General features: G+C 47.5%; 177 protein-coding genes, 3 tRNA genes, 3 pseudogenes and 1 CRISPR repeat array (2 of these 184 cut by a window edge). Of the genes and pseudogenes, 87 read left to right on the forward strand and 96 right to left on the reverse strand.

The features are described 5' to 3' along the window. On the reverse strand, window positions 1–455 hold the 5' end (the start) of the coding sequence (locus ACO6V5_RS11340; RefSeq protein WP_422137463.1) for an NAD+ synthase. It extends 1,168 nt beyond the left edge of the window; only the first 455 of its 1,623 coding nucleotides appear in the window; its start codon is at window positions 453–455; its stop codon lies off the left edge, out of view. 99 nt (window positions 456–554) lie between these two features. Further along, window positions 555–2,657: an EAL domain-containing protein gene (locus ACO6V5_RS11345; protein WP_422411162.1), complete on the reverse strand. Its 2,103-nt coding sequence runs from the start codon at window positions 2,655–2,657 to the stop codon at window positions 555–557. 211 nt (window positions 2,658–2,868) lie between these two features. Here ACO6V5_RS11345 and ACO6V5_RS11350 point away from each other — a divergent pair, with 211 nt between their 5' ends. The 6 genes from ACO6V5_RS11350 to ACO6V5_RS11375 are packed head-to-tail and all read left to right on the forward strand — an operon-like array spanning window position 2,869 to window position 10,632. Continuing rightward, window positions 2,869–3,435: a GspH/FimT family pseudopilin gene (locus ACO6V5_RS11350; protein ID WP_422132965.1), complete on the forward strand. Its 567-nt coding sequence runs from the start codon at window positions 2,869–2,871 to the stop codon at window positions 3,433–3,435. Further along, window positions 3,432–3,902: a type IV pilus modification protein PilV gene (gene pilV, locus ACO6V5_RS11355; protein WP_422132964.1), complete on the forward strand. Its 471-nt coding sequence runs from the start codon at window positions 3,432–3,434 to the stop codon at window positions 3,900–3,902. The genes ACO6V5_RS11350 and pilV (ACO6V5_RS11355) overlap by 4 nt, the downstream gene beginning before the upstream one ends. A gap of 3 nt (window positions 3,903–3,905) precedes the next feature. Further along, window positions 3,906–4,955, forward strand: a complete 1,050-nt coding sequence (locus ACO6V5_RS11360; RefSeq protein WP_422137461.1) for a PilW family protein — start codon at window positions 3,906–3,908, stop codon at window positions 4,953–4,955. 2 nt (window positions 4,956–4,957) lie between these two features. Next, complete coding sequence (locus tag ACO6V5_RS11365; protein WP_422132962.1) at window positions 4,958–5,518, forward strand: pilus assembly PilX family protein; 561 nt, start codon at window positions 4,958–4,960, stop codon at window positions 5,516–5,518. Window positions 5,519–5,541: 23 nt separating this feature from the next. Then, entirely contained in the window at window positions 5,542–10,152 is a 4,611-nt protein-coding gene (locus ACO6V5_RS11370; protein WP_422411165.1) for a pilus assembly protein, read from the forward strand. Between the two features lie 57 nt (window positions 10,153–10,209). After that, complete coding sequence (locus ACO6V5_RS11375) at window positions 10,210–10,632, forward strand: type IV pilin protein (protein WP_422411167.1); 423 nt, start codon at window positions 10,210–10,212, stop codon at window positions 10,630–10,632. 11 nt (window positions 10,633–10,643) lie between these two features. On the opposite strand, the gene ACO6V5_RS11380 is transcribed toward ACO6V5_RS11375, so the two are convergent. The 7 genes from ACO6V5_RS11380 to ACO6V5_RS11410 form a co-directional block, all read right to left on the reverse strand. Next, the gene (locus ACO6V5_RS11380; protein ID WP_422132959.1) at window positions 10,644–11,048 is read right to left on the reverse strand and encodes a type IV pilin protein; all 405 of its coding nucleotides are present in this window, start codon (window positions 11,046–11,048) and stop codon (window positions 10,644–10,646) included. Continuing rightward, window positions 11,045–13,495, reverse strand: a complete 2,451-nt coding sequence (locus ACO6V5_RS11385) for a pilus assembly protein (protein ID WP_422411169.1) — start codon at window positions 13,493–13,495, stop codon at window positions 11,045–11,047. The genes ACO6V5_RS11380 and ACO6V5_RS11385 overlap by 4 nt, the downstream gene beginning before the upstream one ends. 64 nt (window positions 13,496–13,559) lie before the next feature. Beyond that, a complete protein-coding gene (locus ACO6V5_RS11390) occupies window positions 13,560–14,021 on the reverse strand; it encodes a hypothetical protein (protein WP_422411171.1) in 462 nt (153 codons plus the stop codon). A gap of 1 nt (window position 14,022) precedes the next feature. Continuing rightward, window positions 14,023–14,793, reverse strand: a complete 771-nt coding sequence (locus ACO6V5_RS11395; protein ID WP_422132956.1) for a PilW family protein — start codon at window positions 14,791–14,793, stop codon at window positions 14,023–14,025. Further along, complete coding sequence (gene pilV / locus ACO6V5_RS11400) at window positions 14,793–15,338, reverse strand: type IV pilus modification protein PilV (RefSeq protein ID WP_422132955.1); 546 nt, start codon at window positions 15,336–15,338, stop codon at window positions 14,793–14,795. The genes ACO6V5_RS11395 and pilV (ACO6V5_RS11400) overlap by 1 nt, the downstream gene beginning before the upstream one ends. Further along, entirely contained in the window at window positions 15,338–15,880 is a 543-nt protein-coding gene (locus tag ACO6V5_RS11405) for a GspH/FimT family pseudopilin (RefSeq protein WP_422132954.1), read from the reverse strand. Before ACO6V5_RS11405 ends, pilV (ACO6V5_RS11400) begins: the two co-directional genes overlap by 1 nt. A gap of 314 nt (window positions 15,881–16,194) precedes the next feature. Continuing rightward, window positions 16,195–18,060, reverse strand: a complete 1,866-nt coding sequence (locus ACO6V5_RS11410) for an autotransporter domain-containing protein (RefSeq protein WP_422137457.1) — start codon at window positions 18,058–18,060, stop codon at window positions 16,195–16,197. 235 nt (window positions 18,061–18,295) lie between these two features. Here ACO6V5_RS11410 and ACO6V5_RS11415 point away from each other — a divergent pair, with 235 nt between their 5' ends. After that, entirely contained in the window at window positions 18,296–20,350 is a 2,055-nt protein-coding gene (locus tag ACO6V5_RS11415) for a hypothetical protein (RefSeq protein ID WP_422411174.1), read from the forward strand. Window positions 20,351–20,397: 47 nt separating this feature from the next. Here the strand turns inward: ACO6V5_RS11415 and ACO6V5_RS11420 are convergent, their stop codons facing one another. The 5 genes from ACO6V5_RS11420 to ACO6V5_RS11440 are packed head-to-tail and all read right to left on the reverse strand — an operon-like array spanning window position 20,398 to window position 27,890. Beyond that, window positions 20,398–25,167: a pilus assembly protein gene (locus tag ACO6V5_RS11420; protein ID WP_422411176.1), complete on the reverse strand. Its 4,770-nt coding sequence runs from the start codon at window positions 25,165–25,167 to the stop codon at window positions 20,398–20,400. A 22-nt stretch (window positions 25,168–25,189) separates the two neighbouring features. Continuing rightward, entirely contained in the window at window positions 25,190–25,750 is a 561-nt protein-coding gene (locus ACO6V5_RS11425; protein WP_422411178.1) for a pilus assembly PilX family protein, read from the reverse strand. Between the two features lie 10 nt (window positions 25,751–25,760). Continuing rightward, window positions 25,761–26,816, reverse strand: a complete 1,056-nt coding sequence (locus ACO6V5_RS11430) for a PilW family protein (RefSeq protein WP_422132949.1) — start codon at window positions 26,814–26,816, stop codon at window positions 25,761–25,763. Next, a complete protein-coding gene (pilV, locus tag ACO6V5_RS11435; protein ID WP_422132948.1) occupies window positions 26,813–27,322 on the reverse strand; it encodes a type IV pilus modification protein PilV in 510 nt (169 codons plus the stop codon). Before pilV (ACO6V5_RS11435) ends, ACO6V5_RS11430 begins: the two co-directional genes overlap by 4 nt. A gap of 28 nt (window positions 27,323–27,350) precedes the next feature. Beyond that, window positions 27,351–27,890 carry a GspH/FimT family pseudopilin gene (locus tag ACO6V5_RS11440; protein ID WP_422132947.1) on the reverse strand — a complete coding sequence of 180 codons (540 nt, stop codon included), beginning with the start codon at window positions 27,888–27,890 and terminating at the stop codon, window positions 27,351–27,353. A gap of 143 nt (window positions 27,891–28,033) precedes the next feature. Here ACO6V5_RS11440 and ACO6V5_RS11445 point away from each other — a divergent pair, with 143 nt between their 5' ends. Genes ACO6V5_RS11445 through ACO6V5_RS11470 form a run of 6 tightly spaced genes read left to right on the forward strand, consistent with a single transcriptional unit; the run spans window position 28,034 to window position 34,572 of the window. Further along, window positions 28,034–28,687, forward strand: a complete 654-nt coding sequence (locus tag ACO6V5_RS11445) for a GspH/FimT family pseudopilin (protein WP_422411181.1) — start codon at window positions 28,034–28,036, stop codon at window positions 28,685–28,687. Beyond that, the gene (pilV, locus tag ACO6V5_RS11450; RefSeq protein ID WP_422411183.1) at window positions 28,687–29,268 is read left to right on the forward strand and encodes a type IV pilus modification protein PilV; all 582 of its coding nucleotides are present in this window, start codon (window positions 28,687–28,689) and stop codon (window positions 29,266–29,268) included. Before ACO6V5_RS11445 ends, pilV (ACO6V5_RS11450) begins: the two co-directional genes overlap by 1 nt. Before the next feature lie 12 nt (window positions 29,269–29,280). Then, complete coding sequence (locus ACO6V5_RS11455; protein WP_422411185.1) at window positions 29,281–30,237, forward strand: PilW family protein; 957 nt, start codon at window positions 29,281–29,283, stop codon at window positions 30,235–30,237. A 7-nt stretch (window positions 30,238–30,244) separates the two neighbouring features. Beyond that, on the forward strand, window positions 30,245–30,805 hold the full coding sequence (locus tag ACO6V5_RS11460; RefSeq protein WP_422411187.1) for a hypothetical protein: 561 nt from the start codon (window positions 30,245–30,247) through the stop codon (window positions 30,803–30,805). A gap of 28 nt (window positions 30,806–30,833) precedes the next feature. Continuing rightward, complete coding sequence (locus ACO6V5_RS11465) at window positions 30,834–34,148, forward strand: pilus assembly protein (RefSeq protein ID WP_422411189.1); 3,315 nt, start codon at window positions 30,834–30,836, stop codon at window positions 34,146–34,148. Window positions 34,149–34,161: 13 nt separating this feature from the next. Next, on the forward strand, window positions 34,162–34,572 hold the full coding sequence (locus tag ACO6V5_RS11470) for a type IV pilin protein (RefSeq protein WP_422132941.1): 411 nt from the start codon (window positions 34,162–34,164) through the stop codon (window positions 34,570–34,572). Window positions 34,573–34,622: 50 nt separating this feature from the next. Here the strand turns inward: ACO6V5_RS11470 and ACO6V5_RS11475 are convergent, their stop codons facing one another. From ACO6V5_RS11475 to murJ, 12 genes are all read right to left on the reverse strand, one after another. Then, window positions 34,623–35,483, reverse strand: a complete 861-nt coding sequence (locus ACO6V5_RS11475) for a D-hexose-6-phosphate mutarotase (protein ID WP_422132940.1) — start codon at window positions 35,481–35,483, stop codon at window positions 34,623–34,625. A 308-nt stretch (window positions 35,484–35,791) separates the two neighbouring features. After that, a complete protein-coding gene (locus ACO6V5_RS11480; RefSeq protein ID WP_422132939.1) occupies window positions 35,792–37,003 on the reverse strand; it encodes an alginate export family protein in 1,212 nt (403 codons plus the stop codon). Between the two features lie 127 nt (window positions 37,004–37,130). Continuing rightward, window positions 37,131–38,000 (reverse strand): ABC transporter ATP-binding protein, encoded by an 870-nt coding sequence (locus tag ACO6V5_RS11485; RefSeq protein WP_422132938.1) that lies wholly within the window; start codon window positions 37,998–38,000, stop codon window positions 37,131–37,133. A gap of 18 nt (window positions 38,001–38,018) precedes the next feature. Next, complete coding sequence (locus ACO6V5_RS11490; RefSeq protein ID WP_422132937.1) at window positions 38,019–39,017, reverse strand: ABC transporter permease; 999 nt, start codon at window positions 39,015–39,017, stop codon at window positions 38,019–38,021. 151 nt (window positions 39,018–39,168) lie between these two features. Then, window positions 39,169–40,512, reverse strand: a complete 1,344-nt coding sequence (locus tag ACO6V5_RS11495) for a CmpA/NrtA family ABC transporter substrate-binding protein (RefSeq protein ID WP_422137081.1) — start codon at window positions 40,510–40,512, stop codon at window positions 39,169–39,171. A 451-nt stretch (window positions 40,513–40,963) separates the two neighbouring features. Then, the gene (locus ACO6V5_RS11500) at window positions 40,964–41,536 is read right to left on the reverse strand and encodes an ANTAR domain-containing response regulator (protein WP_422492110.1); all 573 of its coding nucleotides are present in this window, start codon (window positions 41,534–41,536) and stop codon (window positions 40,964–40,966) included. 177 nt (window positions 41,537–41,713) lie between these two features. Continuing rightward, the gene (ispH, locus tag ACO6V5_RS11505; RefSeq protein WP_422412558.1) at window positions 41,714–42,658 is read right to left on the reverse strand and encodes a 4-hydroxy-3-methylbut-2-enyl diphosphate reductase; all 945 of its coding nucleotides are present in this window, start codon (window positions 42,656–42,658) and stop codon (window positions 41,714–41,716) included. Beyond that, on the reverse strand, window positions 42,655–43,125 hold the full coding sequence (locus ACO6V5_RS11510; RefSeq protein WP_422412560.1) for an FKBP-type peptidyl-prolyl cis-trans isomerase: 471 nt from the start codon (window positions 43,123–43,125) through the stop codon (window positions 42,655–42,657). The genes ispH and ACO6V5_RS11510 overlap by 4 nt, the downstream gene beginning before the upstream one ends. A gap of 96 nt (window positions 43,126–43,221) precedes the next feature. Next, complete coding sequence (lspA, locus tag ACO6V5_RS11515) at window positions 43,222–43,716, reverse strand: signal peptidase II (RefSeq protein ID WP_422132933.1); 495 nt, start codon at window positions 43,714–43,716, stop codon at window positions 43,222–43,224. A 232-nt stretch (window positions 43,717–43,948) separates the two neighbouring features. Continuing rightward, window positions 43,949–46,786 (reverse strand): isoleucine--tRNA ligase, encoded by a 2,838-nt coding sequence (gene ileS / locus ACO6V5_RS11520; protein WP_422412563.1) that lies wholly within the window; start codon window positions 46,784–46,786, stop codon window positions 43,949–43,951. A 168-nt stretch (window positions 46,787–46,954) separates the two neighbouring features. Continuing rightward, the gene (gene ribF / locus ACO6V5_RS11525) at window positions 46,955–47,878 is read right to left on the reverse strand and encodes a bifunctional riboflavin kinase/FAD synthetase (RefSeq protein ID WP_422132931.1); all 924 of its coding nucleotides are present in this window, start codon (window positions 47,876–47,878) and stop codon (window positions 46,955–46,957) included. 180 nt (window positions 47,879–48,058) lie between these two features. Beyond that, complete coding sequence (murJ, locus tag ACO6V5_RS11530) at window positions 48,059–49,642, reverse strand: murein biosynthesis integral membrane protein MurJ (RefSeq protein WP_422412565.1); 1,584 nt, start codon at window positions 49,640–49,642, stop codon at window positions 48,059–48,061. A gap of 288 nt (window positions 49,643–49,930) precedes the next feature. Here murJ and rpsT point away from each other — a divergent pair, with 288 nt between their 5' ends. Together rpsT and ACO6V5_RS11540 are read left to right on the forward strand one after the other, a co-directional pair. Next, entirely contained in the window at window positions 49,931–50,197 is a 267-nt protein-coding gene (gene rpsT, locus ACO6V5_RS11535) for a 30S ribosomal protein S20 (RefSeq protein ID WP_317142656.1), read from the forward strand. Window positions 50,198–50,340: 143 nt separating this feature from the next. Next, complete coding sequence (locus tag ACO6V5_RS11540; RefSeq protein ID WP_422132929.1) at window positions 50,341–51,552, forward strand: hypothetical protein; 1,212 nt, start codon at window positions 50,341–50,343, stop codon at window positions 51,550–51,552. Window positions 51,553–51,638: 86 nt separating this feature from the next. Here ACO6V5_RS11540 and proB read toward each other — a convergent pair whose 3' ends face one another. The 4 genes from proB to rplU form a co-directional block, all read right to left on the reverse strand. Then, window positions 51,639–52,769, reverse strand: coding sequence for a glutamate 5-kinase (gene proB / locus ACO6V5_RS11545; protein ID WP_422132928.1), 1,131 nt, complete (start codon window positions 52,767–52,769; stop codon window positions 51,639–51,641). Window positions 52,770–52,889: 120 nt separating this feature from the next. Next, window positions 52,890–54,101 (reverse strand): Obg family GTPase CgtA, encoded by a 1,212-nt coding sequence (gene cgtA / locus ACO6V5_RS11550; RefSeq protein WP_422412569.1) that lies wholly within the window; start codon window positions 54,099–54,101, stop codon window positions 52,890–52,892. Between the two features lie 219 nt (window positions 54,102–54,320). Beyond that, entirely contained in the window at window positions 54,321–54,578 is a 258-nt protein-coding gene (gene rpmA / locus ACO6V5_RS11555; protein WP_422132926.1) for a 50S ribosomal protein L27, read from the reverse strand. Window positions 54,579–54,721: 143 nt separating this feature from the next. Further along, window positions 54,722–55,033 (reverse strand): 50S ribosomal protein L21, encoded by a 312-nt coding sequence (rplU, locus tag ACO6V5_RS11560; protein WP_422132925.1) that lies wholly within the window; start codon window positions 55,031–55,033, stop codon window positions 54,722–54,724. A 403-nt stretch (window positions 55,034–55,436) separates the two neighbouring features. Between rplU and ispB the strand changes: the two genes are divergently transcribed. From ispB to ACO6V5_RS11580, 4 genes are all read left to right on the forward strand, one after another. Continuing rightward, complete coding sequence (ispB, locus tag ACO6V5_RS11565; protein ID WP_422132924.1) at window positions 55,437–56,414, forward strand: octaprenyl diphosphate synthase; 978 nt, start codon at window positions 55,437–55,439, stop codon at window positions 56,412–56,414. 669 nt (window positions 56,415–57,083) lie between these two features. After that, window positions 57,084–58,259, forward strand: coding sequence for a hypothetical protein (locus tag ACO6V5_RS11570; protein WP_422137442.1), 1,176 nt, complete (start codon window positions 57,084–57,086; stop codon window positions 58,257–58,259). A gap of 65 nt (window positions 58,260–58,324) precedes the next feature. Then, the gene (locus ACO6V5_RS11575) at window positions 58,325–58,915 is read left to right on the forward strand and encodes a hypothetical protein (RefSeq protein WP_422132922.1); all 591 of its coding nucleotides are present in this window, start codon (window positions 58,325–58,327) and stop codon (window positions 58,913–58,915) included. 534 nt (window positions 58,916–59,449) lie between these two features. Then, window positions 59,450–61,981 carry a hypothetical protein gene (locus tag ACO6V5_RS11580; protein WP_422410651.1) on the forward strand — a complete coding sequence of 844 codons (2,532 nt, stop codon included), beginning with the start codon at window positions 59,450–59,452 and terminating at the stop codon, window positions 61,979–61,981. Between the two features lie 221 nt (window positions 61,982–62,202). Here ACO6V5_RS11580 and ACO6V5_RS11585 read toward each other — a convergent pair whose 3' ends face one another. Beyond that, on the reverse strand, window positions 62,203–64,764 hold the full coding sequence (locus tag ACO6V5_RS11585) for an inositol phosphate phosphatase SopB (RefSeq protein WP_422410649.1): 2,562 nt from the start codon (window positions 64,762–64,764) through the stop codon (window positions 62,203–62,205). Between the two features lie 176 nt (window positions 64,765–64,940). Between ACO6V5_RS11585 and ACO6V5_RS11590 the strand changes: the two genes are divergently transcribed. Beyond that, complete coding sequence (locus tag ACO6V5_RS11590) at window positions 64,941–66,521, forward strand: peptide chain release factor 3 (protein WP_422137439.1); 1,581 nt, start codon at window positions 64,941–64,943, stop codon at window positions 66,519–66,521. 67 nt (window positions 66,522–66,588) lie between these two features. On the opposite strand, the gene ACO6V5_RS11595 is transcribed toward ACO6V5_RS11590, so the two are convergent. Both ACO6V5_RS11595 and ACO6V5_RS11600 read right to left on the reverse strand, forming a co-directional pair. Further along, on the reverse strand, window positions 66,589–67,107 hold the full coding sequence (locus tag ACO6V5_RS11595; RefSeq protein ID WP_422132917.1) for a copper chaperone PCu(A)C: 519 nt from the start codon (window positions 67,105–67,107) through the stop codon (window positions 66,589–66,591). Between the two features lie 3 nt (window positions 67,108–67,110). After that, window positions 67,111–67,578 carry a hypothetical protein gene (locus ACO6V5_RS11600; RefSeq protein WP_422132916.1) on the reverse strand — a complete coding sequence of 156 codons (468 nt, stop codon included), beginning with the start codon at window positions 67,576–67,578 and terminating at the stop codon, window positions 67,111–67,113. A gap of 48 nt (window positions 67,579–67,626) precedes the next feature. On the opposite strand from ACO6V5_RS11600, the gene ACO6V5_RS11605 reads away from it, so the two are divergent. Continuing rightward, window positions 67,627–68,418 (forward strand): TatD family hydrolase, encoded by a 792-nt coding sequence (locus ACO6V5_RS11605; protein WP_422410646.1) that lies wholly within the window; start codon window positions 67,627–67,629, stop codon window positions 68,416–68,418. Here the strand turns inward: ACO6V5_RS11605 and ACO6V5_RS11610 are convergent. The 6 genes from ACO6V5_RS11610 to ACO6V5_RS11635 form a co-directional block, all read right to left on the reverse strand. After that, window positions 68,384–70,159: a hypothetical protein gene (locus ACO6V5_RS11610; RefSeq protein ID WP_422410644.1), complete on the reverse strand. Its 1,776-nt coding sequence runs from the start codon at window positions 70,157–70,159 to the stop codon at window positions 68,384–68,386. The genes ACO6V5_RS11605 and ACO6V5_RS11610 overlap by 35 nt on opposite strands. A 212-nt stretch (window positions 70,160–70,371) precedes the next feature. Then, window positions 70,372–70,887: a peptide deformylase gene (gene def / locus ACO6V5_RS11615; RefSeq protein ID WP_422137435.1), complete on the reverse strand. Its 516-nt coding sequence runs from the start codon at window positions 70,885–70,887 to the stop codon at window positions 70,372–70,374. A gap of 70 nt (window positions 70,888–70,957) precedes the next feature. Further along, window positions 70,958–71,034, reverse strand: a tRNA-Pro gene (locus ACO6V5_RS11620). A 40-nt stretch (window positions 71,035–71,074) separates the two neighbouring features. After that, a tRNA-Pro gene (locus ACO6V5_RS11625) sits at window positions 71,075–71,151 on the reverse strand. A 37-nt stretch (window positions 71,152–71,188) separates the two neighbouring features. Beyond that, window positions 71,189–71,265: transfer RNA gene (locus ACO6V5_RS11630), tRNA-Pro, on the reverse strand. Window positions 71,266–71,592: 327 nt separating this feature from the next. After that, window positions 71,593–72,954 (reverse strand): class II 3-deoxy-7-phosphoheptulonate synthase, encoded by a 1,362-nt coding sequence (locus ACO6V5_RS11635; protein ID WP_422132912.1) that lies wholly within the window; start codon window positions 72,952–72,954, stop codon window positions 71,593–71,595. 381 nt (window positions 72,955–73,335) lie between these two features. On the opposite strand from ACO6V5_RS11635, the gene ACO6V5_RS11640 reads away from it, so the two are divergent. Next, window positions 73,336–73,572 carry a hypothetical protein gene (locus tag ACO6V5_RS11640; RefSeq protein ID WP_422132911.1) on the forward strand — a complete coding sequence of 79 codons (237 nt, stop codon included), beginning with the start codon at window positions 73,336–73,338 and terminating at the stop codon, window positions 73,570–73,572. 94 nt (window positions 73,573–73,666) lie between these two features. On the opposite strand, the gene ACO6V5_RS11645 is transcribed toward ACO6V5_RS11640, so the two are convergent. The 3 genes from ACO6V5_RS11645 to ACO6V5_RS11655 form a co-directional block, all read right to left on the reverse strand. Then, window positions 73,667–74,587, reverse strand: coding sequence for a M14 family metallopeptidase (locus ACO6V5_RS11645; RefSeq protein WP_422410641.1), 921 nt, complete (start codon window positions 74,585–74,587; stop codon window positions 73,667–73,669). A 98-nt stretch (window positions 74,588–74,685) separates the two neighbouring features. Then, the gene (locus ACO6V5_RS11650; RefSeq protein ID WP_422132909.1) at window positions 74,686–75,528 is read right to left on the reverse strand and encodes a sulfurtransferase; all 843 of its coding nucleotides are present in this window, start codon (window positions 75,526–75,528) and stop codon (window positions 74,686–74,688) included. A gap of 304 nt (window positions 75,529–75,832) precedes the next feature. Further along, entirely contained in the window at window positions 75,833–76,150 is a 318-nt protein-coding gene (locus tag ACO6V5_RS11655) for a hypothetical protein (RefSeq protein ID WP_422132908.1), read from the reverse strand. Window positions 76,151–76,613: 463 nt separating this feature from the next. Here ACO6V5_RS11655 and ACO6V5_RS11660 point away from each other — a divergent pair, with 463 nt between their 5' ends. Genes ACO6V5_RS11660 through ACO6V5_RS11675 form a run of 4 tightly spaced genes read left to right on the forward strand, consistent with a single transcriptional unit; the run spans window position 76,614 to window position 80,311 of the window. Next, a complete protein-coding gene (locus tag ACO6V5_RS11660) occupies window positions 76,614–77,579 on the forward strand; it encodes a glycosyltransferase family 2 protein (protein ID WP_422410638.1) in 966 nt (321 codons plus the stop codon). Beyond that, window positions 77,566–77,934: a GtrA family protein gene (locus ACO6V5_RS11665; RefSeq protein ID WP_422132906.1), complete on the forward strand. Its 369-nt coding sequence runs from the start codon at window positions 77,566–77,568 to the stop codon at window positions 77,932–77,934. Before ACO6V5_RS11660 ends, ACO6V5_RS11665 begins: the two co-directional genes overlap by 14 nt. Beyond that, the gene (locus ACO6V5_RS11670) at window positions 77,931–78,737 is read left to right on the forward strand and encodes a ChbG/HpnK family deacetylase (RefSeq protein ID WP_422132905.1); all 807 of its coding nucleotides are present in this window, start codon (window positions 77,931–77,933) and stop codon (window positions 78,735–78,737) included. Before ACO6V5_RS11665 ends, ACO6V5_RS11670 begins: the two co-directional genes overlap by 4 nt. Further along, window positions 78,719–80,311 (forward strand): glycosyltransferase family 39 protein, encoded by a 1,593-nt coding sequence (locus tag ACO6V5_RS11675; protein WP_422132904.1) that lies wholly within the window; start codon window positions 78,719–78,721, stop codon window positions 80,309–80,311. The genes ACO6V5_RS11670 and ACO6V5_RS11675 overlap by 19 nt, the downstream gene beginning before the upstream one ends. 17 nt (window positions 80,312–80,328) lie before the next feature. On the opposite strand, the gene ACO6V5_RS11680 is transcribed toward ACO6V5_RS11675, so the two are convergent. Both ACO6V5_RS11680 and ACO6V5_RS11685 read right to left on the reverse strand, forming a co-directional pair. Then, window positions 80,329–80,799, reverse strand: coding sequence for a glycine zipper 2TM domain-containing protein (locus tag ACO6V5_RS11680; protein WP_422132903.1), 471 nt, complete (start codon window positions 80,797–80,799; stop codon window positions 80,329–80,331). Window positions 80,800–80,873: 74 nt separating this feature from the next. Next, window positions 80,874–83,201: an inositol phosphate phosphatase SopB gene (locus tag ACO6V5_RS11685; RefSeq protein WP_422410635.1), complete on the reverse strand. Its 2,328-nt coding sequence runs from the start codon at window positions 83,199–83,201 to the stop codon at window positions 80,874–80,876. Between the two features lie 393 nt (window positions 83,202–83,594). Here ACO6V5_RS11685 and aspA point away from each other — a divergent pair, with 393 nt between their 5' ends. The 3 genes from aspA to ACO6V5_RS11700 all read left to right on the forward strand — a co-directional run bounded on the left by aspA (window position 83,595) and on the right by ACO6V5_RS11700 (window position 87,268). Beyond that, window positions 83,595–85,031, forward strand: a complete 1,437-nt coding sequence (gene aspA / locus ACO6V5_RS11690; protein ID WP_422132901.1) for an aspartate ammonia-lyase — start codon at window positions 83,595–83,597, stop codon at window positions 85,029–85,031. 626 nt (window positions 85,032–85,657) lie between these two features. After that, complete coding sequence (locus tag ACO6V5_RS11695; protein ID WP_317142683.1) at window positions 85,658–86,311, forward strand: response regulator transcription factor; 654 nt, start codon at window positions 85,658–85,660, stop codon at window positions 86,309–86,311. Between the two features lie 450 nt (window positions 86,312–86,761). Further along, window positions 86,762–87,268, forward strand: a complete 507-nt coding sequence (locus ACO6V5_RS11700) for a response regulator (RefSeq protein WP_422132900.1) — start codon at window positions 86,762–86,764, stop codon at window positions 87,266–87,268. 6 nt (window positions 87,269–87,274) lie between these two features. On the opposite strand, the gene sbcB is transcribed toward ACO6V5_RS11700, so the two are convergent. From sbcB to ACO6V5_RS11730, 6 genes are all read right to left on the reverse strand, one after another. After that, a complete protein-coding gene (gene sbcB / locus ACO6V5_RS11705; RefSeq protein ID WP_422132899.1) occupies window positions 87,275–88,699 on the reverse strand; it encodes an exodeoxyribonuclease I in 1,425 nt (474 codons plus the stop codon). A gap of 2 nt (window positions 88,700–88,701) precedes the next feature. Then, window positions 88,702–89,340: a YigZ family protein gene (locus ACO6V5_RS11710; RefSeq protein WP_422132898.1), complete on the reverse strand. Its 639-nt coding sequence runs from the start codon at window positions 89,338–89,340 to the stop codon at window positions 88,702–88,704. Window positions 89,341–89,434: 94 nt separating this feature from the next. Then, window positions 89,435–89,803 (reverse strand): PilZ domain-containing protein, encoded by a 369-nt coding sequence (locus ACO6V5_RS11715; protein ID WP_422132897.1) that lies wholly within the window; start codon window positions 89,801–89,803, stop codon window positions 89,435–89,437. A gap of 35 nt (window positions 89,804–89,838) precedes the next feature. Beyond that, complete coding sequence (locus ACO6V5_RS11720; protein WP_422410631.1) at window positions 89,839–100,944, reverse strand: hypothetical protein; 11,106 nt, start codon at window positions 100,942–100,944, stop codon at window positions 89,839–89,841. A 180-nt stretch (window positions 100,945–101,124) separates the two neighbouring features. Next, the gene (locus ACO6V5_RS11725) at window positions 101,125–102,069 is read right to left on the reverse strand and encodes a hypothetical protein (RefSeq protein WP_422137428.1); all 945 of its coding nucleotides are present in this window, start codon (window positions 102,067–102,069) and stop codon (window positions 101,125–101,127) included. 154 nt (window positions 102,070–102,223) lie between these two features. Further along, the gene (locus tag ACO6V5_RS11730; protein WP_422410628.1) at window positions 102,224–103,036 is read right to left on the reverse strand and encodes a hypothetical protein; all 813 of its coding nucleotides are present in this window, start codon (window positions 103,034–103,036) and stop codon (window positions 102,224–102,226) included. Between the two features lie 334 nt (window positions 103,037–103,370). Between ACO6V5_RS11730 and sodB the strand changes: the two genes are divergently transcribed. The 4 genes and pseudogenes from sodB (at window position 103,371) to ACO6V5_RS11750 (ending at window position 106,207) form a co-directional block, all read left to right on the forward strand. Next, window positions 103,371–103,952: a superoxide dismutase [Fe] gene (sodB, locus tag ACO6V5_RS11735; RefSeq protein WP_422132893.1), complete on the forward strand. Its 582-nt coding sequence runs from the start codon at window positions 103,371–103,373 to the stop codon at window positions 103,950–103,952. A gap of 223 nt (window positions 103,953–104,175) precedes the next feature. After that, window positions 104,176–105,344: pseudogene (locus tag ACO6V5_RS11740) on the forward strand (IS3 family transposase). 204 nt (window positions 105,345–105,548) lie between these two features. After that, on the forward strand, window positions 105,549–105,773 hold the full coding sequence (locus ACO6V5_RS11745) for a FitA-like ribbon-helix-helix domain-containing protein (RefSeq protein ID WP_422132892.1): 225 nt from the start codon (window positions 105,549–105,551) through the stop codon (window positions 105,771–105,773). Further along, on the forward strand, window positions 105,770–106,207 hold the full coding sequence (locus tag ACO6V5_RS11750) for a type II toxin-antitoxin system VapC family toxin (protein WP_422412057.1): 438 nt from the start codon (window positions 105,770–105,772) through the stop codon (window positions 106,205–106,207). The genes ACO6V5_RS11745 and ACO6V5_RS11750 overlap by 4 nt, the downstream gene beginning before the upstream one ends. A 207-nt stretch (window positions 106,208–106,414) precedes the next feature. On the opposite strand, the gene ACO6V5_RS11755 is transcribed toward ACO6V5_RS11750, so the two are convergent. Continuing rightward, window positions 106,415–106,585 carry a hypothetical protein gene (locus tag ACO6V5_RS11755; protein WP_422132890.1) on the reverse strand — a complete coding sequence of 57 codons (171 nt, stop codon included), beginning with the start codon at window positions 106,583–106,585 and terminating at the stop codon, window positions 106,415–106,417. Here ACO6V5_RS11755 and ACO6V5_RS11760 point away from each other — a divergent pair. Further along, complete coding sequence (locus ACO6V5_RS11760) at window positions 106,568–107,089, forward strand: hypothetical protein (protein WP_422412055.1); 522 nt, start codon at window positions 106,568–106,570, stop codon at window positions 107,087–107,089. The genes ACO6V5_RS11755 and ACO6V5_RS11760 overlap by 18 nt on opposite strands. Before the next feature lie 35 nt (window positions 107,090–107,124). Here ACO6V5_RS11760 and ACO6V5_RS11765 read toward each other — a convergent pair whose 3' ends face one another. Continuing rightward, a complete protein-coding gene (locus ACO6V5_RS11765) occupies window positions 107,125–108,111 on the reverse strand; it encodes a transposase (RefSeq protein ID WP_422412053.1) in 987 nt (328 codons plus the stop codon). A 235-nt stretch (window positions 108,112–108,346) separates the two neighbouring features. On the opposite strand from ACO6V5_RS11765, the gene ACO6V5_RS11770 reads away from it, so the two are divergent. The 3 genes from ACO6V5_RS11770 to ACO6V5_RS11780 all read left to right on the forward strand — a co-directional run bounded on the left by ACO6V5_RS11770 (window position 108,347) and on the right by ACO6V5_RS11780 (window position 112,060). Next, the gene (locus ACO6V5_RS11770) at window positions 108,347–109,972 is read left to right on the forward strand and encodes a serine/threonine-protein kinase (RefSeq protein WP_422412051.1); all 1,626 of its coding nucleotides are present in this window, start codon (window positions 108,347–108,349) and stop codon (window positions 109,970–109,972) included. A gap of 128 nt (window positions 109,973–110,100) precedes the next feature. Then, on the forward strand, window positions 110,101–111,702 hold the full coding sequence (locus ACO6V5_RS11775; protein WP_422412049.1) for a serine/threonine-protein kinase: 1,602 nt from the start codon (window positions 110,101–110,103) through the stop codon (window positions 111,700–111,702). After that, window positions 111,680–112,060 carry a thiol-disulfide oxidoreductase DCC family protein gene (locus ACO6V5_RS11780; RefSeq protein ID WP_422412047.1) on the forward strand — a complete coding sequence of 127 codons (381 nt, stop codon included), beginning with the start codon at window positions 111,680–111,682 and terminating at the stop codon, window positions 112,058–112,060. Before ACO6V5_RS11775 ends, ACO6V5_RS11780 begins: the two co-directional genes overlap by 23 nt. A 25-nt stretch (window positions 112,061–112,085) precedes the next feature. On the opposite strand, the gene ACO6V5_RS11785 is transcribed toward ACO6V5_RS11780, so the two are convergent. From ACO6V5_RS11785 to ACO6V5_RS11825, 9 genes are all read right to left on the reverse strand, one after another. Beyond that, window positions 112,086–115,340 (reverse strand): hypothetical protein, encoded by a 3,255-nt coding sequence (locus ACO6V5_RS11785; protein WP_422412045.1) that lies wholly within the window; start codon window positions 115,338–115,340, stop codon window positions 112,086–112,088. 209 nt (window positions 115,341–115,549) lie between these two features. Further along, complete coding sequence (locus tag ACO6V5_RS11790; protein WP_422412043.1) at window positions 115,550–116,080, reverse strand: DUF29 domain-containing protein; 531 nt, start codon at window positions 116,078–116,080, stop codon at window positions 115,550–115,552. 241 nt (window positions 116,081–116,321) lie between these two features. Continuing rightward, window positions 116,322–119,567 (reverse strand): hypothetical protein, encoded by a 3,246-nt coding sequence (locus ACO6V5_RS11795; RefSeq protein ID WP_422412041.1) that lies wholly within the window; start codon window positions 119,565–119,567, stop codon window positions 116,322–116,324. A gap of 196 nt (window positions 119,568–119,763) precedes the next feature. After that, window positions 119,764–123,123 carry a hypothetical protein gene (locus ACO6V5_RS11800; RefSeq protein ID WP_422412039.1) on the reverse strand — a complete coding sequence of 1,120 codons (3,360 nt, stop codon included), beginning with the start codon at window positions 123,121–123,123 and terminating at the stop codon, window positions 119,764–119,766. 172 nt (window positions 123,124–123,295) lie between these two features. Next, window positions 123,296–124,444, reverse strand: coding sequence for a hypothetical protein (locus ACO6V5_RS11805; protein WP_422132881.1), 1,149 nt, complete (start codon window positions 124,442–124,444; stop codon window positions 123,296–123,298). 204 nt (window positions 124,445–124,648) lie between these two features. Next, on the reverse strand, window positions 124,649–126,901 hold the full coding sequence (locus tag ACO6V5_RS11810; protein WP_422132880.1) for a hypothetical protein: 2,253 nt from the start codon (window positions 126,899–126,901) through the stop codon (window positions 124,649–124,651). A 48-nt stretch (window positions 126,902–126,949) separates the two neighbouring features. Further along, window positions 126,950–131,362 (reverse strand): hypothetical protein, encoded by a 4,413-nt coding sequence (locus tag ACO6V5_RS11815; RefSeq protein WP_422412037.1) that lies wholly within the window; start codon window positions 131,360–131,362, stop codon window positions 126,950–126,952. Window positions 131,363–131,464: 102 nt separating this feature from the next. Continuing rightward, entirely contained in the window at window positions 131,465–131,725 is a 261-nt protein-coding gene (locus ACO6V5_RS11820; RefSeq protein WP_422412035.1) for a hypothetical protein, read from the reverse strand. Between the two features lie 264 nt (window positions 131,726–131,989). Beyond that, window positions 131,990–132,190, reverse strand: coding sequence for a hypothetical protein (locus ACO6V5_RS11825; protein ID WP_422442262.1), 201 nt, complete (start codon window positions 132,188–132,190; stop codon window positions 131,990–131,992). 156 nt (window positions 132,191–132,346) lie between these two features. On the opposite strand from ACO6V5_RS11825, the gene ACO6V5_RS11830 reads away from it, so the two are divergent. Together ACO6V5_RS11830 and ACO6V5_RS11835 are read left to right on the forward strand one after the other, a co-directional pair. Beyond that, window positions 132,347–132,697, forward strand: a complete 351-nt coding sequence (locus ACO6V5_RS11830) for a type II toxin-antitoxin system RelE/ParE family toxin (RefSeq protein WP_422414236.1) — start codon at window positions 132,347–132,349, stop codon at window positions 132,695–132,697. Continuing rightward, on the forward strand, window positions 132,694–132,969 hold the full coding sequence (locus tag ACO6V5_RS11835) for a helix-turn-helix domain-containing protein (RefSeq protein WP_422132875.1): 276 nt from the start codon (window positions 132,694–132,696) through the stop codon (window positions 132,967–132,969). Before ACO6V5_RS11830 ends, ACO6V5_RS11835 begins: the two co-directional genes overlap by 4 nt. Window positions 132,970–133,168: 199 nt before the next feature. On the opposite strand, the gene ACO6V5_RS11840 is transcribed toward ACO6V5_RS11835, so the two are convergent. Continuing rightward, a complete protein-coding gene (locus tag ACO6V5_RS11840) occupies window positions 133,169–133,534 on the reverse strand; it encodes a hypothetical protein (RefSeq protein WP_422414234.1) in 366 nt (121 codons plus the stop codon). Window positions 133,535–133,757: 223 nt separating this feature from the next. Here ACO6V5_RS11840 and ACO6V5_RS11845 point away from each other — a divergent pair, with 223 nt between their 5' ends. Continuing rightward, a complete protein-coding gene (locus ACO6V5_RS11845; RefSeq protein ID WP_422442260.1) occupies window positions 133,758–133,997 on the forward strand; it encodes a hypothetical protein in 240 nt (79 codons plus the stop codon). On the opposite strand, the gene ACO6V5_RS11850 is transcribed toward ACO6V5_RS11845, so the two are convergent. Both ACO6V5_RS11850 and ACO6V5_RS11855 read right to left on the reverse strand, forming a co-directional pair. Next, the gene (locus ACO6V5_RS11850; protein ID WP_422408882.1) at window positions 133,994–135,454 is read right to left on the reverse strand and encodes a hypothetical protein; all 1,461 of its coding nucleotides are present in this window, start codon (window positions 135,452–135,454) and stop codon (window positions 133,994–133,996) included. The two genes, ACO6V5_RS11845 and ACO6V5_RS11850, sit on opposite strands and share 4 nt — an antisense overlap. Further along, entirely contained in the window at window positions 135,414–136,643 is a 1,230-nt protein-coding gene (locus ACO6V5_RS11855; RefSeq protein WP_422408880.1) for a hypothetical protein, read from the reverse strand. Before ACO6V5_RS11855 ends, ACO6V5_RS11850 begins: the two co-directional genes overlap by 41 nt. 429 nt (window positions 136,644–137,072) lie before the next feature. Between ACO6V5_RS11855 and ACO6V5_RS11860 the strand changes: the two genes are divergently transcribed. Then, entirely contained in the window at window positions 137,073–139,979 is a 2,907-nt protein-coding gene (locus ACO6V5_RS11860; RefSeq protein WP_422408878.1) for a hypothetical protein, read from the forward strand. 731 nt (window positions 139,980–140,710) lie between these two features. On the opposite strand, the gene ACO6V5_RS11865 is transcribed toward ACO6V5_RS11860, so the two are convergent. Continuing rightward, window positions 140,711–141,319 carry an HNH endonuclease gene (locus tag ACO6V5_RS11865; RefSeq protein ID WP_422132869.1) on the reverse strand — a complete coding sequence of 203 codons (609 nt, stop codon included), beginning with the start codon at window positions 141,317–141,319 and terminating at the stop codon, window positions 140,711–140,713. Between the two features lie 254 nt (window positions 141,320–141,573). On the opposite strand from ACO6V5_RS11865, the gene ACO6V5_RS11870 reads away from it, so the two are divergent. The 3 genes from ACO6V5_RS11870 (at window position 141,574) to ACO6V5_RS11880 (ending at window position 143,891) form a co-directional block, all read left to right on the forward strand. Further along, window positions 141,574–141,918 (forward strand): antibiotic biosynthesis monooxygenase family protein, encoded by a 345-nt coding sequence (locus ACO6V5_RS11870; RefSeq protein ID WP_422137409.1) that lies wholly within the window; start codon window positions 141,574–141,576, stop codon window positions 141,916–141,918. A 53-nt stretch (window positions 141,919–141,971) separates the two neighbouring features. Next, a complete protein-coding gene (locus tag ACO6V5_RS11875) occupies window positions 141,972–142,991 on the forward strand; it encodes an acyltransferase (RefSeq protein ID WP_422132867.1) in 1,020 nt (339 codons plus the stop codon). A gap of 150 nt (window positions 142,992–143,141) precedes the next feature. Then, window positions 143,142–143,891 (forward strand): HAD-IIA family hydrolase, encoded by a 750-nt coding sequence (locus ACO6V5_RS11880; protein ID WP_422132866.1) that lies wholly within the window; start codon window positions 143,142–143,144, stop codon window positions 143,889–143,891. A gap of 45 nt (window positions 143,892–143,936) precedes the next feature. On the opposite strand, the gene ACO6V5_RS11885 is transcribed toward ACO6V5_RS11880, so the two are convergent. The 3 genes from ACO6V5_RS11885 to ACO6V5_RS11895 all read right to left on the reverse strand — a co-directional run bounded on the left by ACO6V5_RS11885 (window position 143,937) and on the right by ACO6V5_RS11895 (window position 145,210). Next, window positions 143,937–144,203: a hypothetical protein gene (locus tag ACO6V5_RS11885; RefSeq protein WP_422137144.1), complete on the reverse strand. Its 267-nt coding sequence runs from the start codon at window positions 144,201–144,203 to the stop codon at window positions 143,937–143,939. Then, complete coding sequence (locus tag ACO6V5_RS11890; protein WP_422492111.1) at window positions 144,133–144,426, reverse strand: helix-turn-helix transcriptional regulator; 294 nt, start codon at window positions 144,424–144,426, stop codon at window positions 144,133–144,135. The genes ACO6V5_RS11885 and ACO6V5_RS11890 overlap by 71 nt, the downstream gene beginning before the upstream one ends. 121 nt (window positions 144,427–144,547) lie before the next feature. Continuing rightward, window positions 144,548–145,210 carry a TetR family transcriptional regulator gene (locus ACO6V5_RS11895; protein WP_422132865.1) on the reverse strand — a complete coding sequence of 221 codons (663 nt, stop codon included), beginning with the start codon at window positions 145,208–145,210 and terminating at the stop codon, window positions 144,548–144,550. A 688-nt stretch (window positions 145,211–145,898) separates the two neighbouring features. Between ACO6V5_RS11895 and ACO6V5_RS11900 the strand changes: the two genes are divergently transcribed. The 7 genes from ACO6V5_RS11900 to ACO6V5_RS11930 all read left to right on the forward strand — a co-directional run bounded on the left by ACO6V5_RS11900 (window position 145,899) and on the right by ACO6V5_RS11930 (window position 156,388). Further along, window positions 145,899–147,473: an F-box/WD repeat-containing protein gene (locus ACO6V5_RS11900; RefSeq protein WP_422408875.1), complete on the forward strand. Its 1,575-nt coding sequence runs from the start codon at window positions 145,899–145,901 to the stop codon at window positions 147,471–147,473. A 275-nt stretch (window positions 147,474–147,748) separates the two neighbouring features. Further along, window positions 147,749–148,912, forward strand: coding sequence for an isovaleryl-CoA dehydrogenase (locus tag ACO6V5_RS11905; protein ID WP_422132863.1), 1,164 nt, complete (start codon window positions 147,749–147,751; stop codon window positions 148,910–148,912). A 161-nt stretch (window positions 148,913–149,073) separates the two neighbouring features. After that, window positions 149,074–150,681 carry a carboxyl transferase domain-containing protein gene (locus ACO6V5_RS11910; protein WP_422132862.1) on the forward strand — a complete coding sequence of 536 codons (1,608 nt, stop codon included), beginning with the start codon at window positions 149,074–149,076 and terminating at the stop codon, window positions 150,679–150,681. A gap of 17 nt (window positions 150,682–150,698) precedes the next feature. After that, entirely contained in the window at window positions 150,699–151,484 is a 786-nt protein-coding gene (locus ACO6V5_RS11915) for an enoyl-CoA hydratase-related protein (RefSeq protein ID WP_422137404.1), read from the forward strand. Beyond that, window positions 151,481–153,532, forward strand: a complete 2,052-nt coding sequence (locus ACO6V5_RS11920) for an acetyl/propionyl/methylcrotonyl-CoA carboxylase subunit alpha (protein ID WP_422408872.1) — start codon at window positions 151,481–151,483, stop codon at window positions 153,530–153,532. The genes ACO6V5_RS11915 and ACO6V5_RS11920 overlap by 4 nt, the downstream gene beginning before the upstream one ends. Further along, the gene (locus ACO6V5_RS11925) at window positions 153,522–154,433 is read left to right on the forward strand and encodes a hydroxymethylglutaryl-CoA lyase (protein ID WP_422408870.1); all 912 of its coding nucleotides are present in this window, start codon (window positions 153,522–153,524) and stop codon (window positions 154,431–154,433) included. The genes ACO6V5_RS11920 and ACO6V5_RS11925 overlap by 11 nt, the downstream gene beginning before the upstream one ends. Then, window positions 154,430–156,388 carry an acetoacetate--CoA ligase gene (locus tag ACO6V5_RS11930; RefSeq protein ID WP_422137401.1) on the forward strand — a complete coding sequence of 653 codons (1,959 nt, stop codon included), beginning with the start codon at window positions 154,430–154,432 and terminating at the stop codon, window positions 156,386–156,388. The genes ACO6V5_RS11925 and ACO6V5_RS11930 overlap by 4 nt, the downstream gene beginning before the upstream one ends. A gap of 101 nt (window positions 156,389–156,489) precedes the next feature. Here ACO6V5_RS11930 and ACO6V5_RS11935 read toward each other — a convergent pair whose 3' ends face one another. Then, a complete protein-coding gene (locus ACO6V5_RS11935; protein WP_422492203.1) occupies window positions 156,490–156,882 on the reverse strand; it encodes a hemerythrin domain-containing protein in 393 nt (130 codons plus the stop codon). 534 nt (window positions 156,883–157,416) lie between these two features. Here ACO6V5_RS11935 and ACO6V5_RS11940 point away from each other — a divergent pair. Next, window positions 157,417–158,910 (forward strand): CoA-acylating methylmalonate-semialdehyde dehydrogenase, encoded by a 1,494-nt coding sequence (locus ACO6V5_RS11940; protein ID WP_422132857.1) that lies wholly within the window; start codon window positions 157,417–157,419, stop codon window positions 158,908–158,910. Between the two features lie 70 nt (window positions 158,911–158,980). Here the strand turns inward: ACO6V5_RS11940 and ACO6V5_RS11945 are convergent, their stop codons facing one another. Beyond that, a complete protein-coding gene (locus ACO6V5_RS11945; protein WP_422132856.1) occupies window positions 158,981–159,436 on the reverse strand; it encodes a GNAT family N-acetyltransferase in 456 nt (151 codons plus the stop codon). A 170-nt stretch (window positions 159,437–159,606) separates the two neighbouring features. Continuing rightward, a complete protein-coding gene (gene ald / locus ACO6V5_RS11950) occupies window positions 159,607–160,728 on the reverse strand; it encodes an alanine dehydrogenase (protein WP_422137400.1) in 1,122 nt (373 codons plus the stop codon). Between the two features lie 382 nt (window positions 160,729–161,110). Between ald and ACO6V5_RS11955 the strand changes: the two genes are divergently transcribed. From ACO6V5_RS11955 to ACO6V5_RS11975, 5 genes are all read left to right on the forward strand, one after another. After that, complete coding sequence (locus ACO6V5_RS11955; RefSeq protein ID WP_422408867.1) at window positions 161,111–161,299, forward strand: hypothetical protein; 189 nt, start codon at window positions 161,111–161,113, stop codon at window positions 161,297–161,299. A gap of 91 nt (window positions 161,300–161,390) precedes the next feature. After that, window positions 161,391–161,813, forward strand: coding sequence for a DUF3301 domain-containing protein (locus ACO6V5_RS11960; protein ID WP_422132853.1), 423 nt, complete (start codon window positions 161,391–161,393; stop codon window positions 161,811–161,813). Window positions 161,814–161,927: 114 nt separating this feature from the next. Then, the gene (gene yeiP, locus ACO6V5_RS11965) at window positions 161,928–162,494 is read left to right on the forward strand and encodes an elongation factor P-like protein YeiP (RefSeq protein WP_422132852.1); all 567 of its coding nucleotides are present in this window, start codon (window positions 161,928–161,930) and stop codon (window positions 162,492–162,494) included. Between the two features lie 623 nt (window positions 162,495–163,117). Next, complete coding sequence (locus ACO6V5_RS11970) at window positions 163,118–163,603, forward strand: hypothetical protein (RefSeq protein ID WP_422132851.1); 486 nt, start codon at window positions 163,118–163,120, stop codon at window positions 163,601–163,603. Window positions 163,604–163,723: 120 nt separating this feature from the next. Continuing rightward, window positions 163,724–164,329 carry a DUF416 family protein gene (locus tag ACO6V5_RS11975; RefSeq protein ID WP_422132850.1) on the forward strand — a complete coding sequence of 202 codons (606 nt, stop codon included), beginning with the start codon at window positions 163,724–163,726 and terminating at the stop codon, window positions 164,327–164,329. 4 nt (window positions 164,330–164,333) lie between these two features. On the opposite strand, the gene ACO6V5_RS11980 is transcribed toward ACO6V5_RS11975, so the two are convergent. Both ACO6V5_RS11980 and ACO6V5_RS11985 read right to left on the reverse strand, forming a co-directional pair. Next, a complete protein-coding gene (locus ACO6V5_RS11980) occupies window positions 164,334–165,440 on the reverse strand; it encodes a hypothetical protein (protein ID WP_422132849.1) in 1,107 nt (368 codons plus the stop codon). Between the two features lie 82 nt (window positions 165,441–165,522). After that, on the reverse strand, window positions 165,523–165,885 hold the full coding sequence (locus ACO6V5_RS11985) for a hypothetical protein (RefSeq protein ID WP_422132848.1): 363 nt from the start codon (window positions 165,883–165,885) through the stop codon (window positions 165,523–165,525). Between the two features lie 190 nt (window positions 165,886–166,075). On the opposite strand from ACO6V5_RS11985, the gene ACO6V5_RS11990 reads away from it, so the two are divergent. The 3 genes from ACO6V5_RS11990 (at window position 166,076) to ACO6V5_RS12000 (ending at window position 167,571) form a co-directional block, all read left to right on the forward strand. Continuing rightward, entirely contained in the window at window positions 166,076–166,276 is a 201-nt protein-coding gene (locus ACO6V5_RS11990; RefSeq protein ID WP_422408863.1) for a DUF2788 domain-containing protein, read from the forward strand. A gap of 168 nt (window positions 166,277–166,444) precedes the next feature. After that, window positions 166,445–167,146, forward strand: a complete 702-nt coding sequence (locus ACO6V5_RS11995; protein ID WP_422408861.1) for a pseudouridine synthase — start codon at window positions 166,445–166,447, stop codon at window positions 167,144–167,146. A 38-nt stretch (window positions 167,147–167,184) separates the two neighbouring features. Beyond that, window positions 167,185–167,571 (forward strand): VanZ family protein, encoded by a 387-nt coding sequence (locus tag ACO6V5_RS12000; RefSeq protein WP_422132845.1) that lies wholly within the window; start codon window positions 167,185–167,187, stop codon window positions 167,569–167,571. A 78-nt stretch (window positions 167,572–167,649) separates the two neighbouring features. Here ACO6V5_RS12000 and ACO6V5_RS12005 read toward each other — a convergent pair whose 3' ends face one another. Both ACO6V5_RS12005 and ACO6V5_RS12010 read right to left on the reverse strand, forming a co-directional pair. Continuing rightward, complete coding sequence (locus tag ACO6V5_RS12005) at window positions 167,650–169,023, reverse strand: ATP-binding protein (RefSeq protein ID WP_422492112.1); 1,374 nt, start codon at window positions 169,021–169,023, stop codon at window positions 167,650–167,652. A 17-nt stretch (window positions 169,024–169,040) separates the two neighbouring features. Continuing rightward, window positions 169,041–169,739 (reverse strand): response regulator, encoded by a 699-nt coding sequence (locus tag ACO6V5_RS12010; RefSeq protein WP_422132843.1) that lies wholly within the window; start codon window positions 169,737–169,739, stop codon window positions 169,041–169,043. A 717-nt stretch (window positions 169,740–170,456) separates the two neighbouring features. Between ACO6V5_RS12010 and ACO6V5_RS12015 the strand changes: the two genes are divergently transcribed. From ACO6V5_RS12015 to ACO6V5_RS12030, 4 genes are all read left to right on the forward strand, one after another. Beyond that, complete coding sequence (locus ACO6V5_RS12015; protein WP_422132842.1) at window positions 170,457–171,671, forward strand: efflux RND transporter periplasmic adaptor subunit; 1,215 nt, start codon at window positions 170,457–170,459, stop codon at window positions 171,669–171,671. A gap of 5 nt (window positions 171,672–171,676) precedes the next feature. Further along, window positions 171,677–174,805 (forward strand): efflux RND transporter permease subunit, encoded by a 3,129-nt coding sequence (locus tag ACO6V5_RS12020; RefSeq protein WP_422132841.1) that lies wholly within the window; start codon window positions 171,677–171,679, stop codon window positions 174,803–174,805. Window positions 174,806–175,000: 195 nt separating this feature from the next. Further along, window positions 175,001–177,289: a hypothetical protein gene (locus ACO6V5_RS12025; RefSeq protein ID WP_422137396.1), complete on the forward strand. Its 2,289-nt coding sequence runs from the start codon at window positions 175,001–175,003 to the stop codon at window positions 177,287–177,289. A 183-nt stretch (window positions 177,290–177,472) separates the two neighbouring features. Beyond that, on the forward strand, window positions 177,473–177,841 hold the full coding sequence (locus ACO6V5_RS12030; RefSeq protein ID WP_422132839.1) for a hypothetical protein: 369 nt from the start codon (window positions 177,473–177,475) through the stop codon (window positions 177,839–177,841). A 28-nt stretch (window positions 177,842–177,869) separates the two neighbouring features. Here ACO6V5_RS12030 and nhaD read toward each other — a convergent pair whose 3' ends face one another. After that, window positions 177,870–179,177: a sodium:proton antiporter NhaD gene (gene nhaD / locus ACO6V5_RS12035; protein ID WP_422132838.1), complete on the reverse strand. Its 1,308-nt coding sequence runs from the start codon at window positions 179,175–179,177 to the stop codon at window positions 177,870–177,872. A 490-nt stretch (window positions 179,178–179,667) separates the two neighbouring features. On the opposite strand from nhaD, the gene ACO6V5_RS12040 reads away from it, so the two are divergent. Further along, complete coding sequence (locus ACO6V5_RS12040; protein ID WP_422132837.1) at window positions 179,668–180,138, forward strand: aminoacyl-tRNA deacylase; 471 nt, start codon at window positions 179,668–179,670, stop codon at window positions 180,136–180,138. Between the two features lie 56 nt (window positions 180,139–180,194). On the opposite strand, the gene ACO6V5_RS12045 is transcribed toward ACO6V5_RS12040, so the two are convergent. Then, the gene (locus ACO6V5_RS12045) at window positions 180,195–181,181 is read right to left on the reverse strand and encodes a pentapeptide repeat-containing protein (RefSeq protein ID WP_422408855.1); all 987 of its coding nucleotides are present in this window, start codon (window positions 181,179–181,181) and stop codon (window positions 180,195–180,197) included. Between the two features lie 361 nt (window positions 181,182–181,542). On the opposite strand from ACO6V5_RS12045, the gene ACO6V5_RS12050 reads away from it, so the two are divergent. The 5 genes from ACO6V5_RS12050 (at window position 181,543) to ACO6V5_RS12070 (ending at window position 186,039) form a co-directional block, all read left to right on the forward strand. After that, window positions 181,543–182,559, forward strand: coding sequence for a DNA cytosine methyltransferase (locus ACO6V5_RS12050; RefSeq protein ID WP_422137394.1), 1,017 nt, complete (start codon window positions 181,543–181,545; stop codon window positions 182,557–182,559). Beyond that, a complete protein-coding gene (locus ACO6V5_RS12055; protein ID WP_422137393.1) occupies window positions 182,556–183,455 on the forward strand; it encodes an NgoMIV family type II restriction endonuclease in 900 nt (299 codons plus the stop codon). Before ACO6V5_RS12050 ends, ACO6V5_RS12055 begins: the two co-directional genes overlap by 4 nt. A 26-nt stretch (window positions 183,456–183,481) precedes the next feature. Further along, window positions 183,482–183,826 carry an ArsC family reductase gene (locus ACO6V5_RS12060; protein WP_422408852.1) on the forward strand — a complete coding sequence of 115 codons (345 nt, stop codon included), beginning with the start codon at window positions 183,482–183,484 and terminating at the stop codon, window positions 183,824–183,826. Window positions 183,827–183,925: 99 nt separating this feature from the next. Further along, window positions 183,926–184,963 carry a 2,3,4,5-tetrahydropyridine-2,6-dicarboxylate N-succinyltransferase gene (dapD, locus tag ACO6V5_RS12065; protein ID WP_422132831.1) on the forward strand — a complete coding sequence of 346 codons (1,038 nt, stop codon included), beginning with the start codon at window positions 183,926–183,928 and terminating at the stop codon, window positions 184,961–184,963. 479 nt (window positions 184,964–185,442) lie between these two features. Further along, window positions 185,443–186,039 (forward strand): OmpA family protein, encoded by a 597-nt coding sequence (locus ACO6V5_RS12070; protein WP_422132830.1) that lies wholly within the window; start codon window positions 185,443–185,445, stop codon window positions 186,037–186,039. 71 nt (window positions 186,040–186,110) lie between these two features. On the opposite strand, the gene dcd is transcribed toward ACO6V5_RS12070, so the two are convergent. After that, the gene (gene dcd / locus ACO6V5_RS12075) at window positions 186,111–186,695 is read right to left on the reverse strand and encodes a dCTP deaminase (RefSeq protein WP_422132829.1); all 585 of its coding nucleotides are present in this window, start codon (window positions 186,693–186,695) and stop codon (window positions 186,111–186,113) included. Window positions 186,696–186,879: 184 nt separating this feature from the next. On the opposite strand from dcd, the gene ACO6V5_RS12080 reads away from it, so the two are divergent. Beyond that, window positions 186,880–187,455, forward strand: coding sequence for an NAD(P)H-dependent oxidoreductase (locus ACO6V5_RS12080; protein ID WP_422132828.1), 576 nt, complete (start codon window positions 186,880–186,882; stop codon window positions 187,453–187,455). A gap of 31 nt (window positions 187,456–187,486) precedes the next feature. Here ACO6V5_RS12080 and apbC read toward each other — a convergent pair whose 3' ends face one another. The 8 genes from apbC to cas9 form a co-directional block, all read right to left on the reverse strand. Further along, the gene (gene apbC, locus ACO6V5_RS12085; RefSeq protein WP_422408849.1) at window positions 187,487–188,581 is read right to left on the reverse strand and encodes an iron-sulfur cluster carrier protein ApbC; all 1,095 of its coding nucleotides are present in this window, start codon (window positions 188,579–188,581) and stop codon (window positions 187,487–187,489) included. 75 nt (window positions 188,582–188,656) lie between these two features. Next, entirely contained in the window at window positions 188,657–189,346 is a 690-nt protein-coding gene (locus ACO6V5_RS12090) for a replication protein P (protein ID WP_422408847.1), read from the reverse strand. Next, window positions 189,303–189,779, reverse strand: coding sequence for a DnaT-like ssDNA-binding domain-containing protein (locus tag ACO6V5_RS12095; protein ID WP_422132825.1), 477 nt, complete (start codon window positions 189,777–189,779; stop codon window positions 189,303–189,305). The genes ACO6V5_RS12090 and ACO6V5_RS12095 overlap by 44 nt, the downstream gene beginning before the upstream one ends. Window positions 189,780–189,980: 201 nt before the next feature. Continuing rightward, on the reverse strand, window positions 189,981–190,103 hold the full coding sequence (locus ACO6V5_RS12100) for a hypothetical protein (RefSeq protein WP_422132824.1): 123 nt from the start codon (window positions 190,101–190,103) through the stop codon (window positions 189,981–189,983). 380 nt (window positions 190,104–190,483) lie between these two features. Then, window positions 190,484–192,680: a CRISPR direct-repeat array (repeat unit 37 nt; unit sequence CTTTCAGTAGCCATTGATTCGAAGTAAGCTGTTCTGC). A gap of 205 nt (window positions 192,681–192,885) precedes the next feature. After that, window positions 192,886–193,470 (reverse strand): CRISPR-associated protein Cas4, encoded by a 585-nt coding sequence (cas4, locus tag ACO6V5_RS12105; protein WP_422408844.1) that lies wholly within the window; start codon window positions 193,468–193,470, stop codon window positions 192,886–192,888. After that, entirely contained in the window at window positions 193,457–193,729 is a 273-nt protein-coding gene (cas2, locus tag ACO6V5_RS12110; RefSeq protein WP_422408842.1) for a CRISPR-associated endonuclease Cas2, read from the reverse strand. Before cas2 ends, cas4 begins: the two co-directional genes overlap by 14 nt. Before the next feature lie 20 nt (window positions 193,730–193,749). Continuing rightward, window positions 193,750–194,745 carry a CRISPR-associated endonuclease Cas1 gene (cas1, locus tag ACO6V5_RS12115; RefSeq protein WP_422408840.1) on the reverse strand — a complete coding sequence of 332 codons (996 nt, stop codon included), beginning with the start codon at window positions 194,743–194,745 and terminating at the stop codon, window positions 193,750–193,752. After that, entirely contained in the window at window positions 194,736–198,977 is a 4,242-nt protein-coding gene (gene cas9 / locus ACO6V5_RS12120) for a type II-B CRISPR-associated RNA-guided endonuclease Cas9/Csx12 (RefSeq protein WP_422408838.1), read from the reverse strand. The genes cas1 and cas9 overlap by 10 nt, the downstream gene beginning before the upstream one ends. Window positions 198,978–199,189: 212 nt before the next feature. Here cas9 and metG point away from each other — a divergent pair. From metG to ACO6V5_RS12160, 8 genes and pseudogenes are all read left to right on the forward strand, one after another. After that, window positions 199,190–201,247 (forward strand): annotated as a pseudogene (gene metG, locus ACO6V5_RS12125) (methionine--tRNA ligase); the annotation flags it as partial. A gap of 84 nt (window positions 201,248–201,331) precedes the next feature. Beyond that, window positions 201,332–202,663, forward strand: a complete 1,332-nt coding sequence (locus ACO6V5_RS12130; RefSeq protein WP_422408836.1) for a DEAD/DEAH box helicase — start codon at window positions 201,332–201,334, stop codon at window positions 202,661–202,663. Between the two features lie 150 nt (window positions 202,664–202,813). Further along, a complete protein-coding gene (locus ACO6V5_RS12135; protein ID WP_422132822.1) occupies window positions 202,814–203,335 on the forward strand; it encodes a hypothetical protein in 522 nt (173 codons plus the stop codon). Between the two features lie 105 nt (window positions 203,336–203,440). After that, on the forward strand, window positions 203,441–204,754 hold the full coding sequence (locus ACO6V5_RS12140; RefSeq protein ID WP_422408834.1) for a DEAD/DEAH box helicase: 1,314 nt from the start codon (window positions 203,441–203,443) through the stop codon (window positions 204,752–204,754). A gap of 90 nt (window positions 204,755–204,844) precedes the next feature. After that, window positions 204,845–205,246: an SMI1/KNR4 family protein gene (locus tag ACO6V5_RS12145; protein WP_422408832.1), complete on the forward strand. Its 402-nt coding sequence runs from the start codon at window positions 204,845–204,847 to the stop codon at window positions 205,244–205,246. Between the two features lie 189 nt (window positions 205,247–205,435). Beyond that, window positions 205,436–206,425 carry a rhodanese-related sulfurtransferase gene (locus tag ACO6V5_RS12150; protein WP_422132819.1) on the forward strand — a complete coding sequence of 330 codons (990 nt, stop codon included), beginning with the start codon at window positions 205,436–205,438 and terminating at the stop codon, window positions 206,423–206,425. Between the two features lie 297 nt (window positions 206,426–206,722). Then, window positions 206,723–208,393 carry a C2H2-type zinc finger protein gene (locus ACO6V5_RS12155; protein ID WP_422408829.1) on the forward strand — a complete coding sequence of 557 codons (1,671 nt, stop codon included), beginning with the start codon at window positions 206,723–206,725 and terminating at the stop codon, window positions 208,391–208,393. A 368-nt stretch (window positions 208,394–208,761) separates the two neighbouring features. Further along, window positions 208,762–210,345 carry a C2H2-type zinc finger protein gene (locus ACO6V5_RS12160; RefSeq protein ID WP_422442256.1) on the forward strand — a complete coding sequence of 528 codons (1,584 nt, stop codon included), beginning with the start codon at window positions 208,762–208,764 and terminating at the stop codon, window positions 210,343–210,345. Between the two features lie 45 nt (window positions 210,346–210,390). On the opposite strand, the gene ACO6V5_RS12165 is transcribed toward ACO6V5_RS12160, so the two are convergent. Both ACO6V5_RS12165 and ACO6V5_RS12170 read right to left on the reverse strand, forming a co-directional pair. Next, on the reverse strand, window positions 210,391–211,005 hold the full coding sequence (locus ACO6V5_RS12165) for a hypothetical protein (RefSeq protein ID WP_422132816.1): 615 nt from the start codon (window positions 211,003–211,005) through the stop codon (window positions 210,391–210,393). A gap of 67 nt (window positions 211,006–211,072) precedes the next feature. Beyond that, a complete protein-coding gene (locus ACO6V5_RS12170) occupies window positions 211,073–211,531 on the reverse strand; it encodes an Lrp/AsnC family transcriptional regulator (protein ID WP_422132815.1) in 459 nt (152 codons plus the stop codon). Between the two features lie 145 nt (window positions 211,532–211,676). Here ACO6V5_RS12170 and ACO6V5_RS12175 point away from each other — a divergent pair, with 145 nt between their 5' ends. Further along, entirely contained in the window at window positions 211,677–212,588 is a 912-nt protein-coding gene (locus tag ACO6V5_RS12175) for a DMT family transporter (protein ID WP_422132814.1), read from the forward strand. Between the two features lie 54 nt (window positions 212,589–212,642). On the opposite strand, the gene ACO6V5_RS12180 is transcribed toward ACO6V5_RS12175, so the two are convergent. Both ACO6V5_RS12180 and ACO6V5_RS12185 read right to left on the reverse strand, forming a co-directional pair. After that, complete coding sequence (locus tag ACO6V5_RS12180) at window positions 212,643–213,122, reverse strand: FKBP-type peptidyl-prolyl cis-trans isomerase (RefSeq protein ID WP_422132813.1); 480 nt, start codon at window positions 213,120–213,122, stop codon at window positions 212,643–212,645. 93 nt (window positions 213,123–213,215) lie between these two features. Then, window positions 213,216–216,821, reverse strand: coding sequence for a hypothetical protein (locus ACO6V5_RS12185; protein WP_422408824.1), 3,606 nt, complete (start codon window positions 216,819–216,821; stop codon window positions 213,216–213,218). An 11-nt stretch (window positions 216,822–216,832) separates the two neighbouring features. Between ACO6V5_RS12185 and ACO6V5_RS12190 the strand changes: the two genes are divergently transcribed. Next, window positions 216,833–217,567: a DNA-3-methyladenine glycosylase I gene (locus tag ACO6V5_RS12190; protein WP_422408822.1), complete on the forward strand. Its 735-nt coding sequence runs from the start codon at window positions 216,833–216,835 to the stop codon at window positions 217,565–217,567. Between the two features lie 258 nt (window positions 217,568–217,825). Here ACO6V5_RS12190 and ACO6V5_RS12195 read toward each other — a convergent pair whose 3' ends face one another. Together ACO6V5_RS12195 and ACO6V5_RS12200 are read right to left on the reverse strand one after the other, a co-directional pair. Beyond that, a complete protein-coding gene (locus ACO6V5_RS12195) occupies window positions 217,826–218,197 on the reverse strand; it encodes a type II toxin-antitoxin system RelE/ParE family toxin (RefSeq protein WP_422492114.1) in 372 nt (123 codons plus the stop codon). Continuing rightward, window positions 218,151–218,411, reverse strand: a complete 261-nt coding sequence (locus tag ACO6V5_RS12200; RefSeq protein ID WP_422137380.1) for a type II toxin-antitoxin system Phd/YefM family antitoxin — start codon at window positions 218,409–218,411, stop codon at window positions 218,151–218,153. The genes ACO6V5_RS12195 and ACO6V5_RS12200 overlap by 47 nt, the downstream gene beginning before the upstream one ends. A 261-nt stretch (window positions 218,412–218,672) precedes the next feature. Between ACO6V5_RS12200 and ACO6V5_RS12205 the strand changes: the two are divergent. Beyond that, a pseudogene (locus ACO6V5_RS12205) lies at window positions 218,673–218,857 on the forward strand (DNA-3-methyladenine glycosylase I). A gap of 40 nt (window positions 218,858–218,897) precedes the next feature. Here ACO6V5_RS12205 and ACO6V5_RS12210 read toward each other — a convergent pair. Beyond that, a complete protein-coding gene (locus tag ACO6V5_RS12210; protein ID WP_422408820.1) occupies window positions 218,898–219,269 on the reverse strand; it encodes a type II toxin-antitoxin system PrlF family antitoxin in 372 nt (123 codons plus the stop codon). A gap of 157 nt (window positions 219,270–219,426) precedes the next feature. Between ACO6V5_RS12210 and ACO6V5_RS12215 the strand changes: the two genes are divergently transcribed. Continuing rightward, window positions 219,427–220,197 carry a type IV pili methyl-accepting chemotaxis transducer N-terminal domain-containing protein gene (locus ACO6V5_RS12215; RefSeq protein ID WP_422132783.1) on the forward strand — a complete coding sequence of 257 codons (771 nt, stop codon included), beginning with the start codon at window positions 219,427–219,429 and terminating at the stop codon, window positions 220,195–220,197. A gap of 233 nt (window positions 220,198–220,430) precedes the next feature. Next, the gene (locus ACO6V5_RS12220) at window positions 220,431–221,090 is read left to right on the forward strand and encodes a hypothetical protein (RefSeq protein WP_422408817.1); all 660 of its coding nucleotides are present in this window, start codon (window positions 220,431–220,433) and stop codon (window positions 221,088–221,090) included. A 68-nt stretch (window positions 221,091–221,158) separates the two neighbouring features. On the opposite strand, the gene ACO6V5_RS12225 is transcribed toward ACO6V5_RS12220, so the two are convergent. The 3 genes from ACO6V5_RS12225 to ACO6V5_RS12235 all read right to left on the reverse strand — a co-directional run bounded on the left by ACO6V5_RS12225 (window position 221,159) and on the right by ACO6V5_RS12235 (window position 223,239). Beyond that, complete coding sequence (locus ACO6V5_RS12225; protein WP_422137378.1) at window positions 221,159–222,073, reverse strand: Tim44 domain-containing protein; 915 nt, start codon at window positions 222,071–222,073, stop codon at window positions 221,159–221,161. 381 nt (window positions 222,074–222,454) lie between these two features. Further along, window positions 222,455–222,871, reverse strand: coding sequence for an alternative ribosome rescue aminoacyl-tRNA hydrolase ArfB (arfB, locus tag ACO6V5_RS12230; protein ID WP_422132780.1), 417 nt, complete (start codon window positions 222,869–222,871; stop codon window positions 222,455–222,457). Window positions 222,872–222,876: 5 nt separating this feature from the next. Then, on the reverse strand, window positions 222,877–223,239 hold the full coding sequence (locus ACO6V5_RS12235) for a DUF2288 domain-containing protein (protein ID WP_422408815.1): 363 nt from the start codon (window positions 223,237–223,239) through the stop codon (window positions 222,877–222,879). Window positions 223,240–223,415: 176 nt separating this feature from the next. Here ACO6V5_RS12235 and ACO6V5_RS12240 point away from each other — a divergent pair, with 176 nt between their 5' ends. The 3 genes from ACO6V5_RS12240 to ACO6V5_RS12250 all read left to right on the forward strand — a co-directional run. After that, entirely contained in the window at window positions 223,416–226,556 is a 3,141-nt protein-coding gene (locus ACO6V5_RS12240; protein ID WP_422408813.1) for a hypothetical protein, read from the forward strand. Between the two features lie 120 nt (window positions 226,557–226,676). Then, on the forward strand, window positions 226,677–229,814 hold the full coding sequence (locus tag ACO6V5_RS12245; RefSeq protein ID WP_422408811.1) for a hypothetical protein: 3,138 nt from the start codon (window positions 226,677–226,679) through the stop codon (window positions 229,812–229,814). A 119-nt stretch (window positions 229,815–229,933) separates the two neighbouring features. Next, window positions 229,934–230,686, forward strand: partial view of a hypothetical protein gene (locus ACO6V5_RS12250; RefSeq protein WP_422408809.1) — the start only. It continues 2,403 nt past the right edge of the window; 753 of the gene's 3,156 nt are visible here — the first part of the coding sequence; the start codon lies at window positions 229,934–229,936; the stop codon falls past the right edge of the window.

Here is a 230,686-nt window from a genome sequence, read left to right on the forward strand (position 1 = left end):
CATAGATCTTCACAGACAGTCAGTGCCAGCGTTACCCCTTTACACTCAAAGACACAGGGTTTCTGTCCCGGCATGAAATAGCGTTTTTCATCGAAAACCTGGTAATTCGGCAGATGTTGTTTGGCGTATCGGGCCACCACCTGACCGTCTCTCAACACCACGGCCTGATTTTCCAAACCATGAGCCCCCATGGCGGGCAGTCCAATCACCAGGTCAACGCCTTTAATCACACTGAGCTTGCTGATGGCCTGCTCAATTCTTAACACCATACTGGGCCTGAGTAACAGATCTTCAGGGGGATACCCACAAAGTGTCAATTCAGGAAAAACCACCAGATCGGCCTGATGCTGATCACGGGCTTCTTCAGCCGATTCGATCACCTGTTGGGTGTTGCCGTCGATGTCGCCCACCTTGAGGTTAAGCTGAGCCATGACGATATTGAGCTTTGCTGACATTGAAAAGCCTGATGTCTTAATCTTGAATCTGAGAGCAGGCTATTTTCGACGATGTTGCAGTCGGTGTAAAACTCAAAATGATCCATGATTATGGGGAGGCTAGAAATCACCCTCAAAATCAAAGTCCATATGTTCTGCAGGCTCCTGAAGAAAGTCGCCCTGGATGAAATCAACACCGGTATGCCACAGTGGTGCCATTTCAACAGCACTCTGAACCTGGGGAACAATCACTTTCTGACCTTTTTCCGACAGCGCCTGAACCATTTTCTTGAGCTCTTCGCCCTGATTTTCGCTGGTCAGATCTTTGGTGAAAGACGGATCGACCTTTATATAGTCCAGAGTCATTGAGGCAATGGTTTCCATAGGGTTCAAACTACAGCCAAACTCACTCACTCCAGTACTGCAACCCAACTCCTTGACCGCCTTGAAAAAGTCCGGTGCCTGTCTATTGAAGCGGACAATATTCTGCTCACTGACTTCCACAACCACGGATGAAGCAGGAATACCTGCTGCCTTAAGTGCAACGCCCATCCAGGGCAGGAACTCCTTCTCAAGTATGGCGTTACCGCCGAGGTGCATAAAGAGTCGGATTTTATCCTTTGTGCGGGTTTGGTTCAGAAGCGCTTTTCCTGCTTCTATGACCTGCCAACGATCGACTTTGCTCCAGAGCGCATTTTTATCGAGCTTGTTTCGGAATGCCACTGAGTCATGTTCACGACCTCTGGCATCCACCATATGCAGCTGAACTTCAAAGTGCTTTTCAGAAGAACCTTTCAGACTGACCACAGGCTGGTACTTCAATTTGAAATTGTCATTTTTCAACGCCTGACTGACCATGCCTGCCAGATGCTTCTCCACAGAACTGACCTTATTAATTTTACGTTTCTGGAAGAAACAAATCTTTCCGCCACCTTCTTTTTGAGCCTGTGTGGCAGCATGACGGGCTCTGACCAGCTGAGTATTTAGATCGCTGCTGGAATCGGTCAGTATGACACTCCCCAGACTCAGCTTGACGGGAAGCTCATTTCTTCCCAGTGTAACTCTCTCGTGTGTAACACCCCTGATAACTTGATCGGCCAGCTCCCGCACTGCCTTTTCATCACTGGCCTTAACCAGAGCCATAATACAGTCGCCGCTCCAACTGGCAGCCTGATGTTCTATCAACACCAATCCGAGTCGAGAACTAACTTCCTTGTAGTAAGGCTGGCTGACTCTTTTGCCTCCTTTGGCATGAAGTGCCCGCAGTGAATCGAGAGTAATACAGAGCAAGGCAAATTGGTCTTTACCTGCAACCACTCTCTGCATGGCAACATCCAACTGCTCCTTGAAAGCTTCTTTATCATAGAGGTGGGTTTCACTGTCGGGACGTGCGACTTCAACGTCTTTCTGCCCAATTTCCGAAGTTCCTTCGGATTCCTGGGTTCTCACCAAAACGCTCAGTGTATAACGCCCCTCATAGGAAGTAGGACTGACTATAGCCCTCACAGGCACTTCCTTATCCCGATCAGCCAGCAGTGGACATTGAATGGCTGCCAGTGCCCGACCACTGTCTTCGATACTGTTCAGGAAGTCACCCACTTCCCTGCGATCTCTGCCCGCAACCAGATCAGTAAAGGGTTTACCGACAAGACTGGCGTTGCCATCAACCCCTACCAGCTCATTAAATGCCGGGTTTGAGTATTTAATCTGACCTTCACTGATGTAGATGATGGCATCGACCTGATCATCCAACAGGTGACGCCTCTGCTTCTCTGATTCATTCAGGGCAACACTCATGCGTCGGTAGTGACGGCGGGTATTAAGGTCGGCAATTTCCCGATCGGAAGTCAGCAGAAGCAGTTCATCATTGTCCTGGGTAATGACACTTCTTACTCCCAGCTTAAGCCATTCCAGCTGTTCTTCTTCCTGCTCTTCTTCCTGTTCTTCTGACAACACGATGGCAGGAATATCCCTGCCCTGCTGGTCAACCCGATCAAGCACTGAACTGATTGTTAATCCTTCTGGCAAGCCTGCTGATGAGATAATCAGCAAATCCCATTTCTGATGACCGGACAGGGCTTCTTCCAGACTTTCCATAGCGATGACATGATGAGCACGGGTCGGGTATCCGGCATCCCGATAGACATTCAGCAGTGCCTCGGCTTCTTCAGAAGAAGCATCCACTATCAACAGCCGGACAGTATCCCTTTTTTCCTGCTCCATGGCATTGACCTGATTCAACGAGAGTTTAAGGCTTATCTCATTCTTATAACTGCCATACGCCTGAAATCATTAGCCCCTGCCAAAAAAACACCCTGTTTTTATCCGTCTGGCTTCTTTGTAAATAATTCTACAGGTTCTCTGACCCTATACACAGATCACGAAAACGCACTTCTAAACTAATCAGAGAAGCGCTAAAAACCGGTCAGATGTGATGGAGCAGTCAAACAATGATAAAGCCAGAGCAATAAACAGCCCTGAGCCTGGAGAACAAGGATTTTCATTAATTGAACTGATGATCACTCTGTTGATCGCTGCGATTATTGTTGCCATGGGACTGCCACAACTGAGAGAAATGTCTAACTCCATCCGTTTCTCAAACATTCAGCAAAACCTGCTGTCAAACCTGCTTTACACCCGCAGTGAAGCCGTTAAAACCGGCAACGATACCATCGCCTGTGCATCCACTGACGGAGTCACCTGCGCAGCAGACCCAACCCTCTGGAGTCAAGGCTGGATCATTTTCACCGATGAAAACAGTAACGGCCTATTTGATTCAGGAGTCGATACCTTGAGACGTTCCCAGACAACAGATTCCATCGCCTCAATCACCTGGAGTAACAACACTCCAATCGTGTTTGAGGGAGATGGCACTGTCAATAACACCAGTTCAGGCAATTTTCTCATTTGCGACAATCTGACAACATCCAAGGTTGCCAGGGGCATCACCATTAACCTGTCTGGCCGGGTGCGCTCAACGGACTCGGTGGTCTGTCCATGAGTTCAAAGCGCTCTCAGGCAGGAATGACCCTGGTGGAAGTTCTGATCACAGTGGTCATTCTGGCTTCTGGCCTTTTGGGAATGGCTGCTTTACAAACCCGAAGCATCAGTTACAACAATATTGCCTACTTCAACTCTCTGTCCAACATTCTTGCTTACGACATGCTCGACAGGATCAAAGCCAACCCGGTCTATGGCCTGAATGGGCCCGGTTATTCTGCCAGTGTCGGCAATGTGCCCGCAGCCTATCCCGATGATTGCGACACAGCAGATTGCACACCTGCAGAGCTGGCCCGCTATGACGTAGCACAGTGGAAGTTCATTCTCGACACTCAGCTCCCCGATTCAGATGGCTCAATTGTCAAAACCGATACACCAGAGGGTCGGAACTACACCATCACGATTTTCTTTGATGACAGCAAAGGTCAGCAGCCCCGCCGTCAGGTGATTCTGAGGAGCACGCTATAAAACATGAATAGTTCCAAGCAGAAGGGACTCAGCCTGATTGAACTGATGATTTCGATGTTATTGGGTATTTTCATCATTACTTCGGTCACTCAGGCCTTTCTTAGCAGCAATAACTCCAATCGCTTGAACTTTCAGTTGGGGCTAATGCAGGAAGCGGCCAGAATTGCTGTCAGCTCCATATCCAATGACGTCCGTGTCGCTGGCTACACAGGCTGTAATACCGATGCTGCAATCGGTAATGCTCTGCTTCAAAACAGTGCTCCCCATGAATGGCTCACTGCTGAACAACCGACACAGGGAATGAATCTTTCTGACACGCGGTCAAAGATGGACGCTCAGGCCACTTCGGAAAGCCTGTTGATCTTCAAAGCCAATCCCGACACTGTTTTTGCTATAACCAACCATGACACATCCACATCCACCCTGACACTGGACCGCAACATCGGTTCGACCCTGCCGGCCGGCGGTGCTGCAGTGATAACCCGTCAGGACTGCTCTCAGGTAGCCCTGATAGCCCTGAGTTCCATCGGCGGCAGTACCCTAACCCATACCACCAGCGGTGTCGGCGATTTCAAGAATTGTGTCGCTCAACTCAAGGGCAGTTTTCGCTGCTATGACGGCTCGACGCCTTCCGGCGCTCTGTCATTCAATCCCGGTTATTTGAAGCCTCTGGAATCTGTGGGCTATTTTGTGAAACCGGATAACGGCCTGCCTACCCTGTTCCGAAAAGAAGCAGGCAATGCCTCAGCACTGGCCATAGTGGACGGCATTGAGGATATTCGAATTCATTACGGCCTCGACACAGATAACGACGGGGTCACTAATCGCTATATCAGCGCCGGTGATCGCAGTTTTCGCCATGCTGACTGGCTGCAAACCACCGCCATCCGAATTCATCTGCTGACGCGCAGTGAAACCGAAATCCTCCCTGTTCCAGCACCTCCGCCTGCGCCCCCGAGAACCTATCTTTTCGATGGTCAACAAGTCACTCAGTCGGATCGCTTCTTACGCAAGGAATATGTCATGACCATGGCCCTGAGAAACAGTGGATAATCATGAGTCATATCAGACGACGTCGCGATGAAGACGGAACCGCTCTGCTCTACACCATGATTTTTTTTACACTCATGGTGATGGCGACTCTGACGGCGGTTCAATTCTCAAGCCTTGAGCAAAGAATGTCAGCCAGCTACCGGACTCATCAGACCGCTTTTATCGCTGCCGAAACCGCACTGCTGGAGGCCGAACGCTGTATCAAAAGCCAGAGCAGTTGCAACGATATCAACACGTTCGCCAGCGATTGCAGTAATGGCCTCTGCTTCAATGGCTCTGACCGTAACAGCATTATCAGCTGTCGGGCCGGGAATGCCAGCCCCTGGGAAAGTGCCGCCCTCTGGGCCGATGCCAGCAAAACCATTGTTGCCACCAGTGTGCCTTCAGGAACCTCAGCCCGCTATACAGTGGAATTCCTCTGCTACATTCCAAGAGTCTTGTTTGGGGTCACTCCCAACCCCGCCAACCCTTCCGACTGGTCAAAGCTTTACCGTGTAACCGTGCTTTCTTCGGTCGATAACCTCAATAGTCAGGTCATGTTGCAGTCCACCTACAAACGGTGAACCAGAAGAAAAAGGATTTCACAGTGTTCGTGTTAAAAGGGATCAGTCCGTCTGCGCTTTTTGCAGCCAGAAAACAGCCTTTATCTCTGTTTTCGCTAAAAATCTGTTTATTGACATTCCTGCTCCAGCCCCTTTTCCTGCAACAGGCCATCGCAGCCGCCTCGGACTACGCTGCAAAGCCCAACCAGGGCAGCACCTTTTCATCGCCTCTTGTTATGCTGGCGATGCCGGTGGATCAACAGCTCTTTCAAAGAGCTTATTCAGACTACACCGATCTCGATGACGACGGCCTGATCGATTCAACTTATAAGGACGACTTTGATTACATCGGTTACTTTGACAGTAACTGGTGCTACGCATACAGCAGCTCGGACAAGATGTACCAACCCGTATTGCCAGCAACGGGTAGCAATCAACATTTTTGCCAGGACGCCTCAGCCCCATGGAGTGGTAACTTTATGAACTGGGTGTCCATGTCCAGAATGGAAATACTGAGAGTCATTCTCTACGGTGGACATCGGTCAACGGACTCTGCCACACAGACAGTGCTTAGAAGGTCTTCCCTCTCTACAAACCTCAGTGGTGCTTTTGCCAAAGTTTATTCCGGTGCAGACATTGATAAATACACTCCGTATTCATCACCGGTTTCTTTTTGCAGTCTCTGGGCTGGAGCACCGTCACTGAGAATCGCAGCGGGTCAGTTTCCTCGCTGGGCCACTACAGAAATCAACCAATGTCAGTGGGGAAATGCATTCAGTCCTGCCAGAAGTGCTGAACTGGCGACCCACACTGTCCAGGTAGAAGCTTGTGTCTCGGGCAAAGATGGCAATAATGCCGGGCGTTGCAAACAGTACTCCAGCGGTGTTCCCAAGCCCGTTGGCCTGCTCCAAGGCTATGGCGAAGAAAATCAGATTCAATTTGGTCTTATTACCGGAAGTTATGGCCGCAACAGCTCAGGCGGTCTGTTGCGGCGCAATATCAGACAGTTTGCAGGTAATACCGACCCAAATGATGATGAGATCAATCTATCCAATGGCACCTTTAATACCAGCGTTCAGGGTATTATTCACAATATCGATGCCATTGGTTTGACTGCATGGCGTAACCCGATTTCAGAAATTTATCTTGAGGCCATCAGGTATTTCTCGGGAAGCAACGCAGGTTCTTCTGACTTCAGCACCTCAGATGCCGGACGAGGCATGACCAATGAAGCCTGGGTGACACCTATGAGCCAGGCCAATGACTGCGCCAGCTGTGCCATCATTCTTATATCCAGTGGCACCAACGTGTATGACCTGGATGATTTAGACAATAGCATCTCTGATGTCACAGGTCTGAGTAATATCAATGACCTGATTAACCTAACCGACGATCTCGGTGACATTGAATACAATGGCAACCTCTCGGGTAATTATTATTACGGTGGCAGTAACAACCGTTGCACAGCAAAGTCCCTGTCCAATCTTTCAGATGCCGTCGGTATCTGTCCTGAAGCTCCGGACAAAGAAGGGGGTTACGCAGTTGCGGGTCTGGCTTATCACGCTCAAACAACAGACCTGAGAACCGATCTTGATGGTATCCAGAATATTAAAACCTATACCATTCAACTGGCTGACAGCCTTCCCTCCCTGAGCGCCAATGTCAACAACAAGACGGTCAGCTTCCAACCGATCACTTCCAGCGGCTCTTTCCGTGACCTTGTGGTCGATGAGCAGACGGCAGACGGCAAAAAAGGAAAATACACGTTTATCTGGGAAGATTGTCAGGAAGGCTGTGACAATGATTATGACGCCAGCTCCAGTATTGAATATTGCCTTGGCAATGCCTGCTCACCCGCCATCACCGGCAATCAGATTCAGGTCAGTTCCCGCTTCGAAGGGAAGTTTTCTAACGGAAACTACTCTTTTTCCCACAGTATTTTTGGTACCAATAATGATGGTATAGCGTCACCCTACGCGGCGGGCCCCGGTGGTGGAGCAGCCCAGGGTCCCGGAACGCCAGAGACTCAAACCTATGTGGCAACTGGCACTGCGTCCGGTATTTTGCCCAAACCACTGAGGCTGGCAGCAAAGTATGGGGGCTTCAACGATCTGGATAATGATGGTACACCCAATCATGATGCCAATGGTGATGGAGTGCCTGACAATGATTCCAGAGAGTGGGATATCAGAAATAACGCAACAGGTGAACTGGGCGCCGACAATATTCCCGACAATTTTTTTCTGGCGAGCAATCCATCTTTGTTACGAACCCAGCTGGAGCTGGTTTTTAAGGACATCGCCAGCCGTATATCTTCCGGTGCCAGTGCCGCGTTGGTTTCTAACAGTGCCAGCGGTGCAGGCTCGGTCATTCAGGGGCTATTCCGCCCCAAAATAACGGTCAGGAACATTGAAATCAGTTGGGTCGGACTGCTTCACAGTTTATTTGTTGATACCAAAGGTCACTTCCGGGAAGACTCCAATGGTAACCGGACACTGGATGACTATTCGACTGACCAGGTTGTGACCTTGTCTTTTGACCCCGCCAGTAGTTCTACTGTTATTCAACGTTATACCTCTTCCGATAATGGTGTAACACTGACGCCTGATGGCAGTACCGCCGATTTGACCTCACTGGCACCTGTCTGGGACGCTCGTGAACGCTTGACGGAAATCAACAATATTACCAGTCAAAGAAACTATACGGCGCTGACCAACACTGGCCGTCATATCCTGACCTGGCTGGATGCCAATAATAATGGCCGTGTCGATGCCGGTGAGGAACAGCCTTTTGTCTCTGCCACCTTCACAGGCAGCAACGGTGACTATTTAGGTGTGAACGCAGCGGAATCGGATAAGCTGGTTAAATTCATTCGTGGCGAAGACCAGACGGATTATCGCTCCCGTTCTGTGGACATCGACAATGATGGCGACCTGGAAGTATGGCGACTGGGCGACATCATTCACTCCAATCCCGTCGCCGTGTCCAAACCGGAAGGGTATTACTCTGACAGCAAACCCTTCAACGGCAACGACGCAACCTTTATCGATTTTCAGAAACACTACGAAAACCGCCGCCAGGTCGTGTATCTGGGTGCCAACGATGGCATGATCCATGCCTTCAATGCCGGTTTCTGGGACAAAAACAATCAGCGCTTTGACCTGAATCATGATCCCTCAGAAACTCAGCACCCCCTGGGTGGAGAACTCTGGGCGTACACACCGATGAATTTATTGCCCCATCTTCGCTGGCTGTCAGAACCGGATTATCCCCATGTTTATTACATGGATGGCGAACCTTTGATTTTTGATGCCAATATTTTCACCCCGGATGCGGACCACCCAAAGGGCTGGGGAACAGTGCTGCTCATGGGCATGCGGCTGGGTGGAGGACCCATTGGCGTTTCAGTCAACAGTGCAACCCGGACAATGCGTTCTGCCTACGTCATGCTGGATATTACTAACCCGGAAAAGCCTCCGAAACTGCTGGCAGAAATTACTCATCCGGAGTTGGGCTATACCACGGGCCGACCCGTGGTGATACAACGGCGAAAACCCAATGCTTCCGGAGACTATAATTTCCCCACCGAAAACAACTGGTACCTGGCCTTTGGCTCAGGTCCGACAGGCACAGGGCCCAGCGGTATACGACAAGCTCTGGGCGATGCTACCAGTGACCAGAATATGAAAGTGTTTGTCTATGATCTGAAGAGCAAAAACTTTCTCAGCGCTTTTAACCCAATGGACAGTGGTATCGCACAGGCTTATGCCGGCAACATGGCCACCGTGGACTGGGATCAGGATTACTATGACGATGCCATCTACTTTGGCAGTGTAGAAACCGCAGGCAATCTCAGTGGCGAACTGCTAAGGATCAACCTGGCAGACCCTCTGGCTGCAAACTGGACACTGGGCACCTTAACCCGCCCACAGCGCCCTGTTAGCGCCCGTCCCACGGCAGTGACCAACAGCGATAATGAGCGCTGGGTCTTTGTCGGTACTGGTCGTGAGTTGACCCGGGCAGACAGTCAGAATACTCAGCAGGAGTTCTTTTTTGGTGTTAAAGAACCCAAGCCCAGTGATGTGTTCTCTTATGGCACGGTGCCCTTCAGCAGCCTGATTGATACGACGGATATTAAAGTGGAAGCCGATGGTGACCTGAAATCCGGCTTTACCGTATCGCCGGGCACGACAGTGAGTAACTTTGAGTCCCTGCGCAACAGCCTGACCACCGAAGCCGGTTGGAAAAACCGACTGATCCATGACGGCAAAAATCCCAGCGGTAAAAGTGTTAGCTCACCGGCTAATGCTTTTGCCCTGCTGCTGTTCACCGAATACCAACCACCTGCTGATCAGTGTCTGGTGGATGGCACCAGCTTTCTGAATGCTCTGCACTATCAGACAGGCACGGCAATACCCGCCAGTATCCAGCAAGTGCTGACTGCGGGTGGTTTTACTGACGATACGGTATCGGAAAAGAAAATCAGCCTGGGAGCAGGCCTGGCACCGGCTCCGGTAGTCCACCAGGGCAGTGACGGCAAAACCAGCATTATTATTCAGGGCGGTGCCGGTAATATTTCCAGCACCAATCTGGAATACACACTGACAGATGATGGCCGACAATCCTGGCGACAGATATTTAATATCCCCAAGTAGGAAGGCTATAGCGTAAACGGCCATGTGCCAGAAGAAATAATTCTAAGGAGCTGAGTTATGGATAACGAGCCAGTGCCTACTATAGGCAATGGATTCAGTCTGATCGAGCTGATGATCGTCGTTGCTATCATCGGCATTATTGTCGCGGTTGCCATTCCATCCTATCAGCAATATGTCTTTGAAAGTCGCAGGACAGACGCCCATATCGCCCTGACGACGGCGGCCGCAGAACAGGAGAAATTCTACACCTACGACAATGCTTATACCACTGATATCAACAATCTTGGTGGAGCTACTTCTCCGGACGGGCACTACACCATCGCCGTAACGGCCACCAATACCACCTATACCCTGACAGCCACAGCAAACACCAGCAGCAACCAATTTGAAGATGCAGACTGTCGAACCATCACCTTAAATCAACTTGGGGTCAAAGCCGGTTTTGACAGTGCCGGGACAGCGTTTTCAGAATGTTGGTGAACCGGAAAGAGCTATTGCCAGGAACCGAGTGGCGTTCGTGTACCACGACTATTGATGGTCAGGTTACCGTCCGGGGCCTGAACACCCTGAGGGGTCGCAGTCAGTAATACACACTGTGAAATAGTCATAGAAGAACACGCAGCTGCACTGATTAAGTAATGACCATTCTCGGACACCACTTCATTGGCACCATTGATGGCATAGCCCAATTTTGAGAGATCAGTAGTATAAGCCAGTTGTTCGGTAAAATAGCGTTCCTGCTGCTGCATAATCGTCAACAGGGACGATATGCCTTCGCTGCGTCGGGAATGCATGACATGTTCGTTGTACGACGGGACAATGATTGCAGCGAGAATACCGATGATGGCCACCACGATAATAATTTCCAGTAGTGTAAATCCCTTTACCTTTCTCACTGTTTTTCCCTCCAGAACGTTTTGTGGAAAGGTATCGAACCCGCTTCCCTGAGAATATCCTGAAAACACTCCCCACCCACACAGATATCTGCGCCTTGACTGCTACGGTTAAGAATGACGGGCGCTGGCGTCAAGGTATCATAGCGTAGCTGTCTCTTGCGATCGCCTTTAACAACCTGACTATTGCCATCAAGATCAACCACTGCACTGGCATTATCAATGTTCAACACATAAAGAAAGCTGCTACCCCCGCCACCAGGCGCATAGGTAGTCAGGGTCAGGACATTATTGAACACGGTGGGCCTGCCCAGCAGCTTTTCTCCAGACACCTCAAAGCGGATATACCAGCCTTTCAAGCTACCCAAAGAACTGCGGGCCGTTGCCCGCTGAACCCCATTCCCCTGCTGTACAAGGTTGGCCGTGGCATCGTAGAGCGCTGATTCATCAATGACTGAACCATTGTTGTAGTTATAACTGGCAGGAGCGTCGTAAATGTTGGGATCCCTGAATACATAAAGCCGATCATTGACCTGAGTCCCCAGAGGTTTCGCCCTGAAACCACTGCCTACGACAATGTTCAAATGATCAACCGATCTTGACAGCGAAACATCCGGCCTTTCATAAAACCGTCGGGCATCGGCACTGGAGCTGCCAGAGAAGTTGGCAATTCGCCCTCCCGTGGCGAAGTTCGAGGCTCCGCTGTTATTCTGGTTAACATCGAATCGCCAGACCTGACCGCCAATGTCCACCGCAAAAAAGTAATCCGTCAGCCCATCGTTGTCGATGTCAATGACCGCAAGATCAGCAGGAATACTGTAATCCATATCCGACAGGTTCAGGTTGGTACCGCTGTTACCGGCAGACCAGAGCTTCTGGCCTGTTTCGGCATCCACCATATAGATGGCCCGGCCGATGTCATTATTGCCGATCGTCGTCTGTTCATCAGTATCCTGATCGTAGCCAGCACCAAATAACAGCACTTGTCTGTCAGAACCATTAAAACGAACCTTTGCCAGCGTTGGGGCTGACCAGGTCTGGCCCAATTCAGGAAAATCAGGGTTATTTGCAATGCTATCTGCCTGATTGTCCCTGTCCTGGTCCCCTCGAATCACCCATTTCAATACCGGACTGTTCCTTTCAGTAACATCAAGAGCGTAGATATTACTGCCGCCGCGCCTCATGGTGAGATAAAGATAGACATGCTCTCCAGAATCGGGACTGCCATTATTAGTCTGAAGCACATCGCCATCACCGTTGGCATCATTTATCCATACCGTCATAGGGCCATCCATGCCGTAGGGCTTGGCCGGCTTAGTCACAGGGGGAGGCGGTATCTGAGGGGTGCTCCTGAGCCTGCAGCTCTTATCAAGGGGGACATCACCAAACTTATAGCGATACTCACAAAACTCAGGCTCTAAACAGGTTCCCGGGGGCACAGAAAGAGAATAATTATAGTAACAGTCACCGTCCGACTTTGGTATGCTATTTTTAAGACGGCAACTCTGTGTATGATGAAGATCTAAAAATCGATACTGATAACTGCACCAATACTCGGGAATGCATTTACCGGGTATTCGGTAGTCCCAGACACAACCCGCATCGGAAGATGGGCCGCTATAGTGGTCCCCCCCCCCTACCAGATTATCTTTGTAGAGTTTAAGGTTAACGAGCAACTCTTTAGGAATAAATGAGAACTCGGTGCTGCCATTAGCGGTATTTACACCGTGTAAAAAGCCGTCGTTGGTGGTGAAATAGACAGTTCGATCCACCACTGAGCCAACACTGTTCTTATAATAGGTGATCACTTTTGGCTGGGTATGAAGTGGATCACCAATACTGGTTCGATTGTCCGTAATGGAACCGTCCCTGTCTTCGTCGTCAACATCAACCCCTCTGGCCCACTTGAGAACATTGGTGCGGTTCGTTGCCGACCCACTCCCGGACAAAGCCAGAAGCCCGGTGGTAATCCTTGAATTATTCTCACTGACACGATTACCCGAAGCACTCAGGATGAGATTGTTACCAGTGATAATATTGGAAACCACCAGCCGATTTTGACTCAGATGGGCAGCCATCCCCCCTTCACTAACAGAGCCACCATCATAAGTATTTCCCCAAAAGCTTTTGGAAACGCCGCCAAAAAATCCGGTGGATGAATTGATAGCCAAATTACCATTGGCATCATAAACCTGATTATCCGAACCCAACCGGTAACGCTTGAGGTTGCCGCGCCAGCTGGGGCCATTCTCAGTCCGCAGCACGATATAATAGAGTTCATCAGAGCTTTGGAGAGCGTTTGCAGCATCACTGACCGATCCGGGTGCCGCAAACCCCAGGGTATCGGTCTGACTGTTATTGTATGCATTGATCAGAAGATCTGTGTCGTCGGACTTTACCTTTGACAGCCAAAACAGACTGAGAAGCAATGTAAGAAGTAGATGATGCATTAAAGGGGAAATCCTCCGTCACGCGCTCTTACTTCTCCATCGGCAGCAAAGCCTTCAGATTGATTCAAAGTGTGGTCACATAGATAAAGCCCAGGGTCTGACTGGATTGTGCGCCTGCCTTGAGCAAAGTAGCGACACTATCAATTTCGAACATCAGCCCCATGTATTTGCCCAGGCTGTAGCCCGGAGGCGGTGGTACCTCACCGATATATCGGAGAGTGGCAGTCTGGCAGATTTGAGTCGAGTTAGGGCAACCTGTCTGGTCCTGTACAATGGTCAGGCTGACATTACCGGCCTTGGCATCCAGTAAAACACTGGGGTTGTCGATAAGGTATTTATATTGTCCATCCAACTCACTGTACGCTACCTGATAGACCTGTAATCCTTTCTGTTCATTGCTGACCGCCATTTCTTCAAAAATAGCCATTTCCATGACAAACAAACTCGAAAATAGCAGCACCAGCATAATGATCATGGTCATAAGCATGATCGCACCCTGTTGCCTGGCTCTGTGAATAGATCTCATACTAGAATCCGGCGTTGTTAAGTTTATAGGCTGTGGTAAAGACATATCGGGGGCGTCCATCGTTAAAGGTCAAAGTATTACTGTCCAGAATGTTGTACGTCCGCGTTCGCTGTTCAAATGAGCGAGCCTGCTGACCAGAATTCACAAGTATGCCCAATCTGATACTTCTGACATCCCGCCAGTCACTGACCGTACTGGCCGACAGATACTGATGTACATTATTCGTATTGTTATGGGTAACGCCATAAAGAGCCTGGAGACGTTCAACACCACTGATCACAGCCCTGGCTGCACCTCTGGCTATAGAGTTTGCCGGGTTGTAGCCCCGGCAGAACAGAGTATCAATATTGTTATTAGCCGGATCAGGAGCCACATAGTAAACATTGGCCGTCAGCTCATTCGCCGGAACGGTGTTACCCGCACAATCTTCACTGTTCTGAGGTAGAAACTGGACAGCCACCTGATCACTGTTGTTACCGCCACCATCAAATGTACATTGTGCCGCGCTGCCACATCTGCCAGTAAAGAATGGCAGCACCAGACTATTCACTTCATCGCTGTAGCCTGCCTGTCTTAGAGCACGACCCAGCAGATACAGTGTATGCCGCCCATTTTCCTGGGCCAGGGCAAGATCTTCCTGGAAATAGGTAGAACGACTGCTGTTCAACATCAGTTTTAAAAAGGTGCTGCTGACTAACAAACCGATCACAAGCGCCAGCATCAGTTCAATCAGCGACAACCCTTGCTGTCGGAATAAGGATTTTCTGATCATTACCGTAGATATTTCAGAGTCAGTGATTTCTGAGCCAAAAACAAACTACCAATGCCGCCTCTGGCTTCCCATTCAAGGGTTATCGACACCGTTGCACCAGAATTACAGGGGCTGGCTGAACAGCTGACAGTCATCTGCTGGTCGGATAGTCTGGCATTTCGGCACATGAGATCATGAACATCAAAGTCAGCCATTTCATCAGCCGTGCAGGTGTTGGCAAGGCATTGTCTGGGAGCAGGCCCGGCACAATAGGATGAGAGATTACTGCTGGCGGTCTGGGCTCTACTCTGGTAACGGCCTGACTGCACCCCCTGAACATTCACCTTCATACGTTCAGACATCTCATTCGCCAGCCAGAGCGCCTGAGAACGTTGCAGGCTGTCTTGAGTTGCTCTGGTGGCCTGAGCCTGCATTCCCGCCATCCCAAGAATGCCTACCATAAAAATCACCACACTTATCAACACTTCTATGAGACCAAAGCCTTTCTCTTTGCTCTGTGGAACCTTTCTGTACGTCTTTGTATGTGCTTTTAAGTGTGCTTCCATCAACAATTACCTGTGGAAGAAGATTTTCGAATTTGTCCAGTCGTTGTGACCGATACGGTTTTAATTGGAGTGCCCAATCCTCCCGTGGGACAAACTCTGATAGTTCGCACCACTGAAGGGCTGCCCCTGGGGGTAAATGTCAATGTGTTACCGGCATTCAGATTAATCGTGACATCACTGTCAATTTCTCCGTATACCCTGATAACGTCCTCACCCGTATCAACCGAACTGTTATTGTTGGGATTAGTGAAAACCATCCAGCCTGCTTTCCAGTTGCTGCCTGAAGTATCGCAACTTGTGCCGTTTTTGCTTCGACAGAGACTGATATTCACGCCTCTTTTTATCGCCTCACTGCGAGCCACCACCACACTACTGAAAATACGTTGATTGTAAAAATCCAATCGAAACGATTGCACAAGCGAATCCAGAGACACCGTTATGGAACTAATGATGCCGACCAAAAGAATGGTGATCATCATCTCGATAAGGGTCAGCCCTTTCACAAGCCCGGGCCGGGTAATTGCGAAGCGATGCCTGAACACAACCTGCTTCCTTTGCTGAATGACACTCCAACTTTAGGAAAAAAAGCAAGACCAGAGATTCAGGGAATGACAGGCGGCTTATCCAGGTGTGAGCCGGATAGCACCTGATAAAAAGGCTTCAAAGAATTGACACGAATCGGGAGATTAAGGGCTTCCCCGGGGAATGCCAAAGATCTGTCGTCATGACATTCTGCCCAAGGTTTGTGAATTCAGTTCGTGATTGCTGATACCGCCTCCGGCTTCCTGATGGATAACGAAAGACGATGTAACCCAGCTCCAGTTTGACTCTTTTTATGAAAAGGTCACGTCCCGGCTTAGAAAGCAGCCGAATACGTCAAACTGACCAGCTCAGAGCCATCACCCTGACCGCTATAGTTATAATTCAGCCCCAACTTGCCATTGCCCAATTCCATAACGGCGCCCAGATTAGCCGTAGCAAAGCCACCTTCATCCACATAGGCTCCAGGCAGGTTGTACTGCCCAAAATTCAGATTGGTATTGGTGACGTTAATGCTCTCAAAGCCACCTTCCTGCTCATCGGTATGATACATCTCGGCGTTGAAGGCAATAGTCTCCGTGAGCTGCATACTACCCATAAAACCGGCACGCAGCTGCATGCTTTCTGTGGATTGATTCCCCCATTTGTAATTGGAAATTTCTCCGCCACTCTCGGTATAACCGTTAACAGAAGCATGAATGGCTTGTAATCCGAGAACGGGACCAAAAACAAACTGAGACGATTCATCGAGCAGGTTATAGCCAGCCAGAAGATCCAGACCAACAGCATGGCCTTCGGTATCCCCTTTGGCAGTATAAGACTGCGAACCTATATTGAAATCACGCGCAAGATCTGCATAGTCCATATTGGTATAACCCAGTGCACCTTCTAAAAACCAGGCACCTTCACGATAACCATAAAGAATATTCAGACCATAATTGTTTGCCTCAAACGATGAACCATCGACGTCCAGCTCATTCTGTCCCAGAGTAACAGCAATACCCAAAAAATGGTTGTCATCCAGGCCTTTGATCAATCCCACAGTGGATGAATAACGATCATCGTCGGGACTTAAGCCGCCATCCAGCTCATTGGCCCCCGAAGCGCCACTGATAAACCAGCCACTTTTTACATCCTTCCAGCGGGACTGACGCATTTCATTGGTAACTGCACTGAATTGACTGCGAGCTGCACTCAAGCCCATCTGCGGTAACAACCCCACTTTTCTGGGGGCTATAATGATATCCGCCATGTAATCTGCAGCCAGAGCATGGGTTTTGCCGGTGGGGTGCAAAAAATCATTAAAAATCAGGCTGTCAGGGTCCGGAGCAGTGCCATCAACCCCATAGACCGGATGCTCGAAGCATGTGCTTGAAGCACCAGTACCCGCCTCACCATTGTCATAACAGGTATACACCTGATCGATTGGAGCGACGGTGACAGCTGCATCGACGCCTGAGGCAAAACCAAATTGATCAGCGTCCCTGATAATAAGATCAATAAAACCCTGAAAATCTACCGGTATGACATTGGCACCGGTTTGGTTGACAAAAATTTCAAGCGCCTGGTTGTAACCAGCAGCAGCAGTACTTGCCCCAGTGGCCTGATTCGGATCAGCCAGAGCAGCCAGTTGAGTAAGGGGAATCCGCCCCATATCAGGCAAATTTGCCAACATAATATAGTTGGCACCAGCAGCACTCAGAGCACCCACCGCTGTAGCCATATTCTGGGCTGATGCCTGAATCGCAGCCGCTTGATCGGGCGCGCTCGACCATGTTCCCCGTAAATCATTCCCCCCACCATCGAGCAAGTAAAGTGCATTTCCAGAGGCCGAAGGGTTATCAATCAAGTAAGAATTAAAATTGCTTCCTCCACTGACCGTAACAGTATTTGCATCATCCTGAAGGGCAACCCCACCAACAATAGAATCCAGAACATCGGCGGTTTGATAGCCCCCGACTGCATAGTTATTACCGCCATTGGCAAGAGTATCAATATCCAATCCCAGGGCCTTAGCCAGCAATTCAGTCGCTATGACTCCGCCATCATTTGTCGCATAAGACAGGTTGCCTGTATCCAGCAAGCTGTCACCAAACACGTAAAAGTCACTGAAGGGCTGCTCGGCCTGAGCACCAAAAGATACGACTGCAGCCACAGCCGCAGATAGAATTTTCCGCTTCATCTTCTTTCCTTATTATTATTGTGATGATTTTTATATGCAGTATTGTGAGGCTATTTTTATCACTGCGACCAGAATTTAGCAATCAGTCATTAATAATCGGCATATGCCGCCGACTCACTTTTCCTGATTTTCTCAAGCAGCTAGCTCATCAGTCTTTATTGTCTTTCTTTGAACTTTTTTTGGATTTAAAGGTCAAAATATACTCAAGGAACACAATACTTCAGGGATTAAGTATATGAATATATCGCAGTCTGGAGCCTTCAATGGCCCCTCCATCGGAAATGAGCCCTACTCGCTACAGGACAGCGTTGCCAGACTGCCTGGCAGCAACAACGCGGCAGAGGTTTATTTACCAGCTAATCGCGAACATCACTACACGGGTTCAGAGCAACCTGTTGTACAGCGCAAGGTTTCTAACCTTGCCCTCTTTGACGGGCCTGGCCCAGTATCCGCTTCAGGTCATGATATTTACCTGACGCCACTGTCCACAGCTGTACATCTTCGGGAAACGCTGCAGAACCTTATCAAAACATTGCATTATCAAAAAATAACCATCGAAAAGTCTGACGTTAAAGAACCGGAAAACCAGATTGAAGAAACGAAGGAGGATGATAAAACCGATGAGGCACTCAATATTTTTATCGGTTTTATATTATACAAGGAGGGCCTCCAGGAAGACCGTGGTTTTTTTGCAAGAGAACAAAATCGATATTTGCCAGACCAGACAATCGAAGCCAGACGGGTTACTGAGATCTGTGATGTCCTGAAGAAAATATTTCAAGAGCATTCAGAAGGAGTAAAATCTAACGAGAACTATTTTAAACATGAAGGTCTTAATTATGATCTCTCTGAAATGCTGATTGATTATCTTGCGGAAACCGGTTATATCCCAGTCTGGAAGAATTGCGATAGTATACCCTGGGCTCTTCGCAGGGAACTGTTTGAATTTTTTGAAACTATCCTGTCGCATTACGGCAAGTTTTCCGAGCTAATCGCTATATTTGGTTTTATTTACAAACATGAATCCCATTTTATTGAGATTGCCAAAGCTTCTGCTGACAGTCTCAATAATAATTTGTTGTCGTGTGTTTTACGCATCGATGATGACCTGCGCGAAACATTCAACAAATCGATAATGAAAGAAATATTTGAACGACGCTATATACATGTTATTGACAACCTGTTTGCCAAAAAGTCTGAATTCGTGGGGAGCAGCGAGTACCCATTGATGAGTCCATGCCTTAAATTTGGAGAAGAGTTCGAATACTATATTAACACTTTATCGGGCTCAAAAAGTGAAGCGAGGCGTAAAGCCCTGTATCCTCTTGGAGAGCACCTTGAAGAGCAGGGCTTTAAGTTCCTTGGTTGGATTGAACCATACAAGAGGCGGTATACCCTGAACAGTGATTTTGAGATTACCTCGTTTGTGGATACAGTTGAGTGTCTTGAGATAAACTGCAAGCCATACCACTTAGATGATAAACAAGCCCATGACTGCTTTAAAAAGGTGATTAGTGCGATTAACTTCATGCGCAACAATAGGGTTATCAGTTATAGCTCCGGGCACAAACATGTTGATGTGTTGAGTGCAACGGGCGGTGATCCCGCAATTATCATGGCAATCGAATGTGAATTACAAAACAACCCCTATTTACTCAGATTTTTCGGTAATGAAAAACGGATTGTCTCAGATAGCGAGGCGCAATGGCATAAAACATTCAGTGATTTTGAGAAGCTGAAGGATATCGCGATAGTCAGGATGAATCAAATGATTGCCCATTACAATACGAGACTAATGGATGGGGATTATTGCAGCAGCAATTTGCAAGGAGCAACCGATGAAGAAAAAATGGAAAACCTGAAACAGTTTACTGGTTTTTACAGTCGATTTGTTCAGATGACCGACTTTCAGCATATGACCGGGAAATGGAGGTGTATGCCATGTGAAGAAAATGATGCACTCGCAGGCGCTGCAGAAAAGTACATGGCGATCTCGTTATTACATATCAACGGAACAGCTGCCATCAATGCGCTTCCAACAATGGAATTCCGTTTTTTCCGCTGTCCGAAAACAGCTGAAGAGGTACAACTGGTCAATGAATTCTTGCAGGCCTGGTTTCAATATATCCACCAGTGTCGGCGTGACAATATACCTCTGGAACCCGTTCCTGCTGACATCAAGGCATCCAAAGATTATTCCCCTGAAGAAGTGCGGAGCTGCAGTCTTGCCTATCTCGAGAAAATAGGTCTGGATTCACGACGTTATCTGGTCTTTATGGATGCAGAATAATGGCTTTATCCAATCGAAAAGAAAGGCAAGACCAGAGATCCATGGAATCATTCGCTTCCCCAGGGAATGCTCAAGATCTGTCGCCATGACATTCTGCCAGAAGTCTGGAAACGGTAATTCAGTTCGTGACTACTGATACTGCCCCCGGCGCCCTGGGTTACCGCAGATCGACTGCCACCAGCCCCCTGATGGATAACGGGAGACGATGCATAGCCCAACCCCAGATTGACTCTTTTTATGGAAAGATCAGCGCTGGCTTGATCGCCCTGGTCCTGCTCACCCAGAACGGGGTCGGGTGATGCTGTCCCCGTCTGGTAATGCAAGCCGACCAGAGTACTGGAACCATCCACACGACAACTGTCTTCTGATGGCTTGTATTCAGTGAACAGAATCAGAGAAAACAATCGGGAAGCCGAGGTGATTGACCGCCCGGCGGGAATAACACCATCACCCTCTAAATCAAGCATCCAGCCACTCTTGGCCGCAATCACTGTCTGAAGCGCAGTAAAGCTGCTGACGGTTGAGGAGTCCACTGTAAAGGCCACATTGCCACTGTTGGTTTTTTTATTGACAGTACCATTGGTGTAGACCTGAACATCCGTCGTATTGACCAGACCTGATAAAGACACCGCATTGTAGTTTAAAGCACCGCTGCTATTTTTTGGCTCCTTGAAACCATAAAAAGACTGTGTTTGTGTGGTGCGATTGTCATTATACGTCAGTAGCCTTCCACTCCCTACATAAAGCCAATGATGACGCTTGTCTGAGGCCACAACAGGGGCGGCTGAAATCGGCTTCCCGGTATCAAGAAGTGTTGCCAGTGTTGAGTCGGCCATAGTGTTTTGCAGACGCAATCTCATAAGTTTGCCATCCAAAGTCGAAGCACCTGTTGCAACTGCTCCGAGATAAACGGCATCGTCTTTATAATCCCGATCCCAATCCACAGCTGTAATATTACCTCCGTATGCCTGAGAAACCCCTGAATCCATCGGCGCCATGCCCGACACAAAAGCTTTACTTTTCAGATCATAGACAAAGAGTTTCAGATTCTGATTACTCGACCCGTCATCCAGTGCCGTTCGTATGCCAGACTCCCCTGTACCGATGGGTCCTGATGCAAAAACCAGATACCATTCATTCGTCGTAGGTGTTTGACTCCAATCATCTTCACCCTGGCTGTCTTTGGCAGCCACACGACGTTTTACCAGAGCAGGGCGAGAAGTGGTAAAGCCCAGTTCCGGATGGGTTATTTCCGCCAGCAGTTTAGGGGGCTCCTCTGGATTAGTGATATCCAGCACTACATAGGCAGAGCGAAGTGTTTTGTTATTCCCACCCAAAGTCACCTCGTAATCACCGCCACCAAGACGCATACCCATCACCAGCACGGTTCCCCAGCCGCCGGGATAATCACTGTCATTACTGTCAAAAATGTTGGCATCGAAAGTTACAGGCTCTGCATCCATGTAGTAAACATGGGGATAGTCCGGCTCTCTCAACCACTGCAGATGAGGCAACAGATTCATGGGCGTATAAGCCCAAAGTTCAGAACCCAGTGGATGGCTGACTTCGCTGTTATCCCCCGTTGTGTTATAGCCGTATTGACTGTCATCCCAGAAGCCACCGTTAAAAGCGTGGATCATGCCGTCATTAGCCCCTACGTAAAGCATGTGCCGACGGTTTTTGTATTGGTTGTAGAAGGAGGTATAGGTGGTATCGGAATAGAGGGCATCAAACCGACTTTCCGGAGAAGACACCAGCTGTGGTGTTGAATGAATAATATCACCCAGTCGCCAGACATCATCGTCTCCGTCTTCATCGTAGTCAATGGTTCTAGGACGGGTTCCGGAGATCTCCTCACCGCGAACATAGTTGATGACATTGGCAACCTCAGAAGCTGAAACCCCCAGATAACCCTCGCTTGTGCTGAATGTATCAGGCGTCAGTGGCAGAGTTTCACCGATATCAACAACACCATCATTATCTTCATCCAGCCAGGTCAGAATATGGCGGCCACCTGAAGCGAGGGAACTGAAGGTACGCTGACTGGTGACGTTGGAGAGACTGGATAATTGATCTCTGGCATCCCAGATTGCATCCAGCTGATTCAGGGACTGAAGAGCGCCGTCGGGCGTCAGTGTTACCCCTGAATCTGAAGTGGAATATCTCTGAAGCAGCGTCTGGTTGGAGTTGGGGTCAAAAATCAACTTCACGACTTTATCGACCGTATAATCATCAAGCTTGTCATTACCATTGCTGTCTTCGCGAAGTAAACCCTTACTGTCGACAAAGAGCGCGTGAAGCATACCACCCCAGGAAATGGTCTTACCGTTGTACTCCATAACGGGTTGAAACAGCGCCTGATAGAGAACACCTGCGCCAGTCTGACTGTTCGAAAAAAGTGCCGCGTTGGTGGCGGAGGACACCCTGCTGACGATATCCTGCAACACTTGCCCCAGCTGAGCTTCTAACTGGCTGGGGTTACGAGCGAAATAATAATTGTCAGGTAAACCATCTGCGCCTATTGAGCCTGTAGTATTATTCCGGCTATCCCACTCCCGGTCGTCATCTGAAATCCCATCGCCATTTTCGTCATACCTGGGCGTACCATCGCCATCAAGATCAACAAAGCCACCGTACTTGGCCGCAAACCAGAGCGGTTTTTCAAGTAGACCTGCTGAGTTGCCGCTGGCCGTAAAGTTATTCACTTCATAATCCGTCTGCCCTTTGTAGACAAAATCGTTTTGTAATCCATCGTCGTAAGTACCAGTCATTGTGTAACTGAACCTCAGGTTCAATCCGGCATAAACACCATCTACTTGGACAGCCATTCGCACCTGGTCACTGCCAAAACTACCCACACGCAGGGTTGAATCTGAAGTGGCTGAGCACTGGGCTCCAACACAAAACTTAATGCGTGAGGAAGCGTCATAATCAAAATCATTACCCCAGAGAGAGTCCTCCCAGGTAAACAGCAAGCTGCCTTCCACGACCTCACCATCAGAGTTCAGTACTGTATTCTCTACCACTACATCAGTGAGTGTGCAGTCACTACCACTGCCAGAGAAATTCGTTCCGGAACCAAAGTTGGAGCTGGTATGACAAACCGGTTGGAAAGTGACAGGCTTACCACCCGCATTCAGGGTAAAGCTAGGCATACTCTCTGCCAATTGAACGGCATAGGTTTTGACTTTCTGCACACCATCAAGAGTAGTGTTCAAATCGGTCTGGTTGCCATAGAACGCCAATCCGGACGCCTGATAACTCCCCTCCAGCTGAGGCAACTCAGGACACAGGCCTTTGGCTTCTGACAACCCATTAAGATACTTAGATGTACACTGTCGTGTGCTACCTGTACCTCCAACCAGATAGTTACCAGCAAAGTTATTGTTATATTCAAGCTCACCCACTTCATCGGTTTTGCTATTCACACTGGCAGTACCCGACAAGCCAGGCAAATCGGCACTACTGGAGAGTTCGTCGGAATCAAAAGAGTTCAGTCCGCTGGACAACAGGATAATTGAACAGTTGGCACAGGCGTTGGCTGAAGTGACGGGGGCAATCCAGGACTCGGTCGACAGTCCTGACACAAATTGATCATCAACACTGGTATCAAAAGCACTGCTGGGTGATGACTGACCGGCAAAGTATCTTAGAGCCTCCAGATACATTTCAGCCAGTGGATTCCCCCAGTTGCTGCAATGACGATTTGAATAAGTTGAACGCCCTGATTTAAAGGTATCAATGGAAATGCCATAAGTGCTGCAGTCGGTATATTTATTCTGACTGTAGCTGTACCTGGCAATTCTGAAGCTGTTGATGTGCTGTATGATGCCATTGACAGAGCCGTTAAAAATACCAGTAGATACATTGACCTCATCATCAGAAGACGACGAGTTACCACCAATTTTGGAGATATTTCTTCGCAGCAAGCCACCAGAAATATTCTTGTCGTAACTGCCGCTGATCAAGCCAAACCGGAGACTGCCATCTTCACCATAGCGTTGCAGCAATCCCACCGGTTTGGCGTTGCCATTAGAATACTCTCTGCAACGAACCGACGTTGATGCATCTTTACCTGCTACACAGGATTCAACCCGAACCGTTTTTTCTGCTAACTCATAGCTGCTGGAAGGACTGTTAGACGCACCCCACTGGCACTGAATCACTTCAGTAGAAGCCCAGCGTGGCCATTGACCACTGGCAATACGAACCTTTGGTTCACCAAGTTCACTGGTCGCCAGATTACAAAAACTCACAGAACCACTGTAAGGAGTCAGACTGGCAAGATCACTGCCATTGTATACTTTGACAAAAGCATGAATATCTCTGGGCAAATAGGCTCTTTCCAGAACGGTCAATGATGAACTATCAGAAGAACGTTTACCCCCAAAGAGCACCCTTCTCAGAACATCCATTCGACTCATGGTCGCCCAATTCAGAAAATTACCACTCCATGGTGCACTTGCTGTATCACAGAAGTGACTATGAGTACCGGTTGCCAGTGCAACCGGTGAAAATCGCCCATTCGACGAACTGTACGAATAGCACCACTGACTGTCGAAGTACCCCAGGTATTCGAAGTCGTCTTTATAGGTCACATCCAACTGACCATCACCATCCAGATCCGAGTAATCCGGGTAGGCTTTTTTAAACAGCTCGTGATCAACCGACATCACCAACATAACCAGAGGTTCCGAGCTTCGACTTAACAGAGGTGGCACCGATGAATAGAGATTCGATGAGGGATCTGCTGATACCAGAGTGGACCAGACTGACAAAACAGACAGGCTGTTTATCAGCATTTGCTTCATCTTCATGACTGCACTCCTTGAGCTATAGCTAGTCATTTTTTTTATAAGTAGTCTGCAGCATGACCCGGGCATCTGTAGAACCACCCGTTGCCAATACGGTAATCCGATAAAACTGCGCCCAGTCAGTAAAACTGCCCGGGTCGGGGACAGGGCCATCACTTTCCTTGGGTAGATAACACCGGAACTCAACGATGTATTTAGCCTGAGCAGATATACCTTCCAGATTAATGACCGTCATTCGATGTTTTGAAGAGGAAGACCAGACAGACTCATCCTCCCAGGGCCTGTCACTGCCATTTTCACAGGTTCCTGCATCGGTAATTTCAGCGCCACTGAAACAAAGCCCATTGCTGCAGCCTGAATTAAAACTGGAAAGGGAAAAAACGGTATTGGCAATGTAATTTTCAGCTTCGAGCACTGCCACTTCGGCAGAGTGAAAGGCTAATTGTTCATTTCGAAAGTTACCGGTCATTTTCTCTTCCAGACTGGTCATCCTGATCGAAGTAATACCGGCTACTGTGAGAATCAATAGCAGCACCAGACTGACCATTAAAACGCTTCCCTGTTGAGACTTCATTGTGCTTTTCATTGAGCGATCCTCACTGCGGAATTCGATTCCGCAACTCCATAGTGATCACAAAAGATCGACGTAAAAAATTATCCGAGGGTGTTATGCGGTTTCCGGCAAAAAAATAGGACTGAGGGGTGTCCGTCACCTCCTGAAAACTTCTAAACAGCATCTCCATACGCACACTGGTGACATTTTGCCAATCAAGACTGAACAACCCTATCTCTGAAGCGGTTCGATATTGATTGGCAATGCCATCGTCATCGCTGTCATAGCCATAAAGCAGACTTAAACCTTCTACACCTTCAAGAAGCGCTTCAGCTGAATTAATCGCTCCAGAGGAAGTTTCTCCGGCAAACCTGCGATAGAGATTCGGGACACCGTTACTGTCCCGGAGGTAGTAAACGACAGAAGACAGAGGAAAAACCTGTGAACCGGTATGACTCTCAGCTTTGGCGTCCGCAGCGGATGTCAGACAGTTATAGCTTCCACCCAATTGGCTGGTGCAGTTATACAAGTTGCCACTGGAAGCTGATTCGTGAGAGACCATTGAGCCACTGGTATTGGCTCCGGCACGAAAAACGGAGACCCCCTGACAGTCAGAGCGAACCGCAACCAGAAGATCTCCTGAATTAAAACTATGAGGAGCCGACAGCGTCATTCTGGCCGTTCCGGTATTGTGGCTGATGACACTCAACGCGCTTTCCTGATCAACCTTGTGAATGACAACACTCTCTGAAATAGCATTGCTGTCGACTCTGGAATTATTGGCCTGGGGAACACCCAGAATGCCCTTATCAAAGTGTGCCATCCAGATGCGGTCATCCGTGCTGGTAAATAAAGCATTGGCAAGATCCGAAGAGGGAGGGCAACCTGTAGAGCCAGCCATACGAATATCCCGCGCGATCAAATCAATGGCAAAGCGCGCATTTTCCTGAATGCGGGAGAGTTCATCCTGTAACATGTAAGTGCGATTGGCACTCAAAAAAAGGTGCCCAATACCCGCGATAAGAATCAACCCCAACAGCAGGGCGACCATCATCTCTACCAGTGATAACCCTGCCTGCTTCACCCCCTCTCTATTCATAGTGCACTCCTCAACACCACTTCACGTGCTGCCTGGGCACTATGGGAATCATTGAATTTCAGAGTGATGACATAGACACGGCCTGAGGAAGTATCTTCTATGGCAATAGAGCCTGTAGCATCGGGTAGCTGACAGGCCAGCTGGAATTTCCATTGCTGCACATCATAGGTTGCTAACTGTGACTCACTGCAGGTTGCAGATTCACAGCTATTAATAAATTCCTGAGTCGTACAGGCAGCGGCAACATGCTCTGTTTCCAAAGTGATGTAATCACTGCCCGTAGCTGCGACTGTTTTATTCGCACGAATACGATCCATCATATCGTTGACAACAATGACAGCCTGGGAGCGGAGATAAGCCAACTGGTTATGCTGGAGGCTTTTGGTTTGCAGGCCAGCCATGCCCAACACACCGACGGAGATCACCAGCAGAGCCACCATGACCTCGATCAGGCCAATACCCTTCTGATACAGCTGGTTGATCAGGTTGCGTGTACTTCCTTTCATACGCACCTCAGTAGATTTCACAGTCTATTCAGTTGCAGGTTCCCGACTCTGACACCCTTGCTCTCCCGGTGAGACTCAGAACTATCTGCCTGACTTCAAAGCCACTCGAATTGGCTTCGCACAGAGTAAATGTGCCTGCCAGCCGGGCTTGTCCATGAGGGTTAAAACCCAGCGTGTTGCCATTATTCCACTGCATGGAAATCAGATTATCCGTATCTCCAAAGACTCTGATTAACTGATCTTCCGAGTCGAGAGCACCATCAGCATCTTCATCTGCAAACACCAGCCACCCTGAGCTCCAGTTCATCAGTGAGTTATCACACCCAGACCCATTACTGGACTTGCAAATCGAAACAGGACTTCGTCGTTTAATCGCCTCACTTCGGGCCAGCAACATACTGCCGAACAGTGTCTGGGTATTAGCAGCAACACGACGATCTGCCAGTACATCTTTCATTGAGGGAGCTGCAACAGTGATAAGAATCGCAAAAACAGACAGTGTGACCAGCATTTCAGGAAGCGTCATCCCTGCCCCGCTTTTCCATTTTTGGCCCGATCCGAACACCATAATCAGTTCTCTGTTTCGATACTTTGGGAAGAAGGTTTCTCATCGTTTAACTGCACTTTAGTTGTCTCTGATCTCAAACCGTAGAAGCACTGTAAGAAACTCGGATAGCAAGATCGCTTCAACCGACCAATGGCAAAAACCGCTTGGTTTTCAGGGATAAAAGATTTCGGCAGGGGGCAAAGTGGCAGGTACTTATAACAGCTCATCCAGATGAAATACCGCTTATCGGTATCTACTGCCAACTGCAAAAACATTGTGTTCAACTCGGCCATGCAGGGATCGGTACACTGCCTGCGGCTTTCGAAAAGAAGAAAAATAAATACAAGAAGAAATGCTTTTTCATGGATGTTCAGCCCAAAACCAAGACGAATGGCTTCACACTGGTGGAGCTGATGATTACATTAGCCATTGTGGCCATATTGGCGACTGTTGCATTTCCATCTATGCAATCGTCCATCGCTAATAATCGTGTTCGCTCCCATGGTCAGGATATTGCCAGTATTCTTAGTTTTGCTCGTTCTGAAGCCATTAGCCGCGGAATTCCTGTCGTTGTTACACCAGTCAATAGTTGGCTTGGAGGAGCAAATGTTTCTGCTAATGGCGCCGCTATCCAAGAGTTACCGGCTCTCGTGGGCTCTACAAATATTACTAACAATTCAGCAAACTACACCTTTGACTCAAGAGGCTTAACGATTAATAACACAGCTATTGTCGTCAACCACAATGACTCAGACAACGAAGTAAACATAAATATATCAGCAGGCGGCGCAATTACTGTTAGTGAGGGACCAAAGTGATGACAACTTATCAGGGAAGAGGCAACAGCAAACATCAGAAAAAAGGTTTCACTATGATTGAAACCTTAGTGGCATTAATCATTATCTCTGTGGGTCTTCTTGGTGTTGCCGGTCTGGTCAGTGAATCCCAGAAGAATGTTCAGGAAGTACAGCAAAGATCAATAGCCCTTCAACTCACAAACGACCTTCTAGCCAGAATGACTGCCAACCCCCAAGGACTTGCTAACTACCAGGGTAATATAGTTGCCGCCTTAAATCAGCCGGGAACACTCTGTAATCAGAACAATTCCAACTGCACCCCCGCTCAACTTGCAGCCTATGATCTCTGGGAGTGGAGCGCCTATCTTTTCGGTAGTTCTATACAACTGAACAATAACGACGCAGGTGGTCTTGTTTCTCCTACGGCTTGTATAACAGTCAACAACGATGATGATGTCACTCTTGTGATTGCCTGGAGAGGCAAGTTTCAGAGAGCGGATAGTAATGCTGCGCAGACCTGTGGCACAAATAGCCCAAATTATAACGGCGGCAATGCCAATGATTTACGCAGATTAATGGTTGTTGATACAACTATAAGCTAAGGGGTAGTGCTCATGAGAAGCCAACTAAATTCACTCCATAACCAATCTGGCTTATCCCTGATAGAAATCATGGTAGCCATGACGCTATCTCTTTTTCTTTTAGCAGGTGTTGGTATTTTGTATATCAATACATTCACAATACAAAGAGACAGTAATCAAAGAGTTGATCTTAATGACAACAGCAGAACGGCTCTTACGGTAATATCAAAACACCTGAGATCAGCTGGATACGCCAACGGTCTTGGAATAGGTAGCCTGGATACCAACGGCCTTGCTATAAACCCCGCAAATAGTGACTGTGATAACCTCGGTGCTGTTTATAACTCGCTGACTCCCTTTCTTGCAGGTCGTTCCTCTGCCGATATCCTTGGGTGTGCAGTTGGCCAAGTTGGGAATTACACCGTAAATGCTGGCTCTCCATCTGACTGGATTTTATTCAAAGGTGCAGTAGGCCCGGCACTGGAGTTTGATCCTGCCAATGGTGTCAACCAGCTTCAGGTAAATACCAATTATATTTTTTCCAATACTCAGGAAGGCCAACTCTTCAGAGGAACCATCCCACCTGCAACTCCAGAGGACGAAATAATCAGGGAATATCAATTCAGTCTTTTTTATCTTTTCAACAACAATCTCCAGTTAACAAGACTCGTCAACAATAGCCTTGTCACAGATACTGTTGCAAACAATGTAGAAAGCATGAGGGTGGTTTTAGGTTTTGACGATAACGAGGATGGCCAAGTAAATCGGTATACAGGTGTACCCGCCAATACACAAAATTGGACCGCAGACCAATGGAATAATATTATTTCAGCCACCATTTATATTCTTGCCACGAGTGACAATGATCCGGGCTATCAAGATACACGCTCTTATTTGATGGGGGATATCACTGTTGCAGCACCCAATGACAACCGTCACCGTACCTTAGCCAGTACCACAGTCTATTTATACAATCAGGCATACAGGTAATTTACCCATGAATAGAAGTCACCGAATGTCGCAAAAAGGTATGATTCTGCTTACCTCACTTTTATTTCTGCTTATGCTGACTGCCGTAGCTGTCACCTCTGTAAACCATTCGAACCTGTCACCCAGGAAGTTGGCCAATGCGGAAATAAAAACGCTGACCTTTAATCAGGCTCAAGGTGAATTGAATGAAGTCAATGCGCTTGGTATGGATCAATTGACGCCAAATCAGTGCCCCGGAGAAAGCCCCAAAGACAGTTATAATCCAACGGAAGCGCCTGCGGGTTCAACCAGTGCTGAAATCCAGAATCACCGTTGCAATACTGCTTCTGATACCGCTGCTAATTATCTAACAACAACAGCAAACACTCCAAGAAAAGAAGATGCCAGCGGTGTTGGTAATTATTCCGTTGAGTATTATCGCTTGGAAGCTGAAAGAGAGCAGTCCGGAATTCGAACTTCGATTGCAATGAATAGCTATAAGGGATTACTGGGCGACCAAAGCGGCTCGACATTTGGCCTTGATGAAGGTCGTACTGTCACGGTAGGTGACAACTTTCAGTCAAACTAGGTCAAATTAAAATAAAAGTATTAGACGCATGATCCACTTTAAAACCAAGAAATATCTATCTTCTATAGTGAGAAAAGCGACAATCCTGAGTTCTTTGCTATTGAGTTTCACTGCTGGTGCTGATGACACTGATATTTTTATTGGCGGCAACATAAATAATAATGAACGGCCTCAAGTACTTGTCATTTTTGATAATTCAGGCAGTATGGACAACCCTGCTCCTAAAGAATCATATAATCCCAATAGGGTCTATCCAAAAGATTATCACTCTGATCCTGACAGTTACTATTATGTAGATTATAACTACTGGTATTACATCTCTGATTACACTTATTGCAACACATACTATCAAACCTGCAAGGGTAATTTTCTTAACTGGTATTATATGCCTAGCCCAAAGAAAATTGACTTGGCTAAAGATGCTATTCAGTCGCTCATCATAGATAACCCAAGCATCGATTTTGGCTTGTCCATTTTTAATTCAAGTACCGGTTCTATAGGAAGCTATGGTGGAAAAATATTTAGTGGTGTAAGAGAACGTAACTCAAGCGAAACTCAGGATTTGATCAATTTAGTAGGAAGCATTGAAGCTAAAACATGGACTCCACTCTGTGATACTTTTTATGAGGTTTATCGATACCTTACTGGAAAGCCTGTTTACTTTGGCAAAAACTCTTCATCTTCAGATAGAGATACAACAGTAGAAGAGCCTAATGGCAATTACATTCTACCCATTAGAAGCTGCCAGAATTTGTATGTTATCTATATGACAGATGGCGAACCCTCTCAAGACGGCTCCAGAAACAGTGCTATAAAAGATTTGAGAATCAATGGAACAGATCGAATTGCAACCTGTGATAAATATAAAGATTATGAAGGGGAAATGCTTGAGAACTGTTTACCTAAACTTGCTAAGTACCTCGCCAATCCTGGTGAATCTGGCTTAGATGGAAAGTCATCTACAGGTAGTCAGAAAGCTTACACTTATACTATCGGTTTTGCTACAGACCAAAGTTTACTCTTCGATACTGCTAGAGACGGCAATGGTGTCTGTTACACGACAGTTGGTAGTAATACAGACTCAGAATCTGGCTGTATAGCCGTTGATAATATAGCCTCGGCTTTCAAAGGTGCAATCAAAGAAATCCTGAAGCGAAGTAGTACATTTGTTTCACCCGCTGTCGCTGTTAACAGCTTTAATAGAACAGAAACTCTTGATAATGCCTACTATTCCATGTTCCTGCCTTCAGAATCATCTCGCTGGACGGGAAACATCAAAAAACTGAAAGTCTTCAAGTCTCAGACAGACACTCCCGACTGTGGAAGTGGCGATGACCACGACGTAGGCACTGTCGTTGATCGCGGATGCGATCAAGCTTTGAAAGAGGGGTCCAGTCAAATTGATGATGGCGCTTCTACTTACTGGGGAACGATCAATGATGGTGATCAGGTAGAAAGTGGTGGCCTGGGTGCACAACTGCTCAACAGCCTTAGCCAGCGTACATTCTACACAAATATTGTTACCTCCGATGGCTCTGAGCAAATTAGCCCTCTGTCTTCAGATAGCTTTCCTGCTTCAAGTTTTAACATTGCTTCAGACAAAACCTATAACGCCAAAGATCTGATAAGCTGGCTAAAGGGTGAAAGTGATGCCAGTGGATCTAACAGAGGGTGGGTATTAGGAGATATTCTCCACTCCAGACCTGTAACATTGAACTATGGAGCGAGAACCAATGCCTATACACAAACCAATCCTGATATACGAATAGTGTTTGGTACCAACTTTGGTCAGCTCCACTTTATAGAAGATCAAGGAAATACTGTCAGAGAAAATTGGTCATTCTTTGCCAAAGAAAGTGCTCCTATCGTTCCGTCAATCTATGAAAATCTTGATGATGTACCTCACCCTTACGGACTGGATGGTCAGATAAGTTTATTGCGTCTTGATGTAAACAACGACGGTAGCATCAAGAAAACTGACAAAGACCGAATGATCCTGTTCTTTGGCATGAGGCGTGGAGGTACAAGTTACTATGCTATTGATGTGACTGACCCGGAAGCCCCTCCAATACTCTTGTGGAGAATTGATAATTCAACACCTGGCTTTGAAGAAATGGGCCAAAGCTGGGCACCTCCAGTACCTGTTATCTTACCTGGCCACCGATTCGTGGAAGAGACAGTTTCCGGAAGTACAGCTACAAAAACCATATATTATAAATACGCATTAGCTATTGGCGCAGGATACGACGGTGACGAAATTAACGGTAAAGATGATGATCGCACAGGAGAGGAAATCGTCGACTCAAATGGTGAGACCAGATATGAACGCTATTACTCAACCAGAGGACGTGGCATTTACTTTGTTGATGCTGCAACCGGCAGCCTTATAAAGTCGTTCACTGCTCCCGATACAGATGATACCAATGACAACGACGCAACCCGTTTTGAATACAGTGATTTAAAATGGAGTGTACCTTCCCCACCCGCAGTCCTCGACAGCAATGGTGATGGTCTGGTTGACAGGGTTTATGTACCTGATTCAGGAGGGAATGTTTTCCGAATTGATATCGGGAAAGACTACAATGATGAGGGTGATGAACTGGCGATCTGGTCAATCTTTAAATTTGCAGAGCTGGGAGCTGATGCCCCAAGCAACAAGCCTTCACCCGATTCAACTGATGACAAGAGGTTTATGTATCAGCCTGAGATAGTTAGAACTGTCCACAGAGGCGAAGCCTACGATGCTGTTGTCCTTGGAACTGGTAACCGTGCCAACCCACTTACAGAAACAAATCTTGATCACTACTATGTTCTCAGAGATAAAAACCTGTTTTATCGTTACTACAAATCCGGAGACTGCAATGGGTGCACCACGCCTCCAGCAACAATAAGACATTCCGATTTATATAATGCAACAGCCAATACCATTCAGACAGGCACAGCTATTGAGCAGCAGGAGGCTCTGAGTCAACTGGCAGGCTCCTATGGTTGGTATATTCAGCTTGAATCTACTGGAGAGAAAACAACAACGACGGGACAAGTGTATGGAGGGCAGCTTCTTTTCAGTACCTACTCACCATCCAGCAATCCCGGGGCTAATATTTGTACTCCTGGTGTAGGGAGTAGTTATTTTTATGTTCTAAATTTACACACTGCCAGTGCAATCCGACAAGAAGATAATAACTGGGTCAGAAAAACAGCCTTATCAGTCATCGGCACACCCGGTGATGCCACTATCTTTTCACCGGGTGCCGGAGAAAATCTTGTTGACTTAAATACCGGATATAATGGTATCCCAAGCGAAATAGGATTATACCGTTACGGTTGGGTTGAGCAGCAGTAAAGAAGCACTCACTATGATCAATAATCAAAATACAATGAACAGATATAATGGCTTTACACTAATAGAACTTATGATTGTAGTTGCAATCATAGGCATTTTGGCTGCAATAGCATTTCCCAGTTATCAAGCCTTTCTCACCGATGGAAGAAGATCAGAAGGTCAAACGGCTTTGTTGCAAGCAGCGGGTCAACAGGAGCAGTTTTTTTTAGACAACAAAGTCTATACAACCGATATGACGGCACTTGGCCATGCCACTAGTCCATTTATGACTGAGGATGGGTGGTATTCTGTTTCTGCCGCCTGTGCTGTGGGTGGCTGTCAAAATGGATACACACTGACTGCCATACCCCAAGGTGCACAGGCCGCTGATGGAAACCTGACGCTTGATTCACTGGGTAGAAGAAACGCAAACTGGGATAACTAATTCTGAAAAAGCCCTCAAAAAACCCGAGGGCTCCATTCCAAAAAAACCAGTCACCCCACAAAAATCTCAGCCACCATAACATGACTCCCCCCCGGTTCCAGCCCAACAGAAACCTGGGGCAACGTTATCGTTTCCACACAAACCATAGACTTATAATCAAAAGTAGGCACATCATGCATTTTTTCTGCCCGAACAGGTCCCGGGTTCCAGACGACTGTGCCGTTGCTGCCGGATTTTTTGATGGTGATTTTTCTTCCCAAACCAGGATCGTGAAGGATGCAGGCTTCGCTATCATCAATATAGGTTCTGTCGACTTCACCCTGAATGATCACATCCCCTTCCTGAATGCAGGCTCTGCTGTCGTCAGTCTCATCCAGGTAACGCTTGCCATCCAGTCCTTCAATCCAGATCAGGTCCGTGTTTGATACGGTGAAATAAGTATGCAATGCCTGACTGATTTCAACTTTTCCTGCTCCAGTGTTTCTCGAGGTCAGACTGATTCTTAGTGTTTTGCCAACAATAATCTCTATAGTTAGGCCTGCTTTACCATCCCATTCCGGAATACTGTCAATTGGTAATGACAAAACAACTCGAGTCTCGCCAGTCTCCAGCGTGTCAGTCAACTCAAATTTCCAAAGCTCTGTACGGGCAAAACCGTGATTGGGGCCTCCTTCCTGTCGAGGACCAAACCATGGCCAGCAAATGGGCACGCCACCACGAATCGCTTTTCCCTCAACCATATCCGCTAGCGGGCTCATCCAGAGGACCTTCTCCTGACCTTTTGGCTGATAACTTAAAACCTGCCCTCCCTGCAGGGAAATCATAGCTTTGGCAAAAGGATTGTCGATTTCAAGAACAGGCACAGCGCCTATCATTCTGGGTTTGAAAGCAGAATTCGTTTGAAAAGTCATAGCGAAACTTCCTGAGTTGTAACATCAGAATAACAGACCCACATTTCTGTGACATGATCAGGCACCTCATCGACACATGCATTTACATCTATACCTGCAGATACACTGATAGCAGGGTATGCGGTCAGTCTGGACTTATTGTGGCAACCAAAAATTTACAAGACTATGAAAGAGTATCAAAACTTCAGATAGAGAATTGGGTAAGTAGACGATAAATATCGTATTTTGGACATCCGCTAAGCCGGATTGAATATGGGATCAATAACTATTTTATGAAAGGGAAGCTCAGGCTTCCCTTTTCGTTGTTATCAGAAACTTAAACCCACCCACAACCAGAGTTTATCGGTATCTACCTTACCAGCAGCATCATCGCCTGCAGTATAGGTAGCATATTTCACACCCGCGTTATAGTGCTTCCCAAACTTCTTGCTGTAGACCAGGTCGATCTCTTTACCCAGATCTTCAATAGTGGAGGTCTCTTCATCAGCACTAAAATCGTGATAGGTGACCGACCACTTACCACCAAAAAGCTTGCCACCAACTGTGGCATAAAGATCTTTAAGACCCTGAGCAGGAGTGCTCAGGAACTGATCCGCCCAACCATTGAACTTATGAGCAGTAGCAAGCGGCGTCGAGAAGCCATAATTGCCATCATCGGAGCCCAGTACTTCATAACCCACTTTGGTGGTAATACCGAATATCGCTACTCCACCCTCGACAAAGTAGAAATTGGCGTCGTATTTATCTGAGCCTGATTCGGACTCCTGAGTGGCAAACTCTCCGGTGTAGAGGAGTTTCAGGTCACTGACATCTGCGGAACCTGAGAGTCGCACGCCGTAGGTATCCAGACTGTTGTCGGTATCATCATCCAACTCAAGCAAGTATGCATAGCCGGTCAGTTTTCCTAAGGGTGTGGCATAAGAAGCGTTGAGCAAATGATCCTTGGATCTCAGATCCTTTTCTTCCGCAAAAATCCGGTTGCGTTTGTTGATGTAGGCGTATTTCAGTGACAGTCCTTCAACCGGCATATAATCAGCGCTGAATGCATTAAAGGTTTGTCGATCCTGTCGCCAGCCCACATGCCCAACAAAACGTTGATTATCATAAGCGATAACCTGTCTTCCGAGCTTGGCTGTCAGCCCTTCCATTTTATATTGAATAAATGCCTGATCGACTTCGGTCACTTCCGGATCAGCAATCACGGAATAGTCAGCACCATTGCCAACCGCATCATTGTAATCATCGATACCCGCTATAGACCTTGAATCTTCAAATTCCAAAAGGCCAGAGAAACCGTAGTAATCCCCTGTCTTGTATCCCAGTCGAGAGCGAAGGGTCAGTGCTTTGCCATCTTTCAGGGTATTGTCCTGATCAACCGTTTCGTATCTGAGCCTGAAGTCACCATACGCCTCTCCGCCGGTAAGCGCTTCTATAAATTCGTCAGCCTGAACCTGAGTTGTTGAGACAGCAGCTGCCCCCGCAATAGCCGCTGCCAGTAATGTTACCTTTGTGTGTTTCAAGGACTTAAACTCCGTTTTTTTGTTGTGAAAAGCCTTTTATCGCATGGACGACAAAAAATTATTTTTCTCGCTCATTGCTGATTTATTTTTGTTATTGTTGATTGAGCTGCGTTATATCCCCCGGATACTACGCGGCCTGAAAGCTTTCCTTACTGCTGGAAGCTTCTTTTTTCTTTTTATGCTTGCTGATGTTTTCCACCTTGCGCTGTTTCTCATAGAGGAACTTCAATACTTCAGAGCGCAGACGGGTATACTCAAGGTCTTCTGCCAGAGCCAGACGATCTCTGGGACGTTCCAGATTGATGTCAAGAATTTCGCCAATAGTGGCTTCTGGCCCATTGGTCATCATGACGATGCGATCCGAGAGCAGTACGGCTTCATCCACATCATGGGTAATCATGATGACGGTGTTATTCAGCTCCTGCTGGATCTCCATCAAAGAGTCCTGCATATGAGCCCGGGTCAGGGCATCAAGGGCACCGAAAGGTTCATCCATCAACAAAATTTCCGGCTGCATGGACAGTGCCCTGGCAATGCCGACACGCTGCTTCATACCTCCGGAAATTTCATCAGGTCGCTTGTGCATGGCATGTTCCATGTGCACCAATTCCAGGTTGTGCTCTATCCATTCTTTTGTTTCAGACTTGCTTTTTGAGCGTCCAAATACCTGCTTAACCGCCAGCTCAACGTTCTGATAGGCTGTCAGCCAGGGCAGCAGAGAATGATTCTGGAACACCACGGCTCTTTCCGGTCCCGGTTCCCTGACCTCCTTACCGTTAAGGACTACACCCCCGGTAGTGGCCTGGTAAAGCCCGGCAACAATGTTCAATACGGTTGACTTACCACACCCCGAATGACCAATCAGCGAAACAAATTCTCCTTTACTGATCTTCAGGTCCACGCCTTTGAGTGCCGTGAAAGGTCCTTTTGGTGTATCAAACACCATGTCGATATGGCTTATGTCTAATAGAGTGCCTGCTGCTTTTTGAGAGTTCATGTCCGTCACCTCCGTGAATTAACTGACTATGCCGGCCTTGTCCCAGGAGACAAAGCGCTGCAGCTGAAGCATGGTGCGATCCAGCAGAAAACCGATAAACCCGATGACGATAACGGCCACCATAATCCGGGCCAGAGAGTTGGAGCTGCCATTCTGGAACTCATCCCAGACGAACTTTCCAAGACCGGGGTTCTGAGCCAGCATTTCCGCAGCGATCAGAACCATCCAGGCAACCCCTAACGACAATCTCATGCCGGTGAAAATCATCGGTATGGAAGCGGGCAGAACAATTTTCTGCACATGCTTCAGGGCTGGCAGTCTCAGCACACGGCTGACATTCACCAGATCCTTCTCAATAGAAGAAACGCCCACTGAAGTGTTGATTACCATGGGCCACAGACAACAGAGCGTGACGGTAATCATGGAATTTAAAAAGGACTTGGCTACCAAAGGGTCAGGACTGACATACACAGCACTGACGACCATGGTCACCAAAGGTAGCCAAGCCAGGGGAGAAACCGGTTTAAAAATCTGAATAACAGGATTCACTGCCGCATTCAGGGTTTTATTCAGTCCTATGGCAATCCCCAGGGGTATGGCGATGACTGCTGCCAGGACAAATCCACTCAGCACAGTGATAAGGCTGGTGAAGATCTGGTCCAGAAACGTTTCTTTACCGGTGTAGGCACGAATTTTGGGTACGTAATCCGGGTCCTTGGCCAGTCTGGCTTCGATACGCTTCTCTTGTCGCTCATAGAAGGCCTGCTCTTTGAATCGTTCGGCGCTGTGTTCTTCATAGAGCGACCCCATTTGCTCCCAGACTGCCGAGGGTCCGGGAAATTGGCCCAGTGATGTATCAATTTTGCTGGCGACCCCTGACCAAATCATCAGAAAGACCAGGATGCCGGCAAAAGGAATCAACAGGGTTTTAAAGGTTATTATTATTGTTGTTTTAAGATTTTCAGAAATAATTGGCTTGTTAGTATTGTTATTGGCCAACGCAGTTTCAGTTGTCATGTTGGTTCTCTCCCCCAAACAGCCTTGAGCGGAAAATTCAGCCCATCCCAGAACATAAAACAGTGCACAAATCGTGATGGGGCTGTATTTTCAAAATCATCAGCCCGAGCTTGAATGGATCAACCACAAGGCTGATCCATTCACAACAAAATCAAATCTTGTCGCCCTGCTTCAGACCAATACTGAACTTGTTGATGTACTCATTAGGCTTCTTGCCGTTGTAGACGATGCCGTCAATAAAGTGGGTCTGTGGATTTCTGAACCCGTCTTCTTCTGCAAAGTTCGGGAAGTCGCTAACCTTGGCCAATTTGTCTTCGATCAGGGACCTGGCAGCTGCTTCATAGATATCCGGGCGATAAACTTTCTTGGCAATGTCGACGTACCAGGAATCGGGTTTATCTTCAGAAATCTGTCCCCAGCGACGCATCTGGGTCAGATACCAGATCGCATCAGAGTAGTAGGGATAAGTAGCGTTGTAACGGAAGAAGACGTTGAAATCAGGTACTTCACGTTTGTCACCTTTCTCATATTCGAAAGTACCGGTCATGCTGTTGGCAATCACGTCGTAGTCAGCACCTACATAATTGGACTGGGAAAGTATTTTCACAGCCTCAGGACGGTTGGCGTTGTTGTTTTCATCCAACCATTTGGCAGCACGGATCAGTGCGCGAGTCAGACGAATAGTGGTGTTGGGGTATTTTTCGGCAAAGGCTTTGGTAATACCGAACACTTTCTCCGGATTGTCTTTCCAGATCTCGTAATCCGTAACAACAGGAACACCGATGTTTTTGAAGACAGCCTGCTGGTTCCAGGGCTCACCTACACAGTAACCATAGATAGTGCCCGCCTCCATAGTGGCTGGCATCTGAGGTGGCGGAGTCACCGATAGCAGTGCGTCAGCATTAATCTGACCTGAGGTATCCCCCTTGTGCGGAGCATAATATCCGGGGTGAATGCCACCCGCTGCTAACCAATATCTTAATTCATAGTTGTGTGTGGAGACCGGGAAGACCATACCCATGTTGAATGGTTTGCCGTCGTCTTTGTACTTTTCAACAACGGGTTTCAGAGCATCCGCCTTGATGGGATGCTGAGGCTTGCCGTCTGCCCGCTTGGGAATATTCGGTTTCATCTGTTTCCAGATTTCATTGGAAACAGTGATACCATTACCGTTCAGATCCATGGAAAACGGAGTGATGATTTCCGCTTTTGTACCATAACCCATGGTCGCAGCAATAGGCTGACCGGCCAGCATGTGCGCGCCATCGAGCCGTCCATCGATGACACCATCGAGCAATACTTTCCAGTTTGCCTGAGCTTCTATGGTGACGTACAAGCCTTCATCTTCGAAGTAGCCTTTTTCGTACGCAATGGCTATAGGTGCCATGTCCGTCAGTTTGATAAAACCAAACCTCAGTTCTTCTTTTTCTGGATAACCCAACTCGGCATTTGCCTGCATTGACACAAGACCACTGACGCTAATCAGGGCACTCATTGCCACCGACTTAAAGGGTCTGAACCACTTCATTTGTCACTCCAAATATCTCTACTGATAGCTCACTGCCCTGCTACCTAAAGATTTATTATTCTGCACCGCCCCCTGAAATGCCTTTTCGGCTCTGGCTCATACATCGCTCCATCACCTTGTCGTCACGCATTTCAGGGGTTCGGTACATCCATGTAAAAAAAAAGGCGCCCACCGCTACCTGGAAATTTTTCCGGATAGCGATGAGCGCCTTTGCTCTCTTTCACAACGTCTTTGTTGCGAATGCCTGCTCCTGCCGCCCTTGGCAGGAACATTTTTTATTGTTGTAGCTGAGTTAAAGCATTCTTCGTGCCAACTAATTTCGGCCTCTAACTCTGATCTTTTTTCAATTTTGTTTCATTTTTATTTCGGTTTGGTGCACGACACTGAAATTGCGCACCAACAACGAGCAATCTTCCGATCATGACGCTTTTTCTTCCAGCATGTTGAAAACATCAATAACATTTCTGGCCACAGCTGCCAGAGTTTGACCGTTATCCATAGCCATCTTTCTTAACTTTTTATAAGCCCGGTCTTCACTGATCCCCTGTCTGGACATCAGCAACCCCTTAGCCTTGTCCAGTAGCTTTCGATCTTCCAGACGACTCCGGGTCCGCTCCAGCTCATCTTTCAATGACTGGTATTCCTGAAAACGGGCAACGGCCACATCAATAATGGTTTTGAGGCGCTGAGGCTGCAGATCAGCCACGATATAGGCATTAACGCCGGATCGTGTGGCTTGCTGGACGATGTTGTCAGTGGTTTGCTCAACAAACATTACGACAGGGAGTGGAGAGGTCTTATTGATCAGAGCCAGCTTTTCCAGAAGTGAGGGGGCAGGCTTATCCAGACCAATCACCAGAATATCGGGCGAGAGGTCGGGCACAAGGGTCAGCAGGTCCTCATTCTGCCCCTGTCGTTTAATGACTTGGTAGCCAAACTCATTCAGTGCCTGGTTTAAAACAGACAGTCGAGCCGAACGGTCTCCAATCAACAACACTGAATCCATAGCCTGTAACACTCTATATCCCTGAAAAGATAACTATTCACAGGCTATTTTTAAGCAAGGGCTGTACCAGAGCAATGAGGAACGGGTTTAGCATTCAGAATCAGCCAGCTGTTCCGGAAACGAAATCGATGCAAATGCCTGATGCCTGGCCAATTGGATGTGTCAGACTTCTACCATCCGGAGCTCTTTGGGCATGCTAAAAACAATATTCTCTTGTTCCCCTTCCAGTTCTTCGGGCTCTTCGGCGCCTAATTCAATCAACCGATTGATGACACCTTTTACCAGCACTTCAGGGGCTGAAGCGCCTGCGGTAATGCCCAGACTCTGTCTGCCTTCCAACCATTCAGGCTGAATATCCTGGGCTCCGTCAACAAGATATGCTGATGCGCCTGTTCTTTCGGCTAATTCTCTAAGGCGGTTGGAGTTGGAACTGTTCACCGAACCTACCACAAAGACTGCATCGCATTCAGATGACAGAGCCCTCACGGCATCTTGACGATTTTGAGTGGCGTAGCAGATATCGTCTTTGCGCGGCCCATTAATTTCAGGGAACTTGGCCCTCAGTGCATCAATCACCCTGGCGGTATCATCCATAGACAGTGTCGTCTGTGTAACATAAGCAAGATGTTTCGGATCTTTCACTGTCAGTTTCCGAACATCGTCTTCTGTTTCGACGAGGTACATCTTCCCGCCTTTAGAGTCGTCGTACTGGCCCATGGTACCTTCCACCTCAGGGTGACCATCGTGACCAATCAGAATACACTCCATACTATCCCGAGAGTAACGCACAACTTCCATATGGACTTTTTTGACCAGAGGACAAGAGGCATCAAAGACTTTCAAACCACGACGGGCAGCCTCTGCTTCGACTGCTTTGGAAACACCGTGAGCACTGAAAATAACAATAGAATCATCCGGTATCTGATGGAGCTCCTCGACAAATATGGCACCACGCTGTTTGAGGTTTTCTACCACAAACTTGTTGTGAACGACTTCGTGACGCACATAAATAGGAGGCTCAAAAACATCCAGAGCCCGGTTTACGATGTCGATAGCCCGGTCAACGCCTGCACAGAATCCCCGGGGATTTGCCAGCCTGATTTTCATGCCTCTGCGCTCTTGTCTGGTGTATGAATCGCTTGAGTGATATTCAGAACCTTCACTTCAAACAACAGTTCTTTACCCGCCAGTGGATGATTAAAGTCCACTTCAACATGGCTCTCTGTCAAACCGGTAATGACGCCAGCCAGCTCAGAGTTGGCGGCATCAGCAAAAGAAACGACTAAACCTACCTGCAACTCCATATCATCAGAGAATGTGTCTCTGGTAAACTCCCTGATGTTCTCGGGATTAGGCATACCAAAAGCACCGACGGGTGGGATTCTGAAGCTGCCCTGGTCACCCTCGGACAAGCCATAAATCACCTGCTCAAAACCCTGAGGCAGGTTCCCATCCCCCACGACAAATGTAGCAGGCTGGCCATCAAAATTACTGTCTACCACCTGCCCGTCTTCCAGTTTCAGGGCAAAGTGCAGTGTTACCTGCCTTCCCGGTCCTACCACAACATCAGACATTGTTTTTCTATACCCGCTTTCGAAAAATCCATTCATACACAGACAACGATTGCCGCCATCTTAAAGACTCCAGGTGCCCCGTAGTCCAGCATAATTTCAGCTATGACTGTTATGCTGAGGCCGGAAGATATCCAGAACCAACATGGCTGCACCGGAGGTTATGGCCATATCCGCCAGGTTGAAGGACGGGAAATACCAACCGTCATGATACACCAGCAGAAAATCCACGACGTAACCATTCATGATCCGATCATAAAGATTGCCCAGTGCACCTCCCAGTATCAGAGCCATTGAGCAGGCCTGCCAACTTTCTTCTCTCTTCATTCGGGCAAGCCAGATGACCAACATCAGGCTGACGACGGATGCTACCCCCACAAAAAGCCACCGTTGCCAGCCACCCTGATCACTCAGAAAACTGAATGCGGCGCCAGTATTATAGGCCAGAGTCAGCGAGAAAAAGGAAGGAATGACAGGCACCTGCTCATAAAGGTATAAGCTGTCCACAATGCGATGCTTGACCACCTGATCCAGAATCAGAACCACTCCACTTATCCACAACCAGTGGAGCATTCCCCAGGATTTTTTTCTCATACTGTTGAGGCCCTTTTAATCTGTTTTAGTGAGTCCCAGTTAAATCTTATGCCGAGTCGTATAAATGTCGATATGGTTACAAACCGAAATAGAAGATAAAGCTCTATGTCTATAACCGGAGAAGGTGACTTTTCCTTGTCCGTCTGACTGTTCATGCAGTCAAAAAATAGAGCAACAGTGAATGAAAAAAATGCCCGAACGCTATCGGGCATCTCTGATTCATGACGATCAATCAGGCAAACCTTCTGACCTCACCTTCACCGTCAACATTTTCAACACAACGCCCGCAGAGTGAAGTGTGTGCTTCAATAGTTCCAACGTCTTCACGACGGTGCCAGCAACGATCACACTTCTCATGCACTGACTTGCGAACAGCAACCTTCAAACCCTCAACTTCGGTATCCACAGCCTTCACAGCTTCAGGCAGAGGCTTGAGTTCAGCCTTGGAAGTAATCAGGACAAAGCGCAGTTCATCGCCTAGTTTGCCCAGCTTTTCCAACAGCTCATCACTGGCAAACAAGGTCACTTCTGCTTCCAATCCGCCACCGATCACACTTTCTTTACGAGCATCTTCAAGCGCCTTATTGACGGCGTGTTTTACGGCCATGACAGAGTTCCAGTAATCTGCACCCAATTCATCACCTTCCAGGCTTTTCAGGTCTTCATACCAGGTTTCCAGCAGAACAGACTTGCTGCGCGAGCCAGGAATGGACTGCCAGATCTCATCGGCCGTAAAGCTGGTGATGGGAGCAATCCACCGGGCAAAGGCTTCAACAATATGGAACATAGCCGTCTGACAGCTGCGACGCGCCAGACTATCTGACCGGGTTGTATACTGACGATCCTTGATGATGTCCAGATAGAAACCACCCAAATCCAGAGAGCAGAAATTATGAACTTTCTGGTAAACATTAAGGAAGTTATAGCTGTCATAGGCGTCAATGACTTCCTTCTGCAGACCCATGGCACGGCCAACGGCCCAGCGATCAAGAGACAGCATATCATCCCAGGCTACACTGTCGGTTTCAGGGTTGAAGCCGTTTAGGTTAGACAGCAGGAAACGAGCCGTATTACGAATACGACGATAGCTGTCTGCCGTGCGCTTGAGGATTTCATCAGACACGGTCATTTCTGCGGTGTAGTCTGTTGCAGACACCCAGAGACGTAAAATATCTGCACCCAGTGACTTGAATACCTTCTGGGGGGCGATAACATTGCCCAAAGACTTGGACATCTTGCGACCATTGGCATCCACCGTGAAGCCATGGGTCAGAAGCTGCTTGTAGGGTGGCACACCTTTAGTAGCAATGCCGGTCTTCAGGGAAGACTGAAACCAGCCACGGTGCTGGTCAGATCCTTCTACATAGATATCTGCAGGGGACTGCAAATCTTCGCGACGATCCAACACAGAGTAGTGGGTGACACCGGAGTCAAACCATACATCCAGAGTGTCTGTCACCTTCACATAGTGCTCAGCATCTTCTGCTGATAACAGATCAGCAGGCTCCAGATCAAACCAGGCATCCATACCTTTCTGCTCGACTTTCAAGGCCACTTTTTCAATGAGTGCAGAGGTATCAGGATGCAACTCTTCGGTTTCCTTGTGAATAAACAGAGCAATGGGCACACCCCAGGTACGCTGACGAGAGATACACCAGTCAGGGCTCTGGCCCAGCATGGACTCCATACGGTTACGACCCCAGTCTGGAGTGAACCTGACATTATCCAGAGATTTCATGGCTGTGTTTAGCAGGCCTTCTTTTTCCATACTGATAAACCATTGCGGTGTAGCACGGAAAATCAGGGGCGTTTTGGTTCTCCAGCAGTGTGGATAGCTGTGCACCATTTTGGCCTGAGCCAAAAGACGACCATTTTCTTCTAACGTTTCAACAACCTTTGGATCAACCTTGTAAACATGCTCTCCGGCAAAACGTTCAACATGACTGCGATAGAGACCGGCATCATCCAGATAGTTCAGTGTGCCAATGCCGTACTTTTTACCAACGTTAAAGTCATCGACACCATGGTCAGGTGCAGTATGTACAGAGCCGGTACCGGCGTCGGTGGTGACATGATCACCCAGAATCAGGGGGATTTCACGATGATAGAATGGATGGGCTACTTTTTTGCCTTCAAGCCGGGCTCCCAGACTACGGGCAATGATAGTGTAGTCTTCAATACCGTAGCGTTGCATGGCAGACTCAACCAACTGTTCGCCCAGAATCAGTCGTGCAGGCTGACCGTTGACCTGACACTGAATCAGTGCATAACCCAATTCTGCACCCAGTGTTACTGCCTGGGAGGATGGCAGAGTCCATGGCGTTGTGGTCCAGATAACAACGGCTACTTCGCCTTCACCCTGCTCATTACCTTTGCCATCATTGTCAAAATCAAAAGCAGACAGTAGATCAGCTTCGTCCAGAGCGGCGTAACGCACATCAACCTGGGTAGAGGTTTTTTCCTGGTATTCCACTTCAGCCTCAGCCAATGCAGACCCCCCAACCACACTCCAATAAACAGGCTTATAACCTTTCACCAGATGACCGTTGTCGGCTATTTTACCCAAGGCCCGGATAATGTCGGCTTCGGTCTGGAAGTCCATGGTCAGGTAAGGCTTATCCCAGCTACCCAGGATGCCCATGCGTTTGAAATCTTCACGCTGACCATTGACCTGCTTGGCGGCATACTCCCGGCACTTGGCACGGAAGGTTTTAAAATCAACCTTATCGCCCGCCTTGCCCAACATGCCTTCCACTTTATGTTCAATCGGCAGGCCGTGGCAGTCCCAGCCCGGCACGTAGGGAGCATCAAAACCGCTCAGGGTTTTGGACTTGATGATCATGTCCTTAATGATTTTATTGACCGCGTGACCGATATGGATGTCGCCATTGGCATAAGGAGGGCCATCATGCAGAATGAACTTGTCACGACCTTCGGACACCTTGCGAATCTCTTCGTAAAGCGCTTCGTCGTACCAGCGCTTGAGCATTTCAGGCTCACGCTTGGCCAGATTTCCACGCATTGGGAAATCAGTCTCCGGCAAGTTCAATGTATGCTTATAGTCGGTCATAGTTGGATCTCATCATCACACGTCTTGCGGGCCAGACAAACAGGCCCAAAGCTCGTCATCCCAAACTGTTTCAAGAAACTCGCCCGGAAGTTCCAGACGATGTTTCTCAGCAATCTTCTCACAAGCTGTTTTTCTGAGTATTCGTGAAACAGCTTTTTTGAATCCGGCTCATTGATGAAAGAAGCTTCTTGCGGCTTCCACATCATCAGCAATCGCTGCCTTGAGAGCATCCAGCGATTCAAACTTTTTCTCACTGCGGATCTTCTTGATAAATTCTACCCGCAGGGTGTGGCCATACAGGTCACCCTGATAGTCCAGAAGGTGCACTTCCAGCATGGCACGGGTGGCATTCACGGTTGGCCTGACACCCAGGTTAGCCACCGCATCATAGCTTCGGCCATCGAACCATGCCCTGACTGCAAACACTCCCTGTATAGGCAGTGTCCGCCTGCAGACACGTATATTCGCAGTTGGAAAGCCCAACTGCCTGCCCAACTGCTGGCCTTTTGTAACACGCCCCATCATGGTGAAGGGACGTCCTAACAATTTCTCTGCCGCATCCAGACTCACACTCGCCAACTGCTCACGAATCCGGGTACTGCTGATACGGTCCATATCCATAGATACCGTTCGGGTGTCGCACACCTCGAACCCGAATTGATCGCCCATCTTTCTCAGGTGCGCAAAATTTCCCTGCCGCTTCAATCCGTAACGGAAATCATCTCCCACTATCAGATAGCGTATATCCAGTCCATCCACCAGCACCTTCATAACAAAATCATCCGGTGTCAGGTTTTGCAGTTTCTGATTGAAAGGCAGGCACAGTACCTGATCTACACCGGCTTCTTCCAGAAGTGTCAGTTTCTCTCTCAGGTTAGTCAGTCTTGCCGGTGCCTGATCGCCCTGAAAATATTCCCGGGGCTGAGGTTCAAAAGTGATCACACAAATCCTGACATCCAACTCGAAAGCTTGCTGCCGCAGTGTCTCCAGGATAGTCCGGTGTCCAAGATGAACACCATCAAAATTACCAATAGTCGCAACACAGGCGCGATGCTCCGGTCTGATATTGTGCATTCCGCGAATCAACTGCATTAGGCGGTCTATTCTCTGTTAGGCTGGCAAAGGCAGGGATTATATCTCAGGAGCGTTTTGTACTTAAGAGCCATGTTCATCAAATCACCGCTCTTTTTTCCCGGGTTGAATCTGTCGCCCGGAAAAGTACTGAAAGGAAGCCTGACAGACAGTAAAAAACTGCCCGCCAGACACTGCTCATTAATGCCTGAAGTGAACAGGGCGCAAACCGACAACCAGTAAGGCCGTTGCGTAAACAGCAAGCCCGGCAGCAACCACTTTCGCCATTTCAAACACTCGCTGCCAGAGCGTTGCATCCAGCCACCAGGCAGCGTCACCCGCCATCCAGAGCAGTAGCACCGCCATTGCGAGATTGGCAAAGATCAGTCGCCCGCAGAACGACCACCACCCCGATTCAGGAGTGAATACACCGGAACGCTTTAACCCCCAGAACAATAGTCCGGCATTCAGGAAAGCAGACAGGGTAGTAGCCAGGGCCAGACCCGCATGTTTAAGCCAGAAAACCAACATCAGATTAAAAGCCATATTGGCCACCATCGCAATGATGGCAATCTTGACCGGAGTTTTGGTGTCCTGACGGGCAAAGTAGCCGGGTGCAAGCACCTTGATCAGCATAAAAGCAATCAATCCCAGGGAATAAGCCCGAAGACTCATACCCGCCATAATAACGTCCCGGTTCTGCATCTCACCGTAGTCGAACAATGTTGCCAACAGAGGCTCTGACAGAATGAACAGCGCAATGCCCGCCGGAACGCCAATCAACAGGACAAGACGAATTGCCCAGTCCAGGGTTTTGGAAAACTGATCTCCGTGGTCATCAGCATGCTTGCGAGAGAGGCTTGGAAGAATCACTGTGGCAATAGCAATACCGAAAACACCCAGCGGCAGTTCAGACAAACGGTCTGAGTAATAAAGCCAGGAGACACTCCCGGTTTCCAGAAAAGACGCCAGCACCGTATCCAGTAATAAGTTGACCTGACTGACAGACACCCCAAACAACGCTGGAATCATCAGTTTCATGATACGCCTTACACCCTCATGCTTATGTCCCCACCCGGGAGCTGGCAGCAAGCGAATCTGCAATAAAAAAGGAATTTGCAATAACAACTGTGACACGCCGGCAATCACCACACCCCAGGCCAGAGCCATGACAGGCTCATCAAACCATTGCGACAGCAATACAGTAGAGCCAATCATGCTGAGATTCAGCAGAACCGGGGTAAACGCAGGTACTGCAAAGCGGTTGTAACTATTCAGAATGGAGCCCGCCAGAGCCGTCAGCGAGATCAACAGAAGATAGGGAAAGGTAATCCTCAACATCTCCTGAGCCAACAACAGTTTTTCGGGATAATCCATAAAACCCGGAGCAAACAGGCGGATTAACAGGGGAGAGGCCAACATGCAGACCAGGGTCACCAACAGCAGCAAACCTGCCAGAGTGCCACTGACCCGACTGATCAGATAGCGCACCTCATCAAAGCTGCGTTTAGTACGATACTCTGACAACACCGGCACAAATGCCTGGGAGAAAGCCCCCTCAGCAAACAGTCGACGAAGAAAATTTGGAATCTTGAAGGCAACAAAAAACGCATCTGCTGACGATGTGGAACCAAAATACCCAGCAATAACCACATCTCTGGCCAACCCCAAAATCCGGGAAAGCATGGTCATTATGCCCACGACCAGGCTCGACCTCAGCAAACTGGGTGATTTATCCTCAGCTTCACTCTTCTGAGGACTGTCTGATAAGTTTTCTGTGGACATTCAGGTCGCTCAAACGATCAAAAACCGATAATAGTACTGAGTTGTCAAAGTTATTAACAGCCTCACCATTCGGGTTTGCACGCCATAGCGCCAGGAAGCCTTATTGACAACCCTTGTCCAAATAGGCATGATTCCGCGACTTGACTGTATGGGTATGGCACTGGTGAGACCCTTGCCCGGGGGATTCATTTGTGACGCGGCAAACACCATACTCCCAACAGGGTGCCCGAAGCAGCCCTGTTTAAAAACAGTGCAAATGGTTAATTAAGATTCTTAGGAGCACCACAAATGGCTAACTCTCCATCCGCCAAGAAGCGCGCCCGTCAGGCTGAGAAGCGTCGTACTCACAATGCTTCCCTGCGCTCCATGGTTCGCACTTCCATCAAAAAAGTAGTTCGCGCCATCGAAGCCAAAGACGTTGAACTGGCTAAAACTGAATACACTGCGGCTGTTCCAGTGATCGACCGCATGGCCGACAAAGGCATCATCCACAAAAACAAGGCTGCTCGCCACAAGAGCCGCCTGAATGCACAGATCAAAGCTCTGTCTGCATAATTGCCAGCCCTTGCATAGCAAGGGCATAACAAAAAGGCCGGTTTTCACCGGCTTTTTTTATGCCTTTACAAATTGAAACTTAAAATTCACAACTATACTTCCGCATTATTTCTTCCTACCCCCTCTCAACGAGGACCTTAACCATGCGGCATTTTTATTCGTTAATCTTACTCGCTTTCACCAGTCTGGCAGCAACGTTCTCTTACGCGACGCCAGCCCTACCTCCGGAAATCACTCTGGTGCTCTGTGCCCCCAAAGGCACAACGACCGATTTAATTACCGAGATGGGGATAGCCAGATTTGACTACAAAATAAATCCCGTCAAGGCTGCCGCACTCGTGCAAAAGACGATATCCGACCACCCTTTGCATCCCAAGGTCGTTTGCACCGGCGAAATTTCAAAAATCATGGAGAAAGTCAAAATTGGCAGCCAGCCTGCTGCAAACGACAACGATCAGGAAGCCTTCCGGAAGATCGCGGACGCTGTTGCGAAGACTGAAAAGTCGTCCAACTTGTTCCGCAAAGGGGATCATGAGTTTTATTACCGCACCGTCTCCCCGGAGAATTCAAAAGAGATCCTGATGGAACCCGGAAAGGCTCAGGCTCTCTATCAAAAAGATTCCGGCATACCTAACGCTGGAATCAGTGATTATATGAACAGAAATAGCGGCACGCTTCTCCTGCTTCCACCTCTGGTATTCGCCGCAAGTGGTGCTTCTGAATACACCATTTACTACATCCTGGCACTCGGCCTGGGAATTTCGTTCCAGCAAACAGGCATCTGGAATTCACTCACCATTCTGGCGCTGAATACCGCCGGCATTGCCGCCCAGGCAGGTCTGCTCTTTCAACAAAACAAAGGGGGCGAGTTTCAAGATGAGTGGGACACCAATGGTTATTCCGCAGAGGCAGTTAAAGAAGAGTATGAGAAGCTACGTGCTTCGGAGGCAGATTATAACACGGTGGCAACAACCTCATGGGCTATTCTGACCCAGCAGGTTGCAGCCACTGCATTTACATTCAGCGCTATCAAATTGGCAGCGGCCAAATATCTGAGCATGGGCACAACACAGGCACTGGGCGTTTCATTTGGTCAGGCAGCGTTTAACATCATCTTCGAAAGCATAACAGGCTACCCGCTGGAAGATTGCATCCCTATTTTCAAATACGATAAAAATTACAGCGCCATCAGCGCCAGAAACTGGCCTTACTACGGCAAGAAATTTGTCGCCACTAATTTTTTCATGATTCACTGGGCCGCCAAACATTCAGGATTTATTGCTCGAAAAACCGCTTGGCTTGGTGGGCATCTGGGAAGAGCAGCATCCTTTTTGTGGAAAAAGAAACAGGATTGACAATAATTATACCGGTGTCCATGAAACCGGGATCAGATCATAAAGACGAATACCTCAATGAGTTGCGATCTGATCCCATACCTGACTCAATGCCCAGCAAGCACCATATTATCTCGATGCAAAAGCTCGGGCTCACCTGAATAACCTAACAACTCACCAATCTGGTGACTGGGTTTGCCCATGATCTTCCGGGCATCATCAGCCCCGTAATTGATCAAGCCACGGGCCACTTCCTGACCCGACTCATCAATGCAGGCCACCATCTCGCCCCGAAGGAAGTGACCTTCTACAGCCTTTACCCCCACGGCAAGAAGACTTTTGCCCTGGTTTTTAAGCACATTAACGGCACCCGCATCCAGAACCAGCTTTCCTGAAGTTTGCATGTGCCCCTGCAACCACTGCTTGCGAGCAGCCAATCGCTCATGATCCGGAGTGAGCAAGGTCCCCAAAGCTTCCTGTTCAAAAAGGCGAGTGATGACACTCTCAATCTTGCCGCCCACAATAACCGTTGCCGCACCAGATGCCGCCGCCTGACGAGCCGCCCGAAGCTTGGTTTGCATGCCACCGCGCCCCAAACGACCACTGCCACCACCTGCCATAACATCCAGGGACGAATCAAAGGCCCTGGCCTCACTCACCAGTCTCGCCCTGGGGTCTTTACGAGGATCGGCAGTATACAAACCTTCCTGATCCGTCAGAATCACCAGGATATCGGCCTCCACCAGGTTGGCCACCAGAGCACCGAGAGTATCGTTATCACCAAAGCGAATCTCATCGGTCACAACGGTATCGTTCTCATTAACGACGGGAACCACATCCATATCAAGCAGTGTTCTCAAGGCGCTGCGAGCATTCAGATAGCGTTGACGATTACTGTGGTCCGCATGGGTCAGTAACACCTGAGCCGGCTGGATACCATGCCTCTGAAAGCTGCTCTCCCAGGTTTGAACGAGTCGCGTTTGCCCCACGGCAGCCGCAGCCTGAAGCTCGTTCAGAGCGGTCGGTCGCTCCTTTTGTCCAAGCTTTTCCATGCCAGCCGCGACAGCTCCGGATGACACCAGAACCAGCTCAACACCTTGCTTACGCAGTTCGCACAACTCATCGACCCAGCCATCTATCTGATCAATAGCCAGACCACGCCCTTCATCCGTTAACAGGGCGCTACCTATTTTGACCACCCAGCGTCGGGCTGTTTTCAGCCTGCTACGCTCACTCATGTTGCTCTCCTGCACTTTCTCCTGCACTCGCTCCTGAACCTGAGAAGGCTGTCGTGCAGTGCTTCGCTAATACTGAGTTATAAAGTGGTTCAGCTTTGCTCGCCAGTTTTGCCACAGCCTCTAAGGTGCGTAGAAGACTTCAACATCATCATCGTCGTCGTCATGATCATCATCGTCCCGAGCCGCTTTTTCAGCTTTTCTGGCAAGACGCTGCTGCCTCCTCTCTTCCGCCAGCTCACGCATACGCCCTCTGGCTTCGTGCTCCAGCTTCTGACGGGCCTCTGCTTCCTGAGCAGCCAGTTCAGCATCTTCGCTCTCCTGAAGATTACGCTCTTCAATGTAAGACATCAGATCCTGGGCCAACTTTTCTGTACCCCGGGAAGAGATTGCGGAAATCTTGTAAACAGGTCCTTCCCAGCCCAGCTCTGCAATCACCCGATCACAGATCTCCTGCTGTTGCTCTTCGGGCAACAAATCCAGCTTGTTCAGCACCAGCCAGCGCTCACGTTCAGCCAGAGCCGGACTGAAACTTTTCAACTCATCGACAATGGCATTTGCCACATGCACAGGATCGCTCTCGTCGAAGGGAGCCACATCGACCAAATGCAGGAGTACACGACAACGTGAAAGATGCTTAAGGAATCGAATTCCCAGACCCGCACCATCGGCAGCCCCCTCAATCAGACCGGGAATATCAGCGATAACAAAACTGCGATGCTTCTCCACACTCACCACACCGAGATTAGGAACCAGCGTGGTAAAGGGATAGTCTGCTACTTTCGGCCTGGCATGAGAGACTGAGCGAATAAAGGTAGACTTACCCGCATTGGGCATACCCAGAAGCCCCACGTCAGCGATAACCTTGAGCTCCAGTCTGAGCGAACGCTCTTCACCCAGAGAACCCTTGGTTGTCTGCCTCGGAGCACGGTTGACGCTGGATTTAAAGCGGGTGTTACCCAGACCATGCCAGCCACCCTGGGCCACCAGTAATTTCTGACCCTCGTGTGTCAGATCACCAATCACTTCTTCTGTTTCATCATCCACAACCGTAGTACCCACAGGCACTGGCAATTCCAGATCCTGACCCTTGGCACCGGAGCAATTGCGACCACGACCCGACTCACCACTTTCTGCCTGATAGCTGCGCTGATAGCGATAATCCACCAGCGTGTTCAGGTCGTTCCCGGCAACCACATAGATGCTGCCTCCGTCACCGCCATCGCCACCGTCCGGCCCCCCTTTGGCAACATACTTTTCTCGCCTGAAACTCAGGCAGCCATTGCCACCTTTGCCAGCCTGAACCCTGATGGTGGCTTCATCGACAAACTTCATTCAAAACCTCCCGCAGCAATGACTTCAGACGGCCAATGCCTGCAGATAAATACTCACCCAAATGCCTGCAGCAAAAGAAAAGCATTGACCTCCAGACACTCAACTTCAGGAGTCTACACCACTCAAATCACTTTACGCATATACAAGAAAGCCCCGCCAAAAAGCAGGGCTTTCCCGTGGCGCCACCCTCAACAGGGGGTAAACACCAGAAAAGTACTGTTACGCAGCTTCGATGCGAACGTACTTACGCTTCTGAGGACCTTTAACCTCAAAAACAACCTTACCGTCAGCCTTGGCAAACAGGGTATGATCCCTGCCAATACCGACGTTTTCACCCGCGTGGAACTTGGTGCCACGCTGACGAACCAGGATATTACCTGCGTTGACTACCTGACCGCCGAAACGCTTAACGCCAAGGCGTTTACTTTCTGAATCGCGACCGTTACGAGTAGAACCACCTGCTTTTTTGTGAGCCATGCTGCTCTCCTTTTAGCCCGGTCAAACAGCCGGCTACCACACCAGATGCAGACCTTAGAAGTATTTAACGAACTGTTTCCAGTCCATCAGCCATGCCCTTTTAATCAGCCTTGAGCGGCTTCAGCAATTAAAAGGCCTGATTATTAGCCAGCAATGCCGGTAATTTTCAGCTCAGTGAACCACTGACGGTGGCCCATCTGCTTGCGGTGATGCTTACGACGCTTGAACTTTATGATCTTGATCTTTGGACCACGACCATGAGCTACAACTTCAGCAGTCACCTTGGCACCTTCAACAACAGGAGCGCCGATCTTGACTTCTTCACCATTAGCTACCAGCAGAACGTCGTTAATATCCAGGCTTTCACCTGCAGCTACGTCCAGTTTTTCAACCTTCAGGGTTGTGCCTTCAGCAACACGGTACTGTTTGCCGCCAGTTTTGATAACTGCGTACATATTTATCTCCGAAAATCCTTAATAGCCTCTTTGTCAAAGGCATCCGGCGAGATCCAGGCTTTGGTTCAAGAAAACAAGACCAGGGTACTCAGACCGGAATTTTCAATGCCATCTACGTCTATCTGATCATCACTTCAAGGTGGGCTGCGCCGCATAAACTTCTGATCAACTCTGAAAACAGAGCTCAAAAGCATGACAAAATGGACCGCCGCCCGGATTCTCAGTCAGATTGTAAGACAGGGGCGCAAATTCTAAGGAATTGCAATCCGACTGGCAACCCCGATTTATCCTTTATGACCCCTGGGGGTGATACCCATGAAATAAGCACCAAAGTCATACAGCTATTGACAGCCGGGTGGTCTCTACCTACGATGCTCGATTTCCCTATCTCTGCAGCAGCCTTATGCCTGAACGCAACAAGCACTCCTTTCAAACCGTTGTCAGCGAAGATTTTGCTCTGGTTAACCAGTACATCGCCGAACAACTGCACTCGGATGTTGTCATGGTCAGCAAAATTGGCCAGTACATAATCCAGTCCGGAGGCAAACGGCTCAGACCCCTTCTGGTTCTGCTGACCGCAGGCGCCACAGGCTTCCGGGGACAGGACCATATCCCACTGGCGGCTATCATCGAGTTTCTCCATACCGCAACGCTGCTGCACGATGATGTCGTGGACCAGTCGGACCTCCGCCGAGGTCGCGATACGGTCAACGCGCTCTGGGGTAATGCTCCCAGTGTTCTGGTGGGCGACTTTCTCTATTCCCGAGCCTTTCAGATGATGGTCAGTCTGGACAACATGAAGCTGCTCAAGATTCTCTCTGATGCCACTAATATCATTGCTGAGGGTGAAGTCATGCAGTTGATGAATATCAACGATGCCAGCGTGACAGAAGAACAGTATATGGATGTTATCCGATGTAAGACCGCCATGCTCTTTGAAGCCTCTACCCATACTGCAGCGATCCTGTCTAATGTGGACAGCAGGGTTGAACAATCTCTGAGAGATTATGGCAATCATCTGGGCATGGCATTCCAGCTGGTAGACGACCTGCTGGACTATGAGGGCAACAGCGAAGACATGGGAAAAAACCTCGGCGATGACCTGGCAGAAGGCAAACCCACTTTGCCCTTGATATTCACTCTCTCCCAGGGCACCCCGGAGCAGAAAGCACTGGTCAGGGAAGCTATTGAACAGGGTGGTCTGGATAAGATTGATCAAATTGTTGAGGCGGTTCGCACCTGTGGAGCGCTGAATTACACATCCCGCATAGCCAGAGAACAGTCTGAGAAGGCCATTGCCTGCCTGCAGGCCTTGCCTGACAGCGAGTATCGTGACGCTATGGAAGACCTGGCACGTTTTGCTGTGGCCAGAACATTCTGAACACTACCGAACAGCTTCTCTCTTCAGGTGGATGCTATCCACCTGCAAGGCACTGAACCTTTATTTCACTCTAAACCATCGGGTGTGAGCAGCTGACAAGCAGATTCACCTTCTGTTGGTTAGCCACCCAAACTCTTATGGGATCAAGCTGCACCTCAGAACCCATCAACTTGATAAGCCCTTCATTTTATTCATCTATCAGATTTTGATCTACGACTTCTATCATCCGAATCGAAGGGGGCAAAACACATAATGAGAAAATAACAGAAAAATGTAGGGAACATTTTCATGAAATCACAGTCTAAACCTTCATTATGGTCAGAAATACTGGAAAACAACTGAGAAACCACTTAGCAAGAATTGATTAATCGGCTTATCTCAGCGTCTGTGTCTAACTGACCACTCATGCTCAAATTGGAGATTGCTATGATACATGATTTTTCCTTAACAAAGACTGATACGAGATGGCAATCATCCCAGAATCATGGAGAACAAACCGCTTCTTCAGTATTGCCCCTTGTGAACATCGATTCATCGGTTGTGAACATCGATTCATTGCCCTTAACACCTGAACCACAAAGTACCGGGCTGCAAAGACGCTCCAGAATTGAAGCAATTAATCAATCATGCCTTCGATGCCTGCTACCCAAATTACCCGAATCTTTTCGGTTGGATTTTGACCTTAGTGAAATTGAACGCCAGATTGATAGCTATCGGAATAGCTTTCAAGCTTATGCCGATAAGGATAAGCCTTTGGAAGCTTATGAGCGCAACAAATTGGCATTGAGAACACTGGAGTCTAATATAGATGAGAATCTCAGGTGGCCCGTACGCAGACACGATAACAGAAGATACGTCAGGCTACAGAATAGACTTGATGAACAAATACAGAATGTAGATACACTCTTGAAAGCTAATTTGAAGCGTGCCACCCAATCATTTTCCAGTATCAGCCCCCTACTGAACCTCGTCTACTCAGAGCTACCTGAGTTCATTGAATTCCCCGATACGATCTGCCCGCTAAAGGACTCATTAAAGAGGTTATTTGACGAGGACCAGGCTCAGCACCCTCACTCTGGTAATGCCGAGACTCTCCAGTTGATATACAAGGTTTCTTGTTTGGTCGATCAAAAGATAGAGGAAGAGCAAAAAAGCCTGGATCATTTTCGCATTAAACTGCAGATGAGGAGGCAAGAAAGAACACAAAGAGACTTAGAGCTTCTTAAAAATCTGAATGCAACCCTGCATGACATGGCCGTTGCTAATATGTGCCGTCACCTTGATTCACTCAACACTATGGAGTCGTTAATAGAATTCGTTGAAAATCATGGCGGAAATATAAGAACCCTGTCAGATTCAAACCATAACTCTCTTATTCAGCGTATGATAAAAACAATAGAGCATTTACCTGAAAAGGTATCCGCTGAACCACTGTTTTTACTTGATAAGAAGATGGAAGCTATTCGTGAAGACAGTAAAAAAATAATTCTCAAAAAGGCATCTTCTTTACTAACCAACGAGATCGACTCATTAGATGCCGGGATAAAGGCTTTTATCAGAGCAAGTCTTACTGGACTGGGTGGATTTAGAAAAGATGAGGTTGCCGAGGCATTATTCTATAAGATGTGTACATTTATTAAAGACTTTGATGATGCACTTCTTACATTTGATAAAGTCACTGCCTTAAATCCACATACCTCAAAAAAACATTCTGATATCTTGTATAAAAAAGTGGTATCCCAGGCAGTCAGTTTCGAGCACTTTTACCGGCTCACCAATCATACAGCTTTTGATAAAGACAAGAGCACCCTTTTCCTGAAAGCTTTTGTTGCTCTCTCTGAATGATTGAAACAAATGTACACTTAATTTACAGCTATTATGGAAACACCTTTTCATAGTAGTAACCTGTCATGTCTGCTTCTATTATTGCCCGCCGAGAGAAAACTATTGTCCAGCAGATTGTGGTGCCTATTGATTCTGGGAACATGCTGAATCTTGAAGATGGTTTGCAGAGAGCACTGAATGAAGCAGGGCAACTCGGAACTCAAGAGTTACTGAAGCTATTTGAGCCCCCTAATAAAGAACCTATCGTCGTTAACCAGCAGAAGTGGAGCAGCTATAAGGGAAAAGTGCTGAAGCACTACGAAACCTTATACGGGCGCGTACCCATGGAACGTTCTGTTTATCAGGGGGTCAGGGGTGGAAGTACTTTGGCACCGATTGATCTTCGCACTGGGATTGTTGGCTCTGCTACACCCAAATTTGCCAAAACTCTTGCCTGGAAATACAGTCAGATGCCTGCTCCTGCTGTAAAAGAAGATTTTGAAACCAATCATCAAAGAGTACTGTCAAACTCGTACATCAAGCATTTATCCTACAGATTAGGTGCGTTAGTCGAAGACCAGAAAGACACTCGCTACGACTTGCCATCACTTACCGAGTCCGTGGAAACAATCGCTATCGGTCTGGATGGCACCTGCATGCTGCTGCGAGTATCGTGACGCTACGGAAGACCTGGCACGTTTTGCTGTGGCCAGAACATTCTGAACACTAGGAGCCTGCCGAACAGCTTCTCTCTTCAGGTGGATGCTATCCACCTGCAAGGCACTGAACCTTTATTTCAACCTAAACCATTAAGTGTGAGCAGCTGGCAAGCAGATTCACCTTCTGTTGGTCAGCCACCCAACCTCTTATTGGATCAAGCTGCGCCTCAGAACCCATCGGTCTGATAATTACCTGACCTGAATCCACCGTCGCAGGATGTCGGGAGCAGTTTATGCCTTTTTGAGTGAAGCAACGATGGCTGGATCAGAGGTTGGAAGGACAGGCTTCATCAGCAATGCAGCAAAGATTTCACGTAATGAGAAAATAACAGAAAAAATGTATGGAACATTTTCATGAAATCACAGTCTAACCCGCCATTATGGTCAGAAATACTCGAAAACAACTGAGGAACCACTTAGCAAGAATTGATTAATCGGCTTTTCTCAGCGTCTGTTTCTAACTGACTACTCAGGCTCAAATTGGAGATTACTATGATACATGATTTTTCCTTAACAAAAACTGATACGAGATGGCAATCATCCCAGAATCATGGAGAACAAACTACTTCAGTATTGCCCCTTGTGAACATCGATTCATCGGCCTTAACAAGTGGACCACAAAGTACCGGACTACAAAGACGCTCCAGAATTGCAGCACTTGATCAATCATGTTTTCGATGCCTGCTACCCAATTTTGTTTGGTTGCGTTTAGGCCTCAGTGAAATTGAACGCCAGATTGATAGCTATCGGAGTAGCTTTCAAGCTTATGCAAATAAGGATAAGCCTTTGGAAGATTATGAGCGCAACAAATTGGCGTTGGAAACACTGAAATCTAATATAGATGAGAATCTTAAGTGGCCCGTACACAGATACGATAACAGAAGATACGTCAGACTACAGAATAGACTTGATGAACAAATACAGAATATATATACGCTCCTGGAAGATAATCTGAAGCGTGCCACCCAATCATTTTCCAGTATCAGCCCCCTACTGAATCTCGTCTACTCAGAGCTATCTGAGTTCATTGCATTCCACGATGCGCTCTGTCCGCTAATGGACTCATTAAAGAGGTTATTTGACAAGGACCAGGCTCAGCACCCTCACTCTGGTAATGCCGAGACTCTCCAGTTGATATACAAGGTTTCTTGTTTGGTCGATCAAAAGATAGAGGAAGAGCAAAAAGACCTGGATCATCTTCGCAGTAGACTGCAGACGTGGGGGCAAGAAAGAATACAAAGCAACTTAGAGCTTCTTAAAAATCTGAATGCAACACTGCACGACATAGCTGTTGCTAATATGTGCCGTCACCTTGATTCACTCAACACTATGGAGTCATTAATAGAATTCGTTGAAAATCATGAAGGAAATATAAGAATCCTGTCAGATTTAAAGCATAATCTTCTTATTCAGCATATGATAAAAACAATAGAAGATTTACCTGAAGAGGTATCCACTGAACCATTGTTTTTACTTAATAAGAAGATGGAAGCTATTCATAAAGACAGTAAAAAAACAATTCTCAAAAAGGCATCCTCTTTACTAACCAACGAGGTCGACTCATTAGCTGCCGGGATAAAGGCTTTTGTCAGAGTAAGTCTTGCTGGACTGGGCGGATTTACTAGAGATGAGGTTGCCGACAGATTATTCAATAAGATGTGTACATTTATTAAAAACTTTGATGATGCACTTCTTACATTTGATAAAGTCACTGCCTTAAATCCACACTTCTCAAGACATTCTGATATCTTGTATAAAAAAGTGGTATCCCAGGCAGTCAGTTTCGAGCACTTTTACCGACTCACCAAACATACAGCTTTTGATAAAGACAAGAGCACCTTTTGCCTGAAAGCTTTAGCAATAAATCCAGATCATGTTGACCTCAGGAAACTTCATAAAAAAATCATTGAACAGAAAATTAATCAACAGTTTTATAAAACCGTAGACGCATCAAGAAAAGTTTTTATTAAAAACAGTCAGTCACAGATTGAAAAGATTATTGGCTCACACAAAACTAATTATCAAAATCAAATTAGCACTCTAATTAGAGAACCAAGTATTCTCACACGCTACAATGAAAAAATTAAAGAAGCTACCAAGAAATTTGAAAAAGCTGATCTTAGTTTTCGCCACATTAGAAGTCGTCTTGACACAGATAGATTAAAAATACCTTTAAAAAAGGCTATTACGCTTTCCTTGGAAGCTATGATACTAGCACCCACAGACAAAATGAGAAAAAGCGCTGAAGAACTAATCGACAAATTTTTTAATGAAACACATATGAACCCACGGACTTACCAAAAAAAAATACCGAGACCAAAAATAATAAATAAAGAGATTAAAAAGATCAAAGCTTATCCAACCACAGAAAACAAATGTCAGAATTTAAAAGAAACTGCCATCGCTAATCTCAAGCGCAAGCTTGACGCTCAGGTTTTAATTAAATCCCATGAGTTCGATAAACTTGTGAGCCAGAAAAAGCAAGAATTAGACAACTCATTGTCGTTGCACCATCAGAAGCTTGGCAGTTATTACCATAGCTTGGCTCAAATGAGTCCCACTGCCTGGTTTTTTCCAATAGATGGGTTTTTGATGCCCTATGTGTATGCTGCCCTATTAAGCCCTGAATATCCCGTCAATATGGGTAGCAGATATTCATCTGATACCGGTGATGTGCGCGGAGATCTTTCTCCGTCTACTGTCACAGGAAATTTATCAATTTCAGATTCAGTCATTGGAGATGTTCTTGATCAAGGCAGTCTCGATTTAAGCGGTATCGGTGACAGCATCGATTTAAGCGGTCTGGGTAACAGTCTCGACTTAGGCAGTCTCGATTTAGGCAACCTCGAGCTAGGCAACCTCGAGCTAGGCAACCTCGAGCTAGGCAACCTCGAGATAGGCAACCTCGAGCTAGGCAACCTCGAGATAGGCAACCTCGAGATAGGCAACATCGAGATAGGCAACATCGAGATAGGCAACATCGATTTTAGCGGTCCAGATAACAGTTTCGATTTAGGTTTCTAGTAAAACAACAGACAGCCATGTTCGTAGACAGAGGGTTATTTGCAGACGTCAGAAAAGGACTAATCAACCTATAAGCCTCGTAAGACAGATCCAAAATACTTTCTGTCTATGTCAGACTTGAGGAAGCTTTGAAACCTGGCTTAGCAGTTGGAGGCTCTCATGCTGTTTAGCACCGGGAAAAACAAGGCGGGCAGAGTTCACACCCGCAAGATTTTCGGTGGTTATTTCACTTTAAACCGAGCTTTATGAGCAAGCTTATGAGCAAATTCACCCAGACGCTTTTTGTTCAACTTAGTCTTGAACCCGGGGATGTTGATGTTCATTTGCTGCAATTCAAGATTACCTGAACCAAACTGGAAAGCCTGACTGAGGTTACGATCCTCCCGGCTAACGGGTTTGCGGGGATCCGGGACATAGCCTCTGGCCTCCACTTCGGCAGCAAAGCGCTTGATAGAGGCGTCGGCTTCTCCGGTTCGATCCTTGCCACTTTTACAATTGATATGACCCACTGCGCCTATCTTGAATGCCAGCAACTGAATTCGCTCAACCATCTTATAGGCATCTTCGCCTTCTGTTTGATAGTCGCCTGAAACATGAAGATCCCTGATCTGTTCAACCAGCATACGAACAATCTGCTTGGATTGCTCCGGGGCCGAGCCTGCCAGATAGTCGCCAACCCAACCGCCAACAGGATCGAACTGGTCTAAAGAGCCCATCAGTTCAATAAGTCCCTCATTATTAACCCGCTTGGCCTCACCCCAGGGACGGACAACCGACTTCAGACCACCCAATGACAGTGAATTGACACCATAATTAGTGTTGGCCAGCTTCATATTGACTCTGAGTTGATATTTTTCGCCTTTGGCATCAGAAATAACCAATGGCTTACCATCGTTGAGTTCTTTCTGAACTTCCTTGAGGGCGGCGACCTGCTCTCTCTGCATCTTCAGTTCATCATCATGAATATGCAGATAGTGCCTCAGTTTGTCGGCACTGAGCATAGACGTGGAGAGCATTTTCAAAGGAACAGGCTGCCCCGATGTCAGATAGTCTGGATTATCATCCAGAAACTGTTTTACAGCCGCCGTCACCAACTCCCTGGCCCGGTTTTTGGCTGCGGCAAGTCGAGGCTCTTTTTCTTTTATCCCATAGGCCGAGAGGGTTCCGGAACGCAACCCTTTGAACAGAACTTTCTTGTTCCCCATTTCTGCAGTGGACAGCTCAGATTGTGCCATATTGACGGCATGAACGCGTTCTCTGGTTTCAGTCGAAGGCCTGCCCATACCCTCATAAGAATGCTCAAAGATATCTTTTGCTCCTTCTCCCCACTTCATTTGCGAAGCAGGGGTCAGCTGACTCTCATAATGCCGGGTTCGCCCCTCAATCCTCACATCCAGATGGGTAGTGATTTTTTCCCATTGAACTGTTGAGAGCACCTCACTGCGTGATTCTTTCAGTTTCTTGCTGGCATTATCCAGACCCACCTCTCCCAGCCGCTTCAGTATACAGGCGGTATAAGCCTTTGCATCAACCACGGGAAGAGCGTCAGCCCGGGAAGCTCTTCCAGTTAGCTTCGCTCTGGCTGGAGGAAGATCATTGTCTGTTCCTTCCTGAATACGGTCAAAATGGTCACTCCACGTCTGGTGCAATGCCTCCAGCTTTGCCAGCTTGCTGGTTTTCTTTCTGCTGAGTAGACCTTTCTTACCTGAGTTGTTGATGAGTGCACTTTCATGCTCAATTTCATTCTTGAGAACATTAATTGCGGAAATCAGTTCCTGACCTTTAAACTTTTTCCACTGCTGCGGCCCCAGTGGATTCTCCTGGTCACTGACCTCCAGCTGATCGATAAAATCCAACACACCATCGAGCTGCCCCACCAGATCATGGATTAGAGCCTGCTGCAATTGGGCAGGCAAATTTTGTGAATGCCGTTCCAGTGCATCCAGCGTCTTGATAAGTTGCTTGGCAAGCTCTCTGGCCTCTTCAGCCTGTTCGGCATAACTGGTGTTCTGCAGACGCTCCAATGGGGAACCGGAAAGAAGCCCAGAAACACGGTTGGTGTAATACTCGGCATTACCTATCAGCTCCATCTCGTATTGGCTGATATAGAGATCATCACCTTCTATCGGAGTTCCCGGGACTTTGTCCCTATCAAAGTGCTCTTCGGCCCAGAGCCTGAGCTGACCGGGAAAAAGAGTATGTCCCTCCTCTGTTTCCCCGGTGAGAAAGCGGGCCGTTTCGGGAATATTGGCTGAGAAGATGGATTCATGCTGAGCGACCACTTTTACCGCAAGCTCAAGAGCCTTTGATTGACTCAGATAATCGGTATGACCAGAGAGCTGAAACTGAACGACTTCCTTAAGATGCTCCTGCTCATGTGGAGGAAGAGATCGCCACTTAAAAGGTGTCGCAGTCTCAAAGGCTTTTGCCACCATATCGGAATCCAGCCAGAGCTCTATACTGCTGCAATTCAGCTTTCTGACATCCCTTAGCAGGTCTGTGGCCCGTGTTTCCAGCTTTTTAATGTTTCTTTGGTTCAGCGGCTTGCTTTTGAGATCATTGTGAAGCTGATTTTCCACAAAACTGCCGTACTTGAAAACAAATGCCGTAGTACCTTCACTGGCACTGAGTTTTTCACCTTCCCTCAGCTCTCTGACAGGAAGCGGCAGCAACTCGGCCTCCCGGCCTCGCCACTTGCCTCTGACAGAAATGTCACTGGATTCATCCTGCCCTCTGTCCAGCAGGGGTTGCAAGCATTGCAAAGTCCGTTGCGATGGATTCAAAACACTCACTTCCTTATCATCAATCTCCTCGCAACTTTATCGACCGGTTTCGCCAAAAGTCCTGTGTTATCAAGCACAACATCCGATTTCAATCTTTTATGATGATTCTGGCTTTGCGCAACAGAGCGGATATAATGTCGCCATTTTTTCAAGCTCTGGAATCAGGCAAAACATCAATGAGTGGATTATCCCCCGAAGTGGCAAAGCGTCGAACCTTTGCGATCATCAGTCACCCGGACGCCGGTAAAACCACCATCACAGAAAAGCTGCTGCTTCTGGGTGGTGCTATCCAGATGGCCGGCACTGTAAAAGGTCGTAAAAGCGGTCGTATGGCTACTTCTGACTGGATGAAAATGGAACAGGAAAGAGGTATCTCGATCACCACCTCGGTTATGCAGTTCCCTTACAAAGGTTGCACTGTCAACCTGCTGGACACTCCCGGACACGAAGACTTCTCGGAAGACACCTACCGAACCCTGACAGCAGTGGATAGCTGCCTGATGGTGATTGACGGCGCCAAGGGTGTCGAAGACCGGACCATTAAACTGATGGAGGTCTGTCGTCTGAGAGACACTCCAATCTTTACCTTTGTTAATAAGATGGACCGTGAAGTCCGGGACCAGATTGAAGTGCTGGACGAAGTGGAAAGCATCCTGAAAATTCAGTGTGCTCCCATTACCTGGCCGATCAGCATGGGCAAGAATTTCAAGGGGGTTTATAACCTCTACACCGATACTATTCACGTCTTCACCCCCGGCCAGGGACATACTATACCCGACGATATTCGTATCAAGGGTCTTGAGTCGGACGAAGCCAAAGAGCTGCTGGGTGATATTCATGAAGACTTTGTCGATGAGGTGGAACTGGTTCGCGGCGGCAGTCATGAGTTTGACCTGGAAGCCTATCATGCTGGCAAGATGACGCCTGTTTTCTTTGGTACTGCCCTAGCCAACTTTGGCGTCCGTGAAATGCTGGACGACTTTGCCGAGTGGGCTCCAGCGCCTCTGGCTCGTATAACAGATCAGAGGGCAGTGGAGCCGGACGAAGCCAAATTTTCTGGCTTTGTATTCAAGATCCAGGCCAATATGGACCCTAAACATCGTGACCGCATTGCCTTCCTGCGCATCTGTTCCGGAAAATACACCCGTAATATGAAAATGAAGCATGTGCGAATCGGCAAAGATGTAAAAATTGCCGACGCTGTCACTTTTCTTGCAGGTGATCGCTCCCATGTCGAGGAAGCTATCTCCGGTGACATTATCGGTCTGCACAACCACGGCACTATCCAGATTGGCGATACTTTCAGCCAGGGCGAAGAGATTCGCTTTACCGGGATTCCACACTTCGCCCCCGAACTTTTCAAGCGCGTTCGCCTGAGAGACCCTCTGAAGCTCAAGCAGCTCCAGAAAGGCTTGCAACAACTTTCAGAAGAAGGCGCAACCCAGTTGTTCATGCCTCTGAACAATAATGACCTGATCCTGGGTGCGGTCGGCGTACTCCAGTTTGATGTCGTTATGCGCCGCCTTAAGGATGAGTACAAGGTGGAGGCTATGTACGAGCCGGTCAATGTCAATACCGCCCGCTGGGTGGATTGTACGGACGAACGTAAATTGGAGGAATTCAAGCGCAAATGCGCTGACAATCTGGCGATTGATGGTGGTGGCTACCTGACTTACCTGGCTCCTACCCGTGTCAATCTCTCTCTGGCAGAGGAACGCTACCCGGATATTAGCTTCAGGACCACCCGCGAGCACTGAGCTCTCCTGAATCCTGCCACTTCGCTTTAAAGTGAAGTGACAGGATCAGGCCACGATGACTTCTGAATCAGTGATCCATGGTACTGTGATCCACTGAGCCGTGATCCATCTCGCCATGCTTCGTGGCACTGCCATGGGCCATATCTTTGGTTTCGTGACTAAGATCCTTTACCGGCACTTTTACATCCACAGCGTCTCCGTCAGAGAAATGCAGGGTGACATCAACCTCACTACCGGCTTTCAATGGCCTCTTCAAACCCATCAGCATGATATGATTGCCACCACTTTTGAGATATTCAGTTTTACCTGCCGGTATATCAATATCTTTCAACTCGAACATTTTCATCATATTCCCTTCATGCCTGTGACCGTGCAGCTCAACATGAACCGCGCTATCACTGTCGGCAGAGACCAGCTTGATATCTTCTTTACCTTTGTTGGTAATAGTCAGAAAAGCCGCAGAGTTTGTGGAAACAGCCGGTACCGCTCTTGCGTACTGATCCTTTATCTCAACATCTGCCGCCTGAAGGGCTATAGGTGACATGCCTGCGAAAATGGCCAACGTAGCCATTGCCAATAGCTTCATAATTCAAGTCTCCAGCTCAAAAACAACTGTTGTCACTTCGGAACCTGATTCAATCACCAGTCTGGCCAGCCAGGTCATATCTTTATCAACCGTGCAAAAAGTCAGGTTACCTACGCCACTGAATACCGAAGGCCCAAAAAAAGAGGACTGCTTGTAGAGTGGAAAAGGAGCTAACCCCATCGGCATATCCCGGCCAAAAAACTCCATGGTAACCCTGTCTGCTGACAGGCCTCTCAGGAGAACTTCAACATCCAGCGGCTCCAGCTTCGGCAGACCTGACGGCTTTATTCTCAGCTCAATCTCGCTGTCTGCTGTTGTCAGTCGACAGCCTTCAGCCACCAGACATCTCTTGTGGAAGCTCTGCCCGGTCAGCCCTGTTTCAGATTCCGACTTGAAGTAGCGAGGTATAAAAACCAGTACTGCAATCAGCACCAGCGAAACACCCAACCCTATGTACTGCTTTATTTTCATCGGGGTAACATAACAGACTGAAGCCCGATGACCAACTTTATGAACATTATGTCCCCTATACCAGAATTGTTTGACAGCCATTGTCACCTGGACTTTCCCGAGTTCGACCAGGACCGGGATGAAACCCTTGAACAATGCTGGCTCGCAGGTGTCCGCTCAATCTGCATCCCGGCAACGGAAGCGCGTTACTGGCCCAGAGTTCTGAAACAAGTGAATGATTCGCCCGATTCTGTGCGACGCTTTGTCTCACTCGGACTACATCCTTATTTTCTGAAAAGCCACAGACCTCAACACCTTGATGAATTGAAAGTATTCCTGGAACGTCATTCCAAGACGGTTTGTGCTGTGGGTGAGATAGGCCTGGACTACTCGCTGACCAACTCGGACCGTCAGCAACAGCACTACTATTTTATCAGGCAGCTTGAGCTTGCCGATCAATTTAAGCTACCTGTCATTCTGCACTGCAGGAAAGCACACGATGAAATCCTTAAAGAAATCCGGCAAATTAAACCGGAGAAAGGTGGCATCGTACATGCTTTTTCTGGCAGTGAACAACAGGCCCGACAGTATATTGAACTGGGCTTCAAACTGGGGTTTGGCGGTACAATTACCTACCAGAGGGCCAGAAAAACACGCCAGCTGGCCACCTCGTTACCCCTGAGTAGTATTGTTCTGGAAACCGATGCCCCGGACATGCCGATGTCAGGCTATCAGGGTCAAAGGAACACTCCCACCCTATTACCTGTTGTCCTTGAGCATCTGGCACAATTACGTTCCAGCTCTACAAAAGAGATCGCACAGGCTACTACCGAGAATGCATTATCAATCCTGGCGAAATAATATAACTGGACAACGGCTCAGGCTCAGGTTCGGTTAAATTACCCCCAATCACCATGTCATCAATCTGGCGGATAGGACCGCCCGATGAGCTCAAGAGTGATGACAGGGAAGAGGATGAACTGGAACTGGAAGAAGAATAGAAGCCTGAGTCATCGTCATGACCTCCATCATCATTAAAAGTACCACCATCAGTGGAGAGCGTCGTTGGAAGCACACCGGGCACATTATTCAGGATATTCTGTTCGGACGTTGCAAACATCCAGCGATTAACACCATCGTAGATCAGCACCGGCTCAACTTCAGGAACAGCATCCAATTCACTGATGGTGCCGTCCAGATTAAGGCTCCAGACCTGTATAACACCGCCCAACCGGATCATAAGATACAAAGGTTTATCAGGTGGATGATCCGACCCCAGCAGGGCTGCCCAGGTCATCAAAATAGTAGGAAGTCCGCCCAGATTCCCTTCTGAGAGAAAATCAGCTTCAGCTTCAATATCTGCAGCAATCCAGCTTAAAAGCCTTCTCTGGGCATCAGTCAGATTATTCTGCTCCCAGGTTTTCCATAACTGTCTCAACAGGACAATGACACGCTCCCGATTCAAATAATCGTTTGGCAGAATAGCGTTCAGTGAAACAAATAAACACTCATTGCCATGATGGACCTCGTGAAGAGTCAGCCTTAATGGTTCCAACAACATTCTAGCAAACGAAAGAAAGCTTTCATGTTCCATCGCCACAAGACTTCTACTGGACATGAAAGGTTGGAAGTGATGACGCATACGACTGCTTAATACTTCCGAATCTAATGAATTCTGTTGAAAAAGACGTGTCAGGGCATAGCCTGAGTTAAAATGATGAAGTCGCAACTGTCGAGCCAGATCTGGCAGCTCTGAATCAATAGTTTCTTCTGTCAGTTCAGGAACTTCGTTATTCGTATGCCAATAAAAATGAATGTCCGATAGGTCAGCATTTCTTCTTCTCCAGGTTTTAAACTGCTCAAACAAAACCTGCAAGATTGCAAATAATTCTTTTTTCGTTCGATTACCCAGAAGATAGTTCCGTTTCCACATATTCCAGGTAATTAAATTATCATCACTGTCGAGAAACAGGGCGTGATCAATGGAAGCCCGAGCCCCCGGATCATTCACATGAGTACCTTCGATAATAAGAATATCGCAGGTGATACGCCGGGCTTCTTCAGGACCCAGCTGACCTTCCAGATGGCGACAATAAGGGGCATACCGAAAAGAATCCCCCCGGGCTATCGCTGCCAGACAGCTATCTCTAAGCTCTGCCCGATACTCCTCACCATTGTTGTTCCCTGACGCGCCATCGCCCAGATGGCTGAACATTTCACGTCGGTCGGCACGGGAATGAAGAAAGGTATCAATCCCCAGTGTCTCCAGACAGCAGACCCTGCCTGACAGCTCCGAATGTGATCGTTGATAAAGTGCCGAAGAAGTTCGAAGCTCCTGAGTAAATTGATCAAGAAAAGTAGACTTACCGGCTCCGGAAGGCCCATCCAGACCAATAGTAAAAGGTCTGGAAGAATCATTTTCTCCTTCCAGATTACCCTGTTGCAGATTATAGAGATAATCAAGAAAAGCGTTTATCGCCAGAGCTTGAACAATCAAGCCGTTTGATCCTTCAGCAGTAGTCCAGGGGATAGAAACAATAAAAGCTATAAATAATGAACGACGTCCCGTTCGAGCAAACTCCTTTATTTTTTTAATGAGCAAAACAGTAACTCCAAGCCAATAAACACGACCTTATCTAAAGTAGACTAAAGCGATTCATTCTGCCGAAAGGAAGCTGCTTTTAGTTTATTAATAAATGCACTCTGAAATGAACAAGGCTCGGTTTACTATGAAAACACTTCTATTTTCCAGCCTACAAACCTTCTATAGGATCAAGAGTCAAAAACATGTTGGATTCAAATCTGTCTGCGGCCTTATTTATTACCTCTTTCATGCTTCTTCAGCGCCTTACGTGCTCTTTGACGTACCATTTTTTGCTTCAGAGCCGAGAGTTTGTCAATAAATAATACACCGTCCAGATGGTCGATTTCATGCTGAAAAGCTTCTGAAAGGATACCCTCACCTTCCATCTCGAAAAATTCACCATGACGATCCTGAGCCCTGACTTTGACCCAGCCTGCCCGCTTAACTGCTGCCCAGCAGCCCGGCAGTGAAAGACAGCCCATCTCCATTTTCTGTTCACCCGACTTTTCAATAATCTCAGGATTTACAATGACCAGAGGCTGACTTTTATCACGCGTGACATCAATTACCGCCACTCTCATCCCCAGACCAACTTGTGTAGCAGCCAGCCCGGCACCGTTAACGGCATACATAGTTTCGAACATATCATCCACGATTTTCTGAAAACCCGGACCAAAGTCAGTAACAGGGGTAGTGGGAGTTCTTAAAGCAGGATTGGATTCCGGAACCAGTTTTAAAATCGCCATGGAGTTTCTTCTGTGAATATTTTGTTGGTTGTTACACAACAACTATAGACAGAAAAAAAGGAGGAAAAAATGGTCGGGGTAGAGAGATTCGAACTCCCGACATCCTGCTCCCAAAGCAGGCGCGCTACCAGACTGCGCTATACCCCGATGCGTTTTGACCAGAAACCGTGAAATTTCTGCAAGAATTTGGTCGGGGTAGAGAGATTCGAACTCCCGACATCCTGCTCCCAAAGCAGGCGCGCTACCAGACTGCGCTATACCCCGTGTTCTGTCCAGAAGTCAGGTTACTTCTGCAAGAAACTGGTCGGGGTAGAGAGATTCGAACTCCCGACATCCTGCTCCCAAAGCAGGCGCGCTACCAGACTGCGCTATACCCCGTCTCTATCTCGTGACAGGCTTTTGAGGCCTCGCCACGGAACGGCGGCTAATCTACCAAAATGATTCGCCTTTGACAAAAGTATTTGCCACAAAACTTCAACCAGCTAAAAAACAGACAACCAAGAACTTGCACAGGAAGGACCTTTTTTTAATGTAAAATGTTTTTTCGCTCATGGTTATTTTTTTAGTCAGACTGGGAAAATTTCCTTCCGAAGCATAGATGCCCTGTAAAGATATTATCAACTCCAATTCCTCAGTGCTGAGTTGAGCAGTAACAATGCCATTCACTACCCCCTCGAAGGATCCTGTCCAACTGCATCATCGTGGTCATCTTTCACGCAGTTTTCGACAGTCTTTCAGAGTGTCGGAAATCATGAAAGCAAGTTCCAGCGCCTGATCAGCATTCAGTCTTGGATCACAGTGAGTATGATAGCGATTACCCAGAGAGTCTTCGGTTACGGCACGGGAACCACCAATGCACTCGGTTACCTTCTGACCGGTCATTTCAAAGTGAACACCACCCGCATAGGTTCCTTCTGCCTGGTGAACCGCAAAGAACTGTTTCACCTCACGCAGAATTCGGCTGACCTCACGCGTCTTATAACCGTTGGAGGCCTTGAATGTGTTGCCGTGCATCGGATCACAGCTCCACAACACCTGACGCCCTTCCCTCTCGACAGCACGAATCAGTTCTGGCAGGTGTTTTTCAACATTGTCTGCGCCCATGCGCACAATCACATTCAGGCGACCAGCTTCGTTGTCCGGGCTGATCAGATCAATCAGGCGAATCAGATCTTCAGGAGGCATGGTTGGACCCGCCTTCAGACCAATCGGGTTGCTAATACCCCGAACGAATTCAACGTGTCCCCCCTCAACCTGACGAGTTCTGTCGCCTACCCAGAGCATGTGTGCCGAGCAGTCGTACCAGTGACCGGAAAGACTGTCCTGACGGGTCATGGCCTGCTCATAAGGCAGCAAAAGAGCTTCATGGGAGGTGTAGAAGTCCGTTTCACTGATCACCCTGGAATGCTCGGAAGAAATACCGCAGGCCCTCATGAAATCAAGTGCTTCATCAATTCGATCAGCCAGATGACTGTACTGCTCAGACTGTGGACTGCTGGCGACAAAATCCAGATTCCAGGCGTGAACCTGCTCCAGAGACGCAAGCCCGCCCTGGGCAAAAGCCCTGAGCAGGTTCAGAGTCGATGACGCCTGATGATAGGCCTTAAGCATTCTCTCGGGGTCAGGAATTCTGGATTCTACTGTGGCGTCCATAGCATTAATGATGTCGCCGCGATAAATCGGCAGCTCAACACCTTCTATGACTTCGGTACCAGACGAACGGGGCTTGGCAAATTGGCCAGCCATCCTGCCTACCTTGATGACAGGACAACTGGCGCCAAATGTCAGCACGACGGCCATCTGCATCAGGACCTTGAAGGTATCCCGAATATTATCTGCTGAGAACTCCAGAAAGCTCTCGGCACAGTCACCACCCTGCAATAGAAACGCTTTGCCCTCGGTAGCAGCTGTCAACTTCTGTCGCAACGCTCTTACCTCACCGGCAAAGACCAGCGGCGGCATGCGGTGTAACTGTTGCTCCACCTGTTTAAGATGATCTTGATCGGGGTATTCCGGCAGCTGGATGACAGGCATTTCTCTCCAGCTATCAACTTGCCATTGTTTCATTTGCTCCTCTCGGGGCGTCGTATTTCTTCATGAACATAACAGGCCATTTTACATGAAATCACTGGACAAAGCCCAATCTCTATCGAACTTGTATCAAAAAGAATAGCCTGTTTTTTACTTTCAGCCTTTCAACAAAAAGCCTTTACACACAATTGAAAAATTTGGTATACAGTGCACTGAAATTTAGCCTGGTGCATTAGCGACCATGAATTCCACACGATCCATGACCAAAACCATTATGAAACGCGGCATTATTATGTGTCGCGGGGTCTGTCGTGGATAGCTTAAAAGCAGAAAACACAGCCCCCGCACCAAGAGAAGGTCCGGGGGCTTTTTTTTTGCCACTGCGAAATAAAGCGTCACGAAAAAAAGGAGAAGACAGTGAGCGAACTCAAACTCAGACTGGTCACGACAGGTAGCCTCGACAGCCTTGAGAAAGTATTGAACTCCAGTGCAGAAGAGGGCCTCAAGATCAGCAACTTTTCTGCTGAACTGGTTCCGGAGCGAGGCCACTACGAAGTCAAAATGTCTGTCTCAGGCTTTACCAGCCAGAACCAGGTCGTCAGTAAGCTGGCTATGGAAAAAGACATTCGCGAGCTGACGCCGCTGCGCCGGTGATCCTGTAGCCTGTCAATCTGAAGCTGTCTTGAAGCTTGTTTGCGGTTGATGTTTCCTGCCGTCATTGCCTGCTGCAGGAAACGCAGGCTCATAGTCAGAGCTGACCCATTACATAATTGAGACTGCCGACAATAGCCGCCACCTGGGCATCATTGCACTCTTCGTCAGTTACTTTTGGGCTGTCCGGATAAACTTCAGTCGTGGTGCCAAACCTGCAGTCTGTTATACCACCACAAAGACCCAGCTTTTTCATAGGATAGTGGATCACACCTTCCTGAATCACCGGGGAGCCAATAATTTTTCCCTGATCGTCTGCGGGTGCAATGTGCGTCACCTGTCTGACGGAATCAATCACCGCCTTCTGGAATTCGGGAACAGGGTTTTCGGTATCAGCCACTGTGTAGAAACCATCCGGTATTCCCTCTTCCACATAGCCTTTGCCATCCCTTGCTGCCAGAGCAGGACGAAATTGAGTTTCATCCGTATCCGTAGTTTCATGCAGATCAATATGAACCAATACTTCCTGCTCCAAACCTGCCAACAGTTTCATCAAGTTGGTGGACTCTTCTGCCGGGCTGTCTTTGTAGAAGGAACGATTAGGATCAATGGCATTGGGATTCCAGCGATTGATGGTTTCATAACCCCAGGGGCTGATGCAGGGCGCCACCAGGATATTGAAGTGGCTTACAAAGTTTTTAGCCTCAACTTCCAGAAATTTTAACGCACCGTGAACACCACTGGTTTCATAGCCGTGGACTCCACCGGTCACCAGAACAACGGGCTTGTCAGTGTTCCAGTTTCGACTCCTGATGGCATACAAAGGAAAACGCTCAACATCGTAGGAGAGGGCACCATACTGCTCAACATCATAATGCTCTTTCAAAGCCATTATTTTGGGCACGACTTCCCTTTGGTATTCACGCTTGATGGTGGTTTGTTCATACCAGACTTTACGTTCTTCCTTGCCCCATACTTGACCAGGCGTGCCAATCGGGAATCTATAACTGCTGCCCATCTCTCTGCCCTTAACGCATTCACTGAAAAGAGCAGAGTATACAGAGTTCAGTCAATAGCCGCTTGTGATGATAACATCCAGTCCAAAAGACACAGGGTTCAACGCAAACCGGTTGCTACCGGCCTGCTGTCATCAGTAATCCACTCACTCCATGAACCCGGAAAGAGTTTGGCAGCTGGCATACCAGCGTATTCCATAGCCAGAAGGTTATGACAGGCAGTAACACCCGAGCCACAGTAAAACACGGGCTCCAGTCCATCGACCATCAGAACTCCCAACTGTTTTCGTAACTGTTCTATGGAAAGAAAAGAACCTGAATTATCCATATTGGAAGTGAATGGATAACAGATCGCCCCGGGAATATGACCTGCTTTACTGTCAAGAGGCTCTGATTCTCCGGCAAAACGCTCAGGAGCACGGGCATCTATTAAACGAAAAACCGGACTTTGCAACTGCTCCATAACCTCACTGGCAGAGACTGTCATGCCGTGATTAACATCAGCCATAAAGTCAGAGGGGGTGATAGCAGGCGTTTCAGTCGTTACAGGATAACAGCCAGCAGACCATCTTTTGAAACCACCATGCAAAACCTGAACAGGTTCCACGCCAACCCAGCGCAATTGCCACCATGCTCGGGCAGCCATAGCATGATTACCGTCATCATAAACAACCACATGGGTGGTTTTGCTGATACCCAGGGTTCTCAAATGTTCAGCAAACACCTCAGGCTCCGGCAGGGGATGCCTGCCGGTTTTCCCGGGAACCAATGGAGCAGACAGATCTTTCTCGAGATCGATGTATCGAGAACCGGGGAGATGTCCTTGACGGTAAAGAGTCTGTCCCAGTTTGGGGTCGGCAAGACTGAAGCGAGCATCAAGCACGACAACCCCGGGGGCGGTTAGCAGGGCTGCCAGGGTTTCGGGTTCTATGAAGGGTGACATTCTATAAATCCATCCCAACTTTCAGGGAGATGCTCAAACATCTCGGTAAGAAGACTTCACTGAGGTTCTGGATTATTGCTGATCAATTCAGAGGCAGGGGCTGGGTAAAAACCCTGAGGGGAGACTCAGGGTTACTACCCGACTGTCCATGATGGGTTCACATCCGTGTGAATTTGCTGTCCATGCACCTTCAACATATCAAGCTGCTGAAGGGCAGAATGCAGGAAGAAAGCACCAGACTTTGTAAGACATTTCCCACAATCTTGTAATCAATCAATAAGCCTCGGTAAATAATCGTTATATCTCAGTGATCCAGCTCATCCAGTTCGCTCTGGTCTACCACTTCGTCATTGATCAGAACCTTTTCAGACAAAATGTCACCGATATCCCCAGCCTCATCATCAATAATAATCCGTGTTACATCACCATTATTGGACAACGGGAAATCATCGTCGTCTTCAGCTGCCCTGGTTTCTGCCTCAGGCTCAGAGGGAGTCTCAACAAGCACATTGTTACTATCTACCTGCCCAGGTTCATCAGCGGGTTGCATCAGATAAAGCCCTGCGGCAACGGCCAGAATCCCAAAGCCAAATACCAGGGCAATCAGATGTTCCTTTCTCATAGCTACTCCGTCAGAGGGTCTGTTTATGATCTCAAAATCCGGACTATACCGTATCAGACGACAGGACATTGGTCATGCTTCTGTGCCCCGAACTGACAGAATGCCCCAGCTAAAAGATTCTTCTAATGAAAGCAAGGATTCACGCAATCCTGAGTCAGTCCTTTAAAACTCTGACCGCAACTTGCTTTTTCAGAGACACCATACCACTATGGTGTAGAACTTTGCTCAATTTTTGGTCACAAGCGCGAGTCAGGAATGCTCTGTCAACACCAAGAAAAAAAGCATTTTACTGATGAATAACCTTGTTCTTTTCCTGCAGCTTAGTGAATTGAGCCTCACTGTAAAGAGTGCCAAGCCGATAAATAATAACAATTAAATGTAGCCATGAGCCCGATATATCGCTCCCTGTTCAAGGATGGAAAGCGAAACTCATGACCCTATAAATTATCGAGCCGGAGACAAAATGCCCTCTAACAACTTCTTACTTAGCTGTGTGGTGCCGGTTTTCAATGAAAGCCAGGTCATTGGTCGGTTCATGGAAGCACTGATTAAACAGCTTGAAGAGATCACCGAGCATCTTGAAATTATTGTGGTGGATGATGGCAGTACCGACAAAACGGTCGAACTGGTCGAATCCTTCTGTAATGACGAGAGGATCAAGCTGATTGAGTTATCCAGAAACTTCGGCAAGGAGACTGCGCTGACTGCCGGAATTGATGCCACTTCCGGTGACGCTGTGATTTTGATCGACGCAGACTTTCAGCACCCTCTGGAAATGATCCCTGTTTTTGTTGATTACTGGCAACAGGGTTACCAGATGGTCTACGGCGTCCGTCAGAACAGGGAAAATGAATCTTTCCTGAAAAAGAAAGGCGCACAATTTTTCTACCGAATCATGCACTCCAGCACAGGCATTGATGTACCAGCTCACGCAGGCGACTTCCGGCTACTGGACAAGGTAGTGGTCGATGCCCTCAGAGCCATGCCTGAGCGCAGTCGCTTTATGAAAGGTATCTATGCCTGGGTAGGTTACAAGAGCATCGGCCTTCCCTTTCAGGTTAGAAACCGGCTGGCAGGGCAATCCGGCTGGGGCTATGGCAAACTGACCAGCCTGGCTCTTTCGGGCATTACAGCATTCACTACTTTGCCACTCAGGATTGTCGGTGGGCTTGGACTGATTATTTCTTTCATCTCAGTGTTTTACGCACTCTTTATCATCTTTCGAACTCTTGTTCTTGGCGCCCCCTTGCCGGGCTGGCCCACGGTCATTGTCGCCATCACCTTTATTGGCGGCATACAGCTATTGTCTCTCTGGTTACTGGGTGAGTACATTGCCGGTATTTTCTGTGAAGTAAAAAAACGCCCCAGATACTTGATACAGCGACAACTGGGATTCAAGAATCAGAAGGATAGCAATGCAGCCGATTAAGTTTATTATAACTGGCAGTACTGCTGCAGCTGTTCACCTTTTTGTACTCTGGCTTCTGGTAGACCTGACTCAAGTAAACCCGCTACTGGCAAACCCTGCCGCTTTTATTCTGGCCTTTGTCGTCAGTTACCTGGGTCATTCATTGTGGACTTTTAATCACAAGCAACATGTACTTCGCAATACTCTGCTGAAATTCCTGTTGGTTCAATTGCTCTGCAGTTTTGTGCTCAATCAGGGGCTTTATACCCTGCTGTTAACCTACACCGGTTTGAATTATCTAATGGCCAGCTTTATCGTCCTGGCAACGATTCCCCTGGTCACTTATACCCTGAGCAAATACTGGGCCTTTAAATGAAAAGAATAACACTGTGCGCAGATGATTACGGGATTCACCCAGGGGTATCGGAAGCTATTCTGGAGCTGGCCATTCTCGGCAGAATTCAGGCCACCAGTTGTCTGGTCACTGGTCCGGACTGGATAAAGCAGGCAAGCCACCTGACGACCATTCAGGAAAAGGTTGATATTGGCCTGCATCTTAATTTAACTGAAGGCAATGGCCTCAGTTCCGCCTATGTAGACGGGCTCCCCAGCCTGAATGAGGTTTTAATCAAGAGCCATCTTCACTTATTGGACCGGACCGCCCTGCTGGAAGAAGTCACGGCACAATATCAGTATTTTATCGACGCTACCGGCAGAGCCCCCGACTTTGTTGATGGCCATCAGCACGTACACCACCTGCCCATGGTACGTGAAACCCTGTTATCGGTAATACGCACCTTTAGGCCCGAACCTTCTTTCTGGGTGAGAAGCGTTACACCCATCATCCGTCATGGTGGTGGCCTGAAAAGCTACATTATTGAAGGTTCTGGCAGTAAGAGCCTGAACTGCGAATTGCTCAACCAGAGTATCAATACCAATACTTCCTTTGCTGGCGTCTATTCACTGAAACCGCAAGAAAACTATTCCACCCTGATGAAAGCATGGCTCTCTGATTCATACGACAAAGGGCTGATTATGTGTCACCCGGGTAAAACTGCCGACCACATCAATCTGGATCACCCTCAAGCCAGACAGTTAGAGTTTGATTATTTATCGAGCCAACAATTTCTAGCCGACTGTCAACAAACAGGAGTTGATCTGTGCAGAATGAAGCAATGATTGCCGAGTCTTCACCCTCTTCCATGGTCATTAAGCACCCTTTTCGCTGGCTCGGTCTGATCTGCCTTTTTCAGCTGTTTTTCTGGACCCTGGGCCCCTGGTTGGTCAGGAACACGCTGCACTCTGACACACTTGAAGGCATCGCCTGGGGTAATCTCTGGCAGTGGGGGTATGAAAAACACCCACCTCTGGCAGCCTGGACTGCCGCTTTTTTTTCAAACTTAAGTGATACCAGCGACTGGCCTGTCTATCTCTTTGCCCAGGTTACTGTGGTGATTGCTTTTGTTGCTGTCTGGCGTCTGGCCAGAGAATATTTGACCGAGGCTGGTGCCCTGCTGGCAGTCTTTTTGTTACAAGGCATTCTCTTCTACAGTAACCGGGTAGAAAGACTGACACCGGACACGCTTCAGCATCCAATTTGGGCCTTACTTGCCCTGACTTTTTATTTTGCAGTGACTCGTCAATCCCTGGCTTATTGGCTGCTGACCGGAGTCATGTCAGGGCTGGCCATTCTGACTAAATATCAGGTGGCCGTTTTGTTTGCGCCCCTGTTTATTGTTCTTTTAATTACCCACGAAGGCAGACTCGCACTTTCCTCCGTTGGCCCATGGTTGGGTGGGCTTCTCGCACTGGCTATCGCCTCCCCCCATCTTTACTGGCTATGGGACAACAACTTTGCAGCAGTGAGCTATCTGGGAGAAAACTACGTTGAAAGCGAGCGTTATGGAACCGGTACACACTGGGATCATCTGATATTTCCTCTGAACTTTATCAAGAATAATCTGGGCAATGTCCTGGTATTCTTTCTTTTGATGATCCCCCTTTTCAGAGCTCCCAGGCTCCCTATCCTTTATGATCGTTTCAAAAAAGTTTTTCTAATCGCCATAGCGACAGGTCCATTTGCCTGTACACTCTTGTTTGGACTGGTAACCGGCGAGAAGCTCGTACCCCGCTGGGCTACCCCCTACTTTGTCTGGCTGCCGCTGCTGGTGCTGGTCTGGACTCGTCCATTGATCGATTACCCGCGTTTCAAGAAAGTGGTGTTCTGGTGTTTATTCACCGGGGTATTGTTTGTTTTATTGAGATGCAGCTACTTGCTGTTCAAACCTGTCTTTGATGAAGATTACTCGGATTCAGTGGAGTTCGTGCCTCTCAGGGCCCAAATGCTAAAAGCTGAAGAGTTGTGGGCATTTCACCAGGAAGATCGTCCTGAAAACGAAGGTTATATCCCTTATCTGGGCGGGCTTCACTACCACGTTGCTGAGCTGCTGGCGTATAGCCAGAATCACAAAACCATTCCATTTTTTGGTCTTAATCCGACAGAAAGCCTCTGGATGAAAGAAGAAGATTTCCGCAAAAAAGGCGGAATCATTGTCATGACGGATGGCAAGCGATATTCAAAGGAAGTCAGACAAAGGCTTGAAAAGAACTATCCTCAGGCTGAATTTCTAGGGCTCTTTGAATTCGAGCCCGTGACTAAAGTGAAGGTGGATAATAAGCCTAAACTGTTTGTGGAGTATTACCTCTTAAGACCGCAAATGACCCCAGGTAATCTGGCGGAGGGCATTGATTAAGCCGATCCGCCTTTTTCTCACTGAACCTTGACAACCCGGCTGGCAGTGCCCTGGGTAAGGATTTTTACTTTATCGCCCGCAGCAAAGCTAACGGCCGGATCAGCCTGTTGAACAACAGAAACATAAGAGCCGTCATCCAGTCTGACTGTTAGTTCAACACCCTGCTTGGAGGTAATTTTCTTCTCGGCCATATTGCCCAAAACGCCACCGGCAACAGCTCCAGCCACTGCTGCAATAGCACTTTCGCGCTGACCACCAATACTGGAAGCTGCGATACCACCCACCGCTGCCCCTGCCAGAGTGCCGACCTCACCCTGGCTGCCTTCGAGTTTGACCAGCCTGGATTCAGCAACGGTGCCAAACCGGACTGTCTGCATTTGACGGGCTTCAGAAGCAGAATAAGTAGTCCCTGTCTGATCGGTCGTACAGCCAACCACAGAGAGAGAAAGCAGCAAGACGGTCCCTGCCTGTTTGATCCTATTGTTCATAAATATGCCTCCTGTTAGGTTTAATTCCAGTTTCCTGTCCAGTTTAGACTGTGCTATGGCGACAAAATTCCCCACTAATCCACTGATTTGGAAAGCCCTCTGATTTCTTCGCGAATGGCAGGATCACCCACTCTCTCGTTGATCGAATCGACCCATTCTGTTTTATAACCGCGAACACCGACGTTCTGCTCCTGGACTTCCAGGTTACCGCTCTCCTGAAGAATCTTCTGGAACAAGGCTCTGTCAGCAGGATCCACAATAGGTCCCGGTTCGGGCACTTCTCCGGTTTCCGGGTTGATCCTGGCCGCCAGAAACTTGATTTCGGCATCCAGCATTCCGGCTCTGTCTTTACCGCTTTTGCAATTGGATAATGGCACAGCACCTACCATATGAGTCAACAGGGCCACTCTGGTAGCCAGCTTATAGGCATCATGATGATGGTGATAATGGCTGCCTTTTTTATAGATTGCTTTAATCTGAGTGGTAAGGTCCTTTACTGTTCGATCATCCCTGGTTAACTGGTCCAGCTGGGCATTCAGTTCAGACACTTTTTCCCCGTTGCCTACTTCTTCGGCGTCCCTGATCTGCGCCCTGATTTCCTCACATTTCTTTGAAGTGCCACTGAGAAATTCAGCAGCCATACCGCCGGGGATGTCGGCCTTGCCCAGCTTGCCTACCAGCATTTCCATAGCCGGATCGTTCATTTTTTTCTGGAAAGATCTTCCACCTGTTACCAGAGAGGCGCTTCCAACCCCTCCCCAGTTCACAGGAATATTAAAGCGTGCCTGTTTGAAATTAAGTTTGATGGTCCGGGTCTGTCCATCAGCTCCCGGAAGTTCCATCGTGACAGGCTGTTTAGCAGGGTCAGTAAAGTATTTAAAAGCTTCATTCTGAGCTTTCTGCATTTTTCTCTCTTTTCCGGAACCCAGGCCTGTCGTGACCATGGAAGTGGATGTCATAGCAAGTGTTGGGACTGGCCCTCCCTGTGACGCTATCAGAGCTTGCTCAAAAATATCAGGCCGGGTTGCCAGAGCCGAAAGTAAGATTTCTCTGGCCTTGACTTTTCCACCTTCAGCCTTTAGATCGGGATCCCAGTCAACACCATAAGGATCGGCAATGCCATGTCTTATGCCTGTGTAGACATTACTGTTATTAATAGAAAAATCACTGCGACTCAGGTTAGTAGCATGATACGTGTTGGTCGAATCGATACCGCTGACTCCATACCCTGCATAGTCAGTTTCATAGAGACGGGAAACCTCTCCCCTTAAGGACTCTGGCACTTTGATTTCAGCCGCAGGTTGCTGTCTGGAAGCAAACTCAACTCCAGCCTGAGAGAAAGATTTTTCTATCGTTTTCCAGGGACGAAAATTTAACTGATCGATAAAAGCCTCTTCGAAATCTCTGGCCACAGTTTGCTTATCGACGCCAGCCGAAACCAGGGCGTCCTGCAGAATTTTCGGATATGATTCTTTGGCCTTGCGCATCTCTTCCCTGTTGACAGGTTCATCGCCCTTAAGCTGAACGGTTTGCTGGAGTCTTCTCAACTCATTCAATAGCTGACGATCTAGCTTGGTCAGGCGTTCAACATCCTCTGTACGTCCCTCTCTCTGAGCCGAATGTGATTCATTCTTCAGAACTTCTCTGGCTGAATCAAACTGCAGCTTCTGTAACTTGAACAACTCTTTGTGATCGTGAGTACTTCCGGGAACGACCACTTCAGCATCTGATAGAGGTATCTGATTGTGATCTGAGACGGTCTGGGACTCCCTGCTTTCATTCAGATGCACGTCTAACACTTCTCTGGCAACCTCCCTGTCTACATTCCTCAGAGATAATTCATTGAGGAGCTTACCTGGAAGTCCCCGCAGATCTTCTACCATCTTTTCTGTCACGGGTTCATAGTCCTGATGAATCTTTTTCTCATGCTGCTCGATGAACTCTTTCATTGCCAGAATAAGCTCACCACCATCAGACTGAAGCCTGGCTTCAATGAGAACATCTTTGGCTACGGAAATAGCTGCATTTTCGAATTGGTTTCTGGCCTGCTGATAGGCCTTCTGAACTTCAGGACTGTCACCCTGCCCCATTTTTACCTTGGCAAAGACATCTTCAACCTCTCTGAAAATATCGTTTGCCTGAGCCTGAGATCGAATATTGCCAGACATCATCTTCGGCACAGGCTGACTGAATGCAGTGATTTGTCTCTGCTTTATGGGGATATTGCGAAGTGCACGGTTACCTCGTCCCGGCAACTTTTTCAGAACATTCTTAATGGCTTTGATGAACCTGTTCTGGCGGCTGCTGTGCCTCGCCTCCTGCATTTCCCCGATATCCGGAGTTGCCGCTTGAGGGCTAACCGATGTGTGCTGGAAGCCCGCTGGAAGTTTGCTGCCATCCATAGCTATGATTCCTCAGTCAGTGATAAATTCCGGGAAGTGAAGAAAGAATCAGTAAATCCCTGAGCACCGCCACAGGGGTTGTCTGATCATATCGGGAGCGAATCTGTGTCCATTCATGTCTGGGGTTAGAGAACAGACCTGGAATTTGATTTAGTAGCATTAACAATAAGCCTTTGACATCCTATTAGAAGAATAGCCAAAGGCAGAACCTGTAACCTGTCATCGGTAGCTATTCACACCCTGAATGATGACATTTGTAATAGTTTGATAGGTAGAATTTCATATTGCCGGAAGCTCTAAGCAGGAACAGACTAACCCTGATATTTTGAGGTGGCACTTAACCAGACTCCCCATCTCTTGTTGCCGATATTCCTTATTAGTGGTGATACATCAATGGCACTGGATAATACTGATCTGAACGAATACCGCATCGAGCATGATCTGCTGGGTGAAGCCCCTGTACCCCAAGAGGCTTACTATGGCATCCAGACTCAGCGAGCCCTGGAAAACTTCAACATTTCCGGTGTCACACTGAACCACTTCTCAAACATTCCGAAAGCCCTGGCCATGGTCAAGAAAGCCTGTGCACTGGCTAACCGCGATCTGGGAATGCTGGATACAGCCAAGGCCGATGCCATTGCAGACGCCTGTGACGAAATTATTGCCGGAAAACTGCATGACCAGTTCACCGTTGACATGATTCAGGGTGGTGCCGGAACCTCCACCAATATGAATGCCAACGAGGTGATTGCCAATCGCGCGCTGGAGCTGATGGGTTACCGTCGTGGTCAATATGAGCACCTGCACCCAAACACCCACGTGAACATGGCACAGTCTACCAATGACGTTTATCCAACGGCTATGCGTCTGTCCATGGTGTTGAAACACAACGAACTGGTTGTAGCCGCCAAGAGCCTGAAGAATGCCTGTGATGTTAAAGCTGAAGAGTTCAAAGACGTACTGAAAATGGGTCGTACCCAGCTGCAGGATGCTGTACCTATGACTCTGGGTCAGGAATTCCGTGCTTTCTCAACTACTATCGGTGAAGACATTGACCGTATCAAGGATATGGCCAAGCTACTGTGCGAAGTCAACCTGGGCGGTACTGCCATCGGAACGGGTATCACTGCAGACAGCCGTTACGCACCCCTGGCGGTTAAATACCTGTCTGAAATTTCCGGCCAGAATATGATCCTGGCGGGTGACCTGGTGGAAGCCACCTCCGACATGGGCGCTTTTGTTATCTTCTCCAGCGCCCTGAAACGAATGGCCGTCAAGCTGTCCAAGATGAGTAATGACCTGCGTCTGCTCTCTTCCGGTCCTCTGTGTGGCTTTAATGACATCAATCTGCCTGAAATGCAGCCAGGTTCCTCCATCATGCCGGGCAAAGTTAACCCGGTTATTCCTGAGGCCATGAGCCAGATCGCTTTCCACGTTATCGGAAACGATCTGGTCGTTACCATGGCTTCAGAAGCAGCCCAGCTGCAGCTTAACTACGCTGAGCCGGTACTGGTTTACAAGATTCTGGAATCCATCCAGCAGCTCACCAACGGTATGTTCATGCTGTCTGATCGCTGCGTTAAAGGCATTACAGCTAACAGGGACGTCTGTATGGATTATGTCTACAACTCTGTTGGCCTGGTAACCGCTCTGAACCCATACCTGGGTTACGAAAATTCCAGCCGCATTGCCAAAACTGCCTTGAAGACCGGTCGTCGTGTAGTAGATCTGGTTAAGGAAGAAGGCTTGCTGACGGACGAGCAACTGGCGGAAATTCTCAAGCCAGAAAACATGATCGCGCCACTGGACCTGAGCAATAAGGTACACTGATCGTTAAAATCAGTCGTATATAGTGACATCCGGTGTATGAAGAACCGCGCTATTGCAGGTGCGGTTCCTTTATCAGCCCTTTGTCCCCGGAATCCGTTGAAAAATCAAGACCAACAAGGATTTTACCGCCCAAAACCTGCCCTTCTGCTTACTTACCCACATTTAATAAACATTTACAGTAGTTATACCACTTGGAATGTATAATTTTTTCATTAACATTGCGCATTCCGTTAGGCGACCAGTAGAAAGCGAAATTATCTGGACCATTCAAACGTAATTACGACTTGGAAATATCGGACATCGAATAACCAAGCTCAGTATACTGGGTTGTAGTTTGCAAAAAGCTGTCCAGCAAAATCCAGGCAGAACAGCCCACTCAGTGTAAGTTGTAAAAGAGACAACAGGCGTTACAAGAAACAGCCTGCGCGGAGCATAGCTACTTCGAGGTGTTGTTACTTCAGTGCATTGTTACAAACCTCTGCTACACTGAGATCGAATTCCACAGCCGTTAAGCATGTAAAAAAATGAATGACGTGGTTCTACCTTCGCAAATTTTCTCCGGCCTGACGGCGTTTGATTATTAAATCCGTTTACGGCAACTTTTATACAGTTACAGTGGAGTCGTTATGCAGCAACAGGATATGAAGCAGGAGCCCACCGTTTTCATCATCGACGATGACGAGGCTGTTCGTGATTCGCTGAAAATGCTGATGAAATCTGTTGGACAGACAGTAGAAGCTTTCTTTTCCCCAGCCGAATTTCTGGAAGTCTACGATGAAAACCGTCCGGGATGTATCGTACTGGACATTCGTATGCCGGGAATGAGTGGGCTTGAGCTACAGAGCAAACTCAACGAAATGCACTGCATTCTGCCTATCATTTTTATTACCGGACACGGCGATGTACCTATGGCCGTTCAGGCTATCAAGGATGGTGCAATGAACTTTATCCAGAAACCGTTCCGCGATCAGGAGCTTCTGGACCTGATTAATGACGCCTTGAAACTTGATGCGCAACAACGTCGTGAGCTGCTCGAGCACAAAGAAATCCTTCGTCGTCTTTCTACGCTGACTGACCGTGAGCGTGAAGTTCTACACCATGTCGTTGAAGGTAAGGCGAACAAGGTGATCGCTGCTGACATCAATCTGAGCCAGAGAACGGTAGAAATCCATCGCTCTCGTGTGATGGAAAAAATGGGCACCAAATCCCTGGCCCATCTGGTTCGCCAGGTTATGCAGGTTAAAGAGCACCTGGAAGGTGAATTTTACTTCAAGGTCTGATCTCTATCCGGGGCGCCTTTATGAATGACGCCCCGGTTCATTAATCTCTCCCTGGTAGTGGTCAGCACACAGTCTTGTCAGTCCATAACACGCCAGCCCTGCTCCTCACAATTATCTCTGGATTCCCTGCGAAGCCTTGCGCCACCTTTTAAGTAGTCCCCGTACAACGTCTAGTACATCCCTCCATTCAGCAATTCTAAGACTAATCCTAAACTCCTAATACGCTATGAGAGAGCTGAGGGCAGAAGTCGATTTTTCTTAAATGAACGAGACTATTTTTGGGACTATTTTTGGCTACCAAGCGGTAACTGAATACTTTATTAATAAAAAAATCGATCATTTCAGAAAAATCATCTACTTTATTGCAACTAAAGTTTTTCTTTCATTGCAGATAACGCTCTGCTGGATGTAGATGCCCTGTGTTAAGAGAGCAGGTCATTCTTTCAGAGCATGAGTACAACAGAGTTTCCATTTTCTGGCAGGATACCCGATTACCCTGCAGAGGCTGGCGGCTCGGCAAAAGACACAAGTATTGTTATTGAATTGACCATCAAGGCTGCCCCTATGAGCTTGGCAACAAAAGCTACTGTGTATCTTCTGGAACAGGATACAAATGTTACCGACACCATCCGCAGCCTGTGTGATGAGAAGTCTATGCTACTCGAATGTTTCAGCAACAGCAGTGAACTGTTGATGGCGATGCAGGCCATAAAGCCTGACTGCATCATTGCTGAGAATGAAAAAGAAAGTAAAGAAGCTATACAGCTGTTGGAGACCCTGAACGAAGCTGAATATGATATTCCTGTGATCGTTCTTGGACACCATAACGATGTCCACACTGCCGTCGCGGCCATTAAGGCAGGCGCAGTCGACTACATCGAAAAGCCCGTTATTTATGGCCGACTGGCTGAACACTTTAACCAGGTGATCGGCGGAGGGGGTGCTGCTGCGGTTTGATTCATTTCAACTCACAGATGATTCCAGTCCCCTGACGTAACCGGCCAGCTCATCAAGCAGAGCCTGCTGTGCGACGGAAGCCATCCCCTGTGCTTCATCCATAGCCTGCCAGAATGAGCCAAAGCCGAGAATCCGGTCGTCACCCTCAGACAGTCTCAGCTTTCGATAAGATTCCCAGGTTTCCAACTCCTCGACATCCAGTGTCTCTGGATAATGTCGTGCCCGGTAACGAAACAACATATCATCCAATCGCGCATCATCGAAAGAAAAGCCCAGTCTGGCCAGAGAATAGGGCTCTGAAGATCTGATCACCTGCATTCGCTCTTTATCTTCATCAGAGAAAAAACCACCGGTATAGAGCATCTGATCCGGATCGCTGGAAGTGTTTTCTGGCGCAGAGTCAAATACCTGCTGAACCTTCTGCATCACTTGTGGATGTTGCAGCAGCCATTCCCTGTTCCTTGAGCACGCATTCAGATCTATCCCCAGTCGCTGCTGGTCCTCTGGCCTGAGTACCTTCAAGGGAGCTACCACCGGGCATTTATTGATATGCACCACTTTCAGAGCAATCCTTTCCTGCCCTTCTCTGGCAGGTGAGAATAATCGCGCCTGTAACTCTTCCACCGACAGGTCCATCAGAACTTCAGGGTCAACAGACAAGTCGTAAACGACCACCCCATTGCGATTAACGGGATGTATGGCAACAGGCATCACGATAGCAAGACAGTGCCTCTGAGCACCAAACATACCTGAGACATGGACAACAGCCTCTTTTTTCATCAGATTCAACTGCCGGGAAACGTCTCTCTTATTGCGAAGGTTCAAGATAAAGTTGAAGACTCGGGGTTGTCGGTCACGTATCAGACGTGCCATCGCTATGGTGGCTCTCACATCAGACAAAGCATCATGAGCATCGCCATGATCAATCCCGTTTGCCTGGGTCAGTTCTTCCAGCCTGTAACTGTTAAAACCATCTTCTCTTTTGGGCCAGACAATACCTTCGGGCCTCAGAGCAGCGGTCAGCCTCACCAGATCAATGAGATCCCAGCGACTGTTTCCGTTCTGCCACTCCCTGGCATAGGGATCATAAAAGTTTCGATAAAGGCTGTTACGAGTCACTTCATCATCAAAGCGAATCGAGTTGTAACCTGCGGCACAGGTTCCGGGCTCCACCAGCTCGGCATGAATCCGACGAATAAACTCCGGCTCAGCCACCCCTCTTTCGTTGACAACCTGAGGTGTCAAACCGGTGACCAGACAGGCCATGGGATGAGCCAGATGATCTGGGGGTAGCTTGCAGAAGATATTGAGAGGCTCCCCGATTTCATTCAACTCGGCATCAGTTCTGATACCCGCGAACTGGCAAGGCCAATCCGTCGCAGGATCGGTTCCAAAGGTTTCGTAATCGTGCCAGTAGAAACTTCTCAGCATGTTCACTCCTGCCAATTTAATGCAATCTTCCCCTTCAGGGATTCAGTAATTCTGGAAGCAAAGTCCATCCGGTTCGCTTCAGGCAATTCAACCTGGATAACAACCTGGTCGGTATAGTCACAATCAATGATCTGTCCTGACAAAGATTCGAGCCAGTGTCGAAAAGCCTGTTCGCTGGCATAATCCAGCACTGCGGTTCCCCGAACCATGGGAACGCATTCAACCACAGGTAACTGTTCGACGGCGGCCTGAACTGATGAGCCATAAGCCCGAACCAATCCTCCGGCTCCCAACCTGGTACCACCAAAGTAGCGTACCACGACGGCAGCGACTTCTCCGATTTGACGATGCTGCAAAACATTTAGCATGGGCTTGCCAGCCGTGCCACCGGGCTCACCGTCATCATCAAATCCCATGACGGTATTCCCCTCGGGAGGGCCCGCTATAAAAGCCAGACAATGATGGGAGGCGTCAGGAAACTGTTTTCTCAGAGATTGCTGGAAGGAGAGTGCTTCGGCTCTTGAGGCCACTCTGGACAGGAAAGTAATAAAACGGCTTCGCTTGACTTCCGTTTCCCGCTCAAAAGAGGTTTCGGGTAAGAGGTCTGGCACCCGATAGCGGCCGGAGGGCTGGCTGGACATTCAATTCTCTTGTTGCAGTCAGGGCGATGTGAATGCACAAGACAAAGCAGATAACAATCAACCCAGTGATCGTTGACCTTATTTTCCGCTAAATCTATGGGCACTCAGTGAAAGAAAAGTACTCCTTGAGCACTTCAACCAGATCAATAATATCATGCCCTGCACTGACAATACTGTAGCCAGAATCAAAAAACTCCGGACCCACGTCGGGCTTGCACCAGTGACACCGGGCATCAAAGTCAATATAATTTTTCTCTTCATCCGGACCAGGCAGCTTAATTCTCATGCTGTAAACCGCACCAATGAGAACCGGTACCGTACTGATGAGCATCAGACCATTGCTGCTGATATTGCCAATACTTCCCATTTCCTTGAGCGTGTTCCTGTTGTAAATGGTCAAATAATCATTCAACTGGTGACGCTTGATGCTGCGACGCTCCTTGCCGCGTGGGACCATAGACATAATCTGTATTCCTTTACTGCCCAACCTGTAAAAATTTAAACCAGAACCTTGTACAACTTGCTCTGCCTTAACTCACTCTGTTTCAGCATTAACTCCTGCTCTCGCTCTGTGATCTTTTTCTGTTCCCTGGTAAAAGCATCAAACTGCTGCATTAATGCTCTTTCCACTTCATCCACACAGCCCCTGAACTCGTTTTTGACCGGGTGCTGGCACAACTTGACGGCACGATCCAGCTCAGCCTGCCGCTCACTAAGGGAAGCAGCCTGGGTCTGCAAGCGGTTCAACTGAGCTTTGTTGGAGATATAACCGTCTTTAATCTCGAAATGACCTTCGGCCTTATCGCAATCCATAACGTTCTGACTGCTATTCCCAATCAGCGTCCACTGACCTTGCGGCCCCTTCCTCCGCCACCTGAACTTTTGAGGGTTGGCAGCGAACTCTTTAAGTCGACCGAAACCCATCGCTTTGATTACGTCAGGACCAATGGGATTCCTGTACAGAGACAGCCGCAGGTTGTGATCAAGATCAACACATTGAGTGATCACGTCCATCATCCGCTTTTCTAATGCTTCAAGATCTGCTGGTTTAATTTGATAAACTATGACTTTCATGACAGCCTTCATCATATCGCTGTACGCTCTCCGAATGGTGGCCTCCGTTTGCATCGCCTCCCGCGCCCCCCCTGCACCACTCAGCTTTCGCCTGCTGGCCTGAAGGGAAGCCATAATGTCCTCGAAAAGCTTAGCGCCCAGAGCTTTGTCATTGAAACTCTTCACTACATTGTGAAGTTCAGTGACTCTTGTAAGAGCCTCTTCTAAAGCGACATCGCTCTCACGGATCAATTTTTTATTGGTCTCACTCACCATATCTTTGCCATCAAGCTTAATGCCTTCGCTCTTTAACTCCTTGAAGTAACCACTAAGGCGCTCACGCATGGGTTTTGCATCCGCTGTTTCAAGCAGATCCTCCTGATAGGTTCCTGGCAGAACAAATCGCCTCTCAGTCGACTTGAGAAAGCGCGTGACTTCTGACTTGAGGGTACGGGTCACGACAGGCACCGCTTCTGTGGGAATTCCTGCTGCTTTCAAGTCCAGACCATCCACCAGGCTGACACCTTCATCATTCAGCCAGTGATGCTCTCTGGCAAACACCTTATCCAGATGACTGTTGGTTCTGGCCTGCATCAACTCTTTCTCACAGCTCAGGGTATGATGACTTTTCTCACGACTGGCAATATCCACAGCCACAAGTTCAAGCCATGCATTCTTACAGACCCACTGGCGGACTTTCAGTTCAATCAGCTCCTGAAATGCTGCCTCAGAAAGACCCAGCTCTGCCCACTCTTTTTTAGCCATCTCAGCCAGTTGGGCTCTTATTTGTGGAAGGCTCTGCAAATAACCACTCTCGCCTTCTTCTGTTTTTTGAACAGGGAGGGTAACTGTTTGCTCAACCACTTTTTTCAATGCGGGAGAGGCGTTATCAATGCCCTCAGGAAACAGATTTTCTTCAGCCTGCATGGACTCATCCAACGCGTTCAAAGCCTGAATAAATGCCTCTTTCTGTACGTCGGCACCTTTGATGTCTTTAACCGCATCCAGATCCACCGCCATGAACACCCTTTGAGCCTTGTGCAAGTCCTTGCTGTCACGGGTAAGACGGCCAAGTTGCTGAACCAGATAGTTCTCATTGGCTTCACCACCGGCCTGACCCACCAGCCCATGAAAAATACCTACACTATCATTCCCCTGGGGCATGTCAGTGCCCACAGACTGGGCTTTACTCAAGTAACCATCGGTACTCTGTCCACCCAAACGGCTGAGCTGGGTAATGGTTTCCCGGGAAGCTGAAGCCCCCTGTCCATAGACCGGATCATCCTGATACTGCATCTGCAGATTCTTGTCATGGTCATAGTAAATAACAGACTTCTGAACGCCCCCCATGGCCAGTCGTTCCTGATTCAAAGTCCGACTCATCTGGTGCGCTTTTGTCGTACATTCATCACCCGACTCAGCGCCATCAAAGAAAATAATCTGGGGCTCTGGGCCTACCCTGTGCAAAACATCCGTCAGCATCTTGTTCCTGCCCTCAGGGTCGGAAGAGCTGAAAAACACCGGTTCTGCCAGAGAAATAAAGTGCCAGAAACGCTGATTGGTGGTCACCGGGTCTGTTCTTGCTTTGTGACGCACTTCTTCAGCACTGCCTGAAGCACTGGCCAAAGCTGCACAGTACAAGGTGCCCAGAGTTGCTGAGAGTAAATGCCGGGCTTTACATCCAAACAGAAATTCAGAATGTTTCAGATTGATACTTCGGGGCCCTACTTCAAAGACATAGCCAAGCCCTCTGATCACCGCTTGTACAGTCTGAGCCACTGATATCGACTCAGCTTCGGTATGAGGCACCATCTCACTGTCAAACTCGTCGGCAAACACCATAGAGTTTTTGAGCAAGTCCAGACAGTCATCCAATTTTGCCAGTATCGCCTGCTTGTCCTGAATGAAACCTTCAGCGTCCAGCAAGGCCTGCTTCAGATGCATCAGAATCTGCACATCTGTGATTGAGGCGCCCACGGGCACTCGCCCCTGAGCCAGCAGGGATCCTCTGTCATTAATCGAAGTTCCGGCAGGTAACCCCAGCAGGGTATTCTCAACTTCTACCAACCGGGCGACGGATAACTCACAGGGAGGTGCAAAGCAGGTTTCAAGATCCAATCGGCGATAGTCCTGCCCCTTGCGAGCGTAGTACTCACGCAAGCCTTTATCCAGTTCTGCCTGATTGGTCTTTGGAGCCATGACAATAATCGAACGGTCCGTATCAGCACCTAACTGGGCCGAAGCGTGATCCGTCAGCGCCAGCAGCAGTGTACTTTTACCGTAGCCAGTGCCTTTATGAGACATCATGGCAACTTCATGGCCATTGGCCCATTGGCTGACACCGTCCAGTGTAACAGCCAGTTCGTCGGCCTGATCGGGTGACAAGACAATGTGATGCCTTCTTTCAAACGACAAAAGGGCCAGGTTTTTAGTATCCAGCAAGGTATTCTCGTAACTGCTGATTCGGTTATTCAGATTGCTCTGTCTGGATGCCAGCAGAGCCATATCCAGATTCCATTCCTGACAACGCCTGATGTATTCGTGGGGCTCACTCACCTGCTCAAAGGCGGCAAAGTCCAGATCCACCAACTCACTTTTAAGCGCCTCAAGGCGCTGACCTATCAGGCTGCTCTGCTCAAGGTCAATATCCACCAGCATTAGCTGCGACATGCGTTTGATAAACCCGTCAACATCATTACCACCCGGAGCCAGTCCCTTCTCAAAGTTACGAATGGCATGATCCAGAAGCTCGCCATCAGAAAAACCCTGCACATCATTTTCAGAAGCATTACGAATGTAGCTGACCAGACCTTTTTCCAGAGCTTTTTTTAACTGAAGTGTACGAACACAGTGCTTTCTGTTGTTGACGATGACCTTTTCAAAATGGCTCAAAACCGACTGCCTGTTGGTTTTTAGCGTTTTCGGATCAGGTATCCCACGGGGTCCCTGGGTTTGCAACTCGCAACCAGAGTAGACTGACAGGTTTTTAAATACCTGTTCCTGAAACGCTTTTTGTTCTCCTTCAAGCGTTTTAATAACACTTTCAGTGACACTTTTAGTGACACTATGAGCACTATCAACCAGCAACTCCCTCCTGGCTTTCAGAAACGCTTCACTGACATGGCCGAAACTGGCATTGACGGTAAAGGGCGAAAACTGTTCTGGATGAAACGTTTCCTGATGGGCACCGGTTTCCGGCTTCCTTGATTTTTCCTGAGCCACTTTTCTCACCACCGGAAGCTCAACAGGCAGGCTTCTGACACGTCCATCACAAGGTGTGCAGGTAAAAGGCGGTTTCAGTAATTGATGATCCACTTCCTTAACAACTTTCTTATAACATTCATCAATTTGCTTGAGGGAAGCACTCGGTAGCCAGGTATTTTTCAGCGATTCAAGCTCAAGGACTTCAGGCGGATAATCTTTGCGTGATCTTGATGGTGAAGTACTGTCTGGCTTCAGTAAGCAAGCTTTACTCAGTAAGTTCGCTTTAATCAGCTCGCTTCTGGGGTTTTCCCCCCGGATTGGCACCGGGATCAGTTGATCATTGGAACCCAGTTCATACATAAAGCACTGCTGATCTGAAGGTGTTTTCTGAGCAACCAGCAGGACGGTTTGTCCCGAAGCACTTTTCAGGGGAATCCAGTCCCGCTTTTTTTCTCTTCCTTCCTTGCTGACCTGAAAGGGAACTTCGAAATTGGGATGCTCATGAAGAAAAGCAGGATCCAGAGACCAGGTTCGTCCATCCAGCTGAATCTGCCAGTGCTGACCCTCTTTGGAGTGAAACACCAGTGAAGGTCGGCATTGGGCACCTTCAGACAATTCAATGTATCGGTCACCGGTAACAAGGCTGGTTTTATGGAGAGCAATCTTATTAAAACCATTCATGAAACTGTTTATCAGACAGTCAGGGTTCTGGGTAAGAGCACTGACCCTGAAACCGGCCTGATTCTGAACATGACCTGAAGCTTCTGCCAGAGGTACCGGTGAATCTGGCTGAAAGCAGGCAATTTCGGCTTGATGAGGATGTTCAACAGCCTGGGTAAAATCATCATCGTGAGTAAGGCCCCTGAACTTCTGCTCCGGCTCGAGTCTGGTTTCCTGAGCCAGCAACTCTGTGCACTGCCTTTCCAACTTGAGCCTGCGCGTCTCTCTCTCTTTTTTGGTTTCGTAATTCTCTTTATGCTGCCTTACAGCCATGGTGAGAACCAATGATCCGGGTCTTTTCAGCTCCTTTTGAAGGGTTCTGAGCACCTTTGTCATGGTCGGTGTCGCGGGTAATCCAAATTCATCCCTGATCTGACTGAGCCCCACCAAGGAGGCATCGGCATAGCTGAAGTCAACCCATTGCGTTGCCCCTGCTGCTAAATTTGCGGACCCGGGTTGTTTAACAATCCCTTCATGCTGCTCCTGTAAACTGGACAGCAGAGTTAAGAGTCTGTCACAGATCTGCGGATCCCTGACCATTTGCTCTTCCAGAGAATGGCCCGCCTGCGGCTTGAGATCGCCTCCCAGCTGTTGATCCAGTCTGGTTTCAAACTCCGCCTTTTGATATTCAACCAGCTTCGATAAAAATACTCGTCCATGTTCGGGCACACTGCGTCTCAACCGGGGTGGCAGATGCTCTGAAGCCAATCGCTGAAGCGAGTATTCATACTGTTTTAAAAGCCGATGCCCTTCGTCTGGCTCCTCAATCGTTGCAATTTTTTTCTTCCAGGATTCATTCAGACGCTTTGAAGCTGATCTGGCAAGGGCGCACAAGGCATGTGTATAGAACTCCCTGTCCCGATCCCCCGAACTTTTTGCCAACAGTGTACTCATATTGGTCAGTTCCAAATCGACTATGGCTTCAGGATCTTCCGGGCCAGCCAGAGCATCAGGCTTTAAGGCTTCAAGAGTGGCTTCGAATCTGTCGACCTGAGTCTGAAAATCATCCTGCTTCCTGGCCAGTACCTCTATATTGCCCCGGGTCAGGGATACAGTCCGGTCAATCTGACGGGTAAACTCATCTACTGAAGGGCGATCCGGGTTCGCACTCAGGGCTTTTTGATAGGTCTGATGGATAGACTCCAGCTCCATCAGGAATTGCTCATGGAGCGACATCACTTGTTTTCGGGAGCCGCTCCTACCCGGAAAATGATCCGGATCGGTGAAATGATAAATTTCCCGTTCTTTTTCTATCACTTCCAGTCTGGAAGCCAGCTCAGACCAGGCTGAACTCATTTTTTGAATCAGGCCCGAAATAACAAAAGTTCCTGGGCCAAGAGAAGCAAACTCTTTGCTTTTGATCTCTGAAACGACTGTCCCCAAATCTGTCCACTGGGGCAATGGAGATTCCTGAGTGAGATCCAAACCTTCATCAGCAGATGAATCGAACCGATCAGGTAACGGATCAGAAGAAGCCTTTGAAGTATAAGACTCCGCCTCGGAAAAGCCGTCCTCGGAAAGAGAATCTGACTCATAACCGGAGTCAACCTGATGACTGTCAACCTGATGACTGTCAGCCTGAAGCGTTAATTGATTGAACCGCTCAGATTCGCGCTCAAGGCTTTCCTTAGCTTCAACTAATTCTTGGTTTTTTAATATCAGGGCGCTCTCTTTCTCAAGAACTTGAGCTTCCAGATTACTTTTCGTTTCAGAGAGTGTTTCAACCCGTTCCCGCTCATCTTCTAACTGGCTTTGTAGAGAGGCCTTGGCCTTAAGAGCTTCTTCTGATTGCTGCTCGACTTCTCTCTTTTTCTCTCTAATCTTGTTCAACTCTTCCTGAGTTATATGCAGTTGGTCTTTTAAATGAATAACTTCAGTGGCAAGCGTCTGGTTTTCAATACCCACAGCCTGAAACTCAGTCAGTTTCGATTGCAAACCCTTTCGCTCCTGCTCCAGGTCACTGACAGCCTTTTCCAGCTTTATCTTTTCCTGATCTCGCTGGCGCTTTTCCTGCTCAAGACTCTCGGCTAATTTTTGATGAGCAAGTTCTTTCTCTTTCAATGCAAGCGTATGATTTGACGCTGCTTCTCTGGATTGACCACTCAGGCTCCTTAATTCAGTTTTCAGGCTTTCAGCCTCGCTCTGAAGACGACTGACTTCTTCTTTTCTCTCCTCAAGGCCCAGAGATTTTTGCTGCAACTCAAGATCTTTCGTCTTACCTTCCAGTTCAAGCTTTGAAACCCGGTTATCAACATCATTTTTCAGATGCTGGAGTTTTTGCAACTGCTCTTTAAGATCAACGACGATCTCTTTGTGCGAGCTGGTAAGACGCTGCCTTTCTTCTTCCCAACCCGAAGCTTCGTGCTTATGCCTGCTTTCCTGAAAAGCCAGATCTTTTTCAAGCTGACTGCTGTAAACTTGAGCCTCTTTCAACGCCCTTTCCTGTTTGACACCCAGATCATCAACCATACCCTTTAAGCTGTGAGCCTCTTTTTGGCTATCCCTCAACAGGGCTTCCAGTTCGCTAACCCTTGTATCCTTTATTTTTCTTTGTTCTTCCGCTGTCTCGGAAAGCGATTTAAAGTGGTCCCTGTTTTCTTTAGCCAGACGAATCTCTCTTTTAAGATCAGCAAACTCCAGTGACTTCTCACTTTGCTCATCGTTAAGCTGCTTTTTCAGAGACTCCAGGGTGGTTTCTGCCTCTTCAAGACTGCCTTGCAGAAGGCACAGCTCCTCATTCTGCTTTAAGGAAGCGCTATGAGCCTGATCCCTCTCTTGCGTCAATCTTTTTACTTCCAGCTCCAACCTTCCATATTGTGTGCCCAGTTCGGTAGCCTCACCCTCCAGAGACAACACCCTGGTTTGACTTTCCTCAAGACTGTTTTTCAACGTAATCAACTGGTTATTTACACGCTCAATGCTTTGTTCTTTCTGTTCGAGAGTGGCGTCTTTATGGGATAGCTCAAGCTTTGTCTTCCTGACCTCCTCCTGAGACGCAAGAAGTTGCTGATCAAGTCGTTTTTTTGTTTCAACCAGCTGGTCATGCTGGTTTTTCAAATCAGCAAACAGTTTTTTCCTGGCCTCCTCAATTCTGACTTTTTCTTTATCCCAGTCAGCTGAAGCAACTTCTGCCTTTTGCTCCAGTGCCTCGACCTTTAGCTTAAACTCATCTCGCTCCCGGATGAGCCTTTCCATCTCAAGGGAATGCTGACTTTTCAGACTTTCTGCATTGAGCTGAAGCTCCTGAAGCTGCTTCTTCACCTGATCTCTATCATGAGCAAGAGCATCTGACTCTGATTGAAAGTGGTCTCTTTTCTTTTCGGTCTCTTTAAGACGACTTTCCAGATCAGACACTCTGGATCTTGAATCCCTGAGCTGGTTTTCCCATTGAGCTTTCTCAATCTCTGCGGCATCACTACCGCTTCGTAAATTTTTCTCAGCTTTCAGAAGCATTTGCTTTGCTTCATCTCGCTCCCGGGCAATTAACTGAACTCTCTCTTCCAACTCAATGACTTTATTGTCACTCAATTCTTTCTCAGGGAGCAGTTGTTGAACTCTGTGCGTGAGCTTTTCAATAGCACGAACTTGATCATCGACATTCTGGCTAAGCGCAACCACTTTCTGTTGCTTTTCCTGCGTTCTTTGATTGGCTTTTTCAATCTCGCTCCTGAATTCAACCTCAGCTTCTTCAAGTTCCCGAATCCTGTCGTCCTTTGCCAGGATCGAAGATGACAGCGAGTTTTCCCTGATTTTGGCTTCGGCAAGTTCATCTTCTTTGCCGGTTAGCAGATCTTTTAGTCGATTCACTTCCTGCTGGCTTAATTGAAGCTCTCTGTGATAACGCTCTGACGTCTCCTGCAATTTAGGGATAGACTCGTCAGCTATTGCAGAGCGCTCTCTCGCCTCTCTTTCCTTGCTTTTTGCTTCATCAAGTTTGCTTTGCAGCTTTTCTGCTTTGTTTTCAGCAGCTTGAAGCTGTCTTATATATTCGGTGACCTCCTCTTTCGAGGACCGGGTAGCCCTTTGAGCCGTCTCAAGTTCTCCGCGAAGGGCTGCCAGCGATGACTCGAGTTTATCTTTCTCTTCCTCAAGCCCATCGCTCTTAACCGTTAGCTCCTGAACTTTTCTCCTCTCAATCACTAACGCCTGATCTCTCTGTGAAAGATCCTCCTCTTTTGAGCGAAGATCATTCTCAAGACTGACTATTTTTTCCCTGAGTTCACGCTCAGTGCTCTGCAACCTTGACTGCAACTCATTCAGCTCCCTCTCTTTGTCTGTGAGCTGAATCTGTACCTGCTGTTCAGATATTCTGGCGCTTTCGACCTCTGACTCTAAATCAGCTTTTTCTTTTTGATGCTTTTGTTCAGCAACTCTTAACTGCTCTGCAATCTGAGCCATCTCAGCCTCGTGAGATTGACTCTCCTGCGAACCGTTACTCTGTTCAAGCCGGAGACTCTGCAGCTGCTCTTTCAGGGAGGTGATCTCAGCTCTGGCTATATCCAGCTGCTCATTCAGCGCTTCCAGACCTTTTAAGTCCTGCTCATATTTGACTTGCAAGTCTTCCAGTTCGGCCTGTTTAGTCAATAGCGACGCTTCAAGCTTCGCTTTTTCTTCCTGAGCCTGATCCTTATGCTCAACAAGGGTTTGTTGCAGGCCTTTGATTTCATCGTCGTATTTCTGTCGTTCCAGATGAATCTCTTTTAATGATCGGGCTTTTTCCTCAAACTCAGACTGCTGCTGCTCGAGTTCTTCGACCTTTTCTCGCAGTTCTCTTTTGGTATCCGTTAATGCTTTTTTGAGATCTTCTTCACGGGCAAGCACCCCTTTATGATCACCTTCAAGGACAAAAAGTGATTGCTCTGCTGAATGAGCCCTGCTGTCTGCTTCTTCAAATTTTCTTTGCAGCTGATCCAGCTTTTGCTTATGGTTTTCTTCAATAAGATTCAGCTGCTCTTCCAGTTGCTTCGCCTTTTCTTCAACTTGCCTTTTCTTGCCAGTGATATCGACATGGTCCAGAACCCAACGATCACGATACTTGGTAAGCTCTTTCACTTGGGATTCAAGCTGCGCCACTCTTGCAGAATCCGCTTGCTTTTGTGCTTCAAGGTCCTTATTGAGTGCCTTGATATCAAGCTGCAGTAACCCATTTTGCCTGAATAAATCAGCCACTCGCTCCTGAGCATTTTGATAACTCTGCTGAAGCTCTGCCAGCCTGGCTCTTTCCTGATTCAGCTCATTTTCAACGGATTGATAGCTCTCCAGGTACTCCTGCCGCAGTCGCAGTACCAGCTGATCCTTTTGTTCCAGAGCTGAAACAGCCTCCTGACCCATCTGCTGATGGTTCAGATGGGCTGCCTGAAGTTGACTTTGCAGCGCGTCTATTTTTTGACCAGAGTCAACCACCTGTTTCTGGAGTTCTGACAGAGTAACGCCATTGTCAGCCAGCATTCGGGTTTGCTCTTTCATTCGAGCTTGAAGCTGACTGTTCAATGCTTCCAGCTCATCCAGCCTGTCGTCAGAATCGAAGGTTTCTGCACTCAATAATTCGCTGCTGCCAATGGGAGATCCATGGGTACTGACTATCCGATACTGCTCCTCACGTAACTGACGATCCCTCTCGCTGAGTTCGTCTTTTAGTTCGGATTGTTCTTTCTCAAGCTCACTCAGCCTTTCTGAAAAACCTTCAGGCACTCTCTTTTCTTTCTGCTTGAGGACTTCTACTGCTTCCTTCAGTTCAGTCAACTGATTGCGGGTCTGTTGCAGCTCGTTGCCTAATTCTTCTTTCTCTTCTCTGAGACATCTCAGTTCCTGTTGCGCCCTGGATAGTTCAAAACTCCGGGTGGAAAGAACAGGACCATCAGGCGGTCTGGGAGTTGCAAGTGTAGGCACCAACGGTGGCGTGCCGAGACTATTCTCTGCAAAGATGTGACCAAGAAACGGATCATTCTCTGAAGGGCTGGAAATCTCTTCAGGGTTTGTTAGCTCGGGGGAATGCCGACAATAGAACTCAGCGAGCGCCAGAACCTCGCGATTCATTTTATCCAGCTCATACCGTTTCAGCAGTCCCCATGCCCATGCTTCCTTCGATTGACCACTGGCTGTGATTGCATCAGCAACACCGGTCTGCAGAACCTCTATCTGATGAAGCATGGATTGGGCCATGGCCAATGTCATCAAAGGCCCGTTGTTGCCATTGAGGCCAGTTTCCAGCTGTTGGCGGTTAGCTGGCATTTTAAAGCGCCAGCCCAACACATCATGGACCCTGCCCAGCCGTTCAGCCATCTGTAGTCTGGTTTTCCTGTCAGCAGTTTTTACTGTCTCAGACCTTATGCTTTCTCTGAGTCTGAAAAGAGTATGATCAGCAACCTGACTGACAGGACGGGCATAAGCCCTGCAAATCATGTTGTGAGGTTTTGGAATTGAGGGTGTGCCCACATCGACATGGGAGATATCCCTGTCTCCAATGGGGGTTGTAATTGAACGATCGCCTTGTAGAAGCTTATTTGGCAGTTGAACTGAACCCACACCATGACTTGTCTGTTCCTCAGAAGTCTGGGAACCATGCACTGATGTACTGTTCAGGTGTTGGCTATGGGGTATGCCAATGCCACTGCTTCTATGGTCCATGCGGTCTACAACATCCGTTGAAAAACTACACAACTGCCAAGAAACAGCTTACATTCCGGCACCTAAGACGCTAAATTCATACCTGTCGGATGAATTCACAATTTAAGATTAGCAGTGGGTTGCCGAGGAGTTTTGCATTCCGGTGGCTTGAAAGCACAGCTCGTCAAAACGCCAGAGTACTCATCTGGACGGCCTTGAGATGGCTTTGGTCGCGTCACTCATAAACTCAATAAAATAGGGAAGCAGAACCTGATTGACCTCAACCAGTGACGTCGTTTCTATCCAGCCCGGGCCATGTAAACCTCTCTGTTTCTCAAGCTCTTGCCAGTTCAATGTGCAGGAACCCAGGCTAATAAAAGGTCTTTGCTCGCCATTACCCGGAACGGCCCAGTCAAAACGTACCTTGCCAAGGTAGGGTCTGATGCTTTTTTCTCTCACAGAAATGGGCTGTTCGGAAATCAATCTGGAATTGGCAGAATAACGAGCACTCAGGAGAGCGTCAGAATTAAACAGTTCACTGGAGCCCATGATCAGGTATTTAACAGACGAATGAGATTGGTACCAGCGCTTGAGACGATCTTCATCATAAACAGTGTTTTCTTCCCCTAATCCGGTAAAAGACATCCATTTTTTAAACTGGCAGCTGTCGATCTCCCGGGTCATGTTGGCAGGACAGGTATGTTCAACGCTGGATAACAGGGTCTGATAAAATTCCAGGCTGTCACCTGCCCCAGCCAACGGGAATTGAGATCTGAGTATCTGGTAAAGTCTCACGCTGTTTTCAAAATCTGGCGACAATGTCAGATCACTGGTCACCTTGATGACAGGAACCAGCAAACCCTTTGGTTTTGATTCCAGCAGAGTCAGCATATCGGCAGAAAATGAGCACTGACCTGTCAGGGTCATGTATTCGCCAGGTACCAGAGACTTAAGAGAGGGATTAGTATTCTTGACCTGCCATTGATGATTGAAAGTCCAGCCTGATGGCTTTTTTAGAACTGTATTTGCGGATTGGGAAGAGTCTGGTTTAGTCTCAAACCAGTCAAATAGTGAGCAGGAAGAGGTCATGACTGCCATCGCAACCACCAGACATATGCGCACTGTCATGGGAAAAGAGCCCATCATCGACCCACATCTCCGGAAAAAGTTATTAATTTAAATGTAGCCAGTTTAAAACGGAATCTCGCTTTTCATTAAATGAAAGGTGGTTTTCAGAAGCTGTCGAGATCTTGTTTAGCACTCAGCAGCGCCTGAAACCAATTACGCTATGGGGATTGGATTATTCCAGCCCCAGACCTTCCCTGGGGGGTTGCGTCAGTTCCCTGACAGTATCTTCCAGTTGCTGAAGTTTGCGGTTAACCTGCACCCGGAATGAATCAACCGCTTTAACTGCCTGCTGCTGATCTTCCACTTTCCTGGTGAGCTCAGCCTGAAGTTTTTTCTGATCAGCCACCAGCTTTTTCATTTCAGCAACCTGTTTGTCAAACTTCGCAAGGCTCTCCGTCATCATACCCTGGGCAGCCACCTGCTCAGTGCTAATGGCCTTCATCAACTGATCCATTTCACGAATACGCTTCTGCAAAGCACTCAGCTGGCCAGATGCTTTATCCGCTGTTTTGCCTGCCTTATCTGCGTCCTTGAGAGCTTTGGCAACATTATCCTTATTGATCAGGATCCACTGGCGGTTTCGCTTATTCGAAACATCCCAGAGCTTGCGAATTTCAGAATTCACTACCTCCAGCTCAGATCGCAGCGCTGAGCCGCTCTGATCAAGGTTTTCACCAGTAGCAGTGATCTCTCCGGTCACGGTACTCAGCTTTTCCTGGGTGACCTTCAAGGCCTGGCGGGTATCAGCCAACTCCTTTTGTATCAATTTGAATTGCCAGACGCCACCCGCCCCAAGCACAACAATCATGACCAGTATGAGCCAGGTCAGGCCATTTCCACCTTTAGCCGAAGCAGTCCGCCCCGAGCCCCCTTTCTTGAGAGGAGGCGTTCCTCCGGAAGCCACAGCTTTCCTGCGCCCCGGACGCTCGTCCGCTGCAATTGAGAAATCCGGTATATCATTGATCGCCTTTTTCTCTTCTCTCATGGGTTTCTCATCTGTCTCTTAATCCGCTACGGGCATCTGTTCCGCCATGGGCAGTTGAGGGGCAATACTACTATGAAATAGAGACTGGAATAAGGGCAACAGACTTTATGATCACCGCTGTAACAGAGAAAATCAGCGGAATTGCCTATCACAGTCTGGAAATATCCGGTTCATGACACTGTTTCAGGTTTTTTCTGTCACCCGGGGGTTGAAGAGATATCGCGCGCCCCCAAACTATCCACCACATAGATTCGTAATCAAACCGATGTTAATATCGTCGCGCGAGACGAATTCAGGTCAAACAAGATCAACCCCCCAAGTGGAGAACGACAACATGGCTTTTGAACTTCCTGCACTGCCCTACGCACGCGATGCACTGGCTCCTCACATTTCTGAAGAAACTCTGGATTACCACTACGGCAAGCATCACAAGACCTACGTTGACAAACTGAACGGTCTGGTTGCGGGTACCGAGCTGGAGAGCAAGAGCCTGGAAGAAATCATCAAGACTTCTGAAGGCGGCATCTTCAACAACGCTGCTCAAATCTGGAACCACACGTTCTACTGGAACTGCCTGAGCCCTAATGGTGGTGGTGCTCCTGCCGGTGAACTGGCTGAAGCTATCAATAATGCTTTCGGTTCTTTTGACGATTTCGTTGCTGCATTCAACGACAAAGCGGTTAACAACTTTGGCTCTTCCTGGACCTGGCTGGTTAAAAACAGCGATGGTTCTGTAGAAATCGTAAACACCAGCAATGCAGGCACTCCTTTGACGACCAATCAGAAACCACTGCTGACCTGCGACCTGTGGGAGCATGCCTACTACATCGACTATCGCAATGTGCGTCCAGAGTATCTGAAACATTTCTGGGCACTGGTTAACTGGGACTTTGCTGCGGCTAATTACGATGGTTAAGATTCTGATTTGATAGATACACAATTAAGTTGGAAATCAGCACAATTTGTTGGAAATTCTAACATTTAAGTTAGCAAACAGGCTTAATTTTTGACCTTCACTGTCTGGCATATAAATGTCAGACGGTGTTTTTCTTTATGCCTTTAAAGAATATAAATGAAGTGGTCTAATGACACCGGACACCTCGTTAAGCACAATAGTGCAACCAGTAACGAGGTTCATAATGGCAACGCGAAAACATTATTCTCAGGAATTCAAACTCAAAGCTGTAAAACTGGTTACTGAACAAGCTCAGTCGCCTACAGCAGTCGCCAGAAGTCTAGGAATTTGTGCGACTAACCTCCGTCGTTGGGTTCGACTCAGTGAAGAGAAGAAAGAGCTGGCTTTCCCCGGCAAAGGCCATCAGGCCCTGACGACTGAACAGCAGAGAATCAAAGAGCTTGAAGCTGAAAACAAACAGCTGAAAATGGAACAGGAAATCTTAAAAAAAGCCATGGCCTTCTTTGCGAAAGACCAGCTGTAAGATACGCCTTCATACAGCGGGAGAGGAAGGCCTATCCTGTCGTAACGCTATGCAAAGCACTAAAAGTTAGTCGCAGCAGCTTCTACTAATGGAATAAACAACAGGCAAAAAATCAACAGATTGACCCGGAGATGTTTCGCCTGGAGGCAGATGCCCGAGAGATTTTTGCTCAATCAGGTGACTCTTATGGAAGTCGTCGAATGGCGAAAGCCCTGCGTTCAAAAGGTTACAGCATAGGGCGTTATCAGGCCAAAACCCTGATGCAACGGCTTGGCCTGCGGGTTCGGGTGGTCAAAAAATTCAAGGTGACAACCAACAGCAAACACAAACTGCCAGTGGCGGCAAACCTTTTGAATCGTGAGTTTTCAGTTTCAGCACCCGACAGAGTATACGTAGCTGATATCAGCTACCTCTGGACTCGTGAAGGCTGGGTTTATCTGGCGGCTGTCGTTGATCTGTTTTCGCGGAAAGTCGTCGGTTGGTCGATGAGTAACCGTATGACGACAGAGCTGCCCCTGGAAGCTTTGAGAATGGCTTACTGGGGCAGAAAGCCTGGAGATGGTGTGATGCACCATTCAGATCGTGGCAGCCAGTACGCGTCTCTGGAGTATCAGAATCAACTCAGGGAGTATGGGATGGTCTGTAGTATGAGCCGCAAGGGTAATTGCTGGGATAACTCTGTGATGGAGCGGTTCTTTGGCAGCCTGAAAAGGGAAAGAACGGATCATTATATTTATGATACTCGGGCAGAAGTAGAGGCACATGTTATTGATTACATTTTGTTCTACAACAATAAAAGATTGCATTCCTACCTGGACTATGTGAGTCCAGTAGACTTCGAGAAGCAAAAATTGAAAAAAGCAGCTTAATCAGGTGTCCGTTTTTACTTGACCACTACAGATAAACGATTGACCCAGCGGCTGCTGGCGGGATGAATAACGCTGAATCACAAGAGTGCCTGATACATAATTAACAGCTGATCATATTGCTTACACGCCATTAACGCCAGCATGCTTTCAATATGCTAGCATATAAAATGGTAGCGCAATGACTTAGCAAAATGGAGGCCCCCTATGGCAACACTGACCATTAGAAATCTACCCGATGAACTGGTTGAGCGCCTTAAACTGAAAGCCAAAGCAGCCAATCGTTCCATGGAGCAGGAGTTGCGGGAACTGCTGGAAGCCAGCTACCCCAGGAAGCAGGATACAATTGACCGTATCAGAAGCCGCTGGAACCAGCTCCCGGAAACCCATCATGAAGAAATGGACGAGTGGCGCAACGAAGGGCGTCCATGATGGCAAATAAGGGCATAAAAGCAGCTGTCATCGATACCATGGTATTTGCCTATGGCCTTCTTAACGAAACGGACTTTGCAGAAGATTCACTCACAACCATCGCTCGTACAGAAACTATTCACGTACCCGACTCCATCAGGGCCGAGCTGACCAATGTGCTATGGCAGTGGATTACCCAAAAAAGCATTTCCGTGCAAACCGGCCTGGATGTGCTTCAGGATGCCAGCACCCTGTTCAGCCGTGTTCATCCGACCGAACATTACTGGCGGGAGGCCTTGATTCTGGCCTGTGAAGACAAGCACCCTGCTTATGACACCCTTTTCATTGCCGTGGCGAAAGGCCAGAGTATCCCCCTGGTGACTTACGATAAAAAGCTGCTGAAAAAATATCCTGACATAGCCATCAGCCCCGATGTGTATATTCGAACCCTCTGAATACAAAGAACCTGCAACCCTGGCCACTCGCTACATATTAGAATGGGCACCGTTGCAGGCCTGTGACTCAATTGATAGCAGCTGAAGCAGGAAACGCAAGCTGCTCGAAAACCGGTAGGTCGTTCAAACCATTTCGCTTTTCACCCTCACTGGCACCATGCCAACAACCAGACTCATCCTGCAGCTCTTTCGCTTTCAGCCCACTGCTCAGGCTTCACTGAAACAACCCTGATAGCGGGCTTTGAGTATGCGCACCAACTGATCCTCAGCCTGATATCCAGCCTCTGTGTTTTGATAGCCAACAGCATTCACAACCGCTGTGACAAACTCATCAGATGCACTGGCAAGGCTCTCAAGCTCATGTCTGAGATAAGTCACCTAGGCGTCTTTCAAGTAACGGCGGTAAGAGGAAAAAAAGAAAGGAAAAAAAGGAAAGGAAAAAAAGGACATCCGGAAAAAAGGAAAAAAGGACATCCAATAAAGGGAACGGAAAAAAAGGACATCCAATTAAGAAAAACGGAAGGAAAAAAAGGACATCCAATTAAAGCAGGAAAAAAAAGACATCCAATTAAAAGAAAAAAATTAAAGAAAAAACAAGATATCCACGGAAAAAAACGGAAAAAAAGGACATCCAATAAACGAAAAAAAAGGAAACAGGAAAAAAAGGACATCCAATTAAAAGAAAAAAATTATCCATTTAAAAGAAAAAAATTAAAGAAAAAACAAGATATCCACATCAAATATAAAATACAGACCACAAACTGGGAGCCTGGCAACCCATCAAACCCTGACAGCCACTCAAAATCATCGCTTATCATAACAAACGACAAGCGGATCACTCAAAAAAGGAAAAAGTCAGAAATAGCTAGACGCCCCATATGACAGGAGCAACAAATAACAACGAAAAAGTCGGGCAATCAGCTTAAGCCATGAAATAAACGACTACAGATAAACAATCCCTTCACCCAATGCTGTCCCATTTCCCGAGCAAAAGTTTTCATGGCTTCCAGCCTGCCCACTGCACGATAGAAGCGGTTATTCCATCTCATGGTTTTGAGCCATTCATTTGAATCAATTTCCAGTCGGGTCAGAATGGGTGGAATATCTGAAGGGTTTGAACCTTTCTTATCAGATCGCACTGCACGCCCACTCCAGTCAACCAACTCAAGATAATCATGAAGAATATAAGGCAACGCCTTATCCGGATTTTGCCCCTGTGATCGAAAAGGCATAAGGGTGGCTGGCTGCTTTCGGGTATCAGAACCTGCCAAATTTTCAATTCGTTCCTGGATCGACGTGTAGTCTGATCCTTCTGGAGTTTCAGCCATTTCGGCACGGAGCGGATTCAGGTCAACATAGGCCATGCAGGTCAACAACGCTGCCTCATCCAACAACGCCTGACTTTTAAACCGCCCTTCCCAGAAGCGACCTTTGCAGCCATCTTCCTGGTTAGCCTCACGGGCAAGATATTCGTTGAGGCAACGCATGAACCAGCTGATACTCGTTAGACGATTTCGATACTCTTCAACAAATTCGTCCACGCGAGCCAGTTCCGAATGACCCAGCCGGTCAGCAGCAAGATACTTCTGAACCAGAAGCGGCCCTGTGAAAAGCCTTGTCCATCGACTCAAAACTTCGTCTCTTGTCCACTCTCTGGCAGGTTTTTGATTAATATGCAAAACCACATGATAGTGATTCGACATGACAGCATAGGCGCAGACCTCTATAGAAAAGATTGAAACCATTTCCCTGAGCTTGTCAACAATCCACTGCCGACGGTGCTCGTAGTTTTTGCCCGTTAAATGATCCTCTCCACACAAATATGCTCTGCGTACGCATCGAGCTATACAGTGATAATATGGCGTGGAGCCTGGGTCGATCAGAGAACTTCGTGCACGGGTCATAATCTCTCCTGCCGGAACTAAATATCAGCAACAGAGAAAAATTAGACGAGCTGGCTTGTTTGTCAAATATAAGGGTGTCCTATTATTTTTCGGGTCATAATCTCTCCTGCCGGAACTAAATATCAGCAACAGGGAAAAATTAGACGAGCTGGCTTGTTTGTCAAATATAAGGGTGTCCTATTATTTTTCCCTGCCGATGCACTCCTTAATAGTCAAAGTAGCCAGGGAAAAATCCGTGGATATTCCAGGAAAGAAGCGAGGGCCTGCCATTAATGTCTCTAATGTCCCTGAGCAGGCGCAGCCAGAACAGAAGGAACAGGGTAATTGGCAGGGTAAGAAAGTTCAGTCAAATGATGTGCCGGTCGACGATCTGAGGCACAGCTCTTCAAGCTCAGGCTCAGACTCAGCTTTTGCTGAAATATCTGACTTGTCTGACTTTTCGGTTTCTTCCCACCCCCCAAGCCCGGGAGAATTCAGTGAAACTGAACTCTTTCCTGAAGATGATGTTTTTACTTATCCCTCTCCTTTGAATGAAACGGCCCATCTGGCAAAAAAACAGTTGGGTAGAGGGCGCTTTGCAACGGTACACCGGGTTATTCAGGAAAAAAGCGGAGGCAAGCAAGAACATTTTGCATTAAAACAGACGCATTTGGGTGACCAGGGAGCAGGTGAAGACAGGATATTAAAGAAATTGGGAGAGCATCCAAATATTGTCAGCAGTTATGGTCTGGTCGAAGTCGACGGGGTCAGAGGGCTCCTGACAGAGTTGATTGAAGGCCCCTCTCAGGATAGCGTGATGATGCTTCTTATTGAGCTTTATGGAAATGGCAGGCTCAGCAGTCAGGCGTTTTTCAATGTTCTGGCGTTTATGGAATACGAGAAGTTCCGGGCACTTGATCACCTGCACAAGAAAGGCATTGTCCACAACGATCTGAAACCCAATAACGTCATGATTGATCTTAAAAGCGGCCGCTTGAAACTGATTGATTTTGGTGGTGCCAAAGAAGAGGGTCAAAAAGCCAGTTACAGTCATGAAGACTACGCTTCTCCGGAATTGTACCGATCGGAGTTAATTAAGAAAGAAGAAGTTAAAGCCAGCTATGCAACGGATGCCTTTGCTCAGGGGCAACATCTCTACCGTTTTTTGAACAGTCCGGATCAACCCCATATTCATTCCTTTACCAATGGCGCGGATCCATGGGGCAAATATACGCCCAATCAACGATCTGAAGCGGCTTTTGAGGTACTTAAGGCATTTCTTGATTATCAGAAGCCCAATTTTGATGGCAGTTACAAACAAGCAATGAAGCCAGTAAGTCCTGAATTAACAGAGGACGATCTGAAGACTGAATCTGAGCGTATGAAGCTGCAAGAATTTAATCTGGATAGTCTGCTGACCTCCAGTGATGAAATTAGCAGCATTATAAAGTTGCTGGATGGGGATTTGAGCGCCAATGATGTAGAAAGAATCAAAAAAATGCTGCATGGAAAATTAAACGCCAAGGACAGCGAGACAGCGCAAAGACTGCTGGACGGGCCGCTCACATTTCATGATATCAAGGCAATCAAACGATTGCTCTATAGCAAGTTAACGACACCTGAAAAAGAGACGGTGGCCGATCTCGGACACCTGATAGCCTCTGCAGAAGAGATGAAGAGAAGTAAAAGTCAGCTGATTAATATGATTAACCGCCTGCTGCACCCGTCGCCCGAGCAGAGAATGACACCAGAGCAAGCTTTGCAGCACACCTGGTTTACTGAGCGTACGATAGACAAAGAGCAGGCCTTAAGAACTCTTCAGATGGCTGCTGATGCCCTGAAGGGAGCTGATGAAGGTGGTGAAAATAAGCGTTTTGTATGAGTGACTGAGCCCACCTCGGAGCGCCTTTTAAACCCTTCACTTTCTTCTCCCGGATAATAGGCTCCCGTTAATTACCTCTCATTCCTGCCGATTCACTCATTAATAATTAAAGTAGCCGGGAAAAATCCGTGGATATTCCAGGAAAGAAGTCAGAGCCAGCCAATGCTGCATCGCTCCCCGCTGAGCAGGCGCAGCCGGAACCGGAGAAGCAGGGGAAATGGCAGAGTAAGAAAGTTCAGCTCGAAGCGCCGGTGAAAAATTTAGAGCAACACTCTTCGGGCTCAGGCTCTGATTTCAGTGGTATCTCCACTTCTTCGATTTCTTCTTACCCGTCAAGCCCCGGAGTCGTCAGTGATAGCGAAGTATTTCCTGAAGATGATGTTTTCACGCATTCCTCACCATTGAATGAATCGGCCCACCTGGCTAAGAAGCAATTGGGTAGAGGACGCTTTGCATCGGTACATCGTGTTATCCAGGAAAAAAGTAAAGGCGTTAAAGAACATTTTGCATTAAAACATACTCATTTGGGTGACAAGGGAGAACGGGAAGCCAGGTTATTAAAGAAGTTGGGAGAGCACCCAAATATTGTCAGAAGTTATGGAATGGCCGAAGTCGACGGTGTCAGGGGGCTCCTGACGGAGTTGATTGAAGGCCCCTCTCAGGATAGCGTAATGATGCATCTGATTGAGCTCTACGGCAATGGCAGGATCAGCAGTCCGGCGTTTTTCAATGTTCTGGCGTTTATGGAGTACGAGAAGTTCAAGGCGCTTGATCACCTGCATAAAAAAGGCGTTGTCCATAATGATCTGAAACCCAATAACATCATGATTGATCTTAAAAGCGGCCGCTTGAAACTGATTGACTTTGGTTGTGCCAGAGAAGAAGGCAGCAGAGCCAGTTATAGTCATGAAGACTACGCTTCTCCGGAACTATACCAATCCGAGTATGAAAATGGGTTGGTCAGAGCCAGTTATGCGACGGATGCTTTTGCTCAGGGGCAACATCTGTATCGTTTTTTGAACAGTCCGGGTCAGCTCCATATTCGCTCTTTTACCAATGGCGCAGAGCCATGGGGTAAATATACCCCCGACCAACGATCTGAAGCAGCTTATGAGGTGCTCAAGGCATTTCTTGAGTATCAGAAGCCCAATCCTGATGGCAGTTACAAAAAGGCAATGAAGCCAGTAAGTCCTGAATTAACAGCGGATGATCTGGAAGCTGAGTCTGAGCGTATGAAGCTGCAAGAATTTAATCTGGACAGCTTGCTGACCTCCAGTAGTGAAATTGGTGTCATCACAAAGATGCTGGATGGAGAGTTGAACGCCAGAGACATAGAAAAAATCAAAAAAATGCTGCATGGAAAATTGAATGCCCGAGACAGTGATACCGCTCAGGCACTGCTGGATGGACCACTTTCATTGGATGATATCCAGGCCATCAAACGACTGCTCTACGGCAAGTTAACGACACCTGAAAGAGAGACGGTAGCCGATCTGGGAAAACTGATAGAGTCTGCAGAAGAGATGAAGAAAAGTAAAAGTCAGCTGACTGACATGATTAACAGTTTGCTGCACCCGGAGCCCCTGGAGAGATTAACGCCAGAGAAAGCTTTGCAGCATCCCTGGTTTACTGATCGGACAATAGACAAAGAGCAAGCCCTGAGAACACTTAACAGGGTTGCTGATGTCCTTAAAAGAGATGAAGGCGATGCAAATAAGAGTTTTGTATGATGGTCTCTGTCCTCTTTGTACGAAAGAGGTCGCACGCTGGCAAAATGCCCGTTTTCGCTGTGAAGTAGAGTGGTTTGATATCACCGGTCAGGAAAAAGTACTGGAAACCTGGGGGGTTGATCCCGGTAAGGCTCTGCTTGAATTGCACACCATAACCAATGATGGACAGGTTTATACCAGTATTGACAGCTACGCTCTCTTGCTCAATCAGCTACCCGGTTGGGCCTGGCTGGGTTGGCTCATGAGTCTGCCCGGTCTGAAACAGTTCCTGAAATGGACCTACGACTGGATGACCAAAGTCCGCCTGAAAAAAGAGGGACGCTGGCCGGGTCAGTGCAACACAAAACAATGTAAATAGCCTTGCACTTGTTCATTACACATCATCATCCGTGTACTTGGTGTGCGAACGCAAAAATATTGCCGACAAGCAGTGTAAGTCCCTTGACCAGACTGACCAGAGGAAAGACAGCGTTGTTGGCTCCCAGATTGAGTTCGTCATTGACATTATGGAAATCTCTGGGGAATTTTTTTTGCATGTCGAAGATACTCAAACCTTCTGGATACAGTGTGCTATCCAGATTTCCAGTCTCCTTTATATGTTTCGAGAAACACTCAACATAACGATCAAATGTGGCCTCATCAGGTTGCCTGGCCGTCCAGTAAATAATTTCACGGGCTGTTCGATTCAGCCATGAACGGTATGTGTCTTCGTCTAGCCCCATAAGTTCTTGCAGTCTTGACTTGGACGGCGACTCTTTTTCTTTTGCTAACAGGCCTGACAGGTATTCGTTCAGTAGTTGCTCAATAAAGTTTTCTGTGTCTTCCACTGCCTGTTGATTTTGATAATGATAATCCGGCGAGTCGCGGCGCAGACGTGATCTCAACAACACGGCTGCCAGCAGGTTTTCGCAGAGGGCATTGGCAAAACTTAACCGCTGCATAACTTCTGGCGTATAGCCCGAAGTTTTTGAGTCTCTGGCAGTGAGGCCGCTTTTCATGCTGCCATAGAACTCAACATCGCCCCAATCCCGTAGACCATCCCAGCCAAAATCAGGGCGTTCAATGGCTTTGATCCAACCTCCAAATGTTCCGGGTAATGGCAAGGCATAAAGCATGGATCCCAACAAAGGGGTGAGGAACACCCAGCGACGTCCGGTATCGTGAAACGCCGGGATAGTTGACGTGGGCATAACACCAAAGTTGCCATTAAGTACTCCAATATCATGGATGCCTTTCAATAGACCTCTCTCGGCGACCGCGAAGGGGGCATTGGTTAGATCAGGAGTGTGAGCGTATTGACCATAGTGTTTTGTGGCCTTGAAGAAGTAGACCCTGACAGCTCTTTCACCATCAACATTAATCACTTGTAAGCGATCAGTGAAACCTCGGGTACTCTCGGGAAGATCCTTTTCCAGCACCGTAAGGTATTGGCCAAAAAGGGGTTTCTGGCTTTTGAAGCGGTCACTTTTGGCTATGAATTGATGCATAACGCCTTCTTGCGCCAGGGTAGTCACGGGCTCCCCGACCCGCTGGAACTTATAGTAATCAACCTCTTCACCGTTGGTTATTGCCAGTGTACGGCCACCAACAATGGTTCCTTCTTTTTCAAACAGTGACAGCCGGTGCTGACCAGGATAAACCGATGGAAATTCTGTTTCACCAGCACGAGCAAATTCTGACTGTAACTGACGACTGGCGTCTTTATTCGCAAACTCAAAACTATATGCGTGGAGAGACGCCAGCAACTTGAATGCCACAGTATTTGGCTGTTGAAATTTGAGCGGGTTAACCGGCTCTGTTAATGCAACAGAGGAGTCCAGTCTGGAGAAAAGCCCAGGATCATTGAGATAAGCCAGAGTATCATCCAGTAACTTTCTGGGTAAGCGATCCTTCCAGAACCTCAACAACAGCGGTTTGTTAGCAAGGATCCTGGCAGCCAGAACATGAACAAGCCTTTGCTGGAGTGCCGGGTCATTGCAACACTGCTCCAGATACCCTGCATCATTAAACTTATGCAAAAAATCCAGATGGAGTTCAATGTAGCTTACTATAAGGTCGCCTTTGTCGGGCCGTAAACCTCTCTTAATAATATGAGTCGCTCCAGACCAAAAGGGTTCAGAGTTTAAAACGATATCGTCTTGTTTCGTCAGTAATTCATCGGAAAACGAATCGAAATATTTTATAGGAAAATACTGACAGACAGTACCCATCACCTGGCTTTTAAAATCATCACCTGCATTAATTTTTTCAAAAAACTTATCAAGAAGACTAAGGGAGAAATTTTCACTTTTCTCAGGTCTGTTGATTAATATTCTCAATAAAGACCATTTTGCTTTTTCGATTAATCCCTGAAGCAACCTATCATCTGTATTTTTAATTGATACAACAATAAAAGGATTGGCAATTACCAGTTTATTTAACAACAAAGCAAGTTTATCTCGATCAGTCTTATATCTTTCTATACAAAGATGATAAATATCAGGTAAGGGCGTGGTATACGAACGAGCGAAATCTCTGTTACCCAGAATGGCTGAAGCAGTTTTGAAAAGGACTTCTTCAAAGAAATCATCATCATTTATCAGCACCTTATATTCATGATTGCCGTTGAAAATTTCGCTAAAATTATCACACAAATTTTCACCGTCAAGGGAGTCCAAAATCGACTTTTTTGTTATGAACCGATCCGGAACCTCTGATAATTGACACCGTCCCTTCGATAATTGTAAAAGGCAGTAGTCTTTTTTTCTGTTAATAATGTGTTGTGGCAGATCTTTAAGCTCTATCCTTCCTGAATTGATAAGCTCATCATACAATTCATCATCTTTAAAGCTGTGTGGAAGAACGCTCAGAGATCTTATTTTTGCTGCGATGTCCAGATAACCATAAATCAGTTGTGCCTGTTTCAGTGGTGTTCCCTTCGGAAGACCATTCACGTTTGAGTACTCTATCAAAAAATCAATATCAGATTTTAATTCTTCAGAAAAGTCTTTGTAGTGAGCGGTTAGGGCCAGGTTCCTGATATCATTTAAAAATATTTTTTTTGTTCGATCAGCTGTTGATAACAATACATCTCTGATTTTATCACCTTCCGTCATTGAAAAAGCACACCAAAGACGGTTCCTTACTATCTCTTCAAGAAGGGTTTCCGATTTGAAATAATCTTCAGGCAAATATTTTTCAGGCGCATAAGGAAGAAAGTCGGCAACATCGATAAACTCATCTTTTGTGAGCCGATCGCTTCTACCATCAATGAGTCCTTGAATCAGCCCGACTTGTCTGTCGCTGATGATCGCACTATTCGCACTCTGAATGGCTTTAAGCTTTCTTAAAGGTCTGGGTGATAATGCTTCGGGCTTTACAACTCTGTCATCAGTGAAGTCCAGTTTTCGTTTGCTTATAGTGGCTTCACGAGTATTTACCTCTAAAGCAACAGCTCTGGAGGAAATTCCGATCTCTTTCTGATCTTGTTGCCCTATTGCGGGATCTGGTATGAAAACTGTGCGATTGACTCCAAATGGCTCACCGCTGACAGAGCTGAAGGTTCTGCCGGAGACCTTGCCATGATCCGCTGTCTCTTTAATATCCGCTGTAGCACCGCAGGTAGAGGGATTAAATGAGTGTTGAGATAATCGATCCATTGTTTATTTCTGCCTTTAACTGTCCTTAATCTTGACGAGGGTCAAGCCAAAAAATGCTTAAAAATTTTGACCCATGAAATAAACAAAAGTTCCAAAATCGGGTGGGGACGGGCTTTTACTCAACATCCGGCAGCCAACCTTCAGTCATCACTTCCTCATATGTCCATGGGCATTCCCTGGGGAAATCACTGGGTTTACACATCATTTCTCTAGGAGCCTGACCGAGAATAGTCTGCCCTACTGCGGCGGCAGCAAATTGGTCTGAAAATCCGCTTTTGTTCGTCAAATAGCTCGCTATTCTCCTCACAAAACCGAATTTTCATCCTCAATTTTCTGCCGTCCTCGCTACGGGCGCTATTCTCGGTCAGGCTCCTAGCTACTTGATTTCGAGCTGATTGATAAGCTTTTGGTAAAATCTCGTCCAATTTATTGTTGAGAGAAGGGTTTTCTTCCAATTCTTCTTGTACAGCGTCCCTCTGTTTTCCAATACTGATCAACCAGCTTGTGTGCCATTCTTTAAAGTCGTGCATATCATCTTTTTTAGACTGCATCTGCCATTTAAGCGCATGTAAAAAAAGCCCTTTTAGACAACTTTTTACTGTACGATAACGAGCTTTGCCCATGTCCTCAACTTCCTCGATCAGGTTGTCCAAATCCAGCTCGCTATAACGACCTTGCCTAATCAGCTCGGCTTGCTGAAAAGACCAACTGTAGAAGTCGGTATCGTATAAATCACTCATTGTTAAACCTCTTGTGAAACAATGCAGTATGTACCAATGAACAATGACCATTACCAGTGAACCGTTACAATCCGTGACCTCTTGACAATTATAAAACATGCCTTCACGCACCAAAAAAGAGCCTGTGCAGAGGCAATAAAGAAGGATCGTAGAGCTGCAAAAAAGGCCAATGGCCAAGCCAGTGCCACACCAAACAATGTAAATAGTCTTAAATACTGGCTGCGCTGGGGGAATACGAACCTCATTCCCTATTTTCTTCCTCGGTGTATTGACCTGCGTACGCAAAAATATTGCCAGCTAACAACGTAAGCCCCTTGACCAGGGCGACCAGGGGAAAGACGGCGTTATTGGCTCCCAGATTGAGCTCATCATTGACATTATGGAAGTCTTTGGGGAATTTTTTATGCATGTCGAAGGTTTGCAAACCTTCCGGGTACAATGTGGCATCCAGGTTTCCGGTTTCCTTTATATGTTTTGAGAAACACTCAATAGAAGGATCAAGTGCACTGTCACCTTTCGCCTCATAGGGTTGTTTGGCTGTCCAGTACAAAATTTCCTCGGCTGTTCGCTTCAGCCAGGAGCGGTATGTGGTATCGTCAAGCCCCATCAATTCTTGCAGTCTTGGTCTGGGCGGCGATTCTTTTTCTTTTGCCAACAGGCCAGACAGGTATTCATCCAGTAGTTGCTCAATAAAGTTTTCTGTCTCTTCCACTGCCTGTTGATTTTGATAGTGATAATCCGAAGAGTCCCGGCGCAGGCGAGCTCTTAACAACACTGCTGCCAGCAGGTTTTCGCAGAGGGAGTTGACAAAACTTAATCGCTGAAGAAGCTCGGGAGTATAACCCGACGTTTTTGAGTCTCTGGCAGTGAGGCCGCTTTTCATAGAGCCATAAAACTCAACATCGCCCCAATCCCGCAAACCATCCCAACCAAAATCAGGGCGTTCAATGGCTTTAACCCAGCCCCCAAAGGTTCCCGGTAATGGCCAAGCATAAAAATCAGAGTTACCCAACAATGCGCTAAGGAACACCCAACGACGGCCGGTAGCATGAAACGCCGGGATCGTTGACGTGGGCATAACGCCAACGCTGCCATTAAGTACGCCAATGTCGTGAATGCCATTCAACAAGCCTCGCTCGGCGATCGCGTAAGGGTTGTCGGTTGCATCCGGAGTATGGGCGTATTTAGCGTAATTTTCTGTCGCTTTGAAATGGTAGACCCGGAAGGCTCTTTCACCATTAATTTCGCTCACTTGTAAACGATCAGTGAAACCCGGGATACTTTCGGGAAGATCCTTTTCCAGTACCATGAGGTACTCTCCAAAACGGGGTTTCTGGCTTTTAAAGCGGCCACTTTTGGCAATAAATTGATGCATAATGCCTTCCTGTGCCAGAGTGGCTTCGGACTCTCCAATTCGCTGGAATTTATAGAAATCAACTTGCTCACCATTCTGTACTGCCAATGTACGGCCACCGACGATGGTTCCCTCTCTTTCAAATAGCGACAATGAATGTTGATGTTGACCAGGATAAACCAGTTTAAAGTTTGTGTGATCCGCACGGTCAAATTCTGATTGCAACTGAAAACTTGCGTCTTTATCGGCAATCTGAAGGCTATTTCCCTTAAGAGACGCCACCTGCCTGAGTGCCAAAGTGTTGGGTTGTTGGAGTTTGAGAGGATTCACCGGTTTTGTTAATGCTCTGGAGACATCCAGTTCGGATAAAAGGGCAGGATTATTGAGATAAGCCAGAGTACCATCAATCAAATGCCGGGGGAGATAACGTGGCCACTCCGTCACTAACTGCTGCTTGTTGGCAATGACCTTGTTAGCCAGGACATGAATAAGCCTTTGCCGGATTGCCGGGTCGGCGCAACGCTCCTCAAAATATCCTTTGTCATTGAAGTGGCTCAAAAAAAGTGGATAGGATTCAATGTAGTCTATTATGATGTCGGCTTTGGCGGGCCGTAATTTTCTGGAGATAATGTGAATCGCTCCAGCTTTAAAGGGCTCAGAACCCAGAACCAGAGCGTCTTGCTTACGCTTTATGTCTTCTGAAAAAGGTTCTGAGCAAGTGACAGGAAAATACGGATAAACAACATTTATAACTTGGTTTTTAAAATCATTACTTGCATTAACTTTATTGAAGAAACGAGTAATCATAGGCATAAAAAAAAGGTGACTTACTTCAGGCATACTATCCAATATTTCCAACAATGATTCTTTTGCTTCCTCAATCAAATCCTGAAACAGCTGATCACCGACATCTTTAACAAGTAAAATAAAAAAAGGATTAGTTCTTATCAATCTTTTCAGCAACAAAGCAAGTTTTTCTCTATCATCACTGTATTTTTCAATACAACATTGATAAACCTTGGACAAGGTATTGATTTGTGCAGTGTAGAAATTATATCTTGCTTCCAACACCGATGAAGTCATTTTTAGCAGGAATTCTTCAAAGAAGTCAGGATCATTCTTCAGCGTCTCAAATTCACTATCACTTCTGAGGATATTGATAAAATCAGCATGCAAACTGTCACTATTAAGCGAATCCAGAACAACCTTTTTTGTTATAAACTGAGCCGGAACCTGTGATAACCGGCACAGACCTTTTGATAACTGCAAAAGGCAGTACTCTCTGTTTTTGTCCCGGATTTTGAATGGCAGCTTACTTATCTCTATTCTTCCTGAACGGATAAGCTCATCATAAAAATCATCATCTTTAAAGCTTTCAGGCAGAATATTTATAGACTTTATTTTGGCTGCGATATCCAGTCGCTCATAAATCTGCACAGCCAGTTGCGGCGGTGTAAAACAGGGAATACCGTGAAAACTTGAGCATTCAGTCAGAAAATCTATATCCTTTTTTAATTCTTCAGGAAAGCTGCTGTAGTCAGGCCTGATGCCTTCTTTCCTGATACGGGTCAAACACAACTCTTTTTCCCTTTCAGGTGTTGATGCTAATACCTCCCAAAATTCATCACTCCCCTCCATTGCGAAACGCTTCCAAAGCTGATTTCTTATAATCCCTGACACAAGGGTGGGTGATTTGAAAAAATCTTCAGGCAATTTTTCTTCAGCGTAATAATCAAGAAAGTCGATAACCTCTATAAACTCTTCTATTGTGAATCTACCTTTTTCTTCATCCAGGAGTCTTTGTATCAGCTGGAATTGTTTGTCGCTGATGATAGCAGTAGATGTCCCCGGAATAGCTTTAAACTTTTTAAATTTTGGTTTTTTTTTAGCGGCTACAAGACTATCTATCTCTAAAGCAGCGACTCTGGAGGCAATCCCCACGTCTTTTCGTTTTTTTCTTGTAATGGGATCTGGCCTGAAATCTGTGGGATTGACACCAAATAGATCATCACCGGCAAGGCTGACGGATCTGCCGAAGACCCTGGCTGCATTTTTTTTATCATCAGCTGTAGCAATGCAGGTAGAAGGGTTTAGCCTTGAATTACATGAGGGTTGATTTAATTGATCCATCATTTTTATCCTTTCTCTGATTGTCCTTAATCTTGACGGAATTCAGCCCGATCAAGGAGTACTTATATATTTTGACTCTTAAATTAGACGAAAGTTCCAAAAAAGAATGATCGCAGAATTGAAGAAAAGGCCGCTGGCTCAGCCAGTGCCAAACCTCTAAATAGCCTGAGATATCGGAGTCAGCGGGGGAATACCCATGTCATTCCCTATTTTCATCTTCAGTGTACTGATTGGCGAACGCAAAAATATTGCCGACTAACAACGTAAGCCCCTTGACCAGACTGACCAGAGGAAAGACGGCGTTATTGGCTCCCAGGTTGAGTTCGTCATTCACATTATGGAAGTCTTTGGGGAATTTTAAATGCTTATCGAAGGGACGCAAACCTTCTGGGTACAATGTGGCATCCAGATTTCCAGTAGCCTTTATATGTTTTGAGAAACACTCGACAGAAGGATCAAGTGGACTACGGTCTTTGGCCTCACTGGGCTGCTTTGCCGTCCAGTACAGGATTTCCTCGGCTGTCCGCTTCAGCCATGAACGGTATGTGTTATTGTCGAGACCAATAGATTCTTGCAGTCTTGGCTTGGGCGGACACTCTTTTTCTTTTGCCAACAAGCCTGACAGGTATTCGTCCAGTAGTTGCTCAATAAAGTTTTCTGTCTCTTCCACTGCCAGTTGATTTTGATAATGATAATCCGCAGAGTCGCGGCGCAGGCGTGCTCTTAACAACACGGCTGCCAGCAGGTTTTCACAGAGGGAATTGACAAAACTTAACCGCTGCAGAACCTCGGGAGTATATCCCGAAGTTTTTGAGTCTCTGGCAGAGAGGCCGCTGCTCATGGAGCCAAAAAACTCAACATCGCCCCAGTCCCGTAAACCATCCCAACCAAAGTCAGGGCGTTCAATGGCTTTAACCCAGCCTCCAAAGGTTCCGGGTAATGGCAAGGCAAAACAAATGGAGTTACCCAACAATGGAGTAAGGAACACCCAACGTCGTCCGGTATCATGAAATGCCGGGATCGTTGAAGTAGGCATAACGCCGAACTTGCCATTAAGTACGCCAATGTCGTGAATGGCGGCAAACAGGCCTCGCTCGGCGTTTGCGTATGGGCTGCTGGTTGTATCGGGAGTATGAGCGTATTTAGCGTAGTTTTTTGTCGCTTTGAAGTGGTAGACCCGGAAGGCTCTTCTCCCATTAATATTGATCACCTGTAAACGGTCACTGAAACCTCGAATACTCTTGGGGAGATCCTTTTCCATTACGATAAGGTACTGACCAAAACGGGGTAGCTGGCTTTTAAAGCGGTTATTGGTCACCCTGGCAATAAATTGATGCATAATACCTTCTTGTGCCAGGGTGGCTACGGACTCTCCAAGTCTCTGGAATTTATAGTAATCAACGTCCTCACCATTCTCTACTGCCAGTGTACGACCACCCACGATGGCTCCCTCGCCTTCAAATAGTGATAATGGATGTTCAATACTATCAACCCACAGCCCAAGCCTTTTCATCGGAAAATACAATGGATGCAGACTGCAATAAACCGGTTCAAAATAAGTGCGATCTGCACGGTCAAATTCTGATTGCAACTGACGACTGGCGTCTTTTTCGTCAAACTCAAAGCTATATGCGTGGAGAGACACCAGCAGCTTAAATGCCGACGTATTGGGTTGTTGAAATTTGAGTGGATTCACCGGCTCTGTTAATGTGCCTGAGACATCCAGTTCTGAGAAAAGGGCAGGATTATTGAGATAAGCCAGAGTATCGTCAATTAATTTTCGGGGTACACAACCTCTCCACTCCGACATGAACAGCTGCTTGTCTGCAATGATTCTGTTAGCCAGAACATGAATAAGTTTTTGCCGGATTGTTGCATCCGTACAACACTTCTCCAAATATTTTTTGCTATTAAAACGACGTAAAAAAGATTGATAATACTCAATGTAATCTATTATGAGTTCGGCTTTATCAGGTTTTATACGTCTATCTAAAATATGCGTTTTTCCAGCATCAAAAGGTTCAGAAGCCAGAACAATAGCATCTTGCTTTAGTAATATATCTTCCGGAAAACTACGGGGATAATCTTCAGGAAAATACGGAAAAACAACATTCATAACATCGCTTTTAAAATTATCGTCTGCTTTAACTTTCTTAAAGAACAAAGATAGAACTTCCGTATCAAAATCCTGACTTATTACAGGTCTAATGCTTAACATCTCTAACAGTGATTCTTTTCCTGTTTTAATCAATTCCTCAAGCAACCTGTCATCCTGACTTTCAACGTTTATAACAAAAAAAGGATTAGCCTTTACCAGTTTTCTTAACAATAAAGCAAGTTTCCCCCTGTCATCCCTGAACCTATCTGTACAACATTGATAAACAGAAGACAATGGATAGGCTCTTGAATCTTCGAATTTCATTTCTCTTTCCAACGCTGTTAAAGCAAACTTGAGAACGACTTCTTCAAAGAAGTCAGAATCATTGCTCAGCATCTTATACCTGGTGTCATCTTTAAAAATATTGATAAAATCAACATGCAAACTGTCACTATTGATCGAATCCAAAATAGCCTTCTTTGTTATAAACTGATCCGGAACCTCTGATAACCTGCAGAGACCTTTTGATAATTGCAAAAGGCAGTACTCTTTGTTTTTGTCTCTGATGTAGAATGGCAGATATTTAAGTTCGATTCTTCCTGAATGGACAAGCTCATCATAAAAGCCTTCATCTGTAAAACTGGGCGGCAGAACATTGATAGAATTTATTTTAGCTCCTATGTCCAGGTGCTCATAGATCGACACAGCCAGTTTCGGCGGTGTATCAGGAGGAATACCCTGCAAACTTGAGTATTCAGTCAGAAAGTCCATATCGTTTTTTAGTTCTTCAGGAAGGCTTATGTAGCGAAACCTTAACCCAGTTTTCCTGACATCAGTCAATAATATCTGTTTTTTCCTTTCGGGTGTTGATTGTAATACTTCCCTCATTTTATCACTTCTGTCCAGTTTGAAAACATCCCAAAGATGACTTCTTATTATCCCTGACAAAAGAGTGGGTGATTTGTAATAATCTTCAGGTAATTTTTTTTCAGGACAAAAATCAAGAAAGTCGATAACAGCTATAAATTCATCGACTGTAAATCTACCTTCTTCACCATTCATGAGACTTTTAATCAGCTTGATTTGTTGGTCGCTTATGAGAGCAGTGTTTGCATCCTGAATGACTTTAGGCTTTTCTGAAGGTCCGGGTAATTGTGCTTCGGACTTTATATCTCTGGCATCGGTAAAGTCCATTTTTGATGTGCGTTTAGTGGCTTCACGGTTATCTCCATCTAAAGCAACGGCTCTGGAATAAATTCCGATCTCTTTTTGATCTTTTTGTCCTGTTACTGCCGTGAAATCTGCGTGATTGATTCCCACCAGCTCACCACTAGCAGGGCTGACACTTCTGCCGTAAGCATTGCCATCATTTGCTTTATTCTTTTCCGGAACATCGGCTGCAGCAATGTAAGTAGAGGTATCTGGTCCCTCATTATGTCGGAGTTGAAATAATCGTTCCATCGTTTTTTCCCTGCCTTTAATTGTCCTTAATCTTGACGAGGATGAGCCTTCCCAAAGAATGCCTAGAATTTAGACCCGTTAATTAAACGAAAGTTCCAAGAAATAAGAATCGCAGAGTTGAAAAAAAATTCGTTAAAATTCAAACGTTAATCCGCCTGAAAGAGTGGTTGTGTTATTGCAATTCTTCCAATTGGCTCTCAAGATTTTTAATGCGATTATATGCAGCCCGATTTTCAAGCACGCAGTAACATGGGTCATTGCAAACAGAAACACAATCGGCTTTTAACGGGCCATAATGACAATAATCTATATAGGTAACGATTTCCTCCCAGTCAGGATAGTCTTGGCAATTTGTCAGTTCGATGTTCAACCACTCTTCAATAATCACCCGTTCGTCCTCACTCCAGCCATTACGCAGAGGTAGGCAGTCCTTGAGCAAGAGTTTTTTTAATTCACTGTACTTTTCGTCCGGATTGAACGTCGGGTATTCCGTACCTTTTTCTTCATAAAAAACCCCTTTCAAATAATCGTATTTACCAAAAAAAATAAATGCACCGTGGAACTTCACCAAAGCTTGATACTCCTCGGGGGCAAAACTGTCTCTACCAGACCAGTCTTTATTCAGAAACTCATATAACGCTGTCGGCAACCTCGTTAATATTGAATCTGCCAGTGACTTCACTTCATCCTTGGCAGGCCAATCGTCTCTACGGTTATGATCATAAAGAAAAACCAATCTATTATGGACATGCGATGTAAGAGCATCTTTAAGTTTTCCCGGATTGACATGCAAATCAAAACCGGAGGGGCTGACAGAATTTTGTGGGTAGAGCAGTATTATGTCATTTTCCTGAAACTTTGCCGGTGATTTTTCAGCACCTGTTTTTACAACACCGGGTACTGGCGCAGTCATTTGATGCTCATCCGGCGATTGCTCCGGATGCTCCCGGGAAACAGGAAGCCGGGTTACTGGCATCAATGTTTCATCCACTGGCTGCAAAGGTGCAACGAATTTAGGGTGTGCGGGTTCTGTAGGCCTGGCAGGATCAAATTCTGGTTTGTTTGTAGCGACAGTGTCTACAGTCAAAGCTACGACTCTGGAGGAAATTCCGATCTCTTTTTGATCTTTTGGTCCGGTTATGTGATCTGCTGTCAAATCGGGGCAATTGGCTCCCACTGGCTCACTGCTGACAGGGCTGACGGTTCTGCCGGAGAGTTTGCCCTGATTCGCTGGAGCATTTTCTACTTTATCATCTGTTCCAACAGTAGAAGCAGAGGGAGTTACCCCATAATCAAATGAGGGTTGTAGTAATCGATCCATTGTTTTATTCCTTACTTTAATTGTCTTTAATCTTGTCGAGGGAGAGCCCATCTAAAGAATGCATACGTATTCTAGACCCGTTTATTTAACAAAAGTTCCAAAAAAAGAAAGATCATAGAGCTGAAAAAAGACCTCTGGCCGGGCCAGTGTCGCAAAAAACAATGTGAATAGCCTGAGGTACAGGATGAACTGTGGATATCCAGGTCATTCCATACTTTCATCTTCAGCGTATTGACCTGCGTAGGCAAAAATATTGCTGACCAACCGCGTAAGCCCCCTGGTCAGAGCGACCAGTGGAAAAACAGCGTTAATGGCTCCAAGGTTGAGCTGACCATTCGCTCTGCAGAAGTCTCTGGGAAATTTTTTCTGTATTTCCAGGGGATGCAGAGGTTTCGGGTACAATGTTTCATCAAGACAGCCCTTCTGCTTTAAGTGTTCCGAGTAACACTCACCAGAGAGGGGAGAGGCACAAGGGTCCGTCACCTCACAGGGTTGCAAGGCAGTCCAGTAAAGGATCTCCTGAGCTGTGCGAGTCAACCATGAACGGTATTTGGAATCGTCTATTAATTCGAGTGCCGAAGTATTGCGCAGCTGAAAGTTAAGAGGATTAACGGGTTCTGACAATTTGTCAGAAGCATCCAGTTTCGAGAAAAGTGCCGGGTCTTTGAGAAAATCCAGAGTATCATCCAATAATTGTCGGGGGAGACAAAATTGCCAAACATACAATACATCTTCTTTATTAGTAACTAACCTTTCTGCAAGTATTGGAATGAGCCTTTTCCGGACTATTGGATCATTGCAAGACTTCTCCAAATATTCTTTATTGTTAAAAAGCCTCAAAAATTCCCGATTCCGTTCAATATAGTCAATTACAGTGCGAGGGTCAGCGGGCAATAACTTTCTGTTCAGAATGTGATGACATCCCATATCAAAGGCTTCAGATTTGAGCACTATTCGATCCAGCTCATTCTGAATTTCATCTGGAAGATACTCGATCCCATGATCAGGAAAATAAGGATAAACAACATTCAAAACATGGGTTTTAAAAGCGCTGTCTGCATTAACTATTTCAAAGAAACCATAAAGAGCCAAAATACTAAAACCTTGGCTTACTTCAGGCCTACTACTTAATATGTCCAATAATGAATACTTTGCTATATCGATTAACTCCTGAAACTGCTCACCCTTAAAACCCCCAATAGAATTCAATACAAAAGGATTAACTTTCACCAGTTTTTTTAATAAAAGACCAAATTTTTTTTTGTCATTTTCATACAGTTTCGAAGCAAGAGAATATACCCTGAACAGGGACCTTCGATAGGCATCATCGACAAGATTATTTGTTTCCAATTCAGCAGTTACCACCTTGAGCATGATTTCTTCAAAAAAGACAGAATCCTTGGTGAACAGGTTGCATTTCTGGTAGTAAATACTCTCAAAATTATGATACCAATTACAGCTACTGAGCGAATCCAAAATAACTTCTTTTGTCAAAAACTGAGCCGGAACCTCTGGCAAATCACACAAACCCTTTGATAGTTGTGACAGACAATAAGCTTCGTTTTTACTTTTAATATATTCTGGAAGGTCTTTAAGCCTTATCATTCCTGAGCGAATAAGTTCATCATAAAAATCATCATCTTTGAAACTGACTGGAAGATTTTCCAGCGATTTCATTTTCGCTGTGGTATTCAAGTGGCTATAAATAAAAACGGCCAGACTGAATGGTGTATCTTGGGGAATACCATACAGATTCGAATACTCAATAAGAAAATTAATATCACATTTCAATTCATCGGTTAGATCATCGAGGCCACATCGGAAAGGTATATACATAGGCTGGGCCAATAGTATACCCTTGGTTAGCTTGTTTTTTGGTAGTTCTTGAATCGCAAAAATACCATGTCTTACAAACTCTTTCATAAGAATTGGCGACTGATGATAAGCTCGAGGCAAAAATCGGCTAAGGTCTTGTCGTCTTATAAAGCTGATAATTTTAGTGAATTGACCTTCTGTGAGTTCATGGCCTCGACCATCAATAAGCTTTTGAATCAGCTCGACTTGTTCTTCCGTAAAGATAGCATTGCTCGTGCCCGGGCTCGCTTTAAGCTTTTTTAAAGTTCCGGGTGTTGATGCTTCGGACTTTATCGAAAGACCAATATCTACAGCATCATTAAAGTTCAGCTTTGTTTTGCGTACACTGGCTTCACAGGTATCTATATCTAAAACAACCACTCTGGAGGACATTCCGGTCTCTTTTTGATCTTTTGTGGGTTCTGATTCGAAATCTTCTCGATTGAAGCCCAACGTTCCATCGCTGACAGGTCTGACGACTCTGCCGGAGATATTGCCCTGATTTTCTCTAGCATTTTCTGGAACATCGGCTTTAGCTCTGTCAGAAGTTCCAAAAAAACACAGAGTCGGAAAAAGACCCCAGCCCGGGCCAGGACGGCACAAAATAATCTAAATAACCCTGGATGCAGGATGCAATGGCGGATATCCACGCTATTCCCAATCAGCACCCTCGGTATATTGGTCTTCGTAGGCAAAAATATTACTAACAAACAGGGTAAGCCCCTTAACCAGACTGATCAGGGGAAAAACAGAGCGCCTGGCCCCAAGAATGGACTGACCAGTAGCCAGGCGGAAATCTCTGGGAAATTTTTTATGCTCATCCAGGGGGTGTAAATGTTTCGGGTACAGTGTTTTATCCAGGCGTCCACTGCGTTTCAGATGTTCTGAATAGCACTCGCCAGAAGGGGTAAAAGCACAAGGGTCTGTGACCTCATCAGGTTGCAGGGCAGTCCAGTATAGAATCTCCTGGGCTGTACGAGTCAACCATGAACGATATTTAGCATCGTCAAGTCGCATCAATTTCTGCAATCTTGACTTGGGCTGTAATTCTTTTTCTTTTGCAAACAAACCCGAAAGGTATTCGTTAAGTAGCTGTTCAATAAAGTTTTCTGTCTCTTTCACTGCCTGTAGATTTTGATAATGATAATCCGGGGAGTTGCGACGCAGGCGCGATCTCAACAACACGGCTGACAGCAATTTTTCGCAAATAGCATTGGCAAAGCTTAGCCGTTGCAAAACCTCCGGAGAATAATCCGTAGTTTTTAAGTCTCTCTTAGTCAGGCCACTTTTCACAGCGCCATAGGACTCCATATTGCCCCAATCCCTTAAACCATTCCAGCCGAATTCAGGACGTTCAATAGCTTCGATCCAGCCCGTAAACTCTCTGGGTAAGGGGAAGACAGAATAAAGTGACTCGTCCAACAACGGACTCAGGAACACCCAGGGACGTTGGCTAGCGTGATAGGACGGTAACCTGGACTTAGGCATAATGCCAAACTGGCCATTAAGTACGCCAATATCATGAATGCCCTTCAGTAGGCCCTGCTCAGCTGTCGCATAAGGGGTTCCGGTTACATCAGGAGTGTGAGCGTATTTAGCAAAGTTGTTTGCCGCCTTGAAGTGATAAACCAGACTGGCTCTTTTACCATCAAAATCGCTCGCTTGTAAGCAATCAGTGAAACCTTGGGTACCCTTGGGAAGATCCTTTTCCAGCACCAGAAGGTACTGTCCAAAACGGGGTTTCTGACTTTTAAAGCGGTCACTTTTGGCAGCAAATTGATGCATAATGCCTTCTTTCGCCAGGGCCGTCTTCAACTCTCCGACCCGATGGAATTTATAGTAATCAACCTCTTCACCATTGGCTATTGCCAGTGTACGTCCACCAACGATGGTACCTTCTTTCTCAAACAGTGTTATCGGATGTTGACCAGGATAAACCGGTTGAAACTCTGTTTCAGCGGCACGAACGAACTCTGACTTTAATTGTCGAGTGGAATCTTGATCCGCAAAATGAACACCAAATGCGTGAAGAGCCACCAGTAATTCGAATGCCGAAGTATTGGGCAGTTGAAATTCCAGAGGATTAACGGGTTCTGTGAGTTTTTCAGAAGAATCCAGTTTGAAAAAAAGTGCCGGATCTTTGAGAAAATCAAGAGTATCATCCAGCAATTGTCGGGGCAGATTATCCTTATAATCATGCAATAAATCATGTTTATTGGCAACAAGCCTTTGTGCAAATGTATATATGAGTCTTTGCCGGAGTATCGGGTCAGTGCAGCAACTTTCGAGATATTCTTTGTCTTTAAAAAAGTACACAAACTCCCTGTGTCGTTCAATGTATTCTACTACAATGCTACGATCGACAGGCCGTAACTTTCTGAACAGAAGATGCTCTTTTCCCTTGTGAAAGGGCCTGGATTTGAGCACCATTTTATCTTGCTCCTTGAGGATTTGCTCTGGAAAACGAATACGGGGTTTGAAAGACTCCCCAATATGAGCAAGAACATAAGGAGAAACAATATTCAGGACACGGACTTTAAAACTTTCATCTGCATTCACTTTGTCAAAGAAACCATCAATTAGTCCAGGGTATAAGCCATGACTTACTTTAGGTCTCCTGCTTAATATGTCTAATAATGACTCCTTTGCTATGCCGATTAATTCCTGAAGCAAGGCAGCATCCAGATTTACAGTGTAAAGCAAAATAAAAGGATTTGCTTTTGTCAGTTTTTTTAATAATAAACCAAATTTTTCCCCATCTGCCTCATATCTTTTTAATGCAGAATTATGCACCTCACACAAGCAGGAATCGTTTAAATCAGAGTATAATACAGAATCGAACTTATCCAACATCCCCAATTCGACTGTGACGAACTTGACCAGTAGTTCTTCATAAAAAACAGGATCACTGGTGAACATTTTGTATTCATCGGAACAAATTCTACGAAAATTACGAAGCAAATGTTTACCATTATTAATCGAACTCAGGATGGATTCTTTTGTCATAAAATGAATCGGAACGTCTGATAATTCACAAAAGCCATTTGCCAATTGTGAAAGGCAGAAGGCTTTGTTTTTATTTTTAATGCGTTCTGGAAGGTAATCAAGCTCGATCATTCCTGAACGAATGAGCTCGTCGTATAAGTAGTCACTTTTAAAACTGGCTGGAAGACGATGCAAGGACCCTATTTTTTCCACGGTGTCCAAGTGACAATAAATAAAAATTGCCAATTTTGCTGGTGTGCTGTAGGGAATGCCATAACGCCCTGAAAATTCAATAAGAAAATCAAGATCTTTTTTCAATTCATCAGGTAATTTATCATAGCGGGTAAGGGTACGAATACCATCGCTCTGAGCTAAAAGTATATCTTTAGTTAGTTTATCTACTGGTATTTCGTCAGCGCATAAAACACCATTCCTCACAAAGTCTTTCATAAGGCTGGGTGATTCTAGATAAGCATCAGGCACATATTGCCTGGAATTTATTATTGAAAAATAGTCGATAACGTTCACGAACTCATCTTCTGTGATTTCACTGGCTTTGCCATCAAGGACCTTTTGAATCAACTCGACTTGTTTCCCGGTAAGAAGAGCGGTGTTCACACCCGGACTAACCTTAAACCTTTTTAAAGGTCCGGATGATGAGACTTCGGGCTTTACCATAAAACTTCTAAATAACGCAGGATGCAGTACCCACAGCACCGGTGGAACGTCGGAGAGCTTTCCTGATTTCCAGATACCACCTTCCGGCATCAACGTTTTAACCACTGGCTGCAACGCTTTAGCAAGCTTATCGTGAGGGGGGGTTATGATCGTTTTAAGGCTTCTTTCGTTATGTTGAGAGGAGGCCTGAAAATAAGGCTTGCCAGCATTCTCTGGCTCCTGATTGTTTTGCTGAAAAGAGGCTATGAAAAAGTGTAGAACCGCCTTTTCCAGCAGTTGCAGAATCAGCTCAGCGCGGTTGGCATTCGCCAGCTGTTTAATGGTCGCGTCAACGCTGGTTTTGATGTCCTGCTGCCCCTGCAAAGTCATACCAAAATGCGGGTATGGAAACAGTTTATAGGTCAATTGCAGATGGCTGTTGCATTCGGGTTGCTGCTCGCCACAAAGTGAGAGCTGACCGCTATGACCATCCGCCTCAAATTCAACGTTGCCAGCGACCTGTGACACAGGGAGGTTGGTTGAGGCCGAATCCGGATTTTGGATCAAAGCTATGGTGTTTTTAATGACCGCATCGCTTAGCAGGCTGGCAATGGAAAAACCATTGGCAAAATCTTTCGCCTCATTATGCAACAACGACTCAATACTCACCGGTAAACTTTCTGAGTTACCAGTGTTGGTCAGTGTGACTAAAGTTGACTCCCTGCTTTTGTCTGAATAGTCAATATCAATGCGAATGGCATTTGCCGCCATGGGTGAAACCCATGAGAGATCAATATGAACGACACCGTGTTGCGAACTGGCCTCGTACAGCTCCAGCCAGGGGGAGTAACCCTCAGCTAATGGAGTCTCGGCCAACCAGGGGCTGATGGATGGGTTCAACGGGAATGGCGTTATTCGCAAAGTCTGCTGGTGACTTTGCTGCTGGTAAATCAGCTCCAGGTAAAATCGCTTGCGAATGTGAGGAGGGTCCACCTGAATTTGTTCTGATCCCAAACGAGTCCCGGTATACCAAGTGTACAAGGCACTTTTTACACCGGGCAAAATGGCCATGGACAAGACTTGAGCGGTGTGCAGCATCAAAGGGTTTTCTGTCCAGCGGCTCAGTACGGAGGCTGTAGTTTTACTCACCATCCAGTAAATCATGGCGTTAAACGCCAGCGTGGGCAGTGTGCGCAAACCGTTCAGTGATAAATAATCGCCATAACGTCGATAAGTAAAATCATCTCCAAGACGGAAAAAGAAGCCCAATGGCGACACAATGTGAAACTCAAAATCAAAAGGTGAAAGTGCATTTAACCCGCTTTCAGCTTCACGATAACCGTGATTATCCGTATCTGAATTGCTGATGCTTGCCCAGGACAACTGCAGGGTAAAAATAAAAAATAATGCGTATCTTCTCATGAGATTGTTTAAATCCAATCATTGATGAACGCACGAAAACAAATAATGGTCTTTATTGTTTTTACCATTGAAACAGGCATCAACAACTCATGGTGACCGCTATCAGTGCAAGAGCCTAGTCAATATTTTTGATTCCGGCAAAAAAATCATACGAATTTCACGCCCTTTCCGGTCTCGGGTCAAGGCTTCACGACAGTTACCCGGTGGTTCATCCAGGATTAGCACAGAATCCAGCTGATCCAGCTTTCTTGCGGCGATTTGCCAAAACGACTGTGGACAGACTTTGCGGGCCAGGCGGGAAGCCTTACCGTTAAAAATATCTGCTGTAGCCTTGTCTTTGAAAGAAGCGATGATAGATTGCATGGTGGCACGGTTACCATGCCACCATCGGATGAATATTCAGTTCGGTTAACAGTTCTACGGCGAAGGCTTTTGGCTGAGGGCATTGAACAGAGCATCAGTTTCAAAGGATGCACTTTGGGCACGAGCTCTGGATTCAGCATCAGTCTGGTTCCCATGTTCCTGCGTTGGAACCCATGGGCTCTTTTCAGTTACTGTGCCTGACATGTTGGGGAGGTGTGCATTCCCACGGTGGAGAGGGTGTCGCAAAACTTCAACAGCTCGTTCTCACGCTCTGAAGTCGTCATTCCCGCGAAGGCGGGAATCCAGCGCCAACGGTGGATCTCTGCCTTCTCGGGGATGACAAGGCCAGGGGGACACCGGGCAGTATGGTTCTGGTGGAGAGTTAGTGTGGATTCCCGCCTTCGCGGGAATGACGAGAATGAAGCCGGGAATGACGAGAATGAAGCCGGCAATGACGGGAGTCAACGCGTTCCCACGCCGGAGAGAGTTTTGCGACACCCACTGGACCGTGGGAACGAGTCAAAAAAATATCGCTGATTATATCCTTTACTGGCTGGCAGAACCCGAATTTTCTACCAGAACCCGGCTGGAAAAAGTTTACACCTGTGTTAACCTGTGACCATGCGTGTAATCAGTTTCTATACAACGGAAGACGGCAAAACGCCTGTTGCTGATTTTCTGAATACCCTGAGCAGCCAGCAGGCTCGAAAAGTTACCTGGGTTCTGAAGCTGGTTCAGGAGCAGGAGAAAGTACCAAGCAGTTATTTTAAAAATTTGGTTAGCACTGAGGAAATCTGGGAGGTTAGGGTTCAATCTGGAAGTGATATATTTCGTCTGCTGGGTTTCTTTGACGGAAGCAGCCTGATCGTATTAAATCACGCTTTTCAAAAAAAGACACAGAAGACACCGTCAAAAGCCATCAAGCTGGCAGAAAAGCGTCGCAGGGATTATCTGAACAGGAGGATACCATGAGTGATCTGGATCAATACATTCAAGATAGGAAAGCCCGAGACCCGGAATTTTCCGACGGTTATGATGAGGACTATGAGTCGTTCAAGTTTGGAGTATTGCTCAAGGAGGCCAGAAAAGAAGCAGGGTTGACCCAGCTCCAGCTGGCACAAAAGCTTCAAACCCATAAAAGCGCGATATCCCGTATCGAAAACAATTCTGAGGATGTAAAACTCTCCACACTTGAGCGCTTTGCTGCTGCCCTGGGTAAAAAGCTGGAAATTCGGCTAGTATAACCTGCATCTGGACTTTTATTTCACCCATCAGGGCTGTGGCTTCTTGCGACGTTTCTAACACTGCTTCAAGTATGAACAGTAACCAGCTTTCCCAGTCTCCTTTTGCTATCTCAATGCTTGTAATCGTGAGTAATACTGAGCCTTGTTTCGAATGATGCCCTGCCCCCGGATATCCAGCCATTGCATTAGAGGGCCTGTTTCATCCTGAAGTTGCTGCCGGGTTTGTGGTGCGAACTAATTGCCTGGCGATGGTTTTCAGGCTGCCCTGTTCAAACTTTTTCTGAGCGGCTTTGCCCAGTTCAATCCAGGCTTCAAGACGTTTTTGGGCCAATGATTTGCTTTGGCTGACTTCGCCTTCTCCGGGGTCTTCTTCAAAGTATTCAAAGTTGCCCCAGTGGTCGAAGATCCGGAACTTTTCTTTATGCTTACCCAGACCATACAGGTTTTCACAGAACCGGGTTCCCCGCTCAATCATCTGCCAGAATTTCACTTTGGATTTGATGGGTTTGGCAAAGACCGGGTTCACTATTTCCGGTACATCAATTCCGGTATCCAGCATATCCACCGAGATCGCTATGGTCAGCTCATCATTGGTGGACTGATCACCCCCTTTGAAATCATCAATCAGTTGCTCGGCACGGGAAACATTCTTCAGGGTATCCAGTCGTATTTCTTTGTCTGGACTGCTGTAGAAAGGTCCTGGTAAATCACCATTTGCTTATCTACAACTTAGACTAGTGCAGCTAAGCTCTGATATCCATACACCCCTCGTTCCCACGCAACAAAGGGTGTCGCAAAACCCTGGTTCACCTCCCTTCATTTCCGGCCTCACTCCCGTCATTCCCGCGAAGGCGGGAATCCACACAGACTCATCACCAGAACCATACTGCCCGGTGCCCCCCTGGCCTTTTCATCCGCGTGAAGGCAGAGACCCGCTGTTGGCGCTGGATTCCCGCCTTCGCGGGAATGACGACCACAGAGTATCGGAACGAGTGGGCTGTATGGATATCAAGGCTTGGCTGCACTAGGCCAAATTATCATCCTCGGAGTATTGATCTGAGAATGCAAAAATATTGGCGGCCAACAGCGTAAGCCCCTTGGTCAGACTGACCAGAGGAAAAACACCGTTAACGGCTCCGAGATTGGGCTGACCATTGGCTTTGTAAAAGTCTCCGGGGAATTTTTTCTGCGCGTCCACAGGATGCAATTTCGAGTACAACATTTCATCAAGATGTCCATTTTTCTTTAAGTGTTCCGAGTAACACTCATCAGAAAAGGGAAATGCACTGGGGTCTTTGACCTCATGAGGTTGCAGGGCCGTCCAGTACAGGATCTCCTGAGCTGTCCGAGTCAGCCATGAACGGTATTTGGTATCGTTTAACTGCATGAACTCTTGCAATCTTGCCTTGGGCTGTAATTCTTTTTCTTTTGCAAACAGGCCCGACAGGTATTCGTTCAGTAGCTGTTCAATAAAGTTTTCTGTCTCTTTCAATGCCGATTGTTTTTGATAATGATAATCCGGGGAGTTCCGACGCAAGCGTGATCTTAATAACACAGCCGCCAGCAGGTTTTCGCACAGGGCATTGGCGAAGCTTAATCGTTGCATAACTTCTGGAGTATAACCCGCCGATTTAGAGTCTGCGGCGGCCAGGCCACTTTTCATAGAGCCATAAAACTCCACATCACCCCAATCCCGCAGACCAGCCCAGCCAAAATCAGGACGTTCAATAGCTTCGATCCAGCTTTCAAATTTTCCGGGTAATGGGAGGGCAAAATATTTCGAGTTCCCCAACAACGGACTCAGAAACACCCAACGACGTCCGGTATCGTGAAATGAGGGTATCGTTGACGAAGGCATAATGCCAAACTGGCCATTCAGTAAGCCAATATCATGAATGCCATTCAATAGACCTCGCTCAGCAGTCACATAAGGAGTGTTTTTTTCATCAGGAGTGTAAGCGTATACACCATAGTCGTTTGTCGCTTTGAAGTGATAGACCAGTACGGCTCTTTCACCATCAACATTGATGACTTGCAAGCGGTCAGTGAAACCTCGTGTCTTCTCAGGGAGATCCTTTTCCAGTACAGCAAGATACTGGCCAAAACGGGGTTTCTGGCTTTTAAAGCGGTCACTTTTGGCAATAAATTTATGCATAATGCCTTCTTCTGCCAAAGTAGACATGCACTCTCCGACCCGATGGAACTTATAGTAATCAACCTCTTCACCATTAGGTATTGCCAGTGTACGACCACCAACAATGGTGCCCTCTTTTTCGAACAGTGATAGCGGATCCTGACCAGAATAAACCCATTGAAAGCCTGTTTCACCGGAATGGGCAAACTCTGACTGTAACTGACGACCGGAGGCTGGATCCGCAGGTTTAAAACCAAATGCGTGAGCAGCTACCAGCAATTCGAATGCCGAAGTATTGGGCAGTTGAAATTTAATTTGCGTCTGACTTATATCTTTTTGAGGCGTAATCATATGCTTGCATCATACATAATTCCCCTGAAGAATATTTCAATGAAGCATTATATTTATCAACACTTTCCAAATCAGCTGTTACAGCCCTGACCAGTACTTCTTCAAAAAATACAGAGTCCTTGATAAAAACCTTGTATTCATCAAAAAAAACTCTACTAAAGTTACGCCCGTAATATATACCCTTGATCGAGTCCAGAATGGATTCTTTCGTCAACAAATGAACCGGAACTTCTGATAATTCACACAGGCCTTTTGATAATTGCGAAAGACAGTATTCTTTGTTTTTGCTCTTGACGTGTTCTGGAAGGTCTTCAAGCGCTATCTTTCCTGAATGAATGAGTTCATCGTAAAAATCATCATTTTTATTTTTAAAGCTGTCTGGAAGTTGATTGAGAGATTTTATTTTCTCTGTGATGTCCAGATGATCATAAATAAGAACAGCCAGTTCCGGTGGTGTACCAAAGGGAATACCTTTACGGGCTGAATATTCAATAAGGAAATCAAAATCTGTTTTCAATTCGTCTGGTAGTTCATCGAAGTCACAACAACCAATACCAAAACTACTCTTGGACAAGAGTATATCTTTAGTCAGTTTATTCTTTGGTATTTCATAAACTTTCAAAATACCATTCCTTAAAAATTCTTTCATCAAGGCGGGTGATTCTAAATAAGCTTGGGGTACGTAATCTCTAAAATTTTTTCGTGAAAAATAGTCGATAACGCTCTTAAATTCCTCTTCTGAGAGTTCATGGCTTCGACCATCAAAGACTTTTTGAATCAGCTCGACTTGTTTTTGGTTTAAGATAGCCGTGTTGCCACCCGGATTGGCTTTAAACTTTGTTAAAGATCTGGGTAATGATGCTTTAGGTTTTACCCTAAGAGCAATATCTCCGGCATCGGTAAAGAGCCGTTTGTGTTTGCGCTGAGAGGCTTCAGAGGTATCCGGATCTAAAGCAACGGCTCTGGAGGAAATTCCGATCTCTTTTTGATCTTTTTGTCCTGTTACAGAATCGGTTGTGAAATCATCGAGACTGACTCTGAATGGCTTACCGCTGAGAGCGCTAACGGCTCTGCCGGCAACAATGCGCTGCGTTGATGTAGCATCTTCTGTTTCTGTAACACTGGCTTTAGCAATGCTAGTAGAGGAACTTTGTACATTAGTACATGATTTTTGAAATGATGCTTCCATTATTTTTTTCCTGCCTTTAATTGTCCTTAATCTTGACGAGGATGAGCCGACGAAGATGAGCCCAACCAGAGAAGGTTTACTAGTAAGACCCGTTTAGTAGACCAAAGTTCAAAAAAAATCGCCGGATTAAAAAAAGCTTGTTGGCCAGACCTATGTTACATAGAGCAGTGCAAACAAGCTGTCATTGCTACTGATTCTGCGTATTTGATTAGCTGAAGCCTGCCAAAGATAAATAACCCTCTGTCTGATGGTCTATCCTGCTATGCAGCATCGAATTTGTTCTGGATTGGGTGCGCCGGACAACCGATTGGACGAAAAGTATGGGATTGGCAAAACGGACAGTCTATCAACAATAATTTTTATACTTGTTCACACAGACCAGACAATTTATTCCTGACTGGCAGGGTGAATGACGGATTTCAGGGTGGCATGAAAAAAACTTATTATTCACTGGGTGCTTACGGACTTCTTTTTTTCTGTCTTGCGATTCAAGTGGCAACAATACCCCAGGCAGTGGCCGAGAATAGTCTCTCTGAGCCCATGTCATTAAGTTCGCTGTTCCCCTTGCTGGCCACTGTTTACCGGAATATGCCCGAAGCAAAGAGCCCATTGCCTGACCTGAATCCGCCACCGCAACCATCACATCATCCCGGAAACATTTCATGCTCTTTTGATACCACCGTTTCAGTCGTTGCGCCGCAATACCACCAGATAAAGCTACAAATCGCCCTGGCTGAAGGCCATATCTGGCAATCTTCAGGCAATAATGAACCTTTGGATCTGGAGCCCCGTCATCTGCCCAGTGCGGTAAGATACATTGACCCAACGGGACATTGTCACGAGCACTGGGTTATTCAGGGTGTTACCATACAAGACATTCCACCAGACATCGACCCGGAAGACCCTGAAAACAGCCTGCCACCATCACTGAGGAATAATTCTGATTTACCCACACCCTTTAATTTCACCCATCTTTTTGCAGGTAATGGACTGGATAGATCTGATAGCAATGACCTTGACGCAGTACAAAACCCGTTAACCCATCTCCTGCCTGCCCCCTACCCCCTGTCAATCCGTTATGCTGAATCCGGCCTGTCGGTTTTATTCCAGGATTCAATGTGGCTAAGGCTTAATCAGGAAGAATCGCTGGTTCTTGCGCCTTCGGAGTTTCCTGCCGTGGCCAAAGTCAGCGATATGTCCGATGAAAACTGGCCGCAACTCATTGCGGCTGAGTCTGTTCACAGGAATACCGATGGTGTCAGGTCTGTCTTGAGATGGACTAATAGGCTGATACAGAACGCACTGTCCGATGATCCGTTATTAAGATTTCTGGCATTCATTCACGGGACAGCCTTTCTGGTACAGGACAGTAATGGACAACTTTCATACATCATCCAGCGCAACGGCAAGCTGTTATCCATCAGCAGATTCGAAGCCCACTTAAGGTTAAGTCTTTATAGCCAGAGCTTTCTTGAGTCACTGTATCCGGAGATTTTCGGGCCATCGCTCCCCGCAGGTGGCGGCTGGCATGAATGTAACCGCTGGGTTCGCAAGAAGCCTTTTCATCCCTATGAGAGGTCTGAACGTGATGCCAGTAACGGTTCTGGTGCTCAAAGACCTGTAAATCCTGAAGGCGGGAATAATGAAGGAAATGACAGATCGACTCGATCTGAAGCTCATGCAATGCATTACTCAGAACAAACCCGGGAACCCGGAACAGCGTCTACCGAAAAGGATGGGAGGCAAGCACAGATAAACCGGCAGAAAGTTGACGCTATTTACGATTATCAACCTCCGGAAAACCGCGATGAAACGCCCATTCCGTTATACGCTACCGCTTTTCTTAATGGCAACCAGCAACATTTGTATTGTCCGGTTTGCACTGAGTTCATTACCGGAGAAGCGAAAGCCTGCACTTCGAGTGTTCCTCACAGTGTCTGCATTGACTGTTTTGACGAAATGACTAAAGCAAAAGTGAGAAACATCAAAGAATGCATTACTTGCAGTGAGAAAATGCATAATCATTCATTCAACTATGAAGACGCTGCCGCAGTTGTCATGTTCCAATGTCCGTTAGGCTGTGGGCACAGTTGCCCGCTGGCATTCATAAAGAACCATATCAAAGAGCAGCATACCCCCGGTTCATCCGAAGATCGATCAGTGACTATGAACCAAGAAGAGGAAGAGCAGGCGATGCCTCCGGGGAGCGTGTTATTTTATGGTGTGCCTGTAATGGCAGAAGATAAAGACAGGGTCGAGCAATTTCTTCATATCTGCCGGCAGATTAATGATCCCGAACACCTGCAACTGGCAGGCGCATTTACCCGGGTCTTCGAGGCACTTCAAAACAGGCCCGAACAGTCAGCCAGTGTTCATTCTGGACGGGATAACACAGACGTGACCAGTCATCACCCGTCGTATGCTTTTTTCAATTCCAGAGAGAAAAATCTTGATTCGGCATACTTGCAGTGTGTCAGAAGTACTGATGAACAAAGCGCCAAATGCCGTTTTTGTAACGTACGCATAGGGTTGAATCAAAATGTGATGGATATACGGGAACATTTAAGCAAATGCTCTAAAATCGGTTTCTGCCCTAACAGAGATGATGGCTGTTCTTTTCAACATCAGTCTGCCCTGATGCCGACACACTTGTTAAAATGCCGTTATAACAAAGTTAAGTGCCAAATATGCCACCAACAGGTAGCTTTGACGAAAATGAGCAGGCACAGGAAAAACTGCCTTGCCAGTATACGACTGAATCAGGATGATGCCTTATTTTATGACAGAACTGAGCAGAAGCCTGTTAGGCTCTGGGGTCAAGATAAAGAGGAGGCGATTCCAGTGTTTAAGAAGCCAGGAGAAGATACCTACTATTGCAAAATTTCAAAGCTTTTTTATGAATCAATAACCAAAAGAGGACACGTATGGGGAAAACACTCTATAAAGTTTATCTGCGTTAACCCTGATTATTCCGATGGTTTTTCTGTAGATTTCAGATTTGATACCTTTGAAGGTAGTCTGTCTCTCCTTATATTTCCGGAAGCAGAACATCGCCGTATGGCACTACCCGTCGTTTTTAACGGAAAAGGTGAAAAGCTGGAAGACATACCCTTTGTGATGCGGGGAGATTCCTCATGTGATCTCTGTGGTTACGAGGTTCATCTTGATACGATGACTCATCCAGATCCGTACCCAATATGCCTGACAGAATTACTTTTTAAAACCGTGTATAGTAAGGACAGAGGTCGTCACAACAATGGTTTTCCTGAATGTGTTTACGTTCAGATTAAACTTACCCCGGTTGGCCAGCAGCGTAAGTCCCCTGACCAGAGGTAAAACGGCATTATCGGCCCTGAGATTAAGCTGATCATCGCCTTGATCGAAGTCTCTGGGAAATTTTTTCTCCTCGTCCGCTAGGTGCAAAGTTTCAGGGTAGAGTGTTTTATCCAAATGCCCCGTTTGCTTTAAGTGCTCTGAGTAGAACTCACAACCAGGATCAAATGCACGATTGTCTCTGACCTCGTAGGGTTGCAGGGCAGTCCAGTAGAGGATCTCCTGAGCTGAGCGAGTCAACCATGAACGGTATTGGGTATCGTCTAATTCCGTAAATTCTTGCAAGGTAGTAGCTAGAGCGTTAGTCGCTATCCTTCTGCAAAAGGCGCCGGACGGCAGAATTCCATGGCCAGAATACCGATTCCTGCGGTGTAGAAACCGATACCTGCCCCCGCTGCGGCCTGGCTGCTGATCCAGATGCTGGAGGGTTTCAGCATCATCCGCATAATCAGGCAATCAGGGCAAGGATGCCTTTTGCTGCACGACTCAGAAAACGCAGAGGCTCAAGTGATAGCGAGGGATCACTTATTGACATCCTCCCCCGCTGATTCAAAGAAATCAGCAGGGGATTCCTTTACAGGTGCTACTCTCTCACGATTTCACACAGGTTTCTGCTTCATGGGTATGGCACAAAGGACTTACATTACCTCCACAGACTTTACTTTCCCTCTGCCCGAGGGTAGGTCTACAAAATGCTTTTCGACAATGACAGACATAACAAAAGAGAAGAATCATTAAATGAAGTCATCAATCAGTTGTGCAGGCTCTTTGTCCAGACGATCCGGATCAAGACTCCAGCGACAGTTTTTAGAAAACTGGCTGCTGAGATAATCCGCCTGCTCCGGCAAAATCCGGTGGCTATTCACTAAAGCCAGATATTCAGCGGCATTCGGTCGATAGGGTAGCGCCACCAGTGTCATATCCAGTTCATCCAGCAAACGATCACTTTTGAATTGATTGCATCGCTTGCAGGCAGCCACCACATTCATCCAGTCGTCTTGTCCGCCCCTTGAGGTAGGCAGAATATGGTCACGGGTCAAAAACCGGCGTGCCAGGAACTTGCCACAATACATGCACTGGTGATTATCACGTTCAAAAAGAGAAGTGTTAGTTAAGGCTGGATTTGTGCGGGCAGGGAAGAGTCGTTTACCACCACAAGCAATGATGCTGGGTAATTCAATGACCGTCTGGGCGCCAAGCCATCGGTTATAGCCACCTCTTACCCGATAAATGATGTCACCAAGGCTCCAGCGGATCAGGTCTCTCGAGTAGAGACAGACTGTCTCCTGCCAGGTCAGCCACTCCACCGGTTGTCCGGCAGCATTCAGTCGCAGAATATACATAATTCAGCTCCCGTTTTTTCATCCATGACCCTCTTTTATTAACTTATCGAAATGAAATGCACTTGCCAATGCCCTATTCCCGACAACTGTTTGTTAACAATTGAACTTTTGTTCAAAAAACACAGGCAGGAACTGCATTTATTTTAAATCAGAATTGACTCCTATACTGACTTTCTGAAACCACAACCCAACCAGAGTTGGAAACGCAGACACGCCGTAACGGATTCTGATAGTCTTTTTTCAAGGGACGGAGCTTGTCTCCCCTGCAACAGAACGACAGCGAAGTAATAATACTGGCAGTAACCATCCTGGATGTAAAACCGGGCCAGGAGGTCGGGTTTGAACGAGCCTTTGCTCAGGCACAGGACACCATTGCCAGCATAAAGGGTTACTTCTACCATCAGCTACAAAAACGTCTGGAGAAGGATAGCCGTTATCTACTTTTGGTAAACTGGGAAACACTGGAAGATCACACTGAAGGCTTCAGAGGGTCAGAAGAGTATCAGGATCGGAAACGGTTACTGCATCACTTTTATGATCCCTTTCCAGAGGTGGATCACTACACCCAAACTTTAATAAGTAGTTTCCCCCCTGAATAAGCTATGAAGCAAACTTCATAATATACGGTCACCCAGCAAGAAGAATCAGGCCAATGTCATCAAAAAGAGAACCTGTGTTTTATCTGGATCTATTACGAGTTGTGGCCGCAGTAGCTGTGATCATTATCCACGTATTGGGACCCTATCGTGACCTTTACGGGCAAATTCCGATGTCGGACTGGCTCACAGCGGTCACTTTTAACAGTTTTTCCCGCTGGTGTGTTCCTATTTTTATCATGATCACCGGCATGTTGTTTTTATCAGACAAACGCCCTTTTGACCTGGATTACTTCCTCAGACGACGGGTGATGAAAGTTCTGGTGCCCTTCCTTTTCTGGGCCATGTTTTATTCCTTTCTGGCAGGACTCTCACCCACTTTTGATTACCAGTGGACCAGGGCCATTGATACCCTGAAAGAACTTCCCTATAAAAGCACCTGGTACCACCTTGGCTTCTATTACTATTTTATTCCTCTTTATCTTGTTATTCCTTTTCTAAGGCCTGCCGTTCACATCATGCCCGATGATCTGCTTAAATTTATGGCCGGGGTCTGGTTATGGCTGACATTGAGTTATTTGATCAGGATCGAGACTTTCTGGCATATCAATACTCTCCTGTACGGGGGTTATTTAATCTGGGGTTATTGCCTTGCAAAGTATGATACCCGCAAACATCAACCATTGATTATTCTTGGCGGTATTCTTGGACTGGTGCTTACTTTAGGTGGTGTGCTCTGGCTCAGCACCGAAAAGGGAATGTACAGCTTTGGTCGATTTAACTCCTATAAAACCATTAATACCGTTCTTGTGGCGACCATGGTCTTCTGTCTTGCCAAGCACTATGGCGACAGGATTCAGGGTAGAAGCAAAAACATTATTTCCATGTTCAGCCGTTACAGTCTGGGCATCTATCTGGTACATCCTCTTCTGCTCTGGCCCGTAAGAGCCTACGACCTCTACCCAGCCAGCGCCATTATCATGATTCCCTTCTGGACTGTTGTGACCTTACTGGCCAGTACCGCTTTCGTCTGGCTACTCAGTCGAAGTCGTTTAACCCACTGGATGGTTCCCTGATCTAAAGAATGTCGCAAAAGTAGCGGGCAAGAGACCAGATTCTATTCGATAACGGGGAGGTAAAACTCCCCGCTGAAAAGCTATCTGGCTATCTGGCTTTCAAGCACCTTATAATGCCCTTCTAACTGTCCAAACTGATCAGGTAGCATTATGTCTAAAAGCGTGATTTGTGACATTGACGGCGTAATTCTGCATGACAACACCCTGATTCCTGGCGCTGATGATTTCATTCATAGCATGCAGGAGCGGGACATCTCTCTGATCATGCTGACCAACTACCCCTCCCAGACCGAAAAAGATCTGCAAAACCGCTTTGCTTCTGCTGGTATCACTATCCCGGAAAGTTGCTTTTTCACTTCCGCCATGGCCACCGCAGAATTCCTTAAACGACAGGAAGGTCAGAAAGCTTATGTTATTGGCGAAGGTGCCCTGATTCACGAACTGTATAAGGCAGGCTTTACCATTACCGATATCAATCCGGACTTTGTCGTCGTGGGTGAAACCAGGAACTATAACTGGAACATGATCCACACCGGTGCCCGATTTGTCTCTGAAGGGGCACGCTTTATTGCCACAAACCCTGATACCCACGGTCCCAATATGTCTCCGGCCTGCGGCGCACTCTGTGCTCCTATTGAGCGGATTACGGGCAAAAAGCCATTCTACGTAGGTAAACCCAGTGCCTGGATTATCCGTGCCGCCCTGAACAGGATGGGGTCACACTCAGACAACACTGTTATTGTGGGTGACAACCTGCGCACTGATATTCTTGCAGGCTTTCAGGCGGGCCTTGAAACCATTCTGGTTTTATCCGGTGTGTCCCGCCTTGCCGATATCGATCAGGTTCCTTACAAGCCCAACCATATTTTCGATTGTGTAGCGGATATTGATATTATCTGAGCCGGTTTAATCTCAGACAGAATTTGAGTGATCTGAATGCCTGCCTCACAGATAACGATCAGTCTTTCTCTTTTTAGTCCTTTTGACGTTGTATCTAACGCCAGAGCCGGCTACCGACATAGCTCTGGCAATGGACTTCTCCAAGGCAGTTCTGAGTTCTGGAAACGACTCCCACCGGTCAAAGCCGTTAATATAATCTCTGGCAATGCCCGCCATCTCTTCCAATCGTTTTGAAGGATTTTTAACACCAATACCTTTGCCAAATCTCACCAGTTTGTCTTGATCTGAAATATTCATATTTAAATAACTCATCAAGATCATCCCATGTGGGTCTTTCAGCATCTTTAACCGTCAGCTCCAGGCCCAGCAACCCAAGATAATTGTTCAGAGCCCACAAAGCTCCCCGATATCGATCGTTTTCTATGGCTGAGATAACACTTCGGGTGGTTTTAGCCTGTTTAGCAGCCTCGGTCTGATTCCAATCCCTGGCTTTTCGGCGATCTCGACATTGCTGTCCAATAGTATTCATTTTCATCAATTATGAATGCATATACATTCACTATGACATAGGTTCACATTATGAACTTATATACATTCATTTTTAGTTTGAAAAATCCTGTTTAACTTCTGAGGAAGCATCTTTCCAAACGGGAAACTCAGAGCCTTGATTTCGGCTCTCTCTGCAGAGCATCCTGATCCATCCCGCCTGCCAGAAACTCAATGAGGAACCGGGTCTGCTGAACAATATGTTCCGGTGTCCAGGTCTCAGGGTCCAGACGGCACTGCTGATCCCAGCGAGCTACCGTGTGAACGACCATGGAACCCAGGAAAGTGAGCCGGGCATGGCGCTCTTTGACACTCAAGTGTGGCAAGGTGGTAGCAAATGCTTCAGTCATACGAACCAGAGAGCTGCTTCTGGGGGTATCCATGGCAACGATCTGTTGATTGCCACGCTGGAACAGCTGACTGACCAGACTGGTATAGGAGCTATCTTCTCTTGAGCCTGTAAGGTTTTCCATGTAGGGAAGCAATAGAACCTTAACTAAATCTCTGGTTGTTGGAGGTTCCTTGCGGTTAAGGAGTTCATCCAGCATCTCGTGACGTTTTTGGTTGAGAGGGATCATCCGGAAATCCAGAATTGCATTAATCAATCCGGCCCGGTCACCAAAATGGTACTGAACAGCAGAGTTATTCTTCTGTCCTGCAGCTCTGGCTATTTCACGATCCGAAACAGCATCGAGCCCTCTTTCGGCTATCAGCTTTTCCGCTGCTCTTATCAGTGCTTCCTTAGCGTCTGTCAGACGTATAATTGCATTCATAGTGTTGCCACAAAGGTTAAGCTATCTAGCTTAATTACTCACTTTAATATCATTCAAAAAGAACGAGCCAACTCAGTTATAAAGGCTGCCCGCTGTCGTAGACCGCCTACGTTGTCTGGCAGAGAAATGCCGATCATAAAACCCTTTTGCCGTTCTCAATGATGAGACACTGGCAGCACTTCCTGTTCAATGCCGTTTAATAGCAGTATTTAAAGCTTCTTAAATTGAACGCAAGCTTAACACCTGTAGTCTTTGAGGGCGAACCCCAGTGAGAGCTGAAGTCTTAATTCCGCTGCACCGGTTAAAAAATGGCTTCCATTCTCCCTGTCCCGAAGAGGGTGTTCCTTGTCAGCCTGCGTTCTCCTGAATGCTATGGGCAGGGTGAAGGACAGCCAAGCCAGCTCCCTGGTTTGGAAGAGATTATTGTAGATTAGAGGGACTTATTCGCAATTTAGTTAGCTTCACTTACCTTAATGTTATGAACTTTCATTCTAAAACCGTTTCCAACCTTCATTAATCAATTTTGAAAAGCCTCTCAAGGAGAGAATACAAACTGACTATGGAGTAACCAGACATGTTTTCCCCTGTAGAAAGAAATCCCAGCATTAACGATTCACTCTCACATATACTTAAGCAATCCCGATCAGAGGAAGCGCCAAGGGGTATAAGTGCAGGTAGGAACGTCACTGTGTGTGACAAAAATGAATCTTTATTCCTCAGTTTGCCCCGCATACCAACATTGATGATTATTGGCCATTTAAATTTTCGAGAGGTCACCGGTTTAGCAATGGTATGCAAACATTTTCACACATTTATTAAAACAAATAAGACTGTGGAAAGAGCCTGGTATCGCCGGTTTCCTTCACCACACCAATATCAACTCAATACCATTGCTACGACAAAAAAAGATGAGGAAAAACTCCGTCATTGGCTGCAGCCGTTCGCATATGAGGACACCATCAAGTCACTTATAGAACAACGAAATATGACTCATTTTCCTGCCGACCTTCTTTTCACCAACAGTAAACTGATGTCTCAATGTGAAAAATTTGAATTAGTGGAAAAAAACAAATTTAGCCATAGTAATACAATCTGCAAGGCTACCTTCAGCGCCGATGGCTACCATCTGGTGAGCACCGGTATGGATAAAAAGGCGATAATCTATGGCCAGAAGATCAATGGGTCATGGGTACAAGAAGCCAAAATCCCCCATGACTGCTGGCTCAGATTCGCCATCTTCAGTCACGATAGTCGTCATGTGGTGAGCGCCGGTATTCATGATGGCAAAGCGAAAATCTGTGGTCAGGGTGACGATGGATCATGGCAAGAAATAGTCACTATTCGCCATAAAGGTGTTGTCCTCTCTGCCACCTTCAGCGCCGATGATCACCTTGTAATGACCGCCAGTTCGGATGGAGTGGTGAAAATCAATGGACAGGAGACCTATGGATCCTGGGAACAAAAAGCCACTATTAACCATAATGGTTCGATCGTGTCAGCCAGTTTAAGCTTCGATGGCGGACATCTGTTAGTTATCGATTCAGATAACACCATAACAATCTATGGTCAGGAAGAGGATGGATCATGGAAAGTAAAAACCGCCATTCACCATGAGGATAATGTCCGCTCTGCCACCTTCAGCACGGATGGCCACCATCTGGCAACCGCCAGCGTGGATGGTACGGCAAAAATCTATGACCTGCTGGACGATGGATCATGGAAAGCAATAACCACGATTTCTCATCGTGATAAGGTCTACTCAGCCAACTTCAGTAGCGATAGCAACCGTGTGGTGACTGCCAGCGCTGATCGCAAGGCGAAAATCTATGTCCGGAAGGCGCCCGGATCATGGGAAGAAGAAGCCACCATTGAACAACAGGGGGCAGTCACATCAGCTGACTTCAGCGCCGATGGCCGTCATCTAGTGACCGCCAGTGATGATCACACGGCGACAATCTATGGCCAGAAGGCGCCCGGATCATGGGCAAAAAAAATCACCATTACCCACAAGGGCTGGGTCCGATCAGCCACCTTTAGTGCCGATGGTTGCCATGTATTGACGATCGCCAACAAAGACAAAGAGGCTCAAATTTATGGTCTCGGAGGCGATGGGTCCTGGGTCAAAAAAGCCACTATTCGGCGCAAGTCGAGGATCGTGTTAGCCACCATCAGCAGCGATGGCCGACATGTGTTGACCATCAATGCATCTCATCAGCTGAGAATCACTGAACTGCAAAGGAAAGACCAATTACATGTGCCTTAAGGACATTGCAAGCAAAATGGGTGGACATAAGAACGTCTGCTGGAATGGGCAAAAAATCCGGGTCCCACCTTAATCCCTGTATTCAACTTTCAACAATAAGCATTTACGTTGACTCCAAGAAGTGGAACACTAAGATTATATTCTGAAGTTATTTATCCGATAACTGACGTTTAGATGGATGTACAGAAAGATCTTCGGGACTGTAGCCACAAATTGAAATGCTTTAGCCAATCAATGCCTATAGTCTAAGAACAATTTAAACAAAGATGCTTTCAATGAGTTACCTGACATTCAACTTCAATCTGGGTGAAACCAATGATCTGCTGAGAGAGCAGGTCAGACAGTTTTGCGATCATGAAATTGCTCCACTCGCACAGGAAATCGACAGGAGCAACCAGTTCCCCATGCACCTCTGGCAGAAGTTCGGAGAGATGGGTTTGCTCGGTATAACAGCAGAAGAAGAGTTTGGCGGCTCTGGCATGGGTTATCTCGCGCATGTCATCGCTATGGAAGAGATCAGCCGCGCTTCCGCCTCCGTTGCACTCAGTTATGGCGCACACTCCAATCTGTGCGTAAACCAGATCTGTCGCAACGGCAACAGAGCACAGAAGCAGAAATACCTTCCCAAGTTGATTAGTGGTGAGCACATCGGTGCTCTGGCCATGAGCGAACCCAACGCTGGGTCTGATGTTATCAGTATGAAACTGAAAGCCGAAAAAAAAGGCGACAGATATATTCTGAATGGCAATAAAATGTGGATCACCAATGGCCCTGATGCCCACATTTACGTCATTTACGCCAAAACCGAACCCAAAAAAGGTTCCCGGGGAATCACCGCATTCATCGTTGAACGAGACGCCAGGGGTTTCTCCCGCGCACAAAAACTGGACAAACTGGGCATGAGAGGCTCGAACACCTGTGAGCTGGTGTTTGAAGATTGCGAAGTGCCTGCAGAAAATGTACTGGGCAACGTCAATGAAGGGGTAGCTGTACTCATGAGTGGTCTGGACTATGAAAGGGTCGTTCTGTCCGGTGGCCCGACCGGCATTATGCAAGCCTGTATGGATATCGTGATCCCCTACATCCACGATCGTAAACAGTTTGGCAAATCCATTGGTGAATTTCAGTTGATTCAGAGCAAAGTGGCTGACATGTACAGCCAGATGAATGCCAGTAAAGCTTACCTTTATGCGGTTGCAGCAGCCTGCGATCGTGGTGAAAGTACCCGAAAAGACGCAGCCGGTGTCATTCTTTATTGTGCTGAGCGAGCTACTCAGATGGCACTGGACGCCATTCAGATTCTGGGAGGCAATGGCTACATCAATGAATACCCGACAGGTCGCCTGCTCAGAGACGCCAAACTTTATGAGATAGGTGCTGGTACATCAGAAATCCGTCGTATGCTGATTGGCAGGGAGCTGTTCCAGGAGTCATGCTAACAGCGACACGCAGTATTGCCCCTTCAGGGAACCATGCTGCCATAACAAGAATAATAAGCTCTCAAACAGCCATGGCCTTGGCATGCTGGATGTGATCTGACCTCTATCGCAACGCTGCAAGACTATGTGCAAACGAAACGGCTTCATCAGAGGCGATCAATATGCCCGTATTATCTTCAAAAGTGGCACCCGACAGTCCCGAATTCCACAAGAACCGGCGACATATGCAGGCCCTGGTAGACCAGATCAATACACGCTTTGAGACCATTGCCCGGGGCGGCAGTCAAAGATCCAGAGAAAACCATATTGCCCGAGGTAAACTATTAGCCAGGGATCGTATTGCCCAGTTGCTTGATCCCAATTCTCCCTTTCTTGAAATAGGCCGTTTTGCCGCCACAGACATCTATGATAATGACGCTCCCTGCGCCGGTGTTGTTGCAGGTATAGGTTTTGTTGCTGGCATCGAATGTATGATCCTGGCCAACGATGCTACTGTGAAAGGCGGCAGCTACTTCCCGCTTACAGTAAAAAAGCACCTGCGCGCCCAAACCATAGCTGAACAAAATCATCTTCCCTGCATTTACCTGGTGGATTCCGGAGGGGCCAACCTTCCCTATCAGGATGAAGTATTTCCAGACAGAGAACACTTCGGTCGCATCTTCTTTAACCAGGCCAATATGTCTGCCAAAGGAATCCCCCAGATTGCAGCGGTTATGGGCTCCTGTACGGCGGGAGGAGCCTATGTGCCGGCTATGGCAGACGAAACCATTATCGTCAGAAATCAGGGCACCATTTTTCTGGCAGGACCACCGCTGGTCAAAGCCGCTACCGGTGAAGAGGTCACGGCAGAAGAACTGGGTGGAGCCAGAGTTCATTGTGAACAATCCGGGGTGGCTGACCACATGGCCGAAAATGATGCCCATGCGCTTGAACTTGTGAGACACGCCATTGGCAGATTGAACAAAAAGAAAAAACACTCCGTTGCATTAGAAAAGCCTGTTCCTCCAGTCTATGATCCTGGCGAGCTCTATGGCCTTATCCCTTCTGATCTGAAACAGAATTATGACGTTCGAGAAGTCATTGCCCGAATCGTCGATGGCTCCGAATTTGATGAATTCAAGGCCCGCTATGGCAACACTCTGGTCTGCGGCTTTGCCAGAATTCATGGTCACCCGGTCGGTATTTTGGCTAACAACGGTGTTCTTTTCTCGGAATCAGCCCAAAAAGGGGCTCACTTTATTGAATTATGCTGTCAAAGACGTATACCTTTGATTTTCCTGCAAAACATCACAGGCTTTATGGTGGGTTCAAAATATGAAGCTGGAGGCATAGCGAAAGACGGCGCCAAAATGGTGAATGCAGTAGCCTGTGCAACCGTGCCAAAGCTCACCGTCATCATTGGCGGCAGTTTTGGTGCTGGCAACTACGGTATGTGTGGCCGGGCTTATGATCCAAGATTTCTATGGACCTGGCCCAATGCAAGAATTTCGGTCATGGGCGGTGAACAGGCCGCCGAAGTTCTGGCCCAGGTTAAAAAAGACAGCCTGGCCCGAAAAGGAAAAACTCTTTCTGCTGACGAAGAGGCCGCCATAAAAACACCGGTCATCGAAACCTATGACCAAAAGGGCAACCCGATTTATGCCAGTGCCCGGCTCTGGGACGACGGCATTATTGACCCCGTCAATACCCGTGACATTCTGGGACAGAGCCTTTCTGCAACCCTCAATGCGCCCATTGAAGAGACTCGCTTCGGCGTGTTCAGAATGTGAGCCAGGGAAGTAATACCATGAGCAACTCTCTCATTATCGAAACCAGCGGCAATGGTGTTGCCACCATTACCATGAATCGTCCGGAAGTGGGCAATGCCTTTAATGCGGAACTGATCAGCGAACTGATTGATGCCCTGAAACAGCTGTCTGGCGAAGAGACTCGACTCCTGCAACTGAGGGGCTCCGGCAAACATTTTTCTGCCGGAGGTGACCTTAACTGGATGAAGAACGCCATTCATCTCAGTGAGCAGGAAAACTACGACGACGCACGCACACTATCAGAACTGCTCTACACCCTGAATCACTTTCCTGCACCAACTATGGCGGTGGTTCAGGGTGCTGCATTCGGTGGTGCCATAGGACTGATTTGTGCCTGTGATATCGCAGTTGGCGCTGACAACACCCGATTCAGCCTGAGTGAGGTCAGGATTGGCCTGATTCCAGCCGTCATCAGCGCATACGTTGTCCAGGCCATTGGCACCCGTCAAGCTCGTCGTTACTTCCTCAGTGCGGAAGTCTTTTCCGGAGAAAAAGCACTTGAGTTGGAATTGCTGCATGAACTGGCGCCTGAATCAGAACTTGATGCCAAAGCCGATGAACTGACCCAACAGCTTCTGGGGAATGCTCCGGCAGCGACCCGACTGGCAAAAAGCATGCTGCACAGTGTTCATAACAGGCCCATTGATGATGAATTTGTTGAACTGGCTTGCCGGGAGATAGCCCGGATCAGAGTTTCTCCGGAAGGTCAGGAAGGTCTGGCATCATTCCTTGAAAAACGCAAACCTTCATGGAGACAGCCATGAGCAAGAATACAGCCATGAACTCGGACAACAGTCTCCAGAATGTAAAGCATTTCCATAAAATCCTCATTGCCAACCGGGGTGAAATCGCCTGCAGGGTAATAAGAACCGCCAGAAAACTGGGAGTCAGAACAGTCGCAGTCTACTCTGATGCGGATTACCAGGCCCTTCACAAAACCCTGGCCGATGAGGCTTATTATATTGGCCCTTCACCTGCACAGAAAAGCTACCTGTGCAGCGACAAACTGATTGAAGTAGCAAAACAATCCGGTGCCCAGGCAGTACATCCCGGCTATGGGTTTCTGTCTGAGAATGCCGACTTTGCCCTCGCATGTCATGACGCCGGCATTCACTTCATTGGACCCGGGCACGAAGCCATCAGAGCAATGGGTTCAAAAAGTGAAGCCAAAACCCTGATGGAAAAAGCCGGTGTTCCTATTTGTCCCGGTTACCACGGTTCCGATCAGTCTGATGAAACCCTGAACCTGGAGGCGGAGCGCATCGGTTACCCCCTGATGGTCAAAGCCGCCTTGGGTGGCGGCGGCAAGGGCATGAGAATTATTGAGCATCACGACCAGTTACAGGAAGGCCTTCAGGCGGCCCGAAGAGAGGCCCTGAAAAGTTTTGCCGATGACCACTTACTTCTGGAGTCGTATATCACCCAACCTCGCCATGTAGAAGTTCAGATCTTTTTCGATCATAACAATGAAGGTGTTTATCTCTTCGATCGTGACTGCTCCTTGCAGCGACGTCATCAGAAAGTCATCGAAGAAGCCCCCGCACCTGATCTTTCCGATGCCATGCGAAAAAGTATGGGAGAGGCAGCAGTCTCAGCGGGTAAGGCGATACAGTATCGCGGAGCCGGTACGGTTGAGTTCCTGGTCGACGGTGAACGTTTCTACTTTATGGAAATGAATACACGACTTCAGGTCGAGCATCCGGTCACTGAGGCAATTACCGGACAGGATCTGGTTGAATGGCAACTGGCTATTGCCGCAGGTGCATCCTTACCTCTGACCCAGGACCAGCTGCAATGTCATGGTCATGCCCTTGAAGCTCGCATTTATGCCGAAAGCCCCGATCATGATTTTTTACCCTCTTCAGGGAAAATCATGAACTTGCAATGGCCTCAAGCAGTAGATCACGTCCGCATCGATACAGGTATACGACAGGGAGATTATATTTCCAGTCACTATGATCCGATGCTGGCAAAACTGGTAGTCTTGGCTGAAAATCGTGAATCTGCTATTGATAAAATGTCCCGGGCTTTGTCTGACTATCAACAGGCTGGCTTAAGTGATAACCGTGATTTTCTGCTGCATCTGATCAATGAGCCCGCTTTCAGAGAAGCTGGATTATCCACACATTTTATTGATCAACATCCACCTCAGATAGAGCTGGATCATGATCAACTAAGAATGTCGTTGATTGCAGGAGCCCTTTATCAATTCCATCAATCTCAATACGAGGGGTCGTTACCGGCTGCTTCAGCACCGTCTCAAATGACTCTCTTTCTGAACCAACAACCCTATCTGATTTCACTGGAAAAAGTGTCTGAAGGATTCAGGGTGAGTCTGCCTGATGGCTATTGTCAGGCTGATATCCACTGGTATGAGGCAGAGTCTGGTTGTTTGTCGGGACAACTGTTGATTGGCGATCACACAGAGTTCTCTTCGACACAATTAACATCACAATGTCGTGTGCTTCCCCTACCGGAAGCCAGACTGAAAATATTCTTCCCGCACTTCAGTGTCGAGCTGTGTCTTTCAGGACAATGCCTGACCGCTCACGATGGTTCTGAAGCCATGTCAGCACCAATGAACGGAACCGTCAGCTCTGTCATGGTCTCAGAGGGACAGCAGGTCAATGCCGGAGCCCCTTTAATGGTTATGGAAGCCATGAAAATGGAACATACCATTCATGCTCCCTGCGGCGGAATGATTGAGTCGATCTTTTACAAGGAAGGCGACCGAGTGGACGCTGGTTCTTCACTCATGAGTTTTCAGGAAGCCTTGAGCAAGGGTACAAAGGAAAACGAAAATGCTGCCTGAATCTGTCCGCATTGTTGAAGTTGGACCCCGTGACGGGCTACAGAATCTGCCAACGCCAGCGTCTTCAGAAACCCGGGTAGAACTGGTCAACTTACTGTCTCAGTCTGGTCTTGAGCACATTGAAACCGGCAGTTTCGTTTCCTCCAACTATGTTCCTCAGATGGCGGGCTCGGATCAGGTATTCCAGACCATTAAGCGACAAAGTAACGTTGTTTACACGGCTTTGACCCCCAACCTCAGGGGGATGGAAGATGCCCTGAAGGCAGGAGCGGACGAGGCCGCAGTGTTTGCCTCAGCTTCCGAAGGTTTCAGTCAGAAAAATATTAACTGCTCCATTGCCGAGAGCCTTAAACGTTTTGAACCGGTTATGGAGTTGGCCAGACAGAATAATATGCCCGTCAGAGGCTATGTTTCTTGCATTATCAGTTGTCCTTATGATGGTGCAACCTCACCTCGGCAAGTGGCTGAAGTGACTAAAGCGCTCTATCAAATGGGATGTTACGAAGTATCCCTTGGAGATACCCTGGGCACAGGAACACCTCTTCGGGTTAAAAGAGTTCTGGAAGCCTGTTGTCGTGAAGTGTCTATCAAACACCTTGCTGCTCACTATCACAATACTTACGGACAGGCATTAGCCAATATTTACGCATCCCTTGAGGAAGGTCTGGCGGTTGTGGATTCGGCGGTTGCAGGTCTGGGCGGCTGCCCCTATGCACCGGGGGCCTCTGGCAATGTTGCGACCGAAGATGTGCTCTATCTAATGGAAGGTCTGAACATCAAAACCGGCGTGCGGATGGACAAGCTTTTGGAGGCCGCTGCCTTCATCTGTCATCAACTGGGTATTCGTTCTCACTCGAACACTGGACTGGCTTTAAAAAAAATAAAACAGGATCGCATATGACGCAGCTCTGGACACCTGACGAGAACCGGATTCAAACATCAAATCTTCATACATTCATTCAGTCTGTCAATGACAGTACCGTTCAGCAGCTGACTGACTACCACTCCCTCTATGACTGGAGTGTCAGTGATCGTTATGCTTTCTGGGAAAACCTGGCAAAATTTGTCGATATTCACTTTCACTCCCCACCCTCTGCCATCTGCAACCATGATCAAATGCCGGGAGCAGAGTGGTTCCCGGACTCGACTCTCAACTATGCAGAACACATGCTGCGACATGGCAAAGATGCTGAGAAGGCTACAAAAGATGCGCTGGTTTTCAGACGCGAAGACAGCCACCGTACCACCTTGAGTTGTGGCGAACTGACTAAAGCGGTCGCGGCAGCTCAGGCAGGACTGAAAGCGGCAGGGGTCAGCAAAGGAGACAGGGTAGCAGCTTTTATGCCCAACTGCCCTGAAACCCTGATCATGATGCTGGCTACTACCGCCCTGGGAGCTATCTGGTCGTCCTGTTCGCCAGACTTCGGTATTCAGGGCGTTCTGGACCGTTTTGGGCAAATCACACCAAAAGTACTGCTCAGTATTGATGGCTATTTTTATAATGGTAAGCCGATTCAGTGTCTGGAAAAGGTTCAATCCCTTCAGGCACAGATCCCTTCTATCGAACAAACCGTCATTGTGCCATTCCTGAGCGGTGATGCCGATATCAGTTCCCGAACCTCATCGGTCTTATACGACGATTTTATTATTCAAGACATTGATACACCTGAGTTTGTAGCGGTGGACTTTAATCATCCTCTGTTCATTATGTACTCTTCAGGCACGACCGGAGCACCAAAGTGCATCGTGCATGGACATGGCGGAACCCTTCTGCAACACCTGAAGGAATTGTCTTTACACACGAATTTAAAACCCGAAGACATTATCTTCTACTTCTCTACTTGCGGCTGGATGATGTGGAACTGGCTGGTTTCCTCTCTTGCTTTGGGTGCCACTGTCGTTCTTTATGATGGTTCCCCTTTCTATCCCGAACCGCGAAGTCTTATAGATATGGCGGAAGAAGAAGGCATCACTGTTTTTGGCACCAGTGCAAAATACATTGCGGCATTGGAAAAAGCCGGGGTTAAGCCTGCTGAATCTCACTCTTTACCAAGGCTGAAGACTATTCTGTCTACGGGCTCTCCTCTGCTTCACGAGAGCTTTGATTACGTATACCGGCACATCAAAAAAGATCTGTGCCTGTCTTCTATTTCTGGTGGCACCGATATCATCTCCTGCTTTGCTCTGGGCTGCCCTGCCTTACCAGTTAATAAAGGGGAGATTCAGTGCCGCGGACTGGGAATGGACGTTCAGTTTGTCAGCCCTGAAGGCAAGCCTCTGTTGGAAGAGAAGGGTGAACTGACCTGTCAGAGCAGTTTTCCATCCATGCCCAATGGATTCTGGAATGATCCCGAAAATAAAAACTATCACAAAGCCTATTTCAGCCAGTTCCCGGGTGTCTGGGCCCATGGAGACTTTGGTGAGCTGACAGAAAATAAGGGGGTGATCATTCACGGTCGGGCAGATGCTGTCCTGAATCCGGGTGGCGTAAGAATCGGGACTGCGGAAATTTACCGACAGGTTGAAAGGGTAGAGCAGGTGCTTGAGAGCATTGCCATTGGTCAGGAGTGGAAAGGCGATATCAGGGTTGTTCTGTTTGTTAAGTTACGAGATGGTGCCACACTGGATGACGAACTTATCCACGAAATTAAAAAGGCCATTCGAGACAATACAACGCCCCGTCATGTGCCTGCGGTTGTACTACAGACACCGGATATTCCCAGGACCATCAATGGCAAGATTGTTGAGCTGGCCGTTAGGGATGTTGTCCATGACAAACCAGTTGCCAATGTCGAAGCCCTGGCGAACCCGGAAGCTTTAGAGTATTTCCGAAAGCGACCAGAACTTCAGGATTAAGGGGCTGTCGCCCTTGAGGCAGCAGTTTGTCAATGCGCTTTGGAAACCTCCCGATCGACAGGAGCGCCCACCACAAACTGATACAGATTTTCATAGGATTCTCAAGTATGGGTTCCAAAAAGAGGATCTGGAGTCTCTTTCAAAGCCTCACTTACCTGCTTAAGGTCTTCCTCCGTCAGAATCGCTTTTATCGCCGGGATTAAAACCCTGTTTTCTTTCTTTATGTGAGCCCTTTGCAACTCAACGTATTTTTGATATTCCGCCAACAGCTGATTGACCGGGATAACCTGATCCATAGCCAGAGCATTGAAGCGCTCTATCAAACTGGTGGTTAACTGACGTATTTCTTTATGTTCAGCCTCTACTTCTGCCATAAGATTGCGCTGGCTGGCATCAGTCAGTCTCGGACGGAGACGGGATAGCAATCGGGATTTCAGTGGGTGATGGAAGCTGTCCGGATAATTATGCAGGTAATCCAGAACATCGAGGATCAGTCAGACTTTGGGTGTACGCTGACTGTCATCTTTGTATCCGGCGTGATCCAAACAATCGAGCAGCCGCAAAAGGTGCTCATGATCCTTCACAAGTCTATTGATCGGCAGCGACATAGCACACTCCCTCCCTTGTTCTTCTTAATTATGAAATGCCAGCTCTGAAAGAAAACTTAAGGGATCTTCAAGACATTCAGACATTTCAGCCCGGGGCTCGAGAATAGACAGCCCTCTATGGAGTCAAGTGAATAAAAACCCTCTCACATTCTGAAAGCTGGATCTATTCTATTTACAGAATATTTCCGAAGGGTTGCTCCAATGCCTTATTTTGCCACTATTCAAGTCAACCTGCTCAACAACCATTTGAGCAGGTTCGCAGAATAACTGCAGTCAGCCGTAATCCAGAAGTTCTTGAGTCAAAGGAGTTGTTGGAGTTTTGCGACAGCCTCTTCATACGGAGACTGAATTCCCGTAACCTTAAAAAGGTAATGGTTTCACTCTGAACAATAAAAGTAATGAACTGTAAGGAGCCCTGACATGAGTGCTCAAATCAACCATTTCATCGCCGGCTTGCCCTCTGCACCCAGCGCACGACAGTTACCCGTTTTTAACCCTGCTACCGGACAGCAGGAAGCTTCTGTTTCTCTGGCCAGTGCCATGGAGGTCGAGGTTGCTATAGCCACAGCCAAACAGGCTTTTGAGCAATGGCGAAATGTCACCCCACTAAATCGCGCAAGACTTCTCTTCAAATACAGGGAACTGGTTGAAAGACACCGTAATGAGCTGGCTGAAATGCTGACCAGAGAACATGGAAAAGTTCTGGAAGATGCTCATGGCGATATTACCCGTGGATTGGAAGTCGTAGAATTCGCTTGTGGTATTCCTCACCTGCTGAAAGGGGAATACACAGAAAATGTGGGAACTGATGTGGATGCCTGGTCCGTCAGCCAACCCTTGGGCGTAGTGGCCGGAATCACACCTTTTAACTTCCCGGCCATGGTTCCCATGTGGATGTTCCCCCTGGCCATTGCCTGCGGTAACACGTTTATTCTCAAACCTTCAGAAAAAGACCCCTCAGTTCCTTTCCGTCTGGCCGAGTTGATGAAAGAAGCCGGTCTTCCCGATGGTGTTTTGAATGTGGTCAATGGTGATAAGGAAGCTGTTGATACTATCCTCGCCTCAAGGGATGTTCAGGCCGTCAGTTTTGTTGGCTCTACAGCTGTTGCTGAGTATATCTATCAGAAAGGCTGCCACCACGGAAAGCGCGTTCAGGCTCTGGGTGGAGCCAAAAACCACATGGTTATTATGCCAGATGCTGATCTTGATCAGGCCGTTGATGCACTGATAGGTGCTGCCTATGGTTCTGCGGGCGAACGCTGTATGGCTATTTCTGTTGCAGTTGCTGTGGGTGATGTAGCGGATGCACTGATTGAACGCCTGACTCCGAGAGTGAAAGCCTTGAAGGTGGGTAACGGTCTGATGTCTGGTATTGAACTGGGTCCACTCATCAGCCAGGAGCACCGCAGCAAGGTATCAGGTTATGTGGATGCCGGTATTGCCCAGGGTGCCAAACTGGTCGTGGACGGCAGAAATTTTTCCGTTGAGGGCCACGAAGAGGGTTACTTTCTGGGCGGCTGCCTGTTCGACAATGTTACCACCGATATGTCCATTTACCGGGAAGAGATATTCGGACCGGTACTGTCGATAGTACGAGTGCCTGATTATGAGACAGCGGTCACCCTGATCAATGATCATGAATACGGCAACGGTGCTGCCATATTCACTCGTGATGGCAACAGTGCCCGACAGTTTGCCCATGACATCCAGATCGGCATGGTCGGTATTAATGTACCCATTCCAGTCCCAATGTCATTCCACAGCTTTGGCGGCTGGAAGCGGTCTCTGTTTGGTCCACTGCATATGCACGGCATGGAAGGTGTGAAGTTTTATACACGTCGCAAAGCTATTACTTCTCGTTGGCCAATCGGAATCAGACCAGGCGCAGAGTTTGTCATTCCTACCATGAAATGAATAGCCACTGAACATTAGAAGCTGGCACACAGCAGAATCAGTTGTCAGAGACAACAGGAGCGGCCGGTCATCAAGATCTTCTTAAAAACATAGCAATATGGGGGATACCATCTTCCTCATAGATGTCACCTTCAGCTTTAAAGCCATAAGCGCCATAAAATGTTTGAAGGTGAGCCTGACCACTGAGATAAAGATCATACTCAGGAAAGAGTTCGGTGGCTTTTTCTACCGCTCGTTTCATCAACTCTTTGCCCAACCCGCCACCACGGTAAGAGTATGTAGTGATAACACGACCAATAGCCACAACAGATTCGGGGGAGGATGGGGGTATAATCCTCAGATAGGCCGCAAGATTATTTTCACCTTCCCTCCAGCCTGATAAGTGCAGACACCTTTGATCAACCCCATCCGCATCGTGATAAGGGCAATCCTGCTCAACGATAAAGACATCCTGACGGGCTTTAAGAATGCTATATACTTCCTGCCCGGTAAGTTCTTCAAACCTGGACCATTGCCAATTAATCAAACCCGAATCCAACCCAAAATCAATCAACCTGTGTGTGAATATCTATTCACTGTTAAGTAACGAGCTACCCAACAGAGTATCCTGCTCGCCGGACCATCTCTCAAGAATTAAAAACAAAAAACTCTGGCTTCCAAAAGCAAACCAGAGTTTTCGGTTCAGATAACCTTAAATCAGATTTCAGACAGCATTTCAGCAGCAGATCTGTAGGTCAGGTTTTGTACCTGAGCAACGCTCTCACAGGTCACTATGCCTTTGCAGACGTTAAGACCTTCCAGCAGGTGTGAATTATCCTCAAGAGCTTTACGAGTCCCCTTATTGGCAATGTCCAGAACATATGGCAGCGTTGCATTTGTCAGTGCCACTGTAGAAGTTCTTGCCACGGCACCTGGCATGTTGGCCACACAGTAGTGAACAACACCATCCACGATGAAGGTAGGATCATCATGGGTGGTGGGTCTGGACGTTTCAACACAACCACCCTGATCAATAGCAACATCAACAATAACAGAGCCACGCTTCATTCTGCTGACAAGATCTCTGGTCACCAATTTGGGTGCGGCAGCACCTGGCAGCAGAACTCCGCCTACCAGCAGATCAGCTGTCAGTACATGCTCTTCAATAGAATGATGAGTAGAAAACACGGTTTTAATACGGTTGCCATAGCGGGCGTCAAGCTGTCTGAGAGTGTCCACAGAGCGATCCAGAATAACAGCGTCTGCCCCCATGCCAACAGCCATAGCTGCAGCATTTTGACCAACAACACCGCCACCGATAATGACAACCTTCGCAGGATCTACACCCGGAACACCGCCCATGAGTACGCCACGACCTGACTGGGACTTCTCGAGACAGTGGGCGCCAGCCTGAATAGACATACGACCAGCGACTTCTGACATGGGTGCCAGCAAAGGCAGACGACCATTAGCATCTGTTACAGTCTCATAAGCAATGCAGGTAGCTCCTGATTCAATCAGATCCTGAGTTTGAGGAACGTCTGGCGCCAGATGAAGGTAAGTAAAGAGAGTATGGTGAGGACGCAGCCTTGCTCTTTCAATAGCCTGAGGTTCCTTGACCTTAACAATCAGCTCAGCCTTTTTGAAAACTGCCTCGGCACTTTTAACAACAGTAGCTCCGGCATTCTCATAACAATCATCGGTGAAACCAATACCTGCTCCGGCATTCATTTCAACCATAACTTCATGTCCCTGTGCCACGAGTTCCTTAACTGCAGCGGGTGTCAACCCGACTCGATACTCATGATTTTTTATTTCTTTCGGCACACCTACCAGCATATATTCCCCCAGCCCAAGCTTTATCTACGCTTATAAACTAGTATAAGACCCTCGGTTTAGTGAATTATTTTTATTTGAAATTTTTTTCAGAATATTCAACCAAAAAAACTAACACTACAAATAAAATCACCAACTCCAGAAATTTTCAGGCAATCAACTGCCTCACCGCAAGCGAAGAGGAAAAAGACTCCCAGGGGTTAGTCAATAGAAACAATAAAGAGGCTTTAAAGATTGGAGAAAGCACGTACCAAGTCAAAGAAACGAAACATATTGCTGCTATTCTGGTTTCGAATTTCAGTGAGACCTTTGTTCGACCAGAACCTGGAATGGATGATCTGGATAGTAGAGAGTCACTTTATGGAGCCAATAGTTGGAGGCTAACGTGCCCGACACCATTTTTATGCTTGAATATCTCAACCGGGTTGGCGTAGACATCAAGCAGTTTGCTGATCAGAAAGCCCTGACGGCGGAATACTTCAGAAGAATTTACAGAGTCGACCCCAGAGAAAAGATCATTGACCGTGATGGAAAGCCCATTGGTAAAGCCAGCAATCCAAGACATCTGCACTGATTTCTGGTTTATTACTCAGAAAAACGCCACAACTTGTAAAGAAACGCTTGAGACATAGCTTTTCTATCTTGCTTGGCTATAAAATGCCCCTATGAATATTATCATCTGGATGCTACTTGGAGCAGCTTTTGCCTGGTACTGGGCTGATACAACAAAAGCAAGAGAGATCGCGATCATGCATGGCAGACGTGCCTGCAAGGAAATGAACTTACAGCTTCTTGATGGGACAGTGGTTCGTTATTCTACACGTTTCAAGCGCAGTCCAGACGGTCAGATGCGCCTTGCCAGAGATTTCAGTTTTGAATTTACACCCGATGGGATTCAGCGTTACCCGGGTCATATACGCTTGCTCGGTCAATACTTGCAGGTAGTGAATTTGCAATACACTAACCCTGAAGAACAGCAAACTTCGAATCTGATCATGTCTACAGAGTATTCAGAGGATACTCAGCCCAAGAATAACAACCCATCTGATGCAGTTGATCTGACAAACTACCAGGACACGAAGCCCTAGTACATCGTTTTAGCCCAAACATTCAGACCCAATATACAAATGATTAACGAGCCGATGGCAATTTCTGTCCTGTGATAGAATTTGCCAGCCCCCTTTGAACCGAGGTTAAAACAAATGGCCCATGCCAAAGATCTGAAGAAAGGTCAGATTGTTCAAATTGAAAACCAGTATTGTATCGTTCGACAGCAGGAAACCAAGAGTCCGTCCGCTCGCGGTGCCTCAACCCTCTACAAGTTTCGTTTCAGCTCCATTCCCGATGGCCAAAAGCTGGAGATGACCTGCACAGGTGACGATCAGTTTGCTGATGTCGACTTACTCCGCCGAACAGTTTCGCTTCTCTATCGTGAAGGTGATGAATTTACCTTTATGGACAGTGAGGACTACAGCCAATATCTGGTTAACTCAAGCACCATTCAAGAGCAACTTCCCTATATGTCTGATGGCATGGAAGGACTGATCGCTCTCTTGGTCGATGGTCAGCTACTGGCTATTGAACTACCGTCATCTATCGCTCTGGAAATTATTGATACCTCTCCCGCGATTAAAGGTGCTTCTGCTGCTGCTCGAACCAAAACAGCACGATTGACTACCGGTCTTGAAGTTCAGGTTCCAGAATACCTGAGTACCGGAGAAATCATCAAGATTAATACAGAGACAGGCAAATTCATGTCCAGAGCATAAAGTCGGATCATACCTTTTTGGCTCTTCAAACCTTCTGCGATTTAAACCTTCAACAGTGCACTTGAGTGCGCTGTTAAAAACGATCGCCATTGGAGTCAATACATTCGCTCGGTCACCTAATGTCAGGGCATTATGACCAGATAGTATTGGTCATTCACAGCCCAGAGCCTGCAAAAGGGTCAAGATAGCAACCCCGTGGCCGATAAGGTCAGATACCAGAGTTTTCTTGTAGATTTCATAGTTCAAGGAAAAAACCAGTAATAAGTGAAATAAATACGAAGGAATATAACTAACTATATGGTCCCAATACACAACGAATGGATAACGAGGTGTTTTTCTCTTTTTGTACCATTCATCACGGCCATCCTGAGAAATTATTTCACAATATAATAACGAAAAAACATATATATTATGTCGCTATATTGAGCAGGAAATTCAAGGCACTTCAGCCTGAACATGCTTAACTGAATAGTAGGGGTTTTTCTATTGCCAGCATGTCGTATAGACTGGCAATATAATTTGGATGGAAGCGCATTCAGCGCTAACTAAGGGTTAGCACCATGGATGGAAGCAAATCTTTAAACAGCTCTAGTGCATGTTGCAAATGGGGGTCGTGCTTTTTCATGACTTTGTTCCCGGTTGTAGCACTGTCGGACTCGGAAGGTCATTATCTTTCAGGGTCCCCTCATTACAGCACTGTCTACTCTCGTGATGTTTCGATGATTGACCCGTTCTCCACCATAACTACTAAGCGATCAAAAAACGTCAATAGAATGCCTGAGTTGTCTATCCGGGAAAAATCCAAAGTAAACCAGAAAAAAGTCAGCTCTTTTGTATACAAAGCTGTTAGCGATCCCAAAAAGCTGGCCGAACAGGCTGCCGCCAGTGCTGCATTTCTCGGGCTTGACTACATTGGTGTTGCCAGACCCATCAAAGAAGGCATGGACTTCATCAAGGAAAAAACACAGTTCGAATTCGGCGACTGTGGTAAGGTCCAATTCAGCAGTAACGTCAAAGCAGAAACCTGCATGTTCGATAATTCTACAATTGAGCTCAATTCTGATTATGATCTGGATTCTTTCACTGTTAACTTCAAATGGCAGATCTAATTAAAGGGTTATGATTTGTAGCCAAAGCTCTAACTGACTCAGGAACTTCTTCCAAGCAGTGCCTTCCCGGTATAATCCCGTTAGAATCCCTGTCCAGATATTCTGGCCTGAGGTTTCACCTTGAACACACATCGACAATACGCTCAGTTCTTGCGTCAACTGCATAAACTTCCAGCCTGGAAGCTCGTAGCAGTCACAACTGCTGTCTGTGAAAGAAGCTGGCCCAACTTTGCCCTGTTTGCCGAACTGACAGAGTTTGGACTTCCCGAAGACGTTCGACACTCTCTTAATATGCTCTGGGATAACGTCGCAGGCTATCAATCAGCCAAAAACTTTGAGCGTCTTCTGGAGAAGCTTGAGCCGAATGTACCCGACCTTGATGAGTGGGAGATGTTTGGCGCCATTCCAGCTTACGACAGTGTTATCAGTACGATATGTGCCGTTAACTGTGCTATGGAACCTGATGCTGGAGAGACAGCCAGTGCCTTGACACTCTCACTGAGCACCATTGGTAAATTCGTTAAGTATACAGAAGCTGAAGAGCTTAAAGGGACTGAACTCCAACAGTATGTTGAGCAGCATGAGCTTTATCAGCAACAGATTGCGTTTATTAAAGAACTGCTGGATCAAATCAGCAGAAGCAAGCAAAGCCCCGATGTTATGAAACAGATCAGGGCTTTGGCCAGGAATGAAGGAATCAGCCACATTGGTATCAGTCTTGAGTGATTTATCATTTCGAATTACTGATGATATCTTTCAGCAATGTATATATTTTACTCTGAGAGTTCGACATCGTATCAAAGTTCTGATTGTAAGTAGTCATCGCACGCTGCAACTGGACAGTCTGCAACTGGTTACTCCCCGTCAGATTTTCTTTTGCCGCGTTCAGTGATGTCTTCAGCGAAGCCCATTCCTCTGGTGTGAGCTGGCCTTTTCCACTGGCGTCAGTGTAATTGATCTTCAGCAGATTACTGAGAACATCACGCTCTTCCTGAGTCAATGCTGGCATACCACCAGTCACTTCATTAGTAAAACTATTCTGGAAGGCGACTTTACGGGCTGCATAGCCACTGAGAGTTTGACTGGAATCGTTCGGGTCCTTACGAGACATCTGGTTGGTATTCACTCCGTCAAACTCCCAGGAATGAAGCCCACCCGCCTCAAGTAGAACATAACCATCGTTACTGGCAGCATCCAGGGCGGTGCCATTGAGATTTGGTGTACCTATAACAGGCTTTGCCGTATTCAAGTCAGTTACTGTAAGCCCCTGATTGCCTCTGGTGATGGTGATTCCGGTGATATCCGCGAGACCTCCTGACAAATTGGAAGGATCAAAGGGAGTTCCGGGAGCAGATGTTTGAAAAGTAATCTCAGTACCATCATCCAACACCATAGTCATATCATTCATAACCGGAATGCCCACCTGTTTGGCATCCGATATGGAGCCCTTGGCAACCGGCACCAGTGCCTGGTTTTGATAATTGAGTTGATTGCCTTCAGCATCCACCAGAGTGAAGGTAGTTTTGCCATTAGCATCCGGCTGAATAGCAATACCATAACCATTATCCAGTACAATGTTATTACCGTTAGTGGTCCAGGTCGTCTGCTTGTATTGACTGGTGCCATACTGGGCTATGTTGGATTTGTTGATCAGAGTATTGACGTTACCCAATAGCTTATTAGAAGTTTCTATCTCACTGAGAAGTCTGCGGACTTCTGAGTCCAGCATGTTCCCGCGCTCAAGGTAGACAGCCGAGACAAAGTCCTGCTGACTGAGCTTGGAAGAATCAACAACATTAACATTATTATTACTGTTAACTCCATTAACGGTAGCCATGAAAAACCGCCCCTGTCATCCACATGAATATTCAGTAAAAAAACACTGTTTTCTGCCCGATCCGGCCGTTCTGTTCGGACCATCAGACAAATCCGGTCCGATGCCTTCTGCCGGAGGATCCTGATTTTGTCTTAGGTTTCAGCAGTCGATTAGCCATTCTGAGTTCTTTTCGTTTCAGTGATGCTTCTTGAGAAAGGTCACTCTTCAGCTCATCATTGAACTTGATCAGCTCCTGACGGGCTTTATGCTTGAAATGGGTGGGCCAGGCATCGCTATTGATAAACTCACGGAGTTTCTTTTTATCCATACCAACAGAATCCATAAAGTCTTTCTGTTGGTTAATGCCTGCTTTGGCGGTCTTTACTGCAGCTTCGGATTCCTGCTGAACAAGCCAGGACGATTTCTTAAGCTTGGTGACATCAATCAATCTGATACGGGAGGCCATAGGGTTCTCTCCTTTTAGCGAAGTAAGCGGCCATTTACTCACCAGTCAATGGCCCATTATCGCTTTGGCACTTTGTATTCTTTCCAGCTCAACCTTACTTTCCGATGACATCAGCCAGTTCTTCTTATTTCAGTGTAGACATAGAATTCACCGGCGATAGAATGAGTAGCCCTATTCGCTGGAGTGAAGTATGGATATAGACAGTTTTGAAAGCCTGATGATGAAAGCCCTCCTGACAGCTCTGGTGTTGTTCATGGGTTTCATTGTTTACGATCTGGCTAAAAAGTCGAAAGCGGGAAAGTTTGGTACATTTATTCTTTTTGGCGCTTTATGCCTAGGTGTACTGGGGTTTATCCTGAAAGGTGTTTTGATGAAAACGATTGGTGGTTAAGGCCTTTTGCCTGACTCTGCGACGATTGAACACGCACTTACCACTCAAAACAGCGTAATCCTGTCGAACGTTTGCAGAGTCTCGCCCATTATTCAGATTAGACTTCAGGGCTTTTGTTCTGTCTCAATCACTTTATAATATCAGCCAAAGCCAATGAGACTGAGCCCGATGTCAGGTCGCCCCCTCCACCCCCCCGGTTCTCCCGAGAAGAAAACAGAAAAGACTCCCGCTCCCCGACTGATTCTGTTTAACAAGCCTTTCAATGTACTGACTCAATTCACCGATTCAGAAGGGCGCCCTACGCTTAAGGATTACCTGCCCATTCCAGGTGTTTATCCTGCTGGTCGCCTGGACAGGGATAGTGAAGGGCTGGTGCTACTCACTAACAATGGACAGATTCAACATCAGGTCAGTTCTCCCCTTCACAAGATGGATAAAACCTACTGGGTTCAGGTGGAAGGCATACCCAATGAACGGGCATTGGAGAAACTGAGAAAAGGCATAGAGTTCAAAGACGGCAAGACACTTCCTGCAAAAGCCAGAATCGTAGAGGCTCCAGCAGTCTGGCCAAGGACACCGCCCATAAGGGAAAGAAAGTTCATCCCTGACTGCTGGTTGGAGCTGACTATTCGAGAGGGACGAAACAGACAAGTTCGACGCATGACCGCAGCAGTTGGCCACCCTACCCTGAGACTAATACGATACCGTATAGGTGATTGGGCACTGGACGAACTCAAACCGGGAAACTGGTGCGAGATAGAGATACCAGATGCTTTAAAGGTACAATTAAAACAAAACAGTATTACCAGAAATCGTTCCAGCGCCAATAAACTGGCTCGAAAAGGTTTTACAAAACGTCATAGAAAATAAATATCTGATCATTTTCAGGAATCGACAGGAAGGACAGCTTGATAGCATTATTCAAGACTCATTACACAAAACTGGCCCGGACTGCCCTCCTGCTGGCCATGGCATCTATTGTGGTTTTGTCCCTATTGCCAATAGAAAAAGTCCCCCTCAGTGCTGTAAACGATAAGCTTCAACATCTTGCAGCTTTTCTGCTGTTAGCTTTTCTGATGGATGCCAGCTTTCCAAACCAGCCATTCAACTTATGGAAAGTCAGTGGTTTAATGGCCTACGGCTTTCTCATTGAATTGCTGCAATTACAAACGGAATATCGCTTTTTTTCACTGGCTGACCTGATGGCTGACCTGGCCGGAACAGGTCTGTACTTTTTCACTATTCCTGTCTGGAAGCGCATACCGCTGATCAACTGGCGCTGGTCTCTAACGTAAATGCTGAGCGAGGAGTCTTCAGCTTTGCCAGCGCTTCAATTCATTGCGGCGTTCTCCCTGATTTCTGGCAGATGCCGGTCATAACTTGCGCTTATTGTCCAGAGGTATCCTGATCGTTACTTCAAGACCAGGGTGGGCATTTCTGGCGCAGATTGACCCATCGTGATTGGCTATAGCACCCATTGCTATGGCAGTCCCCAGTCCAAATCCATCATTCTCCTTGCCTCGGGTTTCATCCACCCTGAAGAAAGGTTCGAACATGGACTCCAGCACCTCTTCAGGAACACCCGGACCTTTGTCCCGTACTTTGATGATCACATTTCGCCGAAATTGTTCCAGTGTCACTTCAACGTTACTGCCTTGCGGAGTAAATCGGATGGCATTACGAATGATGTTTTCAGCGGCGCTGCTCAGCCAGTCACGCACTCCAACAATCTCAACAGGCTGGCTCTTAATCAGATCAACACCTTTATTCTGCGCCTGAGCTTCAAAATTGCCGTCATCCACCAATTCCTTGATAAGCTGCTCCAGATTGACCTGCTCACAGGCCACTTTACTCAGACCATGCTGAATACGGGAGAAACGAATAATCTCACCAATCAGCTCATCAAGGCGCTCAATTTCCCTCTCTATACGCCCATGTTCTGCCTCAGCTTCTGGCGTTTTTCTTCGAGCCAGCGCCAGAGAAATCTGCAACCGGGTTAACGGGGAACGTAACTCATGAGAGACGTTTCTGAGTAAGATTTCCTTGTTATTGATCAGCGTCTCTAACTGCTCTGCCATGTGATCAAAGTCGCGGGCAAATTCTCCCAGCTCGTCGCCTCTTTGTCGAACAGTGGCTTCCACCCGGGCAGAGAGCTCTCCTTTCGCCAACTTTCTGGAGGTTATCTGCAATCGCCTGATGGGGACTACCAGATAGCGCGCCAGCATGATGCAGAGCAGAAAACTGACCGCCAGAGCAATGATGACCAGATGCCATTGCTGAGAAAGTACTTTGGTCACTCGCCAGTGAACCAGTCTGGGCATTTCCTTGGTCAGAAACAGATCATAAGGCACTCGTCCAATCCAGACTTTCCTGGGGCCTACAACTACCACTCCACTTCTGAAAGTAATGGTAGGCTCAGTGCGATCATGGGTTCGATCATAAGCGGACATCAGTTCGTCCGGAATGGCTCTTCTACCCATCACTTCACCGGCAGGATCAAAAAGGTAAAAATAACTTCCGCTGAACTGAGGGAAAGGAGTGTGGGGAGCCCAACCAGAAGCCATGCGTTCGACTTTTCTGGAAACGATCTCCAGTTCACGAAACAGCTCTCTGCGTTCTGACAGAAAATCCGAGGGATTCACCGTTATGGCCACCGCTATAACCATGGCAGCCATCATCGACAACATGGTAAGCCAGAACCACAGGAACAACTTCCAGAACAGACGCTGAAATGGCCAGACCAACATTCTCCGGACTTGTTTAATCATGGTCGTATATAGAAGTAGCCGGCACCACGGACGGTTTTAATTCTGGGTGAGCCATCCGGTCGTGTGCCAATTTTCTTGCGTACATTGCTCACATGCATATCAATCGCGCGATCATAAAGTGTCAGACGACGGTTCAATGCGATTTGGGTCAGTTCATCTCTGGAGATCAATTCGCCAGCTTTTTCAATCAGTGCCTTGAGAACCATAAACTCAGTGGCCGTCAGCTCAAGCAGTGTTTCACCCATCTTGGCTTCACGGTTTGCCAGATTGAGAGTGATATCATCAATAGAAAGGACTTTATTACCGACCTCGGTCCCCGGTGACCTTCCCCTTCTCAGAATGGCCTTGATCCTGGCTACCAGTTCGCGGTGGTTATAGGGCTTGGGCAGATAATCATCCGCTCCGATTTCCAGCCCAATGATGCGATCTACATCATCGCCACGAGCCGTTAACATCAATACCGGGATATCAGACGTCTGACGGATTTTTTTCAGGACTTCGAAACCGTTCAGTTTTGGCAGGGTAACATCGAGCAATACCAGCTGATACTCGCCAGAGAGGGCAGCATGGGCACCTGACTCACCATCATGAACTGCATTGACAGAGTACCCTTCTGTGGCCAGGTACTCAATCAACAATTCACAGAGTTCAATATCATCATCTATCAACAGAAGCTCTAGATTTTCATTACTCATTGGCAGCTCCTCAATAAAAAAAGACCCCGCAGGGGCAAGGCGGGGTTAAAGGTACAGCACAGGGCACAAAATTTACAGAGAGTCTGTCAGCTGACTTATCCAACACGACCCCGGAAAGCGTCACGAAACAACAAATTGTCTTGTTGCAAACAAACAGAGCTCAACATTCCGGAAGACCTTCGTTTCAATCGCCCCCTTCTTTGTTGAAAAACTTCAGCGTTTAAACAATGGCCACAGTGTATTGAAGCCCGTATATACACTGGGGTTAGAGTCAGTAAGCACTCTGTAAAAAGATTTACTCGCATCTGAAGTAAGCGTCCTGTAAACAAATGCTTTATTTTTAATTTAGTGGTAGGAATCAGCCTTTAGCTGAGTACAATACTCACTACTTTTCCAGCACGAGTATGCTCAGCTCTGCAAAATACTGCGCCAACTATAGAAAAACGGGTGACTTTGAGTATAAACGCTCAATAATTAATGTTTATATTCACCTTCTCCGGCACTCAATGGTGGCGGTTGCACAGAATAAAAGACAGGTGAAAACTAACTGTAATCATGCCTGAATAAACTCTTGTGCAAGCAGCTAAGACTATTTACAGACTAGACTTGCCGGTGTATTGCCTGGCGGAGAGATCTCCTGACCGGCACACTCATACCACAAGACTCTGACCGTGGGCTGGAAATCTGAACTTGAGACTCTTTCTCTCGGAGCCATCGATGAAATCAATCATCAGAAATAGACAACGCCCCCTGCTCCCTTTCGGCTTGCTTGTCGCATCTCTGTTAGCCTTGTCAGGCTGTAATCAAGAGCAGGAACAAAGAAAAATGCCTCCCCCTGCTGTTTCAGTTATCAGTGTTACGGAGCAGCCTGTTGGCGATTACAAAGAATATGTCGCTCGTACAGAAGCTGTTAATACTGTCGACCTGAGAGCGAGAGTAGAAGGCTTTCTCGCAAAGAGAGACTTCATTGAAGGGCAAACCGTCGAGAAAGATCAGCTGCTATTCGTTATAGACCCGAAACCGTATATCGCCAACCTTAAAAAGGCCGAAGCTGATCTGGCCAGTGCTAACGCAGAGTTGAACAAGTCGAAAAAAGACCTTCAACGCAGCAAGGATCTTCATAAAAAAGGCTATATCAGTCAGGCTGATCTGGACACCCAGACCAGCAAAGAAGCTCAGGCAGAAGCCTCTGTTCAAGCTGCTGAAGCGCAGCTGGATACTGCCAAACTGGATCTTAGCTACACCAAAATCATAGCCCCCTTTAAAGGTCAGATCGGCCGCACCAATTACAGCGTGGGTAACCTGGTAGGTCCCAATAGTGAACCTCTGGCAACTCTGAATTCGATTGACCCTATCTATGTCAACTTCCAGGTCGACGAACAACTATTCATCAGCCGCTTGCAGGAAAGTTCTGGCAGCCGGACATCCGAAAAGCAGGACTTTGAAATGAGCCTGCGTTTACCCAATGGCAGCGATTACGATCACAAGGGCACCTTCAATTTCGCAGACACCAGAGTCGATGAAACCACGGGAACCCTAACCCTGCGGGCTGAATTCCCGAATCCTCAGGGCATCATAGTTCCGGGCCTTTACGTCACCCTGATCGTGGAAGGCAAGAACAAAACCGAACATCCGATCATCCCGCAGTCTGCCGTTCAGGAAAACCAATCGGGCCGCTTTGTATTGGTCGTAGATGCTAATAACGCAGTTGAAACCCGTCAGGTAGAACTTGGACGTCGCCTGGGGCCAATGTGGGTTGTAGACTCTGGACTTAAAGCCGGTGAAAAAATCATCGTTGAAGGCCTCCAGAAAGTTCGTCCGGGTGTCAAGGTCACTCCCACCAGCGTCACAATTGATCCAGAGACAGGCGGAATTGAAGCCCAGCCAAAGTCTGATCAAGAGCAGGGCAGCCAGGCTAACAAACAAGGGTAACTGCGATGATCAGTCAGTTTTTTATTCACAGGCCCAAGTTTGCCTTTGTTCTATCGATCGTCATAACCCTGGTGGGTATGATTTCCATGCTGACCCTGCCTGTGGCTCAGTTTCCTGAAATCACCCCTCCCCAGGTTAACATCAGTGCGGTATTCCCGGGAGCCGATGCAGAAACCATAGAAGAAGCCGTCATCCGACCGATTGAAGAACAGGTCAACGGTGTAGAGGACATGATCTATATCAACTCTTCTGCTGGTAACGATGGCAGCGCCAGCATCACCGTGACCTTTGATTCCGGTGTCGATCAGGATATGGCTCTGGTAAACGTCCAGAACCGTGTTGCTGTAGCTGAACCATCACTTCCCGAAGACGTGAGAAGAACGGGGGTGACGGTCAGCAAAAAGTCTTCAAGCATGCTGTTGGGCATCAACCTGGTTTCCAATAAGAGTGAGTACGACGGCGTTTACCTCAATAATTACGCCAACAATTACCTGAAAGAACCCATGGCTCGTATTGACGGGGTCGCTTCCGCCGACATTTTGGGTTCACTGGTTTATAGCATGCGTATCTGGCTTGATCCTGAACGCATGGCATCTCTTGATATCACAACCTCAGACGTATCCAACGCACTGAATGAGCAAAACGTTATTGTTGCAGCCGGTAAGCTGGGTCAGGCGCCAAACCAGCCAGACCAGCAGTTCACTTACACCATAAAAACCCAGGGACGTCTGAGCAACCCTGAGGAATTCGGCAACGTCATTATCAAGGCCGACCCTGATGGCTCCTATGTTCGCATCAAGGATATCGCCCGGGTTGAAATGGGTTCCCAGAGTTACGATGGTGTTGCCAAGTTTAACAATGATGACACGGCTTTCCTGGTTATCTATCAGCAGCCTGATGCCAACGCTATGGATGTGGCGAAAGGTGTAAAAATGACCATGGAAGAGCTGTCTGCCCGTATGCCGGAAGGTATCGAGTATGAAATCAAGTTCGATACAACCCAGTTTATTGATCAGTCCATCAAGGAAGTAATCATCACTTTGCTCCAGGCAGTCGCTCTGGTGGTATTGGTTGTATTCCTGTTCCTGCAAAACTGGCGGGCAACACTGATCCCCGCAATCGCAATACCGGTCTCCCTGATTGGTACCTTCGCTATCATGAAAGCTCTCGGGTTTTCCATTAACACTATTACGCTTTTCGGCCTGGTGTTGGCGATAGGGGTGGTCGTGGACGACGCCATTGTTGTTATTGAAAACGTTGAGCGATTAATCACCAGGGAAGGGATGAGCCCGACTGAAGCCACCAGTCAGGCCATGAAGGAAGTATCGGGTCCTATTGTGGCGACCACCCTGGTATTGCTGGCGGTATTTGTACCTGTAGGCTTTATGCCGGGTATTACCGGTGGACTTTATTCACAGTTTGCGGTCACCATATCGGTAGCCGTTGTAATCTCTTCCATCAACGCTCTGACATTAAGTCCGGCCCTGTGTGCCACTTTGCTGAAAAAAGGCAAGATGGGACACATCAACTGGCTGGTTCCTCTTGATAACTTTATCAAGCGACTGACCGGCGGCTACAAGAGCTGGGTTACCCTGTTGATTAGAAGAAGCATTCTGGGAATTGGACTGTTTGCAATCATGATGGCCTCCACCGGCTTCCTGTTCAACAGCACGCCCTCCGGTTTTGTTCCGGATGAGGATCAGGGATTCTTCGTGGTTGATGTTCAGCTTCCTGACGCAGCGTCCCTGAACAGAACCGAAGCCACTATGGAGAACATCACCAACATCATTCGAACCGAACCCGATGTAGACAGTGTTATCAGTGTTTCCGGCTTCAGCATCATGGGTGGATCCAACTCCAACAACGCCATGGCTATCGTTGTCCTCAACGACTGGAAAGATCGCCCGGACCCTCTACAACACCAGCAGGCGGTACTGAGAAAGATACAGGGCAAGCTCTGGACGTTACCGGAAGCCCAGGTCATGGCGTTTGCCTTCCCGCCCATTCCAGGCCTTGGATCTTCAGGTGGTTTTGACTTCAGGCTTCAGGATACGCTTGGCCGCACCCCTCAGGAGCTTGGTCAGGTGTTGAATGGGCTGATCTATCAGGCAAACCAGCGCCCCGAAATGACTCAGGTATTCAGTACTTTCCGTGCTAATGTGCCTCAATACTTCCTCGAAGTAGATCGCAACAAGGCTAAGGCACAGGGTATTCCGCTGTCTGAAATTTTCATGACCCTGCAAACCCAGCTGGGCTCCCTGTATGTCAATGACTTCAGTAAATTCGGTAGAACCTACCAGGTTAAGCTTCAGGCAGAAAGCGAGTATCGCGCCAATCCTTCAGACCTGAGCAAGTTCTTTGTCAGAAACCTGAATAACCAGATGGTGCCTCTGACTACCGTTGCCTCATTGAAACCGATTCTCGGCCCCAGCAGCATTGACCATTACAACCTGTACCGCTCAGCCAGCATAAGTGGCAAGGCTAATCAGGGTTTTAGTTCCGGTGATGCTATCACAGCCATGGAAGATCTGGCCAAAACATTGCCCGATGGCTACACCTTCGAGTGGTCTGGACAGTCACTGCAGGAAATTGAAGCCGGTAGTCTGGCTCCACTGCTATTTGCCCTGGCATTCCTGTTTGTCTACCTGTTCCTGGTGGCACAGTATGAAAGCTGGACCATGCCGCTGGCAATCATCGTGGCAGTGCCCATAGCGGCTTTCGGTGCCATTGTCGGAATCAACCTGTTCCGGTTATTGATACCCTCGATGGCCAATGATATCTACGCCCAGATAGGTATGGTGCTATTGATTGGTATTGCTGCAAAGACGGCGATTCTTATCGTAGAATTTGCCATGGTTCAAAGACAGTCAGGCAAGAGTATCTTCGATGCTGCCATCAACGCTGCCGAACTGCGCTTTCGCGCCGTATTGATGACAGCCCTGTCTTTCGTACTTGGGGTACTACCTCTGGTATTTGCCAGTGGTGCCGGTGCTGCCAGCCGAAGGATAATTGGTACGACAGTAATGTCTGGAATGATCGCTGCCACCCTGTTCGGCACGATAATGATCCCATTGTTCTATTATCTCCTGCAAAAAATGCGTGAGCATTTTGATTCAGATAAAGCGAACAGCTGATCAACATAAAGCCCCTGTCTAAAGGGGCTTTTTTGTGTCCAGCCTGCCTCTCGCTACCGTGCGCCAGCTTGAGAACCAGAGTTTTTTGCTCCCACTTGCATGAGGTAATCTATCCTTCCTCTCTGAATGCCAGAATGCTAGAACAGAATTATTAAACACTCACTCTTTGTAGCGGCGCTTTGGCTGCTGCTGTCGATGTCTATCGTCTGTCAGGCTCAACCGTTGACAGGTTTTTTTGTTGTCGAGCTTGAACCGAATGCAGTTTTTCCAAACCAGAGCCTTTCTATAAAGCGTAACCGGCACACATGGCCTTGCAGCCCATCATACATTTCCGACACAAACGACTGTACAGAACAAGATTCGCCGCCTGATATCAAACAACACATACCTGACATTTACGGGATGCCCCCTACCCTTATTGAGTTGATAGCGCAGCAATGTTTTTTCACCGCTCCTCTGCTGATTGCCTACCAACTGATCCTGACAACCAAAGATTCTCCTTCAGGCTCGAATCCCTATTCATGGCTCCCCTTAAAAGTGGTTATCACTGTCTGTTGGCTTTTAAAAAGCGATTGGACCCCCGATTCACCTCTGTTTAAACCGATTAAACTACAAGAGGTCAGCCAGAAACATTCGTTTGCGACCATCACTATGATGTTTGGCTCTGGAGATAACCAGCAATCACAACAGTCATCAGAATCATCCATTCAGACAGTATCGGAAGCCAGGACCCTCCCTGCAGGCTCTTTCACTAACCCCGTGAACTCTGACTCTGGCGGCGGTAACGGAGATCCTCAACAACACCTGCACACTTTCGGTTTAAATTGTTTCATCCTTCCCTGTCATGGCGTTTGTCAATTCCGAAGATCACCCGACAGCGGATTGCCCAGTGGATGGCCACTGAAATCGGCAGAAAGTTCAGCAGTCCAGAAGGGAGCAGGACAGAGCACATGCCCCGATCCAGTCAATAAACACAACCATAACCGTATAGATCGCTTTAATTTTCTACAGACTCTATATTCCCAGCAAAACTGGCTTTTCCAAATATTGAGTAATCCTGCCATTCAACTCCAATGTACTTCTGTTCAACCTTCTCAGACACAGTTCGATCAGATGCAACCCCGTGGCCTTAACAACAACCGGGCAAGTAGCTGCAAGCTAGCATACTCCATGAGTTCTGGGTCAACAGACAGTCACTCAACCGGGCCAGTCAGAAATGACGCCCAAGTACTTGAGAAATTTCCTGTCTCCAATGATGACTTGATTGTAATCAACGGGTTACTCAATTTAGGTAATCAAATCCTTCTCGAAAAAATCGGGACCTCTTGTGCCTTTACCGACTTCACATCCTCACTGGGAACTTCAGAAACACCACAAAAAACAACAGAATCACCCCAATGGGTTCAAAGCCCAACTCAGCTTATTCAGATAGGTTCAATAAAGGCGCCGACAGCATCTTGTAAAATTATATTCGCGACATCAAACCAAAAAACCTCTCAAGCTGGCGAACCTGAATTGGCTCGGACTTCACCTTCAGGTTATCTTCCCCCCAATGGTTCCACCCGTTGTCAACAAGACTGGCCTAATCCCATAAGGAGAAACGGTGGCGGGCAACAAATCTGCGCAGTGACTTTGGTCGGGAAGGATGGCCAGACACGGCCATGTGGGGTGATCTTCAAGAATGCCCGATCTCTATCCTCGCACAAGAGCAGATACCACAGCGGGCAAAAAACCTGTGACCTGACAGAAGTCGGAAAGGATGGCCAGCTGCTGCCATGCGAAAAGGTCTTTAATCATTCTCAAGCCCTGGCGGCTCACAAAGCCAGAGCCCACATCAGACAACAAACCTGTGGCGTAACCTTAGTCAGAGAAGATGGCCAGCTGCAAAGATGCGGAACAGTCTGCGAGGATGCCAGAGCCCTGATATCTCACAAAAGAAGCGCTCACAAAGGACAACAAAAAATCTGCGATAAGACAGTCATCGGAGAGGATGGCCAGCCGCGACCATGCGGAAAAGTCTGTAATAATTCAATGGCCCTGTCGTATCACAAAAGAAAATACCACACCGGGCTACGAACCTGTGACGTGACCGTGATCGGCGAGGATGGCCGACAGCAGTCATGCGGGAAAGTCTGCAGAAGTACTCAAGACCTGATTGAGCACAAAAACAAAGAACACACCGGCCAACAAATCTGCTACGTGCGCCTGATCGGAGAAGATGGTCAACTGCAGCAATGCGGAAAGGTCTTCAGGAATATTCCATCGCTATCAGTTCATAAAAGCAAAATCCACAGCAAACAAAAAACTTGTGATGAAACCGTGATCACAGAGGATGGTCGGTCCTGGCCATGCAGGGTGATCTGCAAGAATGATCAAATCCTGATGGATCACAAAAGAGGACATCGTAAGCGCAAATCTGTTGATGTGGAGCAAAACAATGACCTCACTCCTGAAAAAGCTAAACGAAGTTTTCAAAGCCATTAAGCTGGTGTAATAATTGACAGATTGATCCGGAAGTTTCTTAAAGCCTCAAGCTCCTCAATCAAGTCAAAACGGCTTTATGATCAATGATCGCAAAGACTCAACGTATTTCACGAAACCAGAACTGCGGGAGCTTCTCTGGAAGAAAGGGAATGCTCCTGGTAAAGAGAACAAGGAGCTTCAGGTTTGAAAAGATCTGATCATTCCAGAACATCTCTTCCCATCGCAGCATGGATACTCCCATCCATTCTGTTGGCTGGCTGTGCCAATCCTCTGGAATCAATCAGCTGTTACTACCAGCCTGTCAGGGGAACGATGCTGATTAATGAAGTGAAGGGAGACCTTGCTGAACTGGACTTCTTTCCCGATACAAAGCAGGATCTGGTATGGTTCAGGAAGCACGATATTGAACCTGAAGGTCTTGTGATGCCTATCAGCAATGTTGGGCGAGCGCCAAAACCTTCTAGCCGTCACAAGGCGATTGTTAATATCCTTACTTCAGGCAGCTGCTCACCCTATATTGTTTATCAGGGAGAACCTGTTCTGGCGCAATGAGAACAGGAATTATCCCCTGCCTTTCACTTCAACCGTTCACCAGGAAGTGGGTTGCAATACTGGCGGCATATCCCAGGGCAATGGCCCAGCTCCACTTCAAATGGCCCAGGAAGGTATATTGGCCTTTGGCCGTTCCCATCAGACCGACGCCTGCAGCGGAGCCTATTGACAGTAAACTGCCGCCTACCCCTGCGGTCAGGGTAATCAGCAGCCACTGGAATGTATCCATTTCAGGGTTCATTCCCAGAATGGCAAACATGACTGGAATGTTATCCAGAATCGCAGAGAAGACTCCGGCTGCAATGTTCGTCCAGGTGGCACCTATACCGGTGTACATGCTTTCGGAAATCAGCTCCAGGTAACCCAGATAACGCAAGCCCCCTACAGAGAAAATGACACCAAAAAAGAACAGCAGGGTGTCCCACTCGGCGTGGGCAATCCGTTTGAAAATATCCAGATCTTCTTTTTTCTCGTCGTCCATCGAAGGCATAATCTGACTGGCGGTCAGCCCTTTCAATCGCAGGAAATAGGTATAGAACATCAACAGCGAAAGTCCGGTCATCATGCCCATAAAAGGGGGCAGTCCGAAGAAGCTCTCAAAACAAACGGCCAGTACAATCGTGATCAGGAACAGCACACAGATAGCCCACCCACCCCGGCGAATACCTGAATGGTCTTCGAGGGCCGCCGGGCGACCATTATCAATAAAGAAATTCATGATGGTCGCCGGGATAATAAAATTCACAACCGAGGGAATAAATAAAGTAAAGAATGTGAAAAACTCAACCTTGTCAGCCTGCCAAACCATCAACGTTGTGATATCACCAAAAGGACTGAAAGCTCCACCGGCATTGGACGCTACAACCACATTGATCATTGCCAGGGTGACAAAAGCAGGGTTTCCCTGTCCGACGGACATAATGACGGCACCCATCAACAGAGCCGTCGTCAGGTTATCGGCAATCGGTGAAATAAAGAAGGCCAGCACTCCGGTTACCCAGAAGAGTTGACGATAACTGAACCCCTTTCGGATCAGCCAACTGCGAAGTGAATCGAATACCTGACGCTCTTCCATGGCATTGATGTAGGTCATCGCCACCAGCAGAAACAAGAACATGGCCGAATATTCTTCCAGGTCATGCATGACCGCTCTGGATAAGCTTTCGTGGGATACTCCCTCTCCGACGGCCAGCCAGGCAATGAGGGCCCAGATGATACCGGCAGCCAGAATGACCGGTTTTGACTTACTGAGATGTAACTTCTCTTCCGCCATCACGGCAATATAAGCCAGAGTAAAAATGACAATACACAACCAGGCGATGGGGTGAGTTGTCATCCTCAACAACTCCTCTGCCGCAAAAGAGTTCTGCGGAAGAGCAAACAAACCTGCCCCGGCAAGCAGGGAAGGCCTTCTCAGTCCAGAGAAATTCACTATGATTTCCTTTAATTTTTAAATGAGTCAGGGTCCAAAAACGCGCAAATGATACTGATTGAATAACGATAAGCCAACCGCCTGTGAGATCCAATTTGAGCCAGCCCAACTCATTTCAGTGGATTCCTGTCTAATAAATCGACACCCTGACTATTTACTTTCGATATAAAATATTTTTTGTGAAATCTGCTCAGACATGCAGGGTATGAAGCGTCGGTTAAAGAGTAGAAACAGATTACAATCGACTTTTATATACAATTTTCATCTTACTATTTAGGCCTGAGGGCACAGCACTCTGAAATAATCCATATACACTTGGGCGTAGTCTCTTTAATTACGACTTTTCTAACCTTCGTGCGGGGACGTGAAGATGAGCATCGCCCGGAAACTGCACATGTTTCTAAACCAACATAATGCGGAATACGAACTTGTTTCCCACCCATACTCAGAAAGAGCGATGAATACGGCACACTCCGCCTGTATTCCCGTCAAGAATATGACGAAAGCTGTCGTTCTCAGGGACAACAGGGGTTATGTCATCGCTGTCATGCCCTCAATGAACAAACTCATGCTGCGCTGGATCAACGCCAAGCTGGATCGACATCTGAATCTGGTTTCAGAACAGGAATTGAAACACCTTTTCCCGGACTGTGAGGATGGTTCGATTCCTGCTATCGGCACTGCTTATGGCATGACCACCTGCTGGGATGACGAATTGAATTCATTACAGGACCTGTATCTGGAGTCTGGTAACCACAGGGAGCTGATTCATATGAACCGTAATCAGTTCAAGGCATTGCTTCAGGGAGAAACCCATGCTGCCATCAGTTGCGACCCAGACGAAATGGAAGCCTATTGCAACTGAAAAAACAGCTGAGGGTCGATAACCGCTGAAGACTCTATAGCCAGTGACGGCTCTCTTCAGCGGGTCATTTTTTTTACAAAAACCACCACAAAAAGTGCCAGCGTGAAGCTGCCAATAAAGGCCTCAATGGCTGCAAACAATCTTGAAAGACCCACGGGAGCCAGATCTCCGTAGCCCAGTGTGGTAAAGGTCACGACACTGAAGTAAAGTGCCTCCAGCCAATTAATCAGATTATTATAAAAAGGCTGGCCCGACTGGTACTGAACCATTGTCCCGCTATCCTCAATACCCAAAAAGAAATAAAAAAGGGAAAAGAAGACAATAAATGACACTGAAAACAGAACCACTCTTTCGGGCTTTTCGCCATAGCCGCTGAGCAGATCGACAATCTTTGAAACCACCCTCTGCCGGGAGATGAGGGGAAACCGGTATCGGTTGAAGGTCCTTTCCCGGTAAAAAAACTCACCAGCATTATGAAACAGTCCCTGCGCTTCACAATGTTTGCGAATATTTCTGGCTACTTCTTCAGCCTCCTCAAATAACTCGCTGGACTGGCGTTTATCGCCTTCCCGGCTGGCCTGATGAGCTTTTTCTTCCTGCAGAAAAGTATCACCAAAATCAACATGCTCAATTCGGGCCGACTTAAAATTAACACCCAGAAGGTTTGCTCCTATTAAACGGGTACGATGTAGATTTGCACCACTTAAGTCCGCTTTCAGTAAATTACAACCGGAAAGGTCTGCTCGATAAAGATGAGCTTTAACAAGGCTGCAACGACTCAAGTCACTACTGATCAAGTGATAGACTTCACCCTCAGGAGAGACAAGATTCAGATTATCGAGATGAGCGCCTTTCAGATAAAACCCCTCCATCATGGTACTTTTATGAGCCCGCTCTTCCAATAATGCTCTGACATCGGCACCGGATTTATCAACGTCCCTGTCATGCCAAAAGCAATAGTCACTGCCTTCTAAAGCCGGCTCACTACAGGGGCCGGATCGCTCGCCAATATAACGGCATTGATGGTCATCTTTAATCGGCATGACAAAATAGCCCAACCTTTTTCAATAAGTGCTCCATACTGTGTCGGCAAAATAATCAGAAGTGTTTACCATCTGCTTTTTGAATTTCCTGACCGGCTCATGCAATTCAACACCCAGACGTGTATGCTTAGCCGCTTGAAACTATTACTTGAATATCTTCCATCTCCCGGTGAGACAGAAGATGGTTTTATTGCATACCGCGTACACAGCGGACACACAGGTAGCCTCGTGATCACCCTCTACGGAATCAGCAACTGCGAGCTTTTTATGTGACTTAAACCATATAGATTCTTTTGTATTCTCCGACAGGCTTCTACCTTGTTATAATGGTTTGGTTTAGACAGCTTCTAGAGGGTTTTAGATGATTGCGATTGAAATGTGTGCTGGTGCAGGAGGTCAGGCGCTGGGGTTACATGAAGCAGGCTTTCAACATGCGGCACTTATCGAAATCGATCATCATGCATGTGAAACCTTACGGCTAAATAACAGGCAGCTTGGCCTCGGCTGGGGTGATATTATCCAGGGAGACCTGAAAGATTTTGCCAAATCATCGGCTGAATATGCCAATCGTATCGATCTTGTTGCTGGCGGGGTTCCTTGCCCCCCATTTAGTAAAGCGGGTCAGCAATTAGGCCATGAGGATGAGAGAGACCTGTTTCCCACTGCTTTGCGGGTTGTGAATAAAGTAAAGCCAAGAGCAGTAATGCTTGAGAATGTTCCCGGCTTATTTGAGGAAAAATTCCGCTGGTACCGGGACAAGATATCCGCTGAACTTTCTGCCATGGGATACGAAAGTGAATGGAAGTTACATCAAGCGAGTGATTATGGTGTGCCTCAGCTCAGGCCTAGAGTTATTCTGGTTGCAATGTCTCAGGAAGATTTCAGAAATTTCATCTGGCCTGAGCCAGCAGGAAATACGGCAACTGTCGGTGATACTCTGTATGACCTGATTTCAGAAAGAGGCTGGCAAGGTGCAGCCGAGTGGCGAGAGAGAGCTAATAAGATCGCCCCCACACTGGTTGGAGGTTCCAAAAAGCACGGCGGACCTGATCTCGGCCCTACTCGCGCAAAACGTCAGTGGCGGGAACTGGGAGTTAATGCTCACCGATTGGCCAATGACGACGAAATTCCGGGATTAGACTTCAGGGGTGCAATGAAAAGAGACGGATCTATTCAAGAAGGTTGTGAAAATATGCCTCTTCTCAATGTCAGAATGACTGCACGAATTCAAGGCTTTCCTGATGATTGGAGCTTTTACGGAAGTAAAACACACGCCTATCGACAAGTAGGAAATGCTTTTCCCCCTCCAGTTGCCAAAGCTATCGGGTCTCAGATTATCAAAGCACTACGCGCTGAGCCAAAGGAATGCGCTGCATGAGCATACTATCTGAAGAGAGAACTAATTTTCATCGCTATCTGATTGAGAATGAAATTCTCACTCACGCCCCTTTTTTCAAATTTGATGCCGAATACATATGCAGCAATGCGGATAATGGGCAAAAGCATAGTGTTCTGGTTGCAAATTTGCTTGCCACAAAGGTTGCAAAAAAAGCAGGAGTAATATTAGTTGAGCGCAAAAAGAAAGATGGTCAGACACTTGGCAACGAGTTCGAAGAAGCTTGTGCCCTATATCTGAAGAACACTTTTTTGAGATTAGGAAGCCTCAGGCCGGGAAACTGGGAAGTCCGGAAGATCAGCAGTAGAAAACAATCTGTACTTGGAAAATACGAGCAATACACACATCTTGCTGAGCTGGGACGACTGGCTACTGAGCATTTGGAATTGCGGAACTTTCTGGGCGACGGTTACACCCTTGCACCTGATGTGATTATCTCCCGCATTCCAGAACAAGACGAAGTTATAAACATAAGCTCCAATATCGTAGATAGCGACTCTTGCCATCAGGCAATGCTTAGAGCGACGAACCATAAAAGCGCAATATCTCATATTCTTCACGCAAGCATATCCTGCAAGTTTACTATGCGCTCTGACCGGTCACAGAATACAAGAACTGAAGCCCTGAACCTTATCAGAGCCAGAAAGGGGCGTTCACCACATATTGTATCCCTGACTTCAGAGCCCACGGCCAGCAGAATTGCCTCCCTTGCCCTCGGAACGGGTGATTTAGATTGTGTTTATCACTTCGCTTTATATGAGTTGAGAGAAGCGCTGGTAGAACTTGATGCTGATGATGCGCTTGATCTTCTTGACTCTATGGTTGATGGAAAAAGGCTGAAAGATATCAGCGACCTCCCTCTTGATCTGGCCATTTAATTGACAAGATAAAATAGAATTTTCTTATGATTACTCTTTACGGAATCAACAACTGCGACACCGTTAGAAAGGCCCGTAAGTGGCTTACTGCTGCCGGTATTGAATACCGGTTCCATGACTACCGCAAAGACGGCCTGGACAAGGCTTCTCTGCAAACCTGGTCCAATGAACTAGGCTGGGAAGCACTGATGAATCGTCGTGGCACAACCTGGCGACAGCTACCAGAGCAGCAAAAAGCGTCTGTCGATGAAGCCTCAGCCATTGAGTTAATGCTGGAGCAACCCGCTATAATCAGGCGACCCTTGCTCGACACAGGCTCCAAAAGAGTTCTGGGCTTTTCAGACAAGCAATATCAAACACTTTTTCAGTGAAACGCCTGACTCTTTTCAAGCAGGCAGAATAACAAAGCCCCTTGCAATCGCTGCAGAGGGCTGTCTCCAATTTGATTTGAATATCAGGGGAAGTAATTTATGAACCAAACTCTTTTCAGTCTTGCGATTGGTGTAGGCAGTAAAAACACGAAAGGCGACTGGCTGGAAGTATTCTATCCTATGCCTCTGCTGAACCCATCGGAAAAGCTGGTTGCAGCGATTATCGAGCTCGTTGATTACACTGGCGGCAACACCTGCGTTGAGCTGGACAGTACAACCTGTCATGCGCTTGAAGAGTCTTTCGTCAATCTGGGTGAGGAAGCTCTGGCGAAAATGATGCTGAGCCTTGAAGAAAGTGATCAGCCCCGTGTCATTACTTTTCTGGAAACGGACGACACCCTGAACAGCACGCCTGAAGCTTACCTGAAGCTGCATCTGCTCTCACATCGTCTGGTTAAGCCCCATGGTGTCAAACTGCAAGGGATCTTCCCTCTGTTGCCCAACGTTGCCTGGACCAGTGAAGGAGCTATCGACCTGACAGAACTGCCTGAGCGCCAGCTGAAAGCTCGTGCTGAAGGCCGCTACATCAGCGTAGACTCAGTGGATAAGTTCCCGAAAATGACCGATTACGTGGTCCCTGCCGGAGTGCGTATCGCCGATGCGGCCAGGGTTCGTCTGGGCGCTTATGTTGGTGAAGGCACCACGATCATGCACGAAGGCTTTATTAACTTTAATGCCGGCACCCAGGGTAAGAGCATGATTGAAGGTCGTATCTCTGCCGGTATTATGATTGGTGAAGGTTCTGACCTGGGCGGTGGTTGCAGCACCATGGGTACCCTCTCGGGTGGTAACGACATCGTCGTTTCCCTGGGCGAAAACTGCCTGATCGGCGCCAATGCAGGAATCAATATTCCACTGGGCGACCGTTGCACCATCGAAGCCGGTCTGTACCTGACGGCTGGCAGCAAAGTCAATGTCCTGGACGATCAGAGAAACGTGGTTGAAACCGTCAAAGCCAGCCAGTTGAGTGGCCAGTCTGACCTGCTGTTCCGTCGCAACTCAATTTCCGGTGCCATTGAATGCCTGACCAATAAGTCGGCTATCGCTCTTAACGAAGACCTGCACGCTCATAATTGATAAGTCAGGGCTTCCAGCGCTCTGAACAATTCGGACTACTAAATGAATAAACCAGTCCATTTCTGGCCAAAGCCTTATAAACTTTATTTGAGGTTCTGGTCAGTCGACTGGTTTCTTCTATCAGGCCTATCGAACGGAATGGCCACTCTGTAAGATAAGCGACTTTGATCGATTAATTTCTACCCCTTATCGGCTAATGACTATCGACAAAATCCGGTAGCTTTCATGACATTTTGAATCTCGAAAAGTGAAACCTCTGAAAAGTGACCACTCTTCCAGCAAATCATCCCTCTGACGCCTCTCTGACGCCAGTTGTTGTCAAAAAAACAGCCTGATCTCAGCCTGCCTCTAACAATAAAACCAAACCACCGGAAAACAGTCATCTGGAGCAGGATTCAACGCTCCCTATAATCAACACAAATGGTCTGCATTCATTCTCTTGCAGACCAGACTCTAAAACCATGGATAGGAGTAGTACCATGTCTGCAAGGATGCTGAGCACGTTAGCTATCGTTTTCCCTCTGCTGTTCACGGCAGGTTGTTCCACCACCTCTTCACAGACTCAACCTCAGAAGCCTCACTGGTCGACCTGTATGGCCCAAGGGGGGGTAGTTATGGGGATCCCCGGAGCGGCTTACAATATGGCAACCGGTGGTGCTGCCCTGGTGGCAGGAGCACTGATCGGTGGCACAGCCTGCGCCATGGCAGACCCTGTTACTGAGCCTGAGGGTCCAATGGTTACTAATGGTGTAGAAGAGATGTCCACCGTTAACTTTGACTTTGACTCTTCCAGACTGAGATCGGGCGATCTGGAAATGCTGAACACGCTGATTGGTCAGCTGGATCATGACAGCCACATCGAAATAGTCGGCCACGCCTGTGAGATAGGTTCCCGCTTATACAACCAGAAGCTTTCTGAAAGAAGAGCTGAGGCCGTTAAAGACTACCTGGTGAGCAAAGGGATTCCAGAAGAAAACATGAACGTCAGAGGCAAAGGTGCAGATCACCCACTACGCGGGAATGATACAGAAGAGATGAGACAGGAAAACCGTCGTGTTGAAATCATTCTGAAATGATACCGGCCTGACAGCTAAAACCCCGGCTTGCCCGGGGTTTACTTTTTTGTCATCAGACCGGGAGCTCTACCTCATTGATCCTCAGCAATTCGACTGGCTACTGCACTCTTCTGTTCCTTGTATTTTGCGTCTTTTCGTTTGTTGTAGGGGCGGGCTGCGGTACCACTCATGGTCTCGAAATTAATGGCTCCTATGCCCATTCCCGGTCTCAAAGCCAGTGGCAGTTTGCCACCGTTGAAAAACTCCAGCACAATCTGACCACTCCAGCCCGGGTCAATCCGGTGAGCGGTGACATGCACCATCAGACCCAGTCTCGCCAGAGAAGATCGACCGTCCAGCCAGCCAACAATATCATCGGGCAAGGTAATGGATTCACGGGTAACTGCCAAAGCCAACTCGCCCGGATGAAGGAAAAAAGCTTCGCCATCATTCAGGGCAATCTCCTTGCTCATGATGGAGTCCAGCACCCGATTAATCTCTTCTCTGGGACCACTGATGTCCACAAAAGGGGCTGCATGATCGTTGAACACCCTGAAACTGTTTCCCAGAGTCAGGTCAACACTGACCCCACTGATCTTGCCAGAGCCGGGACGGGGCTCAATAATGATTTTTCCACTGTCGAGGCAAGCTTCTATATCCCGATCACAAAGTCTCATGGTCTATTTTTCCAGCAGCAAGAAGGGAGTGTCTCAACCACAACCCCCAGGATGTTATTAAACGTCATTATACGTGCCCGACAATCAAAGGCGGTAGCCCTCTCCTCGCTTTCTCTGCTACACCTGTTTTTGTTGCTAAAAGCCTCTAAAATGGCTCTGATTGTTGTCAGCAAATAAGATCAGAATGAATGTTTTAGTCGTTTATGCCCACCCGAACCCGGAAAGCTACAATGGAGCACTGTTCAGAATGACCTGTGAACAGTTGACTCTGGCCGGGCACAATGTACACCCACTGGATCTTTATGAGATTGAATTTGAAGCTCGAATGTCCCGTGAAGAGAGACTGAACTACATGACCCGTAACAACACTGACGGGATCGAAAACCAGGTTGCCAAACTGAAATGGGCAGAAGCAGTGGTCTTTATCTACCCCACCTGGTGGATGGGCCCTCCGGCGATTTTAAAGGGCTGGCTTGACCGGGTCTGGCTACCCGGAGTTGTGGCAACCTATGGACCTAAAGGTCTGGAACCGGGCCTGACCCGTATTAAAAAGTTCCTGATCATTACTACCCAGGGGTCATCCCGCTGGCGGATGGCTCTGATAGGCAATCCGCCCAGAAAAATGTTCAGGCTCTCACTGAAAGTGGTATCCCGCTGCAAAGATATAAAGTGGCTGGCGCTTTACGGTATGGACAAAAAAACAGAGGAAGATCGAAAGCAGTTTATGAAAAAAGTCAGTAAGCACCTGCAAGGCTTCTGAAAAACGGGAGAGCAGCCTCTCCCCGTTTTAGTTAGTCGTCACTGAATGAGATGGTTGGCGCTTCGGGCTTCTCAGTATTTTTTAATGCCAGTTCCGCAGCCATCCGTTTAGCCATATCCCTGTAGATCATGGTGATCTGTGAGTCCGGCTCAGAAACCACAGCCGGCTCTCCTGCATCAGACTGTTCACGAATCATCATGGACAAAGGCAGTGCAGCCAGCAGATCAACACCAAACTGGTCAGCAATGCGGGTTCCTCCCCCTTCGCCGAAGAGATGCTCGGTGTGACCGCATTCAGAGCAGACATGCATAGCCATATTTTCAACCACACCCAGCACCGGGATATTGACCTTATTGAACATTTCGATGCCTTTTTTAGCATCGATCAACGCCAGATCCTGCGGTGTAGTCACAATAACACTGCCAGTGACGGGTACTTTCTGAGCCAGTGTCAGCTGGATGTCCCCGGTGCCCGGAGGCATATCGATAAACAGGTAATCAAGATCATTCCACAATGTCTGGGTCAACAGTTGCTGCAGAGCACCACTGACCATGGGACCGCGCCAGACCACCGGAGTATCTTCTGTCACCAGAAACGCCATGGACATGGCCTGAATGCCGTGAGCCTCAATGGGAATAAAGAACTTTTCATTTTTGACTTCCGGACGGGTACCATCAGGCAGGCCCAACAACATCCCGATACTGGGACCATAAATATCGGCATCCAGAACACCAACTCTGGCACCTTCTGCGGCCATCGCCAATGCCAGATTGACAGTGGTGGTCGACTTACCCACACCACCTTTTCCGGAAGCCACTGCAATAATGTTTTTGACACCGGACAGAGCTTCCAGCTCACCCTGAACCGGCGCACTGGACACACGCCAGCCGACAGAGACTCTGGCACTTTCAACACCGGGAAGGTTCTCGATCTTGGCAGCCAGTAACTGCTCAATGCCCCCCTTCAAGCCTTCTGCCGGGTAGCCCAGTTCGACCTTCAGGGTGACTTTGCCCGACTCAATGGAAAGCTCTTTGATACAACCTGCCGTGACCAGGTCCTGTTTCAGAAAAGGATCGTGATAGCCTTGAACAGCGGCTTCAACCGCAGCACGATCTGGGACACTCATGGGCGTCAGACTCCAACCGTTTGAATGGCAGATAGACTAATGATTTCGTTGTTATTCTGCCAGTAAAAAACGAATTTACTGACCATTGGACAGCGACTTTTTCAACTTCTCAAAAGCAGAGCGGCCCGAGTCAGGATCAATGCCCTGCTTTGCCATGGTTTTTCGCAGCGCCTGCTCAGCCTGCTCATCCGCAACCCTCACGGCTTCTTTCGAGCGACTGTCTTCAATACCTTTCATGATTGAAGCCTCAAGATCCTCACCATCAAGAACCCGGTTACAGAGTATGTTGTAATTTCGCTCAAAGATGGGAAAGGCGACTCTTTGCTCTTCACTTCGCAGGGTCATCCAGCCCGTTTCCCGTGCTGCCAGATAGACGGCAATGTGAGACCAACGAGAGTCGCGGCTCTGCTCAGGCGCATAGCAGGCTTCGTAATAAGCTTGCAGAGGCTTTTTCAAGCCCATCTCATCATGATGCAGCTTACAATGTTCGCGTATCTCGCTGAGATCAGGAAAAAATTTAGTGGTATCCAGAACTTTTTGACCAGCCCTGACAATCTTGGCAGGCTTGAATTCTCCGAGCCCCTGAATCCAGACTTTCTTCGCTTCTACCAATGAAGCATCGGTTGGGAAGGCTTTTTTAAACTTTAACGGGAAGGCGGCTTCCAGCATGGTAAACAGAGTATTAATGGCATACTTTGTCTGTTGAGCTCTTTGCAAGGTTTCACGACTGGTCGTCTGACTCGTCGAAGTCGAACTGGAGTCCATCTGCCCAGCTGGTGTCTGTAAGTTTTTCGACAGTTGATTTATGAGTTCGTTGCCCTTCTTCACTTTGACCCCGCTTCCACTGGTAGATCACATGGTTCTTGAACTTATTCTGCCAGGCTTTGCGAGCTTCACCGGTCTCCAGCCAGTAGAGCTTGAATTCCGGAAGTTGGGCAAGGGTAAAGTCTGCCGGAATACCGTGGTGCGCCTCAAGAAACTCTATGTAAACTGCATCAGGCGTAAAATCCTCAGGCAGAGGCTGAACCCTGGCGCCCTCCGCAAGCGTCTTCGACTGAGCGGCTGTCGCTCCAGTCGTCTGTCGGGCAAACACAGGATGTTCTTCTCCACGTTCCTGAGCAAAATCCTGAAATGGAGACCTGTCTCCGGAAGCCCACTCTCTTCGCAGTTTTTGCTTCTGGCGTTCTTCGTCAGTCATGAATTTAACAATACCTGCCTTCCCGGCTTCGGTCTACCGGTTGTAATAATGGAACAGCCCTGCGCTGTCAGATAAGGCCAAAGGCGAAGACGCCAGCCAGAGACAGGATCATTCCTCCGTTAAGGAGGCAGAAACCTGTCTTAAGATTTTGTGCTGAGTAAATCCCTTCGGGAGCCTGAAGCCAGGCCGGACAGAACCCATTTACTCCCGGAATTTGTCCCATACCTGTAACGGGAAGCCGGTTATTTTAACGCCAGTAAAGCCGGATTGAATAGCGGTATTTTTACTTTCTTCGGGCGGTTTCACCCAGACCAGACCTGTCATGCGCTGGCGACTTTTCCTTTGTAGCTTTTAAGTGATCTTACTTTTTTCACAGGGACAAAAATTTCATCTGAACACGAGATAAATTTCAGTGGCTATTGATTTAAAGTAAGCTGTGTTGCCAAAATAACCCTCTTCAAGGCCTCTCATAGCAGCACTTTGTTCTGCTTCGCTGAGGTAGCCCCACACATCACCGATTTTTAAATCGGTACCCGATCAAGATTTTTTGGTCGTTCGGTTAACTCCTTGCAAGCACTATTGTCGGTTGCATCGTATGCTACTCGAATTGGAGATAAAAACAGGCACCTATTGACATATCACCCACTAACACCTAGTTTTACCCTAACACGCCCGCCATGCCTCTCGACGAAGCACACTCTGGCCTTTCAGCAGCCATTGATTCGAAGTAAGCTGTTCTGCTGAAAAGGTCTTGAGAGCTGTTCCTCAGTCTGTGCTTTCAGTAGCCATTGATTCGAAGTAAGCTGTTCTGCGTATGCCGTGCGTCGTCAGTTCACACTGGGCAATCTTTCAGTAGCCATTGATTCGAAGTAAGCTGTTCTGCAGACGGACGAATTCTTTTGCCAAGGTTGCGAGTTGCTTTCAGTAGCCATTGATTCGAAGTAAGCTGTTCTGCTGCCCATATTGAACTGATTGATGTGATAACCCCACTTTCAGTAGCCATTGATTCGAAGTAAGCTGTTCTGCAACAAAACCAAACCGCCGGCCAAGGCGAAAGCTAAACTTTCAGTAGCCATTGATTCGAAGTAAGCTGTTCTGCGTTAATCTTTTTCGTCATCTCCGTAAGCGACGTTCTTTCAGTAGCCATTGATTCGAAGTAAGCTGTTCTGCCAGAAATGGGGCATGGATACAATTCGCTGGGTGTCCTTTCAGTAGCCATTGATTCGAAGTAAGCTGTTCTGCGAAGCTACTGCGTACAGTCGCTCAAAGCTGATTACTTTCAGTAGCCATTGATTCGAAGTAAGCTGTTCTGCGAAAGGCCAGCAGCTCGGTGATGAAAATTCACCTTCTTTCAGTAGCCATTGATTCGAAGTAAGCTGTTCTGCTGCTGAAGTGCTTGATATGTCCGGTGAAAGGATCAACTTTCAGTAGCCATTGATTCGAAGTAAGCTGTTCTGCGCTTGACCACTTCCAGGAAAGGCCACCGTCTTCCCTCTTTCAGTAGCCATTGATTCGAAGTAAGCTGTTCTGCCCCGGTAGCGCCAGCAGAAAACCTTCCTGCCGCCCTTTCAGTAGCCATTGATTCGAAGTAAGCTGTTCTGCAATCTTTGTGTGTGCTCGTAGTGGCGATCCGGAATCTTTCAGTAGCCATTGATTCGAAGTAAGCTGTTCTGCGAGAACACATTCACTACAGAGACCAGGGCAAAGTCTTCTTTCAGTAGCCATTGATTCGAAGTAAGCTGTTCTGCACGCCGTACAGGATGAAACAGGGACTTCTGACTGACTTTCAGTAGCCATTGATTCGAAGTAAGCTGTTCTGCCAAAGCGACTGACGGCATGGCTCCGGAGGGTAGCTTTCAGTAGCCATTGATTCGAAGTAAGCTGTTCTGCGTTCTGCTGCCTTCGTTCGTAGCGTTTGCAGGAATACTTTCAGTAGCCATTGATTCGAAGTAAGCTGTTCTGCACAACCGTTTTATTCAGTTTGAATCCCCGGAATATGCTTTCAGTAGCCATTGATTCGAAGTAAGCTGTTCTGCTCAAGCGTCTGGAAATTAACAGGGCATATATCTATCTTTCAGTAGCCATTGATTCGAAGTAAGCTGTTCTGCGCAACGCCAGAAATTCGAGATCGTCCTTTGCTAACCTTTCAGTAGCCATTGATTCGAAGTAAGCTGTTCTGCCGGTGCAAAGCGTGGTGGACGCCATCAACGCGCTCTTTCAGTAGCCATTGATTCGAAGTAAGCTGTTCTGCTCAGATATTTGATGACCCTCAACAGGGCTGGGTGACAACTTTCAGTAGCCATTGATTCGAAGTAAGCTGTTCTGCGAATCACAAGTGCCAGATAAACGAACTGGATGAACTTTCAGTAGCCATTGATTCGAAGTAAGCTGTTCTGCGGATATGTGGAGCCAGTCAGCCGAAGAGTTGATGATCTTTCAGTAGCCATTGATTCGAAGTAAGCTGTTCTGCTCACCAAGAAGATATGGTAGAACATGGTCTCCATTCTTTCAGTAGCCATTGATTCGAAGTAAGCTGTTCTGCACCCGGACGTGGAAAATGACATCCGGGACATGCCCTTTCAGTAGCCATTGATTCGAAGTAAGCTGTTCTGCGGTTTTTTATTTGGGCTTAGTTGTGTTGTACGGACTCTTTCAGTAGCCATTGATTCGAAGTAAGCTGTTCTGCCTACATAGGGGCGGGGATTAATGTCATAAAACCCCTTTCAGTAGCCATTGATTCGAAGTAAGCTGTTCTGCTGCTGGTGCGGGTATCCTTGCAGTTTCTCTTGGATCTTTCAGTAGCCATTGATTCGAAGTAAGCTGTTCTGCTTTATCGACAAATTACAACCGTTATTGCTGTTAAGCTTTCAGTAGCCATTGATTCGAAGTAAGCTGTTCTGCTCCTCACATAACCAATTGATTTTTATTGGTATAATCGAGGCAGAACGAATATTTTTTTCGAAAGTACCCAGCCTGCATAAAAAGGCTGTCTTTTTTCGAAAAAACGAGTAAGCTGAAACTAGCTCGAATCATATGCTCTGAAATCATAGAAAATCGCGATATGCGAACCAGCTCTCTGGATTGCCCATGCTGGTGTTTAATACCATTAATCTCGATCGTTGCAATAGTGCAGGTATTCGCACGAAGTGCACTGAACGTCAGCCTTTGCGGGACTGTGGGGTAGGCTTACTCTACTGAGGCTCGTGTTTATTTCATCAACCTTCATTTTAACTTCATTTCTTAGCGATAACGTCAGCTCGTAGTAGTGTGCTTTCGCTTTTCTTCCTGTGGATACAAAAAAAGCTGGGCATTTTCGCCCGTAACTATTCTCTGCCGCCATACCATAAGCTGCTGCTTGTAAAACCTGCCCTTTGGTTGGCTTTCCTTCACCCAGTTTGAATTCTACGATATGTACTGTTTCATCGTTTAGAAGAACCAGATCAATGCGACCATGCATAGCTGGCTCGAAGGATTGTACAGCCTGATCAAATAGCTGCTCAGCGTTTTCGATACCGTAACGGCTAAGCTTTCTGCGGCGAGACAAAAAGTCTTGACGGTTGTGAAATTGCTGACCCTGAGCCACCCACATCGGTCGCAGCGGCTCCAGAGCTGCCACTTCCTGAAACCATGGAATACGGGGGCAAAACTGATATTGTCGTAAGTGTCTTATGGGTAAGCTAGAGTATGTCATAGTTCAGTGGCTCGTGAATATCTGCTGGTACTGTGCCAACAAAGTGAGTGAGTTGATCAGTCAGGTTGGCTCGAATCAAAAAAGCTCTGTCGCTTTCTTCTATAAGCTCCTCGAGGACTCTCATAGCAGCACTTTGCTCTGCCTTGCTGAGATAGCCCCACATCACCGATTTTTGAATCGGTACCAGACCAAGATCTTTTAGTCGGTCGGTGAGTTCTTTGCGCGCCTTATTATCTGATACATCGTACGCTGCTAGCATTTGTGTTCTTATTGACATAGCTACCATTTGAAAAGGAAAGGTTTATAGGCTCTTTCTCCAGCAAACTCCCCGGCAAGCAGGTAGACCTGACGCTGAAGAATGGACTCCAGTGAGACTTTCCGTTTTTTATAAAGATGTTTTTTTCGAAAAGTTTCGTGGATAGAGGCGGCTAATTTCCGCTTTATTGCTGCATCCAGTCCTTTTTTATCACTGCATTGTTCTCTGAGTTTGATGACATTGCGATCCACAACCCAGGGACGGTACTCTTCCATAAGGTCGAGTATCAGGCAGGGCTTTCCAGCACGCTCTGTGTGCAGGACACCAGCAAAAGACTCAAGACCTGCATTGATCACGCAATGCCAGATATAGGAAGACAGAATGGCGTAGCCGTAATTGAGCATACTATTGCCAACATCTTGTGCATTACGACCAGTTCTACCAGGAAATGATGCCGGTAAAAGAGCGCAGTCCCTTAATGTTTGCCAGTAGCTTCTAGCTGCAAATCCTTCATGCCCAAGCAGAGTGCTACGCCATTCGCCAGCCTTGGGTAAGTGCATTTTTTTTACATTATCGCTGCTGATGGCCAGCTCCTGACACGCATCCTCCAGTCTTTGTTTGTGATCAGGACGCCTGGCACTGTATTTACCAAAATACTTCAATACTGCCCGCTGGTTTCGAATTTTACCGACAATAAACTGCTGACCCATATGAAGCTGATTTGCCGACTGTGCCAGATATTCAAACTGTTTTTGCCGCACCCGAACCACCGCATGTTGCTGGGATCCCTGAAGGCACACAATACCTCTTGGTCGCCAGTCCATGACAAACAACTTGATCCCACGGAGGGCACATGCGGTAATCATATTGCTGGACAGACTGACGCCGGATTTTGCCACAGTGATAGTCTTTACTCGACTCAGCGGATATTCCTGTATGCACCGGCCTTTCTCACTGACCGTAAGGCGGGCACCGGTGATGCCCAACGCCTGCCCATAGTCGGATACCGTTATATGCATTCTGGCACTCCCTGCTCATAAGCAATCTGGAGGACAGGCTTCATGTTGTCATTAGCGATGTACTCAAAGACAATAGTTTTACCCAAGCGGAGTATTTGAGCATTGCCTTTGTCTTTGCGTGGGAGCGGGATTAAATCGTGTTTAAATATATCCCAGTTGATCAGCTGCTTGTGGGGTAGAGAGGGTTGCAACTCCCAGCTGTATTTGAGATCAGCATTGTTTTCCTTGTTGTACCAATTCAGAAGACTGGATTCCGTTAGGGTTACTCTTGTACGGATACGGTCTTTACTGCCGGGGGCACAGGAAACGCTCATTATTCCATCTGGCAATGGTAGGTCTTTAGGCACTATCAATTCTCTCCAATCATCAAAAAAGGTAATATCGTCAGCTCTCTTGTTTAATGATCGGTCTAAACTGGTGAGATCTTGACTGTTACTGAAATGTGGTAGTTCAACAACTTGATCCCATTGGGTCTTACCCTGATTTTTAGCAAAACCAGCTGCTCCAAAACTATCTACAGCAAGTTGCTGCCAGACAGTGCGACCATCCAATGATGTTCTTCTTACCCGATAGCTGCCACCAGCAGCCTTGATTGGCAGAGAATAAATCTTCCTTACTTTTTTGTGCTGGTGTGCCGTTTCTTGTTGTGTCTCAGGGAAAAGGCGCTGCCCCATATTGCGCCAATAATTTGATGTCAACTCTCGTTTTTTTCCTAAATTGTCGGCGATATCCTGATCGTTACACACTTTTTCCCACTCTTTGTAGCAGGGAAGTGTGAGCTTATGTTTTTCTACCTTGGCTATGGTCGCGGGCAGCTCTGCATTTATTTGAAAGAATTTTCCAGCCAGTACGTCGTCCCTTTTTCTGAAGCATTTGTTTTTACTGTCATAGAGATGAACCTCCAGTTTTTTCTTCTGCGTCACATACATCATTTTTTCCAATGCTGTACAGTGCAGCTCAAATTCTGCCTGCTGGCCGTTTTTGTGTAAAAAAGCAAAGGCAGTGGGTCGGTCAATGTAAGCAGTAACCATATCATTATCACTGAGTTGGGCTTGCAGTTCGTCCAGATTAAGTGGCAATTCAGTATTGTGACTGCGTAAACAGGGATGGAGCAGGGCATAGAGTTGTTCTGCCCCCTTAAGTACTTTGACGCTATTTTCCGGGGTAAAGCCGAGGCGAAGCCGGTCTGAAAAAACCAGCAGGGGGATGAATCGCTCTGCATACAGACCAGCTTTGAACAACCGTGAGCTGGCAAGATCATCTTTCCGGTACAGCGGTTTTTTGCGCAACACCCGAATATCAATGCTCTCTGGAAGCAAACTGTTCAACCATTCTGCCTGTTTCTCGCTGCTTACCGGGGCTATTTTCAGCGCCCTGGCAACAGAAGACTCCATAAGAAGGCTACCACTGACCAGTGCTGCATCAATCGCATGACTGGCGATAGGCTGCGGTGATGCTTTGGCCAGCTCAGGGTGTTGCGATGCCAAAATACCTCGACAGAGCTGTACTGATTCCACCGGTACTTTTACCAGCTCAAAACGCACACGGTTACCCTGAACTTTGCGAATGTAGTGCATGATTCGCTTGGCAAGCCACGCCTGGGTACCGTTGACTCTGGCCTTTCGTTGTCCGGCCAGCAGTTGCAATAGTTCATCTCTAAAGCCGGGAATAAACAACCCATGTCGAATGGCTTGTTGCTCCTCTGCCGTCAGGGTGTGAAAGCTGATAAGTTCTTTTCTGTCGATAAAAGGTTGCGCTTTCTTCCGGATTGTCGCTTCAATTGCCTTAATATCTGAGGTACCAAAGATATTTTCCAAATAGTTGGATGACAGCTCAGACAGTGTATAGGTTGTGTCGCCTTTTTTCTGGTTACCGGTACTACTGACAAATAGCAAGTTGGCTTCGCTGTTGAACACCGTTCCCATGCGCTTTTGAGTATATGAACGGGGGATAATATGATCGTACTCCCCATACCGGCCAAGAGAGTGACCGGTGTAGGCACAGATACCCTGTGAGGCTTCACGAATCCGCTGTTCTTTATCCCTGAAGCGCGCCAGCTCCGACTCACCTCCTTTTTGAGCATCTTTCTTCTTTTTTTTATTGCGTTTGATTGTGTAGAGATCTTCCGCAAACTGGAAACGATTTTCTTCTAAAAGAATAGGGACAACCAGAGAACAATTGTCTGGGGAGCTTTCAGCAATTTGTCGGTTTTTCTCATTAGCGATGGCATAGGCCTGCTTTTCCAGAATACGACCCAACATGCCATCAAAGGGGCGAATACTGTCACTGCTGAGTAGGCAGGCTCTGGCACAGTCTTTGCCGTCCTGATTAACGGTTTTCATCCGCCAGAGATTTTCTTCAGCCGTTGGTTGTGATGAATGGCTGAAACCGGAAGGATCGCTCTCCAGCAGGTTATAAATCTGTGCCAGCTGGAAAATATTACTAAAACGTCGTGCATTTTCCGGAGAGAGGTTCAATTTATCCGTAATGAAATCAGCTACGGTACCTGCCGTATCTGCCAGTTTTAACAGGTCTTTTCCATGCTTGGGCAGTTTTGTTTCCGTCAGTCCGCTCTCAATCCTGTCTCGCAATGATTGAAATTGCAGTAAATGGGTTTTGAGCCTGTTGCCGTGGTCTTTTTGTAATTCGGATGCAAGTTTGCACCAGCCCTTGATAGACCGACCGTTAAACTTTCCACCTCCTATACCCCAAGCGGATTTGAGGTTATCAATTTTTTGCTCTGCCTTGTCACCTAAGTCGCTGCCAATGATTCGCCCCAAGAGTTTAGGGAGCTGGTTGGCTTTTCGTTGAGGTGTACGATTGAGACTCAGTAGCAAATTATTGTCATCTTCTGGCGACCAGAGCCCTTTTCGGGCATCAGCAATTTGCTGATAGTAAGGGCGAGCAATCTTACTGAGAAATGGCTCAGCGTGCTGCGACAGGTGAAGCAGAAGTTCGTCCATGGCAGCTTTGAGTTTATTACCTTTTTCTGGTTTACCGGTGCTGAGGGCTCTGATCTGATAAGGATCCCAATCTCTGCTTCGATCCAGAATCCGCATAAGCAAAATACCGTCTTTATCAAGAGCGGCATCAAGACGGGCAACAGTCTCCGCATGGGGTTCATCAAGCTCAGGTTGATGTCGAAGGATACGCTCCACAATTATACGCCAGCGAGGATAAGCTCGATCTAGCGCACTCGCAGAAAAATAAAGCGTCTTGTCTTTTGGTGGTCGACGGTTGTTTTGATCTTCGTAGGGCGGGATAGTCAGCAGTGGATCAATGGTTAGCATTAAGTTAATGACTGACTGCTGAGTTTTTCGGAGCTTCAGCAGTTTTTGCCAGTTAGCTTTGGTTTGCTGATCACAGTGCCAGTTTTTTATCGAGCGCCAGAATTGCTTGCTAAATCTTTCTTCATCCCAGTAATCACCTTTTTTGCTTTTGCTGAAAGAAGAGTCATTAAAGTAACGACGCAATGTACTCAGTTTTAAATTACTGATGTGGCCAATCAGCTTAGAAAATTCATCCACAGAAAGTGATGTTTGACTAAATATTTTTTTCAATTTTCCGTCTTTTTCAAGACAAATATCGTTGGCAATATTTTGCAGGTAATCTCGACGGTGCAGGTGCCCCTCTTCATGGGCATTAATCCGGGTTTTCAGAAACTCGCACATGTATTTGTGTGCGCTTTCAATCATTTTTTTATCATCTCGCCATTCAGCCGGAAGCCCTTTAGAGAAGTCTCTGGTCTTACCCAGTCGCTCTATAGCCTCGTGGATGGCAGATGAATCTTCTGCAGTCCGTTGTAACCATTCTTCAATATCATCGTATCCCGCTAACTCAGGAATAATATGCTCAAAAGCGGAGGGGGAGCAGGCAGGAGGTTTGGACAGTGATTCATCATCAAATCGATTGAAACCACGACGGTTCAGTAGTCCAAATAAAAACTCTCTGTCTTTTTCTGACCATGTGTATGGATTGACTGCATAGATGTCCTTGAGAATAGTCAGCAGTAATCGCTTGGCCAGTTTGCGTCGGTCGTAGTTCCGCCCCTGATGCCTTACCTGAGTTCTACCCTGTTGGGAAAGCTGGAAGTTGTCATCATCAAGCAAGAGCACATAACCACTGTTCAGAGGAGAGTTACGAGGATCTTCGCCCTGATGGTAATGCATGGTATGTACGCCGGTATATTTGGCACCCAAATCAATGGCAATGGGTGAAATTATTGTTGTCATTACTATTCAGGCTCCCGTGGCCAGGCATTTAGACAGAAAATGATCTGCCCTACCGGTCAAAATAATAATCTATTTCCCAAAAACTCAGGTAATCATAATAAAGCCAGTAGGTCAGGACATAGGTAAAGGAAAGTTCACCCAAGTCTTAGCCTAAGCGACAGAAATTATCGTATACTGCCCACCTTTACCCTCTTTCAACTTTCCAGCAACACAGTACTCGAATGAGCCAACGTAAAATACTTGTCACCAGTGCCCTGCCCTATGCCAATGGTCCTCTGCATATGGGACACCTGGTGGAATACATTCAAACCGATATCTGGGTTCGTTTTCAGAAGCTGTTCGGCAACCAATGCACTTACGTCTGCGCCGACGATGCCCATGGCACCGCCATCAGCCTGCATGCTGAAAAGCAGGGCATTTCGCCAGAAGAGTCTGTCGCCCTGATCAACAAAGAGCGCATTCGTGACTTTGGTGATTTCCTGGTGGAGTTTGATAATTACCACTCCACCCACTCTGAAGAAAATCGCAAACTGTCTGAAGCCATTTACCTGAAGCTGAAGGAAAATGGCCATATCGCCAGCCGCAACATCACACAGGCGTATGACCCTGAGAAGCAGATGTTTCTGGCGGATCGTTATATCAAGGGGGAATGTCCAAAGTGCGGGGCAGACGACCAGTACGGTGATAACTGTGAAAAATGTGGCGCCACCTATTCTCCCACCGACCTGAAAAATCCCAGGTCGGCTATTTCCGGTGCGGTTCCGGTAGAAAAAGAGAGTGAGCACTTTTTCTTCAGACTTTCAGATTTTGATGGCTTCCTGAAAGAGTGGACCCGTTCCGGCACCATTTCCGACGAGATTGCCAACAAGTTGGCTGAGTGGCTGGATGCGGGCCTGCAGGACTGGGATATTTCCCGCGACGCGCCTTACTTCGGCTTCGAAATTCCCGGTGAGCCCGGTAAATACTTCTACGTCTGGCTGGACGCTCCCATCGGCTATATGGCGTCTTTCGAGAACCTGTGCCAGAAAAGAGACGACCTGAACTTTGACGATTACTGGAAAAAAGACAGTGACTGTGAAGTGCATCACTTCATCGGCAAGGACATTGTCAACTTCCATTGCCTGTTCTGGCCTGCCATGCTGGAAGGTACGGGTTATCGCACACCGACCTCCGTCAATGTTCATGGTTACCTGACAGTGAACGGCGAAAAAATGTCCAAGTCCCGTGGCACCTTTATTACCGCCCGGACTTATCTGGAGCACCTGGACCCGGAGTATCTGCGTTATTATTACGCCGCCAAACTGTCCAGTCGCATCGATGACCTGGACCTGAACACAGAAGACCTGGTTCAGCGGGTAAACTCTGACCTGGTCGGCAAAGTGGTTAACATTGCCAGTCGTAACGCCGGCTTTATCAAGAAGCGTTTTACTGGAAAATTGTCTACCAACAACATGATCCCGGAGCTGACAGCCGACTTCCAGAAGACCGGAGAGCGCATCGCAGAACTCTATGAAGGCCGTGAATTCGGCAAAGCCATGCGTGAAATCATGGCTCTGGCTGACAAAGCCAATGCCTGGATTGACGAAGTGAAGCCCTGGGTTTTTGCTAAAGAAGAAGGCAAGGATCAGGAACTGCACGACATCTGTTCAGCCGGTATTAACCTGTTCCGTTTGCTGATGATCTACCTGAAGCCGGTTCTGCCTGCTATGGCGACCAGGGCAGAAGCCTTCCTGAACATAGAGCCTCTGCGCTGGACCGACAGCCAGACCCTGCTTCTGGATCACGGGGTGAACAAGTTCAAGCCTCTGATGACCCGTGTCGAGTTGAATAAAGTCGAAGCCATGATTGAAGCCAGCAAAGAGGTACTTGCCAAAATGTCTGAGCAAAAACCTGCTGAAACCTCTGCCTGCAACGAATGGCTGGAAAAAGAGCCTGTGGCTGAGCAGATTACTTTCGATGACTTTGCCAGGGTGGATCTGCGTATTGCCAAAATTGTCAATGCCGAGCTGGTAGAAGGCGCTGGTAAACTACTGCGATTAACTCTGGATATTGGCGAAGCAGAGCCTCGCAACGTATTCGCCGGCATAAAGTCTGCCTATGCCCCGGAAGCCCTGACCGGCAAGTATACGGTTATGGTCGCCAACCTGGCACCTCGTAAAATGAAGTTTGGCGTGAGTGAAGGGATGGTTCTGGCCGCCGGCCCCGGCGGTAAAGATCTCTGGATTCTTGAGCCCCATGAAGGTGCTCAACCCGGAATGCGTGTCATGTAATCCACAATACTCAATCATACCCTGTTAAAACCCTCCCCCTCCCCACCGAGCTGATTCGGTGGGAATTCTCATAAGGAGTATCGCTTGCTTTTTTCTGACCTGGCTCTGCACGAACGGCTGCAAAAAGCCCTGACTGAAAGAAATTTCAGCGAGGCCACCCCCGTCCAGGTGGCAGTGATTCCCAGAGTGCTGGATGGCAAAGATCTGCTGGTCAGCTCCGAAACCGGCAGTGGCAAGACGGCGGCATTCCTGCTGCCTGCCCTGAATCATTTCGAGAACACTCCAGCCCCCCGCTCCAGCACCCGAATGCTGATTCTGGTGCCCACCCGGGAGCTGGCCCGACAGATTCTGAAAGAGACGGAAGCCCTGGCCCGTTTTACCCAGATCAAAGCCGGACTGATTACCGGTGGCGACCCGTTTCGTCACCAGGTCAATACATTGAGAAAGAATCCGGAAATTCTGATCGCCACGCCGGGCCGTCTGCTTGAGCACATGGAGAACAACAATACCGACTTTAATGATCTGGAATACCTGATTCTGGATGAGGCTGACCGCATGCTGGATTTTGGTTTCAGTCCAGACATCCTGAAAATTGCCTCTGAATGTCGTCAGGATCGACAAACCATGCTGTTCTCTGCCACCCTGCAACAAAAAGGGATGGGTGTACTGATTGACTTGGTTTTGCGAGAACCTGAAACCCTGACCTTAAATACGGCCAGAGAAAAGCATGAGAACATCCATCAGCAGGTCGTACTGAGCGATGATCAAAAGCATAAGGAAAAGCTGACTCGCTGGCTGTTGGAAAACGAGCCTTTCGAGAAAGCCATTGTTTTCACCAATACCCGTAACCTGGCTGACCAGCTGTGCGGTTTCCTTCGCTACAGTGACCTGAAAGCCGGTGTTCTGCATGGTGAGATGGATCACCAGGAACGAAAAAAGATTATGGCCATGCTGGCTTCAGGCCAGATCAATATTCTGGTGGCTACCGATGTCGCAGCCAGAGGTCTGGATATCAAAGGGATTGAGCTGGTCATTAATTTCGATATGGCTCGCAATGGCGATGACTATGTTCACCGCGTCGGCCGCACTGGACGAGCCGGTGAAAAAGGTCTGGCCATCTCCCTGATTGGCCCCAACGAATGGAACCTGATGTCAGGCATAGAGCGTTATCTGAAAACACGCTTTGAAAAACGCTCAATCAAGGAGCTGAGAGGCAGCTGGAAAGGCCCTAAAAAGCTGAAGGCTTCGGGAAAAGCCGCCGGCAGCAAGAAAAAGAAGGTCTCCGACAAGACTAATGCTGGAAAAACACGGCAGCGCAACAAAAAGAACCTGGGTAAGCGCCGTAAACCCGCCAGCCAGGACACCACTGAATCGGTTGATGCCGGTTTTGAGCCTTTAAAACGCAAGAAAAACTAATCCTTCCTGAACCGTTATGAGAGCGGGTTTTCTCAGACTTTAGTCTAGAAAAAACCGCTTTAACCTCAACAAATCCCTTCCTACTGAGAACTTAACTGCACATTCCTTGTCCAATAACAATATAAGCCATTAAAAAATTGGAGGAAGGGAATGAAAAATCTAATAAAAATTAAGCTATTCAGCGTGCTTGTTTGCCTGGCCAGCTTCGTCAATGCCGGAAACTTATGTAACCTGCCCTCAGGGAACTACTCGGGAATGTCTAAAGTTACGCTTGATCGCTCGACCGACAAGGTGGAACAGTTTCAAGTGGAACTGAAAATCGGCTCCGACAATAACAGCTTCGGCTATATCAAGCTGTATGAGCTGGATATGGACTCTTCAGGCACACTCCATCATAACCTGATCAAAAATGAGTATTTCACGTTGAGTGGTTGCAGCTCTGGCGCAACTTTCAAGCTGAAAGGCCCTGAGATCGAGGGTTTTCTCAAGGTGATGAACATTAATCAGAGCCTGGGAGAAATCACCATCACAGGGGCTATCAATACTTATGAAGAAGGTCTTTATGGCGTGGCTCAATGGCTCTATGACAGTGCCGGATCAATGATTGGATCCGAAGGTAAGTACGAGATAGATTTTCGCAGACTGCCCTTGCGCCTGCGCAAGCAGATCTGAGTTGCACTCCCGCTCCAGTGAGAGCGGGTAAACCCCAATGCACAACGCCAAAGACTGCTGTACAATCCTCTGCCCATTTCATGTCTTAGAGGTCTGCAGATCAAAATGACTGATTTTTCATCCCTTGGTTTGTGTAAACCTCTCCTTCAGGCAGTCACCGAACAGGGTTATAAAAAAGCCTCCCCGATTCAGGCCAAAGCTATTCCTATGGTTCTGACCGGCCGCGATGTCATGGCATCCGCCCAGACCGGAACGGGCAAAACAGCTGGCTTCACCTTGCCGCTGCTGCACCGTCTGTCAGAAATGCGGACGCTCAAGAACCATCCTGTTCGCGCCCTGATCCTGGTACCTACCCGCGAGCTGGCTATTCAGGTTGGCGAAAGCGTCGTTCGCTATGGTTCAAACCTCTCTCTTCGCTCAGCAGTCGCATACGGCGGTGTTGATATAGAGCCCCAGGTGGCAGCGCTTCAGGCTGGAGTGGATGTGCTGACGGCAACACCGGGGCGACTGCTGGACCTGATCCGAAAACAACATGTGACCCTGGACCACCTGAAAATCCTGGTTCTGGATGAAGCCGACAGAATGTTGGACCTCGGCTTTAAAAATGAGCTGGATCAGATTCTTGAGGTTCTGCCCGCCAAACGTCAGAATCTGCTTTTCTCTGCAACCTTCTCCAAGCAGATCAAGGTGTTGGCCCATGAGTTCCAGCGTCATCCGGTCAAAATTGAAATAGAGAATCCAAACTCTGCTGCCAGCACAGTCAAACAGTCGGTCTATCCTGTGGATCAGCAGGATAAACCGGAAATCCTCAGCTATATCATTGAAGGTGGCAAGTGGGAGCAGGTTCTGGTTTTCGTGCGCACCAAAAAAGCCGCCGAAAAAGTTGCAGACCTGCTCGCTGACGAAGGTATCAGCGCCACGGCACTGCACAGTGACAAGAGCCAGCCTGTTCGCAGCAGAACGCTGGTTGAGTTTCAGGCGGGTGCTTACCGGGTTCTGGTAGCCACTGATGTTGCTTCCAGAGGGCTGGATATGGATCAGTTGCCACTGGTGGTAAACTACGACCTGCCTAAAGTGCCGCAGGATTATGTGCACCGTATTGGTCGAACCGGTCGTGCTGGCAGCCCGGGGCGAGCGATCTCCCTGATGAACCCGGAAGAGAAAAAACTGCTGGAAGCCATTCGTAAGCTCATTAACAAGCCCCTGAACGTTGAGCCAGTGCCTTATTTTGAGGACGGTGTTAAGGTTACTTTGAGTGACGAGGCGCCCTCCAAAAAGTCTGGCAAGCCGCGCTCAACTTCAGCTCATCCGGGAAAAAAGCCTGCTGGTAATAAAAACAGGCCAGCATTCAAATCCGGCTCCGGCAACACTCGAAAAAAACCTTCCCAATCTGGCAGACCGGTCAAAGGTCGCAGATAATCAGGAAAACCGGCTCCATTGAGCCTCATGACAGCCCCTTATCCATGAGGGGCTTTTCTACCGCCACAGCCCCAGTCACAGGTTATCGCTATGGAAGATGTCATTGATGAACTCCGGGAAGGTGCCGTCGAGGTACCTACACCATTGGAGCTTCCTGACGAAGATGAGATTATCGAAGCTGAAGAGCAGCTGCTGCTTCCGATTCCTTCCGACTTCCGGGAGTTTCTGCTGCAAGTCAGTGACCTTGTTTATGGCTCCATGGAACCCGTTACCATTAAAGACCCCTGCTCTCACACCTACCTGCCTGAAGTTGCGGCCATCGCCTGGGACCAGGGAATGCCCAGAGATCTGCTGCCGCTCTGTGAGCATAATGGCGACTTTTATTGCGTGTCTGCGGAAGGTGAAGTAGGCCTTTGGACAGCAGGCGACCTCTCGGAAACCACCTGGCCTTCGGTCTGGCACTGGGCTAAAGATGTCTGGCTGCAAAGCTAGTTTATGTAATAAAACCAGACCAACCAACAGAGTGTGTGTGAGTATTAACTGCACTGGCAGCCGGTGCTTTCTCTTTGCTATCCTTACCGGCTGGTCTGATTCCTGACCAGAAAGTTAGTCGTCTTTCGCCTGAAGGAGGCTGTAACACACTGCACCGGATTTACGCTCCGGCCAGCAACAGGACCCTATATGTCAATCGTCGTTTGTGCGCTCTATAAATTTGTTACTCTGGATAACTTTGAAACCATTAAGCCTGAACTTCTGAAAGTCATGGAGGGCCATGGCGTTCATGGCACTCTGCTGCTTGCCCGGGAAGGTATTAATGGCACCGTTGCCGGTACCCGAAATGCCATAGACCAGCTCCTGGTCTGGCTGAAAAGCGACCCCCGTCTCGCTGAAATTGAGTATAAGTTATCCTACACCGAGGCGATGCCTTTCAAACGTACCAAGGTCAAACTCAAGAAAGAGATCGTCACCATGGGTGTGGAAGGTATTGATCCCAACCATGTTGTCGGAACCTATGTCGATGCCAAGTCATGGAACGATTTGATCAATGATCCGGAGGTTCTGGTGGTTGATACCCGCAACGATTATGAAGTCCAGGTAGGCACCTTCAAAAATGCGATCAATCCCAACACCGAGACCTTCAGGGAGTTTCCTGAATACGTCAGGGATCACCTCAACCCCGGGCAACACAAGAAAATTGCCATGTTCTGCACTGGTGGCATTCGCTGCGAAAAGTCGACGGCCTATCTGAAAGAACAGGGTTTTGAAGAGGTCTACCACCTGAAAGGCGGGATTCTCAAATACCTGGAAGAAATACCCCAGGAAGAATCCACCTGGGAAGGCGAATGCTTTGTTTTTGATGATCGTGTCACCGTCAATCATCAGCTTGAAAAAGGTCAGTACGATCAATGCAACGCTTGTCGTCTTCCTATAACCGTTCAGGACCAGCTCAGCGAACACTTTGAACAGGGCGTCAGTTGCCCTCACTGCTATGACAGGCACACACCGGATCAGAAGCAACGTTTCCGTGAACGTGAACACCAGATTCAGCTGGCAAGACGACGTGGAGAAGCTCACCTCGGAGGTGAGGTCGGCAATACCGTTTTGAATCGAAGAAAAGCCAAACAGGCTTTTCGTGAACAACAACGCGCTCTGGCAGCCACAAAGCAGTAATACCAATCAAACTTTCTAACTCCCAATTGCGCTGAAGATTTGAGCCTTAATCCTGCGTTGGCGATCGTCGCCATAGCCAAGGCTCAAATCTCCATGCTCACAAGAAATACCAGCCACCTCCCAACAGCATCACAAACAGGATGGCCCATCGATCTGCATCATGCCCCTGCGTCAAGGGATGCTCAACGGCCCTTTTAAAAACACACTTATCTTCTTGATCTATCCTTCCTATCGGTAAACCAGAGCAAGGATAGAATTATTAAATACTTACTCTTTACAGCACTGCTATTACTGTCATTGTCTGTCGTCTTTCAGGCCGAGCCGTCGGGAAGAGATTTTATTGTCAGGCCTGCACAGAATACAGATAATCCAAACCCGTGCTTTTCTATAAAACGAGACCGAACGGTCCGGCCAGGCAGCCATTTTTTTTGGGTACCTGACGAAGTGGTTGTCGGATTTGCGATCACTACTGTGCTATTTAACTCTGGGCATGACCCATCACAATACCGGCCATCAACATCATCATCCGGCCAACAAACCTCACCAGCCACCAGCCACTCCGGGGGCTCTTTTACCAGCCCACTGAACACTGATAATGACGACGGTAACGGAGACCCTCAACAACACCTGCATACTTTCGATTTAAACTGTTATACCTCTCCCTGCCATGGCCTTTGTCAACGGCGACCATTACCCGACAGCACCGAGCCAGGGCAATGGCTGCCGAATTTTGAAGAGAGTTGGACAGACCAGACAGAAGCAACACACGAACAAGACTCATACTCCCATTTAGCCGATGACTGTTTTATTTGTATGGGTCATCTTGAGTTTCCAGAGGCCCAACTCCCTCAATACAATGCGCCTATCGAAACACTGGCCGAACCGGGCATTCAGCCCCAGGGTACTTCTGGCCTTTCTGCCACCGCTGATGGTTTTGCTGTCATTAATGACTCGTTCACTGTCCCGGGCCCTCCCGAAGCGGTCGGGATTTCCATTGCTCTTACCCAGAGAGGCACGTTACAAGCCCGGAAAGAGGATAAAACCAGACAAAAAACCTGCGACGCACCCCTGGTCGGGGCGGATGGCCACACGAAAGCCCTGTCAAATCACAAAAGGAAAGATGACACCGAAGCTCAAACCTGTCCTGAGTGCCAGAAGACCCTGTCAGACGCGAAGGCCCTTTCGAGTCACAAAAGGCAATATCATAGTGGAGAGAAAACCTGTTCTAAGTGTCTAAAGACCTTGCGCAACACTCAAGCCCTGTGGGATCACAGAAAAAAAAATCACAGCGGAGTAAAAACCTGCCCCCAGTGCCAGAAGACCCTGCCAAACACGAAAGCCCTGTGGATTCACAAAAGAAAAGATCACACCGGAGTGCAAACCTGCCCTGACTGCCAGAGGACCCTGTCAAACACTCAATCCCTCGCGGATCACAAAAGTCACTATCACACCGGAGTGCAAACCTGCCCTCTGTGTCAGAAGGCCCTGCCAAACTCGAGAGCCCTGTCGGTTCACAAAAAAAAAGATCACACCGGAGTGCAAACCTGCCCTGAGTGCCAGAAGACTTTGCCAAACGCGAAAGCCCTATCGTACCATAAAAGAAAAGATCACAGCCGAGTGCGAATCTGCCCTGAGTGCCAGAAGCCCCTGCGAAACGCTCAAGCCCTGTTGGATCATAAAAGAAAAGATCACAGCGGAGTGCAAACCTGCCCTGAATGCCAGAAGACCCTGCCAAATGCTCAAGCCTTGTCGTATCACAAAAAATGTCATACTGGAGTGCAAACCTGCCCTGAGTGCCAGAAGACCCTGCCAAATGCAAAAGCCCTGTCGAATCACAAAAGCAAAGTACACACCGGAGTACAAACCTGCCCTGAGTGCCAGAAGAGCCTGCCAAACGCGAAAGCTCTGACGTATCACAAAAGTCAACACCGGAAACGAAAGCTTGATGACTCAAAGTCAAGTGATTGATTTGTGCTTGTCATTGGATCACCTAAACACAACCAGAATGACCCATCGGTCTGCATCATGCCCCTGCGTTAAGGTATGCTCAACGGCCTTTTTAAAAACACACTTATCTTCTTGATCTATCCTTCCTATCTGTAAACCAGAGCAAGGATAGAATTATTAAATACTTACTCTTTACAGCACTGCTATTACTGTCATTGTCTGTCTTCTTTCTTGCCGAGCCGTCGGAAAGAGATTTTATTTTCAAGCCTGCACACAATACAGATAATCCAAACCCGTGCTTTTCTATAAAACGAGACCGACCGGCCCGGCCAGGCAGCCATTTTTTTTGGATACCTGTCGAAGTGGTTGTCGGATTTGCGATCACTACTGTGCTATTTAACTCTGGGCATGACCCATCACAATACCGGCCATCAACATCATCATCCGGCCAACAAACCTCATCAGTCACCAGCCACTCCGGGGACTCTTTTACCAGCCCGCTGAACACTGATAATGACGACGGTAACGGAGGCCCTCAACAGCACCTGCATACTTTGGATTTAAACTGTTATACCTCTCCCTGCCATGGCCTTTGTCAACTGCGACCATCACCCGACAGCATCGAGCCAGGGCAATGGCTGCTGAATTTTGAAGAGAGTTGGACAGGCAAGACAGAAGCAACACACGAACAAGACTCATACTCCCATTTAGCCGATGGCGACTGTTTTATTTGTATGGGTCATTTTGAGTCTCTGGAGACCCTACTCCCCCAACACAATGTGCCTTTCGAAATACTGGCCGATCCGGGCATTCAGCCCCAGGGTGCTTCTGGCCTGTCTACCACCACTGATGGTTTTGCTGTCATTAATGACTCGCTCACTGTCCCGGGCCCTCCCGAAGCAGTCGGGATTTCCATTGCACTTACCCAGGGAAGCACAGTACAAGCCCGAAAAGACGACAAAACCAGACAAAAAACCTGCAATGCAACCCTGGTCGGAGCAGATGGCCACACGAAACCCCTGTCAAATCACAAAAGGAAAGATGATACCGGAGCTCGAACCTGTCCTGAGAGTCAGAGAACCCTGTCAGACGCAAAGTCCCTTGCGAGTCACAAAAGGCAATATCATACTGGAGAGAAAACCTGTTCTGAGTGTCTAAAGACCTTGCGCAACAATCAAGCCCTGTGGGATCACAGAAAAAAAAGTCACAGCGGAGTGAAAACCTGCCCCCAGTGCCAGAAGACGCTGCCAAACTCGAAAGCCCTGTCGGATCACAAAAGAAAAGATCACAGCGGAGTGCAAACCTGCCCTGACTGCCAAAGGACCCTGCCAAACGCTCAATCCCTCTCGGAACACAAAAGTCACTATCACACCGGAGTGCAAACCTGCCCTCAGTGTCAGAAGACCCTGCCAAACACGAGAGCCTTGTCGGATCACAAAAGGAAAGATCACACCGGAGTGCAAAGCTGCCCTGAGTGCCAGAAGACCCTGCCAAACGCGAAAGCCCTGTCGGATCATAAAAGAAAAGATCACAGCGGTGTGCGAACCTGCCCTGAGTGCCAGAAGACCCTGCGAAACGCTCAAGCCCTGTCGGATCACAAAAGGAAAGATCACAGCGGAGTGCAAACCTGCCCTGAATGCCAGAAGACCTTGCCAAATGCTCAAGCCCTGTCGCATCACAAAAGGCGTTATCACACCGGAGTGCAGACCTGCCCTGAGTGCCAGAAGGCCCTGCCAAATGCAAAAGCCCTGTCGAATCACAAAAGGCGTTATCACACCGGAGTGCAGACCTGCCCTGAGTGCCAGAAGACCCTGCCAAGCTCTCAAGCCCTGTGGGCTGACAAAAGCAAAGATCACACCGGAGTGCAAACCTGCCCTGAGTGCCAGAAGACCCTGCCAAACGCGAAAGCCCTGACGGAACACAAAAGTCAACACCGGAAACGAAAGCTTGGCGACTCAAAGTCAAGCGATTGATTTGTGCTTGTCGTTGGCTCACCCGGGAGGCGAAGTCGGCTGTCTTCAGACAAAATATCGAATCACTATCTCAACATTGAGCCGACCCTTATTATATTGGTGCACCAACAACATACAGAAGGCCAGTGTTATCAACGGAAGAAGCCGCTTTTTCTCTTCACTTAAGAAATACCAGCCACCTCCCAACAGCATCACAGCCAGAATGGCCCAATGGCCAACCTCGTGCTCCTGCGGCATGGTGTGGAACAGCACCACAAAACAACCCACAATATTGAACAGAATCCAGAGTGGCGAGAGCATCCCGATACTGCCCAGTATTGGAAACCTGATCAATGCTCCACCGGTCCATGTTTTTGGCTGGATATCGGACGACAAATGCAGCGCAATCCCCATTGCCAGACCGCCTGCAACGAAGGGCAGATCAAGCATCAAGGGCAATACCGCCAGAAGGCACGAATGAGTAATTCCTGAACGGTGACTCAGCCCTGGTAAAGCCAGATCAATATCCGGCAATCGAATACCGGCAATCAGTCCACTCAGGAACAGCAGTGCTGATTCAAACCGGACGATGGCCTGAAAATAATCGGGAAAATAATGCCGCCCTGCCAGAACAGAAGCCGCCAGCAGACAACCCGCTAACGGAGAAGTGATGTGTCGCATACAACCGGAACAACTAAAGATATGAGGGTGAAACCAGTCTAGTACATGATTTCGATGAGTCTCATAGTCAACCCAATGGCAGGTAAGTGGTATTTTTCAGCTTCTCCATAGCAAAGGAAGAGGTCACTTCACTGAGTCCAGTCACACTGTTTACCAGTCGCTTATAGAATACGTCAAAGGCTGCCATATCCCTGACCAGCACTTTCATCATATAGTCGTACTCTCCTGCCATCCGGAAGAACTCAATCACTTCGGCAAAGTCACTGACTTCCGAGACAAAAGCCTCATACCATTCATTGCTGTGATTTTGGGTTTTGATATTCACAAAAGCAGTGAGGTGTAAACCCAGTTTTTCACTGTCCAGCAGCGCCACCCGCTGAGTGATATAGCCCTCTTCTTCCAGCCTTTTCAACCGCTTCCAGCAGGGTGAGACGGTTAACCCTACCCTGTCGGCAATATCAGCCACTGGAATGGATGCATCCCGCTGAAGGCAGTCAAGAATCAGTTTATCCTTTTTATCAAGCATAATAGAGAATTATTTTTCCCAAAACTTTTTAAATCATGACGACTTTGACAACATTTTTCCAGCTTTGTCATTTAAACTTTTCATCATAGGTAATAATTAGCAACAACTGTTTTTCAGCCATTGAACGTATTACGAGGATGTTGGCATGAGCACAAAGACCCGGGTCAGCCTTTTGTTTGTTACTGTCTGCTTCATTTGGGGGACGACATGGCTGGCTATGGAACTGGCTGTTGCTACTATTCCGCCCATTACCGCTACCGGCATTCGTTTTGCTGTTGCAGCACCCCTGATTCTTCTGCTGGCCAGATTGAAAGGCGTTACGATCTGGTTCCCAAAGAATAAAAGTCTGGAGTTTTTCCTGATCAGTCTGTTTTACTTTGCCATCCCCTTTACCCTGATGATTTTTGGCGAACAATATATTTCATCGGGACTGGCGTCTATCATCTTCGCCAATATGCCGGTCGTCGTTCTGATCTTTTCGGTATTACTCCAGCGCCATAAGGTGGCTATGCACCAGCTGGCGGGTCTGGTCATAGCCCTGGGCAGCCTGGTGACTATTATTGGTAACGAAATGTCGGTCAACAGTAACGGCAGCCTGATGGGTGTGATTGCACTGGTCGTTGCCGTGCTCATGCATGCCCTGATTTACACCAGTGTCCAGACTCGTTGTGAGGGTATTCATGTGCTGACCTACAATGCCCTCCCCTGTCTGATGGCAGCGGTATTTCTGATGATTACGGGCTACTTCATGGAAACGCCGGATATAAACAGTTTCTCGGCGCTCTCACTCAGCGCAGTGATCTATCTGGGTTCCGTAGCAGGGATTGGCGGCATTATGGCTTACTTCCAGTTAAACAAACTGGCCAGCCCATTCCAGGCTTCCATCTGTTTTCTGATCTTCCCGGTGATTGCACTCTGTCTGGACAGCCTGTTGAACGGAACAATGCTCAGCCATGAGTCTCTGTTCCTGACTCTATTCCTGATGCTCGGTGTATTTTTGACCAAATTGCCAGAAAAAACTTTCAGAAAAAACAAGATCTTGTTCAAAAGAAGCTAATGCTTTTTACCGTCATAAAAAACCGGGCTATTCACCCGGTTTTTTATGACTGATTCAATGCTCGTGACCACCGGGTCCATGTACATGACCATGATCCAGCTCTTCTTCTGTCGCATCACGAACTTCAACCACCTCAACGGCAAAGTTCAGGTCTTCCCCTGCCAGATGATGGTTGGCATCAATCACAACTTCATCGCCTTCAATGGCCGTAATGGTGACAATGCGTGGGCCGATAGCGGTATCTGCATGGAACTGCATACCTACTTCTACGTCGTGTTCACCAAACTGGGCACGGGGAATGGGCTGCACCAGACTTTCATCGTATTCGCCATAGGCTTGCGCAGCTTCTACAGAGACGTCCAGCTTGTCACCCGCCGTTTTTCCTTCCAGAGCACTTTCCAGACCGGCGATAATATTACCCGCACCGTGCAGATAGGCCAGAGGGTCATGACCTTCGGAACTGTCCAGAACTTCACCCCCGGCATTTTTCAGGGTGTAGTGGATCAGCGCGACTGTTTTGTCGGTAATGTTCATGAATTGAAATTCTCTGGAATGAATGAAAATGAAAGAACAGAATACCTGTCTGTCTGAAAAACGAACAGTTCTTTTTCCGGTTAAAATCACCCTCTATTCAGACATCATCCCGGAACGTGCTGACTCTGCCAACTCAAGGTGAAGCTGTGCCCTGTTTTCTCCCTCTTTGCCTGCCTGTTGCAACAACTCAACCGCTCTGGCCGGATTGGAAACCTTACCTTCAACACCGTAAAGGTAGCGTATACCGAGCTGGTAGAGTTCGTCCGGCCTGACATCGTGTAATCCTTTGTGTTTCATTCGCTTTTCCAGAGCATGAATACTCTTTTCAACCCTGGCAGTAGGATGTATGAAAATCTTCCGACCGTTTTCTATTCTGTTAGCCAGAATAGTTTTTGCTACTCTCCCTTTGACTCCCTCTCCCTGTGCAGCTATTCCCTCAAGCTGGTTCAGGGCTTTGTAGAAAGCAGAAGGTTTATGAACATGGGTCAACAAATCTCCGGCTTCAGCCAGCAACGCATAAGGCTCCCGTTCTTCACAGAGTTGCTTCTGAAGCGCTATCGCTGCAGGGTATTTTTTCCTGGCAGCAAGCGATAACCTGCGGGCCGACTCAATACTCCGATGCTCTTTCTCGTCCTCGCTCATCTGATCCGGCCTGATGGCATGGAGCCCGTCTCTTAAAACGACACTTGCATAGTAATTCAGTCTGGGATCTTCCGGCTTCTTCTTGAGTGCTTCTGCCAACACTTCATAAGCTTCTTTGATCAGCCCTGCCTGCGAAGCGGAAAGAGCCAAAGCTACAGGATCAATCTGTGAGCGGAAGGGCTGTTTCAGTATGGCTTGGGCCAGAGGCGGGGTAACAGGCCACTGAAGGCTCCTGAATAACAGGATGCCCCGACCAGCTGTACCCGGATACTGAAAAAATAATCCAGCTAATGTTTTCAAATAGCTGAAGGACAGTTGATCCCCACCCTTCGACCTCTCTATCCAGGGTTGAAGCTGCAACGTTTTCAGCAGACGCTCAGCCCGATCAGATCCGACCTGTCGACAATAGCTCTCCAGTGTTGAGAGAGCCTGCAGATCGCCCATATTGATCTTATGTATAAAATCTTTGTCGTCTGTTAAAGCATCACCCCAACAGACACCGGTGTAATGATGCAGCAAAACCGGAAGAGAGAGCTTTTCGCCCCGAACAGCCTCTTGCGGTGCTTTCATGATCGGAATGGGGTAACTCAATGGACCAATACCCAGTGAAATACAGAGCTGTCCGTCGGCCACATTCATACCCTTGAACGAAGCCCAACCGGCTGCACCGATCAGACCACTTCTGAACCATTGATCCCATGAAGACCATTGTGTCCAGGCGGATTTATCCACATCCTTTTCATCCAGATCGAAAGAGAGAAACTCGGCTGTTTTCAGGTCCACCAGCCCCTTCTCCACCTTTACTTTGACTGACGCCTTCAGCTTTCTGCCCTTAAGAAAACCTGTGGGTATGTTTTGTCGGATAGCTTGGGGAAGCTGCTCGAAATCCTCGATAAGGTCATCACCACTCAAAAAAACATCGTTGAGACAAACGTATCCAGTGCCTTCTTCATCCAGCTTTGTAGTCAGGTTTCCAACCTTGACAGAGCCGGCTCTGACGCCATCGATACTGATATTTCCCGGAGTGACTGCCGTAATCGCTGAAGATTGCCTTAAATCCCCTTCTTTGAACTTCGTATTAGAGACCTCACACTGATCCACAGCCACATTGCCCCTGACTGGAACAGAAAACTTGCTGGCCTGAGTCTTAACGGTCACCAGCCCCTCACCTGATAAGTGTGTTTTACCGACACTGAACTTGAGTTCAGCATCTCCTTTTTCACTGTCTTTGAGATGAGCAGAGAGCTTCTGTATCTGCCCACCCAGGTTTTGGGGCAGCTCAATGCGGGTATCACGCCAATGAATCGAGGATGGCTGGCCATGGGTATCAACGATCAGCCGGTTTGTTTCAATTTCGGTTTGAACCTGCCCCTGATGCAGAGCCCTTGCAAGCTTTAAATCTTCACCTCTGACATCAGCATGACAATTAACACTGTTACCAGAATCCGCTCCCAGCTTCTGATTGAGCCTCAGCCCGGCTGAAAAGGTTTTTGCACGACCGCTAAAATCTGTTGCACCTCCATCCAGTTTGCCCTCCATATGAACCTTATTCAGATCCAGATGCGCTTGTGCTGCTCCGCTATTTTCCAGCTCCAGATGGCCTGCATCGAGTTCCAGATCGAAATCTCCAGACCCACTTTGAACTTTTTCTTTTGATAACTGCGCCTTCAACTGCAGATTAAGGTCGCTGGCTCTGGCCCTGAGACCGGAGGACTGTTTTTCCAGTTCAGAGACCCAGTCAAAATCTTCCTCTTTATCAGAGGTTATTAAATCCATAGGCTTGAGCTTTTTCTCGCGGGCAATACCATACAGGGCATCCGAAAGCCCTCCTGTATCCACTTCCATGGTTTTCACACTGACGGCCAGCCTTCTCTCCGTCTCACCCTGTGTGCACTCAAAAGGCTTGAGTTCACTAGCCACCTTAAGTCCTTCCATCCTGCTCAGTGGCAGAGGCAGACCTTTTCTGGCTATCTCAAGATCATGAACCATCAGATCAAATGGATGCTCGAGCAGAGAAAACATCTTGCTGATGCTTTCTTTCACCCCGATACTTAACCCCCCTGTAAATGCAAACAGGGCTGCCGGGTCCGGTTCATCCAGAGAAGCCTTTATTTTTCCAATGGTGACCCCTGTCCGGTTAAGCTCGAAGAAGGTGCCTTTCTGCCTGCGAATACGGTGAAGTGCCCTGAAAAAGCCTGCAATGCCCTTTCCACTAATATAGGCATTAATTCCTGCTACCACTCTGCCCTGAATACTGACATCCATATCCTTGATTTTGATATCCATCTTAAGGGGAGGCTGACCGGGCACATCAACATTAACAGAGCCCTTAACATCCAGGGTAATTTTGGGGTAGGTCTGGCCCGTGTCCGAATCCAAGAGCTCCACTTTGTGGACCCTTAACTCAACATGCTTCAAAGTGGCTTTGCCACCTCCCAGTGACAGTTCGTCCAGATGAACAGTATGATCCTTTAACTCTCCTCTATGCATAGCTTTGAAAGATCGCAACAGCCTGAGGTAACTACGAATCTCATTATCCCTGGCCACTCTTGCCTGCTTTTTCTGTTTACGCAACAGCATCTGCTTTTTTTTCAGAATCCGGCGTTCATCAAGCGTTTTCTTTAAAGGCTTGCTGTGTATCGCCTCCCTGACCCTTTTCAACTGTTTGTTCAGTTGTCTGACGACGGCCGCCCTGCGAAAGCTGACTTTTGACCGAACTTTTTTCAAGTCCAGCACCCAGATTATGACCGTAGCCAATAGTCTCTCGAACACGCTTGATCTAATTTTTGGCAGGGCGGGAAAGGCTGCTTCCGAGGTTGCAGGTATATCATCAATCTGAATCAGTGGCTGGGCATCGACCACTCTGGGGTGTCGGGAATCCAGACTTTGAGGAGCAGTGTGCCACCCTTCCTGCGGGAACGTTAATCCTTCCTCTCCATCCGCAACAGAAACATCTCGAAAGCCTGATGAAACGGTGTTTTTTGATGAAGGCTCATCCGGCAAATGAGGAGGTACAGGTGGCAACACAGAACCGGATGATGACACTTTGGATGGCATGACTTCCTTCCATGAAGTTGTTACTGTTTCAGCTTAGCCAAAATCACTGCCAACAGCTCAAGAGTGCCATTGACCTGTTCTCTAATGCTTTACTCTTCACGGCAACCAGTATGGGAGTCATCCTTTTGACAAATCAACGATGTGCCTGGTGCACAGAAGACCCGGACTACATTCGATATCATGATGAAGAGTGGGGCATTCCCTGTCACGACGATCAGAAGCTGTTCGAATTTCTGATTCTGGAAGGGGCCCAGGCTGGTCTCAGCTGGATCACCATACTCAAACGCCGGGAGGGCTACCGCAGAGCATTTGCAGGCTTTGATCCGACAGCCGTCGCCCAATTCACCGGGCAAGATGTAGAAAGACTGCTCCAGGATGAAGGTATTGTCAGAAACCGGCTGAAAGTAAACAGTGCCATCAACAACGCCCGGGCCTTTCTGAACATTCAGGAAGAGTTTGGCAGCTTTAATCAATATATCTGGTCCTTTGTGAATCACACTCCAATCCGGAACCAGTGGAAAACCATGTCTGAGGTGCCGGTCACCACCCCGGAATCCAATGCCATGAGTAAAGACCTGAAAAAAAGAGGTTTTTCATTCGTAGGCAGCACTATCTGTTATGCCTACATGCAGGCTATGGGGATGGTGAATGATCATTTGGTGGGCTGTCCTTCGTACTCCTCACCACTGTTGGTGTCGGTTGAAGCAAAAGATGCTTCAACCGACAAGAGTGAATATCTGACGTAAGGTTAATATTTCTTTTATAGTCTGCAATTCATTCTTCTGAAATATCCATCATTAAGTACTCAACCATACGAAATCATATTTTCTGACTTATTGTTCAGGCACTCGCGGCAACTGCTCCTGCGTTGCTCTAGCTCCTGCATCCATGCAGTCGTGATGCGTTGCAACTCTGGTCACATAGCTCGCTATGTTCCCGTCGTTGCGCCTTGCAGAGCACCTGCCCAATAAGCCAGAAATATTCGATTCCGTATGGCTGAGTATTTAGTCCCAGTATGAAGAGTTTTTATTTTTTCTTCTGGCAAGGTGACTGAATGGCACCATCCGTTTATGTAATATACCGAACGCGATCAACATACTGTCACGCATGAAATAATAAATCACATGGCTAGCACAGGGAAAACTCAAAACGTTCGTCCCAACCTCCGGCCTCTGTGCGCCGAGAGTAGGACTTTCAGCAAGAAGTTGTATAGTTTTTCGGAGTTCGGAAATGTATTTTTTTGACTGTTCAATTCCCCATTGAGCTATTGTGTAGCGCCGGATTTCGATCAAGTCAGATTGAGCGTCGGGAGTTAAGAGATAGATTGCATCAGTCATGTTGTCCTGATTCCAGCTCATCAAAAAATGCATCTCCATCCGCCAGCTTGCCTGCTGCTATATCAGCTTCAGCCTGAGCAGCCTTTAACTGCAACATTTTCAACTTGAGTTCTTCGATGTCTTTGTAATCATCTGCTGAAATAACCACAGCAACGGGCTTACCATTCTTACTGATTTGGACCGGGCGACTCTGTGCCTTTAGCAACATGTCACCAAAATTTGTTTTCGCTTCATTAGCGGTTAGAGCTTCCATTGCATTGATTCTCCCAGTTTCGTTCGATTCGTTCAATATAATCGAATCAGCCTATTTCCGCAAAAATATGGAAAATTAAATTTCTGCTCGTCATCTTCGAAAGTCAACCCAAAAGCCCGTATCACCTTCGAAAAACCGTAACCAGAGTCTTGCTTTGGTCGGTTCCATCGGATAAAACAACGTAGTTCATACTGCTGCTTGGGTGTCCCCAGACCTCCACCGGGCATGAATCACACTCCAATCCGGAACCAGTGGAAAACCATGTCTGAGGTGCCTGTCACCACCCCGGAATCCAATGCCATGAGTAAAGACCTGAAAAAAGAGGTTTTTCATTCGTAGGCAGCACTATCTGTTATACCTACATGCAAGCTATGGGGATGGTGAATGATCATTTGGTGGGCTGTCCTTCGTACTCCTCATCAGTTTCCTTGTCAGACAAACCATAAAGTGGTTTTTGCGGCAACGGCTCTGCACAAACGGTGACTTTCAAGGATATGCAGGATTAGAGGGATTGCCTGAAACCCGTTCAAATGCCAACTGGTTGATTGCCGCCAGTCGTTTTGTGGCGTTTTTCTTTTGAAAGTCGAGATCGATATCAATCTCCCCAACCAGATCACTGAGCTTCCGAGCAAGCTCCGGGGAAAACGGCTTCAGTGTTCGGGGGTGGTTTTTCATATCCCGCTCAAGAAAATCCAGGAAGCCTGCTATTACAGGGTCTCTTTTGTCACTCTGGCACTTAAAAAGCAGGACGCTGCCATCGGAGCGAATCTCATACTGAAGCTTTTCCTGCTTGTTTAATTCCAGCGCCTTTCTGACCGAGGCCGGAATAATCGTCTGAGAACTATTCAGCTCTGGCATATATTCTGCACATAGCTTTGCAACATAACCTGTTGAACCAAAAACTCATCAGGATGCCCCCGGATAGCGCAGAGAGCGAACAATAACAGTGCAAATTTCCAGAATACTTCCCGACTTCCGCCCACTTTTATTCTGTTATAAATTCCTGGGCTTTATTATGGCGTATTTAATCGCTTACTCAGGAGAAACTTCAGCCGCCCTGAACGATGCCGAAGCGGTCAACACATCCGGTTTGCAACGGATGCTGTCTCAGCGAGTCGCTAAAAGCTACCTGATGATCGGAGCCGACATTAACTCAGAAGACGCCAGAGAGCAGCTCGATAAAAGCATTACGCTGTTTGAAAATAACTTTCAGGCTTTATCAGATTATGCGCCCAACGGTGCAATCAAACATCAGCTGAATGTGGTTGCGAAAGACTGGGAAACTTACAAAAAAATGGCACTGTCAGAACCCGACAGAGAAGCTGCAGCTGACCTCATTCAAAAGGCTCTGAGGGTATTCAACAGCAGCAATGACCTGGTTACATTGATTGAAAAGCACTCTGCCACCAGCAAAGCCAGACTGGTCAATGTTTCAGGTCGACAGCGCGCGCTCAGCCAGAGAATAGCTATGTATTACCAGGCTCTGGCCTGGGGCGTCAGTGGCAGTATCTATGAGAAAGGTTTTGAGGAATCCATGGCTCTGTTTGAAAGCTCACTGAATGAACTCGACCAGTCCCCCGTGAATACCCCTGAAATCAAAAAGCTGCTCTCCAAGGTTAAAGCTCAATGGTTTTTTTCCAAATCAGGGTTTACGCAATATAAACAGGGACGCTATATGCCTACAGCCATCTCTGTGACCACAGAATCCATTCTCAAGAAAATGCAGGTGTTGACCCAAAAGTACGAACAGGTCATGGTCAATGATCAGGGGCTAGCCAGCAGTTAGTCCCCGGCTTCCTCAGCGGTATCACGCTACATACCTGTGAAACGCAAGCTGATCTCGGCAAGACCGTCATTATAAAAACCTCCCCAACTCAACACCGTCCTGGTGGCTGCGGGAGGTTTCTGGCTGCAAGGCTATACCCTCTCGCTTTGTCCTTTTCCTGCTTACAGCACGTGTTTATGAACTTCCCCTGTTTCTTCTTGTCAAATTTAAGTAAGCAATTAACGGAGTGACTTATGATTCCATCTAATTCAACTAAACCACCTTTATTGGTTACTGGTTCTGGCAAACCGACAACAGCGCCGGATCAGCCAGAAACGGCCAGAGCTACGGCTGTTGACGCCCAAAAAACATCTGGCCTTGATAATCCAACATCCCATGGTGCAGCCAGGCCATTGTCTTCATATTCTATTGAGTCTTCAGACGATGAATCTGAAGACAGTGATGAAGATTTTTCAAAACGGCTGGACGAATATCTTGAAGGCAGCAAAAGCGGAATTTTAAAACTGTTTTCGGATGAACGTGAATGGGTTGATATGGACAAAAACGTTCAAGCACTCAGGCTTGTTAATAGTTTATTCCTTGTTCATGTTCCTGATCAGGGTCGGGCCTACAAAGCCTGGTATATTTCCGGGATGGATTTGCATAATATATTCAAGCCAGAGTTACGAGATATACTCGGGGTGAACAGCCGCTTAGAAGCTGAAGCTTCTGACGACAGAGTAAAAACCTGGAAAGAATTCGTGCAAGAAACGCCTGGAACCAGCTATTTGTGTGGCCCTAATGCTGACGATAAAGTACGGGATTTTTTTGATGTTGACCCAGTTAATGTCACTAAAACCAAAAAAGGGCCAGTTACCGTCACATTTGATATTGCTACCAGAAGTTTTCGGTAAATGACATGAAGATCATCGACAATAGAGCCCAGTCAGGGAAAGGCAAAACACCTTTCCCTTCGGCTCCGTCAGGCTTCAATACCCACAATCAGCCAGGGAGCATCGGGCTCTTTCAAGCTACGTTGCAGATGCCAGATATCGGTAATATCTTCTTCAACACCTTCAACGGTATCGCGATATTTACCGGTGAAGCGCACGCTGATCTCGGCAACAGTGTCGTTGTAATCAGCTCTGCCCAACTCAGCGTCCACAAAGATCACTTCGGTGTGCTGATCGCCACCCAAAGTGGCTCTTTCCGCTTTTAACTGTAAAAACAGTTCAGGGTCCAGATACTCACGTATGATGTCCAGATCGTTTTTATTCCATGCTTCCTGAAGCGTGCGGTAATGGTCTCTGGCACCATTCATGAATGCACTCAGGTTAAAGCCTTCTGGCAGATTCATCGGGACATCACTGGTTCCAAAACCGGTTTGAGGCAAGCTTGTTTGGTCAGCCTGACCGAAGTCATCTTCGCGCTGTTCCCTGTTCTGGCCAAACAGCTGATCTAACGAAGGGGAAGGCTTATTCTGGCCTGACTGTTCCGGGGTGAAGTGAGCATGATTGCCACCATGACCCGCTGCCGTAGCTTTGGCACGGTTCATACTGCGGAACACCTTGAAGAGCACAAAAGCCAGCAAAGCGATAATCAGAATATCCATCATCTGCAGACCAGTGAAAGCACCGCCGAACAGAGAGGCAATCAGCCCACCCGCCAGCAGGCCACCCAACAACCCGCCCAGCATGCCCTTGCGGGAGCCTTGAGCAGCTGTCTGTTTGCTACCCTGCTGAGGTGCTGCAGTCGGCTGTTTGGGAGCGGGAGCCGTGTTATAAGAACGGCCGAAGCTCTTGCCTCCTCCAAACTTTTTAGCATCGGCTACTGGTACGTTGAAGACGAAGCTGAAGGCCATGATGATGGCCATAAAAGAAGCAAATCGTTTTATCATGAATCCGAGAGTCTCTTGTTTCCAATACCCATGGGCCTTAATCCTATGGAGAGCCAGATTTATTGCAAGTCATTCCATAAAAAAACCGCATTAATCAATGAAATAAGTTAGGTACTTAAATCAGGTCTCAATTCATTCAGCCTGAGGAGATCTCTTTGTTTCTCCACAAAGCTCCTCGGAGGACTGTAGAGGGTTCAGTATACCATTGGAGGCACTGATTGTCGGTTTAGTCCGGCGCCCCGTTACCCGAAGGTGGGGGCGCAGATCCATCGGTTGGCGGTATCGGCATCTGGAGTCTCCTGACTCTTTCACTTCCGTTAGCTTTATAGTCCGTGGCAGTGGGACTGTTAATTAATTTTTCTAATAATAACCGAGTTTTGATCACCAGCCCTTGACCTGACCTCTCAGTGCTTTTGTCTGGCCTCGCTGATGCTTTCGATCCATGCGTTTTTTCTGTGAAGAACGGGTGGGTTTGGTGGCCTTTCTTTTTTTAGTCACCGCTGTCGCTTTTTGAATCAGGCCCAGTAACCGATTCAGAGCATCTTCACGATTTTTCTCCTGAGTTCTGAAGGACTGCGCCTTGATAACAATGACGCCCTCAGAAGAAATCCTCTGATCACTGAAAGCCAGCAGCTGTTCTTTATAAAAGTCCGGAAGGGAAGAAGCCCTGATATCAAACCTTAAATGGACCGCCGAAGAGACTTTATTAACGTTCTGCCCCCCAGCCCCCTGAGCACGGATAAAATTAAACTCAATCTCATCCGAAGGAATGGTAACGGCATTGGAAATCTTCAGCATAGAATTCAGTTTCTATCCTGAACAAGCACCCACGGGCGCACAACTACCGCCCATAAATCCGCTTTTTGTTCATGCCAATTCCTCGCCTGATCATCACTGACCGGTCCCAGTTTCCTGTCATTCAACCAGATTTCTACCGTCGCTTTATCATCAATGGAGATACTGTGAGCGACGGCAACAATATCCAGATCGGGAGCCACCGCCAGCAGGTGGCCGGAAGCAAAGTAGCGCTGGAGATCTTCCCAGGCAATTTTTGCGGTTTCCAGGTTGAGTTTGGCTTTGTTCAGCTCATTGGGGTCTACAGAATCACTCATTAACAATCTGTCTGTCTGATAAAGGTTAATAAAGGCAGAGACTAACACATCCATGGTTTTTTCAGCCAGTCAGGTCTCAGGAGGGCTCAAGCTTCTTCAGTCCTGTATGTCTAAAGATCCGGAGTCTCCCGAACCGGAGATAACTTTCCATTTTTTGAACCAAATCAAACTTTGCTGGTCCAATAATTAAGAGATTTAAAAAAAAAATCAGACTATGGATGGAGTAAATCATGATAACAGGGATAGCCAATACTACCGCCTCAAACTTCTCCAGTTGGACCCTTCCGGAAACAAATGTTTCCGCGCCTGCTTCCACTCCAGATTTGAGCAACACTACAGCCGGGTCTGATGGACCCTCAAGTCGCTCTGTACACCTACGACAGATCACTTCTACTGCTGACCAGCATAGTGAATGGATATCCCATGTTCAGGGTGCAATAAGTAGAATTGATATTCCAGTTGGTAATAAATCTTTGCGAGAAAAAGTAGAAAATGCCAATCATGATCTTGAAAGGATGAGTCCGATCCATCCCGGGAAGGATGAAGAACTCTATTCGCAGTCATTGCAAGAACTGATCTGCTGCCTTGTCGAGGAGCCTATATATCCTGAAAATATTTCCGTTCTTCAAACGCTGGCTGATTTGGGGCTGGGACTTGAAGGCATGTCGATGAATTGTGAAATAGAGATCCCCCCCCGGTTATTAGAACAGTTCTTGAGTAACACACACCATAAAGAAGTGCTGAAAATTCTTGACAAACATGCCAAAAAAATAATCTTTATGGCTGATCCGGGCTATATGGAAGTATTGAAAAAATACCTCACCCGCTGGCAGATTCAGGAGACTGCCCGGGAGCTTATGCATCTGCTGGCAAAAAGTTGCAATCTTCTGAGATACATCAATCCATCTCTACGGTTTTCCGATCTTTCAGCAACGTATCTGATAGCAGCTATTTTCGATTCGCTGGGCATCAGGCATGGAAACCCTCAGGCGTCACAGGATTTCTGCCAGAGCATCAACTCTGCACTTGGCTCAGAGTTTTTTATATTTCAGCTTTCTATGCTGGAAGTGAATGTACAAAGGCATGAAAAACTGATCCTGGAAGAACTGAAAAAGCTGGATGATACGGAGCGGGAACAGCTTCTGGTATCCAGCTTTATACTAGGCCAGTGGGAGCTGTTCAGGCGGTTGCTGGCCGACTCTTCTCCGACAATTCTTAATCGGGAGTTTAATAACGGCGGGAATATTCTTCACCTTATGGTGACAGCACTGCAGAGCGTGAACTCTTTCGATGGGATATGCAGCTATTCCTGTCTGGAAGCTTATCCCCCCCGCTATGACCAGTTGTTTCAATATCTGCCCGCCGAGACTCTGGCCAATCAACGGGACAACAGCGGCGCAACTCCGCTGTTGCTTTTATACCGACATCACCGCGAGCAGTTAGCATCAGTGCCCATATCCAAAGCGGAAGACCGTCAACTGGCCAAAGCCCGGCGCAGCGCTCTGATCAAGATAACCGCTTCTGCTCACCTCATTGATTGTATGCAGGATCATTTAGACGGAAAATTCCCGTTCAATGTCAACTGGTTTTTTGAGTTCCTGCAACTCTTTAAATCCCTGCCGTCATCTACCTTTAAGGCCGATCGCTTAGGTTCTTCTGACTATTCATACAAAGGACACTTGTTACACAAACCCTTGCCCAGTGCAACCAGGTTACTACAGCCTGTTATCAATTATTTTCACCTTCACCCTGACGTTTTGCGGGATGAGCAGCAGACACTGGAATTAATGAGGTTAATACATCAGAACGGGTTGCCGGTTGAATTTTCTGCGCAGGTGCTCCGGGCTGCCAGCGAGGACATACAAAAAAAACTACTTGAGCACCTGTCAGCAGCACCTGATGATCGCAATTCACTCTTTATTGAACGAAACTACGACGTAGCCCAGAGGAGACGTTTCTACCCATGGCATCTGATTGGCCTTGGGGTTGGCGGCGGGTGTGCGCCTGATCCAGACAGATTTTATTGTCAGGGGTTTCGCCATGCGGTTGCTGAATTTGACAGGGAACACCCAAAAGAGACGGTTCCACGAATTCCCGGGCTTTGGGAAGCAGAGCTACTCAACGTCAACTGCAGGAGTATTATAACTTACGGTCGCAGCCTGGCTTTTCCATCCAAAGAGGTACCTGAGGGGTATCGCCGTTTCAAGTTCCTGAAACAGCAACATTGCTGCACAGAAAACTGGCATGATTTTGTCCGCGAGCAGCCACAGCTGGAATTTTTTCGAACCCATAAGGATAAGCTGGGCCTTGAAAGCGCCCTGCTTAAACCACGGGGCATTTATCGTCTGAACGATGCCCTGGACAAGCTCAAAGCCTGTCGATTAACTGAAGAAACCCTGGCAAGCATTGCCCTGGAGCCTGATGGTTCGGCACTGCTACAGGTCTTTGATGATGAAAAAGATACCTGCCTGTATCACCACTATCCTTATGAAGCTGGAAAGGTGGACGGCCTCTCAGTGCAGGCATCCTTTGATGGCCTGAGACTATTTGCCAGAGATGCGGGTCGTCTCTGGCATCACAATTTTCAGGCACCGGATACACTAACTTCGTTCCATAATACCGCTAATGGCAGACGCTGGGTACCAACACCCTTTTTTGGAACTCAGAGTGTTCCCGGCACGATGGGAGAGTGGAATGCCCAGCATTACCCAAACGTAGCACCTGCACCGGTGGGGATGAGAGACTGGGCTGATATCCGCTCGTTTGCCGAGCAAACCTCCTACAGCTTTGGTTTGCCAAAACTCTACCTTATAACCGATCGTGAGGGGATGGGCGAATTGCGGATCACTGAGCTTGGGAAAGTCTTTTACGGACTGGTGATTAACTGGCTCAGGGTGCGCCATGACACTGACAGTCTCGATTACAAAAACACCGTGCAGATGAACCAGTTGCAGGATGAGCTGGTGACCATTGCCGCTGACCTGTTTGCTAGTGCTTACCAAATGGACACGGAGGCCATGAAAGCAAGGATATGCCAGAAATTCCCGGCAGAGTCGCTGAGCCGGGCTGCACTTGAGTGCGGTTACTGGTGTGACCCGGAACTCCGCTATGTAAAGGATATCAAATCAGGCCGTTTTCCTGATGAGGTTTATCCGGATCATCCGCGTCAGAGCTTTAGCCCTGGTCGATTAAATCCAGACACAAAGAACCTGACCGATCTGGGAATTCGGCGCTCATCCAGAGCCAAAGGGCCAAATCTGGGTGTTGACACCGGCACCCTGCCAATGCCCCATCTCGACAGTTTGTTCTGGTTTGCACTTTATACGGGGTGGCAACAGCAGGAGCCATCCCGGCAGAGTGTTTCAAGATAACCATCCTGTTGATGGCCTTTTTTATACCCATCGAACATTCCATTTTTTGAACCAAATCAACCTTTGCTGGTCTAAAAATAAAGACGCTACAAAAAATTCAAGTTATTGATGGAGTAAATTATGTTGTCACGGATGACCCATACTATCGCCTCAAACTTGTCCGGTTGGACCGTTCCGGAAACAAATGTTTCTGCCACTGTTTCTGCAGGTTTGAGCAACGTAACAGCCGGGTCTAATGGACCCTCAAGTCGCCCTGTACACCTGCGACAAATCACTTCTACTGCTGACCAGCATCGTGAATGGATATCCCATGTTCAGAATGCAATAGGCAAAATAGATATTCCAATAGGTAATAAATTATTGCGAGACAAGGTAGAAGATGCCCATCATGATCTTGAGACGATGAGTCCGATTCATCCAGGGGAGGATGAAAAACTCTATCCGCAGTCATTACAAGAACTGATCAACTGCCTTGCCATGGAACCTAAATTTCCTGAAAATATTTCCGTTCTGAAAACGCTGGCGGATTTGGGGTTGGGTCTTGAAGGCATCTCGATGTCTTTTAAAATAAACACCTCCCCCCGATTATTAGAACAACTCCTGAACAACACAGACCATGATGCAGTACTGAAAATTCTTGCCGAAGATGCCAAAAATATAATCTTTATGCCGGATTCGGGCTATATGGAAATATTGGAAAAATACCTGACCCGGACGCAGATAGAGAAGGCTGCCAGAGAGCTTATGCTTAGGCCGAGAATGTTCTGCTTAATAGTCACAAAAATTAATCGATCTCTACAGTTTTCCGATCTTTCAGCAAGCTATCTGATAACAGCTATTTTCGAATCGCTGGGCATCAGGCATGGCAACCCCGGAGCATCAGGGGATTTCTGCCAGAGTATCACCACTGCACTGAATTCAGAGTATTTTATATCTCAGCTTTCTATGCTGGAAGTGAATGTACAAAGGCATGAAAAACTGATCCTGGAAGAACTGAAAAAGCTGGATGATAAGGAGCGGGAACAGCTTCTGGTATCAACCTTTATATTAGGCCAGTGGGAACTGTTCAGGCGATTGCTGGCAGACTCCTCTCCGACAATTCTTATTCGGGAGTTTAATAACGGCGGGAATATTCTTCACCTTATGGTGACAGCACTGCAGAGCGTGGGCTCTTACAAGGAGGTATGCAGATATGACTGTCTGGAAGCTTATCCCCCCCGCTATGACCAGTTGTTTCAATATCTGCCCGCCGAGACTCTGGCCAATCAACGGGACAACAGCGGCGCAACTCCACTGTTGCTTTTATACCGACATCACCGCGAGCAGTTAGCATCAGCGCCCATATCCAAAGCGGAAGACCGTCAACTGGCCAGAGCCCAGCGCAGCGCTCTGATCAAGCTAACTGCTTCTGCTCATCTCATTGGTTGTATGCAGTATCATTTAGACGGAAAATTCCCGTTGAATGTCAACTGGTTTTTTGAGTTCCTGCAACTCTTCAAATCCCTGCCGTCATCTACTTTTAAGGCCGTCCGCTTAAGTTCTTTTAAGTATTCATATAATGGAGAGTTGTCACACAACCCCTTGCCCGGTGCAACCAGGTTACTACAGCCTGTTATCAATTATTTTCAGCATCACCCGGACGTTTTAAGGGATGAGCAGCAGACACTGGAATTAATGAGGTTAATGCATCAGAACGGGTTGCCGGTTGAATTTTCTGCGCAGGTGCTCCGGGCTGCCACTGCGGGCATGCAAAAAAAACTACTTGAGCACCTGTCAGCAACACCTGATGATCGCGATTCACTCTTTATTGAACGAAACTACGACTTAATCCATATAAGGCCACGTTTCTATCCATGGCATCTGATTGGCCTTGGGGTGGGTGGCGGGTGCGCACCTGATCCTGACAGATATTATTGTCAGGCTTTTCGCCATGCGGTTGCTGAATTTGACAGGAAACGCCCAAAAGAGACGGTTCCGCGAATACCCGGGCTTTGGGAAGCAGAGTTAGTCAACTGCAGGAGTAGTATTATAACTTACGGTCGCAGTCTGGCTTTTCCATCCAAAGACGTACCTCAGGGGTATCGCCGTTTCAAGTTCCTGAAACAGCAACATTGCTCCACAGAAGACTGGCATGATTTTGTCCGCGAGCAGCCACAGCTGGATTTTTTTCGAACCCATAAAGATAAGCTCGGCCTTGAAAGCGCTCTGCTGAAACCAAGAGGCATCTATCGTCTGTTTGATGCCCTGAATAAGTTCAAAGCCTGTGGATTACGTGAAGAAACCCTGGCAACCATTGCCCTGGAGCCTGATGGTTCGGCACTGCTGCAAGTCTTTGACGATGAAAAAAATACCCAACTGTATCACCACTATCCCTATGAAACCGGAGACGTGACCGGTCTCTCGATGCAGGCATCCTTTGATGGCCTCAGACTCTTTGCCAGAGACGCAGGTCGTCTCTGGCATCACAATTTTCAGGCACCGGATACACTAACTTCATTCCATAATTCTGCTGATGGCAGATGCTGGGTACCAACAGCCTTTTTTGGAGCCCAGGGTGTTCCCGGCACGATGGGAGAGTGGAATGCCCAGCATTACCCAAACGTAGCACCTGCTCCGGTGGGGATGAGGGACTGGGCGGATGTCCGCTCATTTGCTGAGCAAACCTCCTACAATTTTGGTTTGGCAAAGCTCTACTTCATAACTGATCGTGAGAGACAGGGCGAATTGCGGATCACTGAGCTTGGGAAAGCCTTTTACGGGCTGGTGATTAACTGGCTCAGGGTGCGCCATGACACCGACAGTCTGGATTGCAAAAACCCCGTGCAAATGAACCAGTTGCAGGATGAGCTGGTGACCATTGCCGCTGACCTGTTTGCCAGTGCGTACAAAATGGATACGGAGGCCATGAAAGCAAGGATATGCCAGGAATTCCCGGCAGAGTCGCTGAGCCGGGCTGCACTTGAGTGTGGTTACTGGTGTGACCCGAAACTCCGCTATGTAGAGGATATCAAATCAGGCCGTTTTCCTGATGAGGTTTATCCGGATCATCCGGATCAGAGCTTTAACCCAGGCCTATTAGGTCCAAAAACAGAGAACCTGACCGATCTGGGAATTCGGCGCTCATCCAGAGCCAAAGGGCCAAATCTGGGTATTAACAGCGGCACCCTGCCAATGCCCCATCTCGACAGTTTGTTCTGGTTTGCACTTTATACGGGTTGGCAACAGCAGGAGCCATCCCGGCAGAGTGTTTCAAGATAGTCATCCTGTTAATGGCCTTTTTATATCAATCGAACTTTCTATTTTTTGAACCAAATCAACCTTTGCTGGTCTAGAAACCAAGACGTTACAAAAAAATCAATTTATTGATGGAGTGAATCATGTTGCCACGGGCGACCGATACCACCACCTCAAACTTGTCCAGCTGGACCGTTCCGGGGACAAATACTTCCCCCCCTGTTTTCACTACAGGTTTGAGCAACAAAACAGCCGGGGCTGACGGGCCCTCTTCTGGTCGCTCCATACACTTGCGACAGATCACTTCTACTTCTGGCCAGCGTCATGAATGGGTAACCCATGTTCACAATGCATTAAGAAATATTGATATTCCACTTGATAACAGGTTTTTGCGAGAGCTGGTAGAAAATGCCCAACAGGATCTTGACAGGGTGAGTAAGAACAATTCCACAGAGGATGAAAAATTCTATTCGCCGCACTTGCTAAAACTGATCTTCAACCTTGCTTGCCGACCCACCCTTCCTGAAAATATTTCCGTTCTACAGACGCTGGCTGATTTGGGGTTGGGACTCCCGGATGAGTCGGTGGGTAATGAAATACGGATACCGCCGCAATTATTAAAACAACTCTTTGATAACACACACCGTGAAGCAGTACTGGGAATTCTTGGCGAGCACGCCAAAACAATGATGTTTAGGGCTGATCCGGGCTTTATGGAAATATTGGAACACTACCTGAGCCCGTTACAACTTCGGCGGGCTGCCCGTGAGCTTCTGAATTATCTGGCAAGAGATTGCCATTTTCTGGCGGAACTCAACCAATTTCTTCGACTTTCCGATGGTTCGGCACCGTACCTGATAAAAGCTATTTTCAACTCACCGGGCATCAGGCATGGC

It is taken from the genome of Endozoicomonas sp. ALD068 (assembly GCF_049310145.1).
Classification (GTDB): Bacteria; Pseudomonadota; Gammaproteobacteria; order Pseudomonadales; family Endozoicomonadaceae; genus Endozoicomonas_A.

Excerpts from the sequence above, each read along its gene's own strand:
- ACO6V5_RS12175 (WP_422132814.1), top strand. The coding sequence starts at position 211,677 with ATGAGCACAAAGACCCGGGTCAGCCTTTTGTTTGTTACTGTCTGCTTC.
- ACO6V5_RS11395 (WP_422132956.1), bottom strand. The coding sequence starts at position 14,793 with ATGATCAGAAAATCCTTATTCCGACAGCAAGGGTTGTCGCTGATTGAA.
- ACO6V5_RS12070 (WP_422132830.1), top strand. The coding sequence starts at position 185,443 with ATGTCTGCAAGGATGCTGAGCACGTTAGCTATCGTTTTCCCTCTGCTG.
- cas9 (WP_422408838.1), bottom strand. The coding sequence starts at position 198,977 with ATGACAACAATAATTTCACCCATTGCCATTGATTTGGGTGCCAAATAT.
- ACO6V5_RS12080 (WP_422132828.1), top strand. The coding sequence starts at position 186,880 with ATGAATGTTTTAGTCGTTTATGCCCACCCGAACCCGGAAAGCTACAAT.
- ispH (WP_422412558.1), bottom strand. The coding sequence starts at position 42,658 with ATGAAAATCAGGCTGGCAAATCCCCGGGGATTCTGTGCAGGCGTTGAC.
- ACO6V5_RS11670 (WP_422132905.1), top strand. The coding sequence starts at position 77,931 with ATGAAAAGAATAACACTGTGCGCAGATGATTACGGGATTCACCCAGGG.
- ACO6V5_RS12045 (WP_422408855.1), bottom strand. The coding sequence starts at position 181,181 with ATGCCGATTAAAGATGACCATCAATGCCGTTATATTGGCGAGCGATCC.
- pilV (WP_422411183.1), top strand. The coding sequence starts at position 28,687 with ATGACAACTTATCAGGGAAGAGGCAACAGCAAACATCAGAAAAAAGGT.
- ald (WP_422137400.1), bottom strand. The coding sequence starts at position 160,728 with ATGCTGGTAGGTGTGCCGAAAGAAATAAAAAATCATGAGTATCGAGTC.
- ACO6V5_RS11650 (WP_422132909.1), bottom strand. The coding sequence starts at position 75,528 with ATGTCACCCTTCATAGAACCCGAAACCCTGGCAGCCCTGCTAACCGCC.
- ACO6V5_RS11860 (WP_422408878.1), top strand. The coding sequence starts at position 137,073 with ATGAAAAAAACTTATTATTCACTGGGTGCTTACGGACTTCTTTTTTTC.
- ACO6V5_RS11390 (WP_422411171.1), bottom strand. The coding sequence starts at position 14,021 with ATGAGATCTATTCACAGAGCCAGGCAACAGGGTGCGATCATGCTTATG.
- rpmA (WP_422132926.1), bottom strand. The coding sequence starts at position 54,578 with ATGGCTCACAAAAAAGCAGGTGGTTCTACTCGTAACGGTCGCGATTCA.
- nhaD (WP_422132838.1), bottom strand. The coding sequence starts at position 179,177 with ATGACAACTCACCCCATCGCCTGGTTGTGTATTGTCATTTTTACTCTG.
- ACO6V5_RS11855 (WP_422408880.1), bottom strand. The coding sequence starts at position 136,643 with ATGGAAGCATCATTTCAAAAATCATGTACTAATGTACAAAGTTCCTCT.
- ACO6V5_RS12060 (WP_422408852.1), top strand. The coding sequence starts at position 183,482 with ATGATTACTCTTTACGGAATCAACAACTGCGACACCGTTAGAAAGGCC.
- murJ (WP_422412565.1), bottom strand. The coding sequence starts at position 49,642 with ATGTCCACAGAAAACTTATCAGACAGTCCTCAGAAGAGTGAAGCTGAG.
- proB (WP_422132928.1), bottom strand. The coding sequence starts at position 52,769 with ATGAGTGAGCGTAGCAGGCTGAAAACAGCCCGACGCTGGGTGGTCAAA.
- ACO6V5_RS11925 (WP_422408870.1), top strand. The coding sequence starts at position 153,522 with ATGCTGCCTGAATCTGTCCGCATTGTTGAAGTTGGACCCCGTGACGGG.
- ACO6V5_RS12090 (WP_422408847.1), bottom strand. The coding sequence starts at position 189,346 with ATGGACTCCAGTTCGACTTCGACGAGTCAGACGACCAGTCGTGAAACC.
- ACO6V5_RS12055 (WP_422137393.1), top strand. The coding sequence starts at position 182,556 with ATGAGCATACTATCTGAAGAGAGAACTAATTTTCATCGCTATCTGATT.
- ileS (WP_422412563.1), bottom strand. The coding sequence starts at position 46,786 with ATGACCGACTATAAGCATACATTGAACTTGCCGGAGACTGATTTCCCA.
- ACO6V5_RS11680 (WP_422132903.1), bottom strand. The coding sequence starts at position 80,799 with ATGAACAATAGGATCAAACAGGCAGGGACCGTCTTGCTGCTTTCTCTC.
- ACO6V5_RS11835 (WP_422132875.1), top strand. The coding sequence starts at position 132,694 with ATGAGTGATCTGGATCAATACATTCAAGATAGGAAAGCCCGAGACCCG.
- ACO6V5_RS11635 (WP_422132912.1), bottom strand. The coding sequence starts at position 72,954 with ATGAAACAATGGCAAGTTGATAGCTGGAGAGAAATGCCTGTCATCCAG.
- ACO6V5_RS12225 (WP_422137378.1), bottom strand. The coding sequence starts at position 222,073 with ATGATAAAACGATTTGCTTCTTTTATGGCCATCATCATGGCCTTCAGC.
- ACO6V5_RS11940 (WP_422132857.1), top strand. The coding sequence starts at position 157,417 with ATGAGTGCTCAAATCAACCATTTCATCGCCGGCTTGCCCTCTGCACCC.
- ACO6V5_RS11725 (WP_422137428.1), bottom strand. The coding sequence starts at position 102,069 with ATGATGGGCTCTTTTCCCATGACAGTGCGCATATGTCTGGTGGTTGCG.
- ACO6V5_RS12135 (WP_422132822.1), top strand. The coding sequence starts at position 202,814 with ATGAAAAATCTAATAAAAATTAAGCTATTCAGCGTGCTTGTTTGCCTG.
- ACO6V5_RS11600 (WP_422132916.1), bottom strand. The coding sequence starts at position 67,578 with ATGAAAATAAAGCAGTACATAGGGTTGGGTGTTTCGCTGGTGCTGATT.
- ACO6V5_RS11360 (WP_422137461.1), top strand. The coding sequence starts at position 3,906 with ATGAATAGTTCCAAGCAGAAGGGACTCAGCCTGATTGAACTGATGATT.
- ACO6V5_RS12240 (WP_422408813.1), top strand. The coding sequence starts at position 223,416 with ATGATAACAGGGATAGCCAATACTACCGCCTCAAACTTCTCCAGTTGG.
- sodB (WP_422132893.1), top strand. The coding sequence starts at position 103,371 with ATGGCTTTTGAACTTCCTGCACTGCCCTACGCACGCGATGCACTGGCT.
- ACO6V5_RS12010 (WP_422132843.1), bottom strand. The coding sequence starts at position 169,739 with ATGAGTAATGAAAATCTAGAGCTTCTGTTGATAGATGATGATATTGAA.
- ACO6V5_RS11995 (WP_422408861.1), top strand. The coding sequence starts at position 166,445 with ATGTCAGGTCGCCCCCTCCACCCCCCCGGTTCTCCCGAGAAGAAAACA.
- ACO6V5_RS12220 (WP_422408817.1), top strand. The coding sequence starts at position 220,431 with ATGATTCCATCTAATTCAACTAAACCACCTTTATTGGTTACTGGTTCT.
- ACO6V5_RS12165 (WP_422132816.1), bottom strand. The coding sequence starts at position 211,005 with ATGCGACACATCACTTCTCCGTTAGCGGGTTGTCTGCTGGCGGCTTCT.
- ACO6V5_RS11455 (WP_422411185.1), top strand. The coding sequence starts at position 29,281 with ATGAGAAGCCAACTAAATTCACTCCATAACCAATCTGGCTTATCCCTG.
- ispB (WP_422132924.1), top strand. The coding sequence starts at position 55,437 with ATGCCTGAACGCAACAAGCACTCCTTTCAAACCGTTGTCAGCGAAGAT.
- ACO6V5_RS11715 (WP_422132897.1), bottom strand. The coding sequence starts at position 89,803 with ATGTCTATGGTCCCACGCGGCAAGGAGCGTCGCAGCATCAAGCGTCAC.
- ACO6V5_RS11375 (WP_422411167.1), top strand. The coding sequence starts at position 10,210 with ATGGATAACGAGCCAGTGCCTACTATAGGCAATGGATTCAGTCTGATC.
- ribF (WP_422132931.1), bottom strand. The coding sequence starts at position 47,878 with ATGCAGTTGATTCGCGGAATGCACAATATCAGACCGGAGCATCGCGCC.
- ACO6V5_RS12235 (WP_422408815.1), bottom strand. The coding sequence starts at position 223,239 with ATGGATGTGTTAGTCTCTGCCTTTATTAACCTTTATCAGACAGACAGA.
- ACO6V5_RS11805 (WP_422132881.1), bottom strand. The coding sequence starts at position 124,444 with ATGGATCGATTACTACAACCCTCATTTGATTATGGGGTAACTCCCTCT.
- ACO6V5_RS11790 (WP_422412043.1), bottom strand. The coding sequence starts at position 116,080 with ATGAGTGATTTATACGATACCGACTTCTACAGTTGGTCTTTTCAGCAA.
- ACO6V5_RS12200 (WP_422137380.1), bottom strand. The coding sequence starts at position 218,411 with ATGGAAGCTCTAACCGCTAATGAAGCGAAAACAAATTTTGGTGACATG.
- ACO6V5_RS11785 (WP_422412045.1), bottom strand. The coding sequence starts at position 115,340 with ATGGATCGATTATCTCAACACTCATTTAATCCCTCTACCTGCGGTGCT.
- ACO6V5_RS11930 (WP_422137401.1), top strand. The coding sequence starts at position 154,430 with ATGACGCAGCTCTGGACACCTGACGAGAACCGGATTCAAACATCAAAT.
- ACO6V5_RS11415 (WP_422411174.1), top strand. The coding sequence starts at position 18,296 with ATGAATATATCGCAGTCTGGAGCCTTCAATGGCCCCTCCATCGGAAAT.
- ACO6V5_RS12095 (WP_422132825.1), bottom strand. The coding sequence starts at position 189,779 with ATGACTGACGAAGAACGCCAGAAGCAAAAACTGCGAAGAGAGTGGGCT.
- ACO6V5_RS11605 (WP_422410646.1), top strand. The coding sequence starts at position 67,627 with ATGTCCCCTATACCAGAATTGTTTGACAGCCATTGTCACCTGGACTTT.
- ACO6V5_RS12215 (WP_422132783.1), top strand. The coding sequence starts at position 219,427 with ATGGCGTATTTAATCGCTTACTCAGGAGAAACTTCAGCCGCCCTGAAC.
- ACO6V5_RS11970 (WP_422132851.1), top strand. The coding sequence starts at position 163,118 with ATGACTTTGTTCCCGGTTGTAGCACTGTCGGACTCGGAAGGTCATTAT.
- ACO6V5_RS12005 (WP_422492112.1), bottom strand. The coding sequence starts at position 169,023 with ATGTTGGTCTGGCCATTTCAGCGTCTGTTCTGGAAGTTGTTCCTGTGG.
- pilV (WP_422132964.1), top strand. The coding sequence starts at position 3,432 with ATGAGTTCAAAGCGCTCTCAGGCAGGAATGACCCTGGTGGAAGTTCTG.
- ACO6V5_RS11730 (WP_422410628.1), bottom strand. The coding sequence starts at position 103,036 with ATGAGAGAAGAGAAAAAGGCGATCAATGATATACCGGATTTCTCAATT.
- ACO6V5_RS11430 (WP_422132949.1), bottom strand. The coding sequence starts at position 26,816 with ATGAATAGAGAGGGGGTGAAGCAGGCAGGGTTATCACTGGTAGAGATG.
- ACO6V5_RS11590 (WP_422137439.1), top strand. The coding sequence starts at position 64,941 with ATGAGTGGATTATCCCCCGAAGTGGCAAAGCGTCGAACCTTTGCGATC.
- rplU (WP_422132925.1), bottom strand. The coding sequence starts at position 55,033 with ATGTACGCAGTTATCAAAACTGGCGGCAAACAGTACCGTGTTGCTGAA.
- ACO6V5_RS11645 (WP_422410641.1), bottom strand. The coding sequence starts at position 74,587 with ATGGGCAGCAGTTATAGATTCCCGATTGGCACGCCTGGTCAAGTATGG.
- aspA (WP_422132901.1), top strand. The coding sequence starts at position 83,595 with ATGGCACTGGATAATACTGATCTGAACGAATACCGCATCGAGCATGAT.
- ACO6V5_RS11465 (WP_422411189.1), top strand. The coding sequence starts at position 30,834 with ATGATCCACTTTAAAACCAAGAAATATCTATCTTCTATAGTGAGAAAA.
- ACO6V5_RS12140 (WP_422408834.1), top strand. The coding sequence starts at position 203,441 with ATGACTGATTTTTCATCCCTTGGTTTGTGTAAACCTCTCCTTCAGGCA.
- yeiP (WP_422132852.1), top strand. The coding sequence starts at position 161,928 with ATGGCCCATGCCAAAGATCTGAAGAAAGGTCAGATTGTTCAAATTGAA.
- ACO6V5_RS11655 (WP_422132908.1), bottom strand. The coding sequence starts at position 76,150 with ATGAGAAAGGAACATCTGATTGCCCTGGTATTTGGCTTTGGGATTCTG.
- def (WP_422137435.1), bottom strand. The coding sequence starts at position 70,887 with ATGGCGATTTTAAAACTGGTTCCGGAATCCAATCCTGCTTTAAGAACT.
- ACO6V5_RS11750 (WP_422412057.1), top strand. The coding sequence starts at position 105,770 with ATGATGGCAAATAAGGGCATAAAAGCAGCTGTCATCGATACCATGGTA.
- ACO6V5_RS11350 (WP_422132965.1), top strand. The coding sequence starts at position 2,869 with ATGGAGCAGTCAAACAATGATAAAGCCAGAGCAATAAACAGCCCTGAG.
- ACO6V5_RS11905 (WP_422132863.1), top strand. The coding sequence starts at position 147,749 with ATGAGTTACCTGACATTCAACTTCAATCTGGGTGAAACCAATGATCTG.
- ACO6V5_RS11815 (WP_422412037.1), bottom strand. The coding sequence starts at position 131,362 with ATGAGAAGATACGCATTATTTTTTATTTTTACCCTGCAGTTGTCCTGG.
- lspA (WP_422132933.1), bottom strand. The coding sequence starts at position 43,716 with ATGAGAAAAAAATCCTGGGGAATGCTCCACTGGTTGTGGATAAGTGGA.
- ACO6V5_RS11685 (WP_422410635.1), bottom strand. The coding sequence starts at position 83,201 with ATGGATGGCAGCAAACTTCCAGCGGGCTTCCAGCACACATCGGTTAGC.
- ACO6V5_RS11385 (WP_422411169.1), bottom strand. The coding sequence starts at position 13,495 with ATGCATCATCTACTTCTTACATTGCTTCTCAGTCTGTTTTGGCTGTCA.
- ACO6V5_RS12170 (WP_422132815.1), bottom strand. The coding sequence starts at position 211,531 with ATGCTTGATAAAAAGGATAAACTGATTCTTGACTGCCTTCAGCGGGAT.
- ACO6V5_RS11830 (WP_422414236.1), top strand. The coding sequence starts at position 132,347 with ATGCGTGTAATCAGTTTCTATACAACGGAAGACGGCAAAACGCCTGTT.
- ACO6V5_RS11850 (WP_422408882.1), bottom strand. The coding sequence starts at position 135,454 with ATGATTACGCCTCAAAAAGATATAAGTCAGACGCAAATTAAATTTCAA.
- ACO6V5_RS11910 (WP_422132862.1), top strand. The coding sequence starts at position 149,074 with ATGCCCGTATTATCTTCAAAAGTGGCACCCGACAGTCCCGAATTCCAC.
- ACO6V5_RS11495 (WP_422137081.1), bottom strand. The coding sequence starts at position 40,512 with ATGAGTGCCCTGATTAGCGTCAGTGGTCTTGTGTCAATGCAGGCAAAT.
- ACO6V5_RS12040 (WP_422132837.1), top strand. The coding sequence starts at position 179,668 with ATGTTTCTAAACCAACATAATGCGGAATACGAACTTGTTTCCCACCCA.
- ACO6V5_RS11345 (WP_422411162.1), bottom strand. The coding sequence starts at position 2,657 with ATGGAGCAGGAAAAAAGGGATACTGTCCGGCTGTTGATAGTGGATGCT.
- ACO6V5_RS11745 (WP_422132892.1), top strand. The coding sequence starts at position 105,549 with ATGGCAACACTGACCATTAGAAATCTACCCGATGAACTGGTTGAGCGC.
- ACO6V5_RS11575 (WP_422132922.1), top strand. The coding sequence starts at position 58,325 with ATGTCTGCTTCTATTATTGCCCGCCGAGAGAAAACTATTGTCCAGCAG.
- ACO6V5_RS11460 (WP_422411187.1), top strand. The coding sequence starts at position 30,245 with ATGAATAGAAGTCACCGAATGTCGCAAAAAGGTATGATTCTGCTTACC.
- ACO6V5_RS11780 (WP_422412047.1), top strand. The coding sequence starts at position 111,680 with ATGCAAATAAGAGTTTTGTATGATGGTCTCTGTCCTCTTTGTACGAAA.
- dapD (WP_422132831.1), top strand. The coding sequence starts at position 183,926 with ATGAACCAAACTCTTTTCAGTCTTGCGATTGGTGTAGGCAGTAAAAAC.
- ACO6V5_RS11710 (WP_422132898.1), bottom strand. The coding sequence starts at position 89,340 with ATGTCCAGCCAGCCCTCCGGCCGCTATCGGGTGCCAGACCTCTTACCC.
- ACO6V5_RS11760 (WP_422412055.1), top strand. The coding sequence starts at position 106,568 with ATGTCTGAGATAAGTCACCTAGGCGTCTTTCAAGTAACGGCGGTAAGA.
- ACO6V5_RS11990 (WP_422408863.1), top strand. The coding sequence starts at position 166,076 with ATGGATATAGACAGTTTTGAAAGCCTGATGATGAAAGCCCTCCTGACA.
- ACO6V5_RS11700 (WP_422132900.1), top strand. The coding sequence starts at position 86,762 with ATGAGTACAACAGAGTTTCCATTTTCTGGCAGGATACCCGATTACCCT.
- arfB (WP_422132780.1), bottom strand. The coding sequence starts at position 222,871 with ATGCTGAAGATTTCCAATGCCGTTACCATTCCTTCGGATGAGATTGAG.
- cas1 (WP_422408840.1), bottom strand. The coding sequence starts at position 194,745 with ATGCATATAACGGTATCCGACTATGGGCAGGCGTTGGGCATCACCGGT.
- ACO6V5_RS11920 (WP_422408872.1), top strand. The coding sequence starts at position 151,481 with ATGAGCAAGAATACAGCCATGAACTCGGACAACAGTCTCCAGAATGTA.
- pilV (WP_422132955.1), bottom strand. The coding sequence starts at position 15,338 with ATGGAAGCACACTTAAAAGCACATACAAAGACGTACAGAAAGGTTCCA.
- ACO6V5_RS11795 (WP_422412041.1), bottom strand. The coding sequence starts at position 119,567 with ATGATGGATCAATTAAATCAACCCTCATGTAATTCAAGGCTAAACCCT.
- ACO6V5_RS11800 (WP_422412039.1), bottom strand. The coding sequence starts at position 123,123 with ATGGAACGATTATTTCAACTCCGACATAATGAGGGACCAGATACCTCT.
- ACO6V5_RS12245 (WP_422408811.1), top strand. The coding sequence starts at position 226,677 with ATGTTGTCACGGATGACCCATACTATCGCCTCAAACTTGTCCGGTTGG.
- ACO6V5_RS11960 (WP_422132853.1), top strand. The coding sequence starts at position 161,391 with ATGAATATTATCATCTGGATGCTACTTGGAGCAGCTTTTGCCTGGTAC.
- sbcB (WP_422132899.1), bottom strand. The coding sequence starts at position 88,699 with ATGCTGAGAAGTTTCTACTGGCACGATTACGAAACCTTTGGAACCGAT.
- ACO6V5_RS11540 (WP_422132929.1), top strand. The coding sequence starts at position 50,341 with ATGCGGCATTTTTATTCGTTAATCTTACTCGCTTTCACCAGTCTGGCA.
- ACO6V5_RS12145 (WP_422408832.1), top strand. The coding sequence starts at position 204,845 with ATGGAAGATGTCATTGATGAACTCCGGGAAGGTGCCGTCGAGGTACCT.
- ACO6V5_RS12180 (WP_422132813.1), bottom strand. The coding sequence starts at position 213,122 with ATGAACATTACCGACAAAACAGTCGCGCTGATCCACTACACCCTGAAA.
- ACO6V5_RS11510 (WP_422412560.1), bottom strand. The coding sequence starts at position 43,125 with ATGTCTGATGTTGTGGTAGGACCGGGAAGGCAGGTAACACTGCACTTT.
- ACO6V5_RS12185 (WP_422408824.1), bottom strand. The coding sequence starts at position 216,821 with ATGCCATCCAAAGTGTCATCATCCGGTTCTGTGTTGCCACCTGTACCT.
- ACO6V5_RS11365 (WP_422132962.1), top strand. The coding sequence starts at position 4,958 with ATGAGTCATATCAGACGACGTCGCGATGAAGACGGAACCGCTCTGCTC.
- ACO6V5_RS11915 (WP_422137404.1), top strand. The coding sequence starts at position 150,699 with ATGAGCAACTCTCTCATTATCGAAACCAGCGGCAATGGTGTTGCCACC.
- pilV (WP_422132948.1), bottom strand. The coding sequence starts at position 27,322 with ATGAAAGGAAGTACACGCAACCTGATCAACCAGCTGTATCAGAAGGGT.
- ACO6V5_RS11475 (WP_422132940.1), bottom strand. The coding sequence starts at position 35,483 with ATGACTTTTCAAACGAATTCTGCTTTCAAACCCAGAATGATAGGCGCT.
- ACO6V5_RS11420 (WP_422411176.1), bottom strand. The coding sequence starts at position 25,167 with ATGAAGATGAAGCAAATGCTGATAAACAGCCTGTCTGTTTTGTCAGTC.
- dcd (WP_422132829.1), bottom strand. The coding sequence starts at position 186,695 with ATGAGACTTTGTGATCGGGATATAGAAGCTTGCCTCGACAGTGGAAAA.
- ACO6V5_RS11895 (WP_422132865.1), bottom strand. The coding sequence starts at position 145,210 with ATGAATGCAATTATACGTCTGACAGACGCTAAGGAAGCACTGATAAGA.
- ACO6V5_RS11820 (WP_422412035.1), bottom strand. The coding sequence starts at position 131,725 with ATGCAATCTATCATCGCTTCTTTCAAAGACAAGGCTACAGCAGATATT.
- ACO6V5_RS12150 (WP_422132819.1), top strand. The coding sequence starts at position 205,436 with ATGTCAATCGTCGTTTGTGCGCTCTATAAATTTGTTACTCTGGATAAC.
- cas4 (WP_422408844.1), bottom strand. The coding sequence starts at position 193,470 with ATGACATACTCTAGCTTACCCATAAGACACTTACGACAATATCAGTTT.
- ACO6V5_RS11490 (WP_422132937.1), bottom strand. The coding sequence starts at position 39,017 with ATGACAACTGAAACTGCGTTGGCCAATAACAATACTAACAAGCCAATT.
- ACO6V5_RS12025 (WP_422137396.1), top strand. The coding sequence starts at position 175,001 with ATGTCTATCGTCTGTCAGGCTCAACCGTTGACAGGTTTTTTTGTTGTC.
- ACO6V5_RS11485 (WP_422132938.1), bottom strand. The coding sequence starts at position 38,000 with ATGAACTCTCAAAAAGCAGCAGGCACTCTATTAGACATAAGCCATATC.
- ACO6V5_RS11595 (WP_422132917.1), bottom strand. The coding sequence starts at position 67,107 with ATGAAGCTATTGGCAATGGCTACGTTGGCCATTTTCGCAGGCATGTCA.
- ACO6V5_RS12210 (WP_422408820.1), bottom strand. The coding sequence starts at position 219,269 with ATGCCAGAGCTGAATAGTTCTCAGACGATTATTCCGGCCTCGGTCAGA.
- ACO6V5_RS11880 (WP_422132866.1), top strand. The coding sequence starts at position 143,142 with ATGTCTAAAAGCGTGATTTGTGACATTGACGGCGTAATTCTGCATGAC.
- ACO6V5_RS11765 (WP_422412053.1), bottom strand. The coding sequence starts at position 108,111 with ATGACCCGTGCACGAAGTTCTCTGATCGACCCAGGCTCCACGCCATAT.
- ACO6V5_RS11980 (WP_422132849.1), bottom strand. The coding sequence starts at position 165,440 with ATGGCTACCGTTAATGGAGTTAACAGTAATAATAATGTTAATGTTGTT.
- ACO6V5_RS12100 (WP_422132824.1), bottom strand. The coding sequence starts at position 190,103 with ATGACAGGTCTGGTCTGGGTGAAACCGCCCGAAGAAAGTAAAAATACC.
- ACO6V5_RS12190 (WP_422408822.1), top strand. The coding sequence starts at position 216,833 with ATGAAGTTGTTACTGTTTCAGCTTAGCCAAAATCACTGCCAACAGCTC.
- ACO6V5_RS11425 (WP_422411178.1), bottom strand. The coding sequence starts at position 25,750 with ATGAAAAGCACAATGAAGTCTCAACAGGGAAGCGTTTTAATGGTCAGT.
- ACO6V5_RS11440 (WP_422132947.1), bottom strand. The coding sequence starts at position 27,890 with ATGGTGTTCGGATCGGGCCAAAAATGGAAAAGCGGGGCAGGGATGACG.
- ACO6V5_RS11695 (WP_317142683.1), top strand. The coding sequence starts at position 85,658 with ATGCAGCAACAGGATATGAAGCAGGAGCCCACCGTTTTCATCATCGAC.
- ACO6V5_RS12050 (WP_422137394.1), top strand. The coding sequence starts at position 181,543 with ATGATTGCGATTGAAATGTGTGCTGGTGCAGGAGGTCAGGCGCTGGGG.
- ACO6V5_RS11865 (WP_422132869.1), bottom strand. The coding sequence starts at position 141,319 with ATGTATATTCTGCGACTGAATGCTGCCGGACAACCGGTGGAGTGGCTG.
- ACO6V5_RS12020 (WP_422132841.1), top strand. The coding sequence starts at position 171,677 with ATGATCAGTCAGTTTTTTATTCACAGGCCCAAGTTTGCCTTTGTTCTA.
- ACO6V5_RS11410 (WP_422137457.1), bottom strand. The coding sequence starts at position 18,060 with ATGAAGCGGAAAATTCTATCTGCGGCTGTGGCTGCAGTCGTATCTTTT.
- ACO6V5_RS11665 (WP_422132906.1), top strand. The coding sequence starts at position 77,566 with ATGCAGCCGATTAAGTTTATTATAACTGGCAGTACTGCTGCAGCTGTT.
- cas2 (WP_422408842.1), bottom strand. The coding sequence starts at position 193,729 with ATGCTAGCAGCGTACGATGTATCAGATAATAAGGCGCGCAAAGAACTC.
- ACO6V5_RS11875 (WP_422132867.1), top strand. The coding sequence starts at position 141,972 with ATGTCATCAAAAAGAGAACCTGTGTTTTATCTGGATCTATTACGAGTT.
- apbC (WP_422408849.1), bottom strand. The coding sequence starts at position 188,581 with ATGAGTGTCCCAGATCGTGCTGCGGTTGAAGCCGCTGTTCAAGGCTAT.
- ACO6V5_RS11985 (WP_422132848.1), bottom strand. The coding sequence starts at position 165,885 with ATGGCCTCCCGTATCAGATTGATTGATGTCACCAAGCTTAAGAAATCG.
- ACO6V5_RS11470 (WP_422132941.1), top strand. The coding sequence starts at position 34,162 with ATGATCAATAATCAAAATACAATGAACAGATATAATGGCTTTACACTA.
- cgtA (WP_422412569.1), bottom strand. The coding sequence starts at position 54,101 with ATGAAGTTTGTCGATGAAGCCACCATCAGGGTTCAGGCTGGCAAAGGT.
- ACO6V5_RS12015 (WP_422132842.1), top strand. The coding sequence starts at position 170,457 with ATGAAATCAATCATCAGAAATAGACAACGCCCCCTGCTCCCTTTCGGC.
- ACO6V5_RS11720 (WP_422410631.1), bottom strand. The coding sequence starts at position 100,944 with ATGGACCATAGAAGCAGTGGCATTGGCATACCCCATAGCCAACACCTG.
- ACO6V5_RS11885 (WP_422137144.1), bottom strand. The coding sequence starts at position 144,203 with ATGAGTTATTTAAATATGAATATTTCAGATCAAGACAAACTGGTGAGA.
- ACO6V5_RS11580 (WP_422410651.1), top strand. The coding sequence starts at position 59,450 with ATGATACATGATTTTTCCTTAACAAAAACTGATACGAGATGGCAATCA.
- ACO6V5_RS12195 (WP_422492114.1), bottom strand. The coding sequence starts at position 218,197 with ATGGAGATGCATTTTTTGATGAGCTGGAATCAGGACAACATGACTGAT.
- rpsT (WP_317142656.1), top strand. The coding sequence starts at position 49,931 with ATGGCTAACTCTCCATCCGCCAAGAAGCGCGCCCGTCAGGCTGAGAAG.
- ACO6V5_RS11660 (WP_422410638.1), top strand. The coding sequence starts at position 76,614 with ATGCCCTCTAACAACTTCTTACTTAGCTGTGTGGTGCCGGTTTTCAAT.
- ACO6V5_RS11890 (WP_422492111.1), bottom strand. The coding sequence starts at position 144,426 with ATGAAAATGAATACTATTGGACAGCAATGTCGAGATCGCCGAAAAGCC.